This window comes from Novosphingobium mangrovisedimenti, assembly GCF_025153475.1.
GTDB classification, from domain to species: Bacteria; Pseudomonadota; Alphaproteobacteria; order Sphingomonadales; family Sphingomonadaceae; genus Novosphingobium; species Novosphingobium mangrovi_A.
The window spans coordinates 56,626-272,030 of record NZ_JANZXA010000006.1 but is presented as its reverse complement, the minus strand read 5'-3'; the positions used below and the strand labels follow the sequence as shown (position 1 = coordinate 272,030).

At 64.2% G+C, this 215,405-nt stretch carries 187 protein-coding genes, 1 tRNA gene and 2 pseudogenes; 52 read left to right on the top strand and 138 right to left on the bottom strand.

Going from position 1 to position 215,405, the window contains the following annotated elements:
* Positions 1-126: 126 nt before the first annotated feature.
* Together adhP and NZK81_RS11230 are read left to right on the top strand one after the other, a co-directional pair.
* Positions 127-1,083, top strand: coding sequence for an alcohol dehydrogenase AdhP (adhP, locus tag NZK81_RS11235; protein ID WP_260046179.1), 957 nt, complete (start codon positions 127-129; stop codon positions 1,081-1,083).
* Between the two features lie 366 nt (positions 1,084-1,449).
* Positions 1,450-2,337: an AlbA family DNA-binding domain-containing protein gene (locus tag NZK81_RS11230; protein ID WP_083835218.1), complete on the top strand. Its 888-nt coding sequence runs from the start codon at positions 1,450-1,452 to the stop codon at positions 2,335-2,337.
* A 167-nt stretch (positions 2,338-2,504) separates the two neighbouring features.
* Here NZK81_RS11230 and NZK81_RS11225 read toward each other — a convergent pair whose 3' ends face one another.
* The 16 genes from NZK81_RS11225 to NZK81_RS11150 all read right to left on the bottom strand — a co-directional run bounded on the left by NZK81_RS11225 (position 2,505) and on the right by NZK81_RS11150 (position 23,767).
* The gene (locus NZK81_RS11225; RefSeq protein WP_013833405.1) at positions 2,505-2,915 is read right to left on the bottom strand and encodes a copper-binding protein; all 411 of its coding nucleotides are present in this window, start codon (positions 2,913-2,915) and stop codon (positions 2,505-2,507) included.
* A gap of 11 nt (positions 2,916-2,926) precedes the next feature.
* Complete coding sequence (locus NZK81_RS11220; RefSeq protein ID WP_013833404.1) at positions 2,927-6,067, bottom strand: efflux RND transporter permease subunit; 3,141 nt, start codon at positions 6,065-6,067, stop codon at positions 2,927-2,929.
* On the bottom strand, positions 6,064-7,548 hold the full coding sequence (locus NZK81_RS11215) for an efflux RND transporter periplasmic adaptor subunit (protein ID WP_013833403.1): 1,485 nt from the start codon (positions 7,546-7,548) through the stop codon (positions 6,064-6,066). The genes NZK81_RS11220 and NZK81_RS11215 overlap by 4 nt, the downstream gene beginning before the upstream one ends.
* Positions 7,545-8,774 (bottom strand): TolC family protein, encoded by a 1,230-nt coding sequence (locus tag NZK81_RS11210; RefSeq protein ID WP_013833402.1) that lies wholly within the window; start codon positions 8,772-8,774, stop codon positions 7,545-7,547. Before NZK81_RS11210 ends, NZK81_RS11215 begins: the two co-directional genes overlap by 4 nt.
* Positions 8,775-8,911: 137 nt before the next feature.
* Entirely contained in the window at positions 8,912-9,178 is a 267-nt protein-coding gene (locus NZK81_RS11205; RefSeq protein ID WP_041558955.1) for a hypothetical protein, read from the bottom strand.
* A 69-nt stretch (positions 9,179-9,247) separates the two neighbouring features.
* On the bottom strand, positions 9,248-9,616 hold the full coding sequence (locus NZK81_RS11200) for a hypothetical protein (protein ID WP_041559386.1): 369 nt from the start codon (positions 9,614-9,616) through the stop codon (positions 9,248-9,250).
* Positions 9,617-9,715: 99 nt separating this feature from the next.
* On the bottom strand, positions 9,716-11,749 hold the full coding sequence (locus NZK81_RS11195; protein ID WP_013833401.1) for a cytochrome c/FTR1 family iron permease: 2,034 nt from the start codon (positions 11,747-11,749) through the stop codon (positions 9,716-9,718).
* Positions 11,750-12,350: 601 nt separating this feature from the next.
* Positions 12,351-14,852: a heavy metal translocating P-type ATPase gene (locus NZK81_RS11190; RefSeq protein WP_260046168.1), complete on the bottom strand. Its 2,502-nt coding sequence runs from the start codon at positions 14,850-14,852 to the stop codon at positions 12,351-12,353.
* Positions 14,853-14,919: 67 nt separating this feature from the next.
* Positions 14,920-15,255, bottom strand: a complete 336-nt coding sequence (locus NZK81_RS11185) for a hypothetical protein (RefSeq protein WP_051010054.1) — start codon at positions 15,253-15,255, stop codon at positions 14,920-14,922.
* Between the two features lie 239 nt (positions 15,256-15,494).
* The gene (locus NZK81_RS11180; RefSeq protein ID WP_013833399.1) at positions 15,495-16,178 is read right to left on the bottom strand and encodes a ZIP family metal transporter; all 684 of its coding nucleotides are present in this window, start codon (positions 16,176-16,178) and stop codon (positions 15,495-15,497) included.
* Positions 16,179-16,398: 220 nt separating this feature from the next.
* Complete coding sequence (locus NZK81_RS11175; RefSeq protein ID WP_013833398.1) at positions 16,399-16,746, bottom strand: DUF190 domain-containing protein; 348 nt, start codon at positions 16,744-16,746, stop codon at positions 16,399-16,401.
* The gene (locus NZK81_RS11170) at positions 16,746-20,003 is read right to left on the bottom strand and encodes an efflux RND transporter permease subunit (RefSeq protein ID WP_013833397.1); all 3,258 of its coding nucleotides are present in this window, start codon (positions 20,001-20,003) and stop codon (positions 16,746-16,748) included. Before NZK81_RS11170 ends, NZK81_RS11175 begins: the two co-directional genes overlap by 1 nt.
* Before the next feature lie 3 nt (positions 20,004-20,006).
* Positions 20,007-21,167: an efflux RND transporter periplasmic adaptor subunit gene (locus NZK81_RS11165; RefSeq protein WP_013833396.1), complete on the bottom strand. Its 1,161-nt coding sequence runs from the start codon at positions 21,165-21,167 to the stop codon at positions 20,007-20,009.
* A 97-nt stretch (positions 21,168-21,264) separates the two neighbouring features.
* Positions 21,265-22,533, bottom strand: coding sequence for a TolC family protein (locus NZK81_RS11160; protein WP_013833395.1), 1,269 nt, complete (start codon positions 22,531-22,533; stop codon positions 21,265-21,267).
* A 60-nt stretch (positions 22,534-22,593) separates the two neighbouring features.
* Entirely contained in the window at positions 22,594-22,908 is a 315-nt protein-coding gene (locus NZK81_RS11155; RefSeq protein WP_051010053.1) for a hypothetical protein, read from the bottom strand.
* Between the two features lie 373 nt (positions 22,909-23,281).
* Positions 23,282-23,767 (bottom strand): transposase, encoded by a 486-nt coding sequence (locus NZK81_RS11150; RefSeq protein ID WP_198409096.1) that lies wholly within the window; start codon positions 23,765-23,767, stop codon positions 23,282-23,284.
* A gap of 146 nt (positions 23,768-23,913) precedes the next feature.
* On the opposite strand from NZK81_RS11150, the pseudogene NZK81_RS11145 reads away from it, so the two are divergent.
* Positions 23,914-25,081 (top strand): annotated as a pseudogene (locus NZK81_RS11145) (IS110 family RNA-guided transposase).
* 351 nt (positions 25,082-25,432) lie between these two features.
* On the opposite strand, the gene NZK81_RS11140 reads toward NZK81_RS11145, so the two are convergent.
* Both NZK81_RS11140 and NZK81_RS11135 read right to left on the bottom strand, forming a co-directional pair.
* Entirely contained in the window at positions 25,433-27,382 is a 1,950-nt protein-coding gene (locus NZK81_RS11140; protein ID WP_041559380.1) for an FTR1 family protein, read from the bottom strand.
* 144 nt (positions 27,383-27,526) lie between these two features.
* On the bottom strand, positions 27,527-27,946 hold the full coding sequence (locus tag NZK81_RS11135) for a MerR family transcriptional regulator (protein WP_013833391.1): 420 nt from the start codon (positions 27,944-27,946) through the stop codon (positions 27,527-27,529).
* Between NZK81_RS11135 and NZK81_RS11130 the strand changes: the two genes are divergently transcribed.
* On the top strand, positions 27,924-30,536 hold the full coding sequence (locus NZK81_RS11130) for a heavy metal translocating P-type ATPase (RefSeq protein WP_260046167.1): 2,613 nt from the start codon (positions 27,924-27,926) through the stop codon (positions 30,534-30,536). The genes NZK81_RS11135 and NZK81_RS11130 overlap by 23 nt on opposite strands.
* 104 nt (positions 30,537-30,640) lie before the next feature.
* Positions 30,641-31,474 carry an undecaprenyl-diphosphate phosphatase gene (locus tag NZK81_RS11125; protein ID WP_232512418.1) on the top strand — a complete coding sequence of 278 codons (834 nt, stop codon included), beginning with the start codon at positions 30,641-30,643 and terminating at the stop codon, positions 31,472-31,474.
* Positions 31,475-31,976: 502 nt separating this feature from the next.
* On the opposite strand, the gene NZK81_RS11120 is transcribed toward NZK81_RS11125, so the two are convergent.
* Positions 31,977-32,207, bottom strand: a complete 231-nt coding sequence (locus tag NZK81_RS11120; RefSeq protein ID WP_013833388.1) for a helix-turn-helix domain-containing protein — start codon at positions 32,205-32,207, stop codon at positions 31,977-31,979.
* 316 nt (positions 32,208-32,523) lie between these two features.
* Here NZK81_RS11120 and NZK81_RS11115 point away from each other — a divergent pair, with 316 nt between their 5' ends.
* Positions 32,524-34,317: a putative bifunctional diguanylate cyclase/phosphodiesterase gene (locus NZK81_RS11115; protein ID WP_051010052.1), complete on the top strand. Its 1,794-nt coding sequence runs from the start codon at positions 32,524-32,526 to the stop codon at positions 34,315-34,317.
* 50 nt (positions 34,318-34,367) lie between these two features.
* Here NZK81_RS11115 and NZK81_RS11110 read toward each other — a convergent pair whose 3' ends face one another.
* The 4 genes from NZK81_RS11110 to NZK81_RS11095 form a co-directional block, all read right to left on the bottom strand.
* Positions 34,368-35,012, bottom strand: a complete 645-nt coding sequence (locus tag NZK81_RS11110) for a lytic transglycosylase domain-containing protein (protein ID WP_013833386.1) — start codon at positions 35,010-35,012, stop codon at positions 34,368-34,370.
* 32 nt (positions 35,013-35,044) lie between these two features.
* Complete coding sequence (gene mobF / locus NZK81_RS11105; protein WP_013833385.1) at positions 35,045-38,056, bottom strand: MobF family relaxase; 3,012 nt, start codon at positions 38,054-38,056, stop codon at positions 35,045-35,047.
* Positions 38,053-40,128 carry a type IV secretion system DNA-binding domain-containing protein gene (locus NZK81_RS11100; RefSeq protein WP_013833384.1) on the bottom strand — a complete coding sequence of 692 codons (2,076 nt, stop codon included), beginning with the start codon at positions 40,126-40,128 and terminating at the stop codon, positions 38,053-38,055. Before NZK81_RS11100 ends, mobF begins: the two co-directional genes overlap by 4 nt.
* 157 nt (positions 40,129-40,285) lie before the next feature.
* Positions 40,286-40,564, bottom strand: a complete 279-nt coding sequence (locus NZK81_RS11095) for a CopG family transcriptional regulator (protein ID WP_148275115.1) — start codon at positions 40,562-40,564, stop codon at positions 40,286-40,288.
* 535 nt (positions 40,565-41,099) lie between these two features.
* On the opposite strand from NZK81_RS11095, the gene NZK81_RS11090 reads away from it, so the two are divergent.
* Positions 41,100-41,408, top strand: coding sequence for a hypothetical protein (locus tag NZK81_RS11090; protein WP_041559377.1), 309 nt, complete (start codon positions 41,100-41,102; stop codon positions 41,406-41,408).
* Positions 41,409-41,563: 155 nt separating this feature from the next.
* Here the strand turns inward: NZK81_RS11090 and NZK81_RS11085 are convergent, their stop codons facing one another.
* The 3 genes from NZK81_RS11085 to NZK81_RS11075 form a co-directional block, all read right to left on the bottom strand.
* The gene (locus NZK81_RS11085) at positions 41,564-42,547 is read right to left on the bottom strand and encodes a DUF2493 domain-containing protein (RefSeq protein WP_013833381.1); all 984 of its coding nucleotides are present in this window, start codon (positions 42,545-42,547) and stop codon (positions 41,564-41,566) included.
* Between the two features lie 504 nt (positions 42,548-43,051).
* Positions 43,052-44,050, bottom strand: a complete 999-nt coding sequence (locus NZK81_RS11080) for a DUF2493 domain-containing protein (RefSeq protein WP_013833380.1) — start codon at positions 44,048-44,050, stop codon at positions 43,052-43,054.
* 83 nt (positions 44,051-44,133) lie between these two features.
* A complete protein-coding gene (locus NZK81_RS11075; protein WP_041559376.1) occupies positions 44,134-44,601 on the bottom strand; it encodes a DUF736 domain-containing protein in 468 nt (155 codons plus the stop codon).
* Between the two features lie 129 nt (positions 44,602-44,730).
* Between NZK81_RS11075 and NZK81_RS11070 the strand changes: the two genes are divergently transcribed.
* A complete protein-coding gene (locus NZK81_RS11070) occupies positions 44,731-45,003 on the top strand; it encodes a hypothetical protein (RefSeq protein ID WP_041558952.1) in 273 nt (90 codons plus the stop codon).
* Between the two features lie 415 nt (positions 45,004-45,418).
* Here NZK81_RS11070 and NZK81_RS11065 read toward each other — a convergent pair whose 3' ends face one another.
* The gene (locus NZK81_RS11065; RefSeq protein WP_041558951.1) at positions 45,419-45,634 is read right to left on the bottom strand and encodes a DUF5818 domain-containing protein; all 216 of its coding nucleotides are present in this window, start codon (positions 45,632-45,634) and stop codon (positions 45,419-45,421) included.
* Between the two features lie 419 nt (positions 45,635-46,053).
* Here NZK81_RS11065 and NZK81_RS11060 point away from each other — a divergent pair, with 419 nt between their 5' ends.
* Positions 46,054-46,536 (top strand): helix-turn-helix domain-containing protein, encoded by a 483-nt coding sequence (locus NZK81_RS11060; protein WP_013833377.1) that lies wholly within the window; start codon positions 46,054-46,056, stop codon positions 46,534-46,536.
* Between the two features lie 10 nt (positions 46,537-46,546).
* Positions 46,547-46,957, top strand: coding sequence for a type II toxin-antitoxin system PemK/MazF family toxin (locus NZK81_RS11055; RefSeq protein WP_013833376.1), 411 nt, complete (start codon positions 46,547-46,549; stop codon positions 46,955-46,957).
* Positions 46,958-47,169: 212 nt separating this feature from the next.
* On the opposite strand, the gene NZK81_RS11050 is transcribed toward NZK81_RS11055, so the two are convergent.
* The 35 genes from NZK81_RS11050 to NZK81_RS10880 form a co-directional block, all read right to left on the bottom strand.
* Positions 47,170-47,670: a hypothetical protein gene (locus tag NZK81_RS11050; RefSeq protein WP_013833375.1), complete on the bottom strand. Its 501-nt coding sequence runs from the start codon at positions 47,668-47,670 to the stop codon at positions 47,170-47,172.
* A gap of 116 nt (positions 47,671-47,786) precedes the next feature.
* The gene (locus tag NZK81_RS11045; protein ID WP_013833374.1) at positions 47,787-49,166 is read right to left on the bottom strand and encodes a DUF7986 domain-containing protein; all 1,380 of its coding nucleotides are present in this window, start codon (positions 49,164-49,166) and stop codon (positions 47,787-47,789) included.
* A 425-nt stretch (positions 49,167-49,591) separates the two neighbouring features.
* Positions 49,592-50,119, bottom strand: coding sequence for an RES family NAD+ phosphorylase (locus NZK81_RS11035; protein ID WP_013833373.1), 528 nt, complete (start codon positions 50,117-50,119; stop codon positions 49,592-49,594).
* Entirely contained in the window at positions 50,116-50,505 is a 390-nt protein-coding gene (locus tag NZK81_RS11030) for a hypothetical protein (protein ID WP_198409095.1), read from the bottom strand. Before NZK81_RS11030 ends, NZK81_RS11035 begins: the two co-directional genes overlap by 4 nt.
* Positions 50,506-50,641: 136 nt before the next feature.
* Positions 50,642-52,333: an ATP-binding protein gene (locus NZK81_RS11025; protein ID WP_013833371.1), complete on the bottom strand. Its 1,692-nt coding sequence runs from the start codon at positions 52,331-52,333 to the stop codon at positions 50,642-50,644.
* 64 nt (positions 52,334-52,397) lie between these two features.
* Positions 52,398-53,540 (bottom strand): phosphoadenosine phosphosulfate reductase domain-containing protein, encoded by a 1,143-nt coding sequence (locus NZK81_RS11020; RefSeq protein WP_083835217.1) that lies wholly within the window; start codon positions 53,538-53,540, stop codon positions 52,398-52,400.
* 28 nt (positions 53,541-53,568) lie between these two features.
* Complete coding sequence (locus tag NZK81_RS11015; RefSeq protein ID WP_041559375.1) at positions 53,569-54,045, bottom strand: hypothetical protein; 477 nt, start codon at positions 54,043-54,045, stop codon at positions 53,569-53,571.
* 100 nt (positions 54,046-54,145) lie between these two features.
* Complete coding sequence (locus tag NZK81_RS11010; RefSeq protein ID WP_311202086.1) at positions 54,146-54,862, bottom strand: hypothetical protein; 717 nt, start codon at positions 54,860-54,862, stop codon at positions 54,146-54,148.
* Positions 54,793-55,068, bottom strand: a complete 276-nt coding sequence (locus tag NZK81_RS21625; protein WP_067738998.1) for an adenine nucleotide alpha hydrolase family protein — start codon at positions 55,066-55,068, stop codon at positions 54,793-54,795. Before NZK81_RS21625 ends, NZK81_RS11010 begins: the two co-directional genes overlap by 70 nt.
* A 7-nt stretch (positions 55,069-55,075) precedes the next feature.
* Positions 55,076-55,363, bottom strand: coding sequence for a DUF5983 family protein (locus NZK81_RS11005; RefSeq protein WP_013833368.1), 288 nt, complete (start codon positions 55,361-55,363; stop codon positions 55,076-55,078).
* Between the two features lie 77 nt (positions 55,364-55,440).
* A complete protein-coding gene (locus tag NZK81_RS11000) occupies positions 55,441-56,679 on the bottom strand; it encodes a DUF932 domain-containing protein (RefSeq protein ID WP_174523931.1) in 1,239 nt (412 codons plus the stop codon).
* A gap of 96 nt (positions 56,680-56,775) precedes the next feature.
* Positions 56,776-57,480 carry a hypothetical protein gene (locus tag NZK81_RS10995; RefSeq protein WP_013833365.1) on the bottom strand — a complete coding sequence of 235 codons (705 nt, stop codon included), beginning with the start codon at positions 57,478-57,480 and terminating at the stop codon, positions 56,776-56,778.
* 28 nt (positions 57,481-57,508) lie between these two features.
* The gene (locus NZK81_RS10990) at positions 57,509-57,646 is read right to left on the bottom strand and encodes a hypothetical protein (protein ID WP_198409094.1); all 138 of its coding nucleotides are present in this window, start codon (positions 57,644-57,646) and stop codon (positions 57,509-57,511) included.
* The gene (locus NZK81_RS10985; RefSeq protein ID WP_013833364.1) at positions 57,643-58,146 is read right to left on the bottom strand and encodes a hypothetical protein; all 504 of its coding nucleotides are present in this window, start codon (positions 58,144-58,146) and stop codon (positions 57,643-57,645) included. The genes NZK81_RS10990 and NZK81_RS10985 overlap by 4 nt, the downstream gene beginning before the upstream one ends.
* Complete coding sequence (locus NZK81_RS10980; protein WP_013833363.1) at positions 58,139-58,624, bottom strand: hypothetical protein; 486 nt, start codon at positions 58,622-58,624, stop codon at positions 58,139-58,141. Before NZK81_RS10980 ends, NZK81_RS10985 begins: the two co-directional genes overlap by 8 nt.
* 54 nt (positions 58,625-58,678) lie before the next feature.
* Positions 58,679-58,981, bottom strand: coding sequence for a hypothetical protein (locus tag NZK81_RS10975; RefSeq protein WP_013833362.1), 303 nt, complete (start codon positions 58,979-58,981; stop codon positions 58,679-58,681).
* Between the two features lie 116 nt (positions 58,982-59,097).
* Positions 59,098-63,405 carry a strawberry notch family protein gene (locus NZK81_RS10970; protein ID WP_013833361.1) on the bottom strand — a complete coding sequence of 1,436 codons (4,308 nt, stop codon included), beginning with the start codon at positions 63,403-63,405 and terminating at the stop codon, positions 59,098-59,100.
* 139 nt (positions 63,406-63,544) lie between these two features.
* Positions 63,545-65,620: a ParB/RepB/Spo0J family partition protein gene (locus tag NZK81_RS10965; RefSeq protein ID WP_013833360.1), complete on the bottom strand. Its 2,076-nt coding sequence runs from the start codon at positions 65,618-65,620 to the stop codon at positions 63,545-63,547.
* A gap of 32 nt (positions 65,621-65,652) precedes the next feature.
* Positions 65,653-66,579, bottom strand: a complete 927-nt coding sequence (locus NZK81_RS10960) for a DUF7146 domain-containing protein (protein ID WP_013833359.1) — start codon at positions 66,577-66,579, stop codon at positions 65,653-65,655.
* Between the two features lie 228 nt (positions 66,580-66,807).
* A complete protein-coding gene (locus NZK81_RS10955; RefSeq protein WP_041558949.1) occupies positions 66,808-67,971 on the bottom strand; it encodes a DUF3800 domain-containing protein in 1,164 nt (387 codons plus the stop codon).
* Positions 67,972-68,165: 194 nt separating this feature from the next.
* On the bottom strand, positions 68,166-69,665 hold the full coding sequence (locus NZK81_RS10950) for an argonaute/piwi family protein (protein ID WP_013833357.1): 1,500 nt from the start codon (positions 69,663-69,665) through the stop codon (positions 68,166-68,168).
* The gene (locus NZK81_RS10945; protein ID WP_198409093.1) at positions 69,658-72,273 is read right to left on the bottom strand and encodes an SIR2 family protein; all 2,616 of its coding nucleotides are present in this window, start codon (positions 72,271-72,273) and stop codon (positions 69,658-69,660) included. Before NZK81_RS10945 ends, NZK81_RS10950 begins: the two co-directional genes overlap by 8 nt.
* Before the next feature lie 892 nt (positions 72,274-73,165).
* A complete protein-coding gene (locus NZK81_RS10940; protein ID WP_260046166.1) occupies positions 73,166-73,630 on the bottom strand; it encodes an A24 family peptidase in 465 nt (154 codons plus the stop codon).
* Between the two features lie 9 nt (positions 73,631-73,639).
* Positions 73,640-74,989 carry a tetratricopeptide repeat protein gene (locus tag NZK81_RS10935; RefSeq protein ID WP_260046165.1) on the bottom strand — a complete coding sequence of 450 codons (1,350 nt, stop codon included), beginning with the start codon at positions 74,987-74,989 and terminating at the stop codon, positions 73,640-73,642.
* 4 nt (positions 74,990-74,993) lie between these two features.
* Positions 74,994-75,962: a type II secretion system F family protein gene (locus NZK81_RS10930; protein ID WP_260046164.1), complete on the bottom strand. Its 969-nt coding sequence runs from the start codon at positions 75,960-75,962 to the stop codon at positions 74,994-74,996.
* Position 75,963: 1 nt separating this feature from the next.
* Positions 75,964-76,968, bottom strand: coding sequence for a type II secretion system F family protein (locus NZK81_RS10925; RefSeq protein WP_260046163.1), 1,005 nt, complete (start codon positions 76,966-76,968; stop codon positions 75,964-75,966).
* A gap of 4 nt (positions 76,969-76,972) precedes the next feature.
* Positions 76,973-78,379 (bottom strand): TadA family conjugal transfer-associated ATPase, encoded by a 1,407-nt coding sequence (locus NZK81_RS10920; RefSeq protein WP_419181673.1) that lies wholly within the window; start codon positions 78,377-78,379, stop codon positions 76,973-76,975.
* Positions 78,376-79,581 carry a CpaE/TadZ family protein gene (locus tag NZK81_RS10915; RefSeq protein WP_260046162.1) on the bottom strand — a complete coding sequence of 402 codons (1,206 nt, stop codon included), beginning with the start codon at positions 79,579-79,581 and terminating at the stop codon, positions 78,376-78,378. The genes NZK81_RS10920 and NZK81_RS10915 overlap by 4 nt, the downstream gene beginning before the upstream one ends.
* Before the next feature lie 8 nt (positions 79,582-79,589).
* Entirely contained in the window at positions 79,590-80,219 is a 630-nt protein-coding gene (locus tag NZK81_RS10910) for a TadE/TadG family type IV pilus assembly protein (RefSeq protein ID WP_260046161.1), read from the bottom strand.
* 3 nt (positions 80,220-80,222) lie between these two features.
* A complete protein-coding gene (locus tag NZK81_RS10905) occupies positions 80,223-80,756 on the bottom strand; it encodes a TadE/TadG family type IV pilus assembly protein (protein ID WP_260046160.1) in 534 nt (177 codons plus the stop codon).
* Complete coding sequence (locus tag NZK81_RS10900) at positions 80,753-82,402, bottom strand: pilus assembly protein TadG-related protein (RefSeq protein ID WP_260046159.1); 1,650 nt, start codon at positions 82,400-82,402, stop codon at positions 80,753-80,755. The genes NZK81_RS10905 and NZK81_RS10900 overlap by 4 nt, the downstream gene beginning before the upstream one ends.
* Before the next feature lie 21 nt (positions 82,403-82,423).
* Entirely contained in the window at positions 82,424-82,708 is a 285-nt protein-coding gene (locus NZK81_RS10895) for a hypothetical protein (protein ID WP_260046158.1), read from the bottom strand.
* Entirely contained in the window at positions 82,698-84,131 is a 1,434-nt protein-coding gene (locus NZK81_RS10890; protein WP_260046157.1) for a type II and III secretion system protein family protein, read from the bottom strand. The genes NZK81_RS10895 and NZK81_RS10890 overlap by 11 nt, the downstream gene beginning before the upstream one ends.
* Entirely contained in the window at positions 84,118-85,002 is an 885-nt protein-coding gene (gene cpaB / locus NZK81_RS10885; protein ID WP_260046156.1) for a Flp pilus assembly protein CpaB, read from the bottom strand. The genes NZK81_RS10890 and cpaB overlap by 14 nt, the downstream gene beginning before the upstream one ends.
* Before the next feature lie 177 nt (positions 85,003-85,179).
* Positions 85,180-85,368: a Flp family type IVb pilin gene (locus NZK81_RS10880; protein ID WP_260046155.1), complete on the bottom strand. Its 189-nt coding sequence runs from the start codon at positions 85,366-85,368 to the stop codon at positions 85,180-85,182.
* A gap of 406 nt (positions 85,369-85,774) precedes the next feature.
* On the opposite strand from NZK81_RS10880, the gene NZK81_RS10875 reads away from it, so the two are divergent.
* The gene (locus NZK81_RS10875) at positions 85,775-86,605 is read left to right on the top strand and encodes a DUF2569 domain-containing protein (protein ID WP_260046154.1); all 831 of its coding nucleotides are present in this window, start codon (positions 85,775-85,777) and stop codon (positions 86,603-86,605) included.
* Positions 86,606-86,612: 7 nt separating this feature from the next.
* Here the strand turns inward: NZK81_RS10875 and NZK81_RS10870 are convergent, their stop codons facing one another.
* The 5 genes from NZK81_RS10870 to NZK81_RS10850 all read right to left on the bottom strand — a co-directional run bounded on the left by NZK81_RS10870 (position 86,613) and on the right by NZK81_RS10850 (position 93,316).
* Complete coding sequence (locus tag NZK81_RS10870) at positions 86,613-88,406, bottom strand: hypothetical protein (protein WP_260046153.1); 1,794 nt, start codon at positions 88,404-88,406, stop codon at positions 86,613-86,615.
* On the bottom strand, positions 88,406-88,846 hold the full coding sequence (locus NZK81_RS10865) for a GtrA family protein (protein WP_260046152.1): 441 nt from the start codon (positions 88,844-88,846) through the stop codon (positions 88,406-88,408). Before NZK81_RS10865 ends, NZK81_RS10870 begins: the two co-directional genes overlap by 1 nt.
* A gap of 2 nt (positions 88,847-88,848) precedes the next feature.
* The gene (locus NZK81_RS10860) at positions 88,849-90,408 is read right to left on the bottom strand and encodes an NAD(P)/FAD-dependent oxidoreductase (RefSeq protein ID WP_260046151.1); all 1,560 of its coding nucleotides are present in this window, start codon (positions 90,406-90,408) and stop codon (positions 88,849-88,851) included.
* Positions 90,409-90,621: 213 nt separating this feature from the next.
* Positions 90,622-91,350, bottom strand: coding sequence for a M23 family metallopeptidase (locus tag NZK81_RS10855; RefSeq protein ID WP_260046150.1), 729 nt, complete (start codon positions 91,348-91,350; stop codon positions 90,622-90,624).
* Between the two features lie 403 nt (positions 91,351-91,753).
* Positions 91,754-93,316: an amino acid permease gene (locus tag NZK81_RS10850; RefSeq protein ID WP_260046149.1), complete on the bottom strand. Its 1,563-nt coding sequence runs from the start codon at positions 93,314-93,316 to the stop codon at positions 91,754-91,756.
* 121 nt (positions 93,317-93,437) lie between these two features.
* Here NZK81_RS10850 and panB point away from each other — a divergent pair, with 121 nt between their 5' ends.
* Positions 93,438-94,310 carry a 3-methyl-2-oxobutanoate hydroxymethyltransferase gene (panB, locus tag NZK81_RS10845; RefSeq protein ID WP_260046148.1) on the top strand — a complete coding sequence of 291 codons (873 nt, stop codon included), beginning with the start codon at positions 93,438-93,440 and terminating at the stop codon, positions 94,308-94,310.
* 12 nt (positions 94,311-94,322) lie between these two features.
* Here panB and NZK81_RS10840 read toward each other — a convergent pair whose 3' ends face one another.
* The 10 genes from NZK81_RS10840 to efp all read right to left on the bottom strand — a co-directional run bounded on the left by NZK81_RS10840 (position 94,323) and on the right by efp (position 105,063).
* The gene (locus tag NZK81_RS10840; RefSeq protein WP_260046147.1) at positions 94,323-96,062 is read right to left on the bottom strand and encodes a tetratricopeptide repeat protein; all 1,740 of its coding nucleotides are present in this window, start codon (positions 96,060-96,062) and stop codon (positions 94,323-94,325) included.
* A 67-nt stretch (positions 96,063-96,129) separates the two neighbouring features.
* Positions 96,130-97,494 (bottom strand): PEP-CTERM-box response regulator transcription factor, encoded by a 1,365-nt coding sequence (prsR, locus tag NZK81_RS10835; RefSeq protein ID WP_260046146.1) that lies wholly within the window; start codon positions 97,492-97,494, stop codon positions 96,130-96,132.
* Positions 97,494-99,623: an XrtA/PEP-CTERM system histidine kinase PrsK gene (gene prsK / locus NZK81_RS10830; protein ID WP_260046145.1), complete on the bottom strand. Its 2,130-nt coding sequence runs from the start codon at positions 99,621-99,623 to the stop codon at positions 97,494-97,496. The genes prsR and prsK overlap by 1 nt, the downstream gene beginning before the upstream one ends.
* The gene (locus tag NZK81_RS10825; RefSeq protein WP_260046144.1) at positions 99,623-101,008 is read right to left on the bottom strand and encodes a TIGR03013 family XrtA/PEP-CTERM system glycosyltransferase; all 1,386 of its coding nucleotides are present in this window, start codon (positions 101,006-101,008) and stop codon (positions 99,623-99,625) included. Before NZK81_RS10825 ends, prsK begins: the two co-directional genes overlap by 1 nt.
* A 229-nt stretch (positions 101,009-101,237) precedes the next feature.
* Entirely contained in the window at positions 101,238-102,554 is a 1,317-nt protein-coding gene (locus NZK81_RS10820; protein ID WP_260046143.1) for an amidohydrolase, read from the bottom strand.
* Positions 102,555-102,607: 53 nt separating this feature from the next.
* Positions 102,608-102,691, bottom strand: a tRNA-Leu gene (locus tag NZK81_RS10815).
* A 99-nt stretch (positions 102,692-102,790) separates the two neighbouring features.
* Positions 102,791-103,141 carry a hypothetical protein gene (locus NZK81_RS10810; RefSeq protein WP_260046142.1) on the bottom strand — a complete coding sequence of 117 codons (351 nt, stop codon included), beginning with the start codon at positions 103,139-103,141 and terminating at the stop codon, positions 102,791-102,793.
* Between the two features lie 117 nt (positions 103,142-103,258).
* Positions 103,259-104,080, bottom strand: coding sequence for an inositol monophosphatase family protein (locus NZK81_RS10805; protein WP_260046141.1), 822 nt, complete (start codon positions 104,078-104,080; stop codon positions 103,259-103,261).
* A gap of 42 nt (positions 104,081-104,122) precedes the next feature.
* Positions 104,123-104,500, bottom strand: coding sequence for a hypothetical protein (locus NZK81_RS10800; RefSeq protein ID WP_260046140.1), 378 nt, complete (start codon positions 104,498-104,500; stop codon positions 104,123-104,125).
* Positions 104,500-105,063 carry an elongation factor P gene (gene efp, locus NZK81_RS10795; RefSeq protein WP_260046139.1) on the bottom strand — a complete coding sequence of 188 codons (564 nt, stop codon included), beginning with the start codon at positions 105,061-105,063 and terminating at the stop codon, positions 104,500-104,502. The genes NZK81_RS10800 and efp overlap by 1 nt, the downstream gene beginning before the upstream one ends.
* 138 nt (positions 105,064-105,201) lie before the next feature.
* Here efp and NZK81_RS10790 point away from each other — a divergent pair, with 138 nt between their 5' ends.
* From NZK81_RS10790 to NZK81_RS10780, 3 genes are all read left to right on the top strand, one after another.
* Positions 105,202-105,585: a hypothetical protein gene (locus NZK81_RS10790; RefSeq protein ID WP_260046138.1), complete on the top strand. Its 384-nt coding sequence runs from the start codon at positions 105,202-105,204 to the stop codon at positions 105,583-105,585.
* A gap of 90 nt (positions 105,586-105,675) precedes the next feature.
* Positions 105,676-106,488, top strand: a complete 813-nt coding sequence (locus NZK81_RS10785; RefSeq protein WP_260046137.1) for an SDR family NAD(P)-dependent oxidoreductase — start codon at positions 105,676-105,678, stop codon at positions 106,486-106,488.
* Between the two features lie 22 nt (positions 106,489-106,510).
* Positions 106,511-107,038, top strand: a complete 528-nt coding sequence (locus NZK81_RS10780) for a nuclear transport factor 2 family protein (RefSeq protein ID WP_260046136.1) — start codon at positions 106,511-106,513, stop codon at positions 107,036-107,038.
* 12 nt (positions 107,039-107,050) lie between these two features.
* Here the strand turns inward: NZK81_RS10780 and NZK81_RS10775 are convergent, their stop codons facing one another.
* The 6 genes from NZK81_RS10775 to NZK81_RS10750 all read right to left on the bottom strand — a co-directional run bounded on the left by NZK81_RS10775 (position 107,051) and on the right by NZK81_RS10750 (position 112,697).
* Entirely contained in the window at positions 107,051-107,857 is an 807-nt protein-coding gene (locus tag NZK81_RS10775) for a TauD/TfdA dioxygenase family protein (RefSeq protein WP_260046135.1), read from the bottom strand.
* Between the two features lie 4 nt (positions 107,858-107,861).
* The gene (locus tag NZK81_RS10770) at positions 107,862-108,116 is read right to left on the bottom strand and encodes a hypothetical protein (RefSeq protein WP_260046134.1); all 255 of its coding nucleotides are present in this window, start codon (positions 108,114-108,116) and stop codon (positions 107,862-107,864) included.
* Positions 108,117-108,119: 3 nt separating this feature from the next.
* Complete coding sequence (locus NZK81_RS10765; RefSeq protein WP_260046133.1) at positions 108,120-110,405, bottom strand: xanthine dehydrogenase family protein molybdopterin-binding subunit; 2,286 nt, start codon at positions 110,403-110,405, stop codon at positions 108,120-108,122.
* The gene (locus NZK81_RS10760; protein ID WP_260046132.1) at positions 110,402-110,890 is read right to left on the bottom strand and encodes a (2Fe-2S)-binding protein; all 489 of its coding nucleotides are present in this window, start codon (positions 110,888-110,890) and stop codon (positions 110,402-110,404) included. The genes NZK81_RS10765 and NZK81_RS10760 overlap by 4 nt, the downstream gene beginning before the upstream one ends.
* Complete coding sequence (locus NZK81_RS10755) at positions 110,887-111,756, bottom strand: FAD binding domain-containing protein (protein WP_260046131.1); 870 nt, start codon at positions 111,754-111,756, stop codon at positions 110,887-110,889. The genes NZK81_RS10760 and NZK81_RS10755 overlap by 4 nt, the downstream gene beginning before the upstream one ends.
* A 137-nt stretch (positions 111,757-111,893) precedes the next feature.
* Positions 111,894-112,697 (bottom strand): SDR family NAD(P)-dependent oxidoreductase, encoded by an 804-nt coding sequence (locus NZK81_RS10750; protein ID WP_260046130.1) that lies wholly within the window; start codon positions 112,695-112,697, stop codon positions 111,894-111,896.
* 98 nt (positions 112,698-112,795) lie between these two features.
* On the opposite strand from NZK81_RS10750, the gene NZK81_RS10745 reads away from it, so the two are divergent.
* Complete coding sequence (locus NZK81_RS10745; protein ID WP_260046129.1) at positions 112,796-113,974, top strand: DUF1214 domain-containing protein; 1,179 nt, start codon at positions 112,796-112,798, stop codon at positions 113,972-113,974.
* 5 nt (positions 113,975-113,979) lie between these two features.
* Positions 113,980-114,768, top strand: coding sequence for an SDR family NAD(P)-dependent oxidoreductase (locus NZK81_RS10740; RefSeq protein ID WP_260046177.1), 789 nt, complete (start codon positions 113,980-113,982; stop codon positions 114,766-114,768).
* Between the two features lie 21 nt (positions 114,769-114,789).
* Here NZK81_RS10740 and NZK81_RS10735 read toward each other — a convergent pair whose 3' ends face one another.
* The 4 genes from NZK81_RS10735 to NZK81_RS10720 form a co-directional block, all read right to left on the bottom strand.
* On the bottom strand, positions 114,790-115,707 hold the full coding sequence (locus tag NZK81_RS10735; RefSeq protein ID WP_260046128.1) for an acyl-CoA dehydrogenase family protein: 918 nt from the start codon (positions 115,705-115,707) through the stop codon (positions 114,790-114,792).
* Positions 115,707-116,852 carry an acyl-CoA dehydrogenase family protein gene (locus NZK81_RS10730; RefSeq protein ID WP_260046127.1) on the bottom strand — a complete coding sequence of 382 codons (1,146 nt, stop codon included), beginning with the start codon at positions 116,850-116,852 and terminating at the stop codon, positions 115,707-115,709. Before NZK81_RS10730 ends, NZK81_RS10735 begins: the two co-directional genes overlap by 1 nt.
* Positions 116,853-116,961: 109 nt before the next feature.
* Entirely contained in the window at positions 116,962-117,735 is a 774-nt protein-coding gene (locus NZK81_RS10725) for an SDR family NAD(P)-dependent oxidoreductase (protein WP_260046126.1), read from the bottom strand.
* Between the two features lie 94 nt (positions 117,736-117,829).
* Complete coding sequence (locus NZK81_RS10720; protein ID WP_260046125.1) at positions 117,830-119,548, bottom strand: FAD-dependent oxidoreductase; 1,719 nt, start codon at positions 119,546-119,548, stop codon at positions 117,830-117,832.
* Between the two features lie 226 nt (positions 119,549-119,774).
* On the opposite strand from NZK81_RS10720, the gene NZK81_RS10715 reads away from it, so the two are divergent.
* The 3 genes from NZK81_RS10715 to NZK81_RS10705 all read left to right on the top strand — a co-directional run bounded on the left by NZK81_RS10715 (position 119,775) and on the right by NZK81_RS10705 (position 122,372).
* Positions 119,775-120,089, top strand: coding sequence for a Rieske (2Fe-2S) protein (locus tag NZK81_RS10715; RefSeq protein ID WP_260046124.1), 315 nt, complete (start codon positions 119,775-119,777; stop codon positions 120,087-120,089).
* A 71-nt stretch (positions 120,090-120,160) separates the two neighbouring features.
* Positions 120,161-121,354 carry an acyl-CoA dehydrogenase family protein gene (locus tag NZK81_RS10710; RefSeq protein ID WP_260046123.1) on the top strand — a complete coding sequence of 398 codons (1,194 nt, stop codon included), beginning with the start codon at positions 120,161-120,163 and terminating at the stop codon, positions 121,352-121,354.
* A gap of 1 nt (position 121,355) precedes the next feature.
* The gene (locus tag NZK81_RS10705) at positions 121,356-122,372 is read left to right on the top strand and encodes an acyl-CoA dehydrogenase family protein (protein ID WP_260046122.1); all 1,017 of its coding nucleotides are present in this window, start codon (positions 121,356-121,358) and stop codon (positions 122,370-122,372) included.
* A gap of 354 nt (positions 122,373-122,726) precedes the next feature.
* Here NZK81_RS10705 and NZK81_RS10700 read toward each other — a convergent pair whose 3' ends face one another.
* The 3 genes from NZK81_RS10700 to NZK81_RS10690 all read right to left on the bottom strand — a co-directional run bounded on the left by NZK81_RS10700 (position 122,727) and on the right by NZK81_RS10690 (position 126,565).
* Positions 122,727-123,713: an alpha-ketoacid dehydrogenase subunit beta gene (locus NZK81_RS10700; protein WP_260046176.1), complete on the bottom strand. Its 987-nt coding sequence runs from the start codon at positions 123,711-123,713 to the stop codon at positions 122,727-122,729.
* A 17-nt stretch (positions 123,714-123,730) separates the two neighbouring features.
* A complete protein-coding gene (locus NZK81_RS10695) occupies positions 123,731-124,729 on the bottom strand; it encodes a thiamine pyrophosphate-dependent dehydrogenase E1 component subunit alpha (protein WP_260046121.1) in 999 nt (332 codons plus the stop codon).
* Between the two features lie 102 nt (positions 124,730-124,831).
* A complete protein-coding gene (locus tag NZK81_RS10690; protein WP_260046120.1) occupies positions 124,832-126,565 on the bottom strand; it encodes a class I adenylate-forming enzyme family protein in 1,734 nt (577 codons plus the stop codon).
* 327 nt (positions 126,566-126,892) lie between these two features.
* Between NZK81_RS10690 and NZK81_RS10685 the strand changes: the two genes are divergently transcribed.
* Positions 126,893-127,894 (top strand): zinc-dependent alcohol dehydrogenase family protein, encoded by a 1,002-nt coding sequence (locus NZK81_RS10685; RefSeq protein ID WP_260046119.1) that lies wholly within the window; start codon positions 126,893-126,895, stop codon positions 127,892-127,894.
* Here NZK81_RS10685 and NZK81_RS10680 read toward each other — a convergent pair.
* Both NZK81_RS10680 and NZK81_RS10675 read right to left on the bottom strand, forming a co-directional pair.
* Entirely contained in the window at positions 127,881-128,318 is a 438-nt protein-coding gene (locus tag NZK81_RS10680; RefSeq protein WP_260046118.1) for a PaaI family thioesterase, read from the bottom strand. The genes NZK81_RS10685 and NZK81_RS10680 overlap by 14 nt on opposite strands.
* Positions 128,319-128,325: 7 nt before the next feature.
* A complete protein-coding gene (locus NZK81_RS10675; protein ID WP_260046117.1) occupies positions 128,326-130,020 on the bottom strand; it encodes an FAD-dependent oxidoreductase in 1,695 nt (564 codons plus the stop codon).
* A 220-nt stretch (positions 130,021-130,240) separates the two neighbouring features.
* On the opposite strand from NZK81_RS10675, the gene NZK81_RS10670 reads away from it, so the two are divergent.
* Entirely contained in the window at positions 130,241-131,050 is an 810-nt protein-coding gene (locus tag NZK81_RS10670) for an enoyl-CoA hydratase/isomerase family protein (RefSeq protein ID WP_260046116.1), read from the top strand.
* Between the two features lie 48 nt (positions 131,051-131,098).
* On the opposite strand, the gene NZK81_RS10665 is transcribed toward NZK81_RS10670, so the two are convergent.
* The 4 genes from NZK81_RS10665 to NZK81_RS10650 all read right to left on the bottom strand — a co-directional run bounded on the left by NZK81_RS10665 (position 131,099) and on the right by NZK81_RS10650 (position 134,907).
* Entirely contained in the window at positions 131,099-132,118 is a 1,020-nt protein-coding gene (locus tag NZK81_RS10665) for a GGDEF domain-containing protein (RefSeq protein WP_260046115.1), read from the bottom strand.
* Positions 132,119-132,255: 137 nt separating this feature from the next.
* Entirely contained in the window at positions 132,256-132,594 is a 339-nt protein-coding gene (locus NZK81_RS10660) for a DUF4286 family protein (protein WP_260046114.1), read from the bottom strand.
* A 101-nt stretch (positions 132,595-132,695) separates the two neighbouring features.
* Positions 132,696-133,736: a helix-turn-helix domain-containing protein gene (locus NZK81_RS10655; RefSeq protein ID WP_260046113.1), complete on the bottom strand. Its 1,041-nt coding sequence runs from the start codon at positions 133,734-133,736 to the stop codon at positions 132,696-132,698.
* Between the two features lie 199 nt (positions 133,737-133,935).
* A complete protein-coding gene (locus NZK81_RS10650; protein WP_260046112.1) occupies positions 133,936-134,907 on the bottom strand; it encodes an enoyl-CoA hydratase/isomerase family protein in 972 nt (323 codons plus the stop codon).
* A 170-nt stretch (positions 134,908-135,077) separates the two neighbouring features.
* Here NZK81_RS10650 and NZK81_RS10645 point away from each other — a divergent pair, with 170 nt between their 5' ends.
* Positions 135,078-136,127: a helix-turn-helix transcriptional regulator gene (locus tag NZK81_RS10645; RefSeq protein WP_260046111.1), complete on the top strand. Its 1,050-nt coding sequence runs from the start codon at positions 135,078-135,080 to the stop codon at positions 136,125-136,127.
* A 31-nt stretch (positions 136,128-136,158) separates the two neighbouring features.
* Here the strand turns inward: NZK81_RS10645 and NZK81_RS10640 are convergent, their stop codons facing one another.
* From NZK81_RS10640 to NZK81_RS10600, 9 genes are all read right to left on the bottom strand, one after another.
* Positions 136,159-137,136: an NADPH:quinone oxidoreductase family protein gene (locus tag NZK81_RS10640; RefSeq protein WP_260046110.1), complete on the bottom strand. Its 978-nt coding sequence runs from the start codon at positions 137,134-137,136 to the stop codon at positions 136,159-136,161.
* 147 nt (positions 137,137-137,283) lie between these two features.
* Positions 137,284-138,024, bottom strand: coding sequence for an SDR family NAD(P)-dependent oxidoreductase (locus tag NZK81_RS10635; protein WP_260046109.1), 741 nt, complete (start codon positions 138,022-138,024; stop codon positions 137,284-137,286).
* Position 138,025: 1 nt separating this feature from the next.
* Positions 138,026-139,330, bottom strand: a complete 1,305-nt coding sequence (locus NZK81_RS10630; RefSeq protein WP_260046108.1) for an acyl-CoA dehydrogenase family protein — start codon at positions 139,328-139,330, stop codon at positions 138,026-138,028.
* Between the two features lie 154 nt (positions 139,331-139,484).
* Positions 139,485-140,552, bottom strand: coding sequence for a phosphotransferase family protein (locus tag NZK81_RS10625; RefSeq protein WP_260046107.1), 1,068 nt, complete (start codon positions 140,550-140,552; stop codon positions 139,485-139,487).
* A gap of 15 nt (positions 140,553-140,567) precedes the next feature.
* On the bottom strand, positions 140,568-141,032 hold the full coding sequence (locus NZK81_RS10620; RefSeq protein WP_260046106.1) for a MarR family winged helix-turn-helix transcriptional regulator: 465 nt from the start codon (positions 141,030-141,032) through the stop codon (positions 140,568-140,570).
* 98 nt (positions 141,033-141,130) lie between these two features.
* A complete protein-coding gene (locus NZK81_RS10615) occupies positions 141,131-142,711 on the bottom strand; it encodes an AMP-binding protein (RefSeq protein ID WP_260046105.1) in 1,581 nt (526 codons plus the stop codon).
* Positions 142,712-142,765: 54 nt separating this feature from the next.
* Positions 142,766-145,312 (bottom strand): penicillin-binding protein 1A, encoded by a 2,547-nt coding sequence (locus NZK81_RS10610; RefSeq protein ID WP_260046104.1) that lies wholly within the window; start codon positions 145,310-145,312, stop codon positions 142,766-142,768.
* Between the two features lie 234 nt (positions 145,313-145,546).
* Positions 145,547-146,230, bottom strand: coding sequence for an HPP family protein (locus NZK81_RS10605; protein ID WP_260046103.1), 684 nt, complete (start codon positions 146,228-146,230; stop codon positions 145,547-145,549).
* A gap of 287 nt (positions 146,231-146,517) precedes the next feature.
* The gene (locus tag NZK81_RS10600; RefSeq protein WP_260046102.1) at positions 146,518-147,387 is read right to left on the bottom strand and encodes an N-acetylmuramoyl-L-alanine amidase family protein; all 870 of its coding nucleotides are present in this window, start codon (positions 147,385-147,387) and stop codon (positions 146,518-146,520) included.
* 604 nt (positions 147,388-147,991) lie between these two features.
* Here NZK81_RS10600 and NZK81_RS10595 point away from each other — a divergent pair.
* Together NZK81_RS10595 and NZK81_RS10590 are read left to right on the top strand one after the other, a co-directional pair.
* A complete protein-coding gene (locus tag NZK81_RS10595) occupies positions 147,992-150,928 on the top strand; it encodes an Rne/Rng family ribonuclease (protein ID WP_260046101.1) in 2,937 nt (978 codons plus the stop codon).
* A 158-nt stretch (positions 150,929-151,086) separates the two neighbouring features.
* Positions 151,087-152,133 carry a zinc ribbon domain-containing protein gene (locus tag NZK81_RS10590; RefSeq protein WP_260046100.1) on the top strand — a complete coding sequence of 349 codons (1,047 nt, stop codon included), beginning with the start codon at positions 151,087-151,089 and terminating at the stop codon, positions 152,131-152,133.
* A 165-nt stretch (positions 152,134-152,298) separates the two neighbouring features.
* On the opposite strand, the gene NZK81_RS10585 is transcribed toward NZK81_RS10590, so the two are convergent.
* The 6 genes from NZK81_RS10585 to NZK81_RS10560 form a co-directional block, all read right to left on the bottom strand.
* Positions 152,299-152,937 carry a class I SAM-dependent methyltransferase gene (locus tag NZK81_RS10585; protein WP_311202085.1) on the bottom strand — a complete coding sequence of 213 codons (639 nt, stop codon included), beginning with the start codon at positions 152,935-152,937 and terminating at the stop codon, positions 152,299-152,301.
* A 7-nt stretch (positions 152,938-152,944) separates the two neighbouring features.
* Positions 152,945-153,271 (bottom strand): hypothetical protein, encoded by a 327-nt coding sequence (locus tag NZK81_RS10580; RefSeq protein ID WP_260046099.1) that lies wholly within the window; start codon positions 153,269-153,271, stop codon positions 152,945-152,947.
* A gap of 92 nt (positions 153,272-153,363) precedes the next feature.
* Entirely contained in the window at positions 153,364-154,329 is a 966-nt protein-coding gene (locus NZK81_RS10575) for an alpha/beta hydrolase (RefSeq protein WP_260046098.1), read from the bottom strand.
* The gene (locus NZK81_RS10570; RefSeq protein ID WP_260046097.1) at positions 154,326-155,003 is read right to left on the bottom strand and encodes a glutathione S-transferase family protein; all 678 of its coding nucleotides are present in this window, start codon (positions 155,001-155,003) and stop codon (positions 154,326-154,328) included. The genes NZK81_RS10575 and NZK81_RS10570 overlap by 4 nt, the downstream gene beginning before the upstream one ends.
* A complete protein-coding gene (locus NZK81_RS10565; RefSeq protein ID WP_260046096.1) occupies positions 155,000-155,455 on the bottom strand; it encodes a cupin domain-containing protein in 456 nt (151 codons plus the stop codon). The genes NZK81_RS10570 and NZK81_RS10565 overlap by 4 nt, the downstream gene beginning before the upstream one ends.
* An 18-nt stretch (positions 155,456-155,473) precedes the next feature.
* A complete protein-coding gene (locus tag NZK81_RS10560; RefSeq protein ID WP_260046095.1) occupies positions 155,474-156,226 on the bottom strand; it encodes an SDR family NAD(P)-dependent oxidoreductase in 753 nt (250 codons plus the stop codon).
* Positions 156,227-156,399: 173 nt separating this feature from the next.
* On the opposite strand from NZK81_RS10560, the gene NZK81_RS10555 reads away from it, so the two are divergent.
* Entirely contained in the window at positions 156,400-157,890 is a 1,491-nt protein-coding gene (locus NZK81_RS10555; RefSeq protein ID WP_260046094.1) for a DHA2 family efflux MFS transporter permease subunit, read from the top strand.
* 9 nt (positions 157,891-157,899) lie between these two features.
* Here the strand turns inward: NZK81_RS10555 and NZK81_RS10550 are convergent, their stop codons facing one another.
* Positions 157,900-158,277 carry a TlpA family protein disulfide reductase gene (locus NZK81_RS10550; RefSeq protein ID WP_260046093.1) on the bottom strand — a complete coding sequence of 126 codons (378 nt, stop codon included), beginning with the start codon at positions 158,275-158,277 and terminating at the stop codon, positions 157,900-157,902.
* 100 nt (positions 158,278-158,377) lie between these two features.
* On the opposite strand from NZK81_RS10550, the gene NZK81_RS10545 reads away from it, so the two are divergent.
* The 5 genes from NZK81_RS10545 (at position 158,378) to zapE (ending at position 163,457) form a co-directional block, all read left to right on the top strand.
* Positions 158,378-160,345, top strand: coding sequence for an energy transducer TonB (locus tag NZK81_RS10545; RefSeq protein ID WP_260046092.1), 1,968 nt, complete (start codon positions 158,378-158,380; stop codon positions 160,343-160,345).
* 16 nt (positions 160,346-160,361) lie between these two features.
* On the top strand, positions 160,362-160,757 hold the full coding sequence (locus NZK81_RS10540) for a hypothetical protein (protein WP_260046091.1): 396 nt from the start codon (positions 160,362-160,364) through the stop codon (positions 160,755-160,757).
* A 326-nt stretch (positions 160,758-161,083) separates the two neighbouring features.
* Positions 161,084-161,866: a succinate dehydrogenase iron-sulfur subunit gene (locus tag NZK81_RS10535; protein WP_260046090.1), complete on the top strand. Its 783-nt coding sequence runs from the start codon at positions 161,084-161,086 to the stop codon at positions 161,864-161,866.
* Between the two features lie 20 nt (positions 161,867-161,886).
* Positions 161,887-162,345 carry a PaaI family thioesterase gene (locus NZK81_RS10530; RefSeq protein ID WP_260046089.1) on the top strand — a complete coding sequence of 153 codons (459 nt, stop codon included), beginning with the start codon at positions 161,887-161,889 and terminating at the stop codon, positions 162,343-162,345.
* On the top strand, positions 162,342-163,457 hold the full coding sequence (gene zapE / locus NZK81_RS10525) for a cell division protein ZapE (protein WP_260046088.1): 1,116 nt from the start codon (positions 162,342-162,344) through the stop codon (positions 163,455-163,457). Before NZK81_RS10530 ends, zapE begins: the two co-directional genes overlap by 4 nt.
* Positions 163,458-163,831: 374 nt before the next feature.
* On the opposite strand, the gene NZK81_RS10520 is transcribed toward zapE, so the two are convergent.
* From NZK81_RS10520 to NZK81_RS10460, 13 genes are all read right to left on the bottom strand, one after another.
* Positions 163,832-166,231, bottom strand: coding sequence for an EAL domain-containing protein (locus NZK81_RS10520; protein ID WP_260046087.1), 2,400 nt, complete (start codon positions 166,229-166,231; stop codon positions 163,832-163,834).
* 132 nt (positions 166,232-166,363) lie between these two features.
* Positions 166,364-168,259: an XrtA/PEP-CTERM system amidotransferase gene (locus NZK81_RS10515; RefSeq protein ID WP_260046086.1), complete on the bottom strand. Its 1,896-nt coding sequence runs from the start codon at positions 168,257-168,259 to the stop codon at positions 166,364-166,366.
* Between the two features lie 12 nt (positions 168,260-168,271).
* On the bottom strand, positions 168,272-169,834 hold the full coding sequence (gene xrtA, locus NZK81_RS10510) for an exosortase A (RefSeq protein WP_260046085.1): 1,563 nt from the start codon (positions 169,832-169,834) through the stop codon (positions 168,272-168,274).
* Positions 169,824-171,059, bottom strand: coding sequence for a TIGR03087 family PEP-CTERM/XrtA system glycosyltransferase (locus NZK81_RS10505; RefSeq protein WP_260046084.1), 1,236 nt, complete (start codon positions 171,057-171,059; stop codon positions 169,824-169,826). The genes xrtA and NZK81_RS10505 overlap by 11 nt, the downstream gene beginning before the upstream one ends.
* Positions 171,059-172,135: a FemAB family XrtA/PEP-CTERM system-associated protein gene (locus tag NZK81_RS10500; protein ID WP_260046083.1), complete on the bottom strand. Its 1,077-nt coding sequence runs from the start codon at positions 172,133-172,135 to the stop codon at positions 171,059-171,061. The genes NZK81_RS10505 and NZK81_RS10500 overlap by 1 nt, the downstream gene beginning before the upstream one ends.
* Positions 172,132-173,004: an XrtA system polysaccharide deacetylase gene (locus NZK81_RS10495; RefSeq protein ID WP_260046082.1), complete on the bottom strand. Its 873-nt coding sequence runs from the start codon at positions 173,002-173,004 to the stop codon at positions 172,132-172,134. The genes NZK81_RS10500 and NZK81_RS10495 overlap by 4 nt, the downstream gene beginning before the upstream one ends.
* A gap of 26 nt (positions 173,005-173,030) precedes the next feature.
* Positions 173,031-174,257 carry an XrtA/PEP-CTERM system-associated ATPase gene (locus NZK81_RS10490; protein ID WP_260046081.1) on the bottom strand — a complete coding sequence of 409 codons (1,227 nt, stop codon included), beginning with the start codon at positions 174,255-174,257 and terminating at the stop codon, positions 173,031-173,033.
* Positions 174,258-174,277: 20 nt separating this feature from the next.
* Positions 174,278-176,017, bottom strand: coding sequence for a preprotein translocase subunit YajC (locus tag NZK81_RS10485; protein ID WP_260046080.1), 1,740 nt, complete (start codon positions 176,015-176,017; stop codon positions 174,278-174,280).
* A gap of 5 nt (positions 176,018-176,022) precedes the next feature.
* Positions 176,023-177,051, bottom strand: a complete 1,029-nt coding sequence (locus NZK81_RS10480) for a P-loop NTPase family protein (RefSeq protein ID WP_260046079.1) — start codon at positions 177,049-177,051, stop codon at positions 176,023-176,025.
* A gap of 11 nt (positions 177,052-177,062) precedes the next feature.
* Complete coding sequence (locus NZK81_RS10475) at positions 177,063-178,583, bottom strand: XrtA system polysaccharide chain length determinant (RefSeq protein WP_260046078.1); 1,521 nt, start codon at positions 178,581-178,583, stop codon at positions 177,063-177,065.
* Positions 178,584-178,599: 16 nt separating this feature from the next.
* Positions 178,600-179,244: an XrtA/PEP-CTERM system exopolysaccharide export protein gene (locus NZK81_RS10470; RefSeq protein ID WP_260046077.1), complete on the bottom strand. Its 645-nt coding sequence runs from the start codon at positions 179,242-179,244 to the stop codon at positions 178,600-178,602.
* A gap of 173 nt (positions 179,245-179,417) precedes the next feature.
* Positions 179,418-180,644 carry a pyridoxal-dependent decarboxylase, exosortase A system-associated gene (locus NZK81_RS10465; protein ID WP_260046076.1) on the bottom strand — a complete coding sequence of 409 codons (1,227 nt, stop codon included), beginning with the start codon at positions 180,642-180,644 and terminating at the stop codon, positions 179,418-179,420.
* Positions 180,641-182,167, bottom strand: a complete 1,527-nt coding sequence (locus NZK81_RS10460) for an acyl-CoA ligase (AMP-forming), exosortase A system-associated (RefSeq protein ID WP_260046075.1) — start codon at positions 182,165-182,167, stop codon at positions 180,641-180,643. The genes NZK81_RS10465 and NZK81_RS10460 overlap by 4 nt, the downstream gene beginning before the upstream one ends.
* Here NZK81_RS10460 and NZK81_RS10455 point away from each other — a divergent pair.
* The 4 genes from NZK81_RS10455 to NZK81_RS10440 are packed head-to-tail and all read left to right on the top strand — an operon-like array spanning position 182,166 to position 184,982.
* Positions 182,166-183,212 carry a GNAT family N-acetyltransferase gene (locus NZK81_RS10455; RefSeq protein WP_260046074.1) on the top strand — a complete coding sequence of 349 codons (1,047 nt, stop codon included), beginning with the start codon at positions 182,166-182,168 and terminating at the stop codon, positions 183,210-183,212. The genes NZK81_RS10460 and NZK81_RS10455 overlap by 2 nt on opposite strands.
* A gap of 39 nt (positions 183,213-183,251) precedes the next feature.
* A complete protein-coding gene (locus tag NZK81_RS10450) occupies positions 183,252-183,515 on the top strand; it encodes an acyl carrier protein (RefSeq protein ID WP_260046073.1) in 264 nt (87 codons plus the stop codon).
* A gap of 19 nt (positions 183,516-183,534) precedes the next feature.
* Positions 183,535-184,209 carry an alpha/beta hydrolase family protein gene (locus tag NZK81_RS10445; RefSeq protein ID WP_260046072.1) on the top strand — a complete coding sequence of 225 codons (675 nt, stop codon included), beginning with the start codon at positions 183,535-183,537 and terminating at the stop codon, positions 184,207-184,209.
* On the top strand, positions 184,206-184,982 hold the full coding sequence (locus NZK81_RS10440; protein WP_260046071.1) for a hydrolase 1, exosortase A system-associated: 777 nt from the start codon (positions 184,206-184,208) through the stop codon (positions 184,980-184,982). The genes NZK81_RS10445 and NZK81_RS10440 overlap by 4 nt, the downstream gene beginning before the upstream one ends.
* 10 nt (positions 184,983-184,992) lie before the next feature.
* On the opposite strand, the gene trxB is transcribed toward NZK81_RS10440, so the two are convergent.
* The gene (gene trxB / locus NZK81_RS10435; protein WP_260046070.1) at positions 184,993-185,964 is read right to left on the bottom strand and encodes a thioredoxin-disulfide reductase; all 972 of its coding nucleotides are present in this window, start codon (positions 185,962-185,964) and stop codon (positions 184,993-184,995) included.
* Positions 185,965-186,113: 149 nt separating this feature from the next.
* Here trxB and NZK81_RS10430 point away from each other — a divergent pair, with 149 nt between their 5' ends.
* Positions 186,114-186,989, top strand: a complete 876-nt coding sequence (locus NZK81_RS10430; RefSeq protein WP_260046069.1) for an alpha/beta fold hydrolase — start codon at positions 186,114-186,116, stop codon at positions 186,987-186,989.
* Positions 186,990-187,015: 26 nt separating this feature from the next.
* Here the strand turns inward: NZK81_RS10430 and NZK81_RS10425 are convergent, their stop codons facing one another.
* Complete coding sequence (locus tag NZK81_RS10425; RefSeq protein WP_260046068.1) at positions 187,016-187,801, bottom strand: tyrosine-protein phosphatase; 786 nt, start codon at positions 187,799-187,801, stop codon at positions 187,016-187,018.
* A gap of 69 nt (positions 187,802-187,870) precedes the next feature.
* Between NZK81_RS10425 and NZK81_RS10420 the strand changes: the two genes are divergently transcribed.
* From NZK81_RS10420 to NZK81_RS10410, 3 genes are all read left to right on the top strand, one after another.
* Positions 187,871-188,980, top strand: a complete 1,110-nt coding sequence (locus NZK81_RS10420) for an HlyD family secretion protein (RefSeq protein WP_260046067.1) — start codon at positions 187,871-187,873, stop codon at positions 188,978-188,980.
* Between the two features lie 66 nt (positions 188,981-189,046).
* A complete protein-coding gene (locus tag NZK81_RS10415; protein ID WP_260046066.1) occupies positions 189,047-190,540 on the top strand; it encodes an MDR family MFS transporter in 1,494 nt (497 codons plus the stop codon).
* A gap of 1 nt (position 190,541) precedes the next feature.
* Complete coding sequence (locus NZK81_RS10410; protein ID WP_260046065.1) at positions 190,542-191,999, top strand: efflux transporter outer membrane subunit; 1,458 nt, start codon at positions 190,542-190,544, stop codon at positions 191,997-191,999.
* A gap of 124 nt (positions 192,000-192,123) precedes the next feature.
* Here NZK81_RS10410 and NZK81_RS10405 read toward each other — a convergent pair whose 3' ends face one another.
* Positions 192,124-192,330: a hypothetical protein gene (locus NZK81_RS10405; protein ID WP_260046064.1), complete on the bottom strand. Its 207-nt coding sequence runs from the start codon at positions 192,328-192,330 to the stop codon at positions 192,124-192,126.
* 535 nt (positions 192,331-192,865) lie between these two features.
* Here NZK81_RS10405 and NZK81_RS10400 point away from each other — a divergent pair.
* From NZK81_RS10400 to NZK81_RS10385, 4 genes are all read left to right on the top strand, one after another.
* Entirely contained in the window at positions 192,866-193,246 is a 381-nt protein-coding gene (locus tag NZK81_RS10400) for a winged helix-turn-helix domain-containing protein (protein WP_260046063.1), read from the top strand.
* 142 nt (positions 193,247-193,388) lie between these two features.
* Positions 193,389-194,159 carry a molybdate ABC transporter substrate-binding protein gene (modA, locus tag NZK81_RS10395; protein ID WP_260046062.1) on the top strand — a complete coding sequence of 257 codons (771 nt, stop codon included), beginning with the start codon at positions 193,389-193,391 and terminating at the stop codon, positions 194,157-194,159.
* A gap of 7 nt (positions 194,160-194,166) precedes the next feature.
* On the top strand, positions 194,167-194,868 hold the full coding sequence (gene modB / locus NZK81_RS10390) for a molybdate ABC transporter permease subunit (RefSeq protein ID WP_260046061.1): 702 nt from the start codon (positions 194,167-194,169) through the stop codon (positions 194,866-194,868).
* On the top strand, positions 194,858-195,499 hold the full coding sequence (locus tag NZK81_RS10385; RefSeq protein ID WP_260046060.1) for a molybdenum ABC transporter ATP-binding protein: 642 nt from the start codon (positions 194,858-194,860) through the stop codon (positions 195,497-195,499). The genes modB and NZK81_RS10385 overlap by 11 nt, the downstream gene beginning before the upstream one ends.
* A 6-nt stretch (positions 195,500-195,505) precedes the next feature.
* On the opposite strand, the gene NZK81_RS10380 is transcribed toward NZK81_RS10385, so the two are convergent.
* Both NZK81_RS10380 and NZK81_RS10375 read right to left on the bottom strand, forming a co-directional pair.
* Positions 195,506-195,820 carry a (2Fe-2S)-binding protein gene (locus NZK81_RS10380; RefSeq protein ID WP_260046059.1) on the bottom strand — a complete coding sequence of 105 codons (315 nt, stop codon included), beginning with the start codon at positions 195,818-195,820 and terminating at the stop codon, positions 195,506-195,508.
* 20 nt (positions 195,821-195,840) lie between these two features.
* Positions 195,841-197,040 (bottom strand): cytochrome P450, encoded by a 1,200-nt coding sequence (locus NZK81_RS10375; protein ID WP_260046058.1) that lies wholly within the window; start codon positions 197,038-197,040, stop codon positions 195,841-195,843.
* Positions 197,041-197,266: 226 nt separating this feature from the next.
* On the opposite strand from NZK81_RS10375, the pseudogene ligD reads away from it, so the two are divergent.
* Positions 197,267-198,160: pseudogene (ligD, locus tag NZK81_RS10370) on the top strand (non-homologous end-joining DNA ligase); the annotation flags it as partial.
* Here the strand turns inward: ligD and NZK81_RS10365 are convergent.
* Complete coding sequence (locus NZK81_RS10365; protein ID WP_260046057.1) at positions 198,161-199,750, bottom strand: amino acid ABC transporter ATP-binding/permease protein; 1,590 nt, start codon at positions 199,748-199,750, stop codon at positions 198,161-198,163.
* On the bottom strand, positions 199,750-201,243 hold the full coding sequence (locus NZK81_RS10360) for an ABC transporter ATP-binding protein/permease (protein WP_328517072.1): 1,494 nt from the start codon (positions 201,241-201,243) through the stop codon (positions 199,750-199,752). The genes NZK81_RS10365 and NZK81_RS10360 overlap by 1 nt, the downstream gene beginning before the upstream one ends.
* A gap of 254 nt (positions 201,244-201,497) precedes the next feature.
* Here NZK81_RS10360 and NZK81_RS10355 point away from each other — a divergent pair, with 254 nt between their 5' ends.
* The 3 genes from NZK81_RS10355 to cydX are packed head-to-tail and all read left to right on the top strand — an operon-like array spanning position 201,498 to position 204,366.
* Positions 201,498-203,078 carry a cytochrome ubiquinol oxidase subunit I gene (locus tag NZK81_RS10355; RefSeq protein WP_260046056.1) on the top strand — a complete coding sequence of 527 codons (1,581 nt, stop codon included), beginning with the start codon at positions 201,498-201,500 and terminating at the stop codon, positions 203,076-203,078.
* Between the two features lie 13 nt (positions 203,079-203,091).
* The gene (gene cydB, locus NZK81_RS10350; RefSeq protein WP_260046055.1) at positions 203,092-204,240 is read left to right on the top strand and encodes a cytochrome d ubiquinol oxidase subunit II; all 1,149 of its coding nucleotides are present in this window, start codon (positions 203,092-203,094) and stop codon (positions 204,238-204,240) included.
* A gap of 15 nt (positions 204,241-204,255) precedes the next feature.
* The gene (gene cydX, locus NZK81_RS10345) at positions 204,256-204,366 is read left to right on the top strand and encodes a cytochrome bd-I oxidase subunit CydX (protein ID WP_260046054.1); all 111 of its coding nucleotides are present in this window, start codon (positions 204,256-204,258) and stop codon (positions 204,364-204,366) included.
* A 51-nt stretch (positions 204,367-204,417) separates the two neighbouring features.
* On the opposite strand, the gene NZK81_RS10340 is transcribed toward cydX, so the two are convergent.
* From NZK81_RS10340 to NZK81_RS10315, 6 genes are read right to left on the bottom strand one after another with little or no spacing between them, the layout of a single operon-like run.
* Positions 204,418-205,284 (bottom strand): class I SAM-dependent methyltransferase, encoded by an 867-nt coding sequence (locus NZK81_RS10340; RefSeq protein WP_260046053.1) that lies wholly within the window; start codon positions 205,282-205,284, stop codon positions 204,418-204,420.
* A gap of 17 nt (positions 205,285-205,301) precedes the next feature.
* Entirely contained in the window at positions 205,302-205,739 is a 438-nt protein-coding gene (trxC, locus tag NZK81_RS10335; RefSeq protein ID WP_260046052.1) for a thioredoxin TrxC, read from the bottom strand.
* Positions 205,740-205,769: 30 nt separating this feature from the next.
* Positions 205,770-206,084, bottom strand: a complete 315-nt coding sequence (locus NZK81_RS10330) for an ArsR/SmtB family transcription factor (protein ID WP_260046051.1) — start codon at positions 206,082-206,084, stop codon at positions 205,770-205,772.
* Positions 206,081-209,317, bottom strand: a complete 3,237-nt coding sequence (locus NZK81_RS10325; protein WP_260046050.1) for an efflux RND transporter permease subunit — start codon at positions 209,315-209,317, stop codon at positions 206,081-206,083. Before NZK81_RS10325 ends, NZK81_RS10330 begins: the two co-directional genes overlap by 4 nt.
* Entirely contained in the window at positions 209,314-210,318 is a 1,005-nt protein-coding gene (locus NZK81_RS10320) for an efflux RND transporter periplasmic adaptor subunit (RefSeq protein ID WP_260046049.1), read from the bottom strand. Before NZK81_RS10320 ends, NZK81_RS10325 begins: the two co-directional genes overlap by 4 nt.
* 36 nt (positions 210,319-210,354) lie before the next feature.
* On the bottom strand, positions 210,355-210,690 hold the full coding sequence (locus tag NZK81_RS10315) for a rhodanese-like domain-containing protein (RefSeq protein WP_260046173.1): 336 nt from the start codon (positions 210,688-210,690) through the stop codon (positions 210,355-210,357).
* A 173-nt stretch (positions 210,691-210,863) separates the two neighbouring features.
* Here NZK81_RS10315 and NZK81_RS10310 point away from each other — a divergent pair, with 173 nt between their 5' ends.
* Genes NZK81_RS10310 through NZK81_RS10290 form a run of 5 tightly spaced genes read left to right on the top strand, consistent with a single transcriptional unit; the run spans position 210,864 to position 215,349 of the window.
* Entirely contained in the window at positions 210,864-212,144 is a 1,281-nt protein-coding gene (locus NZK81_RS10310; RefSeq protein WP_260046048.1) for an NAD(P)/FAD-dependent oxidoreductase, read from the top strand.
* A 12-nt stretch (positions 212,145-212,156) separates the two neighbouring features.
* Positions 212,157-212,360 (top strand): YgaP family membrane protein, encoded by a 204-nt coding sequence (locus NZK81_RS10305; RefSeq protein ID WP_260046047.1) that lies wholly within the window; start codon positions 212,157-212,159, stop codon positions 212,358-212,360.
* An 11-nt stretch (positions 212,361-212,371) separates the two neighbouring features.
* Positions 212,372-213,637: a TolC family protein gene (locus tag NZK81_RS10300; protein WP_260046046.1), complete on the top strand. Its 1,266-nt coding sequence runs from the start codon at positions 212,372-212,374 to the stop codon at positions 213,635-213,637.
* On the top strand, positions 213,634-214,557 hold the full coding sequence (locus NZK81_RS10295; RefSeq protein WP_260046045.1) for an MBL fold metallo-hydrolase: 924 nt from the start codon (positions 213,634-213,636) through the stop codon (positions 214,555-214,557). Before NZK81_RS10300 ends, NZK81_RS10295 begins: the two co-directional genes overlap by 4 nt.
* 9 nt (positions 214,558-214,566) lie before the next feature.
* Positions 214,567-215,349: a sulfite exporter TauE/SafE family protein gene (locus NZK81_RS10290; protein ID WP_260046044.1), complete on the top strand. Its 783-nt coding sequence runs from the start codon at positions 214,567-214,569 to the stop codon at positions 215,347-215,349.
* Positions 215,350-215,405 lie beyond the last annotated feature (56 nt).

The window sequence follows — 215,405 nt, the reverse complement described above, 5'->3', positions numbered from 1 at the left end:
GCACCCAAAACCAAAAAGGAAAAATCACCCGCTTGACCCAACCCCCGCATCGCGGGAAACACACATCCACCCGGGTCACTTCTCGATGAAAATCCCGGGTCAACTCTCAGCGGAAATCAACACCCCATTCCGACGCCCGGACCCGGCGAAGTGCTGGTGAAGGTAATCGCCACGGGCGTGTGTCATACCGACCTTCATGCAGCAAACGGCGACTGGCCGGTGAAGCCGACTCCGCCTTTCATCCCTGGTCACGAGGGTACCGGGATCGTGGCAGCGCTCGGACCTGGCGTCGTTGGGTTGAAGGAAGGCGATGCAGTCGGAGTGGCTTGGCTCCACGACGCCTGCCGTCAGTGCGAATACTGCGAGACTGGCTGGGAGACACTCTGCGAATCGCAGCATATGAGCGGCTACACGGTGAATGGCAGCTTTGCCGAATATGTCATCGGTGCCGCACCGTTCGTGGGACGTCTGCCAGATAATTGCGACTTCGCCGAACTGGCACCTATCCTCTGTGCCGGCGTGACGACGTACAAGGGTATCAAGGAAACCGAGGCAAGGCCGGGCGAATGGATCGCCATTTCCGGCGTCGGCGGGCTTGGTCATATTGCGATCCAGTATGCCAAGGCAATGGGTCTGCATGTCGTCGCCCTCGACGTGACCGAAGAGAAGCTCGCCCTCGCCCGTTCGCTCGGCGCCGAGCTGGCAGTGAATGCGCAAGCGCCCGATACGCCTGCCAGGATCGTCAAGGAGACCGGCGGCGGCGCGCATGGCGTCCTGGTGACGGCCGTCTCGGTTCCCGCCTTCGCGCAGGCACTGCAGATGGTCCGCCGCAAGGGAACCGTGACCCTCACCGGTCTCCCGCCAGGGGCATTCCCGACGCCGATCTTCGATGTGGTGTTGAAGCGCATCACGATCCGCGGCTCGATCGTTGGCACACGCAAGGATCTCGCCGAAGCCATTGAGTTTGCGGTGGAGGGAAAGGTCCGCGCCCACATACACAGGGCACAACTCGATGACATCAACGAGGTGTTCCGCGACCTCAAGGCGGGGAAAGTCGATGGCCGGATGGTGATGACATTGTGACGGTGGGTGCGCGCAGCGAGCCTCGCAAGGTTTCCCCAATTAGACTAGGGGCCAGAAATATATTGGGCGGCTCCAACGGTGTGACTTGATGCGCGGCCGCGTGACCAATGCGAAAAGCGATCGAGCCACAGTCCGGTCAACTCGGCCCGCCAAGGGCCGTGACCTGGAGGTCTTCGAGTTCGCATTGAAACAATGCGGGTTAAACATCCTACCGAAGCTGACAAACCGGTTGTGTGCTTCGGGCGCAAGTCCGAAATTAGTGCTGGTCACCCTCAATCTCGGCAACCTCAAGGTCATCGTGAACGGGATTCGGTCGCTATTATGACGATCTGATCGTCCTAGTCGGCCCACGACGGATTGAACGATATGCAAAGACATCGGGGCGCGGCACGGGACGGCAAAAAACGCATTTTTACCAACTGCTTCCAAGGAGACGTAGCCATTTCCGCATATCTGCCGCGCAAGCCAAGATGGGATCTGCTGCTTCACGCCATCATCGGTGCAATTCTTGGGATTGTAGTCCTGCACCCGATCACTACGCTGGCCAGTTGGTACGAGTTCGGTGAGAAGGTCGGCGGGCCGGCGACCACCCCGCTGAGCTTCGCGATTGGTCGGCTTGCCACCGCATTTGAATTCAAAATGCTGCCGATGAGCATGGTGTTTGCAGTGATCGGCAGCGCCATCGGCTTGGCCTTCGGAGCTTATCACATCCGATTGATGCGTGAGCGTTATACAGTTCGCTATCTGGAGCACGAACTTGAGGAAGAGTTACCCTCACTGATCGCGCGCGGAGAAAGCGAGCAGTTGGAATTCAAGTCTTCATTCCGTTGGGACAGACGGCAGCGATGCGTTAACCGTAGCCTTCAGCAAGTGATCGTCAAGACGATAGCCGGCTTTCTCAATCATGAAGGCGGTACATTGCTCATAGGCGTTGGAGATGACGGAGAAATTGCCGGCATAGAGGAGGATCTTGAAACTCTTAAGCACGCAAATCGAGACGGGTTCGAGCGCTTGTTGATGGACGTCGCGAGAGACGGCCTCGGAGGAAACGCATGCGCCCTAATTCATTGCCGATTTCATGACCTGAATAACAGGACGGTGTGCAGGGTTATCATAGAGAAAAGTCTCGATCCGATCTATTATCTGGATGACGGTGTAGCGCGCTTCATGTTGCGCGCCGGGAACAGCACACGAGAGTTGGATGTTCGTGAAGCACACGCACACCTTCACCAACGCGAGAAAGCACACAAATAAACGAAACCAGAAAAACCACTTCGCTGTCCCGAAGCCGATCGGCTTCGCCCGACATTCGCCGGTATTGCAGCTCCCACCACTTCCAAGCCGGCAAATTGGCTGCATACACTCGGCGCAGCAAGAAGACTGTGCAGGGGCGGACCTGGTGATCCGCCCCTCCCCCACAGTCACTGTTTCCTGATCGCCGTCACTTCGCCGCCATCACCCTTGACCTTGAGATCGAAGGATACGTTGTCGCCAGGCTTCACGGTCTCAAGCAGCTTGGGATCGGCAGTGAACATCATCGTCATGGCCGGCCAGTTGGCGGCCGGGATCGGGCCATGCTTGATCGTGACCGTCCCGTCCTTGGGATCGACGGCGGTCACCATGCCCATCCCGCTTGCCATCGCGGGCATCTGCGCGCTGCTCATAGGCATCGTGCCGCTGTTGCTGCCCATGGCCTGGCCCATGGCGCCCATCGACTGAACGGCGGGTTCGGACGTCGATGTCGATCCGGCAGGCGTTTCCTTTGCCTTTTGCCCGCATGCCGCCAGCAGCAGTGCAGGCCCCAGAATGATCAAGCTGTACATAACTTTCATCGGTCTTCTCCTTACGATGGTTCTGGATGTCGAACGGATTTGCGTGGCGATCGCATCAGCAAATAGCCGGCCGGAATGACGAACATCGAGAGCAGCGGCGCCGTGATCATGCCGCCGATCATGGGCGCGGCGATGCGGCTCATGATCTCCGAGCCCGCACCGGTCCCGATCAGGACGGGCAAAAGGCCGGCGAGGATGACCGCGACCGTCATTGCCTTGGGCCGGACTCGCAGCAGCGCGCCTTCGCGCACAGCAGCCTCCACCTCGGTTCGGTCGGGATCGGTGCCACGCATTTCGAGCGCCTGCTTGAGATAGAGGAGCATCACGACCCCGAATTCAGCGGCGACGCCAGCCAGGGCGATGAAGCCGACGCCTGTAGCGACTGACTGGCTGTATCCCAGAAGGTAGAGAAGCCAGAATCCGCCGGTCAGCGCGAAGGGCAGCGTGCCCATGATCAGTGCCGCCTCGTCCCAGCGGCGGAAGATCATGTAAAGCAGCAGAAAGATGATCGCGAGGGTCGCGGGCACAACGATCTTGAGACGCGAGATCGCGCGGCTCAGATATTCGAACTGCCCGGCATAGGTGACGCTGATGCCGGGCGGTAACTGAACCTTTGTTGCAACGGCGCGCTGCAGATCATGAACGACCGAGGCAAGGTCACGCCCGCGCACGTCGATATAGACATAGCTCGTCGGCCGCCCGTTCTCGCTCTTGAGCATCGGTGGCCCGTCGGCGATGCGCAGGGATGCAACTGTGCCGAGCGTGATCTGCTGTCCCGATGGGGTCAGGATCGGCAAGGCGCGCAAGGCATCGAGATTGTCGCGCACCTCGCGCGGATAGCGCACGTTGATGGGGTAGCGCGCCAGCCCTTCGACGGTGAGGCCGACATTGGCCCCGCCTACAGCTCCCGCGACAATTTCCTGAACATCAGCAATGTTGAGGCCGTAGCGCCCTGCCGCCGCGCGATCGATGTCGACATCGACGTAGCGACCGCCTTCGAGACGCTCGGCGAGGGCTGAACTGACACCGGGCACGGTCTTCGCCACTGCTTCGATTCGGCGCGCGACTCGGTCGATCGTGCCCAGGTCCTCTCCCGAAACCTTGATGCCGATCGGGCTCTTGATCCCGGTTGCAAGCATGTCGATGCGGTTGCGGATCGGGGGCACCCAGACGTTGGACAGGCCCGGAACCTTCACTACCCGATCAAGCTCGTCGACGAGCTTGGCGGGCGTCATGCCCGGTCGCCATGACCCGCGCGGTTTGAAGCGGATGGTTGTCTCGAACATTTCGAGCGGCGCTGGATCGGTTGCGGTGTCGGCCCGACCGGCCTTGCCGAACACGCTCTCCACTTCTGGCACGGTTTTGATCAGCCGGTCGGTCTGTTGCAGCAACGCGCCAGCCTTTGCAGCAGAAAGGCCAGGTAGTGCGGAAGGCATGTAGAGCAGATCGCCTTCGTTGAGCGGCGGCAGAAATTCTCCACCGAGCCTCGTTGCGGGCCACGCTGTTGTCAGGAACACCAGCCCTGCCACCACGAGTATGCCCTTGGGGTGACGCATCACCCAATCGAGCGTGGGACGATAGGCGCGGGTCAGCGCCCGGTTGATAGGATTGTCCTGTTCCGACGGAATCCGCCCGCGGATCAGCCAGCCCATCAGCACCGGCACCAATGTCACCGACAGGATCGCCGCAGAAGCCATCGAATAGGTCTTGGTGAAGGCGAGCGGGGAGAACAGCCGTCCCTCCTGCGCCTGCAGCGTGAAGACCGGCAGAAACGAGAGGGTGATGATGAGGAGGCTGAAGAACAGCGCCGGCCCGACTTCCTCTGCGGCGAGCGTAACGGTGAGCCAGCGCGCCTGGGCGTCGGGTTCGCGGCCTGGATTGGCGCGGTGCCAGCGTTCGAGGTGCTTGTGGGCGTTCTCAATCATCACCACCGCCGCATCGACCATTGCGCCGATGGCAATCGCGATGCCGCCTAGCGACATGATATTGGCGCTTACCCCCTGGAAGCGCATGACGATGAATGCCGCAAGCACGCCCAGCGGCAGTGTCACGATAGCGACCAGCGCTGATCGCACGTGCCAGAGGAACAGTGCGCAGACGACGGCCACGACAATGAACTCTTCGATCAGCTTGTGGGTAAGGTTCTCGACGGAGGCATCGATGAGCTGGGAACGGTCGTAGGTGGGGACGATCTCGACGCCGGGCGGCAAGCTCTTGCGCAAGGTGGCGAGCCGCTCCTTGACCGCCGCGATCGCGCTTCGGGCGTCGGCGCCCTGGCGCAGAATGACCACGCCGCCGGCGACTTCCCCCTCCCCGTTGAGGTCGGCGATACCGCGGCGCATTTCCGGGCCAAGTCGGATCGTGGCGACATCGCCCAGCGTGACCGGCACGCCGCCCTGGGCTGTCTTGACCGGAATGGCCCGAAAGTCGTCGAGCGATTGCAGATAGCCCGAGGCTCGGACCATATATTCGGCCTCGCCCATCTCGAGCACCGATCCGCCGACTTCCTGGTTGGCCCTGCGGATTGCCGAGACCGTATCCTGAAAGGTTATGCCGTAGCTTGCGAGCTTCACCGGATCGAGCACGACCTGATACTGCTTTACCATGCCGCCGATGCTGGCGACTTCGGCGATGCCGGGGATGGTCTTGAGCTCGTAGCGCAGGAACCAGTCCTGAATGCCGCGCAGTTGGCTGAGGTCGTGCTGACCGGTGCGGTCGACCAGCGCATATTCGTAGATCCAGCCCACCCCGGTTGCATCGGGTCCGATGGCGCTGGTGACGCCTTCGGGCAGGCGCCCCTGCACCTGATTGAGATATTCAAGCACACGCGAGCGCGCCCAGTAGAGATCGGTGCCGTCTTCGAAAATCACATAGACGTAGCTGTCGCCGAAAAAGGAATAGCCCCGCACTGTCTTCGCTCCGGGCACAGAGAGCATGGTCGTTGCGAGCGGATAGGTCACCTGATCCTCGACGATGCGCGGCGCCTGTCCTGGATAGCTGGTGCGGATCACCACTTGTACGTCAGACAAATCCGGCAAGGCATCGATGGGCGTGCTGCGCACTGCCCAGATGCCCGCTACCGAAAGGGCAATCGCGGCAAGGACGATGAAGAGGCGGTTGGTGACCGACCAGCCTAGCAGCCGCGCGATCATTGCCCCACCTCCGCGGCCATGCTTCGGATCGTCGGCCCCGCATCATCCTGACTGAAGGTGAATCGAACACGGTCACCCACCTTGAAGCCGCGCGCCAGTGCTGGGCTTTGGAGCCCGAAAGTCATGGTCATGGCCGGCCATTGCAGCGCCGGGACCGGCTCATGCTTGAGCGTAATCCCGCTGGGCGCGATCTTCTGGATGACGCCGCGCGTCTCGTAGGTCGCAGGCTTGGTGGATTGTTTCGCTGGCTCGGATGTGCTGGCCGCATTGATCGGCCGCACGTCCATACCAGACAGGCTTGCCTCGGAATCGATCAGGAACTGGCCGGACGTGACGACTTTCTCGCCTTGCGAGAGGCCGGCAAGGATCTCGGTCTGGCCGTTGCTGGTTTGGCCGGTGCGCACTTCGGCAGCGCGGTAACGGCCCTTGTCGAGCGCCAGCATCACGATCGCACGCTTGCCGGTCTGGATCACCGCTTCGGAGGGCACCAACAGCGCTTGCCGGTCGTTGCCGGTGAAGTTCACCTGGGCGAACATGCCAGGCCGAAGCTTGAGGCCGGGATTGGGCAGCTCGATCCGCACGGTAAGCGTCCGGCTCTGGTCGTCGGCCTTGGGAAGGATGGTTCTGATCCGCCCGCGCCGTGTCTCGCCGGGAAATGCCGTAAGCGCAACTGTCACAGGCTGTCCGGGAGATACCGAACCCGCAACCGCTTCGGGCACGGCGGCATCGAGCCAGACGCTGGAAAGGCCATTGATCTGCGCCAGTGCCTCGCCCGCCGACACGGTCATTCCCGGACGCACGTCGAGCGTCGAGATCGTTCCTCCGATCGGAGCCGAGACGGTGTAGACGGTGCTCGTGCGCCGTCCGTTTTCAACGGCGGAGATGGTCGAGGCCGGCATGCCTAGGAGCGTCAGGCGCTGCCGAGCCGCTCGGGCAAGCTCGGCATTGCCCGTGCGCAGCGTTGCGAGATATTCCATCTGTGCCCCGCCCCAATCCGGCACTAACAGATCGACGATTGGGGCGCCTGCCCGGATCAGGTCATCGGGCGCGCGTGCGTAGGTGCGCTGAACGAAGCCACCCGCACGAGGCTGGACGATGGCAACGTCGCGCTGGTTGAATGCGATGACGCCGGTCGCGCTGATCGCGCTACCGAGCGTGCCCATCCTCGCGGTCGCGGTGCGCATACCCAGGCTCTGAGAAAGTGCGGGGTCGATCTTTACGCTGGCGTCGCCTTCCGCCTCATCGGCATATTTCGGGATAGTCTTCATCCCCATCGACGAGAGAGAATTGGGATTGTCGTAGTGCTCGGCTGGCACCATAGGGTCGTACCAATAGAGAATCTTTCGCCCCGACTGACCGGCATCATTTTCGGTCACCGGTCCGCCGCGCAATCCGAGCCAGTATCCGCTGCCGCCAGCAATTGTTGCAATTGCCAACACCCCGGCGCCCCACAGCGCCGCTCGTTTTGCATTCAGTGTCATGGCTGCGTATCCCCATAGGTAAAGTTGATCCGGATCGCGTCGCGCGCGACCTCAGCTTCGCGCGCCAGCGCGTCGACTTCGGCTTCGGCTTCGGCCAGCGTCGAGAGCAGCGCGCTGCCGAGGTCGAGCTTGCCCGCAGCATAGCTCGCCATGTCGAGTTCGGCCCTTCGCTTGGCGAGCGGCACCAGCGTGTCACGGGCGTTCATCAGCAACTGATGGTGCATGACGTGGTCGGCCAGAGCCGCGTCGAGTGCGGCCACGATCTGCCGTTCACCGGCCTCGCGTAGCAGCCGGGCACGTTCGGCATCGCTGGCCCTCGCAGCGATCTTCGGGTCTTGCCTGCGCTTGGTGAACAACGGCAGGTCGATGCTCACGCCGACCGACACCATGTCGCCAAAGGCCGGATCGCGGCGCCCGTAGGATGTGGTGACCCGCCAATCCGGCCGTTTTTCGGCGCGAGCCAGTTCGGTGTCCGCATCCGCCACGTCGATTCCGGCGTCGAGCGACTTGAGCGCGGGGAGCGAAGCCACCCCCGCCATCAGGCGGGCGCGATCGACCTCGATCGTCGGCGGATCGCCTGCGGCGTCGGCATCGGGATCGCCGGTGAACCGGATCAGCCGCGCGCGCGCAGCGGCGACCTCGGCGGCAAGTTCGCTGCGCCGGTCGTTGACGGCGGCGCGTAGTTGCTCGGGTTCGAACGCCTGGCTCGGCCGCGCGGTCCCGGCTGCGAGGCGCGCCGAAACGGTCGTCTGCAGATCGTTGAGACTGTCGTTGAGCAGGTCGAGCTGTGCGAGCCGACGCTTGGCGTAATAGAGATCAATCCAGGCCAGGGCCGTTTCGAGGCGGACGTTCTGCGCTTCGACCGCCAGACCGGCCTCTGCCATGCCGATGTCTGCCTGCGCGCGGGTCCGCTCCGCGCGGCGCTTGGCCGGATTGGGGAATGCCTGCTCCAACCCGATACGCTCCATCGTCATGTTCTCGCGGGTGAAGCTGAAGGCCGGCGGTCCCGAGACGGGGAAATTGTCGATGCCGACCGCCAGCGTCGGATCGGGCAACCGACCCGCGGCAACCGAATCAGAACGCGCGGCATCGACCCCGGCCGCGCCCGCCTTGAGCGACGGCGCGTAGGCGCGTGCGCGTTCGAGCGCCCGCTCGAAGGTCAGCGGCTTGGCCAGCGCAGCGCCCGGGATCGCCGCCAGCAGCGGCACCAGTACAATCAATCGCATGGGAGTCTCCTGATCGGGAGAGCCATGGCCAATACCGCAACGAAGCCTGGGCGAACGGGCGCCGGCGAAGGGGGCATGCTCCGCCGGCGCCACGCGCCCGGCCGTGTTTGCTATCGGTTATCGGCCAGGCAATCGCCTTAGCCGGCCGATGGCGCTCCAGCCTTGCCGGGCATGTTCATCATGCAGCTGGCTTTGTCGGCCTTCATCATGGCGCAATCGCAATTGGCCATGCTGGTTTCGGCGTCCTTGACCCAGACGCGGGTGCGCGAAGGGACGGTCGACTTCGAGCCGAACGAAGGTTGGTTTCGCCATTCCCAATGACCGCCGGGATCCTCGTGGGCGGAGGCGATGGATGCACTAGCGAGTGCCGCCGCAACCGCGGCGAGCGTCAAAATAGTCTTCATGTGAAATATCCTTGGTTGAACGGAGTAGAGGTACGCAGCGGACAATGATCCGGCGCGCGCTTCTGGGGTTCAGCCAAGGCGGGAGGGTGGCTCCGGCTCGGGAGAAATATCGCGACCTACCAGCGGAGCGACTGGGGTGAACGGAGGATTCACCCGACGAAATTGCGGAGAAACGCCCAGATAGAACGGCGGAACCAACGCCAAGGGTATCGCGCAACCCATCTTGGCGATGCAATCCAGGGTCATCCCCTGGCAGGGTACCTGGGACTGTGACGCCTTCTTGACGACCGTTCCCATTTCCGTGCAACCGGAACCCATCTGCATGGCGGACTCGGCTTGCGTCGAGGTTTCGAACGGCATGGCGCGCGCCAATGCTGCTTCCTGGCCCAATAGCCCAATAATTGCGGCGAGCGCGATCAGGCAGGCAAGAAACTTCATCTCAACAAAGCCTGTTGGGCCGACCTCCCCAGTTCCCATCGCACGAACGACTATAGACTTCCGTCATCGCTAACAATAAAAATCTGCCGACAGTTGGTGTCAATCCTCATCCAGATCTCGCCCAACAACCGGTTTTCGCGAGGGGCGACCATTCATCAGGAAACCAAGAATGATGGCAAGAGCCGCCAGCGCTTGGGCCGCTACCGTTTGAATTGTCGGGAACAGACCGAAAATCGAAAGGCGCGGCACGTCGTGGAGCGGCGCGATGTCGATCCAGCCGGCTTCCTGGAGGGCGGCAACACCCTTGCCCGCCAGGATGACGGTCAGGACGGCCATGAGCCAGGAGCTGTATCGAAAGAAGGTTCCCACCGGGAGGCTGCGGCTGTAGCGCATCATCGCCCAGGCGAGGGCGGCAAGCGTGCCGATGGCACCAACCGCGCCGGCGAACATCGCCGCTCCATTCCCCTGTGCCCACAAGGCGGCATAGAAAAGAATCGTCTCGAAGACCTCTCGATAGACGACGACGAAGGCGAGGCCGAACAGGAACCAGTTGGATTCCCGGTTCATCGCACCCGCCAGCTTCTCGCGGATATAGCGCTGCCACTGGTCCGCCTGGCTCTTGCCATGCATCCAGATACCCACCGACAGGAGCACGACAGCGGCGAGAAGCGATCCGAGCCCTTCGGTGAGTTCCCGGCTCGCGCCGCTGATCGAGATGAAATAGGTCGCGGCGAGCCAGGTCGCAGCGCCGGCCAGAAGCGCCGCCATCCAGCCGCCGTGGACATAGCGCAGCGCATGATCCTGCTCGGCCTTGCGCAGAAACGCGAGCATGGCGACCACGATCAGGAGGGCTTCGAGGCCTTCGCGAAGCAAGATGGTGAAAGCTCCGACGAATGCGCTCGTCCCGTTTGAGGCTTCAGGCGAAAGCGCCGTGCCGGCATCGGACAGAAGCGCTTCGATCGCGTCGATGCGCATCTCGACGGACGACACGGGATCGCCATCGTCGATCGCCGCGCGCAGTTCGCCCATGCGCGTCTCGATCGTGCTCAGGAGACTTGCGTCACTGGCGCCCAGCAGCGGCTCGATCGGTTCGAACCCATCCAGATAGGCTGAAAGGGCAAGCTGCTCAGCCCGCGTCCGATCCCCTTCGCGATAGGCGGCGAGGCTCTCCGCTAGTCTGCTGCGGACCAGATCGAGCGATCCGGCGGTGCCGCCCGCAGTCTGGGTCACGGCTTCCGGATGAGCGCGCAGATAGGCCATGACCGCGTCGGCCCTTCCCTGCCCGATGTCCTTGCCCAGCGCAGCAGGTGTTGTGGTGACCAGCGTCTTGAGGTCCGGAAAGCGCGAACGGATGTCGGCATCGCTTGTCCATATCTGCTTGCCCCGCTCGACCTGATCCGGCGAAAAGGCAAAGTGCCCCGCGTAAAAGGCCAGCGCCCAGCGATCCTGGACCGGGAGATCGGCGAAGCTCTGCATGGCCGTGCCGTCGATGCCTTGCGAAATTACTTGCTCTAGTGCGGCAACGCTACGCTTGCGCGCCCGCTCAACGTCCGTGAAGGCGATGGGCGGGGTCGAGAGCTTTGCGGCATCGGGGCCTTTGCCGTCGCCATTCATGCCATGACAAGCTGCGCAGCTTTCCCTGAACAATGCCGCGCCGCGCGCAAGGTCAGGGATGGATTGCGGCGCGATCGGCACCGGATAGGCGTCAAGCATCGCAGCGGACAGCGCGTGCGAGGCCGTGGCGATCTGCTGTGCGGAGGCCTTCTGTGCCACCAGTTGCTGAAGCACCTTCGCACCCGTTTCGAGCTTTGCCTTCGCGGGATTTTCGGGAAGCGCGCCGATGTGCTGGGCGATGGTCGCGGTGAATTCCTGCATTTCGGAAAATTCGCCGGTGCTGACGATCCGGCCGTCCTTGACCGCGCCGTCATAATCCACCGCCACATAGTCGAGCAGCTTCCACGTCGTCTCGACCGTAGCCGTCGTCGCAGCCGTATCCGGAATCGTGCTCGGCGCCGCGTGCGCCAAGGGGATCAGCCCGCCGCTCAGGATCAGTATCAGGCCGAGAAAAAGGCCGGCCAGGCGTCTTGCACACCGGCTGCCAGGCGTTCCTTTTCGATTCTGTCGCGTTTGCATCATTGCCTCATAGACCCTGAAGTAGCTACAGGATCAAGGCTATTGCGACGCATTCTTGATAAAGCATTGTCCATGCAAGCCCGACTTGTTCAGAAGTTTCTTAAGGCTGATCTGCTTATGACACTCAACCGGCGACGCCCGGTCGAGCTTTTCGGCCCCCTTCTGCCCGTTGCTCTCACGGGCGGGGCGGCATTGCAGCCGCCAGTCGGAAATCAGCAGGCATGTTAGACGACCTTATGTCATGGTCACCTCCCGCGCCGACACGGCGCACCGTCGATCACGATATAGTATGCCACGGCAGTCTCTTTCGACACTTGGCGCAGCTCCGTGTTGAGGCCGTACTCGCCGCCTTGCCGGGGAGCCTCCAACCCTACATCGGATTCACGGCCGCCGGACCGTTTGTCCATCTTGGATAGCGCGACCCCCGAGCGGCAATGCCATACTACTTGTGGACGATATCGGTCCACATCATTCAATTCTCAACCTTTTTCGCAAAACCTGAGGGTCCGCGATGCGCCGGCGCGTCAAGCGCAACTGAATGATATCACCCAACTACTTTTGAGGAATGGCTCTGAGAGATGTCCCGCGAGTCCTTACGGTACTATGTCTCCCCGTTGTCCCGGTAGCCAAGCAATCGCAGCGCATTGAATACCACGAGCAGGGTCGAGCCTTCATGCACTGCCACGGCCGGGCCGATGCCAAACCCCAAGATCGTCGCCGGGACGAGAATGGTAACCACGCCGAGGCTCACAAATACATTCTGCCGAATGATTGATCGCGTTCGGTGGCTCAGCCCGACTACAAAGGGAAGGTGCGACAGATCGTCAGCCATCAACGCGACATCTGCCGTCTCCAACGCCACGTCGGAGCCAGCGGCGCCCATCGCAACCCCCACCGTCGCGCTCGCCATAGCAGGAGCGTCATTTACGCCGTCACCCACCATCGCAACCTTAGTTGCGGCGCGAAGCTTTTTGATCGCTTCCACTTTGTCCTCGGGCAATAGATCGCCCCAGGCTTCGTCAATCCCGACCTGCTTCGCCACGGCCTCGGCGACACGTTGGTGATCGCCCGAGATCATGATCATTCGCGCGATCCCGATGCGACGGAGACGATCGAGCGCGTCTCTTGCGGCCGGGCGCGGCGTGTCCATGAGCCCGATGGCCCCTAAGTCTTGCTGATCCCGCCGGACCACCATGCTCGTCTGTCCGGCAGTCCTCAGCCTTTCGATTGCCTCCTTCATTTCCTGCGACAACGGGGCGATGCCATCAGTGCCGAACATCTCGGCCTTGCCGATGAGGACCTCGTCCTCACCAACAAGGGCTGAGACGCCGCGCCCCGTCAGGCTCTTCAGGCTTTCAGCTCGCGGGATGGAATTTTGTCCGACGTGATCGCGTCCATCGCGCGCGATCGCCCGCGCAAGTGGATGGTCGCTCAGACTTTCGACCGCGACGGCGATCGCCATGAGGTCTTCCTTCAGCACGCCATCGGCCGGGATAACTTGTTGGATTCGAGGCTCGCCTAAGGTGAGCGTTCCAGTTTTGTCGAAAGCTATGGCGTCGAGCGATCCAAGCAGTTCGAGTGGAGCGCCGCCTTTGACAAGCACGCCGCCCCGCGCCGCGCGCGCGACACCAGAGAGCACCGCGCTCGGAGTGGCGATCGCCAATGCACATGGGCTTGCCGCCACAAGGACTGCCATCGCGCGATAGAAGCTGTCCCGGAATGGTTCGTCGACAACGACCCAGGCAAACAGCAGCATGAATGCCACCGCCAGGACCGCGGGCACGAAGAAGCGTTCAAACCTGTCAGTAAATCGCTGGGTCGGCGATTTCTGGGTTTCGGCCTCACTGACGAGCTGAATAACTTTCGCCAGTGTACTTTCGTTCGACGAGCGCGTTACCTCAATTTCGATAAGCCCGCTGCCGTTGATCGTGCCTGCGAAAGCCCGGTTTGCAGCATCTATACGATCGGGATTTGCCCTTGCCGCCGCATCGTCCATCACCGGCCGCTTATCGACCGGCATGCTCTCGCCTGTCACAGGGGCCTGATTGATGCTCGTGGTACCTTTGACAAGAAAGCCATCTGCGGGAATTCGCGTGTCAGGCTTCACCACGATGAGATCGCGAGGGACCAACTCTTCAACAGCGACCTCTTCCGTGCCGCCGTCTTCGAGCCGAAGGAGCGCCGTTCGAGGCGCCAGTTCAGCCAATGCCTCAATTGCGCGTTTGGCGCGGCCCATCGCATAGTGCTCTAGGGCGTGGCCGAGGCTGAATAGAAAGAGTAGGAGCGCGCCTTCGGCGAAAGCGCCTAGCGCTGCGGCGCCGGCCGCCGCCAGCAGCATGAGAGTGTCGATCTCGAATTTCCGCAGTCGGAGATTGTCGATCGCCTCGCGCACGGTGAAGAAGCCGCCGGACACGTAAGCTCCGATGTAGAAGGCAATCGATAGCCACGTGGATACGCCAGCGTCGAGCTTGTCGATTGCAAAGCCAATCCCCAGCAACGCCCCACAAGCCAACGCAAAGATTAATTCCGTATTGGAACCGAGAACTCCGCCGTGATCATGATCATGACCGTGGCCATCGCCGTGTGCATGGTCGGCTCTCAAATCCTCCCGACCTGCGCCATGACTGTTACCGGCTTGGGCTCCGCCTGGAGCGGCGGCAGACCGCCGGACGCCCAATCGCGACAGCGCATCCACAATCTGCTTTTCGGACACCTGATCGCGGTCGAACTCCACGCGCACTAGGCCCGAGGCATTGGCATCTGCTTCAATTACGCCCGACATGGCGTGCAGTTGCTCGCTCACCGTACGCGCTTTTCTTTGGTGACCGATCCCGCTCACCGGCCACAGCACATGACCGTAGCGCTCGGCAATCGCAGCTCCCGCAGAGCGGGCGATGTCGCGGATGCGCGAAAGCGACAGCGTGTCAGAATCATAATGGATGCAGAGCAGTGCGGGCTTGTCCCCTTTGGCCGGAACGACATGCGCCTTTTCGATGCCGGCGCGCGCTGAGAGATCGGCTGTCAGCCGAGCCACACAAGCATCATCGGCATCGGGGATGTCGGGTAGGATAAGCGGAATTTCGAGTTGAATCTGGTCCGTCATGAAACCTCCTCAATGTTTGCTCGGGCCTGGTTCCGCGCCGATGCGGAAGTGCAAGGGCGCGGCCCGGTCAGGGAGGCGGGTGCCCGTCCCGTGGCTGATTGGAAGCGGCGCGCTGGCAGATTTGCGTTTTCGCGTCGGGGCGGATGACAACCACCCAATCGTTGGAGATCGAGAGGTTCATAGTGTCGCCGAAATAGGTGACGCCGGCCGCGGGCGCGGTTAGATGTTCGGATTCGCCATCAGGCAAAATCGCGGCCTCGACTGTCAGACCGTCATCGCCGAGAAATTCGACGCGCACCTTCGTGGCGTTCGCGCAGACGAAGCTATGGGTTCCGGTGAGCCCGGCACTCCCAGCGTCGGAGCTTTCGGGCGAACAGCCAGCGTTGGCCGCGAGCAGCAACATGGACGCCAACGGGACGCACGGCCGCCGCCGTTTCGTCGCCTCGCCGTGACACTGGCGGCTACAAACTTTCGCCGTGAACGGGGGGGCAGAACGTCCACGGCGCGGGCCCTTCTCGCACAAGCGCGCATGAGGGCTTTGCGCTTGTGGGGGACCATTTCCGATGCCGTCGAGAAGGCTATGCCGGCGCTCCCGGGCTCGACAGGCTTTGCTCTCGATGGCGCGATCTGTCGGTGCTGGACTCACATAAGCTCCTCAAAAATGAGCAGCCCCAGGAAGCCCGCGAAGAACATGCCGGTGACCAGAGGACTGTCCGGACATTGGTGCGCATCGACGAGCAATTCCTCGGTTACGAGATAAAGGAGCGCCATGAGCCCAAAGCTCAGGAAGGCGACGATGATCGGCTGCGACAGGGTCGCTACCGGCATCGCCAGAACCGCGCCGAGAGGCAGCAGCAAACCGATCGCGGCAACGACGGCCACCACCTTCCAGGCTGCACGGACTGACTTACGAAGGTCGCTCGTGAGGGTCAGCCCGAGGAACAGGACCTCCAGCGTCAGCGCGATCGTCAGCAGAATTCCTGCCTTCTCGCCTGCGAGAAAGGCAAGGCCCAGCACCAGCCCATCGACGAGGATGTCGATGGCGACAGCGCCAATCATCGCTAGAGATCCGGTAGCTCTCTCTTCGAGAGCCTTCAGCAGCAGCATGGCGCCGACGCCGACCGTCCCGCCCACCAGGGTCGCGACCGGGGCCGCGTCGTGCTTGATCTGCGGCAGGATTTCGGTCGCCGCAGCCGCGAACACCACGCCGGCCGCCAGATGCTGCATGGCGCTGACAAAGCGCCCGCTTGGCGTTCGCAGGAGGGAAACGATCGCGCCGACAATGACGGCCGCGACAGGCATGATCGTGTAGGTGAGCGTTGACATCAAACCCCCTTTCGCAGGCAGGGCGCCGCTACACGTCCGACGGCTCTTTGAGCTTTCCCTGGGAATACCGGGCAATGGTGGAACCTCGCTTGACTTGCGTGGCCAGGGACTTGTCCGTCGCGATCAGCATTCTGTGCAGCCCGCGCCGGAAAACTGGTACAGTTGAGCGCGATGGGCTGGATCGCCCATCGCGCCTGGGCCGCTGCATCGATCGCAGCAATCACGCCTGCACGCCGACAGCGGCTTGCAACGCCTTGCCGCCGATCACCTCGACGGTTTCGAGCGTGATGATCCCGATGTCGGGAACATCCGCCAGCAAGGCAACAAACGCCCGTAGCGCATCTTCGACATCGATGATCTCGATGACCACCGCGCGGTTGCTTTCGAGGACATGACGGCGATGGAGCCGCGCCGAGCCGCCAAAACCCATCAAGGCTTCCAGGACGGTCACACCGGCGATTTTTTGATCGCGCGCCAGCGAAGCGACATATTCGAAGACCTTGCGGTCGCCGATATAGGCCGCTTCATCGGTGTAGATGCGCAGCAGCTTCTGACCCTTCTTTTCCATCATGCCTCTCCTTCAGCGGCTGCCGGCTGCTCACCGACTTCCGGTTCTGACTTTCTTCTCTTCCATTGGATGTTGAGGCCGAGGACGACCTTGGCGATCGCCGGCAGCACCAGCAGCGTGAGGATGGTCGCCGCGATGAGGCCGCCGATGACGGTCGTCGCAAGCGGCTTCTGGACCTCGGCGCCGGTGCCGTGCGCGAGCGCCATCGGCACGAAGCCGATCGCCGGCACGAAGCCGGTCATCACGACCGCGCGCATCTTTTCGGCCATGCCTTCGCGAATGGCCTCGGGCAGCGCGACACCTGCCTCCAGCCGCTCGCGGATAGCGGTCATCACGACGAGACCGTTGAGCACGGCGACGCCCGCCAGGCAGATGAACCCGACCGCCGCCGACACGGAGAAGGCGATGCCGGTCATGGCGAGGGTGAACACGCCGCCGGCAAGTCCCAACGGGACCGCGAGGAACACAGCCGCGGCACGGCCGAACCCGCCGAGCGCCATATAGAGCAGCCCGAAGATCGCCAGGAAGCAGAGCGGCACGACGATCGACAGACGGTCAGCGGCGGCCTGGAGATTCTGGAACTGACCGCCCCACTCCAGATAATAGCCTGCCGGCAGCTTGACCTGCGCAACCTTGGCCTGCGCCTCCGCAACGAAGGAGCCCGCGTCGCGGCCTTGCAGGTTCGCCTGAATCACGACCCTGCGCTTGCCGTTCTCGCGACTGATCTGGTTCAGCCCTTCGGTGAACCTGATCTGGGCGACCTGCGACAGTGGAACCGAGCTGCGCGCATAGCCTTCCTCCTTGGGCAGCATCACCGGGAGCGCGAGCACGTCATCAAGGTTGACCCTCGTGGCGTCCGGTACCCTTACGATGATGTCGAAACGTCGGTCGCCCTCGAACAGCAGCCCCGAAGCGCGGCCGCCCATGCCGGCGGCCACGGTATCGGCAACCTCCCGAACGGTGAGGCCGTACCGGGCGATGGCCGCGCGGTCGAACCGGACGTCGAGCGTCGGCGCACCGCCGGTCTGGTCCGCTTTGACGCTGGAAGCGCCGGGGATCGACTGGAGCACGCGCACGATCTCGTTGGCCGACGCCGACATCTTGTCGAGATCGTCACCATAGAGCTTGATGGCGACGTCGCCGCGCACGCCGGCGATCAGTTCGTTGAAACGCAACTGGATCGGCTGGCTGACCTCATAAAGCTGGCCCAGCTTGCTGCCGGCCGCTTTCTCGATCCGCTCGATCACGTCCGCTTTGGATTTGACGTCCCGTGGCCATTGGTCCTCCGGTTTCAAAATGACGAAGCCGTCAGAGACGTTCGGCGGCATCGGATCGGTCGCGACTTCCGCCGTGCCGGTTTTCGAGAACATCAGCTCGACTTCGGGCAGCTTGGTCACGGCCTTTTCAACGCCGCGTTGCATCGCCAACGATTGCTCAAGGCTGACGGAGGGCACACGGGTCGACGCCAGCGCCAGGTTCTTCTCGTCGAGCTGCGGAATGAACTCCGAGCCCAGCAATCCGAACACCGGCACCGCCGCGAGGAAGAAGGCCAACCCGCCGAAGATGAACGGCCAGGGCCGAGCGATCGCCTTGTCGAGCAGCGGCAGATAGCGCTCCTTCGACTTGCGGATCAGCCAGACGTCCTTTTCGGCGACCTTGCCCCGGATAAGCAGGGCGACCAGCGCCGGAACCAGCGTGATGGCGAGGATGAATGCCGCCACCAGCGCGAGCATGATGGTGATCGCCATGGGCGAGAAGGTCTTGCCCTCGACCCCGGTGAACATCAGCAGCGGTGCGAAGGCCAGCAGGATGATCGCCTGACCGAACACGGTCGGTTTGATCATTTCCTGACTGGCGTGCATCGTCTCTTCGAGACGCTCGCGCAGACTGAGCAAACGGCCTTCATGTTCCTGGCGGTGCGCGAGGCGGGCTAGACAGTTTTCGATGATGATCACCGCACCGTCGACGATCAGGCCGAAGTCGAGCGCGCCGAGGCTCATGAGGTTACCCGGCACCCGGAAGGCGTTCATGCCCATCGCCATCATCAGGAAGGAGAAGGGAATGACGAGGACGGCGATGATCGCCGCGCGCCAGTTGCCGAGCAGCAGGAACAGCGACGCGGCCACCAGCAAAGCGCCTTCGGTGAGGTTGCGCTCGACAGTGCCGACCGTGGCATTGACCAGCTTCGCGCGGTCAAGCACCACCTTGACCTCGACACCTGCCGGCAGGGTTGATTTCACTTGGTCGAGCTTCTCGTTCACCGCCTGAGCCACGACGCGGCTGTTCTCGCCGATCAGCATCAGGGCCGTGCCGACGACCGCTTCCTGGCCGTTCATGCTTGCCGCGCCGGTGCGCAGATCGCCGCCTATCTTCACATTCGCGATCTGGCCGACTGTGATCGGAGCCCCGCCGCGCGTTGCGGCGACGGCATTGCGGATTTCATCGACCGAGCGAATGCGCGCGTCCGCACGCACCAGATAGGCCTCGCCGCCGCGATTGAAGTAGTTGGCGCCGACCGCGAGATTGGCGGCTTCGAGGGCTTCGCCCAACTCTGTATAGGAAATGCCGTAGCTCGACAGCTTGACCGGATCGGGCTCGACCACGAAGGTCTTAGCGTAGCCGCCGATCGAATCGACCCCGGCCACGCCGGGAACCGTGCGCAGTTGCGGCCGGATGATCCAGTCCTGCACCGTGCGCAGATAGCCCGCCTTCGCGACTTCATCAGTAAGGCGGTCGCCTTCGGGCGTGAGATAGCTGCCGTCCGATTGCCAGCCCGGCTGGCCGTCGACTTTCTTCGCGCCTTGCCCGTCGGGGTTGGCATAGCCGACGGTATACATGACGACTTCGCCGAGACCCGTCGTCACCGGCCCGATCTGAGGCTGCACGCCCTGAGGCAGATTTTCCTGCGCCTGGATGAGCCGTTCACCGACCTGCTGCCTTGCGAAATAGAGGTCGGTGGAGTCCGAGAAGATCGCGGTGACCTGACTGAACCCGTTACGCGACAGCGAGCGTGTGGTTTCGAGACCAGGAATGCCGGCCAGCGCCGTTTCAATCGGATAGGTAACGAGTTTTTCCATTTCGACCGGCGACAGACCGCGGTCGACCGTGTTGATCTGGACCTGGTTGTTGGTGATGTCCGGAACCGCGTCGATCGGCAGCTTGGTGAGTTGCCAAACGCCAAGCCCGGCGATCGCGAGGAAGAGGAACAGCACCGCCCACCGCGCGCGGACTGACAATGCCATAAGAGATGCGATCATGGCTTATTCCTCCTCGCCCGCGCCCTTGCCGAGTTCGGCCTTGAGCAGGAAAGCGTTGCGGGTGGCGACCGTCGCGCCGGACTTGAGTCCGGAGACGATCTCGACCCGGCCTGCACTGCGCTGGCCGAGCGTTACGAATTGCGCGCGGAAACCCTGGGCTGTGCGAAGGAACACTGCGTCACGACCGTCGACGCTCTGCACGGCATCTTCCGGAACCACGATTGCGTTCGTCGGCGCGCCCTGACTGGGCATTAGCCGCACGCGCACACCGAGGCCGGCCTGCAGGATGCCACCCGGCACTTCGATGAGCGCCGTGGCAGCGCGGGTTTCTCCGTTCAGAGTCGGCGTGACGGCACGTATCCGGCCCTCGACCGTTCGACCGTCAATAAGTTCGATGATGGCGTGATCACCGGTCGCGAGACGTGCCACATCGCCGGGATTGATCGCCGCCTCGACCTGAATTTTGCTCGGATCAGCGACCCGAAACAGCTCGGCTTCTGGCTGGACATACGCACCGAGGCTGACATTCTCGGAGGTCACCCGCCCGGCGATCGGGCTTGCCACGATAACGCCACGGCCGTCCTTGGTGACATTAGCCGCGCCAACGGACACCTGCGCTCGCCTGGCTTCGGCTTCGGCCGCGGTGGCCTCGGCTTCCGCGCGCTCAAGATCGACCCGCGCCGACACATTCTGCTCGAACAGGTAGCGCTCGCGAGCAAGCGCTTTCTGCGCAAGAACAGCCCTGGCCGATGCGGCCGTGCGATCTGCGGCGATCTGTGCCGCATCGCGGCTTTCGACGATCGCCAGCGCTTCTCCGGCGCGGACCGGATCGCCGAGCCGCTTGAATACCCGCGTCACCGCGCCGCCCGCGCGTGCCGTTACCAGCGCTTCACCCGTGGGTGAGGCTGTGACCTGGCCTTGCACCAATATCTCCGAGCCGAGGCCGCCGGCTCGAACGGTCTCGACAGCAATTCCGGCATCGCGGATTGCGTCTGGCGTCATCGCCAGACTGTCCGACGGTGTTTCGCTTTCAGCACTGTCTTTGGCGGGCGCGGATGCCACCGACGGATCAGCCGTACAACGTGCGACGCTGAAACCACCGATTGCAGCCAGCAAAACTGCGCCGGTGACACCGCCAAGGAGTCGTTTGTCCTGGGTTATCATTGAAAATCTCCGAAACGGATCGAGCAGCGGCCAGTCAGGGGCGCGTTCAGCTCGGAATGGGGAATGGGGAAGGTGAGGATCAGCGAGGCGGAGGCGGTCATGGCGTCGCCCCAGCCACATCGGGCGCCGGTGTCGTCAGATGCGCCAGGCGCGCCTCGGCGTCGTGATAGGCGACCAGCGCATCGACGAATGCGCCTCTCGTGTCGGCCAGAGTCCTCTCCGCATCAAGCAGATCGAGCTGGCTGAAACGGCCTTGCGCATAACCGATCCTGGCGATGCGGGCCGTTTCGCTTGCTGCCGCGAGCGCGGGTCCGCCCGTCGAGCGCGCGGTTGCGGCCGCGTTGGCAAGCTCGGCCTGCGCGGCGGCGATCGCCTGTTCGGTGTCGAGGACAGTGACCCGCCGCTTCGCATCGACCGCCTGCCGTTCGGCCTGCGCTTGGCTCAATGCAGCACGACCGCTATTGAACAGCGGAAAGGGAATGCTGACCCCGAATACCGCCGCCGTGTCGCCAGTTGCGGACAGCCGCCGTGCCCCGGCGCTTAATGTGACGTCGGGGATACGTTGCGAGCGAGCGAGACGCACTTGTGCGCTTGCCGTGGCCACGTCGGCTTCGGCGGCGGCCAGGATGAGCGTTCCGTCTGCTGAAGCCGGTCGCGTCGGGCCATATCCGCCGACCCGATCGAACCAGCCGGCATCCAATGGCCCCGCAACGGGCTCGCCGATCAGGCGTCCAAGGTTCTCCCGCGCAACGGCCGCCTCCCGCCGTGCCTGATCGAGCGCGACGTTGGCATTGACGCGCTGAACGTCGGCGCGCTGCTGCTCGATCGGAGAAGCGGCGCCGGCGGTTACGCGCGTGCTGGCCGCGCGAAACCCTTCATCCGCGAAACCGGCGAGTTGACGCGCGATCTCCACCCGCCGCTCGGCCGACGCTGCCGCGATATAGGCCTGGGTTACGCGCTCGCGCAGATCGGCGAGCGTGATGGCGGCTTCAAGGCGCGCTCGCAGGCTGCGCGAATCTGCAACGGCGATGCGTGCTGACCGCTTGCCGCCCAGTTCGATCGGCAATGCCAGGCCGGTCATGACCTCGGCGCTCTGCGTGCCACGATAGAGACCTGAGCCCGCGACGTTCTCGACCTGAACCTGGACTTCAGGATTGGGCCGGAGGCCCGCGACGGTGCGCGCCGCGTCAGCCGCGCGCACGCCAGCGTTGGCAGCCTCAAGGTTGGGTGAAGAGGCTCCGGCCGCATCCAGGGCACGTTCGAGCGTATATGGGGGTGCCGAATGCGGCGGCGACGCGGCCGTCTGCGCCTGTGCGATCGACGCGCAGGACGACACGGCCAGCAGGGCCGCGATAAAGCGATGCATGATTTAAAGGCTCCTGACAGTTTTCCAGAAAACCCCGGAACTCGGGGCAAAAGGACGCTGTCAGGCGCGTGGAGGACGGTACGCGGGGTAAGTTGGCGCCGAAGAACCGTCCACGGCATTGGCGATGGACAGCAAGGATTTGATCATGCTGACAAGGCTAATCCTGCTCTCGCGTGCCGGTTCGGCGATGTGATGGCCATGACAGGTCGCATGGTGATGCGGCGTACCTTTGTCGATATCGGACGGCACTTCGTCGCGATCGCCCTCAAAGTGCCCAAGCGCCGAGGCGGTCTCACTGTCGATGCAAGCAACCGGCTCTGCGGCATGCGCCATCACACCCGTGGCCAGGGAAATCGAGAGCAGGACCGCAAGCATGACAGATAGCCATCGCATAGCTCTTGAGCTATCATGCGTCGGCTCGCGAAGCAAAAAAAATCTGGGGCCAATAAGACGCCCATTTCACAGAAAGTTATAACATATCTAGCCCATTTAGATTCGGCTGATTACGGTTATTAAATTGCGGAAATACCCCACTGTCCGTATAAAAACATGTTTGTGCTTCGCGTGCCCGCGACACCTTCCCCAAACAGATTCCAATTTCCCGCCGCGACAGCAATCAATTCGTATCTTCGCTACTTAGGAGGTTAGCGCAATGGTATGCCTATCTGGTTAAGGTGTTTCACCCACGGCCAGCGCTTGCGGATGGCATCGAGAATGGCCTGGGCGCCTGCGCTGTCCGAGTTCAAGGCTAAAGCCCTTCCCGGCTAAAGCCCTTCCCGGCTAAAGCCGGGGGTTTGAAACCAAAGGTGGGACAATCAACCAGTGTTCCGGTCTTCATCATCACCGCCTTTGATTTGAGCTGCGTGGTCACGGCTTCAAACAGTGTCCGGTCAAGCCTGTGGGCAACCAGCAGCCTGCGGAATCTGACGAAGGCTGTACGTTCAGGCGTCGCTTCATTCGCGGAAAATCCGCAGAGGCGGCGAAAAGAGGCTCGATCGTAGAGCGCTTTGGCCAGCTTCACGTCAGACAGGTCGTACCAGATCGACAGAAGCAGGGCTCTCAACATCGCCAGCGGCGGCCAAGCCGGCTCGCCCTTGGCAGCCGGATAGAGCGGATCGATCAGCATCGCGACCTGGCTCCCGTCGATCAGCGATACCAACGCGTCGAGCGATGAAGCCGCTCGCTCACGCCCTGCAAAACCAACTTGCTCCTGTCCAATCGAACGTTGCGCCACCTGCCGCTCTCCTTCTAGGAAAGCCTATAGAATCAGCTATCAATGCCCCTTTCTACGCCCACCCGCTCACAGATCCCATGACGAGGTGGATAGCGATCGACACTCTGGCAGAGTGAGTTTGCTGACCACACTCTCAGGAGGCCGATATGCAGATTGCAACTGACCGTACCCAAGCGTCGACCGCTATCCCGACCGATCTTGGCGCGATTTTCGTTTCAATGGAACTGAGCCGATCGATCTGGCTGATCACCTCGCTATTGCCCGGCAGCGGCGAGAAGCTGTCGAAGCATGTAGTGCGCGCCTGGGATATCGCCGGTTTATTGGCACGCTTTACCCAACTGCAGGCAAAAGCGCAGGCGCGAACAGGACGCAGCTTTCCAATAATCGTGATCCAGGAAGCCGGCCTTGATGGCTTCTGGATCCACCGCGTTTTGCGCAAGGAGGGGATAAAAAGCCACGTCGTGGATCCCGCTTCAATTGCGACCTCACGCCGTCGTCGTCGCGCAAAGACCGACCGGATCGACGGCGAGGCGCTGGTCCGGGCCTTGCTGGCCTATAAACGAGGGGAACCACGTGTGTGTGCGATGGTCAGGGTGCCAACACCCGAGGAAGAGGATCGACGTCGTATTTGTCGCGAACGCAAGGTTCTGATCGCGGATCGGATTCGCCACGCCAATCGCATCAAAGGCCTGCTCTTCGCGCGGGGGGTGACAGGCTATCAGCCGCTGCGCCGCGACCGGCGGGAGCGGCTGGAAAAACTCATGACCGGCGATGGCCGTCCGCTACCGATGCATCTGAAAGTCCAGATTGGCCGCGAACTCGACCGGCTCGAACTGCTGCTCGAGCAGATCAGAGCGGTGGAGGCCGAGCGGGACGCGCTGCTTGCCGCGGAAACTACCGCCATGCCGGCACCAGCCGCAATGCTGCTCGATATCAAGGGCATTGGCCCCGAGTTCGCCGCCATTCTCTGGTCGGAAGGCTTGTTCCGGCACTTCTCCAACCGGAGAGAGGTCGCTGCCTATGCGGGGCTGGCGCCAACGCCCTGGCAGAGTGGATCGGTCGACCGCGAACAGGGCGTGTCAAAGGCGGGGAACCCCCGGCTGCGCACAACGCTGATCCAACTGGCCTGGCTGTGGCTCCGCAACCAGCCAGAATCGGCGCTTGCCCAATGGTACCAGCAACGGGTCCGATTCAACGACGGCCGGCTGAAGAAATCGATGGTCGTGGCCTTGGCCCGAAAACTGCTGGGTCGCGCTGTGGAAATATGTCACCGCCGGTGTCGTCATCGAGGGCGCGTTGATGAAAGCCGCTTGACCCTTTATCCAGCCGTCATTCCAATCCTCAGGACCTGATCAGTTCTGACGGATCCAGGTGGACGAACCGAAGGAGACCGTGGCTTCCATAGCCGTCGCACAGAATGGTTTCGTCTTCCTGAGCCCAGCGGCCGCAAGCGGGATATTGGTGCAGCCGTCACGAGCGGCGACCGAATGTGAGGTTGATCGTGCTCGGCAACGAGCCGCGTCTTGTCGAAGGGTTCAGACCTCGGATACGCGAGTACTGGAGATCATGGATGTCGCCCTAACATCCCTTGCCCCAAGCTCGTCATGTGAGGTCTCCTAGTTGCTATAGGGTCAAGAAGAATTTTGCCGGCTGGCTCGAAACCTATCAGGTGGCTGCAGCCCGGCGACGATTCAGGACGAATCCCCCGCCCACGGCCACAAGCATCAACAGTTGCGCGCCCATCGACTGGAATGTTGGAAAGATGCCGAGCATCGAAACGCGAATGCCGCCGGCAAACGGTGCGATGTCGATGATGCCTGCTTCCTGTAGCGCCGCCACGCCCTTGCCAGCGAGCACGATGGTGAGGATGGCCATCAGCCACGCGCTGTAGGCGAAGAATTTCGCGATCGGCAGGTCGCGGCTGTAGCGCAGCATCGCCCAGGCAATGAATCCGAGCAGCAAGACCGCCGAGCCCGCTCCCGCCAGCATCATGCCGCCATTGCCCTGCGTCCAGAGCGCGGCATAGAACAGGATCGTCTCGAACACCTCGCGATAGACGACGACGAAAGCGAGGCCGAACAGGAACCAGGCCGACTGCCGCGACAGCGCGCGCGACATCTTCTCGCGGATGTAGCGTTGCCATTGATCCGCCTGGGCTTTGCCATGCATCCAGATTCCCACGGAGAGCAGGACGACGGCCGCGAACAGCGATCCGAACCCTTCGGTCAGTTCGCGGCTCGCGCCGCTGATTCCGATCGCATAGGTCGCGATCGCCCAGGTCAGGGCGCCCACCGCCAGCGCGCCAATCCAGCCGGCATGGACATAGGGCAGCACTTCGGGCCGGTCGGCCTTGCGCAGGAAGGCAATCATCGCGACGACGATCAACAGCGCTTCAAGGCCCTCGCGCAGCAGGATGGTGAGAGCGCCGACGAAGGTCGATGCACTGCTCGCCGCGTCCGGAGACAGCGCAGCTTCCGCGTCATCGAACAGACCACCGAGCACCTGGACGCGGGTCGCCACCTCGTCGGCCGGGCGGCCTTGCTGGAGCGATGCGCGGAATTCGCCCATGGCGCTCTCGATATGCCCCATAAGCGTTGCGTCACGCGCGGTCAGCATGGGTTCGAGCGGCTCGAACCCGTCGAGATAGGCCGACAGCGCTAATTCCTGCGCCGCATGGCGATTGCCCGCGCGATAGGCCGCGAGGCTCTGCGCCAGCTTGCCCCGCGCCACGTCAAGCGAGCCCGGTGCCTGCTGAACCACGGCTTCGGGGTGGCGGCGCAGATAGGCTATGATCGCATCGGCCTGCTCGGGCCCCATGCTCTTGGCGAGCGTTTCCGGGGTCAGCCCGGCCAGTGCCGTCAGATCGGGAATCCTTTGGCGAAGGCTGGGATCGGCTTTCCATAGCCGTTCGCCCTCCTTAGCGGCCGCATCGGAAAAGGCGAAATGTCCCGCATAGAAAGCAAGCGCCCAGCGATCATCAGATGGCAGCGATGAGAAGCTTTGCATCGCCGTGCCGTCGATGCCCTGGTCAATCACCTGATAGAGCGCGAAGGGACTGCGCTGGCGGGCCCGGGCGACATCGGTGAACGCGATCGGCGGGGTGGCGAGCTTGGCGGCGTTCGGGCCACGACCATCGCCGGCCGCACCGTGGCAGCTCGCGCAATTCTGGGCGAAGAGCGTCGCGCCACGGGCGAAATCGGGTGCCTTGGCCGGAGCAAGCGGGACCGGATAGGCTTTCAGCAGATCGGCGGCGAGACCATGGGCAAGATCGGCAACCTGGCTCGGCGAGCCCTTGGCGGCAACGACCGCCTGAAGCCGTGTCGCGCCCTCGAGGAGCCGGGCGCGTTCAGGCGTTGGCGGCAGCGCCGCGAGGCGCGCGGAGACCGACGCCGCGAACTCGGTCATTTCAGCATATTCGGAGGCACTCTTGATCCTGCCTCCGGAGACCGCATCACCATAGTCGACCGCCATATAGTCTAGAAGCCGCCATGCGGTCTGGACATCCGCCGTTTCGGCCTGGGCGATGGCGCTTGCACCCAGTGTACAGAACACGGCACCAAGCACCGCCAACATGCGGAGCGCCCATCGGTGGCGTGAGGGCACTTGCACGCGAATCGGCAAAAGGCGGAGGCGGGACGGGGACGTAAACATCCTCCTCCTTTAGACCCTCTAGCAGCTAGAGGGTCAAGCAGTTTTGCGACTTGTTTGCATTAGCGTGACTGGCCGCAAAAAAATGATTCTGAGGCTACCCCGCCCCTCCTAACCGCCCGCCACGGAATCCGGCGCCAGGGTCTCGATGATCCGGCACTCGGAAATGGTGCCCTGCCCGCACTGGACGATAACGCTGCTCAGTTCGGATCTGAGGGTATTCAGATCCCGAAGCTTCCGGTCGATCTCGGCGAGATGTTCGCGGGCGATCGTGTCGACGGCCTTGCACGAAATGTCTTTCTGGTCCGCGAGCTTGAGAAGCTCCTGGACCTGGTCGATCGAGAAACCCAGCGCGCGTGCCCGGCGGATGAAGCTGAGCCGTGCGAGATGCTGCGCGGAATAGGCCCGATAATTGCCCTTCGTTCGCCCCGGCGGGGCAAGCAAGCCTACACTCTCATAGTAGCGAATTGTCTCGACCTTCGTCCCTGTCGCTTTCGCGAGCTTTCCAATGCTGAGTAGCTCGACGGACATATCGGTTGACCCTCTAGTGACTTCAGACTTTATAGAGGGCGTCATGTCGAAGAGTCGAGGTGACGATATGGTCGAGCAAACCGACGCGCACGCTATCGTGATGGGCCGCTGGTGGCGTTTCAAGGTCCACGGGCTCGACTGCCAGAATGAGGTTCGACTTCTCAAGGCAGTCCTCGTCCCGCTTGTCGGGGACGAGCAGCTGTTGTCGTTCCAGCCGAAGCGCGGTCTCCTCGATGTCGATGTCGAGTCCGGCATCGGAGTGGAGGCGCTGATCGCGGCCGTATCGACCACCGGAATGACAGCCGAATTGCAAACCGCGGATGCATTCGCGGAGGATAAAGTAGAGGCCGGCGGTTGCAGCAGCTGCTCGGGCGAACCGACGCCTGTCGAACAGATGCTTCCTGACCGTCCGAATAGCGTCATCTTCAAAATCCACGGCATGGACTGCGGTGACGAAGTCGCGGTGCTCAAGCGCGAAGTCGGGCCGGTCGTCGGGTTGGAGAAGCTATCGTTCGATCTCATCAATGGCCGCATGTCGGTCGCGGGTGCTACCGACGCCCTACATCACATCGAAATATTGAAGGCGGTCGAGCGCACCGGCATGCGCGCCGAGCTCTGGAAAGAAGGCGTGAACAGTGCCGGCGCGCAAGCCGAGCAGCGCCGGCGCCGCATCCAGGCGGCGCTGACGATCGCGAGCGGCGTGTTGGTCGTGGCGGGCTTTGCGATCCATGTCCGCGCGAGCGGCCTCGCCGCGGTGTTGCACGAGAGTCTGGCGCGGGAGGCTCATCCTCCCTTCCTCGCCATGCTCGCCTATTCGCTGGCGATCCTCTCGGCGGTTCGGTACGTCGCCCCCAAGGCGGTCCTCGCGGCACGGCGGCTCCGGCCGGACATGAACCTGCTCATGATCGTCGCGGTGGCGGGCGCCCTGGGCATCGGGCAATGGTTCGAAGCGGCGACCGTGGCGTTCTTCTTCGCGCTTGCTCTTGCCCTCGAGGCATGGAGCCTTGGACGTGCCCGCCGCGCCGTCGCGGCGCTCATGGACATCGCGCCCGACTCTGCCCGGATACGCGATGCCGCGGGTGTCGAGAAGGATGTGCCGGTCGCCGAGGTCGCGGTCGGAACGCAGGTGATCGTTCCGCCCGGCGGCAAGATTCCGCTCGATGGGCGCGTGGTCGCGGGGACCAGCGCGGTCGATCAGGCGCCGATTACAGGCGAAAGCGTACCCGTCACCGTCGAGCAAGGCGCAACGGTCTTTGCCGGGACCATCAACGGCATGGGCGCGATCGAGCTCATAACGACCCGGCCAGCCTCCGACACGACGCTCGCCCGTATCGTGCGGATGGTCGGTGAAGCGCAGAGCAAGCGTGCGCCGACCGAACAATGGGTGGAACGCTTCGCACGGATCTACACGCCGGTGGTGATGGTGCTTGCGCTGGCGGTGTTCCTCGTGCCGCCGCTTCTGCTCGGGGGCAGTTGGGCCGCCTGGTTTTATCAGGCGCTGGTGTTGCTTGTCATCGCCTGCCCCTGCGCCCTGGTTATCTCGACCCCCGTCAGCATCGTTGCGGGACTGACCGGCGCAGCCCGGCAGGGCGTGCTGGTCAAAGGCGGGGTCCATCTCGAAACCCCCGCTCGCATCACCGCGATCGCCATGGACAAGACGGGCACGCTCACGCTTGGACGTCCCAAGGTGATCGAACTGATCCCGCTTGGCGGCCGGCACGAACTTGAACTGCTGGCGGTTGCGGCTGCTATCGAAGCGCGAAGCGAGCACCCGATTGCGCGTGCGATCCTCGATGCCGCCGCGGAACGCGGCGTTGACGTGGTCCCCGCAAAGTCCGTAACGGCGTTGCCCGGCAAAGGCATCGTTGGCGTGATCGATGGTCGCGAGGCCTGGGTCGGGTCTCCCGGCTATCTTGGAGAGCGGCTTGGGAACGCAGCCGATGATGCGCTTGCCGTCCAATTGCATCGCATAGCCGGGGCTGGACTGACCGGGATCGTTGTCGGTGAGGCGGAGTCAGTCATCGGAGTGATTGCCGTCGGTGACGCGATGCGCCCCGAGGCCCGACAGATCGTAGCGCAACTGCATAAGCTCGGTATCGCGCAGATCGTCATGCTGACCGGAGACGGTCGTGCGCCTGCCGAGGCCATCGCGCGCGATACCGGCGTGGATGAGGTTCACTCCGAGCTGCTTCCCGAACAGAAGGTCCAGGCGATTGAAAGGCTGGTAGCACAGCACGGCCTGGTCGCCATGGTTGGTGACGGCGTCAATGATGCGCCGGCGATGGCGCGCTCGGGCCTCGGCATCGCCATGGGCGCGATTGGCAGCGATGCGGCGATCGAGACGGCGGATATCGCGCTGATGCAGGACGATCTCTCTCGCCTGCCGTGGCTCATCCGGCATTCGAGGGCGACGCTCGCCGTCATCCGGCAGAACATCGGCTTCTCGCTGGGGATAAAACTCGTTTTCGCAGGCTTGACGCTGCTTGGCATGGCGTCGCTCTGGGGCGCGATCGCTGCGGATGTCGGCGCCTCCCTCCTGGTCGTGCTCAATGGCATGCGTCTTGTCGGTCGCGATCAGCGGGTCCGATAATCCGGTTGCCCAGGCAGCGAAGCAACGATCTAAGCTCACCCACCATCCAATAGGACCGCACTGCTATGACCGGACAATGTGCCGCGGGCGTCGATACGGGCTTCGTGACACTGGGCTATGCCAAGGTCGCATTCTTGGGCGTGGTGCAAGGTATCACCGAACTCCTGCCGATTTCATCGACCGCCCATATGCGCGTCGTGCCGGCCCTCTTGGGCTGGCGAGATCCCGGCTCGGCTTTTTCGGCCGCGATGCAACTCGCCGCGCTCGCCGCCGTGGTCAGTTATTTCTGGCAGGATGTCCGCCGCTTGGCGGTCGGTTCCGTGTCGGCGATCGGCCGTCGGCAGTTCGCCGATCCCGATCTCCGTCTGGCGATCTGGATCGCGCTCGCCACGGTTCCGATCGTGCTGGCGGGTGCTCTGCTGTCCAACAGCCTCAACACATGTAACTCGCCCTTTCGCGCCCTGCCCGTGATTGGCTGGGCTTGCATCGCGATGGCGGTGCTGATGGCTCTGAGCGAGATTCTGGCGCGCCACAGCCGCAGCGTTGAGAAGGCATCGCTGGTTGACGCGCTGGTCGTCGGGCTCGCGCAGGTCGGTGCCCTTATTCCAGGCGTATCGCGCTCAGGATCAACGCTCACCGCCGCGCTCGCGCTCGGATTTAAGCGCGAGGAAGCGGCCCGCTTCTCGTTTCTGCTGGGCATTCCGGCTATCGCTCTCGCCGGATCGAAGGAACTATGGGAGCTGCACAAAGCCCATCTCGACATGCATGGCTGGTCCGTTCTCGCGCTCGGCCTGCTTGTCGCGTCCGTTTCGGCATTCGCCGCGATCTGGGCGCTGATGCGTGTCCTTGAGCGGTTCTCCGCCTGGCCGTTCGTCATCTATCGGGGTATGCTGGGCGTTCTTCTGCTCGTTGCGACCGCCAACGCCAGGCTCGTTTAAATGGGGCGGCTTTGACAGGCCGCGCCAGAGGCGTCGCTAGCCCGGAAATCTCACACTGCCGTTTGGCCTGAGTGTGCTGGGCGCTTTCGCGGCCTTTTCGAGGTTCGCGGAGGCCGTCGAGAGGTTTGGCGGCAGCCCAACGGAGCATTTCGAGCTTTGCAGGGCGAGTGCCACCGTTCCCGGGGGTGGCGGGTGGATCGAGACGGCAGGCTGTGGACCGTGCGCTGTCTGGTTCGTCAGCGCGCAGCGGCGGTTCGCAAGGCAAGATGGGCAAGAGCCCCGCGGAAGAATTTCTTAGGCTGACCGCCCAAAAAAGAGAGCCCAACGCGAATGATACGCATCTCCGTCTGTCATGGACCTGTCCGACTTCGCCGGGCCGACCCCGATCGCGTAATTTCCTAGCCGAAAACGGTAATCGGCAACGAACGACTTTCGTCCGGCGCCTGTTCAACGGATATAGAACAGCCCACGGGGCCTTTAGATAAATCAGGCAGTCTGCCTTTCAGTCCGGCGCCATCAGTAACAGATATGGACTGATTTCAAGCCCTTTCGCGATCCTCTCGATATTGTCGATCGACACATTGCGCTCGCCGCGTTCGACGCCACCAAAATAGGTTCGATCCATTTCGATCTCGAGAGCAAAATCCTGCTGGCTCATACCTGTCGCCAGGCGACACCGACGGATGTTCGTCGCCAGGACATTTCGAAGAGAGCCAGGATGCGTTCGTTTCACGCCACATAAATCGAACTTAGATGGTTATAAGGCGACGGGTTTTAAGTATCATTTAACCCGGCTCGCATTAATAGCACTTCGATGACACTCATGCTGTCGGAACGATGAATGACGCCCGCGCGTCCTAAATGATGCGCTAAGCTGAAGAGACTTCAGGCCAAAATGGTCACAATAAAGTGCAAATAAGTAGCTTCGAAACGCACACGTTAGCAGAGACTTAAATGCAGACGCGTATCGTAGTCGATAGTCCCCTTCCCATCAAACTTTCGAATCATCAGGTCGGTCATTGCTAGGCTTACGAAACATCATCCTTGAAATGATCGCAAAGGGGGCCGACCTCACGGCGACCATGGACCGCTTATGCCTTGAAATCGAGGCACTTGCGCCAGAGGTGACCTGCTCGGTCCTGTCAGTCGATCGCGATGGTTTCCTTCATCCCCTGTCCGCACCCGGCTTGCCCGAGGAATTCTCCGCTGCACTTGACGGACTGATGATCGGCCCCGATGTCGGATCCTGCGGCAGCGCCCCCTATCTTCGCAAGCCAGTCGTCGTCACCGACATTGGCTGTGATCCGCGCTGGACCGATTTTCGGGAGGCGGCACTGCTGCTCGGCTTTCGAGCCTGCTGGTCCACACCGATATACGGTGAATTGGACCGGGTAATCGGCACGTTCGCCCTCTATTGCCGCCAACCACGCGCGCCGAGTGAGGAAGAGAAAGCCATAGTCGAGGCATCGACGCACCTCTGCTCCATAGCGCTCGAACGTCATGAGCGCGTGGTGGAACGCGAACGAAGGGCGAGCTTCGACCTGTTGACAGGACTTGGCAATCGATCCGCATTCGGGACGGCGCTCTCACTATTGCCTTGCGACAAGCCTGGAACATGGGCCTTGCTGATCCTCGACCTCGACAACCTCAAGGTCGTCAACGACGGTTTCGGGCACCATGCCGGCGATCTCCTGATCCAGGCAGCGGCGCGGCGAACCGAAGAGTGCGCCGCCCCGAACCGCGTCTTCAGGATCGGCGGCGATGAAATCGCCATCATCTTGCGAACCCCGGAGGCGCTGCATGATCTCGACGGCTTTGCTGCGCGCCTTCTTGCATGCCTGACGCAGCCGCTCGATTGCAACGGGCACTCTGTCGTGCCCAAGGCCACCATCGGGGGAGCCGTCTTCGGCCCCGGCGACCGGGGTCCCGAGACAGTACGGCAGAATGCGGACTTCGCGCTCTATCATGCGAAGGAAACCGGCCGGGGCGGCTTCGTGCGATATTGGCCAGGCATCGACACGCGCATCATCCACCGCATCGCCGCCATCCGGGACGTCGATGCCGCATTACGCGAGAGCAGGGTCGAGGCGCATTACCAACCTATAGTCCGGCTCGACACGCGAGAAATCGTCGCGATGGAGGCGCTGTGCCGGTTGAGAATGGCCAACGGCGGTCTCCTCGCCGCCGCGGCATTTCGCGAAGCCACTGCCGACATCCATGTCGCCTCGGAACTGACGCAACGGATGCTCGAAATCGTGGCAAGCGACATGCGGCACTGGCGGGATCGCTCCATCCCGCTTGAACATATCGGAATCAATGTGTCTCTGGCCGATTTTCATGGCGGGCAACTCGACAAGCAGATCGCATCGGCGCTCGCCGACCATGACCTCCCCCTCGGGCACCTGGTGATAGAAGTCACTGAAAGTGCCTATCCGGCTTTGCGGGACAAGGCGCTTCTCGAAGCTATCGACACGCTCCGCCAGAAGGGATTGAGAGTGGCGCTCGACGATTTCGGAACGGGCGGCGGGCTTCTGATGCCATTGCTTACGATGCCCGTCGACATGATCAAGATCGATCAAGTGCTGGTCGACCGTCTTGCGCCCGACGGCGCGGGCGCGGCGGTGATCGGCGGTCTGCTCCACACCGCGCGCGAGCTCGACATTCCGGTCGTTGCCGAAGGAGTCGAGAGTGAGGCGCAGGCGGCCCATCTGGCGCAACTGGGATGCCGGCTCGGCCAGGGTTATTTCTATTCGCGGCCGCTTGACTGCGAGGCTGCAACCAGCCTGTTGCTGTCTGCCAGGAGCGCAACCGTGCCTATGCGCGTGGGAAGGCCCGGACTGTAAGAAGATTACAGGTGCGGTATGCGTCACTTACCAGATGATGTGGTCGCGGATCAGTTCGATGGGGTTCGCACCAGCCCAAATCCCAGCACCCTCGTTGCAGAGCTTCCAGCTTCCGCACCAAGGGGCCTTCCAGACCCCGTTGGCCGGGACGAAGCTACGATGGCGGCGCCGAAGATGTTTCGACCAAATCGGCGCTGCATGTGACGCGACACGCTTTGCGCATAGCGTCGCTGCCGCCAAGCAGTCGGACTATGATAAACACCGACCGCTTTCCAGAAGTCGCCCGTCGTCCTCAATGCCGACAGGAATATCCACCGCGCTGCCCCGGCATTGAAGCAGGCATCGTGCATCAGCCAGGCGCGAACCTCGGTCTGCGAACGCCCGACAAGTGCGGCGATCTTCGGCACCCACCAACTGTTGATCTGCAGGGGGCCAAGATCGTGCGAGCCGTTGGTGTTGCGAACCTCGGCGCCGATCCACCCGCCTTCCTGATCGCGCAGGCCCCAAAGCGTCTTTTCGAGCCACGCTTTTCCGCCTGCGGCTTGCCGGATGCATTCGGCGATCCGTGCTTCCCCGTTGGCCGTGCCGCGCGCCTGGGCCGGTATTGCAACGGACAGGACGACACTCGCGCAAAGGGGCAAAGTCAGCCTGCTTATCGGGGAAAGACAAATTGCATTCAGTCGGAAGGAGTTCATCGTGCTCGTCCTTGGCTTGGGGACTTGTCCGGCTATCGATCGAAGCCGTGATCGGGCTGGGATTGAGGCTGAGGTTGAAATTCAGGCTGGGGCTGATGATCCGGCTGACCGTGGGCGGGTTCGGTCCGCGTGTTCACCCGGGATGTGCGGCCATCTTCGAGGTCAGGGCCTGTCCTGCGATCAATCACGGATTGCAGAACACGATCCAGAATCTCGCCGATCCCGCGCGCACCCTCGGCGATCCGTTCGCCCAGACCTTCGGGGGATCGATTGCGGTCAAGCTGCCGTTCAAGCGCACGGTTGCGCCGTTCCTGCCGGTTGCGCAGCTGCTCGTCGCGGGCGAGGGCCAGACGATCCGCATGACGATCGGCATAGGCCCGCATGCTATCCTTGTGGAGGCGGCCCAGCCCCTCAAGCGCCGAGTTCTTCTCGCCCGATCGCTGCTCCAGCTTTTCGACGAGGCGTTTTTCATCCTCGGTCCAGAGCTTCACGCCCAACCGTGCGCGGGTGATCGCGGTGTAATAGTTCTGCCCGTTGACCAGCGACGAATTGACCGGCGCCAGCACATAAACGCGCGCATAGGTTTTCGACTGCGCCGAATAGACCGTCTCGGCATAGCCATGATCCCAGGTCTTGTGCTCGCCAAGATCAATGGTCTGGACGCGGTCGTTCCGATCCCAGCGGATGGTCGCCTGCGTACCCTCCAGCTTCTCCACGGTCCCGCGCTCGGCATTCTTGAGACCGAGATCCTTGTTTACCAGACGCCACTGGATACGGTCACCCGCCGCTAGGTCCCGCTCCTCACGGTTGAACACATTAATCTGACGCGCCTGCCCCAACCGGGGATCCCAACGAACCATCCGGCCGTTCTCGTCGGCGAGACGAACCACCTGACGGCCACCGGCATCGCGCCCGATCCCGATTACGCGATATTCGGTGTCGCGGGCGATCCCGGCGACGGCGAGATCGCGCGCGAATGTCACCACTTGGCCGCCCGAATAGAAGCGCGCGAAATGCTTCTCCTGATCGGAAAGCCCTGCCGGCGTCAGGATCGCAAGCCGGGTATCCTCGGCCGCGATCGCGCTTTCGGATTTGAGCGTCTCACGGATCTTCGTATTGACGATCAGCCGCGTGGCGTTTTCCAGAACGAGAATATTGGTGGTGGCACGGGTTTCGGGCTTCAGCCGGGTCCATTCGCCAACCAGGCCCCTGGCCAGGCTTTCCGCGTCGGTGCCGCTCACCACCTTGTCGAGTTTCTCGAGCGAGGCTGCGTAGTCACCGGAGCGCGCGGCAGTTACCGCCGCCTTCATCGCACGGGTCTCCTGGCGCATCGATTCGGTGAGCTCGGCGGTGGGCAGCCCAAGCCGCTGGAGCAGCCAGAAGGGCTTGCCCTGCTCGATCGCACCGGTCTGCTTGTTGTCGCCGAGCAAGATCAGCCGCGCGCCCGTCACCCGGCTGATTTCGAGCACGCGCCGTGCCTGCCGGTTCCCCAATTGACCGGCCTCGTCGAGCACCAGCACATGGGCCTCGGTGAGCCCATGACCGCCGCTCGCGAGCAGGCTCGCGACCGTGCGGGATTCGACGCCGGCGCTCTTCCCGAGATTGGCGGCAGCCGACGATGTGGGGGCAAGCGCGACGAACTGGGTGCCCGGCTCGGCAGATTCCTTGAGTACCTGTACCAGCATCGACTTGCCGGCACCCGCCACCCCGTGCAGCCCCGTCACCCGGTCGCGCGACAGGCCAAGCGTTACCAGCGCACGATCCTGTGCCGAGGTAAGCCCGGCACGTTCGAGCACACCAAGCAGCCGGTCGGAGGAGGCGATCGGCCGGGCGTCGTCCAGCGCCAGCGCGAGCTCGCGGACCAGCGACTGCTCGAGCCGGGCGCTGCGCCGCGTGGTTCGTCCCCGCGCCAGAACCTGATCGCCGGTCTGGGCGCGGGCCGCAAGGAGCTTGCGGCGTTCCTCGTGCCCCGCAATCAACGGACGGATATCGGAGAAACGCACCTCGCCCACGTGGCTCGCCAAGGCATGGCGATAGAGCGTCCCGAGGTTCGACACCGCTTCGCGGGTCTCGGTCTGGCGGATGCCGAACAGCGCGGCGCGGCTGGCAGTGAAGGGATCGGGTTCTATTTGCTCGCCGGTCCCTTCCCGGCTTCTTTCCGTAGCCTTCGCCTGCACTCTGACCAGATCCTCGGCATAGGGCCTCGCGCGCTCGGTCCATTGCCCGCGCAGCTCCTCGAGGCCGACCTTCGCTTTGGCTCCCCGCGTCTGATAGAAGGAGGCGCGCCGGGCCGCCTGCCCGGTCAGGCCATGTTCTTTTGCATGGGCATCGATCTGCTCGGCGCGCTGCGAGGTCTCGCGAATAAAATCCTTGGGCACGCCGGTGATCTCGAACAGCCCCCTTCTCGGATCGAAATCGATCCCGAAGCCCTGTTCGCGCAAGGTGTGGGCGAGCTCGTTGCGGTAGATCTGGCCAGCGACCATCTGCTCGGCGAACATCGCCCGGGTCTCGAGGCTCGCCATCGGCGCGCCCTCCCCGCCGTTGGTCATATTGAGCACAACAACATGGGTATGAAGATGCGGGTCGAGCTCACGGCTGGCATGCTCGGTGAACCGCGCGAACAGCAACCGCCCGGTCGTCTCGTGGACTATCTCGCCCGCTTCCCGGCGGCGGAGCGCGGCATGTTCTTCGAGGTAGGCGAGCGCCGTGGTGACGGCCCGTTCATGCGCGGCGATGATCCGATCGTCGCCCGCGACCAGCGCCATGATCGAGACCGACTTGGGGGCATTGACGGCAAAATCCCATCCGGGGTGATGCTGGATTTCGCCGCCCATGCGGTGACGGCCGAGCTGCTGGCCCGCGACCCGGCCGGCCAGCAGTTCTTCGAACATGTGCGGGTCTACCTTGCCCGAGAGCCCAAGTTCAGGTGCGAGCCTGCCGCCCCATTCGCTGGGTTCCTCTCCGCCCTTGGTATAATAGTCGCCCACCGTATAGTAGCGGGCGATATTGCCGGACGTACCCTTGAGGCGGCGCGGATGGATCATGCCGGCTTCGCCTTGCGGGCAGGTCCGTTCTCGCGGTCATAGACGTCGATCTCGATGCGCTGGTGCCCGCGCCGCGGCGCCAGCGTGAAGTCCTGAACAGGTTTCGGCGGCTCGGTGGGTGTTTTGGGCGGCGTGACCGGCGGGGTTTCCGGTCCACTGACAGGCTTGTGATCGCCCTCGCTTGCGCCCTCTGGCAGCGGCGTGAACAAGTCCGTTTGGGGCGGGTTCATGGTTGGTTCGCCGGTCGGTTTCTGCCTCCGTTTGGGCCGCGCGGTTTTGGCTTTCGGAGCCGGCTGCGGCTCCGCCTGGCTATGAATAGCAGCGATGATCGCCTGCCCTTCGCTGTCACGCAGCGGCGGCGTATCGCGCTCGATAAACCCTTCCGCCAAGGTCTGCACGGTGTTGAACCGGTCTTCGAACCGGACCACCGGCAGGTTGCGCCCGAACCGGAGATAGCCGCAGAGGTTGGGAAGGTTTGTGACCTCGGTGTGCATCACCAGCGGGCGGGTCACCTGCATGCGGCTGAGGTTGACACCGTCGCGCATGTCGTTGACGCCGTAGGACATGCCCTCATTGGCCTCGACCTGCTCGACCTGCCCCAGATTTTCCGAAACATGTTTGGCGGTTGGGGTGTCGTTCGCCCTCAGCGCCACCCAGGTCGAGCAGTAGCCGGTGATCGCGGCGGCATCCTGAATCCCGTAGGTCGCTTCCAATTGCGGATAGGACTGGAACCCCAATATGCCGCAGCCGCCATATTTGCGGGCTCGCGCGAGGAAATCCGAAAGCGAGGGTAGTTTCTGTAAAGAAGGCAGTTCGTCGATGACGCAATAGAGCCGCCGCTTGCGGTCGGGCGTGAGGCTCATGATCGCCGAGATGGCGATGTCGAGCCAGACCGTAATCAGGGGTCGCAGCGAAGGAAGCTGGTCGGCCTTTACGGTGATGAACAGCCAGTTGTCGCCCTCCTCATTGGTCACCCAGTCGCGGATCGAGAGGCCCTTCCTTGTGTCGTCGAGGTAGGAGAAGCTGCGCATCACCGAGGCGAGCTCGGCCTGGATACCGGCCGAGGTCCGCTCCCCCTCGAGGCTGATGAAAGCCGCGGCATCGGTGCCGGCGGCGAAGGCGGCAAGGTCCTTAAGCTTGGATCGCAGCAGCCGGTCGAGCAGGACCGAGACCAGCATCTCCCCTTCCCGGGCGAGCTTCCTCAGCACTGCCACCAGCGTGCCGCGCGAGGCCTTGGCCCAGAAGGGATCGCCGTGCTTTTCGGGGATCGTCGACTCCGCGATCTGGTCGTAATGATAGTCGCGCGGCACATCGCCCCAGGGCGACCATTTGGCGGTGCGCATGTCGAGCGGATTGAGGATGATGTCCTTGCCCGGCCGGTAGAATTTCTCGACGAAAGTGCCGGCGGTGTCGTATATGATCGCCCGCTTGCCCTTTGCACGGATCCCTTCGAGCATCTTGACGATGAGGTTGGTCTTGCCAGTGCCGGGTGCTCCGCACAGGAGGATATGCTCGGGCTCGTAGGCGTCAGGGACAGGGACACCGCCGATCGCGAAGCTCCCCTTCTTCTGCCGCCAGAGCAGCCGCCGCACTTCGCGAACGCTGCCGAAGCGCGCGCCGCGGATATATTCGTTGGAACCGAGGCCCCGCCCCGTCCGGGTGAACGAGAACCAGGCGATCGCGAGCGCGGCAAGAGCGAACAGGCCGGAGATGATCGCGCCGTGGATCAGGTATAATTCAAAGGCGTGAAGGGTCTTCTTGGCGAGCCCGGACGCAAGCAGCCAGTCGGCCGAGGTCCAGTATTGCTGCCCCGCCGGGGTCTTGAACAGCACCGGATCGTTGGTGCCGGGCGCGGCATCGGCCTTGAAGCTCGCCTCGACCAGTTTGGTCACGACATAGCGCTCGTAGGGCGTCGATTTCTCCAGCGCATACCAGACGATCCCCATCACCCAGAGCACCAGGCAGGCGGTCATGGTCTGGAAGAAGACCTGGGTAGTCATGCGGACATTGTGGACGATCGACTGACCGCCGCGAGTCCAGCTGCCCAGCGTGTCGTTGCGGAATATGCTCATGATCGGGGCTCCTGAGGGTCATGCGGGTGGAGACGATACGTGCGGGCGCCCATGTTGAAGAGCGGCGGGAAGCCGGCAGCTGACGGCAGAACCGGGGAATGAAACACTTGCCTGTTCGATCTGTACGACAGGCCGAGACGTCGCTTGGCAGGTCCGCTCACCGGTCCTGCTCCGGATCGAGCAGGCCCCGTTCGCGCAGGACCGCCTTGGCATCCTGCATTCCCCGCTCGAGCAGCTGCGGAGAGCGCTCGCCGATCGAGGTCGCGACCAGGGTCAGGATCTGGATGACGATCCCGAGCAGTTCGTCCTGCGAGGAATAGATGTAGCGCCCGCGCGGGTCGGCGGCCTGCGCCAGGACCGAACGAACGAAATCGGAAAGGGACAGATTGGCGCCCTGCGCGCGGCGCTGGAGACTGAGATAAAGGGTGTCGTCCACCCGAACACTTATTCTGTGCATGCCGTTGCTCCGAAGTGGAGCCCGGCGACAGAATGTCATGAAGCGAGCGCATCAATAGCGTAAGCCTCGAGAAAACTCAAGAAAATCAGATGTCAGCCATGGCACCCGGCGCAAAGGCGCGGAAAATCGCGATTCTGCGCGAGGCCGGTTTGCTACGGGGTGACATGGATGCCGGAGGGCCGGTCCAGCGGGTGCCATGGCACCCAACACAACTCCTTGAACAAGCGCGGTAAATCGCCGCAGCACCCGTGCGTACGGTGCATTACAAAACGGCCACGGCCGTGCGTCTTTTCTTGCGCAGCGATTTCTCGCTGCGTCGCCTCGTCCCGGAAGGGGCGCGGCTCCCCCGAAGGGGTTTTGTCCTCCCGCCGGCGGCACGCCGGCAGGCTGATCCATGTGGGCAAAAGGGGGAAACGATGACGTCATGACACAACGTCGATCCGGGGGATTGCATGAGCAATTCCATGCTCCGATATTGGGGGCGGCGGGCAGACCATCCCCAAGGATGATCGACATGCCCAAGATGACCGACAGAGAACGCCTTGCCGACCTCGAAGCGCGCCAGCGCAAGATGGGCGAAGAGGTGGAAAAGACCCGCCGGAACTTACGCGGAAAATATGCCCAACTGGTTCCCGAGCTTGCGGTTGAACAGCTTACTGAACGCGAGTTCCGCGATGTGATCACCGCCGCCATTCGGGTGGGCGGCGCAGCCGCAATCGCTGCGCTCAAGCCCCTGCCCGATGCGAGCGCCACTCCTCAATCTACCCCCGCGAACAATCAAAAATCATCCCGCAGGGATGGCCCAGCGACGAGCATGGCGTAGCCACGCGCAGGAGGCCGGAGCCGCTCTTCGCGGCTTCGCATCGCCGCCGCGACGGACCCGGGCCGCAGGTCCGGGCTCCCGAGCGGGGGCGACCTCCATGCAGGCAAAAAAAGGGACCGGCCGGACGAATGCCCGACCGGTCCCACACCCTTATCTCACGCCGCGGCCTGCGCTGTCCGCTGGTCCTTGAGGGCGAAGAAGCGCGCGGGGATGCGCTTCGCCCTCACCTCCCGAGCCAGATGCGACTGCAGCCCGGACCCTTCGCAGACGATCGCTTCGACCGGACGCAGGTTCAGGAGCTGTTCGTTCCGGGCGAACCCTGCGCGCTTCCCCAGACGCCGGTCGAGCGTGAAGGCTATGAGCATGGTCCCGCTCTTTGCCGCCCAGGCAGCGGCAATGGCGTCGCACCCCTTGTCCTGCGCGGTCGTCGCCAGCACCATCCCCGGAATGCGCGCCTTCACACCGTCGAGCGTTTCGGTCAGCAGCGCGTGATCCTCCCAGACCTGCCCCCCTGAGAAGACCACCACCGGGCCCTGCGGGGCATGCGCCTCCGCCTTCCTCATCCGGCGCGCGGCGAGGAAGTCCTGCGCCGCGATGACCGAGGCGGTGCGCTTCGAGGAAACCAGCGATCCCTTCGGGCTGGACCAGGGCCGCCCGGTCTCGGCGAGATAGGTGGCTGCGGCATAATCGCGCATGCAGGCGACCGCTTCGCGCGCCTCGTCGAGGGACTGGCAGAGGAGCTGGGCTTCCTCGAGTTCCCCCATCATCACCTCGCTGCCGTCGGCGCTGTGCACCAGATCCTTGATCTTGACTGCGGCCCGGTCGGCCTCGCCATCGAGCTGGTCGGCGACCTTGTGGAAGCTGTGAACGATCCCCCAGGCAAGCCGCGCCGCCACACTTTCCAGCCTGGTATCGCGCAGCACGTCGAACATCGTGCGCACCAGCATTTCGGTAGCGAGCTGGGCTTCGGTTGCGTCCGGCATGTCGGCGGTCAGTTCTTCCTCACCGAACCCCATGCGGCTCGTCTCCTGCGCGCCTTCGAATGCTGCGCTGAAGCTGTCGGTCGTCACCATGGTTTCGGCGGCGATGAGGTCGGCGATTTCTGCGAAGTCACGGATCGTGCGGGTCGTCGTGGTCATGTCTGCCTCCTTGAATTGATTGAAAGAGGCATTTTCAAAGGCACGGGCTGTGAGCGCCGGGGTCAAGGATCGCGAAGCGACCGCGCAGCGGCGATGGGGGTCACGATTTTCTTTGGCGCTGCGCAAACGTCCGAAACAGAGCACTGCCGCCCGCCCGCCAAAGAAAATGGTGGGGCCCCGTCGTCCTTGAGGCCGGTGCTGTCCCCGTGCCAAACTTGGACTTGTTGGTAGAGAGAATTATACACCCACCTCGCCCCACGCACCCGAGGACCAGCACGGGCTCGATGCCCGTGTTGGCCCTGTTTGCGCCGACGCTGCGACCCCGAATCCCACCGTAAATTGGCGACGATCCAGCCATCGCAATGAGCGTGACAAGGCGGTGGAGTGGCTCCCCCATAGCATAAAAATGGGCCGGCACGCGGCAACCGCGTCCGGCCCAGCATCGTTGCCATCGGGAGCAAATGCGGAGGCGGAGAAACTTCGTCCCGCACCGGCGTCGAGCGATTAGGCCCGCATCCTCCGCACCGCGCTGTCGGCGACCTGATCAACCTTGCGGAAGGCATGGATCGGAACATTGGCCTGCCGCAGCGTCTGGTAGAGATTGGCTTGCAACCCCGAGCCTTCGCACAGCAAAGCCTCGACCGGCTTAAGCTCGGCGAGCTTGCGGTTGCGCGTAAAGGCGGTCTTGCGCCCATTGCCATAGAGGCCATAGGCGACGAGCGGCACGCCGTTTTCGCTCCGCGCCGCCCAGGCGGCGGCAATGGCATCCGCTCCCTTGCGCTGCCCAGTCGTCACCAGCGTCATATGGGGAATGCGCTGCTTGATCTCATCGAGCTTGGCCCAGAGTGTCTCCCAGTCGTGCCATTGGGCAGGCCCGGAAAACACCACGATGGGTCCCCTCGGCATGTGCTTCTCGCGGGTCGCGAGTTCACGGGCGCGCAGGAAATCGAGCGCGGCGATCTGGCTCGCGGTCGAGGCCGAGGATGCCTTGCTGCCGCGCGCCGCCGACCAGGGCCAACCCGACAGAACGCGGTACATTTCGGCGGCATAGTCGCGCATGCATTCGATCGCCTCGCGCTGTTCTGCGACCGACTGACAGAGGATCTGCTTCTCCTCCATCTCGCTGTTGTAGACCTCGCTCATGTCGGGATGACGGGCCATGTCCCCGACTTCCTGTGCCAAGGCATCCTCGCGCCGTTCGAGCTTGCCGGCGACGAAGTGGAAGCTGTTGACGAAGCCCCAGGCGATTTCCGCTGCGAGCGGCTCAAGCCGGGTTCCGGCGAACAGGTCGAAGATGGTGGCGACGATGCCGCCACATTCGGCCTGCGCGGCGAAGGGGTCGGGCATCTCATGCTCGCCGGGCTGCTCGCCCGGTTCGATGATCGACATGGCAAGCGGATCGCCGAACGCCGCCTGGAATTCGGGGGTGGCGGTCATCTCGGCGTAAAGTTCCTTGAGGTCGGGAAAGCTGCTGACGCTGCGCGCTGCGGGTGAACTGGCCATGGGTCTGGCTCCTTGACGGGAAAGGGAAATGAAAAAGGGCCAGAGGCGACTGGCGCCCCCGGCCCTTCGGCTGGCCGCCCAGGTCAGAACGGCAGGTCTTCGCCATCCTCGGCGCCAGCGCCCGCCCCCATCAGCGCGCCATCGTTGCCCGCCGTGCTGTCGCCGAAGCCGCCCTCGGACCGCTGGTCGTAAGAGCGCTGCGACGTGCCGAAGCCACCGCCGAACTCGGCGCGCACGGTCTCGCGACGCCAGGCGATGGTGAAGCCGCCATCCTCGGTCGGGAACAACGCGACGGGCAGCGGCTCGGGCAGGCCCGGGTCGTCGACCGTGCCAGCGAGGAAGGCTTCGCCGGTCTTCTTCGAGAAGGCTTCCCACAGCGCCCCGATCTGCACCCAGCGCCGAGCGACGTTGAGCGCGAGGATCTCGTAGACCGGCGCGCGGTCACTCATGCTTTCGACCTTGCGCAGGCCGATGCGGGGCAGGTCGATGGTACGCGTGGCGATGGAACCGGTCAGACGGCCGTTCACATTCCGGATTTCACCAATGTTCATGATCTCAACTCCTTCGATAATGTCGCTCTCGAACCATTTCTTCGCGACACCCTCTTCAAACCGCCTCTTCTCTAGGGACCCGGCCTTGCCGCCCGCACGGAGCGGGAGTTGTCGCACTTCCCTTCCCGCATGCCCCGGCCTCACCCATCGAACCGCCCGCGCCACCTCGACGGGCTGGCGCCCGAACCCCGTCATGGCTATTATGCGGGCATGGACTCGACGACGCTCCGCACCGTGGCCGACCTCGCCCGCAAGCGTGCCGCACGCGGTTGCTCGGGAGCGCAGGGCGATGGTCTGATGCGGCTTGGCGCTGCGCGCGCCCTCAACCAGCTCGCCGCCGATCTCGAAGCCAGCGCCACCGAATTCGAGCGGCGTCCCGCTTCGCGCCGCTCCCGCGCCTGACTCCATTCGTCTTCAGCACGGTGCATGGAATCTCATGCACATTCGCGCGGCAACACACCGCACCATCCCCCCTCGCCCCGCGGCAGGGATATAAGTCCGTCAGGAGCGAGACCCGCGAGAGCGGGGCTCGAGGCGCAGCCCGTTAGCCCGGTGCCCGCGCAGCGGGCAGCAGCCCTTCCCCTCAATCCGCTTCACAAACCGCCCAACGACCACAACCATGCGAACGGCAATCTGTGCCCCGCACATACGGAAGCAGGCGGAACACCAATCGAATGATGCCGAGGTGGGTCCGCAGAGCAGGAGGGGATGGAGTTCTCAGCGCAGCGGCATGGTCGGCGGACAGCATGACGGGCCTGCCGCGCAGTGAACCGTGCCCAATATGACTTGTCCAGTCGCAGGCCGATGAAGGCCAATCTCAGGCGCTGGCGAGACCGATCCAGGTCAGCGACAAACGATCAGCCCCAGACAGTTCGCCTTCGACGACAACGTCTTGGCCATCGAAATTCGAGAGATCGTCGGACGCCGTGAGGTAGAACAGCTTCTCCTCGGCCGTCTCGAGCATGGCGCTACGGCCATTCAGACGAAACCGCCCCGTCATACGGCGATAGGCATTGTTGCTGCGGCTTGCCATCACAGGTGCCGGTAACAAGGCATGACCTGCCAATGCGTGGCAGCGGCGCCGGAACGGGAATCGACTCGTTGAATGACCATGATGCTCTGTCGTTTGGCACGGCGTGGCAGGCAAGCCTATTCCCGTGGCCGTCACCCGGCGACGCAAGCGGCATACTCGCAGAAAATGGCCCGACCGGGAGGCATCAGCGCCTCCCCGTTCGGGATACTGGGTTATCCGTAGCGGATTATGCGGTTGAGCGGATACTGGTTAACAGCGCATCCTACTTTGTAGGGCGCTGAAGGCTACCCGGCCCCGGCCTCCAGAACCTCGGGAGCGGAAGGCATCAGCGCCGCCCACCCGCGCCCCTAGAGCCTCCCCCTCAAACTTGATTCGCCCGCGTAGCAAGCACATATCGGGATCAAGAAAGGACTATTCCGATGGCGATCAAAAAGCAACCGGCGGCCAACGCCGACCTGCGCACCAATGAAAAGAAGTGGTCCAAGCCGCTCATGGATGCCGGCTGGACCGCGTTGCCCAGCGTTATCATCGAAAACCAGAAGCAGCTTGGCCTCTCCCCGCTCGACCTCAACATCGTGCTCTACCTGGCGAGCAAGTGGTGGACGCCGGAAGGCAAGCCGTTTCCTTCCAAGAGCACGATGGCAAAAGCCATGGACGTGCACCCCCGCACGATCCAGAAGCATGTCGCGGCGCTGGAAGGCGCTGGCTACATCCGCCGTGAAGAGCGGCGCACGGAGACGGGCAGCAAGACGAACGTCTATCACCTCGACGGCCTGATCAAGGCCGCCAGGCCGTTCGCAGAAGAGAAGTTGGCCGAGATGAAAGACAAGGCCGAAATGGCAAAGCGGCGACAGAACCGCCGCGGCGCACCCAAGCTACGCCTGGTGAAGGGCGAGGAGTAGAACCGAAGTCATGTCTGCCCATGAACAAGCGCCGCCGCCCAAGGTCGCGCCGCGCCTGGTCGGCGCGCCGAAGATCAGGCAACTGCTCTGGTGCGATTTTCCGCAGGACGCCCAGCTGCCGGAATTCTGGAAGCGTCGACCAGTGATCATCCTGTCTTACCGCAACACACTGCACGGGGCGGTCACCGCCGTCCCTTGTTCGACGCAGGCCCAGCCGGGAAACAACTGGGCGTTTCCCTTGCAGACCACGATCGACGGCCGGGCGGCATGGGCGATCTGCGACAAGATCACCAGCGTTGCCGTCAGCAGACTCCTTCCCGACAAGGGCGGTATCGTCAGGATGCCTCAGGTCGAGTTCGACGACATGATGCGGCTTGTGCTAGCATGGCTCCCGGTGCCCGCAGCGCCTCCCGCCCCGTAGTTTTTAATTGCATGTTCATACCCTGACACCTATATGGGGAGCACAGGCGGCCTCCCTCAGGAGTGTCCGTTTCCCGCAAGGGAACTAAATGCCAAGGCAGTCCGAAAGGGCTGCCTTTGGTTTTTTGGGGCTCAGGCAACTGCAGGATGGACCGGGAGAAATCGGGTCTTCGCAGGCCAGTGCATATTGGCTCCAGCCCGGCAACGCTCCGCTCAGGCAGTTCCCAACGTCTCGGGCAGAACGGCCAGATGCACCGGCCGGTGCGAGCCCAGCGTCTCGACCAGTCGGGCTTCGGCCTGGACGAGATCATCGAGTGTCTCGAAGGCCTCGCTGGTGTAGGCACCGCGGGCGAAATGTTCGTCCTGTGCCGGGACCATTATCGCATAGTCCGCAGGCCAGCGACAAAGCATCAGCCAGGGCCATTCCGGACGGGGCGGCGGGTAACGAGCGACGACGATGTCATCGGCTCGAAGCGCGGAAAGACGATGATCGAACAGGTCGGGCACGACTAGGCGCGATCGTTCCATTGCGAGGAAGGCCGTTATTTCCGCATATTCAGCGTCGGTCTCGAGGATCACGGGGTAATAGCGCCCCAGAGGGAGGCTCGGTGACGCGTAGACGGGCGGAATGTCGATGAGAAGCACGTCGGGCATGGTCGCAAGCGGGCGGCCGTACAATGCCCGCCGGGCGGCAAGGTCGTCGAGAAGGCGCATTGTTTACTGCTTCGAGCTGGCCGGCCATGCCGGTCAAGCTGAATTCAGGCCAATCCTGCCCGTTCACATAACGGGCGAAGACCGGGATCATGCGGTTGCGGGACTCCCAACCGACTTCATTTCCGCAGGTCCGCAATACCCAGTTCCGCCCACATCCATGAGAAGTCGTAGCTGGCCATGGGATCGCATGAGCCCTGCGTCCTCGCTGTGCCATGCTCCAGATATTTAAGCCATTCAGCGACTTTCGTGCGGCCAGCCTTGGTGCGGGCAAGCGCGCGCGGGGTCTTGCCGCCCAGCATGGGAACCGGCTCATCCAGCGCGCTGGCATATTCGCGGTCGAGCATGGCGTGGACGATACGCTCCATGTCCTGCGGGTCGAGTTCCGGCTCTTCCTGATGCGGGCCATGGTGAGCGTCGTCGTTCAGCATCTGCTCCAGTGTGCGGATTTCGGTCAGCGGAGTACCCACCAGGGCATCCAGCCAATGCGACAACTGCATCCTGGCGCTCTCGGCCCGTTCGGCGCTGTTGACCTCGATGGCCACACGCCGGCCTTCCAGCGCGATCGTGCCGAACACCGGCGTGCCATCGTCCATGGTGCTGGTAATGCGCTGGCTGCCGGTCGGAACGGCGCGCGTTCGCCTGTTCCCACCAGCACGTAAGAGCCAGTTCCAGAATTTGGGACCGGCGGTTTCGAGATCGGCGATCGCATCCAGCCTTTGCGCGATGTCCCTTTGGGTCGCCCCCTTGGCGATGGGAAAGACGATGCGGTGAAACACCACGTCCTCTCCATCGGCATTGACCAGTTCGGGCAAGCCGGATCTGGCCGAGGCACCAAGACAGTCCCGCAGCCACATGGCGGTGAACAGCGGGGCAGTGTGGCGCAGCAACTGGTCGCGATCGGTCACGTCGAAGCCGGCGTCCGGATCGGGAGATGCGGAAAGCCGCGCAAAGGCCGCGATCAGTTCGGCGCTGGCTTCCGGTCCGAACGACAGCAGTGCGCCCGAAATACCATGGGTTGCGCGCACTTCGACGACCCGTGCGGCGATGCGGTCCCAGTTGACCAGCGTCTGTGTCGCGCTCCGCTCATGCACGGTGACGGGTTCGGCATCTCGCAGCAGGTCGCGCAGCTTCATCGACTGGCCCGGGACGACCTCGCTCACTTCGTAGAGCGACATCACCGAATGGCGCAGCGCCCGCATATAAGCCTTGCTGGGTGCCTTCTCGTTCCAGCCCCGGCGCTTGAGGTAGTCCTCGACCAGGTTGAGCCCGTCGGGTCCGATCTCTTGTGTCAGCAGATCCTCGAAGGCGCAGCCCCAGAGGTTTCCTTCCCAATGCGACCCGATCCGGTCGAAAAGCGCCTCGGGATCGAGCCCGGCATCTTCCAGGACTGGGCCAAGATGAGCGGACAAGGTCTCGTCCATTGCTTCGGCCCAGGGTGAGCGGTCGGCATATTTGATGAGACCGGCAATATCGTAGGTGGCTTTGGTCTTGGACATTGAACGGGTTTTCCTCACGGGAAGGACATTTCGCAACAGGTTGGCTGAGTGGTCCATCGGATGGTGACGATCCCGGCCCCACGCTGTTGGCGACTACACATGGTCTTGGCAGTCTATTCCGGCCAGCAGCATGTGGGCAGCGCATCTCCCGATTGTACGCAGGATATCAGGCGACCAGCGCCAGGATTTGCTCGTCCCGTTGGGGTGCTCGGCTGGTCGTACGGAACGGCTGAACCGGATTGCCTGTTCTCACGATGAATTGGCTCCTGCCGCTTTGCCCACGCTTTCTTAGCGCGACTGCGTATGCGTGCTCGAACGACGCGAGCCGCTGGCGTCGTGGGGACAGCAATGGCTCAAGCTCCGCGTAGGGCATGTTGCATCTCCAGATAGGATGGCGAGCAGGGCGACGATCGGCTCGCGAGCGATCAGTTTGGCCAGGAAGACTGATCCTTGGGCAGGCGTCCGTCGGGATCGTGAACCCCCAGCCGATCGTCAGCTGTCAGATTGGAATTGAAGATCACGAGATTGGTCCCACCCGGATGCCGGATCGAGGGAAAGAGAATGCCCTTGTGGCCGGCGGAAATGACCTGATCCGCCAATATCCAGGAGGGCGGCGTCACCTTGTCGATCCGGAGCATCCGCCGCCAGGAGCAGTCCCACTCCGCCCATCCGTCCGCCCAATGAGCGGGGTCATAGCCGCCCGACAGATCAACGACGCCGTCGACCGAAAGGATATAGCTCGCCAACATCGCCGGCGGGACGAGCGATGAATCCTGCCGGTACTCTTCCAAAGCGGTTTGCGGGGCTCGGGCGAGATAAAGCGCTTCGACGCCGATGCGATTGAAACGACCGCCTTCGGCCGCCGCGCCCGCACCGCTCAAAGGCACGTAGGCCCATTTGGGGGTGAGGTAGCGGTAGAAGACGTCATCGGGACCAAGCGTGGCGATCTTCACCCGCTGGCGCCGTTCTCAAGATCGCGCAGATGCGCCATCACCGCGTCGGAATGGCCCTCAGCGACAAGTTCGGCGGCGGTCTTGTGATCGTAATCGGCGATCGGCTCGTTGCGATACCAGAAGATCGCCTTCGACACGTCACCGGTCAGCGTGGCGGCTGCGGAAATGACCCTCACCATCTCGCGAAGCTTGTCCTGCAGACGTTCCGAAGCCGGGTTGCGCAAGGTATTGCGGTGAACTCCGGCCAGATTGGCGAGACCCGCGACCTGTACCCCCAATGCGGCGGAAAACCGCTTGGGCGAGATATAGGGCGTGCGCGGCTCTTGCAGGCTTTCGACGAACCCCGATATGGCAGTGGTGCGCCGCTCCATCGATACAGCGTTCATGGTTACCTCCTTTGACCAAGAGTATTTGCACATAATATGCACATTTTCAAGGCTCGTCCACGCCCATCGGCGCAATGAATTCGTCGCGTAGACCGAAGATGTGGTCAGCGGATAGCCACGGCCGTGGGTGTTCCAGCTAGCCCGATGCGGACACAGTCGCTGCATTCGCGAAAGCAAGTTCCACCTGGCCACCACCAGCAACCATCGACACCTGCCGTCCGGCGGGAATGAGCCAACCGATCTCGTCGTGAACGATGTCGCGGATACGCTCGAGGATCGCCGCGTCTTCACCCAGGAGCAGGGCGTTGGCGATCTGCCGTGCCTGCATCTGGAAATTGCGTTGCTGGGTGGACCAGCTGTCGTCATCGACATCATCCCGCGCGCAAAAGCAGGTGTCTTCCAGCAGATCGGCCAGGTCGTTGGGTGCAATCGCGCAACCGGGCGACAGCAGGATCACGGTTTCTTCGAGGTCGGCCGACCAACCGTCATCGGGCGCAATCAGGACGTCGGCAGGCATGGAATGGCATACGGCGGCGTCGGTTCCGTCTCGCGACGGGTTGACCGTGACGTCGAGTGCAATTGCCGCCACGTATCCCGATTGGACTGTGTCGGGGAGCGTACGCCCTTCCTCGTAGCGGAATGTGCCCCTATCCGTCTCGAACCGGAACGACAGGTCCGATATGCGCGGCAGGGCGTCATACCAGCCATATCCCTCGAACTCGGAGACCTCGCGAACCAGCGTACCGCCCAGAGCCTCCCCCGATCGCAAGACACGGGCCGCGCATTGCTCGATTGGCGGCTCGGCGTCGGGGACCAGCACCATCGGTACGGCGGCGACGCGCTCGCCGTCCGGCATGCCCTCGCCATCGGCGGTGCGCGGAAACCAGGCCAACAGCCAAGCTTCGGCTTCGGGGAGGTCGACAGCAAGTTCCCGGGCGCGCAGCCATTGTGCACGGGCCAGACGATGCCGACCGGTTTGGGCGATCGTGCGGAAGATCGCCCGCTCGGCGGCCTCGCCCAAGTGCTCGAGCGCCGCGTTCTGGACCATTTCCTTGCGGGCCGGGAGAACGAGCTGCAGCGCCGGGGCATCGGCGATGTCCACCCGCACATGCCAGGTTTCGCTGGCGTCGACCTCGCTGATGCTCGGCATGGGGCAGGAGACCGTGAGGCCGTGAAAATTGATGCGCGGATAGCTGGAGGGAATGTGTCCGCGATCGTGGAAGATGCCGATGCGGCACCCGTGCCACCCCTCGACACGCACGGCTCCGGCGAGAAAATCGGTCCGCTTGAGTTGCTCACCCTTGAACAGCACCGGAAGCGGGTAATGCCGGGCTGCATTGGCCGCAGCATTGGCGAGATCGGCGATCCATGCCTCGGGCATGTCGATACGGATTTCCGTGCCGAAGTCGATCTCCCAGGGCTCGACAGCCAGGGCGGCGCCTGTCTCCCAGGCTTCGGGCGGAATGACGACCCGCCAACCATGGTCGGCGCCCCGCGCATGGGAGCGTATCTCGACGCGGCGCCCCGCTAGGCTGAACACGCCCATGCCCGCCGGGTCTTCACGGTGGGCGATGGCCGCGTCCCAGCCTGAGTCGCCCAGCGTCACCAGCTTGGCCGGATCATCGACACCGATGCCGTCGTCGCGGATAACGAGGATGGCGCGGCCGCCAACATTGATGGTATCGATCTCGACGCGGCTGGCGCCGGCTCGGCGCGAATTCTGGAGCGCCTCGACGAGGACATCCGACACGCCGTTGTTGAAGAATCTGGTGATCTTGCCCAGCAGCGATTGACCGACCGAGGTGTGGATTGTGGCAGGAAGGGACATGGCGCGCTCCGCAATACCGGTGCAACCAATTCCGCACCGTCCTATCCGCCCTACCCCCTCCCCCTCATGGCGAAGAGACGCGCAACCTGTGCCTTGCGTCGAGGAGTTCGGCGAAGCGCTGCCTGACGGCGCGGGCATCCCGGAAATGGTTCGCAAGGTCTTGGCGCTCCAGCAGTTGGGTCCGCGCCAGGGCAATCCGTCCTGCTTCCTCGATTGTCGGCAATCGCGGCGGCCAGCCTTTCACGAACCGTAGGGCCGGTGGCATCGCCGCTTCGATTTCGCGGCGCGCGACGGCGTCGCGCTTGGCGAGAGCTATGTCGCGCGCCAGTGACGGAGCCAGCAGATGCGGCGCCACGTCGGCCAGCCACCGTCCCGGCTGGAACGAGAAGGTGGAGGACGCCTCCATCGCGACCAGGTGGCGGTAAAGATCGAGATTGCCGGCGGCGCGGCTCGCGGCGGCGAGGTCGGCGCCCGAAGCGAGGACACAGAAGGCGCAGGACAGTCTGGTGGATCCATGGCAGCGATAGGCTTCGTGAAGCGGCAAGCCGTGCCGGTCGTGGCAGGCGAAGACCTGCGGCTCCGACCAGTCGACAAGCGGATACCAGCTCAGCATACGCGTGCCCGAGGCATTTCCGGGCCTGGCGAAGCGGGTGTCGAGACGCGAGATCGGCGTACCACGCCGCGCGGCGCTTTCGGCCCGGCGCAGGCCGATCACCGAGACAATCGTCTCGCCCCGGTAGCGGCGTGTCAGCTCGGGTCCAATGACCTGGGCCTTGAGTTCCGAGGTGCAGAACCGAAGGCTGGCCGAGGACCACGGGCCGATCAGGTGATAGAGTTCGAGATTTTCGTAGCGGCGGCATCCACGGGCGAAACGTTGTTCCCAGCGCGCGACCATATCGCCGGCGCCGCGGCGCACGACGACGAGCGGCAGACCGAGGCGACCCGCAACCGCTGCGACGGTCGCGGGGGTGGAACGCCATTCGGCGCGGCCGAGATCGGCATGGATGGCGATCCGGCGCGAACGGGGATGCCCGAACAGGTCGAGCAAGGCGTTCGCTGCCTGCGCGCTTGCGGTGGAATCCTTGCCGCCCGAAAGGCTGAAGGCAAACCAGGCGCCGCCCGCGATGGCATCGAGAACCGGAGCGTCGATCGCGACGTCGGGGTCCGCGCCGGGCACTCGCCGCGCGACAGAAAAGGGGATGTTCACCCGCGCTACTCCGCTGCGAGGTTGCGGATCATTCGGCAGCCAGAAGGATGGCGAGAGCTTGCCGGATCACGTCGTCGTGAGCGCCATTGACGATCACGGCCTGGCGGTTGGTGGCAGTGACCGCGCGCGCTACGAGATCGAGCGGACGCTTGCGCAAGGGGTATTGGAAGACCTGGCCGCGTTCGATCGTGACGAGATTGGTGCGCAGCAGCCCCTTCAACCGGCGATATTCGAGTTCGCGCGCCAGCAGGTCGCCGACTTCGGCCTCGAGGTCATGTTCGAGGGTCAGCCCCTGATAGGTGCGGACCGGGCGGTTGGCCTTGAGCCATGCATTGACCTCGGCCTCGCTCCACCGTCCGATCTGGCGGTAGAAATCGCAGCCGCCCTGCCCCTGATTGCGGGCATCGAAGGCACGCTCGCCATCGATCCAGATCTCGGCGGTATAGGCATTGGATTCTTCGGACAGTTTGGCGTTGTGGTTGATCCGGCGCAGTTCGATCTTCATCGCGTCCTCCATCGCTGCCCGGCAATTCCGGGCACACAGCGCCACCCCCTCTCCTTCCGGGTCGCAAATCGGGAGGACTTGGCCAAACTGTCGACTTCGATCATGCCGCGAGCTTGGTGGCCTCGCGATTGAACCGCTCGATCCAGTCGCGCATGATCGGGCGCTCTTCGACGGGAATGGCCGCGGCCACGCGTTGAAAATCGACCAGCTCGACCGGCGCGCCGACGATAATCGCGTCGATCTCTTCCGGATCGAGCAAGACCTGGTCGCGGATATAGGCGGTCATCGAGCCTGGGCGCGCGGCGGTCGATGAGCGCCATAGGCCCTCGACCGTGCGCAGGCGCGGTGCCGCGCGGGCCTCGACAAGCACGATGAGACGCAGACACCAGCGGGGGAGCGAGCGCAATTCGTCGACTTTCTGGGCAGCGCAGAGCCAGCAGGCCGACTTGATCGGCACGGGGAGACCTTCCTCGCGGATGCGCTGGGCGCAGCGGGCCCGGTCCCAGCCCCACTCGCGCAGGGGATAGCGATAGTCGAAGCGTTCGCTGACGTGGCCTTCGCGGTGAGCATAACGGCGGCTTTCGGCGGGCGAAGCGTCATAGCCGATAAGCTTCACCACCTTGTCGCCACGCCTCCAGCAATCCTGCGCGCGTTTCCAGCGCGCCACCCACTGGTCCTGCGGCTGGATCTTCCACTTCTGGCTGCAAGAGTGGCGGCCGAAGCTGATCGAAGGCAGCGTCGCGTTGGTCAGGCAGTTTTCGAGCAAGGTGAAATAAGGCGGCCAATGCTTGAAACGGCGCGGCGTGTAGCGCACCATATGATGCTCGATGCCGCGATCATCCATTGCTGGAACAGGGGCAGGAACGCGTAGGTTTCCTCGCGCTCGGTCCCGGTATCGGCGGTCAGCACAACCGAAAGCGGCAGGCCCCGCGCGACCCATTCGATGATCATGGCCGTGCTGTCGACACCCATGCCCCAGGCGGCAACGACCAGGGCCGACAGATGGCTGGCAGCGGTCAGCATGGGAGGCCTACCAGGGGAACTTCGGCAAGCCATCGACTTCGCCGGCATCGCAGTCAAACAGCAGGTAATCGCAGCCCTGCTCGCGCCCGACCCGCATCGCGGCGAGCACTTCGTCCGGGATCTGCTCCCGATCGGGCTCTTCGGCCTCGCGGGTCGGGATGAACCAGCCATAGTGCGTCGAAGCGACCGCCAGCGGCCGGCTCGACGGTTCAAGCGTAGCCCAACCATCGAGCAGGTCGGCGGTTTTCATCGAGACATGGACGGTGCTCAGCACGAGATGGCGGCCGATTTCCAAGGGAGGTTCCTTTCCGGGCGCATTGGAAGGGTGTCGGCCGCCACCTGACGAAGACGGCCGACGGGGGATGGGCCGATTCAGTTGACCCGTTCGAGCAGCTTGCGCGCCTTGCCCTCGAGTTCGAGCCGGCTGTCCTGATTGGTCTTGGTCCGGGCATGCGCGGTGATGCCCTGCACGAAATCGTAGAGGCTTTCGGGCGGATAGCCTTCCTCGACCAGCACCGCGGTGATGATCTTCGAGGTCTCGGCCTTGGAGAAGCCGCGCTTTCTCAGGAAGTCCTCGCGGTCATCATCCTTGCGGGCGACGATCCGCTCGCGCGCCTGCTTGATGCCATCGACGAAGCTGCGCGGCGAGGAGTCGGCGAAGTGTTCGAGCGCGGGCGCGGCCTCGTGCGCAAAACGGTTGGCGGCGAATTTCGAGTGACGGATGTTGATCTCCTCGAAATTCTCGACACCCCACAGGTTGCGATTCATGCATACCGCACGCAGGTAAAAGGTCGCGATTCCCAGCGACTTCGAACCGACTTCTGAGTTCCAGCAGTAGAAGCCTCGAAAGTAGAGATCGGGCTCGCCGTTGGGGAGCTTGCCGGCCTCGATCGGATGGGTGTCATCGACCAGGAACAGGAAGACGTCGCGGTCCGAAGCATAGAGCGTGGTGGTCTCCATGCTGACATCGACATGCGGGTTGTAAATCATGCTGCCCCAGTCGAGCACGCCCGGGACCTTCCAGCGCGTGTCGCCGACGCCGTTGCCGGCGATCCGCATGACGGCGCTCACCAGTTCGTGATCCCAGATACGACCGTATTCTGGCCCAGTAATCGCGCGCAGTTCGGTGCGGCCATCGTCGGTCTGGAGCAGTTTGACCTGTTCGCCTCGATGGGAGAGCAGGCCGTGCTGCATGTTGATGCCGGCGAGCGCGGCGGGCAGCGTGCGCAGGTAGGACGCAGGCGCGCCGACCAGGCTGGCGAGCTGGCCGAACGACCAGTTGGTGGGCGCGATTGGCCGGGCGTCGCCGGGCGCGATCAGCGAGAGCCGCTCGGGATCGTCGCTGCGCGCCTCGACCCGCACCGCCCGGCTCTCGACGACGCGCGTGGTGGCGCGGTCGGCGCGGCGGCGAACGCTGTCGTGGAGATCGGTGAGCGAGAGGAAGCGTTCATCGTCGGGCCGCGAGAACCATTCGGACGAAACGCGGCTGACATTGCGGCCACGCGAGATGTCGACGCGGTAGCCGCTGCTGACTGGACGGTCGTGGGACGGACCGGCAGGTGCGGGATGATCGAGGACATCGTGGTCGATTACGCGGGCAAGACTGGCCATGAAGCTGCTCCTGGAAATGGAAGGTGGAATGAGCAGGTGCATCGCCGCATCCGCGCTCATCCTCTCCCACCCCCTTCCTCCCGATGCCCCGGGAGCTCAGGCTGCGGCAGGCCGCCATTCGTAAAGAATATGGGCATCCGGCTCGTGTTCGTTGCCGACGGCGATCCGCACCAGGCGCCCGTCGCAGGCAAAGTTGCTGGCGCGGGGAAAGTCGCAATAGCTGCGCCCCTCGAACACGAAATCCTTCGAGCGGATCTGGATGACCTTGCGGGCCGTGCCCAATGCCCGGTGCTGGTAGGGCGCGTGCAGCAGGGTCAGGTTGTCGCCGGGCTTAAGGCGCTTCTTGAAGCTCGCCAGCGACACAAGGTTGTCGACGGGATTGGCCTGCCCGCGCCGGGCCGCGAGCGCTGCCCAATAGGCGGGGGCGATGCGCACTTCGTTGTAGAACGAGACCGCCATGAAGTCCTGGTAGAAGTTGGAGCGGCAGTAGCCGTACCGCTCGATCTGGTCGCGCACCCGGGTGATGAACTCATCCTGCGCCTCCCGGGTGGTCAGATCCTCGGTTGCGTCGAGCACCTCGGCAATCATCTTGCGGCCGCCGGAAAAGCGCTGGCTATGGATGGCGAAGCGCACTTCGGGGAAATGGCTGGCCAGATGCCGTTCGATCCGGCGGCACAGGACCGGCAGGTCGTCGGCCGGGCAATGGAGATCCCCCTCGTAGTGGAAATTGCCGCGTTCGTCGTGGTCGGTCTGGCTGTAGAGGCGCAGCGAAGGCACCGCCGGTGCGGATGATAAAGTCATGATACTGTCCTTTGGTTTGCGGGGAAGTTCAGGCGCAGCGCGCGGCGACCCAGTCCCAATAGCCAAGCCGGGTGTCGCCATTGGCGACTTCGGCCTGCCAGTCGGCGAGCGGGTAATCGGGGCTTTCGGCCCAATGATCGTCCGGCGGGAGAACGATTCCCGTCACAGGATGCCTCCCTCGAGCGCAAGTGAAAGCGCCTGGCGGGTCGTCTCGATTTCGATGCGATCGGCGAAGACCGCGCACCATCCGCCGCCGAATCCGTCCCGCCTGGCACGCGAACACGAAAAGCCAAATTCGAACCCGATCGGCGCCTGCCGCACTGTCTCCTGGCAGCAGCGGTGGATCAGGGCGGCCAGCGCAGCGGGCTGGAAGTCGATCATGCTCCACATGGAGACGGTGCTGACGCCGGGCTGGTCGAGCGTGTTGCCGCCCTCGAACTCGACTCCGAAACTGGGAAACTCGGGATCGTCGAACAAGGTGACAAAGCCGCTCCAGGGATCGTCTGGCGATGTGGGCGGGAACGCCGCGAGGAATTCGGGCGTCGGCTGGCTCGGCGTGTCCCCGTTCTCGAGGTCATGGCTCGCCTGGAAGGCCTCTTCGATCAGCGCCATTTCGGCATGGCTGCAGGTGAAGGCGAAGCTGCCCTGGGTGTAGTAGTCAGCCATGGAGCGCCTCCTCTACGGGCGCTGCCTCATCGCCATCCTCGATAATCGTGAACGGCGGCGGCACGAACTCGGCAAGGCGGAACCAGCCCTCGATCGCTTCCAGCGAGCCGAGATCGCGGATCATGCTCCGGGCAAGAACGATCTCCTCGCTCTCGGTCATGTCGAACTGCACCGCGGCGCCGGTGCCGGTGAAGATCACCCGTTCGGGTCCGAACGCGCCGCCGCAACTGCCGGAGTTCCGGACATAGGCGAGGCCGTGCTCTTCGCAGAATTCCTCGGTCCAGTCGAATGTGCCACCGGCCAGTTCGTAGGCGCAGGCTTCGACGGTCGCACCGCCGGAAACGTCGGATTCCTGAAGCGGTTCGCCCTCCCAGTCGGCGCGGCCACCGTCGGAGGCGATCGCCTCGATGAGGTCGGGAATCAAGGATCGCGAAATATTGCCGCCGATTTCGATCGACGCGCTGGCTCTGTCAGCCATGATGGTTCTCCCGCTTGAAGATGGAAAGTGGTGAAGATGGGAAGGATCACGCGCTCAGCGCTCGTCGGACGCAGCACCGATCAGGTGGCGCAGTTTGCCCCAGGCAAGTTCCTCGCCCGTGCGCAGCCCGCGATGGAGGCCCTGGGCGTAAAGCCGGTAGGCGGCAGCCGTCACTTCCGGCGTGGCGCTCGCCGGAAACAGCGTGACGAACTGGCCCTCATCGTCGAGCAGTTCGAACACGTCGGCGCCGGAAGAGAGCGTGGTGATCGCGATGCGCGCCGGGCTGTTCAGCGCTTCGAGGTCCGCGTTGTAGCTCTCGACAAACAGCGGGTCGAGAATGGGATCGTCCTGGGTCATGGGGGTTCCTTCGAAAGTGCCACCGACCATCCGGCAGCGCCTTTCCCCTTCCCCACTTCCCTTCCGGGCCGTCCGATCATATCCGGCTGGAGGCGATCGGACGATAGCCGGTTCGTTTAGGCCCGCGCCGAGAGCGACGCCGCGATGGCCGCGAGAACCTGCTCGGCCCGGTCCACCGGCACGAAGACCCTGGTCACATAGGCGATCACCTCGGTGAAGCATCCGCGCGCCTTCAGCCATTCGCGGTCCTGCGGCTGGGCGCTGCGCAGTTCGAGCCGGCGGCTGTTGTTGACGAAGACCGAGACCAGGCGCGCGCCGTCGAGGCCCGGCACGGCCACGCCTCCGTCGCTGCGCGCCGCCGCGATCAGTTCGGCAGGCGTCAGGCGAACCGAAGCAGCAAGGCCGAACTCACCCTCGAGCTTCTCGACTGCCGCCGGCATGACGATACGGCCGAGCAATGCATCGCCGCTGCCATCGGCGATGCGCCAGACCCGGACATCGTCGGCGGGGAGCTTGTGCCAGACTGGCAGGAGCAGGCCGGTCGCCAGGCTGATCGTCTCGACATCAAGCGCGGCCGAAGCCGCCGCAACCTCGGCCTCCCAGAGTTCCCGGAATTGCTCGTGCCCGATCGGTTGCCAATGGCTGGTCCAGAGCGCGCCCAGCGATATCCGGTCGTGTCCGGTCGGGCGGACCAGCTGGCACATCGGCACCGGCCTGCCTTCGTCATCGGTCACCGACCAGGACGGCACCCTCAGCGCGACACGGCCAGAACGCCCGTTGCGCAAGAAGGCGATGTCCTCGGTCCCCTGCCAGATGTGCATGAGATGGCCCCAGCTCGTGGTGCGGGGTTTCATGTGGAGTTCGAGCCGCAGCAGGCGGGTCTCCGCACCGGTCAGCGGATCGGTGCGCAGAACCTGATCGGACAGCGGAACAATCCGCTCGGCTCGGATCGTCTCGACGCCGAGATCGAGCGTGCCCGCCTCTCGCGCGGCATCGACGCGGGCCTGGATGAGACCGATATATTCCTCGAAGATCGCGTTCTGCGTGGCGATGCGGAGCGCCAGGATGCGGTTGAGCCAGCGCTGGATCGGCGGCAGCCGTTCGAGCAGGCCGCCGCCCTGCTCTTCGGCCAGCTTGAGGCCGGTCATCGCCTCGAAATCGGCAAGGCTGGTGCTCGCCAGTTTTCCGGCATGGAGCAGGTGATACCACTGCGTCAGCGCCTCGCGGGCGTAATCGCTTTCGAGATTGTCGGCCGGATCGAACAGGTTCTGCCCGCCGGTCTGGCGCTGGCCGCGGGTGAGCGCGCCGAGGCTATCGAGGCGCCGCGCGATCGTGCTGATGAAACGCCGCTCTCCCTTGCAGTCGGTGGTGACCGGGCGGAACACCGGCGGGCTCGCCTGGTTGGTGCGGTGGGTGCGCCCCAGCCCCTGGATCGCGGTCGCGGCCTTCCAGCCCGGTTCGAGCAGGAAGTGGATGCGGCGTTTGCTCGCGCTGCCGCAGCCGAGATCGGCATGATAGGACCGCCCGGTCCCGCCCGCATCGGAAAAGGCGAGGATCGGCTTCCTGCCCGCCATGAAATCGTCGCTGTCGGCCTTGCGGGCACCAGCCCCGCGCGGTTCGAGCTTCTGATTGCCGCGCGGGTCGAGCACGATGCGCCGAGTACGGCCCGTCACCTCGGCGACCTGCTCGCTCCCGAAATGGGCGAGCAGCGCATCGAGCGCGGCCGGGATCGGCGGCATACCGCAAAGCTGCTCGATCAGCGTGTCTCGCGACGCCAGCGCCTCCTGGCAGTGAACCGGCGCGCCATCGTCACCCACCATCATTTCCGAGCGCATCGTCCCGTCGCTCGCCCGGAAGGCCCGCAGCTGCCGGGTCGGGAAGGCATTCTTGAGATAATCGATGAGGCCGTCGAGTGGCGAGACATCGATAAAGAGATGCGCGCGTTCCTGCGCCGAAAGCGCGGTAAGCCGCCGGTCGAGGATGGCCGCCGCCGTGGTGACCAGCTGGACGACGGCGACATGGCCTGCCACCAGTTCCTCCTCGATCGAGCGGATCACGCTTGGGATCTTCATCGAGACCAGGACCTGGCTGAAGAAGCGCTGCTTGGCGCTCTCGAACTTGGACAGCGCCGAGCCCTTGGCTTGCGCATTCAGCGTATCGCCCGACATGCGGTCGACGATGTTCGCCGCCTTCATCGCCTCGTCGAGATTGCGATGGATGATCGCCCAGGCATCGGCATAGGCATCGTAGATCGCGATTTGATCCACCGTCAGCCGGTGTTCGAGCGCTTCGTATTCGACGCCAGCAAAGCTCAGTGCCCGAGCGGTATAGAGCCCCATGGCTTTCAGATCGCGGGCGACGATCTCCATCGCGGCGATCCCGCCATCGTCCATCGCCGCCATGAATGCCGCGCGGTCGCGGAAGGCGGTGCCCGGTCCCCAGAGGCCAAGCCGGGCGGCGTAGCAGAGATTGGCGGGGTCGGTGGCGCCGGTCGCCGAGACATAGAGCACCCGGGCGCGCGGCAGCGCGTGCTGGAGCCGAACGCCCGCGAGCCCCTGCTCGGAGCCCTTGGCCGTGCCGAATTCGGTATCGGTGCCTGCGGCATTGGCCAGCGCATGGGCCTCGTCGAACACCAGCATCCCGTCGAAATGCTCACCCAGCCAGGCGCGGATCTGCTGGAGGCGTGAGGCCTCGTCATGGCGCGAGGAGCGCAGCGTCGCATAAGTCAGGAACAGGATTCCGCTCGCCATGCCGATCGGCTGGCCCAACGGGAAGGCATCGAGCGGCTGGATGTCGATGGGCAACCCGCCGAGTGCAGACCAGTCGCGGCGCGCATCTTCGATCAACCCGGAACTGACCGAGATCCACACCGCCTTGCGCCGCCCCCGGTTCCACTGGTCGAGAATGCAGGCGGCGACCTCGCGGCCCTTGCCGACCCCGGTGCCGTCACCGATGAAATAGCCGGTGCGATAGACATGACCCTCCGGCGTTTCCGAGAGCTGGTCGCCCGCGTCATTGGGAAGGAAGGTCCCTGGCAGATCGCGCTGGAAAGCCTCGCCTGCGTGGATCAGGGTTTCGAGCTGGGCATCGGACAGTGCCGCGATCGCGCGGTCCTGGAGCATCGGGCGGTAGCCGGGTGCGGGCGGCAGCACCGAAGCCATGGCGACGGATTCGACGAGCTGGTCGGGATGCGGCCTAGCGGCTGGAATGTCGATGCGGGCGAGCCGCCAGGGGACATAGATGCCGACCGGATCGCCTGCGGCCAGCGGTGTGTCCCTAACCGTATAGTCGAGCAGGCGCGGGACATCGTCGATGCGCGGTTCGCGCTTTGGCGTGGCAAGCTTCGATCCTGCGAGGTTCGTGAAGAGCGCTGACGGCGATGGTCTGGCGGCCGGGCGCAGTCGCGGTTGTGCCAGCGCGGGTGCAGGTGGCGGCGACTGCGACGGGTCGAGCCTGGGCGGCAGGCCCAGCACGATCGGGAGCGCCGCTGCGAGATCGGGCACGGTATGGCGTGCGGGTATTCCCGCCCAGCCCTTGTCGTAGACCAGCAGCCGCACCGAGATGCTGGTGCCGTGCTTGGCGTAAGGATTGCCGAGGATCGTGATTTCCGCGCGCGGTGGCACGACCTCGGCCACCGCCGCATAGCCCGGTGCACCACTACCATCGGACGCGAAGCTCGGCGGCATGATCGCGACGCAGCGCCCGCCATGGGCAAGGCGCAGCAGGGCTGAGCGGAGATGCCTGGCGCCGGCATGGCGGTCGCGGCCCCGCCCCTCGCTGCGGCTGAAGGGCGGGTTGATCAGGACAACGCTCGGCGCGAGTCCAGACGGCAGCTTGTCGTGGATGAATTCCGCATCGTGGCTGGTGACGTCCTGACCGAGCGCCAGACCGAGCAATGCCGCCCGCTGTTCGTCGCGCTCGTTGAGCAGCAAGCCGGTGGCGGCCCTCGCCGCGTGCGCGGCGAGCATCCCGGTGCCTGCCGAAGGTTCGAGCACCAGATCATCGGACCTGAACTGCGCCGCCCGGGCCGCGAGCCAGGCCAGCGCCAGCGGCGTGCTGAACTGCTGGAGATCGACCTGGTGTTCTGACCGGTAGGTCTGGGTCGGCAGGCTGTTCTGGAAGGCGAGCAGCGCGGCAAACATCGCCTCGGGATCGCCGCCATGCATGACCCGCCAATCACCGCGTTGAAGCAGCAGCACCTGTGCGGCTTCCAGCGCGTCATAGGCGTCGCGCATCGACCAGGCGCCATCGGCATCGGTCGCACTAAACGCATCGATCGTCAGGCGGGTAAGGTACTGGCGGGTAACAACGCCGGATCGAGCGAGCGTGTCGGCGACCATTCTCGCGACCGAAAACAGGCCTTCGGCCTTGGTGGCGTAAGCGCCGAATTCCGGTTCGGCGAGCTTGAGAAGCGGCAAGTTCATCGGGCATGGTCCTCCGGAAAGTCGGGCGGCCATCCGCCCCGTCGCCAATCGTCCTCCCCCTTCCTCCCGGAAGCCGGGCATATGGAAACGGGGCCGCGGCATGACACCGCGGCCCCGTCAGGACGGCAGGCTTGTGCGATCAGGCAGCGGCGGCGAGCGAGTCCATGCCGTCGTCAGCGCCAGCGTCCGCGCCGTGTTCCGCAAGATCGCCGAACTCGGAATCCTCGGCTAGGCCGGTCGCGTCGGTGGGCTCGTCACTTGCCACTTCATCCGCGTCGATCACGCCGTCAGCCTCGCCGTCGATCAGTTCGAAGCGCATGGCATCGGGCAGCCAGGTCAGCGCCCGTTCCTTGATCTCGGCCTCGACAAGGATGTCACCCGCGAAGAGCTTCTCGGCCGAAGCGGCAAGATCATGCTTCTTCGACGCCGCGTAGCGCTGGCGCAGTTCGGCGGTTCCCACCGTTTCGAACAGGCCGAGGATCGCGGGCTTGGTGATCCGGTCGAAGTAGTTCTTCGCGGTCGGCCGCCACCAGGCCGCGACGTCGATGGCGAGCTTGCTGCCGAGATGGTCGATGAACACGCTGCCGGTCCTGCCCGCCGGAACCGCGTCGAAGGTCCGGGCTACCGCCCAGCCCAGCCAGCCAGCGCGGGCCTCGTCGGGAAGCGAGCAGAAGGCATCGTAGCGATCACGGACATCCTCGTGATCGATCCAGCTGCGATCGAGCGCGCTGTCGAGCTTGGCCCATTCCTCGGCCGCCAGCGTGCCGCTCTCGAAGCCGGAAACACGCGGGCTTGGTGCCCTGGCGCGCAATTCGCTGGCGAGATCGCTGCTCCCAAAATGCCGGGTCGCGGCATCAGCCATGATGAAGGTGCCGACGTCGAAGGCAAAGCGGGGATCACTCGCGACATGGACGGCAAGCAACTCGGTTTTCATCATCGCCAGTTCGTCGGCGAGGCGCTGGCTGACGACGGGCTTGGCCGAACTTTCGGCCTCATCGCCATGATCCGCGTCCTCATCGTCGCTGGTGTCATCGTCCCCGTCGGCCGGTGTTTCGACCGGCGCGACATAGAGCTGTTCGTGAATGCGGGGCTGACCGTCGCGGCCGATCACCACATAAGCGAGCGCCGAGGCCTTCTGCTCCTCGGTCAGGACCGGCGTGCGCGACTGGATCGCCTCGTATTCGGCTTCGAGTTCCTGGGTCCGCGCTTCGTCGTCCTCGGTATAGCCCTCGCCGTTCTCGTCGGCCGCGGCTTCCTCGATCGCTTCGAGCTCGCTCTGGATCTGCTCGCAGCGGGCTTCCTCGTCGGCGGTGAGCGGCGGAAGTTCGCCCTGGACCTGGCGAAGGCTGTAGGTTTCCATGTAGGGGATATGGGACGCGGGCACGGCGCGGATTTCCGCGAAGCCCTCGCGCTGGCGGATCGCTTCGGCGGCTGCGGTGAGCTTTTCCTCGGCGAGATGATCGAGGATATCGCCATCGATCCACATTTCGGTGGCGTCGTCGGAAAACAGGTCGGCATCGATCCTGCCACCCGCCGCGACATAGTCGTCGCGTCCGACCAGCATCGCCTTGGGGTCACTGCCGTGATAGCCGCCCGAGGCGAGTTGGCGCCGAATTTCGCCGACATTGGCCCGGTAGTAGCCCTGGCCAAGCTGCTCGAAGACCGAGGCCTGGCGCGCGGTGTCCGACGTGCTGGCATAGGCCATGGCGATGTCGAGCGTGATCGCGCCTTCACGCAGCGCTTCGAATACCGGTTCGGCGAGGCCCGCGAGGCGCAGGCGGCCGAGCACGAAACGTTCGGTGAGCCCGAAACGCTTGGCGATGTCGGCGGGGGTCTTCTTCTCGGTCTCGATGATGTCCTGGAACGCCCGGCAGGCATCGGCGGGGTTCATCGCCAGCTTGAAGAAGTTTTCCGACAGGCTGATCTCGACCGCGTCGTTGGCATCGGCGAGGACCTTCACCGGCAGCTCGTAATCGGTAGGAAGATCGCCCTTTTCGATCGCGCGGTGGACGGCATCGAGGCGGCGGCCGCCGGCGGTGATGCGGTACTGGCCCTTCTTGCGCGCGACCGGTAGGCCGATCAGGTTTTGGAGCACGCCGTGCGCGACGATGCTCGCCTCGAGCTGGGCGTCGGCCTCCGGATCGCTGGTCTTGCGCACATTGCTGGGCGACTTGGCGAGCTTGGCCGCCGATACGAGAATGATGGGCTGGGACATGGATGGTCTCCTGGCGGACGAGGCCCGACCATTCAGGCCGCTTGCCGCAACCAGTCCTCCACCCCCTTCCCTTTTGCCCGCAGCACGTCATTCCAGTCGTTGAAGCCCTGGGGCGGGAAGAGCGTTTCAATCGTCCGGCCCGGCATGGCGTAGGCCTCAGCGGCTTTGGCCGCGCCGATCTGTCCGCCGCGGTCGTTGTCGGGAAGCAGGATCAGGCGGGTGACGGTGTCGGGGACGTCGATATGGGCCAAGCGCTCGTTTCCGAGCGTTGCCCAAACCGGGATGTCGAGCAGGAGGATCGCCGACAGGGCGGTTTCGATGCCTTCGGCAAGCCCGAGGGTGTCGTTTGCGGGTGCCAAGATAACAGCGCCTTGGCCTGGGCGACCGAGCATGCGCCGCGGGTTACCTAGATCGCGGGCGCGGAGCGGCTGGTCAGGATCGAGGAAAGTCCTCTGGAGTGCAACCAACCGGCTCCGCTCGTGAATTGCAGCAAGCATCGCTGGGCGGAACACGGCGCGTTTTCCTCGGCCGAGCGGTGTTCGCCGGTGAAAGCGCAAGGCAGGCGGCGACAGGATGATCGCGCGTCGCCGCAGGTATTGTTCGGCTGGCGTTTCGGCCAGAGGGCGCGCGCTATCCCACAGATCCAGCGCCCGTTGCCGCAACCATGCCGGGCTGAGCGACGTGGGCGATGATGATACCGCCGCCTCACCGCCCATTGAAATGTTGCGGTCGAGCCGCCGAATTGCCCGGATCACGTCGAGCGTGTCGCAACCGGCGAAGCATTTGAACAGCAGCGCTTTCTCGCCGACACGGATCGACAGGCTGGGTGTGCGGTCATCATGGGCCGGGCAACGACACATTGCGCCTTTCGACGACCAGGTGCCACCGAGGCGTTTGACGAGATTGGCTGCGTGAGTTTCGAGGTCGAAATGGGCGGCAGGATTGTAGAGATCGGGCATAGCACCTCCGTCTCACCTCACGGCACACCTCCACTCCTGGATGCAGGAATTTCTAACCATAGACGGCGGCATAGCCGACCTTCTCGAATCCTGATCGACCCGCTGGAATTTGCCCTTGGTTCCTAGGGCAAAAAACGGCGGAGATAGCGGATTAGACGGACAAGAGGTTGTCCACGAACCGCAAAGTGAACGTCATTCGACTGCATACTGTCCCGACCGTATCTCAGTTCAGCCAAGCTTCTTCGCAGCTTCCTTCTTCATCGCATAGTCCGCCATTGCCGTGAGCCGGCGTTCCTCGCTCTCGACCTGGAACGCACGTGCGCGTTCAAGGGCATCAGCAGGTAGCGGTTTCGCGTAAATATCCTTGAGCGCCTCTTCGGTGGCACTGCCCGCTCCCGCGAAGGAGAAGTCATCCTGATAGGCGCGGCCATAGACATAATCGAGAAGTGCCTGGCATTTCTCCGGCAGCGCATCGCCACGAAGTGTGCGGGCAAACAGCCAAAGAATGGCATCGATTATCTGGATGCCGGCGCTCTCCTGAGCGGAAGAAATCTCCAGTTTGCTACCGAACACCTTCCGCAGGACAAGCCTCTCGCCGAAGGGTAGGTTGACCGCGCCTGGAAGGGCATTGGCATACATGTCGTGCCAGAATTGGAGAGCCGGTGCGAATTCGTGCTGACGATCGTGTTTGATCACCTCCACTGACCGCCTCCAAATTCCCGATTGTCGCTCGATCCCGGCAAGCAGGTTCCCGAACCCCACCATATTGGGCATGTGGCCCTTGCGGCCGATCTTGGTCTGGTGAACGAAATCCAGCCCCTCCGGGTTGGCGACAACCCAGTCGAGTGCATCGTTTACGATATCCTGGGATCGTTGGTCGACGATATGCCGCACATGCTCCTTCAGAGCCGAGCAGAAGCCTGCCATGCCGTCCCTGGCCTTGGCTTCGTTCTTTTCCAGCAGGGCGTTCCAGAACTGCTGGGCAAGTTCGTCGTCGAGGATGGCAGCCAGTTTGAAAACCATCATAATACGCAGTGGCCGGATGTTGTACACCTGCCAGGGTACAGCCTTGTTCTCAAAACAATCGAAGATTGTGTCGAATATCTTCGAGGCCATCACGTACTTCTTTTCGACACGAGCGAGAAAGAACGCGGGCCCAGCCTTGCGCACGACCTTCAAAATCGCGGGAGCAAGCTCCTCAAGCTTCGCAACGCCAAGCTGATTGGCATGGATTTCCTTCTCGCTTATAGAGGAGGCGATCATGGCAACCTCGGCACCGAAGCGTTTGTCAAAGTCTGAACGCGTCAGCAACGCCGCCGTTACGAACAACGGCTGATTATCGTCTAGGAGGCGTCCGCCAGTGTTGCCCGTCTCGTCGATGTAAGCGTGCAAATTCCACTTCCCGTCTTCTATCTAACCTAGCGATCAGGCAAACCTACTAATCACCGCGCCATGGATGAACGAGCAAATGCAGCCAAAATTTCAGACGGTCGACTCAGTGATAGAAAAACCGAGCTGAACTCGTGGCCTCGGCAGGTCAACAGGTGACAAACGGCGTCTGTAAAACCAGAACCTGCACTCCCCCTCTACACAAAATATCGAAATGAAGTTTCATCAGGATCCTGCTCTCCATATTCATTGAGAATTCCGCCAACCCGTCGGGCGAAAGAGAGGGTAACGGGCCATTTTCCGCGGATATCCGCCGTGTTCCAGTTCATACGCGTCAAGTTGAAGATATCGGTTGCCGCAGCCAATGAATCCTCGGGGCCGATCGAGCGCACTTCGAATGGCTGAGGTATGTGCGGACCGGGATAGGTCTCGATCTCTGGAATATAGCCAGATGTGTAGAGGAAGGTCCGCGCTCCGTTCACCGTGCAGATTGTGCCAACTTTTGGAGGGTACATACCAAAACGTACGAGGCGGAATGCGCTCGGCACCATCGTCACGAGGCTGACGATAGGAATGTCCCCGAGCGCGGCGCGAAAGCCCCGGATCTCCGCCTGGTCGAACTGGCTGGTCTTATGGATCACCAATCGCAGCGGAGAGCGACCCGTACGTGCCCCATATTCCGCGATGATGCGTACGCCGAGATCATAAGCTTGATCCTCGGAAAGATGCACGTTCAGGCGTTGATCCGCCTCGGCCGGCACTCCGGTGCCCCGAATTGCGAAACCTTCGCCTTCGCTCGAGAAAGCTTGGGCTAGGCTCGATTGCACAATGTGGCGCTGCTTCGTCCGATAGTGGTGAAAGCTTATCCCAACGAAACAAGTCTCCGGCCCGGGCGGACTCAACCGCCAAGGAACGCCGCCTGCCTTGTAGTATAAGCCAACCGAGAAGTTCCAGGCGCGGGTGGCGGGATCCTCGCTCTTAGGACCATCCTCTAGCAACCGTGGTGTGACGATCTGGATCGGCAGCCGCGCCGCCAAGGCCCTGGCCTTGAGCGCATGTCTCAGATCGCGTTTGAGGAAATCATCTTCACTTTCCTCGACTTCATCGAGCAGGTCGAAGAAATCGGTTTGTCGACTCGCACGCGCTTTCCTGATCGCCTTTGCCCGCTCTCGCTCGGCCTCTGTATTCTGGCGCTCGACCGTTCTGCACTTGTCGAGAACGCTCTGCGGGAGGCACACCAACACGACATCGGGACGGTTCACGTCTCGCCCAGCGAGACGTTGAAGACTGGCATCGTAGAGATCGACGATCGTCTGAAAGCGTATGAACGCGTCTGAGCCCGCGAGCGCAAGCTCGATCGAATTGTCACCTGCCTCGGCCAATGCAATGGAAAGATGCGTTGAATAGACCAGCTTCTTGCGGAAAACCTCCGAAAAACCCGGAAACGGTCGTCGCAACGATGTGGCCGGGCCGAACGTCGGTATTCCGGCCGCGCAACGGGTCAACCATTTCTGCGCGCTATCGATCATATCCGCAGGACCGATCACACCGACATGGATCGCATCCTTCCGGGCCGCTCCAAACCGAAGATCAAAGGGTCCGGCACTGTCGAGACCCGATTTGGGGTCGGACGTGGATGCGGCCCCACCGAATTGCAGCGGAGGCGAGCGCAGCTCGAAAAGTGACAAGTCAGTCATCGTCGCTCACCCGCCCGAATGCGCTCGCCGGTTCGGGTTCCCGCAAGTCGTCAAGCTCGACCATGTCGGCCAACTCCGAGAGCTCTCTGTCGAGCTCTTCGAGTTCGTCCGGGTCGCCTTGGACGATCGCAAGTTCATCGAAAGCGTTGGAGTTCAGTGAGGCCCCAGGAAGCTGGTTGCTCATGACAATATTGGGTGCGAACCGGGATAGGCCACCGCTCACATCTGGCTGGAGAGAGAACAGCCCCTCTGACTGTTCCGCCAACATCGCCTGCCAAAAGGCGAGGTCATTATGGACACTCGAATTGAAGTCCTTTGCCGCCCGCCGCGTCGACAGGCTGTTGATGAGCTCGTTGCCGATCAGCCGTCCAAAGCCATTTCGCGTGAACGCGTAACCGGGCGAGAGGATGATGCACCACTCGGAGCCATAGGGCGCAACCGAGATCGAAAGCGCCTTGTGCTCGTAATAGGATATCTCGCCCGTATCCCGCTTCGTCCGGGCCTTGACCACCGTTCTCGTGGCTCGCTTATATCGGGCTTTGTAGGTAATCCGACGTTCCTGCTCCTCATCGAAACGCGGGAAATGGGCGCGCTTTCGCTTGAAATCGATCTGCATCCCGAGCGCGCGGCAATGTCCGAGTACGGCATCGACGAGGAGTTTGATCAGGATATTCTCGCCGTTCGGAAGATCCATGAGTTCTTCAGGCGTGACCGTCTCGACATCTCCAGGATCGAACGGCGTCACTAGCGCATCGGTAATCTCGTCGAGGTCGTAGAGTGTGTAGAAGCGGCCGTCTTGGACGTGTCCAGGAGGTACGGGGAGGTCGCCCGCGGAACGATATAGCCCCCCGGTATAAGTCGCAGTCGTCCCAGCATGCCAGATCCTATCGGGCATTGTATGGATGGGCAAAAGGTTCGTGGTGAAACGTGTGACCTGTGATTCATCCGCGATAGCGGTATTCGTGATGTCGTCCACAGCCTCGGGACGGGCCTTTATCTCGACGTTGAACGCCCTGTTCTCGTCCCCCGGTCCGAAATCCACGTCGCCATTGTTGTTGATGGTCTCTTTCCACATATCCGACAGACCCGATCCGGTATGGTCCATCTGGCCGCCGCCGTAGAAGAGATCGGAGATGACCGGATTTCGGTAGCCTTTGATGCTGCGCCGACCACTCTTGATCATGGCCTGAAGTTCTTGATCGTAAATCTGCGCAGCGACCGTATCGACAAGACCTCCAGGGCTCCTGGTGACGATCCGCTCGGGCGTAACCACGATCTCGACCGGATCGGGGCAGGCATAGTCACGATGCACAAGCGCGTTCACGATCATCTCTTTGAGGGCCAATGGACTGTACGAACGGACCTGCCGCGACACCTCCTGCTTCAAGCGAAACTGACGGTTGACTCGTGATAGCAACTCGGTGAGCTGGTCGAGCTGTGACCACAGATTTCCGCGGATATCCACCTCGACGAGAGAGCCTTCCGCATTGGGTTCGTGCAGAAGATCGACATCGTCGCCAAGGCACTGACGCAGCCAAGTCTCGGGCCCGAGCGCACGGAAGCGCACAAATGCACTGGGTATCAATACGGTCGGATCATTAGAGAACAACAACCAACCCGCCACCGTCGGAACGGTCGCATCGTCGTTAGCCATGAGCAGGTTGAAGGTGGTGCCCATTCGAAGCGTCCAGTCTTCCTCATAGGAATCCGGTGCCCAGTTGTTGAGTACGGCGGCATATTCACGGAGACGTGTGAAAAGCAAAACGCGATCGATGTTATCGAGAAGGCCCCCAGCAATCGGGGTCATGTCGAGCGGCAACTCGGGCGGCCGATAGCCGTGGTTACGCCGGGTCGGTTGCGCTCCTTCGGCCACCAGCCGATTGTATAATTCGATCTCGAAAAGATCGTCGAAGCCCGAAATCGGTACTTTAGTGAAGTTACCGCCGATGGCCGACGCGAGTTCCGCAACCATTGGAGGCATCGGCGCGTCGATCTCTCGGTCCAGCACACACCAGTAGATGCCGTGATAGAATTTGCTGGTGTAGTCTATGTTGTCGAGGAAAAGACCACGCATCACCGAGGGTTCGGCGCCACGATAGCCGACGACAATGATGGGATGGTCGCGGAGCAGCGGTCGCACACGTTCGACGATCTCGCTGTCCATATTTTGGACGTCGATCGCCAGATTCTTGTCGGTCAAATGCTCTACCGAGCCGTGCAGGTAAACGAGCTGAGGATTTTCCGGCGCTGATGAGAAGCGGACTAGGTCCGATGGTGTCTTGATCGCCACCAGATGGTGAGGCCGCGTCACCAGAACTCGGGCGTTTTGAATGCATTCGTCAAAGTTTGTCGTGAGGACGGTCGCTATCCAGCCTTGGTGCAGGATGTTGGCAAGACCTCTGTAGCCCCGATTAGGATGCACGGGTGGATGGATCATGTCCTCGAAAAAGACGCGCCGGTCGTTTGCAACGTTCAACAGGTTCTTGACCGCATCGGGATACAGCTCCGCAAGGAGAACATCCGTTGAAAACCACGGCTGCGCGGTCAACCAAGGCCAATAATCCGCGCGGCGGACGCTCGGATCATTTGGTAGGCGATCGTTGTCCAAGCACCACCGCCATTTAGCGATTCTCTCGACAGCTTCCCCGGCAGCCGGGATCCCTGACGAGATGGACGCGCCTGCTCCCAATAGAAGAACAGGCTCAGGTTGCCCGCGCAGCAGCGATCGTAGCCGACCCGGCACGGCTCGTTGGACTTCGGTCGGGATGAATTCGGAAACCGGACCACTGCCTGCCAAGCGACTGACCCCATGCCTATGGATAATGACGAACAAATGTCGAACGCAATCTGCGCGATTTGGTTCGTGAAGGAAAGCCCCGGGGCGTTACTATCCAGACTTTTGAAGCCCGCTGGCACGGATGGGGCCGTGTGGCATTTGTAATGAACCGCCAATCGCCTCGCGAAATTGGTTATTTTCAAGATTCGGTCTCGGGATACTGATCGACGAGAACGAGGTCCCTAGCTGCGTCGCATATTGACGACTCTTGAGGTTGTTATTCGCAACTCGTGAACACATAAATTGCCATTCTGGAGTGTCCGACCGCCACGCAATTCGGGCTGTGCGCCGGTCACTTCAATGTAGTGCTTGACCATCGCCCCTCGTGCTCCCCGCGCGCAATGCCCTGCAGATATCAGCATTATGTTTGCCGACGCCGTTGAAACCGCACTTACCATACAGGAGCCGTGGGAGCATCCGTGGGAGCATCGCGGTAATCAGGGGGATTGAGCGGGAATGCGATTGGCGGTTTTCTGCCATTTCTTTCCCCTGGAGCCCCCTGCAATCCCTTGTTCCTCAGGTTCGAGTCCCGTAGGGGTCACCATTAGCGCCGCTGGCCTTCCCACAAGCCGATCCTTCGTCCCATCGAGACGAAAAAGAGCGTCAATTCGGCGTCGGCCCGACGCGCGCACCGTCGGACCCGCCCGGCGCCGAATTCCGCCCTTCAGAAAACGACTTCCAGATCGGGCAGGAGCGCCAGCATGAGCCCTCCGGCGATCGCAACGCCGTAAGGGACCGTAAACGCCGTTTTCCCCTTCTTGCGCAGCGCCAGGCTGCGACGCAGAATCATCATCGCAACGAGCAGCACCAGCCCCACCAGCGAAGTCCATCCCAGCAAGCTGAGCGCTCTCGAGAACGGGATCGCAAGCGCCGCCGCACTATAGAGCTTCGCATCGCCGCCGCCGATCATGCCCAGCGCGAACAGCCCCATGCCCACGGCTAGCGCCAGAACCGCGTGAAGCAAGTGGCTGCCGACCCCAGCCAGATCATTCGTCATAATCGCGTAGAAAAGCGCAACGCCGGCAAGGACCAGGCACAACAGGTTCGGGATGTGCCGATGCCGGACATCGCCGATGGCCGCAGCAAGCACCAGCGCGTAGCACGCGAGGACGAGTATCGCTTCAAGCATTGACTGGCCTCAGGCTGTCGCATCGGAAAAGGCGACGAGTACCGGTGCGGCATCCGCCTGCACCTGATCCTGCGCGCTGTTCGGGGAGGAAACGCCGATCACCTCCATCACCGGAGCAGCCCCCGGCGACGAGACGACGTTGAGGCAGGATCGCGATCCCGACAAAGTCTGCACGCCGTGGCCCTGGCACTGCTCCTTGACGCCGGAGCCGGCATCGAGACTGGCAGTGTGGATCTGCACCGGCGGCAGGACATCGTGCAGCAGACCGTCCGTCGCATCGACCATGATATGACCGGCACCGGAACCCGCTGCAGGCGCGGCCGCCTTGCCGAAGGCTGGCGCCGGAATGAGGTCGCGAAGGCGCGCGGGGCCGGAAGCCGCGTCGTCGTGCGCGAAGCGCACGGTACCGTGCAAACGCTGGATGTTGGCCGCGAACTTCGGGTTGGCGGGTTCGAGAGCCGCTGCCATCTGCATGTACCGGTCGGCAAGGTCGGGGCGACCGAGGCGCGCATAGACGACGCCCAGGCCATTGCTGGCGTCTGCCAGAGTGTCGCCCTGCCGCTGTGCGACACGGAACAGCCGGGCGGCCGTGGCAAGGTTCCCCGCCGTCAGTTCGGCCCTCGCCTGCTGCAGCGCCTTCTGTCCTGCAGAGCGGGAGGCATCGCCATTCGCCGCGGCACGAGTGCCCGGCGCACTTTCAAAGGCAGACGTGGCAGGGCTTGCCGTTCCCGCCGTGGGCGGCTCGATTGCCGGAGAATGCGTCACCGCCGGCGCGGGCTGCATCGCATCGCCGGATGCCGGCCGAGGCGCCCGAAGGCTCTCGTTCCTCGTATCGACCCTCGGTTCCGCTTCGGCCAGCACCGGCGGGTTATCGGCGCTGCCGGACTGCGACGCGACGCGGCGGGCATCGGCCCCCACCTGCGAGGCCACACGCCCCTGCGCGGACGGCACCGGCTGTTTCTGCACCGCCACGCGCGTCGTGCGTTCCAGCCTATGGAGGTTGGTAGCGAAGCGATTGTTCGAGGGCTCCATCTCGGTTGCCTCACGGAAATAGCGGGCCGCGACATCGAACCGCTTCATCCGTGCATAGACGACGCCCAGGCCATTGGTCGCATCCGCTTTCGTTTCCGGGAAACGCTGGGCCATGCGCAGGGCTTCGGCCGCGGCGGCGAGATTGCCCTCGGCGATGTGCGTCCGCCCCCGGATCAACAACGCCAGGCCGACGACGTCGTCGCGGTCCCGGGGAGACATGGCGCCCGGCCTCACATGCGAGAGGTCGGACGAGCCAAAGATCGACTGGCACCCGCCAAGCCCCAGCAGGCTAATTGCAACGAACGAAGTCCTCAGTCTCTTGTTCATGTCCTCAACCTCCATTCAGCGCCGGGAACAGCTCACGTACTGCGTGGATGATGCCGGGAAGCATCAAGACACCGATGACCGTCGGCAGCATGCAGATAACCAGCGGAATGGAAATCAGCACGGGCAGGCGATGCGCCTTCTCTTCCGCCCGCAGCCTCCGCTTCTCCCGCATTTCAGCGGCGTAGACGCGCAATGTCGCAGCGATGCTCGTGCCGAGCTTGTCCGACTGGATCAGAAGCGTGGAAAAGCTGCGGATCTCGTCGACGCCGCTGTTTTCCCCCATCTGGCGCAGCGCGGACTCGCGTTCGGCGCCCGCGCGCATCAGCAGCGTCGCATTCGAGATGACCTGCGAAACGAGCGGATGGGACAGCACCATCTCGCGCGCCACGCGGTCCATGGCCGATTCCAGCCCGAGGCCCGCCTCCACGCACACCAGAAGAAGATCCAGCGCGTCCGGGAAACCGTTAATCACCTGCTCGCGGCGCCGATCCGCCTTCGCCGTGATGTAGAGATTGGGAAAGTAGAGGCCGATCAGCGCCATGACCGCGACATGCATGTAGAGCTTGAGATCGCTCATCGGTTCGCCCGGCAGGTAGATAAGCAGGATGTAGCCGAGCGGAACAAGGAAGATCATCACCAGCCGGGCCAGAGTGAAGATACGCGGTGCCGACGGCGAATCGTAACCGGCAGCGCGCAGTTTCCTGCGCAGCTTGTCCCCTTGCGTATCCTCGAGACTGAGCCCCGCCTTCTCGATCGCATCGGCCAGCTTCGACCAGGCCGTTTCCTTCTTGTGGAACAGCTGCTGGCTCGCGCTGCGTGCCGTGTCGTTCGACAGGCGCTGAAGCTCGTTCCTGATCGTTGCCCGCCGCGAAGACAGGTTCGCGATCTGCACGCCCGCGAACATGATGCCCGCAAAGATCGCCGCCAGCAGGAAGAAGCGGATCGTGGCATTTGCTGCGATAAGCTCGATCATGTCAGACCTTCAGATCAACAAGCTTGCGGATCCACAGGACCCCCAGAAGGAAAAGGGCGATGATCATGGGGAACCCGATGTAGAAAATGGGGTCCATCGCCACGTCGAAATAGAATGAGGGGTCCGTCAGGAAGAGCGCCAGGAAAGTGAGAATGGGCAGGACTGTCAGCAGCCAGCCTGTCATGCGCCCTTCGGAACTCAGCGCCCGGACCTTGAGAAGCAAGGTCGCGCGTTCACGGATCACTTCGGACAGGTTCTCCAGGATTTCCGCGAGATTGCCGCCGGTCTCGTTCTGCACCGAAAGCGAGACCACGAACATGCGAATGTCATCGAGGTCCCAGCGTTCGGCCATGGCATCGAGCGCCTCGGTCAGCTCGGCGCCATAGGAAATCTCGTCGCCGACCAGACCGAACTCGCTGCCAATCGGGTCCTCCATCTCGTTAGTCATCAGGTCGAGCGCCGAAGCGACGGGATGCCCGGCCTTCAACGCGCGCACGAAGATGTCGAGGGCAACCGGAAACTGCGCCTGCATCCGCTTGCGCCGCCGCTGGGCAAAGACGCTGATGATCTGCAGCGGAATCGCGATGGCAGCGCCCGCCGCAACCGCAATGATCAATTGCAGCACGCCGAAGGTGATCGGAAAGGAATAGATGAAGGCCAGGTACCAGGCGCCCAGCCCGAAAAAGACGAAGAGCCCGATCATGCCGAACATCGTCTCGGTGGGTCCGAACGGCAGCCCCGCCATCAGCAGCTTCTTGCGCAGGTTACGCAGGGATTTTGCCACGAAACCCGTCGCGTTCGGCCCGAATGTCGGATCGTTCTTCAAGAGCCGCGCAACCACGTCCTCGCGTTCGGCCCCGGTCGAAATCATGCGCAAGCGCTTGTTCACGGCCTGCCGGTGCGCACGGCCTTCCAGCCCGAGCCGCAGGACAAGCTGCACGAACAGGAACACCGATCCGAAGATCGCCACGAAAATCAGGGCGCGGAAAAGTTGACCGTCGAACATCGCGCTAGGCCAGCTTGAGATTGGGACGGAAGAGATCGGGGCTCAGGTCGATCCCCGCCTCGTGGGCCTGGACAAGGAACTTGGGCCGGATGCCGGTAGCCTCGAAATGACCGAGAACCTCGCCGGATTCCGTCCTGCCTTCGCGCTTGAAGCGGAATATTTCCTGCATGGTGATCACCTCTCCCTCCATGCCGGTGATCTCGGACAGGCTCAGCAGCTTTCGGCGGCCGTCGGCCATTCGGCCGATCTGGATCACGATCTGGATCGCCGAGGCAATCTGCGCCTTTGCCGACCTGGCCGGCATGTCGATCCCGCTCATGCCGATCATCTGCTCGATGCGCGACAGGGCATCGCGCGGCGTGTTCGCGTGCACCGTCGTCATCGATCCGTCGTGGCCGGTGTTCATCGCCTGGAGCATGTCGAACGCTTCCCCGGCACGCACCTCGCCCACGATGATGCGGTCGGGACGCATGCGCAGGGCGTTCTTGACGAGATCGCGCTGGCTGACCTCGCCCTTCCCTTCGATGTTGGGCGGGCGGGTTTCCAGTCGCGCGACGTGTTCCTGCTGCAACCGCAGTTCCGCGGAGTCCTCGATCGTCACGATGCGCTCGCGGTGATCGATGTAAGACGACAAGGCGTTGAGCAAGGTGGTCTTGCCCGAACCGGTACCGCCGGAAATGAGCACGTTGCGCCGGCTCCTGACGACGGCAGAAAGGACTTCGGCCGCCTCGCGCGGGACGCTGCCCAGTTCGATCAGGCGCTCCATGCTGATCGGCGCCTTCGAGAACTTGCGGATCGACAGCAGCGAACCGTCGATCGCCAGCGGCGCGACAATGGCGTTCACGCGCGAACCATCGGCGAGACGCGCATCGACGAACGGGGAAGATTCGTCGATGCGCCGCCCCACCGCGCTGACGATCTTCTGGATGATCCTCAGCAGGTGTCGCTCGTCCTGAAACTTGGTGGGCACGCGTTCGAGCAGGCCGTGCCGCTCGACGAAGACGGTCTCGTGCCCGTTCACCAGAATGTCGGTGATGGTCTCATCCGCCAGCAACGGCTCGAGCGGCCCGAGACCGAGCAGTTCGTTCAGCACCTCCGAGACGAGGCGCGCACGCTCCTTCGCATTCAGCGCCGTGTTCTCTTCGGCCAGCAAGGCCAGGACCACGTCGCCCACTTCCGCCTCGATCTGCGCCCTGGACATTTTTTCCAGCATCGTGAGGTTGATGCGATCGAGCAGCTTGCGATGTATCGTGGTCTTGAGCCGCAGGAACTGTTCGGCCTGCGATAGCGGCTTCGGTTTCGCCGCAACGGCGGCCTGAGGGTGCGGCGCCGGGGCGGATGCGTGGCTATCGACCTCTCCCGGTTCGACGACGTCGTCGAGTTCCTTGCGTGTCCTGACTTTCCAGATCATGAAGCATCTCCCGCCACGAGGATATCGGACAGTGCCTGCGCCAGGTCCGCTACTTCCTTGGCGAACCTGCTTTTCTTGTGCATTTCGTCCGCCAGCAGGCCCTGATCCTGCGCAAGGGGCAGAATGTCCTTGTCCAGATGGATTCCGCCCAGCACGCGCCGGTTCAGCGTGCGATCGACGTCGTCGAGGTCGATCGTCTTGAACAGCTTCTTTTCGAGCCGGTTCACGACGATCGAGATGTTCCGGTTCTTGACGCCAGCCGTCGCGAACAGCTCGAGACGACGCTTCGCCTGCCGCAGGCTTGCCACTGTCAGTTCGACCACCATCACCACGTGGTCCGCCGAGACGACCGTCGAGAGGTTCCAGCTCGTCCAGTTCGAAGGCAGATCGAGCAGGACGTAGGAATATTGCAGCCGCGCATACTCGATCGCCATCAGGAGATCGTCGGCGTCGATCTGTTCGATCGGCTGGATCTCGCGCGGCGCCGTGATCACGCTCAGAGTATCGGAATGGCGCGTTGCGACCGACCGGACGAGATCGGCGTCCATGCGATCGGGCGATGCGAGAAGATCCCCCAGCCCCTGACGCGGCGACAGTCCCAGGACATCGCCGACAGTCCCGTACTGGACATCCAGATCAAAGATGCAGGCACCCCTGCCCGCCGGATCGTTCTTGCCGAGTTCATGCGCAAGATGGGTGACGACGCTCGTGGCACCATTGCCGGCAATCGCTCTCACGACCGCGATGACGGGGGCCTTGGAGGATTTGCGATCATCCGCCCGCCGCTGGGGAACGCCTGCCCCCAGCGCAGCCTGAACCAGCTCCTCGGGATCGAAGGGAAGCGCGATGACATCGCTGATACCCTGCTTGAGCAGGGTCTTGACGACAGACAGGTTGGCGTCCGCCAGGGCAAGGATCTGCGGCAGGTCCGGACGCCGCCCCCGGATCGACGCTGCCCGGTGCAACGAAGCCGGGACATGCGGGTCCGTCTCCAGCACCAGCAGCGCGCATTCGGAAAGGACTTCGTCCGGCACGGGCATGTCCGCCGGCAGTTCCACCAGCTTTGCCCCCCGCACGAGCGCATGCATAGGAGCGCTTCTCAGCTCATCCAGACGGGCCTTCGAGCCCACGATCACAAGTCCTGCGGGAAGACGCAATTCGCCGTCCTTTCCAAAAGTCGAGAGGATGTCTTCCTTGCCCATGTTCATGCCTAGTTTGAGACCGTCCCCTGACCATCTTCCATAGTCAGAGTATAACTGGCCGCCGGGACGGGTACGTCCTGTTTGAATATGTAAAGCGACAGAGGTTTATATTTCATCTGCTTTAACTTGACCGTTACAAGCGGTGCGACATCCGCTCCATTCGGATCACCGGCAAAGCCCAGCCCCGACCACCTGTATTCGATCACGACGTTCGAACCGTCGATTTCGGGATAGATGTACTTCATTCGGGCGACGATGTTGTCCCAGGCCGTCTGCGCCGCCGTGTCGATCGCCGTGCTGAAAGCGCATGCATTGCAGGGACAGGACAGCGTTCCAGACGCCTCCTCGCATGTGATGTCGGGAAAATTGCCTGCCGGGACTACGGTGCCTTGAGGGATTCCCCCGCTCACGGCAAAGCTGTAGTTGTACAGCCCATTGGATGCCGTTCCCCCCGGAATGATCTGCGTCGTCACCGCCATGCGCGCGCCCATCTGGGTCGCTTTCTCGGCCCGGTTGAACGCCCAGGCATAAAGGCCCGCATCAATGATCCCGAGCAGGAACAGCATGATGATCGGTAGCATCATCGCAAATTCGGCTGCCGTGGTACCTGTCGAACTATGGAGAAGGCGGCGCAGCATCGGTCAGATCCCCATCACGGCAGCTTGTGCGCTGGCATTGAGGTTCAAATTGCCCGAAAGGCCGCCCAGAACACCGAAGAGCGAGGTGTAGGCCACGGACGCGGATACCGTCACGGTCGCTGCGCCATTTGCCTGCGTTCTGTACACCCCCTTCGTGAAGGCCGAATTGAACGCGCAGGTCACGGTAACGTCGGAAGCGACCCAACCATTGAGCCGTGCCGTGCCCCCGGAAAGCTGCCCGGTGCGCGTAAGTTCCCTGACCTGGCCCTCAAGAGTGGGATCCACCGCGCCCGTCCCGCCGATCACGGCACCACCGGAATCATAGCGCGTGCAATTCGTGAAATTCGAAAAGGGGGCACGCCCGGCAAAGCGCGCGCCATCGCGCACGGCCTTGGTCACCACATGCTGCGAATAGAGGAAGTGCCCCCCTTCGAACATCGCGAAGAGCATCACGACCAGCAAAGGCAGCATCAGCACCATTTCTGCGGAAGCCGTGCCACGCCGATCGCGACCGAAGCGGAGGGAAAGGCTGCTCATTTTATCAGGTACGGGACATCCTTGCGGATGTCCTGCCCTCCGGACACGTTGCCTTCACCGCCGAGATGCGATGGCCCTATGATCTCCATGTAGATCGAATCCGCGATCGAACCGTTGGGACGGGCATCGATGACAGGCTCCACCAGGAACATGTCGACCCATTCGTCCACCTTTACGGCCGTCGACGATCCGCTGAGCGACGAGCAGTTCTTCACGATGGCGACAGTGAGCACACGGCGGCTGGCAGCAGGCGTGCCCGTAGAGCATACGGGTCCGCCGTATTGCCGGTCACTGCCGGCTGCCACGCCGAGCGGCGTCGTGTTCGCGCCCGGTACGCTGCCTCCGGTCACGTAGCTGCCGGAAGCATTCTTGAGCAGACCAAGCTCCCAGAGATAGGTCTCGTAGCGCGTCCAGCTCCCGGCACCTGTCGGCGCGCCCCCGTGATACTTGTCGAAATAGTCGCCGCGCGCCCAGATGCCGTTACCGTACCGGTTGTTGGGATCATTCCCGCAGGCCTGGCCGTAGCTCGCATAATGGCAAAGGTCGCGCGGCAGCCCCATCGCATCGATCGACGGCGAATGGGTCGTATCGTTATAATCCTGCAGCGGATCGGTGCTCGTGATCGAACTGGCTGGCTTGGGCCAGAACTGCCGGTCTTCCGGCGGCAAATGCCAGCCTGTATTGTGCAGCTTGCACGATTGGCCATTCGTACTGGTATCCGCTTTGACGACATCCTTCACGACATTGCTGGCTGCCGGACACCTTCCACTGAAACAGGGCGCCAGCGTGGTGCCATTGCCGCTCGCAAAATCGTAGATGTCGAATCGCGTATTGAGGGCGTCGTAAAGTGCCTGGGGATTACCCGTTTCCGGCTTGGTCCCGTCAATCGGCACACAGTCCAGCGTCGTCGTATCGAAAGCGAGAGCCTCCACGAGGTCGGAATTCTGCCCCGCGCCCACCTCAAGGAATCCAAAGTCGCCCGGCCCCCATGCCCCGACCGTACCACCCGTACCCGATTGGGTGTTGCCATGCCCGGTGACCTGAATACCCCAGCCCTTCTTGCCCGCCGCGTTGAAGGGCTGTGTGGGATCGGGGCTGCAGATCATCATCGGCGGCACCTTGCAGATCGAGGAACCGACGCCGGCAAGCGCACGCCCCCCCACTGATCCGTAAAAAAGGCCGGTTATCGGGGTGAAGGCATAATGGGCGACACGTCCGTTGGGCGTCGGATTGTTTGCATCGAAAACAACCTCGACGAAATGCGCGTTGCCATCACTCGTCGCGGCCGTGGTCCCGTCGCGGTCCTGCCAGAAACGCACGGCCCCAACTGCGTCGCAGGTGGACTCGTTTGCAACGGAGACATCGATGCCAAGCCCGTCATTGGCCAGGATCGCACGATTGCTGACGAGCGAACTGGCCGCAGCCGCTGCCCGCGAACACGCCCCACTCTCACTGTCGAGTTGAGTTGCCGCCGCCAGCGCCGCCTGATCGGCCGCGTTCTGGAGCTCGCTGTCCAACCCCGCGAGGCGCGAATAATCGTAGGCGACACCGGCAGCCATCACCAGCGCAGGAAGTGCGAGAGCGTATAGCGCTGCTGTCGCACCGGTCTGGTCCTGCCAGAATTGCCTCGGACTACTCCTGACCATTGCTCCTCGTGGTGCCCTGCCTCAATTGGATCCCGTGCCTGTCTGCACGTTGCTCGTGGTGACGCGTTCCGGCTTCTCGACCGACCCGGTCGTGTACTTTTCGATGGCCCTTGCCGCCTGTACGCCGCTGCTCGCAGCCGGCTCGTCGTACTGCGGATCGGGATCGATCACCTGCGCCATCATCGTCTGCCGGTTGGCTTCGCCGAAGGCCGCATCGCCCGGCTCCTCGAACACCGAGTGCTCGCAGGCGCTCAAACTCAGGGCCGACAGAACCACCAGGACTGCGCGCAAGCGATCAGTATTCATAACCGTCTCCCGAATTCGAATTCTGCACGGCCGGGGCCGTCGGCGCTGCCGGAGCCAGCGGCTTGGGATCGTAGGGTTCGCCCAAGAGCACAGTGTCAGCGGCCTTCGGATCGTTCACCCGGTCGGTCGGCAGCTTGACCTGCTCGGGCTTGATCGGAGCGACCAGCCGCGGCGTCACGACGATGAGAAGCTCGGTCTCGCCCTTCTGGAATGCCGTCGAACGGAACAGGGCACCAAGGATCGGGATGCTGCCCAGCAGCGGCACCTGGTTGACATTCGTCTTGAAGTCCTGCTGGAGCAGCCCCGCGATCGCGAAGCTTTCGCCATCGCGCAGTTCGAGAACGGTGCTGGCCCGGCGGGTCTGAACGCCCGGGATCGTGATGCCGTTCAACGTGACCGACGCCGCCGGATCGATGGAACTGACTTCCGGTTCGACCCGCAGGTTTATCGTGCGATCGCCCAGAACCGTCGGCGTAAAGCCCAGACTGACGCCGAAGGGCTTGAATTCCACGGTCAGCGCCTGCCCGCCCGTGCCGGTTCCGACGTTACCGCCCTGCGCCACCGGCACCGGGAATTCGCCACCGGCCAGGAACGAGGCCCTCTCCCCCGAAAGCGCAACGAGTGTCGGTTCCGCCAGTGTCTTGGCGAAACCCTTGGTCTCCATCGCATCGAGCACGGCATCGATGTTGAGGCCCCCCAGCGTGAAGGACTTGCGGAAAACACCGAAGGAATTGGTGATCGCGCCGAGCTTGAGAATACCCTCGCCGGTGTCGGCATCGGGAACAAGCTGCGCGCCGCTGCCGATCGCGGCCGAGAACGAACCGCCCTTGCTGTTCGCGAAAGCGCTGACGCCGATGTCTTCGCCGGTGGAGCGGCGGACTTCGGCAAAGCGCACCTCGAGCATGACCTGCTGGCTGCTGCCCACGCTGAGCATGTTGACGACCTTTTCGCCGGCATAGGTCTTGGCAAGGCGCATGGCCTTGTCGACCGCACCGGGATCGGACACGAGACCGGTCAGCACCATGGAATCGCCCGAAATGCTCGCCTGAATGTCCTGCCCCGGAATTAGCCGGGCAACCTGCGCGGAAAAGGACCGCACGTCGGGACCGACCGAAACGTCGATCACGCTGAGGACACGCCCGCCCGCATCGTAGAGCGTCAGGCTCGTCGTGCCCATGGCCTTGCCGAGCACGTAGATCGAGCGATCCGTAAGCGGCATGACATCGGCGATGTCGGCGTTGCCCACCATGGCCCGGGCAATGGCCTTGTCTGCCGTGACCACCTGGCTCTTGTTGAGCGGAACGTCGAGCATTCCGGCATGGATGAAGGCATCCGCCTGCGCCACGGCAGGCACCGTCCCTGCTGGCAGGGAGAAGAAGGCGGCGGCGAGCGCGGCCCCTCGAAGAGTCTTACCAACCCGCATAGCGCTTCACCTCGTAATCGGACTGCTCGGTGCCGCGCACCACAGTCATGATCGGACGGGCCACGCTTGCCGGGGGCCTCGGCGTCCTGGAGCGAACCGTGCGGCGACTGGCGGCGAAGCGGACCGGAGCGGCACCCGACCTGAAAGCACCAAGGTCCCGTGCCGTAACCGCCCGCGTCTGCCCGACGGACTGATCCTCGACATTGCGCAGTGCCAGGCTGAGCGTCCCCGTCTGCTGTGCGAGAACGAGGCGTTGTGCCCCGTACTGGTCGACCAGCACCGTGGCCGTATCGCCCACCATCGGCTCGGTCTCGTTTTCACTGGACCGCTGATTGATGCCGATCACCTGAACGTTTTCCAGCAGCACGCTGGTCATCTTGTTTTGCGGGCCGCCGTCGTTTCCGGGAAGCTGGCGGGTCAGCATGATGTCGACCACATCGCCCGACGTCACGAAGCCGCTCACGCCGGTCACCGCGGTGATCGGGATCGAGACGGCACGAAGATCCTTGGGAATATTGGCGGAAATCGTCGCCCTGCCGTTCACGCCGGAAACGCGATCGGCGAGCACCGGTTCGCCAATGGTGATGGGCCGGAGAGCGACGTGGTTCCCCGCCACCAGCTTGTCGACACTGTCGAAAGCCCCCACCGGCACCGAGTCCCTGGGCCAGCTTACCAGCCGCAGGTTTTCCGGTGTGAGCTTGGAGCCGAACTGAAGTTCCTGCCGCGCAACGACGACACGAACCATGTCGTTCGCCTGCGCTTTCTTTTCCTGCTGCACGTCCACGCTGGTGAACCATGAATTGATCAGGAATATGGCGAGCAACCCCAAAGCCGCCGCCACAGCCAGGATTATGATATTCCTGCTGGCCATGTTGCCCCACCTTGCCTCTCCGGACAATTTCCATTGCCCTGCTTCATGCCTATGGGAGTTTTATTTAAAATTCATTATTATCGCGATCGGCTTCCACGTAACCCCCTGTGGTTCGGCGTGCCGACAATGTCCCCACCTGCACAAAACCGCACAGGTGGGGCATCGCATGAACCGCGATTACTTGCAGTTCGTGGCGTCCGGCACGTTGAGGCAGTTCGCCGTATTGGTCATGCGGCCCTGGATCGAAGTCGCCAGCGTGGTGGCGCCCGTGTAGATCGCCAGCCCGACGACCACGAGGATCAGAGCGTACTCGGCAGCCGAAGCACCGGATTCGTCGTTGGCAAAGTTCTTGATGAAGTTGGTCATTACGATTCCCCAATTCAAACCGCCTGACCCGTTTCACGCCAGGCGTTCATTCCCCAGGCTCCGGCATCTATTTCCGGCTGGCCCATGCCCCTATCGTCAGGCTGCACCGCATCCCTGCCACATCATGAGAAATCTCAATGCGTTAGAGAAACCATGAAGCCCCCCTCTAAGGGGATGCCCGTATAGTGCGTTAGCTAATCGGCCCGGTCAATTACCAAAGTTTAACTTCCCCTTTACCGTTCAAGATTAGGACAGAATACGATCAGATAACTTACAGACTTTGCCCGCACTTTATTATCAGCCTTTCTTCGCGCACCAGCATAGCGCATTGAAATATAGGCGAAACCAGCAATGAAGCGCATGAAAGCAGCATAGTCGACAGCGATAAGGCCGGAGCCAAGTAGCAATGACAATACCTGTCGTGTTTTCTGCGCTTGGTCTGCGAATGCAGCGAATCGCGATCAAATATATCGAATCATTCGAATACAAGACGCAGGCTCTGGTTCGATTCTTCCATGCCCGTATGGACGGCCTCATTCTTGGATGGATCGGACTGATGCTGCTCGCCAGCCTGCCACGCATCCTATTTCCGGCCACGCCTGTTCATGGCATGCAGGATCTTGTCGAAGTCATGCTGCCCTATGGGTGCATCGCAATCGCCCCTATACTGGGCTACCGACTGGCCGCAGCAGGTTTCCCGCATGCGCCTTTATTGCAAAGGGGCGGATCGCGGCGGTTCAACTCTGGCAAATGGCGCCAGCTCGATCCGCATGATGCGCGGATGCAGGCGGATTTCGGCCCGACCGGCTTCATGGCCTCACTGATGGTCGGCATGCTTCTGAACGTGCCGTTCAGGGCGATGGAATTTCTGCTTGCCGTACCCGCGATGAACAGCAACGCGCCGACGTGGGGCACGACCATCTTTCACATCATGGCCGCGGACGTCTGCCTCATGAGCTTCCTGTACATGGTATGCTTCGTGCTGGCCCTGCGGACCATTCCGCTCTTTCCACGCATGCTGGCGATCGCCTGGGGCGTGGACATCGCCATGCAGTTCGTCATCGCCAACGCCGTGGCCGCCAGTCCCGACCTGCCGGGCGACGTCGCCATGGCCGTGAACGACCTGCTTCACGGCAACGTCCGCAAGGTCCTGATCAGCATAACCGTATGGCTGCCCTACCTGCTGCTGTCGCGCCGGGTGAATCTGACCTATCGCCAGCGCGTCGCCATCGCCTGAAAGCGCCCTAGCGCACCCGATAGACGCGCAGAAGAGAGTGCCCCAGCCCGTTGACCGGCTGGAGCCAATCCGGCACGTCGCCCCTCTGCAGGTTGTTGATAAGGCTGTCCCGCCGCCGCGCCGTTTCGCCCTTGCCCCCGGGGAGCCTCGCACAGATCACGACATAGTCGGCATGGTTGGCCTTGACCAATCGCTCCGCATTCGCGGGGTTTCCCTCGAATGCCAGAAGGACTTCGCGGATCTTCTCACCGTTGCGATGGTAGTTTCCAGCCACGACGGTGTGATGCGTGGACGCGATTATCGAAGCCCCCAGGCTCAGGGTCGTGAACAGATGGCTCGGCTTGAGCTTGCCGAGGTCCTTGATCACGCATGAATTGCGGCCGTTTGCAACTTGCGGCGGCGGGGCATCGTCAGGCTGATTCCCAACCTTTGCGACGAGTTCAGAAGTCACCAGCGGCAATATGGCAACGCCGCAGACGATCGTCAGTACAATCCGAAGCAATGGCGAACTAATGGCCCGGGCACGCGGCAAGTATATTCCAAGCAGAACGGCTGCAAAGGGTATGGCCAGGACTTGCGCGAATATCGTCGAACGGTAGACCACCAGCGACAAGATCCATGCGACAATGGCCAGCAGGAACAGCAGCATCCAGGCCCGGCGGCGGTCCCGGTCTTCGTCACCCCTGACGATCGACACATATCCTGCAATGATCAGCCCGCCCACCCAGAAGACCGTGGTCACGGCCTTCACGCCTTGTGCGTAGATCGGCATGCCTTCCCTGATCTGCATGTACCATTCCTGCTTCAGGAACGGATCGAGATCGGCAAACGGGTTGATCGCACAGACCCCAAGGACGCCGTAGACCAGCGGCATTGCCACCAATGGCAGCGGGAGCAGGCCCGCCGCCCGCCAAATGGGCCCTTTTTCGCGGAACAGCCGAACGGCGAAGCCGGCAAGCAGCGCGGAGATCGCGAATGCCACGAGATGCGGCCAGGAAACGACGTCGCAATGCAGAACCTGATAGGCGCCCGGTTCCCTGGCAGTTGCGAAAAGGACAAGACTGAACAAGGCGAGGCCGGACAGGAACCAGACCACCGCCGGAATCGCCCAGAGAACGAAAACGAGACCATAGAGCGCTGCCAGGGTCGCAACGAGCGGAAGTCCCTCCAGAGAAATCGCAAGCTGAACAGCGGCAAGGGCGCCGCCGACGAAAGCTGCACGCGGCGAGTTGATCCGCACGAGGCACAGCGCCGCAGCCAGCAGACAGATCGCCTGCCAGCCATGATGGTCTATTCGCCCGGGAGAGAAGTTGAATATCAGCATCGGGAAAAATGCGACCAGAGTCGCCCCCGTCACCTGAAGCACCTGGCTTGTGCCCAGCTTCTTCAGAAGTGCGGCAGACAGGGCCATCGCGCAGCCCAGTTCCAGCAGCGGAACGAAAATCACCGCCGCCCCTTCTGCCAGCGGTTGTCCGAACAGTGGCTTCAACAGGACGATGAAAAACGCCAGCGGCAGGTCTACCAGCCGCGACCAGTGCATGTCCGCGCCGATTGGCGGGTTCATGCGATATTGGCGCAGGTCGAACCACCCTTGTCCCGCGAGAAGGTCGCGAACCTCGAGCAGACGCATGTAGTCGTCCGGCCCGTAGAGCTTCATGACCCCAATTCTGCTGGCCCCGAGCCCCCCGATCAGCAATGCATAGACGAGCCAGACATGCCAGGCCTTTACCCGGGCGAGCCATGGCCAGCAGATCTCCTGGAATGCCGGACCTTCTGCCGGCACATCGGTCTTGTTCGGCATCACTCTCCGCCGCGAAAAACGATCCGGCTACGCAGGCCCCAGGTGAGCATGAAGCTGGCGACAACCGCCAGGACCTTGGCCAGCCTGGGGTCGACGCCCGTGTAGTCGCCCACCCCCACGATGAGCGTGGTAAGGGCAAGTCCCGCCAGCGCGGACAGGACGAAGAGAACCTTCTGCCGGGTGCGCGCCAGGCCGTCGCCCGCCACGGTATCATGGAAGACAGCGCGGCTGGAAAGCAGCCAGTGGACCAGAATGCCGAGACTGTAGCTCGCCGCGGAGGCCAGTGTCGCCACCATGCCCACCTGCAGCAGGATGAGGAACGATCCCATGTCCGCGCCCAGCGCGACCACGCTGGCACCGCAATAGCGGGCAATGCGCAGACGCATCATCTGCTGCAACAGATCCGACAGACCCAGCCTGCGGGACGGGTTGATCTCCATCTTCAGGCGGCCTTCCTGACTTTGCCGGACCGGGCACGCTGCGGCACTTCGCGCACCGACGCCAGCGCCACCGCCTGATCCCTGGTGACCGCGCGGGCAGGCAGGGTTTCCTGCACGCCCTCGTCGCCCGCCTCGTGATACTCGGCATCCTCGTTCACGCACCAGATGTCGTAGACGCGCTTGCCGGCCAGGATGTTCTCCACGGTCAGCATGGCGGTCATCATCGCATGGTCCTGATTGTTGTAGCGGTGCATGCCGTTGCGCCCCACGAGATGAAGGGACGGAAATTCCTCCTCCAGTTCGTGGCGGATGGCCGCGACATTGTCCGCATAGGCATCATCGTAGACAGGATAGGCCTTTTCCTGGCGCACGACCACACCGCCCAGCACATCGGCCGGATCGCACAACCCCAGAATGGCCATTTCCCGCGTCGCCAGCGCGACCAGCTCGTCGTCCGAAGCCGACCACAGCCCGTCGCCCTCGAAGCAGAAGTATTCGAGCCCCACGCAGGCCACGTCCGATTGCGGCACCATTTCAGGCGACCACGACCGGAAGTTCTGGATGCGCCCGACCTGGACCTTGCTGTCGTGAATGTAGATCCAGTTGTCCGGAAAGAGTTCCTCGGAGCGGATCTTGAGGGCGACCGTCAGGAAGTCGCGATACTTCAGTCTGGCGGCCTGAATGTCGGTTTTCGGCTTCGGGTCCATGCGCGCAGCCAGTTCGCGCATCGGCGCCGAGCTGATGACGTCCCGCGACGTGACGACAAGGCCGCCATCGGCACTGCCGGCAGTCATCCGCCACCCGCCGCGCCCGTCCGAGGAGAGGCTCTCCAGCGCATGGCCCATGTAGACACGGGATCCGGCGGCCTCGATCTTGTCGCGCGCGGCTTCCCACATCATCCCCGGCCCAAGACGCGGGTAGCGGAAGGTTTCGAGCAAGGTCTTCACCGCCTGCCCGTCGTTCGGCGCACGGTGCAGGCCCAGCGAGCGCTTGAGCCCATCCATCACCGCACCCCAGAGCGAGAGACCCTTGATCCGCTGGGCAGCCCAGTCCGCGCTCATTTCATCGCAGGGCATGCCCCAGACCTTCTCGGTGTAGGTCTTGAAGAATATCGAATAGAGCTTTCGGCCAAACTGGTTGGTCGTCCAGTCCTCGAAACTCTTCACGTCCTTTACCGGAAACAGCTTGGCCTGCAGATAGCTGGCCATGCAGGCCGCCGAACGGAACAGGCCAAGGTTGTACAGCGCCTCGAAGGCCCGGAGCGGATACGAGTAGTACTTGCCCTCGTAGTAGATCCGGCTCATGCGCGGACGCTGAATGAAGTCGTCGGGAAGAATCTCGTTCCACAGGTCGACAACCTGCTGACTTTTCGAAAAGAAACGGTGCCCGCCAATGTCGAAGCGATAGCCTTCGTGCTCGACCGTGCGGCTTATTCCACCGACATAGGTCGCGTCCTTTTCGATGATCGCCACGCGCTTGCCCTTCTTGGAAAGAAGATAGCCTGCGGTAAGGCCGGCGGGCCCTGCACCGATGATCGCCACATCGACATCTATCGTCTGCATAACAAGAATCACCCCCTGTGTGCTTCTTGAAAACATGATGCAGACTTAGCCTGTTATATAAAAGGCATAATAGGAGATGACCTAAAATGGTCCACTTCTCGCGACATAGATAAAGATCACTATGCGTAAATGAATCCAGCATGATGCAGACACACATAACCACTCGGGACAATGTTACTCCCAAGTATTCGACAATGAAGGTAGTGCGTTGAATTATTTGGAAAGAGGGTTCACCGGGTGCCCGTCGACGCGCACTTCGTAATGCACGTGCGGCCCCGTGGACCGACCCGTGGAACCGGCCTGCCCCAGGACATCTCCAGCCTTCACGTGCTGTCCGACCGACGTCGAAATGTGCGAAAGGTGCGCATAACGGGTTTCCACCCCTTTGGCCTGCCGTACTTGCACCAGCAGGCCATAGCCTCCCGACCAACCGGCATGCGTCACGACGCCGTCGGTCGTGGCCTTTACCGGCGTACCTTCGGGAACAGCCAGGTCGACCCCCGCATGCTGCCGCACGCCACCGAGGATCGGATGGCGGCGAAGCCCGTAAGAACTCGAGATATGCGCTGCGGAAACGGGAAGGCCTAGGGGAACGCCCTTGAGGCTCACCCGCGGATAGACCGGCACTGCGGAAAAGCCCACCACCGCGAAACCATGGCCATCTCCCGACCGGTCGGGATAACGCCAGGCACCGCCTGTTGCGTAGGAAGCCCCCACGCTGACAGTACCCGTCGGTGCCTCGACATAGATATGCGTGGCGTTTTCTCCGGGGCTGTCAGTGGAACCCGGTCGCCCGCTGCCCGTGGGCGTGCCGTTTACATCCTGCAGATGCGCCATCTGCGGCGCATCCTTCGCCTGCGCAGCTCCGCAAAGAAACGGGTAAACAATAGCCGCAGCGGCCATGCGCGCAGCAACTGCCTTCAGCGATGCCTTTGCGGTCATGACGCGTTCGACCTCCCTCCGCTGCCTGTTCCATACAGCAAAGCGGCCAGTCGAAGAAGCAACAAGAAAGTGACTGTTTCGTTGCGGGGCGATTAGTGCAGGACTTACCTGTCGCGGAAACAGATCCTGCCGTCTGTTTTACCGGCAGTGATCTTCGGCTCAGGTCAGGCGATAGCCATGATCGCCAGTTGGCGACGAACGCTGATGTAGTAACGCAGGGCCAGATCCGGGTGGAAGATGAGAAACGGGTTCACAGCGGCTCTCCATTTGGCTTGCCGCCATGATGAACGACAATGGTTAACATTTTCCCTAGCAAGCGCTGCGCCGCCGCCTTCCATGCCTCATGCGCAAAAAGAAAAGGGGAGCGCAGCGGCTCCCCCTTCCCTCTTTATCGCATCGAAGCTCAGATCGGCGGAACCGGCTGCGGCGGGGCATCCGGATCGTCCTCGTGGATTTCGATCTTGCCGAGTCCGACGTGGCTCTTGCGGCGCCCATAGGAGAAATAGACGACTAGGCCGATGCCACCCCAGACCGGAAGCACAAGCATCGCTTCCGGCGGCAGGTTGAAATAGAGCGCAAGACAGCCAAGGGCCGAAATCGGCGCGATCACCCAGACGAACGGCGTGCGGAAGGGACGGACCCGCTTCGGGTCCTTCAACCGCAGCACCACCACGGCAATCGACACCATGAAGAACGCGAAGAGCGTGCCCGAGTTCGAGATGTCGGCAAGCTGGCCTACGGGCAGCAATGCAGCCGCGATGGCTACGAAAATGCCGGTCAGCATCGTGACGATATGCGGTGTCTTCCACTTCGGGTGCACAGTCGCGAGCTTCTCCGGCAGCAGGCCGTCGCGGGCCATGACGAAGAAGATGCGGGTCTGGCCATAGAGCATCATCAGGATCACCGACGGCAACGCCAGGTTGGCGGCAAGGCCGATAAGGTCGCCGGCCCAGGTGTAGTTGATCGCCCGCAGGACGTGCGCCAGTGCCTCCTTCGAGCAGACCAGCGGCTCCTGCCCCTGCTGGGCGAGCGCGGCGCACTGGCGCGCGAATTCGGGAGATCCGGGCTGGACGCCGAGTTCGGTCGGCTGCGCACCGATGGCACCGATGGCACCCGCAGCGACGAAGAGATAGAAGATGGTGCAGATCGCAAGGCTGCCGATCAGGCCGATCGGGACGTTGCGCTGCGGATTCTTGGTTTCCTCGGCTGCGGTGGAAACCGCGTCGAAGCCGACATAGGCGAAGAAGATCGACGCCGCCGCGCCGACAATACCCATGCCGCTGGTTCCCGGAGGGCCGAACCAGCCGTTCGGAGCAAAGGGCGCGAAGTGTTCGCCGTTCATCGCGGGCAGTGCCAGCGCGATGAACATGATGAGCGCAGTCACCTTGATGGCAACGAGGATCGCATTGAAAGTCGCACTTTCCTTCGTGCCGATCATCAGCAGCGCGGTAACGGAAAGGGCAACGACAATGGCCGGGACGTTGATGACGCCCGAGCTGAAATCAACGCCCGTGAGCGACCAGGTCGGCCCCGCGGCCAGGGCCGCTGGTAACTCGAAACCGGTCCAACTCTTCAACAGGCCCATGAAGTAGCCCGACCAACCCACCGAAACGGCGGAGGCGGCCACGGCATATTCGAGGATCAGGGCCCAGCCCACCATCCAGGCAAGGATCTCTCCGACCACGGCATAGGAATAGGTATAGGCGGAGCCCGAAACCGGCACCATCGATGCCAGTTCCGAATAGCACAGAGCCGCTACCGCGCAGACAAAGCCCGCGATTACAAAGCTCCACAACATCCCCGGTCCGGCCTTCTGCGCCGCTGCTGCGGTGAGTACGAAGATACCCGTACCGATGATGGCACCGACGCCGAGCAGCGTGAGCTGCACGGGCCCCAAAGATCGGTGGAGAGATTTTTTTTCCGCTGTCGCCAGAATGGCATCAAGCGGTTTGACGCGTCCGAACATGCGTGGACCCCCGGAATTTATGGATGTGCGGACGCTAGCGACATGCGAACGCATGGCAAGAGCGAAGAGCAAACAGTTCCCCAGCTTTGCAGAATTTCTCCGCCTTGGCTAAGACCTTCCCATGTCCACGACCTTCCAGCTCGACACCGCGACCAGCCGCGCCAATCCCACCCCCGCGCCGATGAAGCGCCTGACCGTGCCCGCCGTCCAGCGGCGCAAGTTCGAGGGCAAGACCGAAGAACCGCTGGTCATGCTCACGGCCTATACCGCCCGGCAGGCGCAGTTGCTCGACCAGCACTGCGACATGCTGCTGGTGGGGGATTCACTGGGACAGGTGATCTACGGCCTGCCCTCCACGCTGCAGGTCACGCTCGACATGATGGTCGCGCACGGCGCGGCGGTCGTGCGCGGTTCCTATCACTCGCTGGTGATCGTCGACATGCCCTTCGGCGCCTACGAGGCGAGCCCGCAGCAGGCGTTCGCGGCGGCCAGCCGGATCATGTCCGAAACCGGGTGCGCCGCGGTCAAGCTCGAAGGCGGGCAGGCCATGGCCGAGACCATTTCCTTCCTGACCCAGCGCGGCATCCCCGTCATGGCCCACGTCGGGCTCACCCCGCAGGCCGTGAACGCGCTCGGCGGCTATGGCGCACGCGGGCGCAGCCAGGAAGAGCACGCGAAGATCATCGCCGATGGCAAGGCCGTGGCCGATGCCGGCGCTTTCGCCGTCGTGGTCGAAGGCGTGATCGAGCCGATTGCCGTGGCCCTTACCCAGAGCATCGAAATTCCCGTCATCGGCATCGGCGCCTCCGCACAGTGCGACGGTCAGGTGCTCGTTACCGAAGACATGCTCGGCATGTTCGAACGCGTGCCCCGCTTCGTGAAACGCTATGGCGACATTGCCGGGATGATCTCGGAAACGGCCGCGAAATACGCCGAGGAAGTCCGTACGCGGGCTTTCCCCGGACCGGAGCAGACCTACCAGCCGAAGAAATAGCGCGGCCGCCAGTCAGGCCGGCTGCCTGGAGCGCAACTGCCGGCGCGCCTGTGCGATCAGCGGCGTGCTACCCACCATCGCCTCGGCCTTGTCGAGCAGGGCCCGTGCGGCCTCTGCCCGATCGCCGAGCATGGCATAGCTGTATCCCAGCGCCTGCGTGGCAAGAGGGCTGGCCCGCTGGAGGCGATAAGCCGCGAGCGCACTGCCGCGCGCGCCCTCAATATCCCCCTCGCCGGCCTGCACCATGGCAAGGTCGCACAGCAGTTGCACGTCGCGCGCGTCTCCGGTGTCGCGCAGCCAGGTGAGGATCGCGCTCGCTCGGGGCATGTCGCCGGTCCCGATCGCCAGCCTCGCCGCCGCCCGCAAGGCCGGACGGCTCGTGGGATTCTGCCGCAGGTAGCCCTCGACCAGGTCCTTTCCTCCCTTGAGATCGCCCGCCATGACATAGGCTTCGAAGCGGCGCCGGAACAGGCTTGCAGGCATGCGGATCTCGGCCGCCGCGGCATAGTGTTCCTGTGCCGCCACAGGATGCCCGAGGGCAAGCTGCACATCCCCTGCCAGAGCCTGATTGTCGTAGAAGCCGGGATCCTCGCGGACGTCGGATTCCGCGACGGCCTGCGCCGCGCCGGCCTGTCCGTGGGCGAGCATCTCCCCGATACGCCCCTGCCCGGGCACCACGTGCAACGCCGGCCTCGGCGTCCGCGCGGCCCGATCGAGCAGTTCGCCAGCTTTCTGGCGTTCGCCTAGCACCTCATAGCTGCGCGCGACCACGGTAAGCAGGTAGGGCGAAGCATCCTCGCGCGCGATGTCACCGGCAAAGCGCAAGGTGGCATAGCGGTACTGACCGGCAAGATAGATGGCACGGGCCAGCAGTTCCCTGGCCCGCATGCTGTCCGGCTTGGCGCGCAGCACCGCTTCCAGCGCCTCGGCCGCCGCCGATGGATTGCCCTTTGCGATCTCGACCACGCCGTGCAGCATCTGCACGCCCGGCTGCCAGTCGAGTTCGCCCTTCGTGCGCATCAGCAGCCCGCGCGCGAGATCGTAGTTGCCCGCGCGCGCGGCGATCACTGCCTGTAGGTAGTAGGCCCGTGCATTCCCGGGCGCCAGTTCGAGCACCCGGCGCGTGACTGTCAGCGCCTCGGAAGCCCGCCCCAGATCCCCCAGCGTCGCGGCGTATTCGAGCAGCACCGAGACGTCCCGTGGATCCTGCAGCAACGCCTGCTCGAACCACGGAACGGCAGCGAGCAGGCCATAACGGTCGCGCACCATCTGGCCCCGGAACTCCAGCGCACGCACATTGCCCGGATCGAGCGAAAGGGCATGCTTGGCCGCCTCGATGGCCAGCCGGTGCTCTCCTCCCACATAGCGCATCCTGCCGACCTCGACCCACAGCGACGCGTCGTTGGGGGTGATTTCCAGCGCCTTGCCATAAGCGCGGGTGGAAGCCTCCAGGTCGCCGTCCAGCCGTTCGAGCAGCCCCAGCGCCCGCCAGCCATCGGCGGCACCGGCCGGGGAGAAGTTCCCCGGCGCCAGCCATTCGCGGGCCTTGTCGCGATTGTCCTGTTCCAGATAGGCCCTGCCCATCCACGCGGCGACGTCCCGGCGCGACGCCCCGTTGTCGAGCGCCACGCGCAGTTTCATCTCGCCGTCGATCCCGTCCCCGCGCGCAAGCGCCGCCCGCGCGGCCTCGATCGCCGCTTCGGCAGTCGGACGCTCGCCGAAACCCGGGCTGGAAAGGAGCGCAAGGGGCATGACAAGGGCGGCCAGCGCGAACGCCAGCCGCCGCCTGCCCCATCCGATCCCCCCCGTCGGGAGAGTATCAGGACTGGAGGTCGTACTGCTTGAGCAGGTCATAAAGCGTGGGCCGGCTGATCCCGAGCATCTTGGCCGTGCTCGAGATGTTGCCCTCGCTGCGGGCAAGCGCATGCCGGATGACCTTGCGGTCCGCCTGCTCGCGCGCTGTCTTGAGGTTGAGCGCGTTGAAGACCTGCTCGTCGGGATCGGCAAGGTCGAGATCGGCAGCGTGGACCAGCTTCTCGTCGGCCATGATGACCGCACGCTTCACCCGGTTTTCCAGTTCGCGCACGTTGCCCGGCCAGTTCCAGGAATCGATCGCGGCAAGTGCATCGGAAGCGAAACCGCGCACCGCCGGGTTCATCTCCTTGGCATAGCGATTCAGGAACGCCTTCGCGAGCAGCGTGGCATCTCCGGGGCGTTCGGCCAGGCTCGGGATTTTCACGACGATCTCGGCCAGGCGATAGAACAGGTCCTCGCGGAAGCGCCCGTCGGCGATCATCGCCTCCAGATCCTGGTGCGTCGCGCAAACGATACGCGTGTCCACGGGGATCGACTCGCGCGAGCCCACGCGCTCTATCACGCGCTCCTGCAGGAAGCGCAGCAGCTTGACCTGAAGCTGAAGCGGAATGTCGCCCACTTCGTCGAGGAACAGCGTGCCGCCGGCGGCCTGCTCGATCTTGCCCTGCGTGGTCTTCACCGCCCCGGTGAAAGCGCCCTTCTCGTGCCCGAACAGCTCGCTTTCGAGCAGGTTCTCGGGAATTGCGGCACAGTTGATGGCGACGAATTCACCATCGGCGCGGTCGCTGGCGTCGTGCAGGCCGCGTGCGAGCAGTTCCTTGCCGGTGCCGCTGGCCCCCAGCAGCATGACCGAGACATTGGTGTTGGCGACGCGTTCGATCGTGCGGGCGACGCGCAGCATCTCGGGCGCCGCGGTAATCATCCGGCCCAGAACCTTCTCGTCCTTGCCGATGCGGGCGGCAAGACGGCGGTTCTCGTCCTCCAGCTTATGGAGCTGGAGCGCGCGGCGCACGATGAGGCCGAGCGCATCGATGTCGACCGGCTTCTGATAGAAGTCGTAGGCCCCGCGTGCGATCGCCTGAAGCGCGCTTTCCCGCGCACCATGCCCGGATGCGACGATGATCTTGGTATCGGGCTTGAGCGCCATGATCTCGTCGAGCACGGCAAAGCCCTCGGTCACGCCGTCGGGGTCGGGCGGCAGGCCGAGGTCGAGCGTCACCACGTCGGGCATTTCCGAACGCAGCAGCGCCAGCGCGCTGAGACGGTCTCCGGCCACGAGGACGTCGAAATCCTCGTAGGCCCACTTGAGCTGTGCCTGCAGACCGGCATCGTCTTCCACGACGAGCAGCTTGGGTCGGATCTCGGTCATTACGCTACCTTCTGGTCCTGACTGGTCATGTTCTGGAAAATGTCGGTCGCCGCCGCGAGGGGCACGAGCACGATGAAGCGCGACCCCAGGCCCTCGCGCGATTCCACGTCGAGCCGGCCGCGCATCGCCCGCACCAGTTCGCGCGCTTCGAACGCGCCGATGCCGAAGCCCCCGCTCTTGGTCGAAACGAAAGGCTTGAACAGGCGGTTGCGCACGAAATCGGCGCTCATGCCGCAACCGGAATCGACCACTTCGAAGCGGGCGTTGAGCCCCTCGATCGCAAGCGAGAGGAATACGGGACTGTCGGGCTTGCTGGCATCTATGGCATTCTGGACGAGGTGCACCAGCACCTGCTCCAGCGAATGCCGGTTCCCGGTCACCACCACGTCCCTGGTCTCGGCGAGCACTACCTGCGGGTTGTCGCGAAAACGCTCCATCACCGCATTCGTGACCTCCATCGCATGGACCTGCTCCAGCTTGTCCACCGCGCCGTTGCCGTAACGCGAAAGACGCGTGAGGAGCGCATTCAGCTTCTCCGAGGAACTGCGCAGGGTGACCAGCATGTCGGCGCGGAATTCCGGCTTGTCCGCGTGAAGTTCGGCATTGCGGGCCAGCAGACTGAACTGGCTGGCCAGGTTCTTGATGTCGTGCATCACGAAGGCAATGCGGCGATGGAAGTCCTCGAAGCGGCTCGATTCGGCGAGCGCTTCCTGGCTGGCGTGCTCGGCAAGGTAGCTGGCGACCTGCTGGCCGATGACGCGAAGCAGGTCGAAATCCTCCCAGTCGAACTTGCGCACCAGTTGCGGGCGCGCCAGCACCACCATGCCGACGAGGCGTTCATAGTGGACGAGCGGGATCACCGCCCAGGCCTGCGCATCCTGCAACAGCCATTCCGGAATCTCGATCTCGCCCCCGTGCGCCGTGCGCCCCGCGCGCGCCTCGTCGAGGTCGGCGATGAAACCGGTCCGTTCAAAGAAGCCCAGCGCCCGCATTGGAACCGCCACCGCAGGCACTTTGACTTGCGGCCAGTTCCAGCGCGCGGCAAGCGTGAGCGCGCCCTGCTCGTCGGGTGTCAGCAGCAGCCCGGAAGGGCTTTCGAAAACGTCGGCAATGGACTGGACCACGCGCTCGCCGAGCGGCAAGGCCTTTTGCCCGCCACTGCCGATGGTGCGCGTGAAGCGCAGCCATTCCTCGCGGTAGTCGTAGCGGTGCTGGAAGAAGTGCTTGGCCAGCGTCACCTTCAGCCAGCCGCGCATCCGGCGCGAAGGCAGCACGACCAATGCGGCCGCGCTGGCGAACGTGACGAATATGAGCTCGATCATCCGCGCGAAGTTGCCGCCCGCGTAGGACAGCCACTGCGCCACCGCGACCATCGCCACCAGGTAGATGCCGATGACCAGCAGCGAGAAGGTCTGGAACGTCACCGCACGCGAGGGGCGCAGGCGCAGCTCGTCCCGGTTTGTCGCCGCGGCAAGCGTAAAACACCCCGTCAGCACCAGGATCGCAAGACCGCGGAACGCCGCGATCTCGACGGGCCAGCGCGCGGCGAGATAGGCGATCGTGTACAGGTTGAGATCGAAGGCCCAGAGCATCGCCAGCCCGGTGGCGGGCCAGCGCAGCGCCGAACGCACGTCACGCGGCGCGCCGGCATAGAGATTGTGGACCAGCACCAGCCCGCCCACCGTCACCAGCAGTCGGAACATGACGTTGAACTCGAACGCGACCCGCATGACGTTGTCGTCGAGCACGACGCGCGACAACGCATAGTCCACGCCAAGATGCAGAAGCTCGACGAAGGCCAGCGCAAAGACGACCGGGTGGATCGGCGCGACGCTCGCATGGCGCCCGTCGCTTGCGAACAGGCGGTAGATGACGACAAGCCAGGCAAGATTGCGCGCGCTTTCCGCCACCGACGGCAGGAACATGCCCGTCCCCGACGCGGAGGCGGAACCCACCGCCAGACTCCAGCCGGCGGTGATCAGCAGTGCCACCAGAATCGGCGTGCCCGCGGTGCCGAAGCGGCTGCGATTGGGCCAGAGCCAGATCGCCAGGCTCACCAGCGCGATCGCTGCCGAAAGATCGAAGGCGATATCCAGCGTCGCCCAGAGGCTGCCATGCCAATATGCCATCAGCGCGCTCCCTCGCTCCACAGAACCACGCGCAAGGTCTGCAGAAGAATGAGCAGATCGAGGAAGGGCGTGTAGTTCTTGGCGTAGTAGAGATCGAATTCGAGCTTCTGGCGCGAATCCTCTATGGATGCGCCATAGGGATAGTTGATCTGCGCCCAGCCGGTGATGCCCGGCTTCACCATGTGGCGTTCGGCGTAATAGGGCAGCTGCTCTTCGAGATCGGCCACGAATTCGGGGCGTTCCGGCCGGGGCCCCACGAAGCTCATCTGCCCCTTGAGCACGGTCCACGCCTGCGGCAATTCGTCGATGCGCACCATCCGGATGAACTTGCCGATGCGGGTAATGCGCGGATCGTCCTTCTCCGCCCATTTCGCGCCGGCGGCCTCGGCATCGTTCCGCATCGACCGCAGCTTGATGACATCGAAAGTCTGGCCGTACAGCCCGACGCGCGACTGGCGGTAGAAAGCCGGTCCCTTGCTGTCGAGCTTCACCAGCAACGCGAAAAGCAGGATCAACGGTGCCGTGAGGAACAGCAGCGCGGCGCTGGCGATGATGTCGAACACGCGCTTGGCCGCGCTGGAAATCGCGCGCCCCGACGAGAAGCCGTCGGAGAAGATCAGCCAGCTCGGATTGACGGTATCGAGGTCGACGCGGCCGGTCTCGCGTTCCAGGAAGCTGGAGAACTCATTGACGTGGACGCCCGCCGTCTTGATCCGCAGCAGGTCCTTGAGCGGCAAGGCGTTGCGCCGCTCTTCCAGCGCCAGCACGACCTCGCTCACCCCCAGATTCTCGACGAAACCGGTCAGGTTGTGGATCGCCACGCGCGGGATCGCATCCTCGACGACGGGACTGGCCTCGCTCATCCCGATGTAGCCGACGATCACGAAACCGGACTCCGGGCGCTCCGCAAGATGGCGCAGGCGCTGCGCGCGGTTGCCCGCGCCCAGCACGAGCACACGGCGCCTGAATGCCGTCGTTCCCAGAAATCCGCTCAGCAGCAGGCGGTTGAAGACCAGCAGCACGATCGCAAGCCCCATCGAATAGGCCAGCGTCGAGCGCCAGAAATTCTGTCCGCCGACCATGAAGTCGACGAAAGCCAGCCCGATCACGCCCAGCGAGATGGCGACGAGCAGGCGCGCCACGGCAAACCGCATCGAACGCAGGGATTCGGAGCCGTAGACACCGACCGAGATCATCGCCAGTGCTATAATCCCGGCGAAGGCCGCATGGGGCCCCAGCCGTTCGGACAGGGTACCCGGGTCCATGCCGATCTGCTCCGCGCGCAAACGCCACGAAATCTCGTTGGCGCCGGCGAGCAACAGCATGTCGATCACCCAGAGCAGCACGACGGCGTGCGGGATGTAGTGTTTGAAAAGACGAATCATCGTCGGGTAAAGCCATCCTTCGGGCCATTGCGGCACTTGAGAGCGTGCCTAGGCCAAAGGCGTAAAATGTCGGTAAAGCTGACAGACTCTTCGCGAAATTCCGCAAATCAGGGCCTGAATGGCAAGGTTTTCGGGGCCCGAACGTCGGCAGGCCTTACACTTCGCGCAGCCCCACGGCCCGCGAACGACCGCAAAGACGGGTAACCGCCCCCCTGCCGGACAGCGCGCCTTACCTGGCCATGAGCCTCATCGCGGTGAGCGTCAGCGCTTCCGCTCCCGACGCGATCACCTTGTCCGCCTCGGGCGCCCAGAACGGGCTGTGCAGCGACGGCAGGGGCGCACCCCCCGCCCTGGCGGCGGCGATCTTGTCCGCCGGCGAGCCTCCGACCCAGAAGATCACCGACTTGATGTGATCCTCGTCGGCCCTGCGAAACTCGCCGAAATCCTCGCCGCCCATGACCGACGGGGTGATGACCGCGCGGTCCTTGCCCATCTCCTGCTGCAGGAAGCCGATCGCCTCCTGCGTGAATTCCGGCGAGTTGTAGGTCGAGCGCGTATAGGGTTCCTCGACGGTGACCTCGGGCATGAGATCCTCGGGAATGCCCGAGGCGAGCGCCTCGCCCTTCACGATCCGCCTGATGCCCGATAGCAGCTTCGCACGCGTCTCGTCGGAATAGCTGCGCACGGTCAGTTCCAGCTTGGCCTGATCGGAAATGATGTTGTGCTTGGTCCCGGCATGGAACGAGCCGACCGTGACGACGACCGGGTCCAGCGGGTTGATCTCGCGACTGGCGAGCGTCTGCAGCTTCATCACGATCGCGCTGGCCAGCACGATCGGGTCCTTGGTGGCCTGCGGATAGGCCCCGTGACCGCCCACGCCCTTCACCAGGATGTCCACGCTGTCGACATTGGCCAGCGCGTACCCCTCGGCAGCCCCGACAACGCCCGAGGGCAATTCTGGCGTATCGTGGAAGGCAAGCGTGTAATCGGGCTTGGGAAAGCGCGTGTAGAGCCCGTCCTTGAGCATCTCGACCGCGCCCAGGCCGATTTCCTCGGCCGGCTGGCCGATCATGACCAGCGTCCCCGACCAGTCGGCCTTGCGCGCCGCCATCAGCCGCGCCGTCTCGATCCAGGCAGTCATGTGGGTATCGTGGCCGCAAGCATGCATGATCCCGCTTTCGACCCCTGCGGTGGAAACCCCGCGCTGCTTCGAGGCGAAGGGCAACCCGGTCTGTTCGGTCACCGGCAGGCCATCCATGTCGGCGCGGATCAGCACCGTGGGCCCGGGGCCGTTCTTGAGGACCGCGACGATTCCCGTCTTCCCGACTTTCTCGGTCACCTCGAACCCCGCCTCGCGCGCGGCCCTTGCCATGACCGCGGCACTGCGCACTTCCTGGAAGCTCAGTTCCGGGTGCGCGTGGAGATCGCGGTAGGTGTCCATCAGGCCGGGCATGTCGGCGGAAATCGTATCCGCCACGGTTTCGGCATGAAGACTTGCGGGAAAGGCGACGAGAGCTGCTGCGGCTGCGAGCGAAAGGTTCCTCATGCGGTGCAGGCTATGGCCATGCCCGGCAATCCGCAAGCCGCGAAACGCAATGCTGGTGCCCCTGGCCCGACTCGAACGGGCACGTCTTGCGACAAACGATTTTGAGTCGTTCGCGTCTACCATTCCGCCACAGGGGCACGGAAAGTCAGCGCGGACGCTTAGCCGCGCGTTCGCCCGCATTCAAGAGCAGTACGCAATGCCAGTGCAATTGTTTCGGCGACAAGTCGGAAAAGGCTTCAAAAGCTCCAGTCCAGTGCCACGTGGAGCAGCTTGCCCTTCATTGCCCCCTTGCGCGAACCGTATGTGCCGACTTCGAAGCGCGGACCACCCTCGACCGGCTGATACCGCAGGCGCAGCTTCACCTTCGTGCGGACCTCTGCATCTTCCGCGAACGGGTCGGTCCTTGGCGCAGCCCCGCCAGTGCGGACGACCGGCAGCCTTGCCGCCTGCCCGAGATCGAAAGTCTGCTGAAGCGCGGGGGTGGCCGCAATCGCGGATTCGACCGCGACGTCCTGCCCGTACGCGGCCAAAGGCACGAATGCGACGACCAGCGCCGACGCGACGAAAAAATGCCCCCGTAGTCCCATGCCGCAAGCCTTTCGGCCCGCTGGCGGAAACTACCGCGTCAATTGCGTTTCAGTTCGGCGACACCCACACGCCGCACGGCAAGCCGTGCAGTGAGCACGACAAACCGTGAGACGCGCTCAGCCCTTGAGGGCGTTCACCAGCATCTTGTGCAGGCGCGAGTGCAGCGCATCGTTGCCGGCGAGAACTTCCGCGTCGCAATAAGGCAGCGAACGGCCCTTCCAGTCCGAAACGAAGCCGCCGGCCTCGCGCACCAGCAGGCAGCCGGCCGCGGTATCCCAAGGCTTCAGGCCGGATTCCCAGAACCCCTCGTAGCGGCCGGCGGCAACCCACGCGAGATCTAGCGCGGCCGAGCCGAAGCGGCGGATGCCGGCAACCTGCGGCGCCAGGGCATGATAGATCCGGGTCCACTCGCCTGCGTCGCCATGACCCGAGAAAGGAATGCCGGTGGCGATCAGGCTTTCGTCGAGATGACGGCGCGACGATACGCGCAGGCGCCGGTCGTGCAGCCAGGCACCGCGCGACTTTTCGGCCCAGAAGGTTTCGTCCGTGACGGGCTGGTAGATCAGCCCGGCAGTGACTTCGCCCCAGCCCTTGCCGTCCAGACGCGGTTCCTGCACCGCGATCGAAATCGCGAAATGCGGGAGGCCGTGCAGGAAGTTGGTGGTGCCATCAAGCGGATCGACGATGAAGCGCGGCTTGTCGGGATCGCCCTCGATCTCGCCGCCTTCCTCGAACAGGAAGCCCCATTCGGGCCGCGCCGCGCGCAGTTCGTCCCAGATGGTGCGCTCGGAGTTCTGGTCCGCCTTCGAGACGAAGTCGGCAGGACCCTTGCGGCTCACCTGGAGGTGTTCGATTTCGCCGAAGTCGCGTCGCAGGCGGCCGCCTGCCTTGCGGGCGGCTTTTTCCATGACGCGGATGAGACCGGAAATTGCGGCCATAACGTGTTCTCTACTCCTGAATGAGCCGGGCCCGCACGGACCTTATCGGCCACCCTTTGCTGCTGCGTCGGGCTTGTATCCGCAGATCCGGACCATCACGCTGAGCAATTCGCCGGGATTGTCGCGGTGGATCTTGCCCGGGTTCTCGGCGATCACCTTGTCCATCGATTCCGTGATCCTGCCGAGCGAATTGTTGTACAGGCAGCCCACGAGAGCACCTTTTACCGGGCCCTCGACATTCTTGGACTGCAGACCGGAGATGAGGACCTTGAGGTACAACTCCGCATTCTTCACCTGCGACTGACCGGTTGCGGCCCTGGGCTGGGCCTTGGCGGGCGCGGCGGCGAATGCGCTGCCGCTGCCCAGAACCAGACCCGTACCGAGCAGAGCCGAAGTTGCGATCTTCGCGAGGTTATGCATCAATCCGCCTTTCTGACGTAAGTCTTCTCGTACACGTCGACAACGATGCGGGTGCCGCTTTCGATATGCGGCGGAACCATCACGCGCACGCCGTTGTCGAGTACGGCAGGCTTGTAGCTGGACGAAGCTGTCTGTCCCTTGACCACGGCATCGGCCTCGACGATCGTGGCTTCGACCTGTTCGGGCAACTGGACCGAGATGGGACGTTCTTCCCACAGTTCGAGCAGAACCTGCATGCCGTCCTGCAGGAACGCGGCGGCATCGCCGAGAAGGTCGGCAGGAAGCTGGATCTGGTCGTAGGTCTCGATGTCCATGAACACCAGCTGGTCGCCCTCGGCGTAGAGGAACTGGAAGTCCTTCGTATCGAGGCGCACCTTCTCGACCGTGTCGGCGCTGCGGAAGCGCACGTTGGTCTTGCGGCCGTCGATCAGGTTCTTCATCTCGACCTGCATGAAGGCGCCGCCCTTGCCGGGCTGGGTATGCTGGGTCTTGGCGACTTTCCAGATGCCGCCTTCGTATTCGAGAATGTTGCCGGGACGAATGTCGACGCCGCTGATCTTCATGGATTCGTGCCTTCGATGGGAAAGAGCTAGATGCCTTCGGGCGCACCCGCCTGCCGGGAAACGCCCTTGAAAGCCTGCGCCCTTAGACGAGGCGGGCGGGCATGGCAATTGCTTCGCGCCGGTGCTAGCCGGAAGGTCATGATCCAGCTCCGCTCCATGTCCCGCATCGCGCTCGTCCTTGTCGCAGGCTCGCTCTCCGTGGCCGCCGCCGCATCCGAGGCCCCGCCTCCGCCTCCCGGCGGCCGTATCGGGACTCTGGCGCTGGGCCGCTACGTCTGCGAGATGCCCGGCGACGCGGCCAGCAGGCCAGTTCACCAGTTCGAGTTCCGCGTGGTCAATGCCTCCAGCTACAAGGCTGGCGGCGTTCGTGGCAGCTACCTCTACACCGGTGACCGCGTGGTCATGACCGGGGGCAAGCTCAAGGGCCTGAGGCTGCATCGCATATCCGAGGGTTTCCTGCGCGAGATCGCGGAAGATGGAAGCGACGGCCCAATGCGCTGCGTGAGGACTTCGCGCCGCTAGAGCCCCCTGCACGCCGCAAATCGCCCCTGCGGTTTGCAAGGCGGCGTCCATCGACCTAGCCCAGTGCGAAACATCGTTCGGGAGCAGGACGTGGATTTACAATTGCAGGACAAGGTCGCCATCGTCACCGGGGCAACCGCCAACATCGGCAGGGCCATCGCGCTCGATCTGGCCACGGAGGGCGCGAAAGTCGTCGCCGTGGGGCGTGACCGCGAGGCCGGAGCCCGGCTCGTTGCAGACTGCAAGGCGCGCGGCGCGGCCGATGCCGTGTTCGTGGCTGCCGACATGCTCGATCCAGCATCCCCGGCGCGGGTTCTGGAAGCGGCCGAAGCGCTCGGCCCCGTCGACGTGCTCGTCAACAACGTGGGCGGCAATGTCGATCAGGGCTTCTTCGTCGATTCCGACCCGGCGAAGTGGATGGCCGACATCGACCTCAACTTCGGCACGGTTCTGCGCATGACCCACGCCGTGCTGGCCGGCATGATCGAGCGCAAGCGCGGGGCCATCGTCAACGTGGGCTCCACCGCCGGGCTGGTGGGCGACTACATGCTGCCGGTCTATTCGGCTGCGAAAGGCGCAGTGCACAGCTTCACGATCGTGCTTGCCAAGGAAGTGGGCCAGCACGGCATCCGCGTGAACGCGATCGCACCCTACGCGACGATCCCGACCGATCCCGCCGCACTCAGCAAGGGGAGCCGCTTCAACCCCGAAAGCGGCATGTTCTCGAAAGGCCAGGCCAGCGTGAGCGAGGAAGACCGCGCGATCCGCCAGCGCCGCACTTTCGTGGGCAAGCCCTTTGCCTCGGCCGACGAAATGGCGGGAATGGTCGCGTTCCTGGCTTCGGCCCGGGCCAGCTTCATCACAGGACAGGTCTACCCCGTCGACGGGGGCGCACTGCTCTGACATTCGCACTGGAGGGAAATTCATGGCTATCGACGAAAAGGCTCTGCAGGCCGTCATCGACAAGGACGCGATCCGCGACCTTGCCCTGCTCTATTCGCGCGCAATCGACCGGCAGGACATCGAGCTGCTCAAGGACCTCTACACCGAGGATTCCACCGATACGCACGGCGACAGCTTCGACGGATCGGCGGAAGACTACTGCAAGTTCATCGCCGGCTCGTTTCCCTACATGCCCTATTCCGGCCACCACATCTGCAACCACCTGATCGCGGTGGATGGCGACGAGGCCAGCGGCGAAGTCTATGCCCTCGCCTACCACCTCATCCCCACCCGCGAAGGCGGCCAGGAAGAGGACTTCATGGCGGTGCGCTACATCGACAACTACCGCCGCTGCGCCGACGGCAAGTGGCGCTTTTCCAAGCGCGTCGTGACTTACGACTTCAAGCTGCGCCGACCCTTCGACGGCGGCGGCACGCTCGGCCAGGGCGAGAAGGACCCCAGCTACGCGGTCTGCACGCAGCGCCTGTTCCAGCGCGGCGCGCGCGCCTGAGGCGATACCGGCTTATCCCGCCACGTGCGGCGCTACGCCGTCGGTGCCGACAATCACCCGCTGCAAGACGCGCCGCCCGACGCTTTGCAGATTTCCGCGTGCGTGCTGCAGGGCGATGTTGTCCCAGAAGATCACATCGCCCGTGCGCCACTTGTGTTCCAGCACGTGCTCCGGCGCATAGAGCCGGTCGAACACCGCATTCAGCAAGTCCCGGCTTTCCTCCCAGGCCATGCCCAGCAGCCGCGCGGTCTGCAGTTCGCTGACCCACAGGCATGGGCGGCCATTGTGCGGGTTTTCGAGGATCGCGGGCCGCACGCCGCGCTTCATCGCCTCAGGTTCGCGGTCGTCGCAAGTGCGCCCGGCCAGCCGCGTGTAGTGGGGCGAGATCATCTCCTGCTCGCACCCATCGAGAGCACCCGCCATGTCCTGCGGCAGCCGCGCAAGCCCCGCCTCCGCGTTTGTGAAGCGCGTGGAGGAGACATCGTCGACGACATCGAGCGCATGAAGCGCAATCGCGCCGAACGGGGCATCGGTATAGGCGGCGTCCGCATGCCACGAGAGCGGAGAGGCGCTGGGGCCGCCGCCCTCGTTCGACATCGTCTCGCCCTCCCCTTCACGCAGCAGGATCGGGCCGAGCAGCGCGCAAAGCTCACGCTGGCGCGCCATCGTCAGCGATTGTCCGCGCGCCAGCACCAGCCCGTGTTCGCGCCATAGTTCGCGGAAATGATACGAGAGCGATGGCGCCAGCGGTTGCGACAGATCGAAATCGATCTCTACCCCGAACGGGGCGAGCCGCCGGAACGGCAAGGTGACAGCCATCGGTTCATCCTCCACCCACGCGCGGCAGCACGATGACCTCCTGCGCCTGTGCCAGTTCCCGCGTCCAGTCGGTTTCGAGTACACCATCGACCGCGAAATGGACACGCGCCGGGGCGATGGCCGCAAAGCCCGGCGCCAGCGCTTCCAGCTTCTCCACCAGATCGAACAGGTTGTGTGGCGCCAGATCGAGACGCCCATCATTGATAAACTCGCCGAAGAACTCCTTGTCGAACGGCGGCATCACGACGATGCGCACCACGCCTCACCCTTCCGGATGAAGCGCCGCGTAGACCCGGTCGGGCACCATGGGCAGGTCGCGCAGACGCTGGCCGATCGCGCCGTGGATGGCATTGGCGACTGCGGCAAGCGGCGGCACGATCGGCACTTCGCCCACGCCCTTCACGCCGTAGGGATGCGCGGGGTTGGGCACTTCGACCATGACCGTATCGATCATCGGCAAGTCCGATGCCACCGGCATGCGGTAGTCGAGGAATCCGGCGTTATCGAGCTTGCCGTTCTTGCCGTAGATATAGGCCTCGTTGAGCGCCCAGCCGATCCCCTGCGCGGCGCCGCCCTGCATCTGCCCCTCGACATAGTCGGGGTGGATCGCGGTGCCCACGTCCTGGATCGCGGTGTAGCGCACGATCTTTACATGGCCCGTCTCGGGATCGACCTCGGTATCGCAGATGTGGACGCCGAAGCCCGGCAGCCAGCCCTTCGCGCTCAGTGCCGCCACGGCGGCAATCGGCCCACCCGAATGGAACGAACGACCGGCAATGGCGGCGGCCGTCATCGACTGCCCCTGCTTCTCGCCTTCGAGGCAGACGACCGCACCCGAGCGCCATTCGACCTGATCGTCCGAAACGCCCCACATCCGCGCGGCGCGCTGGCACAGGATCGATTTCACGTCCTCGGCGGCCTGCACGGTCGCCATGCCGGTCGCGAACGTCGTGCGGCTGCCGCCGGTGACCATCGAGACGCCGATGGAGGCCGTGTCGGCGACGACGCTGCGCACCTGCTCGTACGGCACGTCCAACACTTCGGCGGCCATGATCGCCATCGAGGCGCGGCTGCCGCCGATGTCGGGGCTGCCGGTCGCGACGGTGATCGTGCCGTCTTCAGCCACGCTGACATTGACGGTCGAAGGGCCGCCGTAGTTGCCCCAGTAACCGCCCGCGATGCCGCGCCCCTGGTTGGGGCCAAGCGGCGCCGACCAGTGCGGATGGGCCCTGGCGGCCTCCAGGCATTCGACCCAGCCGATCCGGCCCCAGGGCAGGCCCGAGGTCTGCGGATCGCCTTCGGCCGCCGCGTTCTTCAGGCGCAGCTCCAGCGGATCGATCCCGAGCTTTCCGGCAAGTTCGTCGATCGCGCTTTCGACCGCGAAGTTAACCTGCGGCGCGCCCGGCGCGCGATAGGCCTTGGCGGCGGGGCGATTGCACAGCACTTCCGTGCCGACGACACGGGTATTCGCAATGCGATAATGCCCGATCGCGCTGGACACCCCCGCGCCTGCGTCATTCGCGGTATAGGCGCCCGAATGATAGAGGAACTCGACCTCGGCGGCGACGAGCGTGCCTTCGGCATCGGCGCCAATCCGCACGTCGATCACCGCGCCCGGTGCAGGGCCGGTCGCACGGAACACTTCCTCGCGCGTCATGGCAAGGCGCACCGGACGGCCCGACTTGCGCGACAGCACCATGGCCACCGGCTCAAGGTAGATCGTGGTCTTGCCGCCGAACCCGCCACCGATTTCCAGCGGCGTGACGCGGATGTCCGACTGCGGCATCGCCAGCACCGAAGCCGTGAGCGAACGCACGGCGAAGTGGCCTTGGCTCGACGTCCAGATCTGCGCCTGCCCGTCCCCGTTCCACGAGGCGACACAGGCATGCGGCTCGATATAGCCCTGATGCACCGGCTCCAGCGTGTAGCGCTCGGTGACCGTGGCCGCAGCCGACGCCAGCGCGCCCTCGACATCGCCGCCGCCCATCTCGACGCGCATGGCGGCGTTGGAGGGCTTCTCCGGCTTCGGCTCGACGCCCTTGGTGAAGACATTGTCGTGCAGCACCGGCGCGCCTTCGGCCAGCGCTTCCTCGACGCCGAGTACGAAGGGCAGTTCCTCGTACTCGACCGTGATCAGGCCGAGCGCCTCGCGGGCGATCTCGGGGCTGGTGGCCGCCACGGCAACCACCGCGTGGCCCTCGTAGAGCACTTTGTCGAGCGCGAGGCAGTTGTGCGAGACATCGACGATGTCGGACGCGCCCTCGCCCACGTGCATCACCAGCGATTCCAGCGTGGGCAGGTCCCTGCCCGTCGCCACAGCCTTCACGCCCACCAGCGCCTCGGCCTTCTTCGTGTCGATCGAGATGATCCGCGCGTGCGGATGCGGGCTACGCAGGATCGCGCCCCACAGCATCCCCGGCGCCTTGAAGTCCGGGCTGTAGAGCGCCTTGCCGGTAACCTTGTCGACCCCGTCCGGACGGACCGGGCGGGTGCCGACATGCCTGAATCCCTTTGGACGGAACTGCTTCATGGTTTCGGGCGCGTTCATGCGGGCGTCCTTTCCTGCCTGAGTTCGGCGGCGGCATCGAGCACGGCGCGCACGATCTTGTCGTAGCCGGTGCAGCGGCACAGGTTGCCGGCGAGCCAGTAACGGACCTCGGTCTCGGTCGGGTTCGGATTGCGGTCGAGCAGCGCCTTGGCCGCGACGATGAAGCCCGGCGTGCAGAAACCGCACTGCAGGGCCGCATGTTCGAGGAACTTCTGCTGCACCGGATGGAGCACAGAGCCCTCGGCAACGCCCTCGATCGTGGCGACCGTGCGCCCCTCGGCCTCGGCGGCGAGCACGAGGCACGAGCAGACCATCTCGCCGTCGAGCACGACGGTGCAGGCCCCGCAGTCGCCCGAGCCGCAACCTTCCTTGGAGCCGGTCAGCCCCATCGTATCGCGCAGGACGTCGAGCAACGACGAGGTCGGCTCGCACAAGTATTCTGTGGCGTCACCGTTGACGGTGGTGGAAACGTGGATCTTGCTCATGCCTTGGCTCCGGCGCGGCTGGCGGCGATCAGGACGGCGCGGCGGGCGAGAACGCCGGCCATGGCCTTGCGGTAGGACACCGTCCCGCGCTTGTCATCTATGGGATTGCTGGCGGCCTGAACCGCCTTCGACATGGCGGCCAGGGCATCGTCGTCGAGCTTCGTGCCGACCAGAGCGGCGCCCGCTTCCTCGACGAGCACGACCGTCGGCCCCACGGCACCCAGCGCGATGCGCGCGGACGTGCAGGTCCCTTCGCCATCGAGCACGAGGCTGACGCCCGCACCGACGACGGCAATGTCCATTTCGGTACGCGGGGTGGAACGCAGGTAGGCATCCCCGCCGCCCGCGGGTTTTGCCGGCAACCTGATTTCGGCCACGAACTCACCCGAAGCAAGCGAGGTCTTGCCGGGTGCGACCGGGACGGCCTCCACCGGAACCTCGCGCAGGCCAGAGGGCCCGGCGACCACGCAGACGGCGCCGGCCGCCACCAGCGCCGGCACGCTGTCCGCCGCCGGCGAGGCATTGCAGAGATTGCCCGCCATGGTCGCGCGGTTGCGGACCTGCACCGAGCCGATCAGGTTCGCCGCCTCGACCACGCCGGGCCAGGCAGCAACCAGCGCGGCATCGGCCTTGAGCGCGGTACAGGGCGTTGCGGCACCGATGACGAAGCCTTCGTCATCGCGCCGCACGCCGCTCATTCCCTCGATCCGCTTGAGGTCGACGACGGCACCGGGACTGAGCCGCCCCGAGCGCATCTGCACGATCAGATCCGTGCCGCCTCCCAGCGGCCGCGCCGTGGGATCGGCGGAAAGCAGGGCGACTGCATCCTCGACAGTATCGGGTGCATGGAAAGCGGTTGATGGCATGATTTCTCCCCGGAACCGACCGGTCCGTCGGAGAGCAAAATCGTTGCTGCAACCCGTTTCGTCAACCGGACCGGCCGGATATTTCTACCGGCCGGTCCAGATTGACGGCGACCGGCTTCCCGGCCCCGCACCGCTTCTTACATGGAGGGTGCGTAACCGCCGTTGAGCGGGTAGGTCTGGCCCGTGATCCACTCGGACGCGCCAGAGCACAGGAACGTGACGAGCGCCGCCACGTCGGTCGACTTCCCGAAGCGGCGAATGGTGTAGCGCGACATCATCGCCTTCGTCTGGTCGGAAGCCATGATCTGGGCCAGCTGCTCTTCGGGCATGTCGGGCATGAGCGCGGAAAGCGAGACGCAGTTCGCGGTCACGTTGTAGCGGCCGAGCTCCTTGGCGATCGAGCGCATGAAGCCCTGCGCGCCCGCCTTGGCCGAAGCATAGACAGCCAGCTTGGGCTCGCCGATGCGCCCGGAATCCGAAACGACGGTGACGACGCGGCCCTTCTTCGCCTCGACCATGTTCGGGATGAAGGCATAGCTGCAGTTGTAGACACCGTAGAGATTGGTGCCGAGGTAGCGCTGCCAGGCCTCGGGCTCTTCCTCCCAGAAGTTCAGCTTGGGGCGCAGCGAGCCGCCCGGGCCGGCCATGCCGGCATTGTTGACGAGGATCGTGGCTGCGCCGAGCTTGTCCTTGATCGCCGCATCGGCCGCCCTGGCCGCTTCGAGATCGCAGACGTCGAAGGGCACCGCCAGCGCGGGCACGCCCATGGCGCGGATTTCCTCCGCCACCGCCTCGGCGCGCTCCGCCACGAAATCGTTCACGGCAATGCCGCCAGCATTGTGCCGCGCCAGTTCCAGCGCGATCGCGCGGCCCGCGTTCTGGCCGCCACCGGTAACAACGGCAACCTGGCCGCCAAGATCGAGAAGGTCGGTATCGCTCATGCGTGTTCCACTCCACTTTTCAGACTCGCTAGATAGTATATACCATCTAGAAAAATCGAGTCCCGCACAGGGGACCATGGGAGAGGATCACCAGGACGATGACCACGCAACCAGGCCCGCTGTTCGACTATCTGCGCGATCTTGAAGAGGCCGTAGCCGGTATTGCCAACACCTGGCGGCCCGACGACCCGCAATATCGCGCCGACGTTTACCGGCAGATCATGATGCAGATGTCCTACGGCTACTTCGCGTTCTTCCACGCGACGCCCGAGCACCCCGACTGGGCGCCGCTGTGGAACCCGGTCTACACGCTGCAGCCCAACCCCGACGACATCTACCTGCAGTCCCCCGTGAGTCCCGCCTACAGCTACCGTGTATCGGGCACGCGCGGTACCGTGAAGATGATCACGTTCAACACGCAGGGGCCGCTGGCGGGGATGCCCGATCCGCCGGACATGACCGGCGAATGCTATGCCGATCTCGACGACCGGCACTTGCAGATCGAACCGGACGGCACGTTCGAAATCCTGCTCAGCGCCGAAAGGCCGGAAGGACACACCGGCAACTGGCTGCAAATCAGGCCGGGCGCCACCACGCTGATGGTCCGCAAACGCTCCTACGACTGGTCGGGCGAGGTCGATCCGATGCTGTCGATCGAGAACCTCGATCCGGTGCCGCCCAAACCGCGCCTGTCGACCGACGAAATTCTTCAGCGCATCAGGAACATGGCAGGCATGCCCGCGAAGGCGACCGCGCTGTTCTACGGGATGCAGAACCAGTTGCGCGAGGAAGCCGGGATCAACGTCTTCAAGCCCGCCCCCATCGGCGGCGCCCTTTCGCGCCAGATCTATATTCCCGCGGTCTACGAATTCGAGGCGGACGAGGCGCTCATCATCGAGACGGCGCTTCCCGACGTCCGCCCCTACTGGAACTTCCAGCTCAACGATCCCTACTACAACGCGGTCGAATACGTGTACCGCATGAGCAGCACCAACGGGCACTTCGCGAAGATCTCCGGCGACGGAAAGTTTCGCGCGGTGATCTCGCTGGAAGACCCGGGCGTGCCCAACCGGCTCGACCCCGCCGGTTTCCGGCAAGGCACGATCTACGGGCGCTGGTACGATTGCGATTCGTGCCCGACGCCGACGATCAAACGCGTCAAATTCGAGGAACTGCGCGACCACCTGCCCGCCGACACGCCCCATGTGTCGCCGCAGGACCGCGCGACCGAACTTCAGGAAAGGGTCCGGGGCTGCCAGCGCCGGAGGAGATGGTGAGCACGATGTTGGAAGGTTTCGATCTCAGCGGCCGCGTCGCGGTAGTCACGGGCGGCGGCACGGGTATCGGCAAGGAGATCGCCCGTCTTCTCGCCCAGCGCGGCGCCAATCTGGTGCTGGCCGCACGCAAGGCCGACGCGCTCGAGAAAACCGCCGGCGAACTGCGCGCGGAAACCGGACGCGCCATCCTGTGCGTGCCCACCGACGCCACCGATCCCGAACAGGTGCAGGCGCTGATCGACAAGACCGTGGACCATTTCGGGCGGCTGGACATCCTCATCAACAACGCCGGAAAATCGAGCTTCTCCGGCTTTTCCAAAATGGCGCCGGAGATGTGGGACAAGGACGTAAAGCTGAACCTCAACGCGGCCTTCTACTGCTCGCACGCCGCCATCCCGCACCTCAAAAAGAGCGGGCACGGTGCCATCGTCAACATTTCCTCTCAGGCAGGGATCACCGGCACGCCCGGCTGCGGCGCCTATTCGGCAGCCAAGGCCGGGCTGCAGATGTTCACCAAGGTCGCGGCGACCGAGTGGGGCAGTTCGAACGTGCGCGTGAACGCCGTCGCACCGGGCATGACGGCAACGGAACTGGCGCAGAAAGGCTGGGCGAAGACGGGCTTCGATGCACTGGGTTCGGCAAAGACCGCCTTTGCTCTGGGCCGTCCCGGCAAGCCGGAGGAAGTGGCACAGGCGGTAGTGTTCCTGGCCAGCGACGCGGCAAGCTACATCACCGGCGAAACGCTGGCGGTGAGCGGCGGCACCGGTGCAAAGGGCATGATCGACGTGGATTGATCCTCCCCGGTACGGGGAGGATCAGCCCCAGAGCGCTTCGGCCGCAGCCAGCCCCTGCGCGCCGCGCCCGCCGAGTTCGGCAGTAAGCAGCTTGAGGCGGTAGGTCCACAAGTGCAGCGGGTGCTCCAGCGTCATGCCCATGCCGCCGAGGAACTGGTGGTAGTCGTAGCACACGCGCTTGGCGGCTTCCTGCGCGTGAAGCAGCGCCATCGCCGCATCGCCCGCATCGCCAGTGCCGGCCGCGCGCATGGCGATCCAGTAGACCGAATTGGTCATGACCTGATCCTCGGCAAGGCGGTGGCGCATGCCCTGGAAGGTCGCGAGCGGGCGGCCGAATTGCTTGCGCTCGCACACGTACGTAACCGTGCTGTCCAGCGCCCCGCCGAGCAGGCCGGCAGCTTCCGCCGCCATGCCGACGCGCCACGCACGGGTAATCTCCGCCGGATCGACATCGTGCGCCGTCATGCTCTCGGGCAGCGAGGTCAGGAACGCAACCGGATAGCCGTAGAGCGTGTCTTCCTGCGCGGGCGCGATCATCTCCTCGGTGGCGGCAAAGCTCTTCACGCCCGAGGGGCCGACAACGACGACAGTCGCGCCGGGCCGCAGGAAGCGCAGCGGCTTGCGGGTCTTGCCTTCCTCCACAAGGCACAGCGGGCGCGGCAGTTCGGGATCGATCAGCGGGCGCACCATGGCCGAAGCCGCCGCTTCGATCGCAAAGGGCAGGCGCGCCAGCTTCTCGACCACGAGCGCGGCGGTGACGGGGCCGAGTTCCTCGACCGCCATGACGTCGAGGAACCCGTTCTCGACCAGCGCCTCGTCCAGTTCCGCGCTTTCCAGCGCCAGCGACACGTCGTGCATCGGCACCGTGGCAAAGGGCTTGGCCAAGCTGTCGATGAAGTCGAGAACCTGCGTCTGGTCTTCGTTGAGCGAAAGCTGCATCAGCGCGGCTCCCTCGGCAATTCCAGCACTTCGCTGGCGATGATGTTGAGCTGGATCTCGGCGGACCCGGCAGCGACACCGGCGACAATGCCGCGCTGGTGGTGCATCTTGAGATAGGGCGAGGCCCCGGCAAGCCCCTCGGGCACGAACTCGACCACGAATTCGCACACGACCCGCTCGGCCATAACAGTGGCGTAACGGGCCGAGCTGGATTCAGCGCCGATGACAAGCCCGTCGACGCGGCGCTGGACGACAGCATAGTTCGCCGTGCCCGCCGCCTCGCACAGGGCCGCGCAGCGCGCCGCCTCGATTTTGACGTATTCGCTGTCGAACTCGCCCGCGTCCTTGAGCATCTGCACCGCCCGGTCGAGCGCGGCGCGGGCCAGCCTGAAGCGCGGAATGCCGAGGCGTTCGTTGCGCAGCGAGTAACCGACGATCTCCCAGGCCTGCCCTTCGTCGCCGAAGCGCGCGCTTTCGGGCACGGTCACGTCGTCGAAGAAAACCTCGTGAATGTCGCCCTCGCCGATCAGCGAGGGGATCTGGCGCACGGTGATGCCGGGCGTGTCCATCGGCACGAGAATGATGGTGATGCCGCGCTTGCGGTCATCGCTGGTGCGCGTGAGCAGGAAGCAGGTGTCGGCAAGGCCGGCATAGCTGGTCCAGATCTTCTGGCCGTTGATGACGTAGTTGCCGTCCTTCAGCTCGGCACGCGTGCGCAGCGCGGCGAGGTCGGAACCGGCGTCAGGCTCGGAAAAGCCCTGGCACCACAGCGACTGTCCCTTGGTGATCGGCTCAAGATAGCGCGCCTTCTGCTCGGGCGTGCCGTACTTTTCGAGCGTCGGGCCGATCCAGTTGACGTTCATGTACTGGCCGCCGCGCGGTTCGCCGGCGATCCACATTTCCTCGGCAAGGATCTGCTGTTCCCAGGGGCCGAGGCCTTCGCCTCCCATCTCCCTGGGCCAGTGCGGGAAGAGGATGCCCGCATCCGCCAGCTTCACGCAGAACTCGCGCGCAAAGGCCGTCAGCGCAGGAGACGCGGGGCCGTGTTCGGAGAACTTCTCCCAGTCATCGGGCAAATTGGCATGCAGGAAGTCCCGGATCTTGTACCGGAACGCATCCTGTTCCTCAGTCCATTCGAATTGCATCAGCGCAGCGCCTCTCAAGGTCCTTTAACAGGACCGTTAGGCGCAAGTGCGCACGCGCGACAACACCGCGCCGCTGCGCAATCGCCTGTGCGATCCTGCCTTTTATGAACTACTGGCGTACCGCGCCAAGCGCCTCAGGCGCAACATAGCGCGTGGTCGACATACCGCCGTCTACCGCGATGGTCTGGCCATTGACGAAACCGGCCTCTTCCGAAGCGAGGAACGCGACCATGTTGCCGATGTCTTCGGCCGTGCAATCGCGCTTCATCGGCGTCAGTTCATGATTGCCGCGCCGGAAGAAGTCGAGGTCCCAGAAAGCATCGGTCATTTCGGTCCGCACCACGGTGGGCGCGATGTAGTTCGAGCGCACGCCGCGCGGCGCATATTCGGCGGCCATGGTCTGCATCAGGCCGATCTGCCCGGCCTTGGCCATCGAGTAGGCCCCGCCCGCGACCGTGCCGAAGATGCCCCAGGTCGAGCCGATGAACAGGATCGAGGAGCCCTCTCCCATCACGCCCAGCGCCTCGCGGCACAGGCGGAACGGCGCGCGCACGGAAATGCCGATGACCTCGTCGAGCATCTCGTCGGTGGTCTGGTCTACGGGACCGAAATTGAACGAGCCGGCATTGTTCACGAGAATGTCCAGCCGGCCGAACTTGTCGACGGCGCCCTGCACGATGGCCCTGGGCGCATCATCCGCGGTGGCATCGACCGCTACGAAATCGAAGTCCATGACGCCTTCGAGCGCGTCCTTGAGCGCCTGCAGTTTCGCAGCGTTACGTCCGGTGCCCAGCACCTTGACGCCCTTTGCGCCGAGCGCTCGCACACATGCCTCGCCGATGCCGCCCGCCGCGCCGGTGACGATCGCTACCTTGCCTTGCATTCCATCAATCTCCTGATCCCTTGGACCGTGGTCCCCGCGACGGCGGGGCCCCCGCTTTTGCGGGGACGACCTATATATTTGAGGCGCACCGCGATCAGTTGGCCCGCTGGTTGCCCGAACGCTCCGCGATGTCGTTGGCCGCGACATAGCCGAAAGTCATGGCCGGTCCGATGGTCGCGCCCGCTCCCGGATAGGTGTCGCCGAAAGGCGTGCCCGAATTGTTGCCTGCGGCATAGAGCCCCGGGATCGGATTGCCCTGCATGTCGAGCACACGCGCCCGCGCATCGCAGCGCAGGCCGCCCTTGGTGCCGAGATCGCCGTTGTTGATCGGCACGGCATAGAACGGCGCCTTGTCGATCGGGCCTATGTTGGGATTGGGCGTCGAGCTGGGATCGCCGAACATCTGATCGTAGGGGTTCATACCGCGACCGAATTCGGGGTCGACGCCAGTCTTGGCGTATTCGTTCATGTTGGCGACCGTCTGCTTCACCACATCCACCGGCAGATGGACCTTGCGGCACAGTTCCTCGATCGTATCGGCGCGGAACACGTAGTGGTCCCACCAGTCGGCGGGCACCTTGCTCTCGGGCGTGTGGACCGTGGGCATGAGGCCGCCGGCGCTGAACTTCTTGCGGAACTTGGAATCGAAGATCAGCCAGCACGGCATGTTCGCGCCGGTTTCGAGCTGATCGCGCACCATCGCCTGGCCGAACTGGTCGTAGCCGCAGGCCTCGTCGACGAAGCGCACGCCCTTGCGGTTGACCACGACGCTCCACGGGCGGCCCACATCGAAAGCCGCCTGGTGAATTTCGTGAAAGTTCGAGGCCTTGGGCATCGGCAAGGTCATCGTCGGCATCCACCAGCCCTGCTCGGTATGCTCGGTCGAAGCGCCGATCTTCTCGGCCTCGATCAGCGCCTCTCCTCGGTTGGCATCCTCGGGCGTGGAGGAATGGCGGGTCAGCCCCGGCACCGGATAGAAACGGTCGCGCAGTTCCTGGTTCCATTCGAAACCGCCTGCCGCCAGCACCACGCCGTGACGCGCGTGCACCACATACTTGCGGCCGAAGTTCGAAACCTCGACGCCCATCACCCTGCCCCCGTCATCGAGCAGCAGGCGTTCCAGCCTGGTCTCCATGCGCAGTTCGCCGCCACGCTTGAACACCTGCTCGTAGGTCGCGCCCATCAGCGCCGCGCCTTGCGTGAAGCGGCGGTCGCGGTGGGACACCTTGCGCGTGGAGCGATCCTTCCAGTAGCGCCCGATGACCTTCGCCGCCACCGTGCGCCAGCCCTTGGACTGCATCATCAGCGCGAACGTCTCGGTCAGGTCCATGGCGTAGCGGCCGAACAGCTTGAAGCGGTTGTACTGCTCGCGCATCAGCGCATAGCGATCATCGCCCAGCTTGCGCCCGTCGAAGGTGGGCACGATCACCGAACGGTCCGCCCGCGCGCCGGCCCGGTCCGGGTAGTAATCCGGCCAGGCGGCGGCCATGACCTCGACCCCGGTGGACTTGAGATAATCCAGCATCCTGGGCGCTTCATCGACGTAGGCTTCGAGCCTTTCGCGGTTCACCGGCACGCCGATCGTCGCGTCGAGATATTCCAGCGCGGATTCGCGGCTGTCGCCCTTGTCGCCGTCGAGCCCGTGGTTCGGGATCCACATGACCCCGCCGGAGGTCGCAGAGGTGCCGCCGAACTTGTGCGCCTTTTCCACGATCAGCACTTTCATGCCCAGGTCGGTCGCACGCAATGCCGCCATGGCGCCTGCGGCACCCGATCCAATCACCACGACATCAAAGCTTTCGCCAGCCGTCACCCACACTCTCCCATTGGCCCATTTTTCGCGAAGGAGAGCCCGGCCCTTCCGCAAGCCTTATCGCGTCCACGACTTGCCCTAGAAATGACCGCCGGGGTACTGCAAATTGCTTGCTCGTGCTCTGGCGCAGCCCGCAACCTTGCGCCATGACGGTGCGCACCGCAGGGGCCGGAGTGCTACGCCGGTGCAGGGCAGAACTGAAATTGCAGAAAGTCGAAGAACAACGATGAGCGAAAAAGCATTCGTCGCAGTGGCAAAAGTGGACGAGGTTCCCGCTGGCGGCAAGAAAGTGGTCGATGTCAACGGGGTGAGTGTGATCCTCGTGAACAGCAAGGACCGCATCTTCGCGGTCCGCAACCTGTGCAGCCACGCCTACGAGACGCTGGAATGCGGCCGCGTGCGCGCGGGCTGGATCTCCTGCCCGGTTCACGGCGCCCGCTTCGACCTGGAAACCGGCAAGCCGATGAACCCGCCCGCCACGCTGCCCATCGAAACTTACGAAGTGCGGATCGAAGGCGATACGGTGGAAGTCGCGGTCTAGGGCTGCCCACATATCGCGAGCGCGTAGCCAGAAATCTGGACGCCCATCGGGCCGCTGTGCATGGAGAGGACATGACGGACAACGCTGATCTCGAAGCCCTGCGCCATGAAGTACGCAGCTTTCTCGAAGCCGAAAAACCGCAAGGCTGGCGCGATGCCAGCCGCACGCAGGACGATTTCGTAAAGACCCAGCGCGACTGGTTCGCCAAGCTGGTGAAGGCCGGCTACGCGATCCCGCACTGGCCCGCGGAATACCACGGTGGCGGCCGCAGCCTGGCCGAGCAGAAAGTGATCTACGAGGAGCTGGCCAGGGCCGACTGCCCGCGCCTGCTGCTCTCGTTCGTCTCCACCTACCACGCCTTTGCCACGCTGCACGAATGCGCCAGCCCCGAGCAGAAGGCGAAGTACATGCCCCGCATCCTCGAGGGCGAAACCTGGTGCCAGGGCTTCTCCGAGCCGGGCGCCGGTTCCGACCTTGCCGCGCTCAAGTGCAAGGCGGTGCGCGAAGTTCGCGACGGCAGGGAAGTCTATGTCGTCAACGGCCAGAAGATCTGGTCGACCATGGCCCAGTTCGCCGACATGTGCCTGCTGCTGGTGCGCACCAGTTCCGAAGGCGTGAAGCAGGCAGGCATCACCTACCTGCTGATGGACATGAAGACGCCCGGCGTCTCGGTCAGCCCGATCCACCAGATCCAGGGCGACGAGGAATTCGCCGAGATCTTCCTCGACAACGTGGTGATCCCGGTCGAGCAGCGCGTGGGCGAGGAAGGCAAGGGCTGGGCCGTGGCGCAGGCGACCCTTGCCAGCGAACGCGGCCTCACGCTGATGGAGCTGTCCTACCGCATGCGCGGTGCCCTCTCCCGCGTGGCGAGCCTGATCCGCGAGCACGGGCACGAGGACGACCGCGGCGTGCTGCGCGACTTCGGCGAACTGGTGACGCAGGTCGACGCCGTCTGCGCGATTGCCGACCAGTTCCTCGACAACCGCATCAAGGGGATCGAGCGCATGGGCGACGCCTCGATCGTCAAGAACTCCTACAGCCGCGCGCTGCGCGCCTATTCGAAGCTGGGCCTGCGGCTTGGCGGAATGAGCGAGCAGTACATCGCGCCGATCACTTTCGGCGATCTCAATACCGGCAACTGGATGGCCGACTACATGAACTCCTACGCCTGGACCATCGCCGGCGGCAGCGAGGAAGTGCAGCGCAACATCATCGCCGAGCGCATGCTCGAAATGCCGCGCGAGCCGAAGAACTGGGTGCTGTAAGATGATCGAACTGAACGAACTCACCGACGCCGCGCAGAAGGCCTTCCCGGCGGACAAGCTCTCTCCCGACCGCGATGCGAGCTGGGAACTCATGGCCGAAATGGGCTGGATGATGATCCGCGTGCCCGAGGAACTGGGCGGGCTCGGCCTTGGCCGCGATGCCACGACCGCGATCCATTACGAGATGGGCCGCGTGCTGTCCTCCGCGCCGCTGATCCCGGCGCAGCTTGGCCTGCAGGCGATCCTCGCCAGCGAAACGCTTGCCGACAAGGCCGACTGGGTCGAGCGCATCTGCGGCGGCGAATACGTGCCCCTGCACATGCGCGCCGCCCGCCTGACGCCTGCCGGGGACGGCTCGCTGACCGGCACGATTTCGGGCGTCTTCGAGGCCGACATGGCCAGCACCATCGTCGCCAGCCTGCCGCATGGCTACGCGCTGCTGCCGCTCGATGCCCCGGGCGTATCGCTTGTCGAACGCCCCATCTGGGACCCGAGCCGCCGCATGTTCGACGTAGTGCTGGACGGCTATGCCCCCGATCCCGCGCTCTACCTCGCCGATGTGAAGGGCGCGCCGGCCATGCACGATGCGATCGCGCCCGAGGCACACCTTGCCATCGCGGCGGACTGCCTTGGCGGCTCTGCCGCCGCGCTCGACATGACGGTCGAATACATGGCCATGCGCAAGCAATTCGACCGCCCGATCGCGATGTTCCAGGCCCTCAAGCACCGCGCCGCCGACATGAAGACGCGCATCGTCGTTGCCGACGCGCTCCTGTGGAGCCGCGTGCATGACGAGGATGCCGACATCATCCAGTTCGGCGCCATGAAGACGCTCGCGGGCGAGACCTACCAGTTCGTCACCGAAGAGATGATCCAGCTCCACGGCGGCATCGGCCTCACCGAAGAGCATCAGTGCCACCTGTTCATGAAGCGCGCGATGCTCAATCCCGAACTGGCCGGCGAACCGGACCTGTGGAAGGAACGCATGGGACGCGAGGCCATGGCCAAGCTGGGCTGAAACGGACCTTACGCCATCGCCCGCGGCGGCATAAGCCTGTCGGGATGGTGATGGCCGCCGTTCCATAGTTCCGTCGTCCCTGCGTAGGCAGGGACGACGAGCATGGTGTGGGCAGTTTCCAGCCAGCAACGGCCAGCAAGACGACCAAGAAAAAGCCCCTCCCCCGCGATCTGCGAGGGAGGGGCTTTTCGTTAGCGCATGATCACCGCTGAATGAACCATTCGTCATTGCGAGCGAAGCGAAGCAATCCAGAGCGGTACACAGCGCCGCCCTGGATTGCCGCGGCCCTACGGGCCTCGCAATGACGATTCAAGCTAAGACGATCATGCTCTCACCTTGTGCCGAAGCCCGGGCTCAGCCCATTGCAACGAGGCGCTTGGCCTCCTCGATGATCGCCGGCGGCTGGACGAGGAACGCGTCCTCCAGCTTCTTGGCGAAGGGCACCGAGCAGTACGGCGCACCGAGGCGGCCGACCGGAGCCTTGAGCTTGCCGAACAGCGCGTCCTGCACGGTTGCGGCGATTTCCGCGCCCGGGCCGAAGTTCTTGCCGGCTTCGTGGACGACCAGCAGGCGGCCCGTCTTCTCGGCCGAGGCGAGGACGGTTTCCTTGTCCCACGGCGAGATCGTGCGCAGGTCGACCACTTCGGCCGAAATGCCGGCCTCGGCAAGCTTGCCGACGGCTTCCATCACGGTGAACATCATCTGCCCGTAGGAAACGATGGTGATGTCGGTGCCCGGCGCCACGATGTTCGCCTTGCCGAGCGGGATCGGGCCCTGATTGGCCGGCACGTCCATCGGCACGAACAGCGTCTTGCCGCTCTCGACGATGATGACCGGGTCCGGATCCTGGATCGCGGAAAGGTAGAGGCCCTTGAAGTCGGCCGGGGTCCAGGGGATCACGACCTTGATGCCCGCGGTGTGGCAGAACCACGCCTCGTAGAAGTCGGCGTGCTGGCCGGCGGTCTGGTTGCCCGCGCCGGTCAGGGTGCGGATCACCAGCGGAACCTGGCTCTGGCCGCCCGACATGAAGCGCAGCTTGGCCGCGTGGTTCACGATCATGTCCATCGCCACGGTCGTGAAGTTCATCAGCATGATCTCGGCCACCGGCTTGTAGCCGGCCATGGCCGCGCCGATGGCCGCGCCGATGATCGCCTGTTCGGAGATTGGCGTGGACTTCACGCGCATGGTGCCGAACTTGGTCGACAGCCCCCGGGTCACGCCGACGACGCCACCGCCTTCGTTATCGGCAATGTCCTCGCCGAGCACGAGGACCTTCTCGTCCGCTTCCATGGCCTCCATCAGGGCGGAATTGATCGCCTGGAGGCCGTTCATCTTGACCATTTCAACAGTATCGGTGCTCACGCCGGGATCTCCTCGGCAAAGACGTCGCGACGCAGTTCATCGTCGGACGGGAATTCACAGTTCATGGCGAAGTCGATCGCGTCCTTCACCTCGGCTTCGATCTCGGCCTTCATCGCCTCGAGCTGTTCCTCGGTGGCGATGCCGTCGTCGATCAGCTTCTGGCGGAAGATCGGCAGCGGATCCTTCGCCATCGCCTCGGCCTTTTCTTCCTTGGTCATGTAGCCGTCGGCATCGCCGAAGACGTGGCCCATGAAACGGAAGGTCTTGCATTCGAGCAGGGTCGGCCCCTCGCCCGCGCGGGCACGCTCGATGGCGGCATGGGCGTGGGCGTAGACGTCGACCGGATCGTTGCCGTCGACGGTGTAGCCCGGCATGCCGTAGCCGATCGCGCGCTTCGAGATCTGGTCGACCGCGGTGCCGTTCTCGAAACGGGTGTGCTCGGCAAAGCCGTTGTTCGAGCAGACGAAGATCACCGGCAGCTTCCACACGCCGGCAAGGTTGAGCGCCTCGTGGAAGGCACCGATGTTGCTGGCACCGTCACCGAAATAGGCGACCGTCACCTGCTTGGTGCCGTCAAGCAGCGCGGCCCAGCCGAAGCCGTTGGCGATCGGCATCGAGGAACCGACGATGCCGGTGGTGACCATCACGCCGGTTTCCGGGTGGGTAAGGTGCATCGGGCCGCCCTTGCCCTTGCAGGTGCCGTCGACACGGCCGCAGATTTCGGCCCAGAGCGGGCGCAGCGGCATGTTCTTGGCGACCATGTCCTGAATGCCGCGATAGATCGTGCAGATCTTGTCGTCGTCGTTGAGGAGCACGGAAATGCCCGCCGGAATGCATTCCTGGCCGCGTGCCGAATAGTACGGTGCGTGGATGCGGCCCTGGCGGATCTGGGCGCGGGTGAATTCGTCGTTGCGCTCGATGCGGATCATCCTGCGATAGATGTCGAGCTGGGTGGCCGCATCGGGCAACGCGCGGTTGGTTAGCGTATCAGTCATGGTCCCTCTCTCGAAAACCTCCGTCGACAGGATCTTGGTACTGCGTTTTCAGTATATCGCGGGCAAACCAGCGCAAGAGTCAGGGCACCGGCCCGGCGATATCTAGGCCCCGAGACGTTTTGCGACGAGCTCCTTCACGACCGCCGGCTTCACCTTCTCGCTGCCGGTGATGGCCATCTCCTCGTCGGTGAAGAAGAGCACGCGGCGGGGCACCTTGAAGCTGGCAATGTGCTCCTTGCAGAAGCCGATCACGCTCTTTTCGTCCAGCCGCGCCCCATCCACGGGCACGATCGCGGTGACCACCATCTCGCCCAGCAGGTCATCCGGCACGCCCACCGTCTGGACGCGCTTGACGCCGGGGAACCGGGCAACGACCTCGTCCACCTCGATCGGCGCGACATTGGCGCCGCCGGTCTTGATCATGTCGGTCAGGCGCCCGTCCCAGAAGAACCGGCCCTGCGCGTCGATCCGGCCGCCGTCCCCGGTGCAGTAGAAGCCTTGCGCGTCGAAACACTCCTCGGGCGCCTTGCCGAGATAGCCGGTCATCAAGGTCGGGCCCTTGATGCACATCTCGCCCTTCTCGCCCATCGGCACGATCGCGCCGGTAAAGGGATCGACGATCTTGATGGTGTTGCCCGGCAGCACCTCGCCCATCGAGCCCGCGTATGCCTCGTCCGCAACGCCTGCCACGCGCGAGGTGCAGATGGTCATCGTCTCGGTGGTGCCGAACGACATCGGCACGTCCCAGTCGGTATCGACGGTGGGATGCTCCCAGATCTGTTCGCCGCGCGTCACGTACCTGAGGCTTGACAGGTCCGCGCTCACCCAGTTGGACGCCGCCTGAAAGCGCGCCCACTGGTGCGGGCGGCCACTGGTGAAGGTGACTTTCTCCGCCTCGATCAGGAACAGCGCTTCTTCCGCGTCGAAATAGCGCTGCAGGATCACCGCGCCGCCGGTGGAAAGAGCGCTTCCGACCACCATCGAGACATTGCCCGACCAGAAGAAGCCGTTGCCCGTCCAGCTGCGCACGGGCTCGTTCATCGCGAAAATGCGCGGCCAGCGCCACCACTGGATGGCGAAGGCGCGCTGCGAATGGACGATGCCCTTGGGCAGGCTGGTCGTACCCGAGGAGAAGAATATGCCGCCGGTATCGGCCGGATGGACCGCATCGGCGCGCGCGAGAACGGCGGCCTCCGGGACATGACTGGCGCGGGCGAGAAACGTCTCCCAGCGCTCGACGGCGCCGTCCTCGTGCGAAGTCAGCGGATCGGCATCGCCAAGGATACCCGGCAGCGAAACGAGATGGCGCAGGTAAGGATAGCGCTGCGACACGAGATGCCCCGGCCGGCCGTGCCCGATCGCCGGCTCCAGCCCGTCGATCATCACGAAGAAGTCCTTCTTCAGCACATGCTGCTCGAACAGCAGCAGCGATATTTCCGAGGCCTTGAGCAGGTAGTCCAGCTCCGAAGGCGTCGAGAAGGTGCTGAGCGCGACCGGCACGCCGCCGGCCAGCGCCGTGCCGAACAGGCTGGAGAGGAACTCCGGCCGGTTGGTCATCAGGATGCCGACACGCGCTCCCTTGCCGATGCCGGCTGCGGCCAGCGCGCGCGCCACCTCCAGCGAGCGGGCAAGCAAATCGTCATAGGTCCACGCGAAGCGCTGCGTGCGATTGCGCAGGACCACCGCCTCGCGAGGGCCGTACCGTGCGGCGAGATCGCGCAGGTAGCCGCCGATGGTGTGCGGTCCCTGCCCGGCCTCATCGGCGAGCGACGGCCCGGCGACCAGCGAAAGGGCCGGTTGCGCAAGCGTGTCCTGATGGCTGACGGCAGCTTGCATGGCTGAATATCCTCTCCCGAACGCGCGTGACGCGCATGTTTCCCCTCGGGCCTAGCAATGCCCGGACGACGGAGGAATGCGGCGGGGCCGGCATTGGCGGTTCAGTCACTTCGCTGCGCAGCGGGAGGCAAAGCCATCGCTCCGGCGCACCGGATTCCGGCTGCGCCAGTGCCCCGCTCTGGTCTACCAAGACACTTCGTCATTGCGAGGCGGCAAAGCCGGCGAAGCAATCCAGAGCAGTGCAAACCGCCCCTGGATTGCCGCGCGACCTTCGGCCGCTCGCGATGACGAAAGGACCGGCGGTCAGGTCTGAACAGGAGAGCTGGGATGATGAAACAGGCAACCGTTGAAAGCGGCAAGGGCATCGATACCATCGCGATACACAACGCACCGATCCCCGAACCCGGACCGGGTCAGGCGCTCATCCGGATCAAGGCGGCAACGCTGAACTTTCGCGACACGATCGTTGCCAAGGGGCTCATCCCGGGGCTCGGCAAGGAACCCGAGGTCGTGCCCCTCTCCTGCTGTGCCGCCGAAGTCGTGAAGGTCGCCGACGGCGTCACCCGCGTCGCCGTCGGCGAGCGCGTGGTGCCGATCTTCGCGCCGTTCTGGATGACCGGCAATACGCCCGATCCGCGCATGCTGGGCGGCCCGATCGACGGCGTCGCGCGGCAATATGCGGTGTTCGATGCCGAGAGCCTGTGCCACCTGCCCGATGAGCTGGGCGACCTCGAAGGCGCCACCCTCGCCTGCGCGGTGCTGACGGCATGGTCGGCGCTCACCGCCTTCCGCCCGACCGGCGCGGGCGACTGGGTGCTAGCGCACGGCACCGGTGGCGTATCGATCGCGGCGCTTCAGCTTGCCAAGGCGATGGGCGCAAACGTCGCGATCACCTCCTCCTCCGATGCCAAGCTGGCACGCGCCGCCTCCTATGGCGCGGACCTTTGCATCAACTACCGCCAGACGCCCGACTGGGCCGCCGAAGTCCGCAAGGCACTGGACGAGAGGCCGCTGGCCAATGTCATCGACACGGTCGGCGCGGTGCAGTTCGACGACAACGTCTCGCTCCTCGGCGAAGGCGGCCAGCTATCGGCCATCGGCATGCTCGGATCGGATTTCAGCTGGACCCGCATGGGCGAGCAAGGCGTCAACCTCGCCCCGATCGGCGTCGGCAACCGCGAGCAGCACGAGGCGATGACCGCATTCATCGTGGAGCACCGCATCAAGCCGGTGGTCGATGTCGTCTACGATCTCGACCGGCTGGTCGATGCCTACCGCCACCTCGAAAGCGGGCGGTTCTTCGGCAAGGTTGGCGTCAGTCTGCTCTGACGCCGGAGCCCGTGAAAGACTGGAATATCCCGTCGGCGGACCCGGCCGTTTCGCCGTCCACTTCGAACAGGCCGCGCAGGAATACGAGGCGGCTGGTACGGCGCACGAGCTGCGGCCTGCAGATGACAAGTTGCCCCACCCGCACGCTGCGCACGAAGTGATAGTTGAGCTGCACGGTCGCGCAGTTCGGCGCGCCGATGGCGTCCACCGCGCCGATACCCAGCGCGATGTCGGCAAAAGTCATCATCGCCCCGCCGTGGACGGTATCGGGCCGGTTGTTCGCCAGCGCCGCGCTCGTCACCAGCGCGACCTCGCGCGTCTCCGCCTGCCCACGCATGAAGACCGGATCGATCGTCGCCGAGTAGGAATCGAGCTGGACGCGCGTCCAGTCCTGCGCCTCCAGCGCCGCTATCTTGTCCTTCATCCCGCGATCAGGCGACCTGGTTGTCGAGCCCGGCAGCGTGCTTGGCGGCGATCCAGCCGAACGTCATCGACGGGCCGACACTGGCACCGGCGCCGGGATAGACATTGCCCATGGGCGATGCGGTGGTGACGCCGGTCGCATAAAGCCCCTCGATCACCGAACCATCCGCGCGCAGCACGCGGCTGTGCTCGTCGGTAACGACGCCGCCATACGTGCTGACGTCCCCGGGAACGCACGACACCGAATAGAACGGGGCCTTCTCGATCGTGCCCATGGACTTCTCGTCCGAGAAGGGATCGCCCACGTAGCCGCACTTGTCGTATTCACGCTCACCGCGGTGGAAGTCCTCGTCCTTGCCCGCGCGTGCGAAGGCATTCCAGCGCTCGACGGTGGCTTTCAGCTTTTCGGGTGGCACGCCGATGCTCTTCGCCAGGTCCTCGATCGTGTCGGCCTTGTGGAGGTAGCCCTTGCCTTCCCAGGCCTTGGGCATCTTCTTGTCGATCCACTTGCCGGCGACCTGGTACTTTTCGGCATATTGCTGGTCCATGATCCCCCAGCTCGGGATCGCGGGAACCTCGCGGTTGCGCTTGAGCATGTTCTCGCAGAACAGCTCGTAGGAACCGCCCTCGTTCATGTAGCGCTCGCCCGACTGGTCGACGAGGATGGCGTGCGGCTTGGCGGTCACGCTCTGCATGCCGGGCATGACATAGTCGCTCTCCCAGCCGGGTGCCTCGGTCATCTGGAAGCCGACCATCTGGTCCATCTGCGCAAGCACGCCGCCGAGCCGCTCCAGTTCGATGTGCATGTCGCCAGTGTCTTCCTTGGGAACCTGCGACCACTTGGCCTGGCTGCCCGGAATGTACTTGTCGCGCATGGCCTGGTTCTTGGCGAAGCCACCCGCATTGACAAGAATGCCCAGCCTCGCGCCGATGCGAATGGTCTTGCCGCCCGTCTCCGCCACGACGCCCACGGCCTTGCCCGCATCGTCGAGAATGATTTCACGCACCGGCGCCTCGGTGCGGATGTCCACGCCCGCGGCCAGCGCGGCCTTGAGCAGGCGCCCTTGCAGGCAGGCACCGGCAGTGGTGTACTGACGGCCGCGCAGCTTGTCGCCGATGGTGCGGAAGGCGATCTTCGCCAGCATCTTCTTGGCATTGGGATTGGTGCGCATGTGGCCGAGCTGCATGCCCTCACTCAGCGTCGCGTTGACCTCGATGAAGCCCTTGCGCAGCTTCTTGCGCCAAGGGCCGAGTTCCTTGAGATTGAAGGGCTTGGCAACCACTGTTCGCGTGGTTTTGAAACCGCCGGGCATCTCGTCGTAGTAGTCGGGCCAGTAGTGGTGGCCGCGCTGCAGCTCGATGCCCTGCTCGACCAGGAAGTCGATCATCTTCGATGCCTGCGTGGCATAGGCGCGCCGCTTTTCCGGCGTCGAACCCGGCGCCGATCCGCCATCGAGGTTCTGCAAGGCGTCGAGATAGGTCACTGCCGCTTCGACGGAATCGCTCTCGCCATCCTCGGCGATGAAGCGGTTGTTCGGGATCCACATGACCCCGCCCGACTTGCAGGTGGTGCCGCCCACGACATCGGCCTTCTCGAGAATCAGGACCGACTTGCCTGCCTGGCGCATCAGCAGCGCAGAAGACATGGAACCTGCCCCACTGCCCACGACCACCCAGTCAAAGGTTTCGTCGAACTGCGCCATCCCCGAAGCTCCCTCTCGTATTCCGTCCCGCGCTTGCTGCGCATCTGTTCAACAAGATAGACAGGAGCATGCGGCCTTTTGCAAGGCAGGCAGCGTACCGCCACGGCGATGCTCGCCACCTTTCGCCGGGGCGACCCCTTGCACGCGGGGAGCGGATATGCGCTGGCCTCTCGGCAAACCCGCCCTATGACGATCACAACGAAGAGGGAGCCCCGCCGCTATGACCGATACCGCCCCTGCACTGCCAAACCTGGGCACGATCGAAATGGCCCGCGAAGGCCGCCTGCTGCGCATCACCCTGAACCGGCCGGATGCACTCAACGCGGTGAACCTGCAGCTCCACGACGATCTCGCCGAAGCCCTGTGGTTCGCGCAGTGCGACACCGGATCGGACGTGATCGTGCTGACCGGCGCAGGCCGCGCCTTCTCGGCAGGCGGCGATCTCGACCATATCGAGAACAATGCGAAGAACCCGCACCTGTTCGATCATGAGACCCGCGTGGCCAAGCGCATCGTCTCCACGCTGCTCGACATCGACAAGCCGGTGGTGTGCCGGATGAACGGCCATGCCGTGGGCCTCGGCGCGACGCTGGCGCTGCTGTGCGACGTGATCTTCGCGGCCGAAGGCGCCAAGATCGGCGATCCGCACGTCGGCCTCGGCCTTGTCGCAGGAGATGGCGGCGCGGTGATCTGGGCCCAGCGCATCGGCCTCACCCGCGCCAAGGAGTTCCTGCTGACGGGTGACCTGCTCACGGCGAGCAAGGCCGCCGAGATCGGACTGGTCAATCACTGCGTGCCGCTGGAAGAGCTCGACGAGAAGGTCGATGCCTTCTGCGAAAAGCTGCTGAACGGCGCGATGGTCGCCATCCGCGCGACCAAGATCCTGACCAACCTCGAACTCAAGCGCCTTGCCACCGCGCTGATGGACGCGGGCATTGCCTACGAGTCCGTCTCCGTCCGCAGCGCCGACCACATGGAAGGCATCCAGGCGCTCAAGGAAAAGCGCAAACCGAAGTTCATCGGCCGCTAGCAGGAAGAGTTTCCGGTACGCGACCGGACCTGCCCGCCGAACCCTTGGTCAGGCGGCCGTGCATGATTGCGAGCCGGGATGTCCGTCGTCCGGCGGAAGCGTCGCACCGGCAGAGATCCGGTCGGACTGCCGCACCGCGCTGTCGCGATCGGTCGTCCGCACCGTCGATGCAGGAACATGCAGCCCCAGATCGCCCTTGATCTCGGCACTGCTCAGGACGACGACGCCCGAACCCGATTGCTTGGCCATGTACATCAGGGCATCGGCCGCTCTCAGATCGGCATCGACCGAATTCAGGCCGTTGGGCAGCACAAGGATGCCGAGGCTGCACTTGAGGCTGCCCGGCCCCCCGTTGTTGATCGCATCGTGCAACCGACTGGCGACGGCGGACCCCGCCGCCTCGTCCTTCACTTTCATGAAAATGACGAATTCATCGCCGCCCATGCGCGCAAAGACATCGCCCTTGCGGATGGTCTTGCGCACAATGTCGGCAAAAGCCTTCAGGCTCTTGTCACCCTGGGCATGACCCTTCTCGTCGTTCAGTTGCTTGAGGCCGTCGAGATCGGCATAGACCAGCGCGGACCAGCCGCCAGAGCACTGATCGCTCTCGGCTATCTCGAAGAAGGCCTGCCGGTTCAGCGCGCCCGTGAGCGGGTCCGTACGGGCTACCCGCCATTCCCGTTCACACGACTTGCGCGCCATGCCGATGAAGACGACGACGATAAGGATGCCCACAATCCTGCCCGCCAGGCTCAGGATCTGAAGGTTGGTATCGTCGGGATAGTAAGGCACGGTTCCCGTCGCCACCTTGATCGCGATGACCGCGATGCCGATGGCCACGGCAATACGTGTGCTCAGGGCCCAGGCCGCCAGCGCGATCACCGCCAGATAGACCGGACCGAACCAGATCTGCGCGGGTGCAACGGATTCGACCAGCGCGACCGCGCACAACAGCATGATGACGACCGGCCATGCCACGCGGGGCGGCATCCTGAACAGGAACGAGTGTTCCAGTTGCAACGAGGGGTGGCGAACCTCCCGCCGCTCTATCTTGCGCTTGGCGGTCATGACACAGGCATAACCGACAAGCCGCTAAGTTTGGATTAACGATAGTGTTAGCCCGTATTCGGCGAAATCGGGGTTCGCGCAGACCCGGCAAGACAGGCCAAGCAAAAAGGCCTCCGCTTGCGTGCTGGCCTTGTGCATTACGCGTCCGGCACAACCCGTTCGCCCATTTCGGTGAAGAGCGCGGTATAACAGGTGCCCATGTCCTGAGCATCGCTCTGCGTCAGTTCGCCGGACTGGGCCGCCGTGCCCATCGCGCCCAGGAACGCCATCGGATCGTCCGCCTCGATATCGTAGATCGCGAGGAATTCGTTCTCGTCACGCCCCATCAGCTTGGCGGCCAGCTTGTAGCGCTGGGCGCCGGCCATCCCAAACTTGTTGACCAGCTCCGGCAGGTGCTTGGTGTTGTACCATTCGTGATACTCGTCCTCGCGGCCGGGCAGCGGACGGGTAAGCGCAACGAGCTTCATCTTCGGCATGACATCCTCCTGATTGTTCGGACGGCAACATTCGCCATCGCCCGAAGCGATGCAAGTGCCCACTATCTAAAAGGGAGCACAGATCGCCCCACCGGACGGGCCTACTGCAGAAGCTGGCCGGCAACCGGATATTCGGGAAAGCCCTCGGACGTTTCCACCTGCACGGCCATGGCCTCGCGAGCGCTGCATTCACCGCGATACTCGCGCGGATTGGCGCCGAACACGCGCTTGAACATGCGGCTGAAATGCGCGGGGCTCTTGAACCCGACGCCATAGGCGATCTCGCTGATCGAGATGTCATGCGGGTCGGAACTCGCCAGCCAGGCCTTGGCCTTGGCCAGCCGCTGTTCCCAGACCAGCTCGGAGAACGAGGTCTCGCGCAGGCGCAACAGGAACGAGAGGTAGCGCGGGCTGATCCCGCACCCCTTGGCGACCATCGCGGTCGAAAGCTGGGGATCGGACAAGTGCACTTCGATGAAACGCAGCACTTCCTCCAGCCGCCGCTCGGCAATCGACTGGCGCGCAGGCTGCACGTCCTCGGCGGCGCGAACCGCGTTGCCGATCAGGCCGAAGGCGGTTTCCGCCAGCAGTCGCGCCGATTCCTCGCCCAGACCGCCATCGTCCTCGAAAACGTCGGTCAGGATGTTCTCGGCAATCGCCAGCTCGGCGCGTTCCATCGGCATGAACAGGCCGGTGCTGAAATTCTGCTGGATATAGGATCGCAGGATATGCGTCGGCACGGTGACGTGGAGCACTTCGTGCACGTTGTCGCTGTCGGTGCGGCATTCGATGAAGAAAGGCGACATCGAGCGGGTAATCACGAAATCGCCCGGCCTGGCGACCTTGTTTCCGCACTGGTTGGACAAGGCCAGTTCGCCATGCTTGACGAACCAGAGGATCGACAGATCGGTCGCGTCCTCGCGGATGTGCTGGCGCGAACGGCGGAACGACAGGTTGGTGGCCGAACGCTGCTTGATGATCGAAATCGCGCCCACCGTCTTGCGCTCGGACCGCACGTCGACAGTCGACGCATCCTCGATCCGTAGCTCGCCGAGATAATATTCCTGTTCGCGCGTACCGCGGAACATCTGCTGGCACTCGCGGTAATTGCGCTTGTCGAATGAGAACAAGGTCTCTGTCATGGCTCTCTCCCGCTCACGGGCAGGTGCTTCCTGCACGCGCCCGCCTGGATTTCTGCCGACTCTTGCCGGTCAGGACACCCTGCTTTTTTACCACGACACCGGCCGCCAACTCTACCGTGCATGCAAACTCTTCTGCATTGCGTGCATTATCGACGAGCCCGGTATCGACAATCACGGTCCGGAAAGGACCGGCCGGGGATCAGCCCAGCCGCCCCTTCTTCGAAAGGCGCCATTCGGGCGGGTAGTTGAGATCGTGACCCTTCACGACCTTGCCGATGCCCTGCTTGAAGGTGTTGTCCTTGCCCAGGTTCACGTCGTTCTCGCCGTCGTCCTTCATCAGCGGCAGCATGCCTTCGAGCCAGCCGGTGAGCAGCGAGCCGAAATATTCGCCGCGATACTGCTTGTAGGCCTCGATGAAGGTCTTCTGCGCCACCACCACGTCGGTCGGCCGCGTGATCGAGCAGGCGTGCGCGTACTTGGCGGTTTCGGCCTCGAGCTGATCACGCGACACCACCGAGTTGACGAAGTTGGACTGGAACATCTCGCCCGCCGTGAACGGACGGCCGGTGAAGAGCATTTCGGAAAAGCGGCGCAAGCCGACGGTTTCCAGCCACTGCCACATGCGCGGCCCCCAGCCGGCGTAGCGGAACGAGGGATGGCCGAACAGCGCGTCGTCCGACGAGACGATCAGGTCGGCATCTGCGCACTGGTAGAAGTGCCAGCCATAGCAGTAGCCCTTGGCCTCGATGATCGAGATCTTCTTGAACTCCTGCAGCGGCCGGTTGCCCGAGCGCGCCTTGGCATAATAGTCGGTCAGCCCGTGGAGGTAGCGGTAGGAACCCGCCGGCGGGTACTTCACGCTGGGATCGTCGATCTCCAGGTCGACGAGGAAATTGTCGTCCGGGCCGGGGCTCAGGTAGAGATCGCCGTGCTCGTCGAGATCGCCGCCGCTGCCCAGGTTGTCGCCCATGCCGCGGATCACGAGGACCTTCACTTCGTCGTCGATGTTCGCCTTGAACACCAGTTCGCCGAAACGCGCGCGCATGCCGATGGTGGCGGTGTTGTGCTTTTCGAGCCGGTTGAAGGTGATCGTCGCGATCTTGGTGGCGGGGTCCTTTTCATAGAGGACGTGCGCCTCGGCGGCTTTCTTGTGATCTGCTATCGTTTTCATCAGCGTTCTCTCCCGCCACATGGCTTTTTCGTGCTTGCCCGCGTGCTGCCACAGGCAAGCATGAGGGTATTGGCATTTCGCGCGGCATTCTCGATATTGCATGCTTTAAATCGACCAGCGGACAGGGCGCGGAGACGTCCGTCCGGAATACCCAGCCGGTGAGGACAGCCATGGGCGAAAGCAGTTTCTTCAGTCTCGACGGTCCACTCGACGTCGCCCCCGGCGGCGGACAAGTGCGGGCAGCCAATTTCGCGGGGCTCGCCCACGTCGCGCGCAATTATGGACGCGATGCCCGCGGCATCGTCGAGCGCCACGGCATGGAAGCGCGGGTCCTTACCGATCCCGAAAGCCTGATCGCCCCGCAGCAACTTGCCGATACCTTCGAATACTGCAGTTCCGCTTTCGACGATCCCCTCTTCGGCCTGCACATCGCCACCCTGCAGGATCCCGAAGTGTTCGGCTGCGTCACCGCGCTGTGCCGTTCCGCCCCGACCGTGCGCGCCGGAATCCGCTGCCTGATCGACTTCCTGCCGGTGGTTCACGCGCCGGATTGCGAGGTCGTGCTGATCGAGGGACGCGAAACCGCCGAACTAACCTGGCTCATCAACACCGACATCGGCGTGAACGACCAGGCGAACTACCAGGCGGTCATGCTCAATGCGAAGCTGCTCCAGGCCATTGGCGGCCCTTCGTTCCGGCCCAGCTGGGTGAGCCTGTCCGCCGATCCGCGCACCAGCGACCTGCCCGAAATCGAGAAATCGCTGGGTTGCCGCGTGAAGAGCCGCTCGACCCGCAACTCGATCGCCTTCCCCGTGCGCGCGCTCGAACAGCCGGTGCCCAGCGCGAACCGCCTGCTCTACAAGCTGCTCGGCTCCTATCTGCAGCGCGTAAAGTCCGAACACAGCCAGTCGATCATCGACAAGGTCGACAGCTTCATCCGCGGCTCGCTAGCGCGCGGCACGTGTTCTATCGAACGCTGCGCGGACAAGACCGGCATGTCGGTGCGTACGCTGCAATCACGCCTGTCGGCAGAGGGCGCGAAGTTTTCCGAACTGGTCGAAAAGCAGCGCGAAACGCTCGCCAAGACGCATCTTGCCGACCGGCGCCTGTCGCTCGACGAGATCGCCGACCGGCTCGGCTACGGCGAACAGACCAGTTTCGGCCGCGCCTTCAAGCGCTGGACGGGGATGACCCCGCAGCAGTACCGCGCGGGGAGTTGAGCCCTAACGGCCTTCAACTTGCCGAACGCCGTTAAGCCATCGTCAGCACGACCCTGCCGGCCGCCTTGCCGGAAAACGCCGCATTCATGGCCGCTGCATAATCCGCCAGAGGATAGCGCTCGGCAATCGCTGGGGTGAAGATCCCCTCGCCCGCCAGTTCCATCACCTTGCGGCGCATCGCCTCGGCCTCCTGCGGGCGCTTGAGCGCATGGTCGCGCATCTGTACGCCGACGAGGCTGGCGCTCTTCAGCAGCGGCAGGTTGGTCTTGAGCGCGGCGATCCCCGCCGGAAAGCCGATCACGAGGTGCCGTCCGTCATAGCCGAGATTGCGGAACGCCAGTTCGGTGGCATCGCCGCCGACCGGGTCGAACACCAGGTCGACCGGCTTGCCGCCATTCGCCGCCTTGACCTGATCGCGCCAGTCCTCGGCGCCCGTGGTGACGACGGCATCGGCACCGCCGGCCAGCGCGATGTCCTGCTTTTCCTTGCTCGATGCCGAAGCGATCACCCGCAGTCCCAGATGCTTGCCCACCTGCACGGCGGCAAAGCCGGTGCCCCCGGCAGCGCCGAGCACCAGTAGCGTCTCGCCCGGTTTGGCGCGGCCACGATCGGCCAGCGCGTAATAGGCCGTCTGGTAGTTCACCGAGAACACCGCGGCCTGCTCGAAGCTCATCGCATCGGGGACCTTGGCCATGTTGGCGGCCTTGAAGTTGTTCGCCTCGGCAAACAGTCCGCCCAGACCGCCGCAGAACACCCGGTCGCCCACCGCAAGATGCGTGACGCCCGGCCCAACCGCCTCGACCACGCCCGCCGCCTCGCTGCCCGGGATAAAGGGCAGCGAAGGCTTGAACTGGTACTTGCCCATAGCTGTTAGCACATCGACGTAGGAGACGCCGGCGGCCTTGATCGCCACGCGCACTTCGCCCTCGGCCGGCGGGCCGGGATCGAACTCTTCGAGCACGTAGCTTTCGGGCGGGCCGAATTCGTGGCCGGTTACGGCTTTAGGCATCACAAAACTCCTATTCCTCCCCGATACGGGGAGGGGGACCATGCGAAGCATGGTGGAGGGGTACGGGCGGCATCACGAGACGTCGCGTAAACCGCCTGTGCCCCTCCACCACCCTGCGGGTGGTCCCCCTCCCCCGTCGGGGGAGGATTAATGCTGGCCGCCGTCGCAGCGGACGAGCGAGCCGGTCACGTTGACCGAGGCCGGGCTCGCCAGGAACAGGGCGGCGGTGACGATCTCCTCCGGCTCGGCGGCATGGCCGCGCGGGATCGGGATCGGGCCCTTGCCCTTGTCCGGCCAGGCCTCGACGATGTCGGTGCGAAATGCGCCGGGCGAGAGCGTATTGACCCGCACCTTGGGCGCATATTCCCAGGCAAGGCTCTTGCTCATGGCATTGAGCGCGGCCTTGGACGAGCCGTAGGGGATCGTCTTGGGCAGCGGCATCATCGATCCCGAGGACGAGACGTTGATGATGCCCCCCCCATTAGCTTCAGACATGCGGTGCGCCATCAGGCTGGCGATGCGGAACGGCCCCTTGAAGTTGAGGTTCACGACGGAGTCGAACAGCTTCTCGGTCACCTCGTGGCTGGGTTGTGCCGGGCTCATCCCCGCGTTGTTCACAAGGATATCCACATGCCCGAAGGCATCCCAGGCCTGCTCGACCAGTTCGGTGCAGGCATCCCAGCGGCCCACATGGGCGGACAGCGCCTTGGCCTGCACGCCCAGCGCGCGGCATTCCTCTGCCACCTTCTCGCAGTTTTCCAGCTTGCGGCTGGCGATGATGACGTCGCAGCCGCGCTCGGCGAAGGCCTTGACCATCTGGTAGCCAAGGCCGCGCGAGCCGCCGGTGACAAGCGCGACCTTGCCGGTGAAATCGAACAACGGGTCCATGTCAGGCGTCCCTTGCGTGAGGGTAACGCGCCAGAGCGGCGGCGGTGCGGGTGGGGATATGTTCGGTCGGGAACATGCCCTCGGCCGGCTTGGCGCGCTTGAGATAGGCGCGGGCAAGCTGCGACTTGTGCGCATCGGTCGGCCCGTCGGCAAAGGCCAGCGACATGTGCCCGCCGTACCACTTGGCCAGCGGCATATCGAGCGAGATGCCCAGCGATCCGTGGATCTCCAGCGCCTTGCCGACGACATTGGCGTAGACCGAGGCCATGGCCACCTTGCACATGCCGATATGCTTGCGCGGGGCGCCGGGCTTCATGCGGCCCGCCTCGACCTCGTCGATCATCCACGCGGTCTTGAGCACCAGCAGGCGGAACTGTTCGAGTTCGATGATCGAATCGGCGATCTTTTCCTGCACCATCTGGTGTTCGCCCAGCATCTTGCCCTTGGTCGTGCGCGAGACGGCGCGTTCGAGCATCATGTCGAGCGCGCGGTTGCACATGCCCACCGTGCGCATGGCGTGGTGGATGCGCCCGCCGCCCAGACGCGCCTGCGCGACCTTGAAGCCCCCGCCGCGCTCGCCGAGCATGTGGTCATAGGGGATGCGCACCTTGTTGTAGCGGATATGCGCGTGGTGGCCGTTCTCGGGATCGAAATCGCCCGCGATCGCGACATTGCGCACGATTTCGATGCCCGGGGTCTCGGTGGGCACGATGAACATGCTCATGCGCTCGGTCAGCGGCTTGTCGGCATCGGTGACGGCGATCACCAGCAGGAAGGCGGCGAACTTGGCGTTGGACGAGAACCACTTCTCGCCCTCCAGCACCCATTCATCACCATCCAGCGTAGCGCTGCACGTGAACACGTCCGGATCGGCGCCGCCCTGCGGTTCGGTCATCGAGAAGCACGAGACGATCTCGCCATCCATCAGCGGGCCGAGGAAGCGCTGCTTCTGCTCCGGCGTGCCGAACAGCGCGAGGATCTCGGCATTGCCGGTATCGGGCGCGGCGGTGCCGAACACCACCGGGGCCCAGCTCGAGCGACCGATGATCTCGTTCATCAGCGCCAGCTTGATCTGCCCGTAGCCGGGACCGCCAAGGTGCGGGCCGAGGTGGCAGGCCCACAGGCCCTGTTTCTTCACCTCTTCCTGCAGCGGCTTGAGGTGGCGCTTGGCCGCCGCATAGTCCGGATCGAACTGTGCGCCCTGTTCGGGGAACAGCAGGTCCATCGTCTCGCATTCCTCGCGGACGAACGTGTCCATCCAGTCGAGCTTGGCCTGGAATTCAGGCTCTACGGAAAAATCGATCATCTCATACTCTCCTCAGATCCTCCCCGAAACGGGGAGGGGGACCATGCGAAGCATGGTGGAGGGGCACAGGCGGCATCGAGGAAGGTCGCGTAAACCGCTTGTGCCCCTCCACCACCCTGCGGGTGGTCCCCCTCCCCCGGCGGGGAAGGATTAATCAGGACATCCTCCGGATTTCGGCAGCAGTTTCCTTGAACACGTTTTCAACGATCCGCGAAAAGAAGCGTCCGGTGTCCTTGGACAGGATACCGGCCTCGGCCTGGGCCACCTTGTATTCGAGCAGGCACCCCGACTTGAACCGCGAGAGGATCGAGAACCAGCGGAAGTCCTCGATGTTGCGGCCGGTCCCGGCGCAGTAGTAGCGCGCGAGTTCCTGCTTGGTCGGGAAATGCTCGGGGTTGTTGAGCGCGTTGGGGAATTCCTTGTCCGGGTTTTCCTCGTCGCGCATGCCGCCGGTGAACCAGCCCATGTCGATCATGGGATCGCCGATGGTCGACAGTTCCCAGTCGATCATCGCGGCCAGCCGCGCGGGCGGGCCCCACTGGAACATCATGTTGGGCGTGCCGACATCGCCGTGGATGATGCCGCGCACTTCTTCGGGCAGCTTGGCCCCGCGCAGCCACGCCTCGGTTTCCTTGTAGCCTTCCAGCACGCGGCCCTCGTAACCATAGCGTTCCTTGTAACTGGCAAGCTGGCCGGACCAGCGGTCGACCTGGCGTTCGAGGAACTTGCCCGGCTTGCCGTAATCGCCGAGGCCGATGGCCTCGTAATCGACATTGGCCAGCTTCACGAGACCATCGACGATCGCGAAAGGAATGCCGTATTCGTAGGGCATCCGGTCGAACGGCGGCTCGTTGTGGATCTTCTCGTCGCGCAGGTTGGGTGCCCAGCCGTCGACCTTTTCCATCACGTAGAATGGCGCGCCCGCCACGCTGTCGTCGGGGCAGGAACCGTAGCAGACCGGGTGCGGCACATCGGTCTGGTTGAGCGCGGTAAGGATGCGCGCCTCGCGCAGCACGCCCTTCTCCGCGCCCGGCGGCGGGACCTCGGGCGGACGGCGCATGACCATCGGCTTTTCGCCGCGATCGAGCGTCAGCACCACGTTCGACGTGCCGCCCGAAAGCAGCGAGGTCTTGAGCGGCCCCTTGCCCAGTTCGGGCACATGGGCGTCCAGCCAGTCCGTCAGCGGCCCGATCGGCGCCAGTTTGTCGAGATCTGCTTCCATGATCCTCTTCCCGTTTCAGCGCGCGCGAAGCTGCGCTTCCAGTTTTCTGCGAATGGTCCGAAGGGCGCGCGTTGCCTCGCGCACCGTTTCGAGGTCGGCGGCGGGCAGCAGGTCTTCGGCGATGGCTTCCGCGCGCGCATCCAGCTCGCGCTTGAGCGCAAGGCCCGGTTGGGTCGCGCGCAGAAGCGGCGCCCGCTTGTGATCGGGATTGTCCACCATCTCGATCAGCCCGCTTTCGCGCAGCGAATTGGCAGCCCGCTGCACAAGTTGCCGGGCCTGCCCCATGGAGCGGCCGATCTGCGCCACCGTGGGGGCCTTTTCGGCCTCGACCACGGCATTGAGCACCATCTGCTCGGAATCGTTGAGCGCACTATCCGCCCGCGCGGCGGCAAAAGCACTTCGCAGACGGCTGTTCAGTCGAATGGTTTCGTCGACCAGACCCACAAGCGGGTGACGCGAATCGAAAGGCCCTTTACTCATGACATGATCATGTCATTTTGACATGATCATGTCGTTTTAATTCTACCCGACACGCTCGACCATCGCCCCGGCGGGGGCACTGCCGGCCGGCAAACCCGTCAGGCCACGGCAACCGGATTGCCGTAGAGCTTACGCAACTCGTGCTTGGCCAGCTTGCCCGAGGGCAAGCGCGGCAGTTCGCGCACGAATTCGTATTCGCGCGGCGCCGTGACCGGCGAAATGTGCGAGCGGCACCAGTCGCGCAGGCTTTGCTCCAAAGCCGGGCCCGCATCGGCCCAGTCCTTGGGCTGGACCATGGCCTTGACCTTCTCGCCGAATTCGGGATCGGCCACGCCCAGCACCGCGACGTCGAGCACCTGGGGATGGACGATCAGGCAATCCTCGATCGCCTGCGGATAGATGTTCACCCCGCCCGAGATGATCATGAAGTCCTTGCGGTCGGTGAGGTAGAGATAGCCGTCCTCATCGAGCTTGCCGATGTCGCCAACGGCAAACCAGTTGTCGTGCTCGGGGTGCGTGGCCTTGCGCGATTTCTCGGCATCGTTGAGGTAATTGACGATCCGCCCGCCCGGCGCCTCAAAATAGACGATCCCGCTTTCGCCCGGCGGCAGTTCGCGGCCTTCCTCGTCGCAGATATGGATCGGGCCGAGCGAGGACTTGCCCACCGATCCGGGCCGTTCCAGCCATTCCTGCGAAGTGATCGCGGTGGCGCCCACGCCTTCGGTGGAGCCGTAGTATTCGAAGATGATCGGGCCCCACCATTCGATCATGCGGCGCTTGATCTCGACCGGGCACGGCGCGGCGGCGTGGACCGCCATGCGCAGCGAGGACACGTCGTACTTCGCGCGCACCTCGTCGCTCAGCGCCAGCATGCGCACGAACATGGTCGGCACGAACTGCGCGACGCCCACCTTGTAGCGGTCGATCGCGGCCAGCACACCCTCGGCATCGAACTTGCGCTGGGTAACGAAGAGCCCGCCCAGCCGCTGTGCCGTGACCATGCCCGAGAGCGGCGCACCGTGGTAGAGCGGCCCGACGTTGAGCGAGACCAGCGGTTTCAGCTCGTGATAGATCGGCATCACGCCTTCGAGCGCGTTGAACTCGTCGATCGGCCCCGGCGTGAAGGGCAGGACGATACCCTTGGGCCGCCCGGTGGTGCCGCTCGAATAGATCATGTGGAAGCCGGAGATCTCGCCTGCCACCGGCCCGACGGGCATGGCCGCGAGCGCTTCGGAAAGCGGCTCGGCACCGTCCATCGCCCCTTCGCCCACCGGATCGCCGGCATAGTAGACCTTCTGCACGCCGGGCACGAGATCGGCGCGGTCGCGCGCCAGCGCCTGCGGCGTCTCCCCGATCGACGCCGAGAGGACGAGCACTTTAGCCCCGGCATCGCCGACGATGTAGGAGGCTTCCGAAGGCTTGAGGTGCGTGGAAAGCAGCGTCACGAAACAGCCGCAGCGCGTAGCCCCCCAGTAGACCATCGCGAATTCCGGCGAATTGCGCAGCATCACCGCGATGCGGTCACCCGGCCTGAGCCCGAGCGAACGCAGCAGTTGCGCCACGCGGTTGGAACCCTCGTCGAGTTCGCGATAGGTCAGCGTCTCACCGGTATCGGCAACCACGAGCGCCAGCGCATCGGGCGTGGTGCGGGCATGGCAGGACGGATGATGGCCGGGCATCTTCTACTTCTCCCAAACAGGGCCGGGTCATCGTCGTGCCCGGCCGTTCGGGAATCAGTATAGCCCGCCCTGCTCTTCCGCAAAGTCCTGAGGTTCGCCTCCTGCGGCACGAAGCCTTGCCGCTTCGCGTTCATCGCGGGCCTGCATGACATCGGCGACAAGCGCATCGCGCCTGCGCGTGAACTCGTCTTCCGCGGTGTACTGGCGCGGTTCGGTATCGGGCTTGAAGGCTTCCCAGATCACCGAGGCCTTGGGCTCGTTGGAAGGCTCCACGCCCATGACCTGCTTGCCGGTGACACGGTCGATGCGCACCATGCGGATGCCCGGCGGCGCCAGCAACGGGCGCGTGGTCCAGCGCGGGCGGGTCGCTTCCACGACGTCCTTGAAGATCGGCGCGGAAATGCGTCCGCCCTGCGCCCAGCCGCCCAGCGAGCGGGGCGCATCGTAACCGACGTAGACGCCGCCGACATAGTCCTGGTTGCCGCCCATGAACCACACGTCGGTGGGGCCATTGGTCGTGCCGGTCTTGCCGAAGATCGGCAAGTTCAGGCTCCGCAGGCGCACCGCGGTGCCGCGGGTCACCACGCCTTCGAGCATGTGGATGACCTGGTAGGCGGTATCGGCATCGATCACCTGCTTGCCCTTGCGCGTGATGCGCGGCATCGGCTTGCCGTCCCAGTCTGCCATGTTGCAGATGTCGCAGCGGCGCGGATCGGCGCGCCAGATCACCTTGCCATTGCGGTCCTGCACATAGTCGACCACCGAAGCCGGATACTGCACGCCGTTGTTGGCCAGCGCCGAATAGGCATTGACCATCCGCTCGACCGTGGTCTCGCCAGCGCCCAGCGCGAAGGAGAGATACGGCTTGTAGTCGCCGATCCCGACGTTGTGGAACGTCTTGATGACGCGCGGCATGCCGGTGTCGTTGGCGATGCGCACCGTCATCAGGTTGCGCGACTGCTCAAGCCCCCAGCGCATCGTATGGCTGCCCGCGCCGCCCTCGTTGCCGAAGTTCCTGAAGCATTTCTGCCCCAGCTTCGCCCCCTGGTAGACGCAGAACGTGCCGTCCAGCACCTGCGTCGCGGGAGTCATGCCGTACTGCAGCGCGGTGGCATAGACGAAGGGCTTGATCGTCGAGCCCGGCTGGCGTTCCGCCTGCGTGGCGCGATTGAAGGACCCCAGCCCGAAATCGAAGCCGCCCTGCATGGCGAGGATGCGCCCGGTCGCGGGCTGTTCCATGACCATGCCGCCGGAAACCTCGGGTATCGTGCGCAGCGCCCATGTCCCGGCCGAAACCGGCTCGGCCGCGACCAGATCGCCCGCCTTGGCTTTCTCGTCGATGTTGGTCAGCGCGGCGATGTTGCCGTCGGAAAAGCCGATCCGCCCGGTGTCGCCGGACTTGTCGAGAATGACGCCGACGCGCCAGTTCCTGTAGTCAATCGTCCGGTGCGCCACGATGAGCTGGGTCTGCCAGTTCTCCAGATCCTTGAGGTGGGCGATCGCGCCGCTCCAGCCGCGGCTGCCATGGTAGCTCAGCAACCCCTTGCGCAGCGCCGCACGCACCGCCTGCTGCATCTGAGTGTCGAGCGAGGTGCGCACCCACAACCCGCCGGCATAGACGCTGTTCGGCCCGTCTTCCGCCTTTTCGCCATAACGGTCGATCAGGCGGCGGCGCACTTCCTCGACGAAATAGCTGTTCGCCTGATCGTAGGATTCGGAACTGCGCGGGATCAGGCCAAGCGGCTTGGCCTTGGCCGCGTCCGCCTCTTCGCGCGTCGCCCAGCCGTTGTCGACCATCTCGTCGAGCACCCAGTTGCGCCGGGCGATGGCCATGTCCTCGTACTTCTTGCGGCCATAGCGCTCGGGCGCCTTGGGCAGGATCGCCAGGAAGGCGGTCTCGTGAAGATCGAGATCGCCCACGTCCTTGCCGAAATAGGCCCGCGCCGCAGCCTGCACGCCGAAGCTCTGACGACCCAGCGGGATCTCGTTGAGGTAGAGTTCGAGGATCTGCTCCTTGGTCAGCACGCCCTCGATGCGATGGGCGACGATCATCTCCTTCAGCTTGCGGGTGACCGAGTATTCGTCTCCGATCAGGATATTCTTGGCAACCTGCTGGGTGATCGTCGAACCGCCCCTGGCGCGCTCGCCCGAGCCGTACTTGGCAACATAGTCCACCACCGCGCCGGCAAGACCGGTGATGTCGACACCGCCGTGCGTCCAGAACGTCTTGTCCTCGGCGGACAGGAACGCATTCACCAGCGGGCGCGGGAAATCGACGAAGCGCAGCTGCACGCGCCGCTCGCGCGCGTAGCTGTAGACGATCTCGCCATCGATGCCGCGCACCATCGTCGGCAGCGGCGGCTGGTATTCGAGCAGCGTACTGGCATCGGGCAGATCGCGGGTGAGCACGATCCAGAAGCCCGCCAGACCGACGAGGCCGACCACGCACAGATAGGTGAAGCGGCGCAGCCACTTTCGCCCGCGCCAGATCCGGCCCAGGGCCGCGAACCGGCCGGCGCCTTCGCGGCGAATGCGAAAGCTTGCGTCTTCGGGCGGCTGTTCGCCGGGATCGGTGCCGTGGCTGTCGGTGGCGTCACTCATTGCGCTGTGCCTCTAGCACGGGCGTTTCGGGCATTGCCAGACGGAAGCGCAAAAACCGCTCTGGATTGCGGTGGACGGGTGATCGCCGCCGGGTCTGGAGAACCAGTTGGAGGCCTGAATGCGCGTCCGCACGTTGACGGGCCATGGAATTCGTCCATCGCTGTGCAATGCGCTCACGGCCTTTCACCAAGGTGCGTCACAATTTGCCTGAAGTCTCCCCGCCCTTCAGTCCGATCATATGCGGCGAAGAGCCTGCTTTTCCACACGCCGGTGCAAAGCCTGAAAGATGGCATCGAGATCGTCGATGTCGACGTCCAGCATCTCGTTCCACTCTGCCAGCACTGCTTCAAGATCCTCGAGGGTATACGCGAAGCTTGCCCCGGCTGCGGGGGAAGGCGCCTTGATATGATGCGGCCAAGGGTGTCCCGTGAGATTGTTATAAATCCACCCTGCACCGGCCAGCGCCGTCACGTTCAACGCCACCGGGACTAGAATAAACAAGGTCCAGTGATCGTGTCCGGCTGAGCCCAACGCGCAGAGCAGAGCGCATGCACCGCCCGGTGGATGCAGGCTGCGTGTGAGCGACATCGCTGCAATGGCACTACCCACACCCAGGCTTGCGGCAAGGAGAGGAGAGCCAAGCGAAATTCCCATGAATAGCCCGATCGCCGAGGAAAGGAGGTTCCCGACAATGACAGCCCAGGGTTGAGCAAGCGGGCTGGCCGGCACCGCGAAGACGAGCACGGCCGAAGCGCCCATCGGCGCGACAAGCCATGGAATGGCAGGATCGCCAGTCCCCAGGACAGCGGCAGTGATAGCTCCAGCCGAGAGTATGCCCAAGGAGGCCCCGATCGCACCGCGCAGCCAGCCAAGATGGCCTACGGCTGCTTGCGGCATGAGCTGTGCGGAACGTTTCATCAGCCTATTCAGCACGGCATGCTTTCCGGACGATTGTTGTAGGGGCAGGCGCAGGTACTCGTTCCATGAACGGGCTGAAAACGCCTAGGCTCCTCGCAAAAAGATGTAAAACAAACGCATCTTTCAAGGGGTAAAGTTGCGCGGCAAGGAAAAGGCTCACTGCAGGCGCCGGCCAGGTCGCGTGCTCGAATTCAGCCCTGAACGATTGCCAGCCTTGTCGCCACATCCGGACAGAAAACCGCGATGGCAGGCATCAAGCTTGCCGGCCGACACGCATCCGGGATGCCCTAGACGCCGCTCTTGCGCGCGAAGTAGACGCGGATCGCGCGGGCAGTCGCCCGGGCAAGCGTCTTCTGCCCCTGCGCGGAACGCAGGAAGGCATAGTCCTGCGTGTTGTTGATGTACCCGGTCTCGAACAGGACCGAGGGAATGTCCGGCGCCTTGAGCACTGCCAGCGCCGCCGTTTCGACACGACCATGGTGCAGCCCCACGTCCGCCTCGCGCAGTTCTCGCAGCATCAGTCCCGCCAGTTCGGCAGAGCCGGCCTGGGCACCGCGCTGCGACAGGTCGAGCAGGATCGCCCCAACCGCGTCGTTCGTCTGCGAAAGCGAAACGCCGTTGATCCGGTCCGCGCCGTTCTCGCGCGCGGCAAAACGTACCGCGGCCTGGCTGGAGCCCTTTTCCGACAGGACATAGACGCTGGCCCCGCGCGCCGCGTCGTTTTCGGCGCTGTCGGCATGGATCGAGATGAACAGGTCGGCATTGAGCCGCCGCGCGATGTCGGGGCGGTCGGCCAGCGAGACGAAGCGGTCGGTATCGCGCGTCAGCGCCACCCGCACGCCGCCGCCGTCGAGCAACTGCTTGCGGATCGCCTGCGCCACTTTCAGCGCCACGTCCTTTTCCTGCACCGCCTCCGTGCCCGCCCCCGGATCGAAGCCGCCATGGCCGGGATCGATAACCACCAACGGCCGGCTGGAATCGGCCGGCCCGTCCACCCTGGGAAGACCGACCGGTGCATCGATGCTCGGCAGGTCGAAGCGGACGACGTATCCACCGCCATCTTCGGCAATACCCATAGCCCTGTGAAGCACGAAAACCGCAACCAGCAGCGCCAGAGGCGCCGACAGGATCACCAGCAGTTGTAGTATGCGCGACATTGCGGTCCTGCCTAGGTGGAGTTGCCGCAACCGGCAATGCCACCCCTTCGTGTTCCCCCGTTTTTAGGGAAAGATTCCCTTAACCAGAACAGCACTAAACGTAATGTAGGCAAGTAACTTGCCGTTACCGGCCTTGAATGCTAGGCCAATTCGATCCCGGGGCCATTCCGCCTTCGGTCCTCGCATTCCGGCCCAGGCATCACCAGATGACACCGGACAGGACCGGTCAGGCCATGCCCCGGGCCGTCGATGCCGGAAAATCCGTTTCCGGGTCCGAACAGGTTGATGCGAGCCATGAGAAGCCAATTGCCGCCTTGCCAGCCGACGCCCGAAAGGGCGCGAGCTGTGTGGCCGCAATTTCCCGCGTGTCCGGTTTTGCCACGCGATCTTCCTCTCGCAGACACGATGGCTGCCCCTGCGGCAGTCGCCTCTATTGCCACAGGCGGGGCGCTGGATTGCCCCGTTTTCATGTTTACCCCTGCCCTGGACACGAACACCCTTGCCGCACCGCGCCGGGCCTTCGCCTCCGTATCGGGCATTTTCGAACAAGATCGCGCTTCCCCGGCTGATCCGGCCGGGACGAGGCGCGTATGGAGATCACGTAATGGCAACGCGCATGCTCATCGATGCGCGCCACCCGGAAGAAACGCGGGTGGCGGTACTCAAGGGAAATCGCATTGAAGAGTTCGATTTCGAATCGACCGAACGCAAGCAAATAAAAGGTAACATCTACCTGGCGAAGGTAACCCGCGTGGAGCCTTCGCTCCAGGCTGCCTTCGTCGATTTCGGCGGCAACCGTCACGGTTTCCTCGCCTTCAGCGAAATTCATCCCGATTACTACCAGATCCCCAAGGAAGACCGCGAAGCCCTCCTCGCCGAGGAAGCCGCGCACGCCGAGGAGGAAGCCGCACTTCGCGCCAACGAGGGCGATGACGAGGACGACGATTCCTCGAGCGACGGCGATTCCGAGGACTTCGACGACGGCGGCCTGACCGAGGTCGACACGTCCGAGAAGGACCAGGTCGCGACGATCGAGGACGGCAATGTCGAAAACGGCTTCGACAACGGCGATTCCGACGAGAACGGCGAAGACAATCCGGAGGCCGAAACCTCCGAGGACGACGGCAACAGCCCGCGCCGCCGGGGCCGCCGCCAGGGCCGTGGCCGTGGCCGCTCGAAGGAAGCCGACGAGCTGCGCGCCAAGCGCATGGCGCTGCGCCGCCGCTACAAGATCCAAGACGTCATCCACCGCCGCCAGGTGCTGCTGGTGCAGGTCGTCAAGGAAGAGCGCGGCAACAAGGGCGCGGCGCTGACCACGTACCTCAGCCTCGCGGGCCGCTACTGTGTGCTCATGCCCAATTCGAGCCATGGCGGCGGCATCAGCCGCAAGATCAGCTCGGCCAGCGACCGCAAGCGCCTCAAGTCGATCATCGCCGAACTCCAGCTGCCGCGCAGCATGGGCTGCATCGTGCGCACCGCCGGCCTTCAGCGCACCAAGACCGAAATCAAGCGTGACTTCGACTACCTCGCCCGCCTGTGGGACGAGCTGCGCGAACAGACGCTGAAATCGGCCGCACCGGCGCTGATCCATTCGGACAGCGACCTCATCAAGCGCGCCATCCGCGACATCTACAATCGCGAGATCGAGGAAGTCGTCGTCGAGGGCGAGGAAGGCTACCGCGCCGCCAAGGACTTCATGAAGCTGCTGATGCCCAGCCACGCGCGCCGGGTGAAGCCCTATTCCGACCCCGTGCCGCTGTTCCAGCGCTACGGCGCGGAAGACCAGCTGACCGCGATGTACGACCCGGTCGTGCAGCTCAAGTCGGGCGGCTACATCGTCATCAACCCGACCGAGGCGCTGGTCTCGATCGACATCAACTCGGGCCGTTCGACCAAGGAGCACGGCATCGAGGCGACCGCGGTATCCACCAACATCGAGGCCGCGCACGAGATCGCCCGCCAGCTGCGCCTGCGCGACATGGCCGGCCTCGTCGTCATCGACTTCATCGACATGGAATACGGATCGAACGTCCGCAAGGTCGAGAAGGCAATGAAGGACGCGCTCAAGAACGACCGCGCGCGCATCCAGGTCGGCCGCATTTCGAGCTTCGGCCTGATGGAAATGAGCCGCCAGCGCCTGCGCACCGGTGTGCTCGAAGCGACGACGCGTTCGTGCCCGCACTGCGACGGCTCGGGCCTTGTCCGTACCGCCAGCTCCGCCGGCCTTTCGGCGTTGCGCCTGATCGAGGACGAAGCGGCCAAGGGCAAGGGCGTGGTGGTCACGCTGTTCGCCTCCACCGAAGCGGCCGTCTACCTGCTCAACGCCAAGCGCGCGGACCTCGCCGACATCGAGGCGCACTACGGCGTTTCGGTGGAAGTGATCCCCGAGGGCGAGAACGAAGGCGCCAAGATGCGCGTGATGTCCTCGGGCCCACGCAACGAGTTCGTGCCGCAGTTCGAACCGATCGTCGACGAAATCGAGGATGAGGACTTCCCCGAGGACGACGAGGATCTGATCGAGGAAGCCCGCGAGGAAGGCGAGGGTTCCGGCCGCAAGAAGCGTCGCAAGCGTCGCCGTGGCCGCAGCAACCGCAGTCGTGGCGACGAGCAGGGCTTCGAGGAGACCGGCGAGAGCGAAGAAACCGAAGGCGACGAGGCCGAGGGTGACGAGGCTGCCGGCGAGCCCGACGCCGAAACCGAAGCTGCCGAAGGCGACGAGGCCGATGCACCGCGCAAGCGCCGCCGCCGTGGCGGTCGCCGCCGTCGCGGTCGCCGCAATGGCGAAAACGGGGGCGAGACCGAAGGTAGCGCCGAGGAAGGCGAGGTTTCGGAAGGGGAAGCGGTTGCCGCAGAACCCGCACCGGAAGGCGAACCCGTGGCAGAAGCCGCGCCCGTCGTCGAAGCGGAACCCGCAGCAGAGGCAGAGCCTGCCGCTGATGCTGAAGCGGTGGCCGAGGAAGCGCCGGCCAAGCCCAAGCGCACCCGCCGCAAGAAGGCGCCCGCCAAGGCGGAAGCCACCGAGGAAGCCGCTTCGGCGGAACCTGCGGCCGAGGAGGCTCCGGCCAAGCCCAAGCGCACCCGTCGCAAAAAGGCCGAGCCCGTAGAAGCCGAGGCCATAGAAGCCGAGGCCGCTCCCGAGGCGGAAGCCAGTGCCGAAGCGGCACCGGCCGATGGCGAGGAAGCGCCAGCCAAGCCCAAGCGCACCCGCCGCAAGAAGGCGCCCGCCGCCAAGGCGGAAGCCGCCGGCGAGGCCGCGACGGCTGAACCCGAAGCCGAGGAAGCGCCGGCGAAGCCCAAGCGCACCCGTCGCAAAAAGGTCGAGCCGGCCGCCGAAGCGGAAACGCCTGCGGAAGGAGCCCCGGCCCCTGCCCCGGAACCGGTCGCCGAGGCGCCGGCCAGCGTAGAGCCGGCGGCCGAACCCGCTGCCGCTCCGGAAGCCGCCAATGACGCGAATGGCTCCCGCGAGAGCGAGCCCGAAGGCGAAGGCGATAGTCAGGAGCCGCCCCGCCGCGGCTGGTGGCAGCGCACTTTCGGCAACTGATACCTGCTGAATGAAAAAGGGGCCTCCCGTCGCTGACGGGGGGCCCCTTTTTCTATGGGAACGGCGGGTCGCTGCGAGGCCGGGCGATCGATACCCGTATGTATTTGCCGAATTTTCAGGCATGATGCCCATTGTCTTGGAGAAAAGGGAGAGGGACCATGATAAAAGGGGCCAGGGTGCCGGAAAGAGCCTACGCCATTGTCCTTTGGATAGTCTCCGTTGTCTTTGCGATCTTTCTCGTCGGTTTCGGCAACCTGATCATCGGCGACCTTCCCAGGGTCGAGACGACCATCACCCCCGATCAGTTCGTGGAAAGCGCGCAGAACCGCAAGGTTGAGGACGAACTGAAGACGGTGGACAGGCGCCGCGCGGAGATCGACGACAAGCTCGCCATTGCCCGGCTGCAACTGCAGCAGGCACAGAGCGCGTCCAAGACTGCCACCGAAACCTTCCAGGCCTGGATCCAGACGCGCACGGCGACCACCGATCCCCAGCAGGATCCCGAAGTAATCGAGCGCACCCGTCAGCTCGAACAGCTCAAGAGCGGCGAACGTTCGGTACAGAGCGGGATCGACACACTCGAAAACGAACGCCTTTCGATCCAGCAGCGCGCGAACGCCCTGCGACAGCAACAGTCCGACCTCCAAAGCGACGCCTACCCGGCATACGAGCGCGCGCTGTTCTGGCAGGAGCTGCGGATCTTCCTGCTGCGCCTTGCCATCACGCTGCCCCTGCTGCTGCTGGCCGCCTGGCTGGTCGTGAAGCGTCGTAAGGGCAATTACTGGCCGCTATCGCGGGGTTTCGTGCTGGCCTCGGTCTTCGTCTTCTTCGTCGAACTGGTGCCCTACCTGCCGAGCTACGGCGGCTATATCCGCTATGGCGCCGGCATCATCATGACCTTTGCCGCCGGGCACTTCCTCATCAAGAACATGCGCCACTATCTCGAGCGGCGCCGCGAAGTCGAAGCGCAGGCCGAAGAGGAACGGCGCAAGCTCGTTTCCCACGACGAAGCCTTCAAGAAGATGGCCGCCAAGGTCTGCCCGGGTTGCGATCGCCCCATCGCCAACATGGAAGGAAGCGAAACCAACTTCTGCGTGCATTGCGGCATGACGCTCTTCAATCACTGCGCCCGCTGCGATGCGCGCAAGATGGCGTTCTTCCGGTTTTGCATGGCCTGCGGGGCGCCGGCGGAGGAAGTGCAGTAGGTTTGCGGAGCCGGGGGCTTCGACAGGCTCAGCCTGAGCGGGGACGGGAGACATAAACGCGGGAGACATAAACGAACGTCATCCCAGCGAAGGCTGGGATCGGTCTCGATGTCGCGCCATGCTTACAACGATCCCAGCCTTCCCTGGGATGACACCTTACGCAAATTACCCCGTCTTCACCGCCCGGCCCCATTCCATCCAGCCGGCAAAGCGCGGGCCCACGCCCATGTACCGCGCGCCCGTTGGTTCAGTGGCGAAACCGGCGACTGCCACGGCGGAGGTAACCGGACGCGAGAGGTGGCAGTTGCCGAAAACCTTGCTCCACACCGGATCGATGCGTTCCTGAAACCGCGCAACTTTCGCATCGGGCGCACGGCCGTGCTCGGCAAAGAACAGCGTGCCGCCCGGCCGCAGCACGCGGCGCAGTTCGGAAAGCGTGCGGCCGTGATCGTGCACCGAGCACAAGGTGAAGGTGCAGACCACGGTATCGAAGCTTTCATCGCCGAAGGGAATGTCCTCGCCCACGCCTTGCCGGATGTCGGCGTCCCAACCCTTCTCAGCCGCCGCCGCGCGGGCATAGTCGAGCCCCTTCCCCGAGGGATCGAGCCCGGCGTAGCTTTCGATCCGCGCGGGATCGAGCAGTTGCTGGTTGATGCCCCCGCCGCAGCCCAGTTCGAACACGCACCCGGTAGCCAGCGGCACCACGTCCTTGCGGATTTCCATGATCGGCGCTTGCGCGCAGCCACAGCGGATGATGCGCGGCACGACCGTCTCATCCCACCAGCGCGCCAGTCCCATCGCCATACTCCTCTCAGTCTTTCTCATATGGCTGCACGGTAACAGGAATCGCCGAAAAGCGCGGCATGAAGTTTACCGGCTCCAGCACGCGGGTCAGCGAGCAGAGCTGGCCGACATTGGCACCTCCGTCGGCTTCGGGATCGCCGGTCGAAACGAGCGGCCCGAACATGTGCGTCATCGAGACGAGGCCCGGCTGCAGGCGCTCCTCCGCCTTCACCCGCGTGCGCACCGTGCCGTGGTCCGAGGCGATAGGGCCGCGCGTCCTCCTCCCGCTCGTCGCGAGTGACCGCCAGTTCAGCGCGCTGCAATTGCGGCAGAATGTCTTGACCGTCTCTCCCATGGGCGAAGTCTGGCGTTTCGCACCGCGCAGGACAGCGCGGCGGGCTCAGGGGCGGGCTGCAGGCAAGACCGATGGCCTTCCGGGCCAAACGCTCACCCCCCGGCGCCGGCCTCGGCCAGCAGCAGACGGGCGTGGGCCATGATGGTATCGAGATCGGTCTGCGCCGATGGGATCGCCTTGCGGTAGGTCGCGAAGCCGTGAATCGTGCCGGTGCATTCGCGGTAGACTACCTGCACGCCTGCCTCGACGGCCTTGGCGGCAAAGGCCCTGCCCTCGTCGCGCAGGGGATCGAGCCCGGCAGTTGCCATGACCATCGGCGGCAGCCCGGAAAGGTCTGCGACAAACGGCGAATGGCGCCAGTGGTGCGGATCGGCGGCATAGACCCTGTCGAAATAGGCCATGTCCTCGCGCGACAGGCCGTATCCCTCGCCGAACAGGACGTAGGATTCGTAGCTCTCGCTGGAATCGGCCTTGGGGTAGATCGGCAGTTGCAGGATGACCGGCAGGGCCGCCGGCCGATCGCGCAGGGCCAGCGCGGTAACGAGGGTCAGGTTGCCGCCGGCGCTGTCCCCGCACAGGACCAGTCCGGTGAACTCGCGCCCGAAAGCCGCGCCGTTTTCGGCGATCCAGCGCGCCGCCGCCTCGCCGTCGTCGATCCCCGCCGGCCACTTGTGCTCGGGCGCGAGGCGGTATTCGACCGAGACCACCGGCAGATCGAGCTGGCGCGAGATTTCCGCCGCCAGCGCTGCGTGCGTATCGATCGAGCCGACGACGAAGCCGCCGCCGTGGTAGAACACGACCACCGGGCCCGGGCCGCGCTCGGCGCGCACGTCGAACAGGCGCAGTTCCATGTCGCCGCCCGGCCCCGGCATGACCACGTCGCGCACTTCGCCAAGCTCGCCGACCGGCAGGTCGAACGCGCCGATCATCTGCGCCATCACCTCCTTGGGAATCACGCGCATCTGGGCGATGCTCTCGTCGCCCATCGGCGGGCGGGGATTGGCCGCCATCAGGTCGAGATAGCCCTGCGCATCGGGGCGTATGGGGTGCTTGCTCATGCCTGCTTCTCCGTTGGCGCGGACACTGCAAAGATGTCCTTGTATTTCTCCAGCCCTTCCAGACCGACGGCCAGCGCGCGCTGCACCGCTGGCCTTGCCGCAATGCGCGCATGCCAGTCGGCAATCGCCGGATAAGCGGCGAGCCCCCCGCCGTTGTCCGGATATTTCTCGATCCAGGGCCATACGCACATGTCGGCGATGGAATAGTCTCCGCACAAGTATTCGCGGCCCGTCAACGCCTCTTCCAGTACGGCGAAGAGCCTCTCGGTCTCCTTGCGGAAGCGATGGAGGGCGAGCCCGGTTTCGGCCGGATCGCGGCCCGGCTTCTGCGCGGCGCGGGCGAACCAGTTGACCTGCCCCGACATCGGCCCGAGGCCGGACATCTGCCAGAACAGCCAGGAATCGATAGCCGCGCGCACGGGTTCGTCCGCCGGATAGAACCGGCCCCATTTGCGGCCCAGATACTGCAGGATCGCCGCGCTTTCGAACACGCGCACATCGCCATCGACCAGCGCGGGAATCTTGCCGTTGGGGTTCACCGCGCGAAAGGCAGGCGCGTCCTGTCCGCCATCGAGAATATCGATGATCTCGACATCGTAGGGCAGCCCCATTTCCTCCAGCGCGATCGCCACCTTCCGGCCGTTGAGCGTGGGGAAATAGAGCAGCCGGATCATGGCTTCGTCCCGATCTCGCGGAAGCGGATTTCCTGATGCGTCCGCGCCTCCAGCCCGATGTCGGGGAAAGTCGAGACGTCCCAGGCATCGCGCCCGCCGATGTCGTAATAGACGGCGGGCTGGTCGGAGCGGTTCTGCAAGTGGTGCGCGTTCTCCACCCCCGCCCGGAAGCCGACGCTATCGCCCGCACGCAGCACTTCCTCGCCATCGTCGGTAACGAGCACGAGTTCGCCCGAGATCACGATCACCAGTTCGTCGTTGGTGCGGTGCCAGTGGCGCTGCGTCGACCATGCGCCGGGCGGCAGCTCGACCATGTTCACGCCGAACTGGCTGAGCTTCCACTGCCGCGTGAGCATCCAGGTCTTGCGCCCCTTCACCTTCTCGTCGTGCGGCGGCGGATAGGAACTGCGCCCCGTGATGCCCTTTTCGGGCGCGATGTCACCCTTATGCATGGCCAAGGCTCCGCAACGTCACACGCCCGCCGCCATGCCGCCGGTCACGCGCAGCGTCTCGCCGGTTACGAAGCGCGCCTTGCTCGACACGAGATAGAGCAGGGCCTCGACAATGTCCTCTTCCAGCCCGTCGCCGGGGATGAGCTGCATCGCCTGCACGCGCGCCTTGGTCGCCTCGGGCAGTTCCTTGCGGATCGTGTCGGTGAGCATTAGGCCGGGAGAGATCGCGTTCACGCGGATGCCGTCCACGCCCAGCTCGCGCGCAAAGGTGATGGTGAGACCCGCCACCGCCAGCTTGCTGTCGCCATAGGCCGATCCGCCCATGTGCGCCGCGCTGGAGGAAATGTTGACGATCGAGGCCCCTGCCCGCCCCTTCATGTGCGGATGCGCGGCCAGCGTGCAGCACACCACGCCGATCACGTTGACATCGAACAGGCGCCGCACCTTGGAAAGACCCATCTTGAGGATCGGCTGGCCATATTCGTCCGAATGCAGGCCTGCGTTGTTGACCAGCAGGTCGATCCCACCGTTTGCCTTTGCCGCCTGCGCCATGACCTCTGCCATGCGCGCCTCGTTGGTGACATCGCCGCCCAGCCCTTCGGCCGAGCCGCCCGAAGCGCGAATGTCCGCCGCGGCCGCCTCGGCCTCGGCGCCATCGATATCGACCAGCACGACATGCGCGCCTTCGCGGGCCAGAGCCACGCCGAACGCCTTGCCGAAACCCCTGCCGCCGCCGGTGATGACTGCCGTGCGTCCATTCCATTCGCTCATGCGTGAAGTCTCCCGATAGTTCTGGCCGGATTGTTCCGGCCGACTGTTCTGAACGTCAAGGCAAGCACCACGCGGGCGGTCAGCGCAAGGGCCTTGCAGGCAAATCGCATCGTCCATGCGGTTCCATCATCGCATCTTGCACTGCGGCGGGATTGCCCCGAAGGTCGCCGCCCATGCATGCCTATCCCACCGAAGGCCGCAGGCGGCTGATCACCGTATTCACGCTTGCCGCGGCTTTCATGACCCAGCTCGATGCGACGATCGCCAATGTCGCGCTGCCGCACATGCAGGCAAGCACGGCCGCCTCGCGTGAGCAGATCACCTGGGTGCTCACCAGCTACATCATCATGTCCGCCATCTTCACGCCGCTTTCGGGCTGGCTGGCGAGCCGGTTCGGGCGCAAGCGGCTGTTCGTCTCCTCCGTGATCGGCTTTACCCTGGCATCGATGCTGTGCGGCATGGCCGCCAATTTCGAGCAACTCGTGCTGTTCCGCATGCTGCAGGGAACGATGGGCGCGGCGCTGCTGCCGATGAGCCAGGCGATCCTGCTCGACATCAACCCGCCCGAGCGGCACGGGTCGGCCATGGCCACCTGGGGCCTCGGCGTCATTCTCGGGCCGATCTGCGGTCCGATCCTGGGCGGATGGCTGATCGAGGCGTTCAACTGGCGCTGGATCTTCTTCATCAACCTGCCCTTCGGCATTGCCGCCGTACTGGGCCTGCTGGCGGTCCTCCCTGCCTTCGAGGACGAGAACGCAGTCGATCTCGACTTTACCGGCTTTGCCCTGCTGGCCGTCGCGATCGGCTCGTTCCAGCTCATGCTCGACCGCGGGCAGATGCTCGACTGGTTCGAATCGCGCGAGATCTGGATCGAGGCGACGCTCGCCGTCACCGCCTTCTATATGTTCATGGTCCACACGCTCACGACCGACCGCCCCTTCGTGAACCTCGCCATCTTCCGCGACCGAAACTTCGCGGTGGGTTCGGTCTTCGCCTTCTTCCTGGGCGGGCTGATGTATTCGGTCATGGCGATGACCGCGCCGCTGCTGGCGGACCTGATGGGCTACCCCGCCGTGCTCGTGGGGCTGGCCATGGCGCCGCGCGGGATCGGCACGATGCTGATGATGCCGATCGTGGGCATGCTCGTGAACCGGGGCGATCCGCGCGTGCTGATCGTCATCGGCATGGTGATCAGCGGGGTGTCGACCGCGATGATGGCCGGCTTCTCGCTCCACATGGATGCCCGCCTGGTCGAAATCGCCGGCTTCGTTCAGGGCGTGGGCGGCGCCTTCCTGTTCGTGCCGATCACCACGGTCATCTTCGCGACGATCCCTCCGCACTTGCGCAACCAGGGCACGGCGATGAACTCCCTGATCCGCGCGCTGGGCGCTTCGGTGTGGATTTCGGTGATGCAGTCGATGACCATCCGCAACGAGGCCACTGTCCACGCGCGACTTGCCGAAGGCGTCCGACCCGACAACCCGGCGCTCCTGTGGCGCTGGCAGGACTTCGATTTCAGCTCGGCCCCGCAGATGATCCGCGCAAGCAGGGAGATCGGGCGCCAGGCCCTGATGGTGTCCTACACCGATTCCTTCTGGCTGCTTTACGTCTTCGCCCTGGCGCTGGCCCCGCTGGTCGTTCTGCTACGCTATCGGCGGCGGTGACGACTGACTTTACGACTGCGGGCGCGCGCATGCCCGCTTCATCGTGGCCATCGCCTCGGACGTAAGCATCCGTGCCCAGTGCGCGCACACCTGCCCGTGCGGATCGAGCATGACCGCATAGGGATAGCCGACTATCCCGTCCGCATGGGCCTTGCGCAATTCCTGCGCGCGCCGGATCGGGAGGACTTCGACATTACCCGGACGATCGAAGCGGAAGCGGTCGATGCCCGTATCCTCCCAGGCAATCAGGATGCGGTCCGAAGGGGCCGCCGATGCCAGCGCACCGATGCCGCGCAGCTCGGCGATGCATGGTGCGCACCAGCTCGCTCCGAACAGGATCACCGTGCGCCGATCATCCCCCGATTCTGCCCCGATGCGCAGCGGCATCGTTAAAAAAAGGAATGCAATCAGCGCCGTGATAGACAGTCTTGTCATAGAGACATAGTACGTCTTCCTGATCCCACCCGGCAAGCCGGAGAATGACCGAATGCCCATCCTGGCCCTCCTGGCAGCAGCGTCCGCCGCCGTTTCCACACCGCCGGCAGAGCCGCGATCAGGCACGCTCCAACAGCAATTCGATGCGGCCAGCGACCTGTTTTCCGCGCGCAAGTGCACCGAGGCGCTTCCGTTGTTCGAACAGCTGGAGCGGGATCCCCGGGTCAAGCCGGGTTCGCTTCCCGCCGCCGCCATTGCCGTGCGCAAGGGCGTGTGCCTGATCGACCTCACACGCTACGACGAAGGCGAACGCGCCATCGCCATCGGCTTGCCCGGACTGCGGAAGGCGGGCGCCAATTTCGATCTCGACATATCCCGGGCCCAAACAGCTCTGGGCAGTGCGGCCTATTTCCGGTCGGACTACCCACGCGCGGCGCGATACTACCGTCTCGCTCTGGAAACACAGCAAGGCGAGTCCCGCTTGTCCAACCTGGCGAAACTGGCCAAGGCTACCGTCTTCGACGGCGGCACGGCGGCGCTGGAACCGAGCGAGGAAGCCCTGCGTATCCTCGCTGCCGAGCCCAAGCCCGACAAGGACGTGCTGGCGACCTTCCATACCCTCCATGCACGCGCGCTGCTCAACCAGGGCAAGAACGACGAGGCCTACGCCGAACTGAAAAAGGCGCTTTCACTCAGCGGGGGGCTGTCCACCCGCACGACCCTTCCCGAAGTGGCCCTGCGCAGCGATCTGGCGATGGCGGCGATGCTGACCGGCCACAAGAGCCAGGCTCGCCTCTACCTTGCCTATACCGGCGCGGGCCGAATCCAGGAATCTCCCTTCACCCGCGCGGCATCGATGGCGCCGCCGGTCTGCGGCAGCGAAACCGGCCTGCGGCCCGACGATGTCGCCGTTGTCGAGTTCGGTATCGGCGACGATGGCTACGTGACCGTGGCCCACACCGTCTATTCGCGCGGCGGGCCGCAAGTGGCCGCAGCCTTCGAAAAGGCGGTCTCGCAATGGTACTGGAAGCCGGAGGACATCGCCAAGGTTCCCATGTTCTACAAGCTGCTCACGCGTGTGGAATTGCGTTGCAGCTCTGCCCTGGGCGACAGGCCCAGCCTGTGGGCGCCGCTTTCCACGCGGTACTGGGCATGGGCAGCGCAGCATCTGCCCGAAGGCCTGCAGCAGGCGTCGGACCGGCAGGAAGCGGCCGCACGCCTCAACCGCATTGCAGAAGGACAGGAAGACGCCACCTCGCCCCTCGCACGCATTGCCGCGCTCAATGGTCTCGCAGCCGGCGATACGAGCCTGTCGGACAGCGATCGCCTCGCCATGCTGGACAAGGCCCTGACCCTGGCGGCCACGACGCCAGTTCCGGTGAAGACGGCAAACTGGATGCGCGCCATGCGGATCAGGCTCACCCCCGCCGGCAACCGCCGCGACACGCAGGCCCTGCGGGAATCGGCACTCGAACTTGCGCAGGATCCGACCATGGCCCAGGATGCACTCGCCGCGGACACCTTGCGCATGTTCGCCACCGGCGGGCGGGAAAGGAACCGGCTGGCGCAGGCCGACCAGGTCCTGGAACAGGTTGCGCACGACGATCGGCTCGACACCCATCATCCGCTGCGCCAGGCTGCCTGGCTGGAACTCGCCAACCGGGCCGCGTCCGAAGGCGATATGCAGGCCGCTCAGGCGAATTTCCAGCAAACGGGGCTGACTGCGGAGCAATGCGCACTGCTCAGCCTGCCGCCGGCCATCCGTCGCACCAACGTCTCCAGCTCGGACTATCCGGTCACTGCGGCGATGATGGGCTTCGAAGGCTGGGTCCAGATCGAATACGACATCGAGTCGGGCGGCGAGACCGCCAATGTGCGCCCGATCGTTGCCTATCCGCCGCTGATCTTCGTCGATGCCGCCACCGACATCGGCAAGGACCTGCAGTACGAGTGGAGCTATCGTCCCGGCGGCAGCACCGCCTGCAGCGCCAATACGCAGACAATCAGCTTCAAGATGTAAGCTTGCCCCCATCGACATGGGGATTGGCCCGCCCGAGGCCTGGGCGCCCGACCGGTCCGTGCTGGAGCGCGACGGCGAGATTGCCCACGCGGCAGACGCACGCATCGTCGAAGCGCACCGCCGGGTAGCCATCGAGGACGTGCCCCTCCTGGCGGCAGCGTGCGAGGCGCTGGACCTGTCCTCGGCCGCTTTCGCCAACGAGGGCCTTGCGGTGCATGCACCCTCCCCGCAGGTCCTGGCGCGAACGCTGCGTGCGGTGCGTGACAGCGCGCCTGAGCCTGCGGGAGAGCGGCAATGGTGCCTTGTCACCAATCGCCGGACGACGCTCTCCATGCTCGACGACGCGGGATGCAGGATCGCGATCGTCCAGCGGGGCGCGGACTACCTGGGTTCGTTTCCCGACGAGGCGTGACCGCACGCTTTCCTCGCGACCAAAGGCGTCGGACAGCGCGACTCCGGGGTGCATTCGCGATGAAAATCAACTTTCCTACAGCAACAACATTGCGCGATGCTGCCCTTCAGCGCTCCGGGAAGCAGCTCGTCCTTTCCTCAATGAATTTTATTTTCTTTTTAAATCAATTAGATATATAAAAATCACACATCGCCCAAGTGGACAAACTTCGTGAAGAGGCAATCTTGCGGAAGACGACTCTCTCCTCTTGCCCCGCGCGGCTGAATCGCTAGAGGGAACCATCAGTCGCGGTTTTTGCCGCAATGCAAGATCACGGGGATTCTTCGATGGCGACCTTCACCCTTCCGGCCAACAGCAAGATCAAGAAGAAGGGCAACGTCCATAAGGCCGAAGGCGCGACCAAGGTGAAGAAATTCACCGTCTACCGCTACGACCCGGACTCGGGCGAGAACCCGCGCTACGACACCTTCGAGATCGATCTCGACAACTGCGGCCCGATGGTTCTCGACGCGCTCATCAAGATGAAGAGCGAGCAGGACCCGACGCTGACTTTCCGCCGCTCCTGCCGCGAAGGCATCTGCGGTTCGTGCGCGATGAACATCAACGGCGCCAACGGCCTCGCCTGCACTACCGCGATCGAGGATCTCAAGGGTGACATCCGCATCACCCCGCTGCCGCACATGGACGTGGTCAAGGACCTCGTGCCCGACTTCACGCACTTCTACGCGCAGTACGCCTCGATCCGCCCCTGGCTGCAGACCGTTTCGACCACGCCCTCGGGCAAGGAGCGCCTGCAGAGCCCCGAACAGCGCGAGAAGCTCGACGGCCTCTACGAGTGCATCCTGTGCGCCTGCTGCTCGACCTCGTGCCCGAGCTACTGGTGGAACTCCGACAAGTTCCTTGGCCCGGCGATCCTGCTCCAGGCCTACCGCTGGCTGGCCGACAGCCGCGACGAGATGACCGGCGAACGCCTCGACGAGCTGGAAGATCCCTTCCGTCTCTATCGCTGCCACACCATCATGAACTGCGCCAACGTGTGCCCCAAGGGCCTGTCGCCGGCGCGCGCGATCGCCGAAATCAAGAAGATGCAGGCGGAGCGTCAGGTCTAAGATACCTTCCGGTTCCCCAAGTGACCGACAAGAACGTTTTCACCTACGCTCCATCGCCGGACTATCCGGGATGGCATACGTGGAATCTGGAGGACCCCTCCCGCTTCAACGGCGTGGGTCTGGGCCCGATGCTCATTCGCCCCGAAGGCGAGCGCTCCGCGCGCCTTCGGCTGATCGCGCCCGGCCGCCAGCACAGCAATGTCCATGACAAGATTCATGGAGGCATCACGCTGGCCCTGATCGACGTTGCGATGTTCGCAGGAACTTATCTCACTCTGGGCGCCGACACGGCCGGCTCGGTCACACTAGACCTCCATAACCAGTTCATTGGAACTGGCCGTATCGGTGAACCACTTGATGCAGTGGTCGAAGTAATGAAGGAAACCCGCCGCCTCGTATTCCTGCGCGGCACTGTCGAGCAGGATGAGCACCTCGTCGCCAGCTTCGTCGGCACCTTGCGCAAGCCGAGCGTTCGATGACAGCCATGCTCGAACGCTATGAAGCGCTGGTGGCCACCGGCGAGCTGCGGTCCGATCCCGAGCAGGAGGCTGCGGCCGAGCGACTCAATCGCCTGCAGCGCGAGCTCTACAAGGCCTCCTCGTCGACGGGCCTGATCGGCAGGCTGCTGGGTAAAAAGCCCGAACCGCCACGCGGTATCTACATGTGGGGCGGTGTCGGCCGCGGCAAATCGATGCTGATGGATCTCTTCATCCAGACGCTCGACCTGACCGAAAAGCGCCGCGTTCACTTCCATGCGTTCATGCTGGAAGTGCACGCCCTGCTCCGTGAGGAGCGCAAGAAGGAAACGGGCGACCCGATCCCACCGGTTGCCGCCGCTCTTGCGCGCAACGTCCGCTGTCTCGCCTTCGACGAAATGGTCGTCAACAATTCGGCCGATGCGATGATCATGAGCCGGCTGTTCACGCACCTCATCCTCAACGAGGGCGTCACGATCGTCACCACATCGAATCGCGCCCCTTCAGAACTCTACAAGGAAGGACTCAACCGCGAGCACTTCCTGCCGTTCATCGGCCTGATCGAGCGCGAACTCGACGTCTTCACGCTCAACGGCCCCACCGACTACCGCCTGCAACGCCTGGGCGGCATGGCGACGTGGCACATGCCGCTGGGAGAACAGGCCACCGAACAGGCGCGCGAAGCCTTCTATCGGCTCACGGACTACCCCCCCGAGGACAGCGAACACGTCCCTGCGGCAGAACTGGACGTTGGCGGCGGTCGCATGCTCTACGTCCCCAAGAGCCTCAAGGGCGTGGGCGTGTTCAGCTTCAAGCGCCTATGCGGGGAAGCGCGCGGTGCATCCGACTATCTGGCGATCGCACGGGCCTATCACTCGGTGATCCTTGTCGGGATCCCCAAGATGGGACCGGACAGGCGCAACGAGGCAGCCCGCTTCGTAACGCTGATCGATGCACTCTACGAGAACAAGGTAAAGCTGATCGCGGCGGCGGACGCCGCGCCGGAAGATCTTTATCAGGCCGGAACCGGACGCTTCGAATTCGAGCGCACTGTCAGCCGTCTTAACGAAATGCAGAGCGCTGACTACCTTGCGCTGGGGCACGGCGAGGGCTGAACCGCCCAACGAGTCCCGAATCGGGACCTTGAATCGAAGTGACGTACGCCACTAATTCTGCCGAGATGCAACCAGACCTTGGCACACCCAATCAATAAAAAAGCCACGCCCCCGCTTTAGACAAGAACCGCGACAGTAGAATATAAAAGAAGCGCTTTTCGGAAGGTACAAATACCCCCAAAAAGCGCTCCAATTATTTGCGGTAAACTGCGTTGTTGCAGTTTTTACTTGAGAACAAACTGACTCAGTGGCCAGTCTGACCCCAGAAACCGCCCCAGTAATCCCAGCGCATAGTAAATTCCCCATGTGAACAGCCGCAATCAGTGCGACTGAAAACATGGATAACAACAGGTTAACGCGTCTTCAAGGATTTTTTAACCAAGTCTGAGAACCTTGGGCCGGGCAATCAGCTCGATCAGGTCCTGGAACGGGACAGGACGGCTCAGGTAATATCCCTGGATCACATCGCAGTGCAGGCGCTTGAGAATCTCCAACACATTGGCCGTTTCGACCCCTTCCGCCACCACTGTGCGATCGAGCGAGTGCGCCATTTCGATGATCGACTGGACCAGTAGGAGGTCTTCCTTGTTGTCCTCCATCGACTGAACGAAAACCTTGTCGATCTTCACTTCGCTGGCGGGAAGGTAACGCAGGTAATCGATCGTGGCGTTGCCGGTTCCGAAGTCGTCGATCGACAGACGAAGTCCCGATTTGACCAAGCGCTGCAGCATCTGGAACGTGCGTGAACTGCGATCGAGGCGATCGGTCTCGGTGATTTCTAGAATGAGTCGATCGGACGGCAGTCCATGTTCCGCAAGAATGTCCGCAATCATTCCGGGCAGCCCTGGGTTGCGGAGCAACTGGGCCGATATGTTGACCGACATCGTCAGATCGTGGCCCAGTTCGCACAACTTCACCGTGGCCTTCACGGCTTCGTTGACAACGTACCTGGTGATGCGCTCGATCCGGTGGAATTCCTCTGCAATGCGGATGAACTTCTCGGGACTGATCGGCCCGCGTTCCGGATGCGTCCAGCGCACGAGCGCCTCGGCGCCGCAGATCCGGTTTGACCGTACGTCGAGCTTGGGCTGGTAGGCTACCCACACCTCGCCGTTGTCGATCGCCCGATCGAGCGACGTCAGCAGCGAGATTTCCCACTGCGCCTCGTGCTTGCGGCTGTCATGCTGATAGACCAGTTCGTCGTTGCGAACCGCCTCTTCGGCCGATTGCATGGCGCTCGCGATACGGCTCGACAAAGGCCTATCGAATTCGGAATCGACACCGCAGTTGAACGAGAGGTCGATATCCAGGCCGCCGACCTGAATCCCGTTCTGAACGATACGGTGCAGACCTTCGAGGTTCTCGAAAAGATCGAACGTGCTGCGAATGTTCGAAAGCCAGACGAACATCCCGCCTTCGTGGTAGACGACGACGCCTTCGTCGCTGATGCGGATGCGCCGGACGATCTCGTTGGCCAATTGCGCTTCTACATGCTCGGCAAAGCTGCCGATGATCGCACCGTAATTGCGGATCTTCAGGGCAACCAGGATATGCGGTGTCAATTGGTCGGAATTGCGCAGGGCCTGCACGCTCGGCAGCCCTGAGCCCGCATTGGTCTCGCCGGCAACCTCGACACGATCCAGATTGCGCATGCGCACGACCGCCACCAGGGTGACCACCAGCCCGGGAAATATTTCCACGCCGATACCCATGGAATCGAGCACGAAAGGAATGGCGCCCAGCGCGACGATCAGCCCGGCGAAACGGTAGACATCGAGGACCCGCCCCCGGCCGATACCGGAAATGATAACGGCGAGGACCAGCAGGAACGGCGGCAGCCAGCCAAGATCCCTGGGAATGCCGCGCTCCAGCGTTTCCGCGCCAATTGCCGCGAAATACCCGCCAGGCGCAGCGATTCGCTGGCCCGGTACGGAGTGGGTATCGTTGAAACTCACAGCAGCCGGAATGATCAGGATTTGTTTGCCCCGAACGATGGAAGGATCAAATCGGCCGCGAAGGACATCGATATAGCTGAGCGAAGGGTAGGAACTGATCCTGATGGAAAAATCGGGATAGTACCCCTGCTCCGTGTCGCCCTGAACGTTGGCAATTTTTGCCGAAAGGGACGGGATATCCCCGATCGGACTACCCGACGCCAGAGGGTACCAGATGTTGAGCTTGAAGGCATGAAAATAGCTGAGCAGCGACACGACGCCAGCATGGTCTCTATATTTCTTGAGTGGCACCTTGCCTGCATAGTTGCCCACGGGGCCGTCGGCACTCGACGTGGCCCCCAGGAACACTTTCCCGGAATTCTGCTTCAAAACGTTTATGAATTTCTCGTCGTCGTGCTTTTCGCCCTTCACCGAAAAAGTCCGGTCGAAGAACACGCGATCGGCACCGGCGGCGAAGAGTTGTGAAATCACATCCGCATCGTTTCCGTGCGTTACATCGAGTGCATCCAGTTCGTTGAGCGTCTTGTTGTCCTGCAGGACTACGACGATGTTGCCTTTCGACGGCTGGCTACGCACTTGCCAGCGAACATCTCTCAGAACATCCTCCGCCGGCTTGGCGAAGCCGGTCACACCGATAAGCATGCCTGTAAACGCAGCCCAGAACACGATCCGGACGCGCGGTTTTTTCCAGATCTTGCGGAGTTTCGTCCAGAGTTCAGCCATGGTGAGGCGGACCTTCCAGGCCAACGGACAGTCTCGAGCGGATGCACGCCATCGCCACGGACAAAGCCCGCTTCTGATATCGAAAATGGCGACCAAACTCGTGCATACACGTCCCGTACTGACGCTCGGACTTCCGACCTACGGCAAAGATCCTAAGAATCAGTGTAGTTAATTTGACGGGACAGTAGCAATATCGGGATACCGCCTCCGGCCGGGAAATCCCGAGGGTCAGCCAATTCCAAGTTCGGTAAACGACTTGTCCAGCATGAGGAGCTGCCACAGCGTCCGCGAATTGTCGGATCTGCCCGACAGGTGCGCATCGACGAGCCCGTTCAGATGCTGGGCGTCGAACCAGCCAGTCTGCGCCAGCGTCGCGCTTCCACAGATGTCTCGCGCGGTCTGGGCCAGAGGACCGCGAAACCATTGGGCGATGGGCGTGACGAAGCCCTGTTTGGGGCGATAGAGGATGTCATCCGGCAGAAACCGGCGCATCGTGTGCTTCAGGAGCCACTTGCCCTGCCCGCCGTGCACCCGCATCGATTCGGGCAGGCTCGCACAGAACTCGATCAGGCGGTGATCGAGCAGGGGCTCGCGCGCTTCCAGACTGACGGCCATGCTGGTGCGGTCGACCTTGGTAAGGATGTCCCCTGGCAGCCAGACCTTGAGATCGGCATATTGCGCGCGATCCAGCCCGGATCGCGCCGGTGCGGAGCGCATCACGTCAAGCAGGGGGTGCTCTGCCCGATAATCGCCGCGCAGCCGCCTGAAACCATCGGAGTACAGGCTTTCGCGCGATTCGGGGGAGGCGTAGGCCAATGCCCGGGCATAGCCTTGCGCGCTGTCACCGGCCAGTGAGAGGAGCGTGGTCTTGGCCCGCAACGACCGCGGTGCCCAGTCTGCCTTGGGATAGATCGCGCCGAGCGTGCCGAACACTGGCCCGCGCAGCCCCTGCGGCAGGAATTTTCGGATGCGATCCTCACCGTGCTGGAACAAGTGACGACGATACCCCGCCAGCGCTTCGTCTGCGCCGTCTCCGGAGAGCGCGACTGTCACCGACTCCCGCGCCAGCTGGCATACGCGCCAGGTCGGCAAGGCGGAAGCGTCGGCAAAGGGCTCGTCGAACATCCCCGCCAGCAGGCCGATGGCGTCGAAGTCATCGGGAGAAACCAGCCGCGATGCGTGATCGGTATGATAACGCTGCGCGACTTTCGTGGCATAAGCGCTTTCATCGAGCGCGGCGACGTCGAAACCGATCGAACAGGTCCGGACAGGCTGCCTGCTCGCCTCTGCCATGAGCGCCACCACACTGGAACTGTCGACCCCGCCGGAGAGGAAAGCACCGAGCGGCACGTCCGCCACCATCCGGGAGGATACCGCTTGGCGCAGAAGGTGCAGCAGTTCCGCCTCGAGATCGGCCGGCTTGCCCTTGCGGCGGTCGGCGAAGGACACGTCCCACCACTGGCTGGGTCGGGGAAGCGGTGCGCCGTGGCGCAGCAACAGCGAATGCCCGGCCGGAAGCTTCGCGACGCCCTTCAGGATCGAACGGTTGTCGGGGACATAGCCCCACGCGAGGTAGTCCTCCACCGCGAGGGGATCGACCTCGCGCCGCAGCAGCGGGTGCGCGAGCAGAGCCTTGAGTTCGGAACCGAAGGCGACGCTGCCGTCGCTGAGCGCTGCGATATGGAGCGGCTTCACGCCCAGCCTGTCGCGCGCGAGGAAGAGCGTACGCGCATCCAGGTCGTAGATGGCAAAGGCGAACATGCCATGCAGGCGGGTGACGCAGTCCGGACCCCAGCGCTGCCAGGCGGCAAGGATGACCTCGCTGTCGCCATCGGTGCGGAAACTGGCGCCGGCGTCCTTCAGCTCCTGACGCAGTTCGCGATAGTTGTAGATCTCGCCATTGAACACCAGCATCGCCCGGCCATCCGGCGAAGCCATCGGCTGCGGAGAGCCGGCAAGGTCGATGATCGAAAGACGTCGATGTCCCAATGCCACGCCCGGCGCGGTCCACACGCCCTGCCCGTCAGGGCCGCGGTGCGCGATCGCGTCGCACATCGCCTGGACCCTTGCGGGATCGACAGGCTTGGGCGTTTCGAGGTGGAAGATACCGGCAATGCCGCACATGCTGGAAGGTCTCTACCTGACGCCGGTCATGCGGTCCATCCACGGCCCCAACGGCCCTGTGGACGCGCGAAAACGTGCAATCGCCTGCCCGGCCGTCCCCTGCGGCATGTCCTCGGCCGACAGGATCAGGGTGGCGGTCGGACGTGCCCGGAACAGCAGGTGGTCGGCGATGACGGCGAGCTTCAGCCTGGCGTTGCTGCCCGAAAGCAGGTCGCCGTTGCGGTACCAGGTCACGGCCACGCGCTCGACCGTTCCGTTGCCGAGCAGGCGGTCGCTCTTGCCCGCTCCGAAGGCCGGTCCCGGCGACTGCCATGACCAGGGACTTTCGGGCATGAGCGCCCCCTGGCCGAAGCCGCCAGCCTCATGGCCCTCGCCCTGCCGCGAATAGAGCGCAATGAAGACATCGACCTGCCGCCCCGCTTCATCCTGATAGCGCCCCAGCAGGCGATGCTCGGCGCCTTCGGCACGCGGCTCCCACCATATGCGCGGGGAATAGTCGACCCGCGTCCAGCCGGGAACCTGGGGCAGGTCGATATGCGAAGGCATCGGTGCCTCCAGCGTTTCGGCCGCGAAGGCCCAGCTGCGCGTCGCGATCAGCACCACAGCGAGCGCCACCAGCGCCTTGCCCGCAGACACAGATTTCGCCTCCAGACGGCCCAGCCAGGGCGATGTCCGGATCGCCTCCACGTCGATCATCGGAACATTCGTAGGCCGGTCGAAGAAACGCCAGGCGCCAACGATCACCAGCGCCAGCACGATCGCAAAGAAGAACCATCCGTAGACGATGTGATCGAAACCGGCGGCAACTTCCACACCGAAGATCTGGGCTGCATAGATCGTACCCCAGGCCCGGATGCCGTTGGCGACGATGGGCACGATGACGCAGGCGACCAGCATCGCGGCGCGGCGGCGCCAGCTGACGAAGCACACATTGGCCGCGAGAACGCCGAAGGCGACCATGGCGATCAGGAACTTCACCCCCGAACAGGCCTCGGCGACTTCGAACAGGCCCGCCGGGGTATCGATGAACACGCCATCGATGACGGCGGGAATGCCGCTCAGGTGTGTCAGGGCAATGGTGATCTCCGCAGTGATCATCTGCAGCACATTGATCAGTTCCTCGCCGACAGGAACCAGGAAAACAAGGTAGGCGAGCGGGAAAACCAGGCCAGCGGCGACCCTCACGCCCAGCAGCAGCGGCACGGCCGCGCCGAGCATCGCGACCACGCCGGCCTGCCGCGCGAGATCGAGGCCCGAGATCGCCCCGAGCAGCCACAGAAACGCCGCGCCTGCAAACAGCGCGAGCCCCGGCCACCAGGCCTTGGGCTCCAGTTTCTGCAGTTCGGGCCAGCGCTGCCACACCAGCCAGGCGAGGATCGCGGGGATCAGGACGATGTGGTTGTAGGTCGAGATGTCCCACCACTGGCGCGCCATGGCGGCCCAGTCGGACGCAAATATCGCCAGCAGCACGGCCCAGACCGCGCCGAGCCGGACGAGTGCGGCCTGCCACGCCGGAGAAAGCGCGCGGCCGGCTGCGACGAGCGAGGATGCCATGGCGCGCATCTCAAGCGGCATCGCTCACGCTCCCCTTTTCCAGGCCGAGATAGGCAGGAAGCTGCGCCACAGCGGCCTCCCAGCTGGCACTGGCAACGATCCATTCGCGTGCCGCCGTGCCCATGTCGCTTGCGCGCGCCGGATCGCTCGCCAACGCGACAATCGCGTCGGCAAGCTGTGCATCCGTGGCCGCGACCAGGAAGTCCCGACCGTCGCAGGCATCGATCCCCGTCGCGGCTTCGGGCGACAAGACGACAGGCAGCTTCATGGCCATCGCCTCCAGCACCTTGTTCTGCACGCCGCGCGCGATCTCCAGCGGCACGAGCGCCATGTCGGCGGCAGCAAGCCAGGGGCGGATGTCCTCCACCCTTCCCCAGACCTCGACACCATCACGACCACCCCGCGCCTTGAGCGCGGCCGACGGATTGCGGCCGACGATATGCAAACTGGCATTCGGGCAGGCCGCACGCACTCTCGGCATGATCCGGTCGACCGCACGCAGGGCCGCCTCGATATTGGGCGCATAGTCCATCTGCCCGGTGAAGATCAGCCGGGGGCTTCCCTTTGCGAGCATGCGCGGTTCGGACTTCACATACGCCGGATCGAAATGATCGCTGTCCATGCCGTTGCCCATCGAACAGACCCGGACCGACGCTCCATTGCGATCTTCCAGGCGCGACTGCAACAAGCCTGCCTCCGCCTTGCTGATCAGCAAGGTAACGTTGCAAGTCCGGGCAATCCGCGCCTCCTCCGCGCACAGCAGCCTGCCTTCGCGCCGCTCCATCCACGCGCGCAGGCCGCTGCTCTTTTGCGCGTAGGCCTCGAACTTGGCGGAATCGACATCGACGAGATCGGCAACGACGCGGCCGCGAAATCCGGTGGGGACATATTGCGCCATCTGGCCGGAGAAGATGTAGATGACGTCGATCGGGCGGCGCGCAATCACATCGCGAACATAGCGTTCCAGCCTTCTGTCGTGAAAGGCCGCAAGGCTCAGCGGCTTCCCGGTTGCGAGCGCCTCCATGCCCGCAACCGGCAGCGCCTTGCTGCGATGGACGAGGCAATAGCTTTCGGCGAGTGCGGCCAGATCGGCCTCGAAACGGTGATCCTGCTCGTCGTCCGCGAATGTCGCCACATGAACCGGCGCGAGGCGCGCCAAGGCCCTGAGCACATGGTGCGAGCGGATCTTGTCCCCGCGATCCGGCGGAAACGGGATGCGGTGCGCAATGAACAGGATCTCCCCCATCAGCCGATCCCGCGTGCGATCAGGGGCCCCAGCCGATTGGCGACAGACAGAGGCAAGCGCTGCCAGACCGCGATCTGCAGCGAAAGCTTCGCGCTCGTCGGATCGGCCTCGCGCGCGGCGGTACCGGGCTGGGTCCACGTCGCGTAAGTCAAAGGCTCGGGTTCGAAGCCCCAGTTGCGCTTGAAATGATAGGCACCGCTGCCCGTCTTGGAGCGGCCGAAGTCGAATGTGGTGCAGCCCCGCCGGCGGGCATGGAGCATCAGTTCGTAATACATGCGATCATTGGCGCGCAGACGCCGCGCGTCCCATGTGCCGCCGCCCCAGTAGGGCATGACCGCACCGCCATGGTAGACGCTGATGACGCTGGCGACCGCCCTGCCCTGATGGCGGACAGTAAGGATGTCAGCATCCTTACCGAAACCGTCGATCACGCTGTCGAGCAGCGCGCGCGGGAAGACCGGCGTGCCCAGATTGCGGTAGCTTTCGCAGAAGACCGCGTAATGGGCCGCCCGGTCGCTCTCGGCGGTTCCCACCTCCACGGTGAGATCGTTGGCAAGCGACTTGCGGACTTCGGCCCGCTGCTTGCGCGGAATGCTGACGAGCTGCGCATCGTCGTCCCCCGCCAGCGGTTTGGCGAAATTGCAGTGGGATTCGGTCTTGAGCGCCCAGCCGTTCGCTTCGTCGGGCAGCAGGCCGCCCCGCAGTTCGATCGACGGACAGGACACGCGCCGCGCCAGTTCCTCGACAGCCGCGAACATCGCCTCGGGCTCGGCCCCTTCGCACGTCAGCAGCCCGCCGCCGACGGCAAAGCCGGTGGAGGCAAGGACCCGTCCGAACACAGGCGAGTGAATGGCATCGACCGGCAGGAACGCGACGATTTCACCGTGACGTTCCTGTACCAGGGCGTAGGCCTTGTTACGGGTTGCGCGAGCGACCGAAACGAACCAGGCCGGGCGATGGAACGGCGTGCCCTGGGGATGGCGCGCAACGAACCCTTCGAGGCGGTCCACTTCGCCGGGATCGGCAAGGTCGACCGTGCGCACGCTGCTGCGCGTCGGAGCGAAAGGTGCGTTCATGCCGCCAGCCTCATGGCATGGCCCGCCTCGCGCGCCGCCAGCTCGTCCATGCGCCCCCAGCGAAAATCGCCGATCAAGCGGCGCAGCTTGCCGGCCATGGCACCAAGATTGGTGTAATGCCGCAGGCGAGAGCGCATCGGTGCATCGGCAACGCGCGGCTGCTCGGGATCGATTTCCCAGGGATGAAAATAGAACACGGCGGGGCGCTGTTCCTGCCGGTTCACCTGCCCGATCGCCCAATGCGAGAAACCGTAGGGCAGCACGCGGAAGAACCCGCCCCCTCCCGCCGCCAGCCGGCGTCCTGCAAATGTCGCGGTCGTAACCGGGATTTCGAGCAGGTCGCTGCCGGGCAGAGGCCGGAAGGCAAAGCGGGGCGCCTCGCGCCAGCCGTAGTGGTCGTGGGTGATCGGCGCGACGCTCGAACTATAGGCATAGCCCTGCTCGGCCAGCACCTCGTACGCCCAGGGCGTACGCGCATCTATCGAAAAGCTGGGCGCGCGGTACCCGGTGACGGCAGAGCCCGAGGCATCCTCAATCGCCTTGCGGGCCCGATCGATATCCGCGGCAAAGGCCTTGGCGCCCAGGCGGAACACCCGCTCATGGTCCCAGCCGTGGCTAGCGATCTCGTGCCCCTCATCCACGATGCGCCGCATCAGCGGGGAGTGCCGCTCGGCCACCCATCCCAGCGTGAAGAATGTGCCCTTCACCCCGAAATCGGCGAAGAGGCGAAGGATTTCATCGCAATTGCGCTCGACGCGGTCGGTCAGCCCATCCCAGCTATCCCGATCAATCACCTTTTCGAAGGCGCCAACCTGGAACCAGTCCTCGACATCGACCGAGAGCCCGTTGATCGGCTCGCTGGTATTCATGAGCGCGTCCTCCTGGCGGGAATGCTTCAGGCAGCCTCGCGCCGCCCGTCCCCGCCTTCGATCCATTCGATCAGCATCGTCAGCGTGTGGCGCAGCATGTGCTCCTGTTCGTCCAGACGCGCTTCAAGCCTGTCCGCCCGCGCGCTGGCTTCCGCGAGCTGGGCCTGCAACGCCGCAACCTGATCGTCGTTGCCCCTGCCTTCGGCGGCCTCGCGCGCTTCAGCGGCATTGGCGAGTTCGAGCACGGCCTGCTGCAGTTCGCTGATCTGCGCGTCGCGATCAGCCAAGGCCGCCTCGATCAGAGCGACCGCCGCAGCAGTGTCGATCGCATCGACGTGAACCGGCTGCACGGCCGACACTTCGCCCGCATCCACGGCTTCCGCCGCGACGGGCTCGGTCTGCGAAACCGCAGGCGCCTTGTTCTTTGCAAGCGCCAGGGAACCATCGGCTTCCATGTCGTCGAGCACCTGCTGCACCATTGCGCTGTCGATCTGCACGCGCTGCTCGACCGCGCCGAGGAGCAGGAGGCGATTCACGATCTGGTTGATACGGCGGGGGATACCGCCAGTCGCCTCGTGGATCTCGGCAAAGACGCCCGGATCGAAGCCCGGATTGCCTGTCCAGCCCACGCAGCTCATGCGGTGCTCGATGTAGGCCTGCACTTCCTGGGGCTGCATCGGCCCCAGATGGTGGGCAGCGATCACGCGCTGGCGAAGCTGTTCAAGCTGATCGCTTTCCATCAGCGTATCGCGAAACTCCGGCTGGCCGAGCAGCAGCGTCTGCAGCAGCGGATGCGAGCCGAGCTGGAAATTCGACAGCATGCGCAGTTCCTCGAGCGCGCTGACGGTGAGGTTTTGGGCCTCGTCGACGATCAGCAGGCAACGGCGCCCGGCACGCGCTTCCTCGTGCAGGAAGGTTTCGATGGCGCCAAGAGCGGAAGCCTTGTCATGCCCTTCCACCGGCAGCCCGAAGGCCTGCGCCACGACATGGACGATCTCCTCACCGTCGAGCGCGCTGGTCACGACATTGGCAGCGGTCATGCGCGAGGGATCGACGGTCGCCATGAGGTGCGCGACCAGCGTCGACTTGCCCGAGCCGACCTCGCCGGTAATGACCACGAAACCTTCGCCCTGCCCCAGACCATAGCCCAGGTAGGACAGCGCCTTGCGGTGCGTCAGGCTCTCGAAATAGAACGCCGGGTCGGGCGTCAGCTGGAAAGGCCTTGCCTGCAGCCCGTAGAAGTCGTCGAACATCGTTGGTCCTCCCCTGGGACTCAGAAGTTGTAGCGAAGGCCGGCGAGCGCCGACGCGGTCCAGATATCGTCGATTGCGGGATCGTCGCGGGTCGCCCCGTCCACGCCCACAGCGAGGGTCGCCCGCAGGCGCTCGGTCAGCAGGCGGTAGTAGCTTGCCGAAGCGCCATAGCCGGCCACGTCCCCGAACAGCGGATCGTTGGTCCTGAGCCAGTTGGCATAGGCACTGGTCGCCCATCCCGCATTGCGGCCAAGCGGGCCGCTAAGATAGGCGGCGAGCCAGTAGTTCTTGTCGATCACGCCGTTCGCAGCGGCCAGCACGGTGCCTTCGGCGGCGATGAACTTGCGGCGGTCGTAGCCCATCCCGAGGCCGGCATTGAGGCGTCCGATCCGCATCGAATAGCTCGCCATCACGCCGCGTGCGCGGAAGGTCGAGGAGCGCACCGAGCCAAGCGCGCCGGACAGGCAGTTGTTACCCTCCAGCGTGGCGACACAGCCGGTCAGTTCGCCCGTAACCGGATCGCGTACTGCCTCGAAGTCGTCGGGCAGCTGGTCGATCAGGCGATTGAGCTGCCCGCCGAAACCTCCGATATTGTCGTAGACGCTGATGCTGAGCTGGCTGCGGTCGTCGGGCGCATAGGCCAGGGTTCCGCCGTAGGTTGTCGAGCCATAGCGACGGCCGACATGCGCAGAGAGGGACGTGCGGCGGCTCGGACGCCACATCACCGCGACGTCCCAGGTCAGTCCGCTGACGTCGTAGGACAGCACGCGCGGCACGCTCTTGTCGGTAACGTAGCGGCCATGCGAACCGATCACGGGATTACCATCGGCATCGCGCACGGCATCGCGGCTCGAAATCTCCACGTCCTCGTAACCGAGAGCGCCCACGACCTGCACGGTGCGGCCAACGGGAACCGTGACCATCGCGCGCGCCTGCATGTCGCGCGCGCGCTGATCGAGGTTGGAGATGTCTTCCTGATAGAAGCTGCCGGCGACCGCCAGCCCCACCGGAAGCACCGCACCGGGCGCAACGCCCGCCTCGGCATCCGCGACTTGCGTCACGCTCTTGTCGAAGACGTCGACCGCCACGCTTCCGGGGGCAGCCACATAGGCGTTGGAATGATCGACCTTGGTGAAACCGGCGCGGTAATTGGCATTGATGTTCACATCGCCGGCGCGCGTCGCCACCGAAGGACCGCCATAGACCGAATAGATCTTGGTCTTGCTCTTGGTCGAGACATTACCGCCGGGGAGCGCCGATCCGCCATTATCCACCGTGGCCTGCGTCGCAAGACCGCCCGCTTCCACGGTCAGACCCGGCGTCACGGTGGCATAGCCACGCGCAATGCCGCTGATCGCATCGCCGTCGGCCGCCTTCCGGCCCCAGCCGAACTGGTGTTCGTAGCGCACGGAAACGGATGCGCCGTTATTGCGTCCGGCGACCGCCGCATCAACGCCGGCCACCGCACGGGTGTACGTCAGCACATCGTTTCCGGGCGAAAGCTGCGCATCGAGGATCTGGTCGATCTCGATATAGGGCGTCACTTCGAGCCGCTTGATGCCTTTTCCGCCCCGCTTGCGGGACTTGGCCGGCTTGTACGGCGGCGGTTCGGCCGTGCTCTGGTCTTCCGCTCCCGCGCTGTCATAACCGATCGCCTGCGCATGCACGGTGGCTGGAAGCGCAGCAACGGCAAGGCCCGCTAGCAGCGCCACTCCAGCAACGGCGCGCTCCAGTGCCGGTCGATTGCGTAACTGTCGCATCCGGCTCACCCCTTGTATCCGTAGTAGGAACCGAAGCGGCGACCGCTCGGGCTGAACTGCGCGGCATTGAGCAGAAGCTGGACATTCGGACATGCCCCGAGCAGCGAAATCGCATCCTCGAGCGCCCCTTGCCCGGTCATGTCGGCCCGCACGATCACCACTGCCTGGCCCACGTATTTCGCCAATTCCGCCGCGGGCGAAGCCGCCAGCGCGGGCGGGGAATCGAAGATCACCATGCGGTTTGGCGCGCCCTCGGTCAGGCGATCAAGCACCCGCGCGGTGCGCGAACTGGCAAGATATTCGCTGTCGTTGTTGCTGGTATCGCCCGCCGGCAGGACCCACAGCCCCGGAACGTCCGTGCCCAGCACGCATTCGGCAACGTCGATGCTCTCGTCCATCAGGGCATCCATCAGGCCGGGACCGCCTGGCAAGCCGAGCGCCGAGAGGATCGAGGGCTTGGCGAAGTCGGCATCGACAAGGAGAACCTCGCTCTCCTTTTCCGCCGCGATCGACAGCGCCAGATTGAGCGCGCAATAAGTCTTGCCCTCGCCCGGATGGGGCGAGCTGACAAGGATGCGCTGTGCCATCGGGCCGGCGTTCTGCCGGCGCAGATCGGCCGCCTGCACCAGCAGCTGGCGCTTCACGATGCGAAATTCCTCAAGGAGCGTCGTGACGGCCCCCTCGGGCACGATCAGGCCCTGCTCACGCAGATGCTCGCGGTCGACAGGCAGACGTTCGCCGGAAAACTCGGTGCGCACCGGCGCAGGCGCTGCTGCCGGCTGCGACGCTTCCGGCACGCTCGCTGCCGGGCCTTCCGTTCCGACGGCCCCGAGCGCCTCCGGCTCTGGCCGAGGTGCCGGTTGCGACGATGTCCGGCGACGCACCAGGGCCTTGTCCACTGCTTCGGGCGGAAGCGGCTTGGGCCTGGCGATGTAGCTGTTCAGATCGAAATGCCCGGCGGCGCGTTCGATCAGCGACTCGCCGCGAGCGTCCGCTTCGGCGGGAGGCATGGGGATCTTGCTGTGCTCGGTCATGTCTGTTCCCCTCAGGCCACCATGCCGCGCTGGATGAATTCGACTGCCAGCAGCACCACGAAGAGCCCGCCCAGCGCCGCAGTGGCGCCATAGAAGTACTTGAGCCGCTTGCGACGCAACGCGCGGGCGCCATCGGTCAGGTTCTGCGAGATCGCGCCGAGCACCGGCAGGCCCATGGCACGCTCGAGACCGGCGGTGGTCGAGAACACCGAACGCACGCGGCTCAGCACAAAGGCTCCCGCACAACCGCCGCAGACGCCCATCACCAACACGCCCAGCAGCAGCACCGGACGGTTGGGCGCAACGGGCGCGCGCGGTGTCGTGGGCGGATCGACCACTTCGAACTTCACGGCCTCGCGTTCGGTCTTGACCTCGCCCCGCAGCTTCAGCTCCTCACGATCCTGCAGGAGCTTGTCGTACTGCTTGCGCAGCACGTCGTAATCGCGGTTGATGCGCTGCGCCTCGGCCGCAAGTTCCGGATCCTGTATCGCGGACGCGGTCAGCGAGGACACATCCGACTGCAAGGCCGCCTTGCGCGCCTGGAGTGCCTGGACATTGGCCTGGCGCTCGGCGCGGATCGACTGCAGCGAGCTGTAGGCCGGATTGATCGTGCCGCCCCCGTTTGCCGCTTCCTGTGCCGCTGGCTCCTTGAGCGCGGCGATCTGGTTGCGCGTGGCGATCACGTCGGGATGGCTGTCGGTCAGCCCGCGCGCCTTCATCGCGGCAAGGCTGGCCTGCGCCTTGGCCAGTGCTGCCTGCGCACCGCCGCTTCCGGCGCCGGTTATGGTTCGCGGCGTGCTGGCGAGCTGACCGTCGATCGCGGCCAGCGCGCTTTGCGCCGCAACCAGATCCCCCTCGACATCGCGCAGCGCCGAACGCGAGTTCTCAAGCCTCTGCACGATCGCGGTGCCGCCCTGCGCAAGCTCCGGATGCTGGGCCTCGAAGACAGTGCGTTTCTGTTCGGCGGCCTCGAGCTGCTTTTCACGCTGCCTGAGCTGCTGGTTTACGAATTCCAGCGTCTCGACCATTTCGCCGCGGTTGCCTGACAAGTTCTCCTCGCGGAAGATGTCGATCATCTTCTGCGCCACGTCCTGCGCCAGCTTCGCGTTCTCGGCATCGGAGAACGAGGAATAGCTGGTGGTTGCCGTGATCTCGAAGAGATTGTCCTGCTGGCTGACGACCTTCACGTTGTTGGCCAGCCGCAGGACCGCCGCTTCCATCTGCTTGGGCGATTCGATGGTGTCGCCGAGGCGCGTGCCGCGCACCACCTTTTCCAGGTTCACGGCGCTCGTCAGCGTCTGGCGGATGCGCTCGATGTCGCGCTTCTTGTCGGCAACGCCGATCCCGACCTGTTCGGCCAGCGCATCGTCGAGCTGGATGAAGATACGCGCCTTCGATTCGTAGCTGTTGGGGATCGTCGCCACCGCCAGCCAGCCCAGCAGGCAGATCGCCCAGGCGAGCCCCAGCGCAATCCAGCGCCGGGTCCAGACGCTGTGAATTGCGGAAAGCAGTTCTTCGTAGAGGTTGTTCATCGCGTGCGCCCGGCCCTCAGAACATGCTTTCGGGGATGATGATCACATCGCCGGGCTTCAGCATGACGTTGGCCTTGCTATCGCCCTTCTTCAGCAGGTCGCCGAGGCGCAACTGGTATTCCTGCTGCTTGCCGCTCGTCTTGTCGAAGCGGATCAGGCGCGCCTTGTTGCCCGCCGCGTATTCGGACAGGCCGCCCACCGCGATCATCGCGTCCAGCACGGTCATGTTGGCGCGGTAGGGGATCGACGCCGGCTTCTCGGTGGCGCCGACGACGCGGATCTGCTGGCTGAAGGTGCCCGAGAAGTTGTCGACGATCACCGAAACCAGCGGGTCTTCGATGTACTGCGAGAGCTGGAGGCGAATGTCCTCCGCCAGCATCGAGGGCGTCTTGCCCACCGCCGGCATGTCGGTGATCAGCGGCGTGGTGATGCGCCCGTCAGGCCGCACCTGCACTTTCGCGCCGAGTTCCGGGTTGCGCCAGACGAAGATGGTCAGCGTGTCGAGCGGCCCGATGACGTATTCCTCGCCCGGTCCCTCCTGCATCGACACGAACGACGCGGGCGGCAATTCCGGGCCGGACGCCGAGCCCATGCAGCCCGACAAGGCGACGCTGACAAGCGCAGAACCGGCCAGAAGTCGGGCAAAGCGGTATTGCGGCATGGACACTTCCTCGTCTGCGCCAACAGCCCTCGCACCACGCGGCGCGAAGGGACGGCTGGCAAAATCCGGTGTCCGTAATCCGAAAAAAGGGTGAACATAGCGTTAGCCTTGGCTGTCAATTTCCAGCCAGTCCCAAATCGGGACGTACCAGTGCCTATTTCGTTAAGACCTTGTCAAACGAGCATTTCAACGGCCGGACCCTGGCCCAGAAACGACGCGGGGCTCGCGCTGGCGCCGTAGGCCCCGGCACAGAACACCGCGACGAGGTCGCCCACATCGGCACGGGGAAACCCGCCCTTGTCGGCCAGCTTGTCGAGCGGCGTGCACAGGCAGCCGACGATCGAAGCTTCTTCCTCCGCCGGCGCATCGAAGCGGGTGGCGATGGCAGAGGGATAATTGCGCCGCACCACGGTTCCGAAGTTGCCCGAGGCCGCCAACTGGTGGTGCAGCCCGCCATCGGTGATGAGAAAAACCTCGCCGTGGCTCACCTTGCGATCGACGATCCGGGCCAGATAGACCCCCGCTTCGCCGACCAGATAGCGCCCCAGTTCGATGCAGAACGCGGTATCCCGCAAGGCATCGGGCAGATGTTCGAAACGCTCCGCCAGCCGTTCTCCCACCAGCGCCAGATCGACCGGCTTGTCGCCCGGGAAGTAGGGGATTCCCAGCCCTCCTCCGAGATTGCAGTGCGGCAGCGGCACGCCGCTCTCCCCGGTCAGGCGCGCGGCCAGGTCCAGAGCCTGGGCCTGCGTTTCCGCGATCGCCTCCGCATCGAGCGCCTGACTGCCGGCGAAGATATGGAAGCCCCGCCATTCCACGCCGCTTCCGGCGAGCTGGCGCACCAGTGCGGGCACGCGGTCGGCATCGATGCCGAAAGGCTTGGCGCCTCCGCCCATCTTCATGCCCGAGCCCTTGAGGTCGAAATCGGGGTTAATGCGAATGGCAAGGCGCGGGATCACCCCCGTGCGCTCGCCAATCGCCAGCGCGCGGGCCGCTTCCCCTTCGGATTCCAGATTGAGCGTGACGCCGGCACGGATCGCCGCCTCAAGCTCCGCATCGCGCTTGCCCGGACCGGCAAAACTCACGGTGTTCGGCGCAATGCCTGCCTGGCGGACGATTTCCAGCTCTCCTCCGGACGCGATGTCGAACCCGTCGACGAGTTGCGTCATCAGCGAAAGCAGCGGCGGATACGGATTGGCCTTCACGGCGTAGTGCAGCGCCAGCCTCTCGGGCATGGCGGCCCGAAGATCCGCCACCCGCTTGCGGACATGCGCGATGCTGTAGAGGAACAACGGCGTAGAACCGGCCTGTTCCGCCCAGTACGTCACAGGCCGCCCCCCCACCGCGAGCACGCCGTCAATGGCATCGTAGCCGGCAGGAACAGGCCCGAGCGGCTTCACGCCACCAGCTCCGCCTGAAGCCCCGTCCGGTCGATTTTGCCGTTGGGGCCGACTGGCATGGCGTCACGCCAGTGAATGACCTTGGGCTGCATGAAATTCGGCAGTTCTTGCATAAGCTTACGAGGCAATTCTTCCTCTATATCTGAAATTCCGGGAGCGGCACGTACAACGAGGTGCACGGCCTGCCCCAGGCGTTCGTCCGGCACGCCCAGCGCTACTGCTTCAGCCACGAGGCCCGTGGCAAGTGCCGCCTCCTCGATTTCCTGCGGGCTGATCCGGTTGCCCGCGCTCTTGATCATCGCATCGCGCCGGCCGACGAAATAGAGCAGCCCGTCCGCATCGCGCCGCACACGGTCCCCCGACCAGACGGCGATTCCACCATAGCGGGACGCCTCGGGCGCAGGCCGGTAACGCTCGGCCGTACGCTGCGGGTCCTGCCAGTACCCTTGCGCGACGAGCGGGCCGCAATGCACCAGCTCACCTTCCTGCCCGTCCTCAGATACCTTCCCCATATCATTGATAACAAGTACTTCTGCGTGAGGGATAGCCATTCCCATCGAGGTCGGATGCGTGTCGATCAGGGCCGGATCGAGATAGGTCGAGCGGAAGGCCTCGGTCAGCCCGTACATTGCGAAAATCCGGGCCTGCGGAAACAGCGCGCGCATGCGGCTGACCAGATCGACGGTCAGGGCGCCGCCGCTGTTGGTCAGCCGCCGCAGCCTGGCTGCCGTCTCGACCGGCCAGTCGAGTTCGCAGACCTGCACCCATAGCGGCGGTACGGCGGCCAGTGTGGTGATGGCATGACGCTCCACGGCCTTCATGACGTCACGCGGCATGAGATAGTCGAGCGGAACCACGCAGCCGCCCGCGTACCAGGTGGAAAGCAGCTGGTTCTGCCCATAGTCGAACGACAGCGGCAGGACCGCGAGCGTCCGGTCATCGCTCGCAAGGCCAAGGTAATCGGCCACGCTATCCGCCCCGAGCCACATGTTGGCGTGGCTGAGCATGACGCCCTTGGGGCGCCCCGTGGACCCGCTGGTATAGAGGATTGCCGCAAGATCGTCGGGATCGGCAGTCGAGGGTTCCATATCCCTGCCCAGCGCCGCGGCACCGGCGAGCACTTCCGGTTCTTCGACCAGTCGGCATCCGGCCGGCACGTCACCGTCCTGCAAGCCCTTGAGCCGGGCCGGCGTGCCCATCAACAGCACGGCACCGCTATTTGCCAGAATATGCGCGACCTGCGCGTGCTTGAGCAGCGGATTGATCGGCACATGGACCAGACCGGCCCGCGCCGCGGCCAACGGCATCAGGCAGGTCAGTTCGCCTTTTGACGCCCATGTCGCGACACGTGCGCCTTTTTCAGGCGCCTCGTGCGCCAGCCAGGCGGCGAGGCGAGAGACACGCGATCTTAATTCTCGGTAGCTAAGCACGCCTTCACGCAGCACCAGCGCGTCGGCCTCATCGGCGCCGCGCAGGGCCAGATGGTCTAGCGGCAGGATAGGATTCTGGGGACTGCCGCGCATGATGAAGGCAAAGGCTCCACTGGAAGGTTTTGAAGGTAACGTGGTAAAGATCGAATATCACTCCGATCTTAAGGAAGTGCAATCGGATGGCCAGCTTGCGCGGCTGCTTTCCGACAGCTGTCAACACGCCCCCTTCGACCGTCTGGCCTGGTGGCAGATGCTGGAACGACATTGCGGGCTGTCGCCGCTGATGGCCATTGCCCGTGACGCGGATCGGGCGGCCATCCTGCCGCTGGCCGGGACATCGGGACACCTGAGCGCACTGGCCAACTGGTACACCTTCCGCTTCCGCCCCGTCATTTCGGGCGAGCCCGCACCGCTGACTGCCCTCGCCCGCGATCTGGCCCGCAAGGCGCATCGGGTGACACTCTCGGGCATTCCCGACGAGGATGGGAGCGCTTCGCTTCTGCAGTCGGCATTCAGGACCAGCGGCTGGCTGGTACTGCGCGAAACCTGCGATACCAACCATATCCTCCCCGTCGCAGGCCGCAGCTACGACGAGTATATCGCCAGCCGTCCGGGAAAACTGCGCACCACGCTCAAACGCAAGACGGGCAAGGTCGAAACGCAGGTCCTAACCCATTTCGACGAGGCAGTCTGGGCCGCTTACGAAGACATCTACGCCGAAAGCTGGAAGCCCGAGGAAGGCTCGCCCGATTTCCTGCGCGCCTTTGCCCGCGCCGAAGGCGATGCCGGACGCCTGCGCCTCGGTGTCGCCAGAGCCGGAGGCGAGGCGATCGCGGCGCAGATGTGGACCGTGGAAGGCGGAACGGCATTCATCCACAAGCTCGCGCACCGCGAAGCCGCGCGGCCGCTCTCGCCCGGTTCGGTGCTTACGGCGGCCCTGTTCCGCCACGTGATCGACGTCGACAAGGTTGACCTCGTCGATTTCGGCACCGGCGACGATCCCTACAAGCGCGACTGGATGGAACAGGTCCGCCCGCGCTACAGGCTCGACATGTTCCGCCCCGTGACACCCCGAAACTGGCCCGTTCTCGCCATGGCCGGCATGCGACGCCTTGCCGCCATCGCGAAGCGGGGCTAGAGGCCGGGACCGATAATACCACGCTTGAACCGAGGGACCATGTCCAACGACACCGATCTGCTGCTGCGCCGCATCCTGACGGACGTGCTCGGGCTCAAGCCGGGGCAGGCCGAAGGGTTCGACGCCGATACCGGCCTGTTCGGTCACCTGCCCGAACTGGATTCGATGGCCGTGGCCGGTCTGCTGACGGAACTGGAAGACCGGCTCGACATCGTCATCGAGGATGACGAGATCGACGGCGAAATGCTCGAGACCTTCGGCGGCCTGCTGACGTTTGCAGAGGCCAAGCGCGCCGGGGCATGAGCGCCCGGCAGCTCTTGCGATGACCCCCGCAAGCTGGCCCTGCCCGCTGCCCGACGGCGACATCAGCCAAGAATATGCGCTCGCTTTCGACGGCGGACGCGAGCACCGGTTGCTGATCATCCCCGCCCTGTTCGACGAAGGCAACCGCCTGCGCCGGCTGACCGTGGAAGTCATGCGCCGGCTCGACGCCTCGGGGATCGACAGCGTCGTACCGGACCTTCCCGGCTGCAATGAAAGCCTGCAACAGCTCGAACGGCAGAACGTGCCGGGCTGGTTCGAGGCCACTGCGGCGGCGGCGCGTCATTTCGGGGCGACGCATGTGCTGGGCATTAGGGGCGGCTGCCTGTTCACGCCGCAAGGACTGCCGACATGGCACTATGTCCCGGCAAAGGCGGCCTCGATCCTGCGCCAGATGATCCGCGCGCGTATTCTTGCATCCCGCGAGGCCGGTCGCGAGGAAGTCCGCGAACGCCTGTCCGAGATGGCGCCGACTTCGGGAATCGAACTGGCAGGCTATCGGCTCGGCGCGGATTTCTACCGCCATTTCGAGCCGATGGTTCCCGACCCGGCCGCCACGGTCATTGCACAGGAGGCGATCGGTGGCAGCGGGCTGTGGCTGCGGGCCGAACCGGACGAGGACAGTTCGCAGGCTGACGCACTCGCCGCCGTTCTGGCGCGTGGGATGACGTCGTGACCCGGCGCCACTTCACCTTTGCCTGCGAAGGCGTGCAACTGGCCGCCACGCTGGACGACGCCCCGGCCGAGACAGGCCTGCTGCTCATCACCGGTGGCAACGAAGTGCGCGGCGGCGCATGGAACGGTCAGGCCCTGTTCGCGGCCCGGATCGCCGAGGCGGGCTTTCCCGTCCTGCGCTTCGATCGCCGCGGCGTGGGTGACAGCGAAGGCCCAAACGGGGGGTTCCGTTCCAGCGAACCGGACATCGCCGCCGCCCTCGCCGCATTCCGGGAGCAGTGCCCGCAGGTCCGGCGCGTCATCGGTTTCGGCAATTGCGATGCGGCCAGCGCGCTCATGCTGAGCAAAGGCGACGGCTTCGACGCGCTGGTCCTTTCCAACCCCTGGACGATCGAGAGCGACGACGAGGAAGCTCCGGCCGAAGTGGTTCGTGACCACTATCGCCGCCGTCTGGCCGACCCGGCTGCGATCAAACGCCTGCTGACGGGACAAGTCGCGATCGGCAAGCTCGTCCGCAGCCTGATTTCGGCAGTCCGCCCTGCCCCTCAGGCGCCGAACGGACTTGCCGCCGAGATCGGAAGCGGTCTTGCCGCATTCGAAGGCTCTGTACGTTTCCTTATCGCCGGGCGGGATCGCACCGGCCTTGCCTTCCTATCGAAGTGGGACAAGGCCGATCCGCGCCTGCGCACCTGCGCGGAGGCCACGCACAGCTACGTCGAGCCGAAAGCGCAGGCATGGCTCGTGGCGCAGGTCCTGGAAGTCCTGCGGGGCTGACGTCGCGCGCTCAGCCCTGGACCGTCTCGGTAACGCCGCTGAATTCCTTCTCGGCCAGATAACGCTCGGCATCGAGCGCGGCCATGCAGCCCATGCCCGCTGCCGTGATCGCCTGACGATAGGTGTGGTCGCAGACGTCACCCGCCGCGAAGACGCCGGGAACGTCGGTCTTGGGCGTGCCGGGCGCGACCAGCAGGTAGCCGGTCTCGTCCATCGCCAGCTTGCCCTTGAACAGCTCGGTCGCGGGCGCATGGCCGATGGCAACGAAAGCGCCGTCAGTCTCGATTTCGCTGGCTTCGCCGGTCTCGGTATCGGTAAGTGCCAGGGCGCGAAGCTGGCCATCCTCGCCCGCCACGAAACCATCGACTTTCTTGTTCCAGAGCACGGAGACCTTCGGATTGGCGAAGAGGCGGTCCTGCAGAATCTTTTCTGAACGCAGCGAATCGCGCCGATGGATCAACGTCACGTCGTCGGAGTGATTGGTGAGGTAGAGCGCCTCTTCCACCGCGGTATTGCCGCCGCCGATCACCACGACCTTCTTGCCGCGATAGAAGAACCCGTCGCAGGTGGCGCAGGCCGAAACGCCCTTGCCCGAAAGTTCCTGCTCGCCTTCGACACCCAGCCACTTCGCCTGCGCGCCGGTGGCGATCACGAGTGTATCGCCCTCGTACGTGTCTCCACTGTCGCCGATGGCAACGAACCTGGGACCCGACAGGTCGACCGACAGGATCGTATCCCACATCATGCGGGTCCCCACGTGCTCGGCCTGCGCCTGCATTTCCTGCATCAGCCAGGGGCCCTGGATCACTTCGCGGAAGCCCGGATAGTTCTCGACGTCGGTCGTGATCGTGAGCTGGCCGCCGGGCTGCAGACCCTGCACGACGATCGGCTCCATACCCGCGCGCGCGCCATAGATCGCGGCGGAAAGTCCGGCAGGGCCGGAACCGATAATGAGCATGCGGGTCTTGTGCGTCGTCGCCATGTACTTGCCTCCGGCGTGAATCCTGTTGGCTCGCGAGATAGGGACAAGGTCGCCGGTTTGCCAAGCACAGCGGGTCAATCGAATTTGTTCATCCCCGTAAATCAGGGCTTCAATTGACCTCGCGCGCTGCGCGTTCCACTTAAAGGGCCATGAAAACGCAACTCGGCCCCACCTCCAACCGCTTCATTTCGCAGCGCCTGCGCCTCAACTACGTCGATTGGGGCAACTCCGAGGCGCCGCCGCTGATTCTCCAGCATGGCGGCCGGGATCACTGCCGCAGCTGGGACTGGGTCGCCGAGGAACTGCGCCACGACTGGCATGTCATCTGCCCCGATCTGCGCGGGCACGGCGACAGCGAATGGTCACCCGAAGGCCATTACGGAATGGATGCGTTCGTCTATGACTTCGCGCAGCTTGTCCACACGCTCGGCGATGACAAGGTGACGATCATCGCCCATTCACTGGGCGGCAACATAGCGACGCGGTTCACCGGGCTCTACCCCGAGAAGGTCGAACGATTCGTCAATATCGAGGGGCTTGGCCCGCCCCCGCAGATCCGCCGGGAGATGGAGGAAAAAGGCATCGGCGAACGCCTGCGCCAGTGGATCGAGGACAAGCGCAAAGCCTCCGGCCGCGTGCCGCGCAAGTACGCCACCCGGCGCGACGCCTACCAGCGGATGAAGGAGGAAAACACGTTCCTCACCGACGAACAGGCCCGCCACCTCACCATCCACGGCGCCAGCCGCAACGAGGACGGCACCTGGAGCTGGAAGTTCGATAACTACCTGAACGTCTGGTCCGCATCCGACACTCCGACCGACGATATCATCCGCCTGTGGGAGGCCATCACCTGCCCCATGCTGCTGCTGTGGGGCAAGGACAGCTTCGCCTCCAGCCCCGCGCCGGACGGCCGCCTGGACCATTTCCCCACGGCAAAGCTGATCGAATACGAAAACGCCGGCCACTGGCTCCATCACGACCAGTTCGACCGGTTCATGGCCGACGTGAAGGCATTTCTGGGGTAAAAGCGCCGCCGGAAGGAACGGAAAACCTACTCCTCCACCAGCGCCGCGCGCAGTTTCTCGCGGGTCGTGCCGTCGAGACCCAGCGCCTCCTCGATATAAGCGTCGACCGAGCCATGGCGTTCCTCGATCGAGGCCAGGGCAGCCTGAAGGTATTCCGGCTCGACCCCCATGAGAACGCGCAACACGGCTTCGTCCAGTTGCCCGGTGATGGCGCGGATGGTCTCCGCGCCCGATGCAATGCGCGCCTCGGGATCACCGGCCGAGTTGGTGAGCAGGTAGTCTTCCATGACGTCGTCGCGGTGAACGCCCACGGCGAGATGAAGCATCGCGACCGCGATTCCGGTCCTGTCCTTGCCCGCCATGCAATTAACCAGGCAGGGACCGGCACCCTGCGCGAGGCGCGCAAGGTAGCTTCCGACCATGGCCTGAAGTTCCGGGCGAAAACAGATGGCATCGTAGTTGCGCAGCAGTCCCTCGCGCGTCGATTCCGGCGTGCGCTGCCGCGTCGCCTGGGCCGCGGCAAGATGCGGAGCATGCGTACGCACCGGATCTTCGCCAAAAAATACTGTCGCAGCAAAGCCTTGAGGACGACGACAGGGGTGTGACTGGCGCTCCTTGGTGGTCCTCAGATCGAACACGCTGGCAAGCCCCAGTCCGGCAATCGTTTCCAGATCCGAGTCGGTCGCGCCATGATGCTGGCCGGATCTCCAGAGCACGCCACGGCGCAGCCGCCCCCCGCCGCTCACGGGATAGCCCCCGCTGTCCCTGAAGTTGTGCACACCTTCCAGAGGAAGGACCCTTTCAGTTATCATCTCGATCTTCCTATTGCCGATAGTAGCTATGCTTAGTATCGGCATATAGCAGCCAACACAGGAAGTTTCATGAACGCTGAGAGCACCATTTCGGCAGATAGCGAGAACGACACCGTAACCCCGCCCCGCAAGCGCGGCCTGCGCACGATTCTGATGGTGGCGGGCCCCGCCCTGGTGCTTGCCGGAGCCGGCTGGTTCTACCTGACCGGTGGCCGCTACGAATCGACCGACAATGCCTCGCTGCAAACCGGGATGGTCGCGATCAGCCCGAGCGTCCCGGGAACGGTCGTGTCGGTCGAGGTGCGCGAGAACCAGACGGTGAAGAAGGGCGACGTCCTCTTCCGCATCAAGGCCGACAGCTACGAAGCAGCGGTCGCCGAGGCGGAAGCCGAACTTGCCAATGCGCGGACCGACGTCAGTTCGATGCAGGCCGACTACCGCGAGGCGCTTTCGCAGGTCAGCGCGGCCAAGGCCCGGTACGAACTCGCCACCAGCGAGGCGGCCCGGCAGAAGTCGCTGGTCGCGGAAGGCATTTCCTCGCAGGCCCAATACGACGAGGCTGTCACCGAGGCACGCACGGCGCGCGACAGCATCGCCGCTTCCGAGGCCAAGGCCGACAGCCTGCGCGCCGCCCTGTCCGGGGCGGTCCAGGGACCGATCGATTCGCAGCCGGACGTGCGCAAGGCAGCTTCGAAGGTGACGCAGGCCCGCATCAGTCTTTCCGATACCATCGTGCGCGCGCCGCAAGACGGCGTCGTCACCCGCGTCAACCAGCTTCAGCCGGGCAACTACGTAACGCCGGGGCGACCCGTCTTCATGCTCACCGGGCTGCACTACTGGGTCCAGGCCAATTTCAAGGAAAACCAGCTGCGCTACATGCGCGTGGGCCAGCCTGCCGAAATCGAAGTCGATGCCTTCCCCGATCATGCCCTGAAAGGCCATGTCGAGAGCTTCAGCCCGGGCACCGGATCCAGCTTCTCGGTGCTGCCGGCCGAGAATGCGACGGGCAACTGGGTCAAGGTCGTCCAACGCCTGCCCGTTCAGATCGCGATCGACGAAGCGCCCGCCGACCTGCCGCTCAGCGCAGGGCTGAGTGCCGGCGTCGAGGTCGATACCGGCCACAAGCGCCACATCTTCGGTCCGGATACGCCGCCCAGCACGCCGAGCCGGGCCAAGTAGGCGCGGCTCAAGGCCCCCGCGATGCCGTCGGTTATCCCCATCCAGTATCCGAGCAAGGCGCGACGGATGCTGATCACGATCCCGTCCATGATCGCCTCGACCATGGTGGCGGTGGACATTACCATCGCCAACGTGGCGTTGCCGCACATGCAGTCGAGCCTGTCGGCCTCGCAGGAGCAGGTGCTTTGGGTGCTTACGTCCTACCTCGTCGCCGGTGCCATCGCGACGCCGCTCAGCGGCTGGCTGGCGGGGCGCGTGGGACGCAAGAACGTGATGCTGTTCTCGGTGGGCGGGTTCACGCTGGCCTCGGCCTTCTGCGGCCTTTCCACCAGCCTGACGATGATCGTCCTTGCCCGTTTCCTGCAGGGCGCATGCGGCGCGGCCCTGATTCCACTCAGTCAGGCGATCCTGCTCGACATCAACCCGCCCGAAGAGCACGCCAAGGCCATGGCGATCTTCGCGCTGGGCTCGATGGCCGGGCCGATCATCGGCCCCACGCTCGGCGGCTACCTGACGGACACGCTGAGCTGGCGCTGGGTGTTCTTCATCAACGTGCCCTTCGGCATTCTCTCGTTCCTGGGCATGCTCGCGTTTCTGGTCCGCCGCCACAACCGGGAAGTGCCGCGCTTCGACCTGTTCGGCTTCCTCACCGTATCGGTCTCGCTGACGGCGCTGCAGCTCATTCTCGACCGGGGCGAGCACCTCGACTGGTGGGAATCCGGCGAGATCTGGATCTACACGCTGGTCCTGGCGATCGCGGGCTACCTCGCCATCGTGCACATGTTCACCGCCAAGGGGACCTTCATCCGTCCCGAACTGTTCCGCGACCGCAATTTCGCCATCGGATCGATCTTCAGCATGATGATCGGGATCGTCGCCTTCGCCACCATTCCGATGATCGTCGTGATGACGCAGTCGCTACTCGGCTATTCCGCGCTGCACACGGGCCTCGTGGGCCTGCCCCGCGCGTTCGGCACACTGGTGTCCATGGTGATCGTCACACGGCTGGTGGCTCTGCTGGACGTGCGCGTCATCATCATCTCGGGGCTGACGATCATGGGCACCAGCATGCTCATGTACTCGCACATGGATCTTTACGTGGACGAGCGGGCGCTTCTGGTGACCGGCTTCGTGCAGGGGTTCGGCAGCGGCTTGATCTTCGTCCCACTGTCCGTCGTGGTCTTTTCCACACTGGCCCCGAACCTTCGCAACGAAGGCGCCTCGATGTACGCGCTCACCCGCAATATCGGCAATGCGATCGGCATCTCGTTGCTCAACGTGCAGCTGGTTCGGGACATCGCAGCATCACGCAACGATCTCGTCCAGAACCTGCGGCCCGACAATCCCGCCGTTCTATATGCCCGACCGAACCTCGATTTCGGCTCGACCGAAGCGCTCGCACGCGTCAATGCCGAGATCATGCGCCAGGCTGCCATGGTCGGGAACGTTTCCATTTATCATCTTGTCTTTGCCCTTACCTTTGGCCTGATACCGCTGGTGCTTCTGCTGCGCGTCATCAAGATCAAGGCAGAGACAGCCACGCTTCCGATTGGGGAATAACATGCAGCGCACCGCCGCCACCCTCGTTCCGCTACTGGGTTCCTGCCTGCTCGCCGCAGGCTGCACGACCGTGGGCCCCGATTTCGCCCCGCCCGCCGCCCCCTCGGCGCAGACCGGATATGCCGACGATGGCGGCCAGCGCGCCACGCTGGCCGAGGGCCCCGAAGGGATGTGGTGGAAAGCCTTCGGATCGCCGCAGCTCAATGCCTTCGTCGCGCAGGCGCTGGCAGGCAACCACAGCCTCGCCGCCAGCAGGGCGACGCTTGAAAAGGCGCGCCAGCGGATCGCCGCGGTCGCCGGCAAGCGCCTGCCTCAGGTCGACGCCCAGGCCCGCGCGGAATACGAGCGCGTCAATCTCGCCGCCTTCGGTTTCGACGGCTTCGAGGGCGTCAATATCTCCAACCCCGAGTTCGATCTCTACACGGTCGGCGGCGGCATATCCTACGACCTCGACCTGTTCGGCAAGAATCGTCGGGCGTTGGAACAGGCCACAGCGCAAGCCGAGGCTCAGACCCGTGCAACCGAAGCCGCGCACCTCGTAATCGCCGGCCGGGTCGTCGTCCAGGTTCTGGCGATCGCCGCGTTCAACGACCGCATCGAGACCGAGCGCAAGCTGCTTTCGGAAGACGAGCGCAACGTCTCGCTGACCAAGGCCCGCCAGAACGCCGGAGCCGGCACGCTTGTCGAGGTACTGAGCGCGCAAGGACAACTCGCCGGCGACCGGGCCAGCCTGCCTGCGCTGGAACAGCAACTGGCGGAAGGCCGGGCGATGCTCGCGGTGCTGCTGGGGATCTCCCCTGCCGAACTGGAGCCGACAGACTTCACGCTGAACGACTTCGTGCTGCCCGCCAACGTCCCCGTCGCGCTGCCCTCCGCGCTCGTACACAAGCGGCCGGACATCCTTGAGGCCGAAGCCCGGCTGCATGCCTCGACCGCGGCGGTCGGCGTCGCGACGGCGGAACTCTATCCCGACATCACGCTGGGCGCTTCCGTCACCCAGTCCACGTCCGAACCAGACCGGATCACCAGCAGCAAGTTCAACGCGTTCGACATTTTCGCCGGCGTAACCGCACCGATCTTCCACGGCGGCACGCTCAAGGCCAACAAGCGCGGAGCGGAAGCCGAAGCCCGTGCCGCCGCCGCCCAGTACCAGCAAGTCGTGACCGAAGCTTTCGGGCAGGTTTCGAACCTGCTCTCCGCGCTCGACAGCGACAGCCGGGAACTCTCCGCAAGGCACGAGGCCGAACAGATCGCGGACCGCTCGCTCCATCTTTCCCGGCGCAGTTTCCAGGTCGGCAACAGCGGCATCCTGCAGGTTCTCGATGCGAGCCGGTCCTACCAGCGCGCCAAGCTTTCGCTGCTCGAAGCCCGAACCAGACAATACCAGAATGTCGCGCGGCTCTATGTCGCCACGGCTGGCGGATGGATCGGCGAATTGCCGCAGGACTCCGGCAGCTGATCGTCAGCGGCCGGCGGCTCGCCCCTGCTTGCTCAGAAGTATTGAAATTTTTCAGACACCCGCGCTGCGTGAAGACGCAACAAGCCTGTCCGGAAAACGGCGCGAAAGGCGGTTCGCAAACGGATCAGGACAGAAGGAAATATCCCAGCGCGGCCCAGCAGGCCACGCAAAGCAGGATTGCAACGACCAAGCCACGCGCATCGTGCTCGATCTCACCTTCGCGAGATCGTTGCGACGCATAGACCATCCCTGCAGTCTTGCTCCGATTGAGATCAACGCATCCTTCCAGCCGATTCTCAAACCGAACAATATTCTCGTCAGCGACCTTCATACAGCATCCTCGATTCACCGGGGTTGAACGGGATGCGCTGCATTTGCGCCTGATCCTGCCCATTCAAACCCGCGGGGCGCATCTCTTGATGTCGCATCCCGGTCCCAAGCTAACGGTGATTGTAACAGAATGATTCAAATCTAACCAGAACAACGTTGTTTGCACATTTAGGATTGCAAACGCCCAATATTTCAGAATTTTAATACTGCAACATGTAATTAAATTTCCACGAACTTCCCGAAGTGACAATTCCAGCTTTGTGATTGTGCGTCGCACAAGGCCTGTGCGGCCATAAATTCATACTAATGACAATAACTAGCAATCCGGCTCCGCCCCCTCTCTGCCGCAAGGCAGCATTGCCGGCCACGCGCTGCCCCCAGGCGCAGGGCCGGTCCGCATACAGCAGTTTTCCCCAAGTTTTCCCGACACATCCAGCGAACACCCCGGGGCTCGCGAATCAAGGAACGGCGCGCGGCATTGGAATGAAAGCGCGACGGGCTTGCTGAGCCCGCATGCCCGGCCTAGGTCTTTCGGCATGAACCTCAAACCGCAGCTCAAGATCAAGATCCAGATCCATTGTGGGGACGAGATTGCCATCGGGCCCGGCAAGGCGGACCTGCTCGACGCAATCCGCGAACACGGTTCGATCTCGGCCGCCGGTCGGGCCATGAACATGAGCTATCGCCGTGCGTGGTTGCTGGTCGATGCCATGAACCGGTGCTGGGACGCGCCGCTGGTGCACACCGCCCCGGGCCGGGCCAAAGGCAGCGGTGCACAGCTCACCCAGCTGGGAGAGCAGGTCCTGTCGCATTACCGCGCATTGCAGCAGACGCTCGAACATGCCGCGCAAAGCGAACACTACACAGCACTGGCGCAACAACTGCTGCCTGAACCGAAAATCAGCCAGAAAGCCTGAACGCGATTCCGACATCGCGATGACATCGCTGACCGCTCCATGTGGCACGGCCCAGCCGTGTTAGCAGGTGCAACAATTGCGGCTTGCCATCGGGCTTTATCAATATACAATTGGATATAATACTGGCTCGGAGGTTTCGGAAATGCGCAAGGTCCTTGTCCTGCTTATGGCAGCGCTGGCCATGCTGGCGGCGCCGGTTGTCGTAGCTGCGCGCGACAAGCAGGCGCCGCTGGTCCTTGCCGCGGCAAGTCTGCAGGAATCAATGAATGCCGCGGCCGATGCCTGGAGCGCGAAAGGCCATCCGCGGCCACGCATTTCCTTTGCCGGCTCCTCCGCGCTTGCCCGCCAGATCGAGGCCGGGGCACCGGCCGACCTGTTCGTTTCCGCCGATGAGCCCTGGATGGACGAACTGGAAGGCAAGAAGCTGCTGAAGGCGGGAACGCGGGTATCGTTCCTGCGCAATACGCTGGTTCTCATCGCCCCTCGGTCGAGCACGACGAAGCTGACGATCCGGCCCGGCATGCCACTCGCGAAAGCGCTGGGTTCCGGCCGCCTGTCGGTAGCGGACCCGGCCGGCGTCCCCGCCGGCATTTACGCGCAGCAGGCGCTGACCCGCCTCGATGTCTGGAACTCGGTGAAGACCAGACTGGCCCCGGTCGAGAACGTGCGCGCCGCGCTGGCACTGGTCAGCCGCGGCGCGGCCCCGCTCGGGATCGTCTATGGCACCGATGCCCGGGCCGATCCCAGCGTAAGGGTGGTCGGCATGTTCCCACAGACCAGCCACGATCCGATCAGCTATCCCGTCGCTCTACTTGCCGCCTCGAAGAACCCCGAGGCGGAGGGTTTTCGCCGCTTCCTGATCTCCGGCGAGGGCAAGGCGGTCTTCCGCCGCTTCGGCTTCGGCACGAAATAGGCCGGACGTGGGGGGACTTTCGCCTGCGGAATGGGAGGTCCTGCTCCTCTCGCTCAAGGTGAGCGGAGTAGCCATCGCCGCGGTCCTGCCCCTGGCATTCGCGCTCGCATGGATGCTGGCGCGGTGGCGGTTTCCCGGCAAAGTCCTGCTCGACGCGGTGGTGCACCTGCCACTGGTGCTGCCCCCGGTGGTAACGGGCTGGCTGCTGCTGCTCACGTTTGGCACCAACGCCCCGCTCGGCCACTTCCTGGTGCGGACGGTCGGCATCACCTTCCTGTTCCGCTGGACCGGCGCCGCACTGGCCGCCGCGGTCATGGCCCTGCCCCTGATGGTACGCGCGATGCGCCTCTCGCTCGAAACGGTGGACCGGCGGCTGGAAAGCGCCGCCCGCACGCTCGGCGCGGGGCCCTTGCGCACCTTCCTGACCGTCACGCTGCCTCTCGCCACGCCGGGGATAATGGCGGCACTGGTCCTCGGCCTTGCCCGCTCGGTCGGGGAGTTCGGAGCGACCATAACCTTCGCATCGAACATTCCCGGCGAAACGCAGACATTGCCGCTCGCGATCTACAGCGCCCTGCAACTTCCCGGGTCGGAATGGCAGGTGGCCCGGCTTGCAGGGCTCTCCGTACTCCTGTCGGTCGGCGCTCTGATGCTCTCCGAGTGGCTCGCGCGCCGCAGCGGCCATGGAAAGGGCGGCCATGTCCTTTGACATCGCCGTGACCCTCCACCGCGGAAATTCCCGCATGACCTACGAATTCACCACGGGCCCCGGTCTTACCGCGCTGTTCGGCCCATCCGGCGCGGGCAAGACCAGTCTGCTCGATGCCGTCGCCGGGCTCGTCCGCCCGGTGGAAGGGCACATTGCCGTTTCGGGGACCGTGCTGTTCGACCGGGCCGAGGGGATCAATCTCAAGCCGGAAAAGCGGCGCTGCGGGTATGCATTCCAGGATCTGCGCCTGTTTCCCCACCGTACCGTGCGCGACAACCTGCTCTATGGCTGGAAGCTCGTCCGACCGGAGGAGCGCTGGCTTTCCGTCGACCTCGCGCTCGATTTCCTCGGCATCGGCCACCTGCTCGATCGCATGCCCTCCACGCTCTCGGGCGGCGAGGCACAGCGGGTAGCGATCGGCCGCGCCCTTCTCTCAGCGCCGCGCTTCCTGCTGATGGACGAGCCCCTCGCCTCGGTCGACGCCAACCGGCGCGAGGAAATCCTGAGCCTGATCGAACGCATTCGCGACGAACTCGAATTGCCCATCCTCTATGTGAGCCACGACCGCGCCGAGGTCGAGCGCCTCGCCCACCGGATCATTCCCGTCGAGCCGCCCTCTTCGCAGGCCTGAACGGCCTCAGCTCTGCGATTCCGGCGTGCGCACCACGAGTCCTTCCAGATCGGTCGTCACGGGGATCTGGCATGACAAGCGGACACCCGGATCACTGTCGCCGCTGGCCTCGATCATCGGCTCCTCGATCTCGGTTACCGGTCCCGTGACCTTGCGCCAGACCGGATCGACATGGACCCGGCAGGTCCCGCAATAGGCATTACCCCCGCAGATCGCCTCGATCGCCTCGACGCCATTGGCAACCGCATTTTCCATCAGCGACATGCCGCAGGTCGCATCGATTGTCTGCTCGCTGCCATCAATGGCGATAAAACGGACCATGACCATGGAATGCTCCCGTTTCAGGCCGGATCGCAGGCCACGACGGCTCCGCGCAGTTCGTAGCCCTGGATTTGCGGGTTCCAGAGCACGTCGGGTACGGATTCGAGCCGGATACCCGGCAACCGGAAAAGCCGGTCCAGGAATACGCGCGTCTCATGCAGCGCGACTTGCGCGCCCGGGCAGCGATGCGGCCCGTCGCCGAAGCTCATGTAAGGACCGATGACCTTCATCCGTCTGGCGCGATCAGGGTCGAGTTCATACGGACAGGGCCCGGTAATAGCCTCGTCAGTGTTCGCCTCCCGGATCGAGACGCAGACCGCCTCCCCGTCTTGCATCGCCGCGCCGTGCTCCCCTTCAACGGGTTCTACCGCGCGGCGGTGAAGCAGCGAGGCGACGGGCTCCAGGCGGAGGATTTCCTCTAGGATAGCAAACTGGTCCGTTTCGTCACCGGTGAGGAAGCGCTCGCGCAAGGCCGGCTTCTCGAACAAGTGCCATGCAGCCATGACGATGAACTCACGCGTGGTCATCATCCCTGCCCCGCCATAGCTGAGGCATTCCATGATCATGCCCTTCTTCGAATAGTTCTCTTTCACCATGTGGGAAATGACGTCGTCCCTGAGCTGCTTGCGGCGTGCCTCTATCGCCGGCGCAAGGTCGTGCTTCCAGAAGCGCCCGACACGCACCATCATCTTCGCATTGAACAGCAGGGTATTGAAGAAGCCCGGCCTGCGCGACACGGATGAATCGAGAACCGCCTTCACGCGCCCCGCCAGGCTGGCATTGCTGTCGCTTTCCGTGAGACCGACGATCTCGGCCGCGACATCGACGGCCATCTGCCAGCTCAACTCGTCGAGCGGCGCCGAACCGCGCCTTTGCAGGTCGGCCACGATCGCATCCATCGTCCTGTCCATCACCGCCCGATGGCGCGTGACGATCGTCTTGGGCGCGAACAGCCCGGCGACCGCCGCGCGGCGCTTGCGATGGAGATCGCCATCCAGGAAAAAGAACGAGATTTCCTCCGGCTTGCTGAGGTCTACGGCCTCCGCACTGGCACCGGCCTGCCGCACCTTGGGCGAACGCAGGATGTCACGCCCGGCCGCGAATGAAGACACGACGCGGGCGCCGGCCATGGGCGTGAGATTGGTCTCGGCGACTTTCGCACTCTTGCGATCATCCCTACCGTGATGGACCGGGCAACCCGTGGCAGGTGCAGTGGACATGCGAGAACTCTCCCAACTCCGGCCCATTTCGGGCATGCGTTTATTTATGATCCACTATATATCATTAACAGGTGCAAGCAATGTGAAATTCCGTTGGGCCCGCCCGGCGCCGGGACGAGAGCCCTCCTGATCCTTCCCGGGAATCATAGTACCATTCCCCCGGAACGGCGCTGGCAAGCCCCGACTCGCACATGAAAGGCAGGGATTAACGATGGAGGCAGGCAAACCCGAGACCGCGCCCGTCCCGCCGACCGACGTCGAGGTCAGCCACCGAGACCGCGTGATCTTTCCCGACAGCGGGCAGACCAAAGGTGATCTGGCCGACTACTACGCGGCAATCGCTCCGCTCATGTTGCCATTTGCCACCAACCGCCCGATCAGCCTCGTCCGCTGTCCGCAGGGACAGGAGAAGGCATGCTTCTTCCAGAAGCACGACAACGGCAGTTTCGGGCCGCACGTCTCGCACGTCCCGATCCGCGAGAAGGATGGTGCCACAAAGCCCTATCTCTACGTGACGGATCGGCAGGGGCTGATCGCCTGCGTGCAGATGGGCACGATCGAATTCCACGGCTGGGGTGCCAGAGCCGACGATGTGGACCGGCCAGACCGGATGATCTTCGACCTCGACCCGGACGAAGGGATCGATTTCACCGAATGCACAAGGGCCGCGCGGGACATTCAGGCAAGGCTGGCGGATCTCGGCCTTGCGAGTTTCCCGATGCTTACAGGCGGCAAGGGCATGCACGTGGTCGTTCCCCTGCGGCGCGGGCACGGATGGGAAGCGCACGGCACTTTCGCAAAGCAGTTCGCCGAGACCATGAGCCGGGCCGAGCCCGATCGCTTTGTCGCGACAAGCAGCAAGGCCAGACGCAAGGGTCGCATCTTCATCGACTGGCTGCGCAACCAGCGCGGCAATACCGCAGTCCTGCCCTATTCGACCCGTGCGCGGGCCGGAGCGCCCGTTGCCGTACCGATCGCATGGGACGAACTGGATGCGATGGAGAATGCGCATCCCTATTCGATCGATGATGCCGACGCGCTGCTCGAACACGCCAAATCACTGGAAGGATGGGGCTGCGCAGAACAGTCCCTGCCCGAGCCTTCGGATGCCGACGCCTAGCTAAAGCGCAAAGGTGCTCGCGGCCAATCCACGCAGCCCCTCCCGGTGGCTGACAAGGATCAGCCCGGTGCCGGTCCGGTCGAGCCAGGCGCTCAGGTTCGCCGCCAATTGCCGTTCCGTCGCGCTGTCGAGCCCTTCGCTCGGCTCGTCGAGCACCAGCCAGGGCCGGCCCGCAAGCAGGGCACGTGCCAGCGACAGACGCTTGCGCTGCCCGCCCGACAGGCGCGCGCCATCGCCACCCAGCCATTGATCGAGCCCCTGCGGCAGCGCGCGCACGGTCTCGGCAAGGCATGCGGTTTCCAGAGCATCCCAGATCTCGGCATCGGTCACCCCCGGACGGGCAAGGCGCAGGTTGTCCGCTACCGTCCCGGCAATCAATGCCGCATCCTGCGGCGCGCTGGCGAAGAGACGGCGCAGGCTTTCCAGGCCCAGTTCACGCACTTCGATCGTGCCGACATGGATGCGCTGCGGCGCATCCTCGCGCAGCCCCAGAAGAGTGCCGAGCAGCCGGGACTTGCCGGCGCCCGAAGGTCCGCCGATCAGCAGCCTGCCCGCCGGCTCCAGCACGACTTCCCTTTCGCCGGACGAGAAGCTGACAGGTTCCGCCGCAAGCCGGACGATGTCGTCATGATGGGGTGGCCGGGGTTGCAGCGAGGCCATATCCTCCAGACGCTCCATCGCGTCATCGACGCGCGGCCGCTGCATGTCGGTGCGCACGAGGCCCGACCAGGCCTCCGCCGCTGCCGCACCGGCCAGCGCCGCCGCAGCGGCGAGCGGCGCACCGCCATTCGCCAGGGCCAGAACAGCGGCAACGGTGAACGCCGCCAGAACCATTTGCGCCCCCTGCACCACTGCCTCGTGACGCACGATGGCAAGACGCGCGGCTTCCAGATCATCCACGTCTGCAGCCATGGCATCGACGATCCGGGGGACCAGTCGATAGACCGCGATCTCGGCCCCGCAGGCTGCGTATTCGGCATAGCCGGCCTTGAGGCGCGTCATCGCATCGGCGCGCCGCTGGACGTGCGCGGTGACAAGCCTTGCGGAAAGGCCACGCGAGGCGAGCCGCATAGCGGCAAGACCGACAAGCAACGCCACCGCCGACCAGGGCCCGGCCAGAATCCCGGCGACAAGCCCCGTAGCGGCTCCGGCCAGAGCGCCCGGCAGCGTGACGCGGCGTACGACGGCATCCTCGAGCGCGTCGACATCGGAGCCGAGTTGCGCCGCCACTTCGCCGCTCGGGCGAGAGAACACCATGCCCGGTTCGGCCGCCGCCAGCCGGGCAAACAAGGCCGGGCGCACGTCGGCAAGCGCAAAGAACGCCGCGCGGTGGCTGAACAGACGCTCTCCATAGCGACCCAGCGTTCGAATGACAGCGAAGGCGCGGATACCGGCGCTGGGTAACAGGTAGTTGAACCCGCGCGCGGCAGCTATCCCGGACGCACCGGCAATGGCGGCTCCTGTCAGGAACCAGCCGGAAACCGCCAGCAGGCCGACGCCAGCGACGGCGGCCAGCATGGCAAGCAGGATCGCCACCCAGGTGGCGCGGCGCTGACGCCGGCTCGCATCATGGAGCAGTTGCGCGATCATCACAGCCCCACCACGCTGGCACAGCGTGAGACAAGCGCGGGATCGTGCGTAGCCGCGATCACCAGCCGGTCACGCGCGACCGCCTCCAGCAGATCGCCTACCCGCCGGGCTGTCTCGCCATCGAGATCGGCGGTCGGTTCGTCGAGCAGCAGGATCGGCCGTCCCGACGCAATCGCGCGGACCAGACCGATACGCCGCCTCTCACCGCCCGAGAGCCCGGATCCACGCGGATCTATGACCAGATCCAGCCCGCGCTGTCCGACCAGATCCGACAGGCCGCAGGCGTCGAGAAGAGACAGCACGTCGGCGCCTTCATCGCCTGCACCGAGCAGGAGGTTTTCGCCGAGCGTGCCGGGCAGCAGCAGCGGGCGCTGCCCTGCCCATCCGATCATCCCGGCAAGCGAAGCCGGCGCCACCTCCTCGCCATTCAGCTTCACCACGCCCGACAGGGCCGGTGCCATGCCGATCAGGGCATGAAGCAGCGAGGACTTGCCCGCCCCGGTAGCCCCCGTCAGCGCGTGCAGGCCCGGCCCCTGCCACTCGGCTCTGAACGGCCCGATGCGGTTGCCGTCCGCATAAGTCACTTCCAGGTGTTCGGCGGCGAGACTGCGCACCGGCATCATCGGCATCGCTGACGGCCCAGGACGCGCCCCCGCCTGCTTCAACGCTTCCGTGACGCTCGCCTCGGCCGCTTCGCCTTGCTGCTTGTCATGATAGGCCGCGGCCATCCGGCGCATCCCCAGGTAGAACTCGGGCGCCAGCGCCAGGGCAAAGAAGGCCCGGCCCAGCGTCAGCGCCTCGGGCGCAGGAAAGGGCAGCAGGCCCAGCAACGAAAAACCGCAATAGACCGCCACCAAGGCCACCGAAAGCGCCGCGAAGAACTCCAGGACGGCGCTCGACAGGAAAGCGATGCGCAGCACCTGCATCGTGCGTTCCGCCACCTCGCGCGCAGCCTCGCCGATCTGGCGGGTCACACGATCTTCCGCGCCGAAGGCCAGCACGACCGGCAGTGTCGCCACGCGGTCGACGAACAACCCCGAGAGCCGCGAAAGCGCCAAGAGCTGGCGTTCGGCCTCGGCCTTTCCGGCCAGTCCCGCAAAGGCCATGCCCACCCCGAAAGGCAAGAGCGTCACGATCATGATGAGCGCGCTGACCCAGCTGGCAAAACCAACCACGAACGCGATCAGGAGCGGCGAAAGCACGGCCGCGAGCTTGAGTGGGCCAAAGCGCGCGACAAGCCCCTCGTAGGCTTCGACATCATCGATCGCGACATGCAGATCCTCGCCGACGAGCTTGCCCCGCACCGGTCCGGTGGGCAGCAGCGCACCGATCAGCCTCGTCCGCATGGCCCGTTTGACGCCGATCGCCTCGCGCTGGCCGGCGATGCCTGCCATGCCCTGCGTCGCCGCGCGCAACACACCGCTGAACACGATGCCGGCGAGAAGCACGGGCATCGACCCCGGCGCCCTGCCCTGCGCGGCCCAATCACCCAGCAGGAGCGCAAGGCATCCGGCAAAGAGAATGGCGCCCCCGGTATCGGCAAGCCACCAGAGGGCGGCTGCCCCTATTTTGCGTCGCTCACGCGCAGGAACGGGAACTGAATCGAGAGATACGGATTGTGTGAGAGACATTTAAACCCAAGGGGCGTTGACTACATTAACGGTTTCTAATATTCGGCGGCCGTTAACCGACGGGGCCCAGTGAGTCGAGTCCCGCCTCCCGCTTCATACGCGACAGGAGCATGCTCATGGACATGGCGGTTGTCGAGCTTTCACGGCTGCAATTCGCGCTCACAGCGATGTACCACTTCCTTTTCGTACCCCTGACTCTGGGCCTTTCCTTCCTTCTTGTCATCATGGAGAGCATCTATGTGATGACCGGCAAGGAGATCTGGCGCACGATCACGCGCTTCTGGGGGAAACTGTTCGGCATCAACTTCGTGCTCGGCGTTGCCACCGGCATCACGATGGAGTTCGAGTTCGGCACGAACTGGGCCTATTACTCGCACTACGTGGGTGACATCTTCGGTGCGCCGCTGGCGATCGAGGGCCTCATGGCGTTCTTCCTCGAAGCAACGTTCGTCGGCCTCATGTTCTTCGGCTGGGATCGGCTCTCGAAGGTCGCGCACCTGGGCGTGACGTTCTGCGTGGCGCTCGGCTCCAACCTTTCGGCCTTGTGGATTCTCATCGCCAACGGCTGGATGCAGAACCCGACCGGCTCCGCCTTCAATCCCGAGACGATGCGCATGGAAGTGACCGATTTCTATTCGGTCCTGTTCAACCCCGTGGCGCAGGCCAAGTTCGTCCACACCGTCAGCGCAGGCTACGTGTGCGCCTCGTTGTTCGTACTGGGCGTTTCGGCGCTGTACCTGCTGCGCGGCAAGTGGACCAACGTGGCGCGCCGCTCGATGATGGTTGCCGCCGCCTTCGGCCTGGCCTCCTCGCTTTCGGTCGTCGTGCTCGGTGACGAGTCGGGCTATGCCCTCACCGACAACCAGAAGATGAAGCTCGCCGCTATCGAGGGCATGTGGCACACCGAAGAGGCGCCTGCCGGCCTTGCGATCTTCGGCATTCCTGACCGCGACCTTCAGGAAACGCTCTACGAGATCAAGATCCCCTACGTTCTGGGGCTGATTTCCACGCGCAGCCTGACCGGCGAAGTCATGGGCATCAACGACCTCGTCCTCAAGGCGGACGAGCGCATCCGCAGCGGCCTCGTCGCCTATGACGCAGTGGAGAAGCTGAAGGCCGACCGCACAGATGCCTCCGCGCGCGAGGATTTCGAGATTCACAAGCGCGATCTCGGCTACGCCATGCTGCTCAAGCGCTATGTCGCCGATCCGCGCCAGGCCACCAACGAGCAGATCCTGATGGCGGCAAAGGACACCATCCCGAACGTGCCGGTGATGTTCTGGCTGTTCCGCATGATGGCCGGCCTGGGCTTCTTCTTCATCGCCTTCTTCGCGCTGGCTTTCTACTGCGCCTCCGTCTGTCAGTTCAACAAGCGGTGGTTCCTCAAGGTTGCCGTCGCGATCATGCCCCTGCCCTGGATTGCCATCGAAGGCGGCTGGGTTCTCGCCGAAATCGGGCGCCAGCCCTGGGCGGTGGAAGGCGTGCTGCCGACGTTCCTCGGCGCTTCCTCGCTGAGCCTCAGCCAGATCTGGACGACGATCATCGGCTTCACCCTGCTCTACGGCACCCTGGCTTTCATCGAAATCAGGCTGATGATCGCCACGATCCGCAAGGGGCCTGTCGAACATCATGCACCGCCAGCCGATGGCGGGATGCAGCAAAGCAATGCGGGCTTCGCCCCGCTTCCGGCGGAATAAGGGAGGTCGCGAGATGGAAATCCCCCTCGACTATGAAACCCTGCGGATGATCTGGTGGGCCCTGCTGGGCGTGCTCCTCATCGGCTTTACGCTGACCGATGGCTACGATCTCGGCGTGGCGACGCTGCTTCCCTTCATCGGGAAGACGGACGAGGAACGCCGACTGACCATCAACTCGATCGCCGCGCACTGGGAAGGCCACCAGGTGTGGTTCATTCTGGGCGGCGGCGCGATCTTCGCGGCATGGCCTTTCGTCTATGCCGTGAGCTTCTCCGGCTTCTATCTGGCCATGTTCCTGGTGCTGGCCGCGCTGATCCTGAGGCCGGTCGGCTTCAAGTATCGCTCGAAGCGCCCCGATCCCGCATGGCGCAGCCGCTGGGACTGGGCGCTGTTCATCGGCGGCTTCGTGCCCGCTCTGGTCTTCGGCGTGGCCGTGGGCAACGTCCTGCAGGGCCTGCCCTTCCGCCTCGATAGCGATCTGCGGACCTTCTACGAAGGCAGCCTGCTGGGGCTCTTCTCGCCCTTCGCGCTGATGACCGGCCTGCTCTCCGTCGCCATGGTCGTCATGCACGGCGCCGGCTTCCTTGCGGTGAAGATCGAGGAAGGCCCGGTTCTCGAACGGGCTCGCCGTATCGGCGGTGTCGCGGCGATGGCCTCCATCGTCCTGTTCGTCCTGGGCGGCGTATGGGTCGCCATGGGATCGATGGGCTTTCGCATCGACGGCCTGGTCGATCCGCAAGGACCGTCGAACCCGCACTACGCGCAGACCGTGGCCGCTCCCGGCGCATGGCTGGACAACTATGGCAAGCATGCCTGGATGCTGCTGGCCCCGATCATGGGACTTGCAGGCCCGGTGCTGGCGCTGATCGGCATCCGCCGTCGCAGCCACGTGCTCAACCTGGCCGGTTCGTCGATGGCCACGACCGGCATCATTGCGACGGTCGGGCTGTCGATGTTCCCCTTCATCCTGCCCAGCTCGATCGACGCGCAGTCCAGCCTGACGGCATGGAACGCCTCGTCGAGCCACCTCACGCTGTGGATCATGCTGCTTGTCACGCTGATCTTCTTGCCGCTCGTGCTGGCCTACACCGCGTGGGTGATGAAGGTTCTGTTCGGTCGGGTGACGATCGAGCAGGTTCGCACCAACCCCGACTTCTACTGACAAGGATCGAGACCGATGTGGTACTTCTCCTGGATTCTCGGCCTGGGCCTGGCAGTCGCCTTCGGCATCATCAACGGCATGTGGCACGAGTTCCGCTCGCCGATGGATGACGATCCCAACATATAGGACGAAAGTGAGGCTGGAGGCCGCCCGAACGGCGGCCTCCACGCCGAAGCGTCAGGCCCGGGCGGAGACCAGCCAGGCGCAATAACCCATCATCACGCCCTCACCGGGCCGGAAGTGATGGTCGTACAAGGCAGTCAGGTCGCGCGCGGCGGCCGCCTGCACATCCTGCGGATAGTCCAGCAGGACCTGTCCGAAAGCCATGGCATTGCGCGCGAAGGCTTGCGCTTCTTCCGCCGTGGCGCCGTGCCCCCCGACGGGAAGTTCGCCTGCCGCCGCGCCGATATCGACCTGCCTGAAACCGGCTCCGTCCAGAACCTCGCGCAGATATTCAAGATCCTCGAAAGCGAAGGGGCCGGGCGCACGGGGAACCGGCGCCGGCATCTCCACATGCCGGCGCGCTATGGCCATGCCCTCCAGCATCCAGGGGTTTTCCGCAGGAGGTCCCCAGACGGCAAGGTCAATCCGGCCGCCGGACCTGAGCAAAGAGCGCAAGTTCGTAAAGGCAGCCACGGGCTCAGCAAAGAACATGCTGCCGAAACGCGAGACAAGCCGGTCGTAGGGCGCCTCCGCCAGCGTCACGCAAGCGGCATCGGCACAGAGGAAACGCGCATTCCCGGCCCCCGCCTGCCGCGCACGGCGCGAAGCCGCCTCGGTCAAGTCCGGCGAGATGTCCAGTCCCAGAACGCAGCCGTCCGGTCCCACTGCCTCGGCGATGGCCATGGTAGTCGCACCACCGCCGCAGCCCAGGTCGATCACCCGCTCGCCGGGCGCGAAAGCCGCGCGGGCAAGCAGGGCTTCGCCGGCCGGGGCGATCGTTCCTTCGAACCCCTTGAGATTGGCCAGCCATCGCGCCCCCATCTCTCCGCCCCAGTCCTCGTATTTGAGAGCGTCTGCATGGGGATGCGTTTCGTCTATCATGTCTCTTGTTCCGTTTCTCAGCCCAGCGCCTGGCGTACCCAGCCGACGATGGCATTCTTCGGCATGGCGCCCGACTGGCGCGCGATTTCACGCCCTCCCGAAATCAGGATCATCGTCGGGATCGAGCGAATGCCATAGCGGCCGGCGATAGCCTGCTCCGCCTCGGTATCGAGCTTGCCGAGCCGGACCAGCGGCTCCAGATCGGCTGCGGCTGCCTCGAACTGCGGTGCCATCTGGCGGCACGGGCCGCACCACGCAGCCCAGAAATCGACGAGCAGCGGAATGCCGCTGCGTGCCGCATGGGCATCGAAGTTGGCTGCGGTGAGCGTTACCGGATGGCCGGCGAAGAGCGGGGCGCCGCAACGTCCGCACTTGCCGCCCTGCGCCAGCCTTTCACGCGGCACGCGGTTAAGCGACGCACAGGACGGGCACGCGATGATCACCGGATCAGCCATTCTCTCGTCTCCCTTTGGCAGTCCGTCAGGCTAGTTGCAGGACCTGCCGCAAATCACGCAAAGCGCATGGATGATCGCCTGCACCACCGGGTCGTTCAGGCGATAGTAGCGAGTCTGCGCCTCCCCACGGATGCTGACGACATCTTCCTCGCGCAGCAGCGCCAGGTGCTGCGAAACCGAAGACTGCGACAGCCCCGTGAGTTCCACCAGTTCGCTCACCGAAACCTCGCCCTCGTCCATCCGGCACAGCATCAGCAGCCGCTCGGGATGGCTCATCATCTTGAGCCGCGCGGCCATGACATTGGCATTGGCCTTGAGTTCGGTGAGGTCACTGGGTGTCATCATTCAGTACTTTCGAGCGGAAGGCCATCGTCCCGCAACACGATGTAAATGGCTGGGATAACCAGAACGGTAAGCAAGGTGGAAGACGCCAGACCGAACAGCAGCGAAATCGCCAGCCCCTGGAAAATGGGGTCGGTCAGGATCACCGCCGCGCCGATCATCGCCGCCGCCGCGGTCAGCACGATCGGCTTGAAGCGGATCATGCCGGCCTCCAGCAACGTCTGACGCAGGCTCTTGTTGGGCGAGCGCGTATGCCGGATGAAGTCCACAAGCAAGATCGAGTTGCGCACGATGATGCCGGCAAGCGCAATGAAACCGATCATCGAGGTGGCCGTGAACGGCGCCTGGAACAGCATGTGCCCCAGCACGATGCCGACCAGCGTCAGCGGGATCGGCGTCAGGATCACCAGCGGGATCGTGAAGCTGCGGAACTGGCCGACGACAAGGACGTAGATGGCAAGCAAGGCCACCATGAAGGCCCCGCCCATGTCGCGGAAAGTCACCCAAGTGATCTCCCATTCGCCATCCCACAGGACCGAAGTCCTGCTTTCGTCCTCGGGCTGGCCGTGGAGGATGATCTCTGGCTTTTCGAGACCATTGGCCTTCCAATCGTAGCTGTCGATCGCCTCGTCCACGGCAAGCATGCCGTAGATCGGTGCCTCATAACGACCCGCAAGGTCGGCCATGACCATGTCCGCCCCACGCCCGTCACGCCGGAAGATGGCACGCCCGCCGGGTTCCATGCGCGCCGTGACGAGTTCACCCAGCGGAACCAGCTGCGGCCCGGCGGGTCCCTGCGCGACCGCCACCGGCGTTGCCGCCAGCGCGGCGGACCAGCTGCGCTGCGACTGGTCGAGCGTCATTTCGATCGGCAGCGGATCGCGGTCGCCCCCGCGCGGCGCATAACCGACGGTCTGCGTACCGAGCAGCGCCCCGATCGAATCGAACACCTGACGCTCCGACAGCCCGTAGTGATCGAGCTTCGCCCGGTCCGGGATCAGCTTGAGCGTCGGGCGCGGATCACCGAACGAATTGTCGACATCGACGATGAACGGCACCGACTTGAAGATCTTCTCCACCTGCTCGGCGGTCTTCACTCGTGTCGCTTCATCGGGGCCATAGATTTCGGCCAGCAGCGTTGCCAGGACCGGCGGCCCCGGCGGAGTTTCGACGACCTTGAGCGAAGCGCCCGCGGGCAGCGAAATCGCCTTGAGCTTCTCGCGCAGGTCCACGGCCACTTCATGGCTGGAGCGCGAGCGGTCCCCCTTCGGCTTCAGGGTGATCATGAGATCGCCCATCTCGGGCTGGTTCCTGAGGAAGTAGTGCCGCACGAGGCCATTGAAGTTGAACGGCGCGGACGTGCCCGCATAGGCCTCCATCGACACCACCTCGGGCACCGTGCGGGTTACCCCAGCGGCCTGTTCGAGCACCCGCGAAGTGGTCTCCAGGCTGGTTCCTTCGGGCATGTCGGCGACCAGCTGGACCTCGCTCTTGTTGTCGAAGGGCAGCAGCTTCACCGTCACGGCCTTGAAGTAGAACATCGAGCAGGCGACGAGCGTCGCGATGCCGACCGCGATGAGAAAACGCATGGCACCGCCCTTGGTCGCGATGACCTTGCTGGCATAGCGCTTGTACAGGACGCCGAGCTTGCCCCCGTGCGCGCCTTCATGCTCGTGTTCGGAAAGCGCCGTCCGGGCAAAGCGGATCATCAGCCAGGGCGCGATGATCACCGCGACGAAGAACGAGAAGATCATCGCCGCCGAGGCGTTGATTGGAATCGGCGCCATATAGGGCCCCATCAGCCCCGAGACGAACAGCATCGGCAGCAGCGCCGCAACCACGGTGAGCGTGGCGATGATCGTCGGGTTGCCGACTTCGGCAACGGCTTCGACTGCCGCATCTATGCGGCTGCGCCCTCCTGATTCATTGGCATCCTTCATCGCCCAGTGCCGGGCGATGTTCTCGATAATGACGATGGCGTCGTCGACGAGAATGCCGATCGAGAAGATAAGCGCGAACAGGCTGACGCGGTTGATCGTGAAGCCCATGATGTTGGATGCGAACATCGTGAGCATGATCGTCGTCGGGATGACGATCGCGGTAACGCCCGCTTCGCGCCAGCCGATGGCGAAGCCGATCAGCACGACGATCGAAACCGTCGCCAGCGCCAGGTGGAAGATCAGCTCGTTGGCCTTCTCGTTCGCGGTTTCGCCGTAATTGCGCGTGACGGCAACGTTGACGCCCGGCGGAATCAGCGTTCCTTCGAGCATATGGACACGGTCGACGACCTGTTCGGAAACAGTGACGGCGTTGGCCCCCGCGCGCTTGGCGATCGCAAGGCTGACGGCCGGCGCCATCGACCACTTGCCCTTGTCGTCCCTGGCCCAACGCCAGGCACGGGCCTGCTTCTGGGTCGGTGCCTGTTCGACCTTCGCGACATCGGAAAGCAGCACCGGCGCACCGGTGACCGAGCGCACGGTCAGGCGCGAGAGTTCCTGCGCATCGCGCAGGGTCTGACCGGCAACGACCAGCGCTGCCTGCCCGCCTTCGCGCACGGTTCCGGCGGGAAAGGCGCGGTTTGCCTGGCTTACGGCCTCGATCACGCTGCCCAGCGGCACGCGGTAGGCGGCAAGCTTGACCGGATCGGGTACGACGCGAAGCGCCATTTGCTGGCCGCCGGTGATGAACGTGAGGCCCACGTTGTCGACCTTTGCGACCTCGGTGCGCAGCTTGCCGGCAAGTTCGGCCAGCGACTGGTCATCCCACCGGCCGGCCGCGCCTGGCCTGGGCGTGAGCGTCAGCACCACGATCGGCACATCGTTGATCCCGCGCACCGTCACCTGCGGCGGCGGTATCCCGACGGGAATGCGATCCTTGTTCGCCTCGATCTTCTCGTTGATACGGGTTGCCGCATCCTCGGGATCGGAACCGACGAGGAAGCGTGCCGTCACCAGCGCGCCATTGTCCTGCGCCTGCGTGTAGACGTGCTCGACGCCGTCGACGCTCTTGACGATGGTTTCAAGCGGCTTTGCCACCAGTTCCACGGCATCCGAAGCCGAAAGCCCCGGCGCCTGGACCATGATGTCGACCATCGGCACCTTGATCTGCGGCTCTTCCTCGCGCGGGATCGTGACCGTGGCGATCAGGCCGACGATGATCGCGGCCAGCAGGAACAAGGGCGTAAGCGGCGACTGGATCGTCGCGCGCGTCAGCTTTCCGGAAATTCCGAGGTTCATTGCTCCGCCGCTCCGCTGCCGGTGGCAACCAGCGTATCGCCGGCGGAAACGCCGGAGAGAATCTCGACCTTGCCCTTTTCGGAGGAAGGTGCGGTCTGCACCGGCACTTCGGTGGCAGTGCCATCTTTGGCGACGAGCATGACATAGTCGATGCCGTAGCGCTGCGTGACGTAGCGGGTCGGAACCAGCAGCGCCTTGCGGCCGCCGGTCTCGACACTGGCGGCAACGCGCCGCCCGATCAGCTTGTCGTCGATGCCCGGCATCTGGACATCGGCCATGACATGCCCGGCCGTGACCGAAGGATAGACCTTGATCACACGCCCGGTCGCGCCGTTATCCTCGCCGCCGATGCCATCGGCCTTCACTTGCGAGCCGGGGTGAACCTTGCCCGCCAGCGATTCGGGCATTTCCAGCCGCACGATCGTCGGGCCAGCAGTGACTACCGCGATCACCATGCCCGGTGCCACCGGCGAGCCGGCCGGAACGTCCGCGCGCAGCACCCGTCCGCTCGCCGGCGCGACGACGGCGCCCTGCCCCGACACGGAGCTGGCTGCCGCATATTGCGCACGCGAGGCCGAAGCGGCCGCCTGGGCCTGCTCGAGCCGGGCATCAGCATAGACGCCGTTGTCGTGAAGGAACTTCACGCGCTTCAGTTCAGCCTGCGCCTGCACCATTTGCGCCTTGTAGGCCGCTGCCTGATGCACGAGCTGGTTGTCGACGATCCGTCCGATCGTCTGGCCCCGGCGGACCATATCACCCTCGCGCACCGAGAGTGTCGTGAGGATGCCGGGGATGCGTGCAAGCACCTGCGACTGGTCGACCGTGGCAACCGCGGCGCTGACATCCTGCCAGTCGGCAGTATCGCTTGCCTGCAGCACGAGTCGCGGCCCCGAGGGAGCCTTGCTCTCCTGCACCACCTCCTCGCTGCTGCCGCAGCCTGCCAGAGGCAGGCCGAGAACAGCTAGTCCGAGTGCGGACAGGACCAGGACATTTGCGCGCATGTGGACATCCCCTGCCTTATTGTTCGTGCGTTCCGCTCAGTTCTCTACCGGCAGGCGCGCGGCCTTCCAGGCACCAAAGCCTCCGGCAAGATGCGTATCGACTTCCGCCTGAGCTATGCCGCACTTATCGAGTGCCATGCCCGAGCGCTTCCCGCCCAGGCAGTTGAGCACCAGCTTCTTGCCTTCGGGATGCGGCAGCTTCGAAGGCTGAAACGTGGAGAGCGGCATGTTGATCGCACCGGGAATATGACCATTCGCAAACTCATCCGCCTCGCGCACGTCGACCACCAGCGCCTCGCCCGAACGCAACATGGAGTCGAGCTGCTCTGCCGAAATTTCCTGATGCCGTGGCTTTCCGAAACCGAAGACCATCTGATTCACCTCTCTGCCTGTGTCGTACCGAACCGTTCAAACGGCCGTACATTGCCTCTTGCGTATATTGCAAACTCATTATATTAGTCAAGCCGTATACAGCGTATTCAATGCAGGCCGCTTCAAGCTGACGCAGCAATCAGCTGCACGACCTGACAACGGGAGAGCAAGTAATGTCATTGCCCCAGATCATCATTCTTGGCGCAGGCCTCGGCGGCACCATTGCAGCCTACGAAATCCGCGATGCCGTGAAGGGCAAGGCGGATGTCACTGTCGTGAACGACCAGGACGACTACTGGTTCGTGCCCAGCAATCCCTGGGTGGCGGTGCGCTGGCGCGAACCGGAAGCGATCAAGGTCCATCTGCCCCCGATCATGAAGAAGAAGGGCATCGGATTCACGTCCGTGGGTGCGAAAAAGGTCCACCCGCAGGAAAATCGCGTCGAACTGAACGACGGCAATTCCCTGCACTACGACTACCTCGTGATTGCCACCGGCCCCGAGCTGGCCTTCGACGAAATCGAGGGCCTCGGCCCCAAGGGCTTCACCCAGTCGGTGTGCAAGACCGACCACTCGGCCCATGCGGCCGACGCCTTCGACCGTTTCTGCGAGGATCCCAAGCCGATCGTCGTGGGCGCAGCGCAAGGCGCATCATGCTACGGCCCGGCCTACGAATTCGCGCTGATCCTCGACACGGAACTGCGCCGCCGCAAGATTCGCGACAAGGTGCCGATGACCTTCGTCACTGCGGAACCCTACATCGGCCACCTCGGCCTCGACGGTGTCGGCGATACCAAGGGCCTGCTCGAATCGGAGCTGCGCAACCGCCACATCAAGTGGATCTGCAACAACCGCGTCACCAAGATCGAAGACGGCATGATGCACTGCGAGGAGCTGTCGGAAGACGGCTCGGTCAAGGAAACGCACGACCTGCCCTTCGGCTATTCGATGCTCCTGCCTGCATTCCGCGGTATCGACGCGGTCATGGGCGTGGAAGGCCTCGTCAACCCGCGCGGCTTCATCCTCGCCGACAAGCACCAGCGCAACCCCAACTTCACGAACGTCTATTCGCTGGGCGTCTGCGTGGCGATCCCGCCCGTGGGCAAGACCCCGGTGCCGGTGGGCGTGCCCAAGACCGGGTTCATGATCGAATCGATGGTCACCGCCATTGCCGCGAACCTGAAGCTCGAACTCGCCGGCAAGGAACCGGCCGAGGAAGCGACCTGGAACGCGGTATGCCTTGCCGACTTCGGCGATGGCGGTGTTGCCTTCGTCGCCCAGCCACAGCTTCCGCCGCGCAACCTCAACTGGTCGTCGAGTGGCAAGTGGGTCCACCTCGCCAAGGTCGGTTTCGAAAAGTACTTCCTCCACAAAGTCCGGCGCGGCACCAGCGAACCGTTCTACGAAAAGCTGGCCATGCATGCGCTTGGCATTCGCAAGCTTCGCTTCAAATAAGGGAGACGATCGATGAATCTCGATAGAGCCGTTCTTCGTTTCGCCGGCGTGGTCGTCCTCGCCAGCGTTCTGCTGTCGATCTACGTTCACCCGTACTGGATCGGGCTGACGATCTTCGCCGGCCTCAACATGCTTCAGGCAAGCTTCACCGGCTTTTGTCCTGCCGCAATGATCTTCAAGAAGCTGGGCGCGAAACCCGGAAACGCCTTCCACTGAGCGAGACCGACATGCGCCGCCTGCTCCTTGCCCTAGTGCCACTTTCCTGCCTCGCCGCCTCCCCGGAAGCGGTCGCGCAGGATCTCGACGCCACCATCGCCGATGCCCTGGCGAACGCTCCCGCGCTCGCTGCGGCCAAGGCGGACGAGGCGGCAGCGAAGGCCCGTCTCGACCGCGCAAAAGCGGAAAGCAATCCCCTCCTTCGGGTCGAAGGTTCGGTCGGGACGGGCCGCATCGACAATGGCGGCTTCTTCGGCATCACTGCCGACGACACGACGCCGCTGTCGTTGCAGGGCACGGCGGAAATGCCGCTCTATGCCGGCGGCCGGATTTCCGCCGCCATCGATCAGGCGCGCGGTGGCGCGAAGATTGCTGGGTTTCAGACCGAGCAGACGCGACTGCAGACCATCGTTCGCGCGATTGCGGCCTATGCCGAGGTCCTGACCGCGCGCAAACTGGACGAACGCTACGCCCAACTCGTCAACGAGCTTGCCGAAGTGGAGCGGCAGGCCGGGCTACGTTTCCAGGCGGGCGAGATTTCCAATTCGGAACTGGCACAGGCCAAGGCCCGCAAGGCCGAGGCAGACGCCGGGAAGGCCCATGCGGAAGGCCGCCTTGCTTCCGCAGAATCCGCCTTCGAGCGTCTTACCGGCAAGCCAGCCGGCGACCTCGCTCCCCTGCCCGATCTGCCGCGCACGCCGCCCACGCTGGATGAAGCGCTCGATCTGGCCCGCGCTTCCAACCCCTCGCTGCGGCAGGCCAAGGCCGCGGTGGACGTCGCCAAGGCCGGGGTCCGCGCCGCCAAGGCGGAAGGCATGCCGCAGATCGGTGCCTATGCCGAGGCCGCCCACGTGCGCGACCAGTTCTTCCCCGACTACCGCGCCGATTCGTACTCGGTCGGAATTCGCGGACGCTGGACCATTTTCGCCGGCGGTCGCGTCGCCACGCAGACCCGCGCCGCCAATGCCGGTCTCGATGGCAGTGAAGCGCGCCTTCGTCAGGCCGATCAGGCCCTTACCGGCATGGTCATCGACGCCTGGTCCGGCCTTGCCACGGCCAACCGCATGGTCGAAGCCACCCACCTGCAGACTGCCGCCGCCGACGAAGCCCTGCGCGGCCGCAAGCTCGAATCGCAGACCGGCTCGGTTCCCGTGCTCGCCGTGCTTGATGCCGAGCGCGAGGCCATCGCGGCACAAGCCGCGCTCCTGGAAGCGAATGGCCGGCGCCTCGTTGCCGCATGGCAACTCAATGCCCTGACCGGAAATATCGAACAATGACCGACACGATCGTCGAAACCGCCTCCGCGCAAGTCGATGCCGCGCGCGCATCTGGGCATGTGCCCGTGGTGCGAACGTTCTTCGATGAAGCGACCTTCACCGCCACCCATGTCGTCCACGATCCCCGGACGAAGCGCGCCGCGGTAATCGATTCCGTGCAGGACTTCGATCAGGCCTCGGGCCGCACCAGCCATGCATCGGCCGATGCCGTGATCGCCTATGTGCGCGAAACGGGCCTGACCGTCGACTGGCTGCTCGAAACCCATGCCCATGCCGATCACCTCTCGGATGCACCCTATCTCCATCGGGCGCTGGGCGGGACGCTGGTGATCGGCCGCGAAATCCGCACCGTGCAAGGCGTGTTCGGAAAGATCTTCAACGAGCCCGAGAGTTTTGCCCGCGACGGCTCGCAGTTCGACCGGCTGATGGACGATGGCGAACGCTTTGCACTCGGCGACATCGAGGCTACTGCGCTTCACGTACCCGGCCATACACCCGCCTGCCTCGCCTATGTGATCGGCGATGCGGTGTTCGTCGGCGACACGCTGTTCATGCCCGACTACGGCACCGCACGGGCCGACTTTCCAGGAGGCGATGCGCGCACCCTGTTCCGCTCGATGCGCCGCCTGATGCAGCTGCCCGATGCCACCCGCGCGTTCCTGTGCCACGACTACAAGGCGCCGAACCGTGACGAATTCGTCTGGGAAACGACGATCGGCGACGAGAAGGCCGGCAACATCCACGTTCACGAGGGCGTGGGTGAAGACGAATTCGTCGCCATGCGCGAGGCCCGCGATGGCACGCTGGATATGCCGCGCCTCATCCTGCCCTCGATCCAGGTCAACATTCGCGCCGGCAACCTGCCTGAACCCGAAGACAACGGCGTCAGCTATCTCAAGCTCCCGCTAAACCTGCTCTAGGCTGTCGCCATGGTCGAACTGCATTACCTGCTGGGCGCGCTGAGTGGCATCCTCGTCGGCTTCACGCTGGGACTGGTAGGCGGCGGTGGCTCGATCCTGGCCGTGCCCCTCATGGTCTACTTCGTCGGCGTCAAGAGCCCGCACATCGCGATCGGCACCAGCGCGCTGGCGGTAGCCATCAACGCTCTGGCAGGCGTGTGGAACCACGCACGCGAGCGTAATGTGAACTGGCGCTGCGGCGCCGCCTTCGCGTCCGCCGGCATTGTCGGCGCATTGGCGGGCTCGAGCCTGGGCAAGGCCTTCGACGGAGAGAAGCTGCTGTTCCTCTTCGCGCTGCTGATGCTGGTCGTCTCCTTCGCGATGTACCGCGGACGCAAGGATGCCGGCGTCGAAGGCGTGACCTGCAACCGCGACAACCTGCCCAAGGTCCTGAGCTTCGGTTTCGGCACCGGTGCGCTGTCCGGCTTTTTCGGTATCGGCGGCGGGTTCCTGATCGTGCCTGCACTCGTCGCATCGACATCCATGCCCATCTACCGTGCGGTGGGCACCTCGCTGATCGCGGTCGCCGCGTTCGGCCTCACGACGGCGGCGAACTACGCATGGTCGGGCCTTATCGACTGGGCACTGGCCGCCAGCTTCATCGGCGGCGGCATTCTCGGGACCGGTCTCGGCGCTCTGGCCGCGCGGCGCCTTTCGGCTGCGAAGGGCAGGCTCAACACGCTCTTCGCCGCCCTGATCGCCTGCGTCGCCGTCTACATGCTCTATCGCGCCGCGCTGGTCTTCATGGTCTGATCGCGACGACACTCGCCTGTCGAAGTTCTTCTTTCGCCGCGATTAATTTACCCCAC

Bases quoted from the DNA above. Each gene is read 5' to 3' on its own strand.
- NZK81_RS10340 (WP_260046053.1), bottom strand. From the start codon at position 205,284: ATGATAGACGAAACGCATCCCCATGCAGACGCTCTCAAATACGAGGAC.
- NZK81_RS11010 (WP_311202086.1), bottom strand. From the start codon at position 54,862: ATGGTGCGCTACACGCCGCGCCGTTTCAAGCATTGGCCGCCTTATTTC.
- NZK81_RS10950 (WP_013833357.1), bottom strand. From the start codon at position 69,665: ATGACTGACTTGTCACTTTTCGAGCTGCGCTCGCCTCCGCTGCAATTC.
- NZK81_RS11015 (WP_041559375.1), bottom strand. From the start codon at position 54,045: ATGAAGATCGAACTGCGCCGGATCAACCACAACGCCAAACTGTCCGAA.
- NZK81_RS10740 (WP_260046177.1), top strand. From the start codon at position 113,980: ATGTTGGAAGGTTTCGATCTCAGCGGCCGCGTCGCGGTAGTCACGGGC.
- NZK81_RS10705 (WP_260046122.1), top strand. From the start codon at position 121,356: ATGATCGAACTGAACGAACTCACCGACGCCGCGCAGAAGGCCTTCCCG.
- NZK81_RS10385 (WP_260046060.1), top strand. From the start codon at position 194,858: ATGTCCTTTGACATCGCCGTGACCCTCCACCGCGGAAATTCCCGCATG.
- NZK81_RS11025 (WP_013833371.1), bottom strand. From the start codon at position 52,333: ATGTCCCTTCCTGCCACAATCCACACCTCGGTCGGTCAATCGCTGCTG.
- NZK81_RS10935 (WP_260046165.1), bottom strand. From the start codon at position 74,989: ATGAACAAGAGACTGAGGACTTCGTTCGTTGCAATTAGCCTGCTGGGG.
- xrtA (WP_260046085.1), bottom strand. From the start codon at position 169,834: ATGCCGCTTGAGATGCGCGCCATGGCATCCTCGCTCGTCGCAGCCGGC.
- NZK81_RS10540 (WP_260046091.1), top strand. From the start codon at position 160,362: ATGGGGATTGGCCCGCCCGAGGCCTGGGCGCCCGACCGGTCCGTGCTG.
- NZK81_RS10310 (WP_260046048.1), top strand. From the start codon at position 210,864: ATGTCATTGCCCCAGATCATCATTCTTGGCGCAGGCCTCGGCGGCACC.
- NZK81_RS10405 (WP_260046064.1), bottom strand. From the start codon at position 192,330: ATGAAGGTCGCTGACGAGAATATTGTTCGGTTTGAGAATCGGCTGGAA.
- NZK81_RS10595 (WP_260046101.1), top strand. From the start codon at position 147,992: ATGGCAACGCGCATGCTCATCGATGCGCGCCACCCGGAAGAAACGCGG.
- NZK81_RS11135 (WP_013833391.1), bottom strand. From the start codon at position 27,946: ATGTCCGTCGAGCTACTCAGCATTGGAAAGCTCGCGAAAGCGACAGGG.
- panB (WP_260046148.1), top strand. From the start codon at position 93,438: ATGTCCACGACCTTCCAGCTCGACACCGCGACCAGCCGCGCCAATCCC.
- NZK81_RS10420 (WP_260046067.1), top strand. From the start codon at position 187,871: ATGAACGCTGAGAGCACCATTTCGGCAGATAGCGAGAACGACACCGTA.
- NZK81_RS10590 (WP_260046100.1), top strand. From the start codon at position 151,087: ATGATAAAAGGGGCCAGGGTGCCGGAAAGAGCCTACGCCATTGTCCTT.
- NZK81_RS10920 (WP_419181673.1), bottom strand. From the start codon at position 78,379: ATGATCTGGAAAGTCAGGACACGCAAGGAACTCGACGACGTCGTCGAA.
- NZK81_RS10980 (WP_013833363.1), bottom strand. From the start codon at position 58,624: ATGGCTGACAGAGCCAGCGCGTCGATCGAAATCGGCGGCAATATTTCG.
- NZK81_RS10810 (WP_260046142.1), bottom strand. From the start codon at position 103,141: ATGGGACTACGGGGGCATTTTTTCGTCGCGTCGGCGCTGGTCGTCGCA.
- NZK81_RS10875 (WP_260046154.1), top strand. From the start codon at position 85,775: ATGACAATACCTGTCGTGTTTTCTGCGCTTGGTCTGCGAATGCAGCGA.
- NZK81_RS10820 (WP_260046143.1), bottom strand. From the start codon at position 102,554: ATGAGGAACCTTTCGCTCGCAGCCGCAGCAGCTCTCGTCGCCTTTCCC.
- NZK81_RS11155 (WP_051010053.1), bottom strand. From the start codon at position 22,908: ATGCTTGCGGTCCTGCTCTCGATTTCCCTGGCCACGGGTGTGATGGCG.
- NZK81_RS10775 (WP_260046135.1), bottom strand. From the start codon at position 107,857: ATGGCTGTCACCTTGCCGTTCCGGCGGCTCGCCCCGTTCGGGGTAGAG.
- NZK81_RS10900 (WP_260046159.1), bottom strand. From the start codon at position 82,402: ATGGTCAGGAGTAGTCCGAGGCAATTCTGGCAGGACCAGACCGGTGCG.
- cydX (WP_260046054.1), top strand. From the start codon at position 204,256: ATGTGGTACTTCTCCTGGATTCTCGGCCTGGGCCTGGCAGTCGCCTTC.
- NZK81_RS10655 (WP_260046113.1), bottom strand. From the start codon at position 133,736: ATGACAGAGACCTTGTTCTCATTCGACAAGCGCAATTACCGCGAGTGC.
- NZK81_RS10690 (WP_260046120.1), bottom strand. From the start codon at position 126,565: ATGCAAGCTGCCGTCAGCCATCAGGACACGCTTGCGCAACCGGCCCTT.
- NZK81_RS11160 (WP_013833395.1), bottom strand. From the start codon at position 22,533: ATGCATCGCTTTATCGCGGCCCTGCTGGCCGTGTCGTCCTGCGCGTCG.
- NZK81_RS10450 (WP_260046073.1), top strand. From the start codon at position 183,252: ATGTCCAACGACACCGATCTGCTGCTGCGCCGCATCCTGACGGACGTG.
- NZK81_RS10620 (WP_260046106.1), bottom strand. From the start codon at position 141,032: ATGAGTAAAGGGCCTTTCGATTCGCGTCACCCGCTTGTGGGTCTGGTC.
- NZK81_RS11185 (WP_051010054.1), bottom strand. From the start codon at position 15,255: ATGTTGCTGCTCGCGGCCAACGCTGGCTGTTCGCCCGAAAGCTCCGAC.
- NZK81_RS10375 (WP_260046058.1), bottom strand. From the start codon at position 197,040: ATGTCCACTGCACCTGCCACGGGTTGCCCGGTCCATCACGGTAGGGAT.
- NZK81_RS10700 (WP_260046176.1), bottom strand. From the start codon at position 123,713: ATGGTCAAGATGAACGGCCTCCAGGCGATCAATTCCGCCCTGATGGAG.
- NZK81_RS10610 (WP_260046104.1), bottom strand. From the start codon at position 145,312: ATGAGTGACGCCACCGACAGCCACGGCACCGATCCCGGCGAACAGCCG.
- cpaB (WP_260046156.1), bottom strand. From the start codon at position 85,002: ATGGCCAGCAGGAATATCATAATCCTGGCTGTGGCGGCGGCTTTGGGG.
- NZK81_RS11205 (WP_041558955.1), bottom strand. From the start codon at position 9,178: ATGAAGACTATTTTGACGCTCGCCGCGGTTGCGGCGGCACTCGCTAGT.
- NZK81_RS10670 (WP_260046116.1), top strand. From the start codon at position 130,241: ATGACCGATACCGCCCCTGCACTGCCAAACCTGGGCACGATCGAAATG.
- NZK81_RS11070 (WP_041558952.1), top strand. From the start codon at position 44,731: ATGCCCCGGCCTCACCCATCGAACCGCCCGCGCCACCTCGACGGGCTG.
- NZK81_RS11220 (WP_013833404.1), bottom strand. From the start codon at position 6,067: ATGATCGCGCGGCTGCTAGGCTGGTCGGTCACCAACCGCCTCTTCATC.
- NZK81_RS11130 (WP_260046167.1), top strand. From the start codon at position 27,924: ATGCTGAGTAGCTCGACGGACATATCGGTTGACCCTCTAGTGACTTCA.
- NZK81_RS10905 (WP_260046160.1), bottom strand. From the start codon at position 80,756: ATGAGCAGCCTTTCCCTCCGCTTCGGTCGCGATCGGCGTGGCACGGCT.
- NZK81_RS11175 (WP_013833398.1), bottom strand. From the start codon at position 16,746: ATGGAAAAGAAGGGTCAGAAGCTGCTGCGCATCTACACCGATGAAGCG.
- NZK81_RS11065 (WP_041558951.1), bottom strand. From the start codon at position 45,634: ATGGCAAGCCGCAGCAACAATGCCTATCGCCGTATGACGGGGCGGTTT.
- NZK81_RS10645 (WP_260046111.1), top strand. From the start codon at position 135,078: ATGGGCGAAAGCAGTTTCTTCAGTCTCGACGGTCCACTCGACGTCGCC.
- NZK81_RS10940 (WP_260046166.1), bottom strand. From the start codon at position 73,630: ATGCTTGAAGCGATACTCGTCCTCGCGTGCTACGCGCTGGTGCTTGCT.
- NZK81_RS10480 (WP_260046079.1), bottom strand. From the start codon at position 177,051: ATGACCGAGCACAGCAAGATCCCCATGCCTCCCGCCGAAGCGGACGCT.
- NZK81_RS10330 (WP_260046051.1), bottom strand. From the start codon at position 206,084: ATGATGACACCCAGTGACCTCACCGAACTCAAGGCCAATGCCAATGTC.
- NZK81_RS10755 (WP_260046131.1), bottom strand. From the start codon at position 111,756: ATGCCATCAACCGCTTTCCATGCACCCGATACTGTCGAGGATGCAGTC.
- NZK81_RS10880 (WP_260046155.1), bottom strand. From the start codon at position 85,368: ATGACCAACTTCATCAAGAACTTTGCCAACGACGAATCCGGTGCTTCG.
- NZK81_RS10380 (WP_260046059.1), bottom strand. From the start codon at position 195,820: ATGGTCCGTTTTATCGCCATTGATGGCAGCGAGCAGACAATCGATGCG.
- NZK81_RS10760 (WP_260046132.1), bottom strand. From the start codon at position 110,890: ATGAGCAAGATCCACGTTTCCACCACCGTCAACGGTGACGCCACAGAA.
- NZK81_RS11045 (WP_013833374.1), bottom strand. From the start codon at position 49,166: ATGTCCAAGACCAAAGCCACCTACGATATTGCCGGTCTCATCAAATAT.
- NZK81_RS10300 (WP_260046046.1), top strand. From the start codon at position 212,372: ATGCGCCGCCTGCTCCTTGCCCTAGTGCCACTTTCCTGCCTCGCCGCC.
- NZK81_RS10745 (WP_260046129.1), top strand. From the start codon at position 112,796: ATGACCACGCAACCAGGCCCGCTGTTCGACTATCTGCGCGATCTTGAA.
- NZK81_RS10565 (WP_260046096.1), bottom strand. From the start codon at position 155,455: ATGCATAAGGGTGACATCGCGCCCGAAAAGGGCATCACGGGGCGCAGT.
- NZK81_RS11050 (WP_013833375.1), bottom strand. From the start codon at position 47,670: ATGCGCCTTCTCGACGACCTTGCCGCCCGGCGGGCATTGTACGGCCGC.
- NZK81_RS10555 (WP_260046094.1), top strand. From the start codon at position 156,400: ATGCATGCCTATCCCACCGAAGGCCGCAGGCGGCTGATCACCGTATTC.
- NZK81_RS10605 (WP_260046103.1), bottom strand. From the start codon at position 146,230: ATGAAACGTTCCGCACAGCTCATGCCGCAAGCAGCCGTAGGCCATCTT.
- NZK81_RS10325 (WP_260046050.1), bottom strand. From the start codon at position 209,317: ATGAACCTCGGAATTTCCGGAAAGCTGACGCGCGCGACGATCCAGTCG.
- NZK81_RS10455 (WP_260046074.1), top strand. From the start codon at position 182,166: ATGATGAAGGCAAAGGCTCCACTGGAAGGTTTTGAAGGTAACGTGGTA.
- NZK81_RS10425 (WP_260046068.1), bottom strand. From the start codon at position 187,801: ATGATAACTGAAAGGGTCCTTCCTCTGGAAGGTGTGCACAACTTCAGG.
- NZK81_RS10365 (WP_260046057.1), bottom strand. From the start codon at position 199,750: ATGATCGCGCAACTGCTCCATGATGCGAGCCGGCGTCAGCGCCGCGCC.
- NZK81_RS10315 (WP_260046173.1), bottom strand. From the start codon at position 210,690: ATGGTCTTCGGTTTCGGAAAGCCACGGCATCAGGAAATTTCGGCAGAG.
- NZK81_RS10890 (WP_260046157.1), bottom strand. From the start codon at position 84,131: ATGCGGGTTGGTAAGACTCTTCGAGGGGCCGCGCTCGCCGCCGCCTTC.
- NZK81_RS10505 (WP_260046084.1), bottom strand. From the start codon at position 171,059: ATGGGGGAGATCCTGTTCATTGCGCACCGCATCCCGTTTCCGCCGGAT.
- NZK81_RS11115 (WP_051010052.1), top strand. From the start codon at position 32,524: ATGATCGCAAAGGGGGCCGACCTCACGGCGACCATGGACCGCTTATGC.
- NZK81_RS10925 (WP_260046163.1), bottom strand. From the start codon at position 76,968: ATGTTCGACGGTCAACTTTTCCGCGCCCTGATTTTCGTGGCGATCTTC.
- NZK81_RS10910 (WP_260046161.1), bottom strand. From the start codon at position 80,219: ATGCTGCGCCGCCTTCTCCATAGTTCGACAGGTACCACGGCAGCCGAA.
- NZK81_RS10475 (WP_260046078.1), bottom strand. From the start codon at position 178,583: ATGAACAACCTCTACGAAGAACTGCTTTCCGCAATTCACAGCGTCTGG.
- NZK81_RS10515 (WP_260046086.1), bottom strand. From the start codon at position 168,259: ATGTGCGGCATTGCCGGTATCTTCCACCTCGAAACGCCCAAGCCTGTC.
- NZK81_RS10960 (WP_013833359.1), bottom strand. From the start codon at position 66,579: ATGCCCGATCTCTACAATCCTGCCGCCCATTTCGACCTCGAAACTCAC.
- NZK81_RS10665 (WP_260046115.1), bottom strand. From the start codon at position 132,118: ATGACCGCCAAGCGCAAGATAGAGCGGCGGGAGGTTCGCCACCCCTCG.
- NZK81_RS21625 (WP_067738998.1), bottom strand. From the start codon at position 55,068: ATGCTGACCGCTGCCAGCCATCTGTCGGCCCTGGTCGTTGCCGCCTGG.
- trxC (WP_260046052.1), bottom strand. From the start codon at position 205,739: ATGGCTGATCCGGTGATCATCGCGTGCCCGTCCTGTGCGTCGCTTAAC.
- NZK81_RS11230 (WP_083835218.1), top strand. From the start codon at position 1,450: ATGCAAAGACATCGGGGCGCGGCACGGGACGGCAAAAAACGCATTTTT.
- NZK81_RS10495 (WP_260046082.1), bottom strand. From the start codon at position 173,004: ATGAATACCAGCGAGCCGATCAACGGGCTCTCGGTCGATGTCGAGGAC.
- NZK81_RS10995 (WP_013833365.1), bottom strand. From the start codon at position 57,480: ATGACTTTATCATCCGCACCGGCGGTGCCTTCGCTGCGCCTCTACAGC.
- zapE (WP_260046088.1), top strand. From the start codon at position 162,342: ATGACAGCCATGCTCGAACGCTATGAAGCGCTGGTGGCCACCGGCGAG.
- NZK81_RS11090 (WP_041559377.1), top strand. From the start codon at position 41,100: ATGCCCAAGATGACCGACAGAGAACGCCTTGCCGACCTCGAAGCGCGC.
- NZK81_RS10695 (WP_260046121.1), bottom strand. From the start codon at position 124,729: ATGACTGATACGCTAACCAACCGCGCGTTGCCCGATGCGGCCACCCAG.
- NZK81_RS11085 (WP_013833381.1), bottom strand. From the start codon at position 42,547: ATGACCACGACGACCCGCACGATCCGTGACTTCGCAGAAATCGCCGAC.
- NZK81_RS10290 (WP_260046044.1), top strand. From the start codon at position 214,567: ATGGTCGAACTGCATTACCTGCTGGGCGCGCTGAGTGGCATCCTCGTC.
- NZK81_RS10965 (WP_013833360.1), bottom strand. From the start codon at position 65,620: ATGTCCCAGCCCATCATTCTCGTATCGGCGGCCAAGCTCGCCAAGTCG.
- NZK81_RS10660 (WP_260046114.1), bottom strand. From the start codon at position 132,594: ATGCCGAAGATGAAGCTCGTTGCGCTTACCCGTCCGCTGCCCGGCCGC.
- NZK81_RS11110 (WP_013833386.1), bottom strand. From the start codon at position 35,012: ATGAACTCCTTCCGACTGAATGCAATTTGTCTTTCCCCGATAAGCAGG.
- NZK81_RS11215 (WP_013833403.1), bottom strand. From the start codon at position 7,548: ATGACACTGAATGCAAAACGAGCGGCGCTGTGGGGCGCCGGGGTGTTG.
- NZK81_RS10710 (WP_260046123.1), top strand. From the start codon at position 120,161: ATGACGGACAACGCTGATCTCGAAGCCCTGCGCCATGAAGTACGCAGC.
- NZK81_RS11165 (WP_013833396.1), bottom strand. From the start codon at position 21,167: ATGATAACCCAGGACAAACGACTCCTTGGCGGTGTCACCGGCGCAGTT.
- NZK81_RS10825 (WP_260046144.1), bottom strand. From the start codon at position 101,008: ATGATTCGTCTTTTCAAACACTACATCCCGCACGCCGTCGTGCTGCTC.
- NZK81_RS10805 (WP_260046141.1), bottom strand. From the start codon at position 104,080: ATGGCCGCAATTTCCGGTCTCATCCGCGTCATGGAAAAAGCCGCCCGC.
- NZK81_RS10560 (WP_260046095.1), bottom strand. From the start codon at position 156,226: ATGAGCGAATGGAATGGACGCACGGCAGTCATCACCGGCGGCGGCAGG.
- NZK81_RS10320 (WP_260046049.1), bottom strand. From the start codon at position 210,318: ATGCGCGCAAATGTCCTGGTCCTGTCCGCACTCGGACTAGCTGTTCTC.
- NZK81_RS10600 (WP_260046102.1), bottom strand. From the start codon at position 147,387: ATGTCGCGCATACTACAACTGCTGGTGATCCTGTCGGCGCCTCTGGCG.
- NZK81_RS11210 (WP_013833402.1), bottom strand. From the start codon at position 8,774: ATGCGATTGATTGTACTGGTGCCGCTGCTGGCGGCGATCCCGGGCGCT.
- NZK81_RS10650 (WP_260046112.1), bottom strand. From the start codon at position 134,907: ATGAAAACGATAGCAGATCACAAGAAAGCCGCCGAGGCGCACGTCCTC.
- NZK81_RS10840 (WP_260046147.1), bottom strand. From the start codon at position 96,062: ATGCCCCTTGCGCTCCTTTCCAGCCCGGGTTTCGGCGAGCGTCCGACT.
- NZK81_RS10570 (WP_260046097.1), bottom strand. From the start codon at position 155,003: ATGATCCGGCTGCTCTATTTCCCCACGCTCAACGGCCGGAAGGTGGCG.
- NZK81_RS10635 (WP_260046109.1), bottom strand. From the start codon at position 138,024: ATGGACCCGTTGTTCGATTTCACCGGCAAGGTCGCGCTTGTCACCGGC.
- NZK81_RS11075 (WP_041559376.1), bottom strand. From the start codon at position 44,601: ATGAACATTGGTGAAATCCGGAATGTGAACGGCCGTCTGACCGGTTCC.
- NZK81_RS10615 (WP_260046105.1), bottom strand. From the start codon at position 142,711: ATGCCCGGCCATCATCCGTCCTGCCATGCCCGCACCACGCCCGATGCG.
- NZK81_RS10580 (WP_260046099.1), bottom strand. From the start codon at position 153,271: ATGGGAGAGACGGTCAAGACATTCTGCCGCAATTGCAGCGCGCTGAAC.
- NZK81_RS10735 (WP_260046128.1), bottom strand. From the start codon at position 115,707: ATGCAGCTTTCGCTCAACGAAGACCAGACGCAGGTTCTCGACTTCATC.
- NZK81_RS11000 (WP_174523931.1), bottom strand. From the start codon at position 56,679: ATGGCCAGTCTTGCCCGCGTAATCGACCACGATGTCCTCGATCATCCC.
- NZK81_RS11190 (WP_260046168.1), bottom strand. From the start codon at position 14,852: ATGACGGACCAGATTCAACTCGAAATTCCGCTTATCCTACCCGACATC.
- NZK81_RS11170 (WP_013833397.1), bottom strand. From the start codon at position 20,003: ATGATCGCATCTCTTATGGCATTGTCAGTCCGCGCGCGGTGGGCGGTG.
- NZK81_RS10550 (WP_260046093.1), bottom strand. From the start codon at position 158,277: ATGCCGCTGCGCATCGGGGCAGAATCGGGGGATGATCGGCGCACGGTG.
- NZK81_RS10865 (WP_260046152.1), bottom strand. From the start codon at position 88,846: ATGGAGATCAACCCGTCCCGCAGGCTGGGTCTGTCGGATCTGTTGCAG.
- prsK (WP_260046145.1), bottom strand. From the start codon at position 99,623: ATGGCATATTGGCATGGCAGCCTCTGGGCGACGCTGGATATCGCCTTC.
- NZK81_RS10625 (WP_260046107.1), bottom strand. From the start codon at position 140,552: ATGGAAGCAGATCTCGACAAACTGGCGCCGATCGGGCCGCTGACGGAC.
- NZK81_RS10490 (WP_260046081.1), bottom strand. From the start codon at position 174,257: ATGTTCGACGACTTCTACGGGCTGCAGGCAAGGCCTTTCCAGCTGACG.
- NZK81_RS10780 (WP_260046136.1), top strand. From the start codon at position 106,511: ATGGCTATCGACGAAAAGGCTCTGCAGGCCGTCATCGACAAGGACGCG.
- NZK81_RS10575 (WP_260046098.1), bottom strand. From the start codon at position 154,329: ATGAGCAAGCACCCCATACGCCCCGATGCGCAGGGCTATCTCGACCTG.
- mobF (WP_013833385.1), bottom strand. From the start codon at position 38,056: ATGATCCATCCGCGCCGCCTCAAGGGTACGTCCGGCAATATCGCCCGC.
- NZK81_RS11060 (WP_013833377.1), top strand. From the start codon at position 46,054: ATGGCGATCAAAAAGCAACCGGCGGCCAACGCCGACCTGCGCACCAAT.
- NZK81_RS10460 (WP_260046075.1), bottom strand. From the start codon at position 182,167: ATGCGCGGCAGTCCCCAGAATCCTATCCTGCCGCTAGACCATCTGGCC.
- NZK81_RS10295 (WP_260046045.1), top strand. From the start codon at position 213,634: ATGACCGACACGATCGTCGAAACCGCCTCCGCGCAAGTCGATGCCGCG.
- NZK81_RS10930 (WP_260046164.1), bottom strand. From the start codon at position 75,962: ATGATCGAGCTTATCGCAGCAAATGCCACGATCCGCTTCTTCCTGCTG.
- NZK81_RS10355 (WP_260046056.1), top strand. From the start codon at position 201,498: ATGGACATGGCGGTTGTCGAGCTTTCACGGCTGCAATTCGCGCTCACA.
- NZK81_RS11055 (WP_013833376.1), top strand. From the start codon at position 46,547: ATGTCTGCCCATGAACAAGCGCCGCCGCCCAAGGTCGCGCCGCGCCTG.
- NZK81_RS10400 (WP_260046063.1), top strand. From the start codon at position 192,866: ATGAACCTCAAACCGCAGCTCAAGATCAAGATCCAGATCCATTGTGGG.
- NZK81_RS10855 (WP_260046150.1), bottom strand. From the start codon at position 91,350: ATGACCGCAAAGGCATCGCTGAAGGCAGTTGCTGCGCGCATGGCCGCT.
- NZK81_RS10630 (WP_260046108.1), bottom strand. From the start codon at position 139,330: ATGATCGATTTTTCCGTAGAGCCTGAATTCCAGGCCAAGCTCGACTGG.
- NZK81_RS10485 (WP_260046080.1), bottom strand. From the start codon at position 176,017: ATGCGACAGTTACGCAATCGACCGGCACTGGAGCGCGCCGTTGCTGGA.
- NZK81_RS11100 (WP_013833384.1), bottom strand. From the start codon at position 40,128: ATGAGCATATTCCGCAACGACACGCTGGGCAGCTGGACTCGCGGCGGT.
- NZK81_RS11200 (WP_041559386.1), bottom strand. From the start codon at position 9,616: ATGAAGTTTCTTGCCTGCCTGATCGCGCTCGCCGCAATTATTGGGCTA.
- NZK81_RS10675 (WP_260046117.1), bottom strand. From the start codon at position 130,020: ATGGCGCAGTTCGACGAAACCTTTGACTGGGTGGTCGTGGGCAGTGGG.
- NZK81_RS11180 (WP_013833399.1), bottom strand. From the start codon at position 16,178: ATGTCAACGCTCACCTACACGATCATGCCTGTCGCGGCCGTCATTGTC.
- NZK81_RS10765 (WP_260046133.1), bottom strand. From the start codon at position 110,405: ATGAACGCGCCCGAAACCATGAAGCAGTTCCGTCCAAAGGGATTCAGG.
- NZK81_RS10790 (WP_260046138.1), top strand. From the start codon at position 105,202: ATGATCCAGCTCCGCTCCATGTCCCGCATCGCGCTCGTCCTTGTCGCA.
- NZK81_RS10730 (WP_260046127.1), bottom strand. From the start codon at position 116,852: ATGCAATTCGAATGGACTGAGGAACAGGATGCGTTCCGGTACAAGATC.
- NZK81_RS10500 (WP_260046083.1), bottom strand. From the start codon at position 172,135: ATGAACGCACCTTTCGCTCCGACGCGCAGCAGCGTGCGCACGGTCGAC.
- NZK81_RS10725 (WP_260046126.1), bottom strand. From the start codon at position 117,735: ATGCAAGGCAAGGTAGCGATCGTCACCGGCGCGGCGGGCGGCATCGGC.
- NZK81_RS11080 (WP_013833380.1), bottom strand. From the start codon at position 44,050: ATGGCCAGTTCACCCGCAGCGCGCAGCGTCAGCAGCTTTCCCGACCTC.
- trxB (WP_260046070.1), bottom strand. From the start codon at position 185,964: ATGGCGACGACGCACAAGACCCGCATGCTCATTATCGGTTCCGGCCCT.
- NZK81_RS10410 (WP_260046065.1), top strand. From the start codon at position 190,542: ATGCAGCGCACCGCCGCCACCCTCGTTCCGCTACTGGGTTCCTGCCTG.
- NZK81_RS10860 (WP_260046151.1), bottom strand. From the start codon at position 90,408: ATGCAGACGATAGATGTCGATGTGGCGATCATCGGTGCAGGGCCCGCC.
- NZK81_RS10415 (WP_260046066.1), top strand. From the start codon at position 189,047: ATGCTGATCACGATCCCGTCCATGATCGCCTCGACCATGGTGGCGGTG.
- NZK81_RS10895 (WP_260046158.1), bottom strand. From the start codon at position 82,708: ATGAATACTGATCGCTTGCGCGCAGTCCTGGTGGTTCTGTCGGCCCTG.
- NZK81_RS10975 (WP_013833362.1), bottom strand. From the start codon at position 58,981: ATGACCCAGGACGATCCCATTCTCGACCCGCTGTTTGTCGAGAGCTAC.
- NZK81_RS10470 (WP_260046077.1), bottom strand. From the start codon at position 179,244: ATGCCGCAATACCGCTTTGCCCGACTTCTGGCCGGTTCTGCGCTTGTC.
- NZK81_RS10680 (WP_260046118.1), bottom strand. From the start codon at position 128,318: ATGAAGGACAAGATAGCGGCGCTGGAGGCGCAGGACTGGACGCGCGTC.
- NZK81_RS10985 (WP_013833364.1), bottom strand. From the start codon at position 58,146: ATGGCTGACTACTACACCCAGGGCAGCTTCGCCTTCACCTGCAGCCAT.
- NZK81_RS10850 (WP_260046149.1), bottom strand. From the start codon at position 93,316: ATGTTCGGACGCGTCAAACCGCTTGATGCCATTCTGGCGACAGCGGAA.
- prsR (WP_260046146.1), bottom strand. From the start codon at position 97,494: ATGACCGAGATCCGACCCAAGCTGCTCGTCGTGGAAGACGATGCCGGT.
- NZK81_RS10750 (WP_260046130.1), bottom strand. From the start codon at position 112,697: ATGAGCGATACCGACCTTCTCGATCTTGGCGGCCAGGTTGCCGTTGTT.
- modA (WP_260046062.1), top strand. From the start codon at position 193,389: ATGCGCAAGGTCCTTGTCCTGCTTATGGCAGCGCTGGCCATGCTGGCG.
- NZK81_RS10715 (WP_260046124.1), top strand. From the start codon at position 119,775: ATGAGCGAAAAAGCATTCGTCGCAGTGGCAAAAGTGGACGAGGTTCCC.
- NZK81_RS10545 (WP_260046092.1), top strand. From the start codon at position 158,378: ATGCCCATCCTGGCCCTCCTGGCAGCAGCGTCCGCCGCCGTTTCCACA.
- NZK81_RS11225 (WP_013833405.1), bottom strand. From the start codon at position 2,915: ATGAAAGTTATGTACAGCTTGATCATTCTGGGGCCTGCACTGCTGCTG.
- NZK81_RS11195 (WP_013833401.1), bottom strand. From the start codon at position 11,749: ATGCAAACGCGACAGAATCGAAAAGGAACGCCTGGCAGCCGGTGTGCA.
- NZK81_RS10970 (WP_013833361.1), bottom strand. From the start codon at position 63,405: ATGAACTTGCCGCTTCTCAAGCTCGCCGAACCGGAATTCGGCGCTTAC.
- efp (WP_260046139.1), bottom strand. From the start codon at position 105,063: ATGAAGATCAGCGGCGTCGACATTCGTCCCGGCAACATTCTCGAATAC.
- NZK81_RS10870 (WP_260046153.1), bottom strand. From the start codon at position 88,406: ATGCCGAACAAGACCGATGTGCCGGCAGAAGGTCCGGCATTCCAGGAG.
- NZK81_RS10800 (WP_260046140.1), bottom strand. From the start codon at position 104,500: ATGCATAACCTCGCGAAGATCGCAACTTCGGCTCTGCTCGGTACGGGT.
- NZK81_RS10585 (WP_311202085.1), bottom strand. From the start codon at position 152,937: ATGGCGATGGGACTGGCGCGCTGGTGGGATGAGACGGTCGTGCCGCGC.
- NZK81_RS10430 (WP_260046069.1), top strand. From the start codon at position 186,114: ATGAAAACGCAACTCGGCCCCACCTCCAACCGCTTCATTTCGCAGCGC.
- NZK81_RS11030 (WP_198409095.1), bottom strand. From the start codon at position 50,505: ATGAACGCTGTATCGATGGAGCGGCGCACCACTGCCATATCGGGGTTC.
- cydB (WP_260046055.1), top strand. From the start codon at position 203,092: ATGGAAATCCCCCTCGACTATGAAACCCTGCGGATGATCTGGTGGGCC.
- NZK81_RS10685 (WP_260046119.1), top strand. From the start codon at position 126,893: ATGATGAAACAGGCAACCGTTGAAAGCGGCAAGGGCATCGATACCATC.
- NZK81_RS10640 (WP_260046110.1), bottom strand. From the start codon at position 137,136: ATGCCTAAAGCCGTAACCGGCCACGAATTCGGCCCGCCCGAAAGCTAC.
- NZK81_RS10535 (WP_260046090.1), top strand. From the start codon at position 161,084: ATGGCGACCTTCACCCTTCCGGCCAACAGCAAGATCAAGAAGAAGGGC.
- NZK81_RS10915 (WP_260046162.1), bottom strand. From the start codon at position 79,581: ATGGGCAAGGAAGACATCCTCTCGACTTTTGGAAAGGACGGCGAATTG.
- NZK81_RS10305 (WP_260046047.1), top strand. From the start codon at position 212,157: ATGAATCTCGATAGAGCCGTTCTTCGTTTCGCCGGCGTGGTCGTCCTC.
- NZK81_RS10445 (WP_260046072.1), top strand. From the start codon at position 183,535: ATGACCCCCGCAAGCTGGCCCTGCCCGCTGCCCGACGGCGACATCAGC.